This window comes from Kribbella sp. NPDC051936 (assembly GCF_040680955.1).
Taxonomy (GTDB): Bacteria; Actinomycetota; Actinomycetes; order Propionibacteriales; family Kribbellaceae; genus Kribbella.
Genome location: NZ_JBFAXS010000002.1, coordinates 738171 through 961247, shown reverse-complemented (window position 1 = coordinate 961247; position 223077 = coordinate 738171). Strand labels below are relative to the sequence as shown.

Genomic DNA, 223077 nt, shown 5'->3' with positions numbered 1-223077 from the left:
CCACCATCTCGCGGAGGTAGTGGTTCGGCGTGCCGAGATCCCAGTTGTCGCCCGGGGCGGCCTCGGGGAGCCGGGTCCGCGCGAGGCGGTTCTGCAGGTCGTCCAGGTCGGCCTGGTCGATCGTGACGGTGAAGGACCGGATGCTCTCGTTCTTGTTCATGGCTCTACCGTAGAATCCGTATAGGAACATTAGATTCCTAATCAGGAGACTGTTTTGCTGGAAACTTCGACGCGTCTGCTAGCACTGCTAGCGCTGTTGCAGACCCGGCCGGCGTGGACCGGTTCCGAGCTGGCCGAGCGGCTCGAGGTGACCACGCGGACGGTGCGCAACGACATCGATCGGCTCCGCGAGCTCGGGTACCCGGTCGACGCCACGCGCGGCCCGGCCGGCCACTACCAACTCGGGATCGGTGCCAAGCTTCCGCCGCTGCTGCTCGACGACGAGGAGGCAGTCGCGGTCGCCGTCGGCCTGCGTACCGGGGCGGGTGTGACCGGGATGGCGGAGAGCAGCGTTCGTGCGCTGACCAAACTCCAGCAGGTTCTCCCGCATCGGCTGCAGCGGCAGGTCAACGCGATCAACCGGGCGATGGAGAAGGGCCCCGACAACACGCGCTCGAACGTTGACGCTCCCGAGATCGATCCCGTCGTACTGGCGACGATCGCGGCTTGTATTCGCGACGAGCATTACCTCCGCTTCGAGTACGCCGTACCCGAGGGGGACTCGATGTACAAAGCCGGGTCCGGTGTGGGGCGGCGGGACCTGCCACTGCTGGTCGAGCCGTACCGGTTGGTCAGCTGGCACGGGTACTGGCACCTCGTGGCGCGGGACGAGCAGGCGGAGTGGCACTCGTACCGGGTCGACTGGATGTCGTTGCGGATGGCAACGGGCCGGCGGTACCAGCCGCGGCCGATGGCGGACGAGGCGTACACCGATTTCGTGCTGCGTGACGTGGCGTCAACTGGTTGGAAGGTGCACGCGCGGATCACGGTCCACGCACCGGCGCAGGACGTCCTGTCCCGCATCCATGCCGCCGTCGGCATCGTCGAGTCCGTCGACGACAACACCAGCATCCTCGTCACCGGCGCCGACTCCCTCGAAACGATCGCCGTCTACATCGGCATGCTCGGCCTCGACTTCCACGTCGACGGCCCGCCTGCCCTCGTTGCTCACCTGGAGACAGTCGGCAGGCGCTACCTCACCGCGATCGAGCCGCCGGGGCACCGGAGTTAGGTGGGATGTGTCATCTCGACAGGACGTGTCGGTCGGCCGGGTAGTGCACCTGAGCGTGAACCGGTCGCGGTGTACAGCGTCTCACTGGTGCACTACCTGTCGACCGTGCACACATCGCCCGCAGCTTGGGGGCGCCTGACGTCGTTGCAGGGCGGTGTCATCACCGAAGCCGAGGCCGAGGAGTTTGCGCGGACCCTCGTCGAGGTGCATTCCACAGGTCGCTGACGATGTACGCCGTCAGCGCCGTCAAACCCCGTGCTGCTTGAGGAAGCTGACGGTCCGCGCCATCGAGGTCGGCCAGGCGGGCCCGAACGCGTGCTCCTCGCCCGGATACGTGTACAGCGTCGCGTTCTTCCCGGCCGCCTTCAGCGCGGCCAGGCTCGTGCGCGACCAGGCGATGGGGCAGGTCGAGTCGGATTCGCCGTGGTGGATCAGCACCGGCTCCGTCACGCGGTCGAAGAAGTTCACCGCGGACACGTTGCGCCAGAACGTCGGGTTGCGCGCCGGTTCGCCGTACCTGCGCAGGATCTGGCTCGCGATCGGGCGGTCCGCCCGGATCCAGCGGTCGAAGTTGTCCGCGGCCTGCGAACTGACCGGCGCGAACACCACGGCGGCCTTGACCAGACCGGGCTGGGTGACGAGCACGTTGTAGGTGATGCCGCCGCCCATCGAGCGGCCGAGCAGCGCGATCCGTGACGGATCGACGTACTGCGAGGTGCGCAGCGCGAGGACCGCGTTGACGACGTCCTCGGTGTAGCCCAGGCGCAGGGTGAGCTCGGAGTCCGGGTCCTTCGAGGACTGCGCGTGGTTGCGGTAGTCGGTGTGCAGGACGACGTACCCGCGGCGTGCGAGGTAGTCCTGCTCGCGCATCAGGCCGCGGCCGTTCGTGTACACGCCCGGGTCGATGTAGCCGTGGTTCAGGACGAGCGCCGGGTGTGGTCCCGGTGTGGACGGGACGTTCATGATCCCCGAGATCGTCAGCGTCCCGCTCCGGTAGGTGACGTAGTACCGGGTGTACGCCGGGTTGCGGGCGAGGACGCGGCCGAGACGGAGGTTGCCGCCGTTGTACTTCTTCGTCATCAACGCCCGCAGCGACACGGCATTCGCGACGGTGGACGGCTTGACGCTCGACGGCGCGGCGGTCGAGGGCGCGGCGGTCGAGGGCGGCGGGGTGCTGGGACGAGCGGCGGACGGTGTGGGTGAGGTGGTGCCGGGCGCAGGGGGAGCCGCGTCGTTGCCGGTGCAACCGACCGCGGCCGCCGTCACGAACGCGACGACTCCTGCCCGCGCCACCACCCGCCCGCTCATACCGCCAAGTCTGCCGTCACCTCCGGCGAAGTCCGCGAAAGTTCCGGCAACGATTGGCGGCGCGGCCACTGCACGATCACGACCGACGCGAGCACCAGACCACCGCCGAGCCACTGCACGGCAGTCAGTTGCTCGCCGAACACGAGGGCCGCCGCGACCACCGTCACGACCGGCTCGAAGATCGACAGGATCGAGGCCACCGACGGACCGACCCGAGCCATGCCGGCGAAGAAGAACAGGATCGCCGCGACGGTGCTGACCAGCGCGACCGCAGCAAGCCACAGCCAGCCGATCGGGGCGAACGTCAGGTCGGTTCCGCGGAAGAGCGCGAGCACCAGGAACGTGCCGAACGCGCCGGTGCACACCAGCGCCGTCAACGCGAGCGGCGGTACGTCGGCGGTCAGCGAGTCGCCGACCAGGATGTAGCACGTGTAGACGATCGGCGCGCCCAACGCCAGCAGTACGCCGAGCAGGTCGAACCGGCCGGTCATCGCCCCGCTGAGCACCAGCCCGATCCCGGCCAGCGCGACCGCCAGGGCGCCGATCCGCCGCCGCGAGGCCTGTTCGCGACGCAGTGCGATCGCCCCGACCATCACCAGCACCGGGTAGAGATACAGAAGGAGTGCGACCAGTGACGCGTCGATCCGCGCCAGCGCGGAGAAGTAGAGCCCGGATTGGGCGGCGTACCCGAAGACACCCATCCCCAGGCCGGTGACGACGGCCCGGCGCGGCAGGTTGCGCAGGGCGCCGCGGGCGAGCGCGACGGCCAGCAGCAGTACGCCGGCGAGGCCGAAGCGGACGAGCAGCAGTGCGTCGACCGATACGCCCGCGTCGTACGCGAGCTTGCCGAAGACGGCCATGACCCCGAAGGTGACGGCGGAAAGAAGGCAGAAGAGGCGTCCCACGCCATCGATGGTCAGGGCCAGGGACTGTTCACGTCCATCGCGGCTTCACGGACAGTATTGTGAAGCTAAGCTGAACGAATGATGGATCTGCACCGACTGCGGTTGCTGCGGGAGGTCCACGGCCGCGGGACCGTGCACGGCGCGGCCCGCGCGCTCGGCTACTCGCCCAGCGCGATCTCCCAGCAGCTCGCCGTCCTGGAGCGCGAGGCCGGTACGCCGCTGCTCGAGCGGATCGGCCGCAACGTGCGCCTGACCGCGGCGGGCGAGGTGCTGGTCCGGCACGCGACGTCCCTGCTGGAAGGCGTCGAGGCCGCCGAGGCCGAGCTGGCCGCGGTCGCCGCGGGCCGGGTCGCGGGCCTGGTCCGGATCGCGTCGTTCCAGTCCGCGTTCATTCGCGTGGTCGCGCCGGCGATCCGCAGCCTGGCGGCCTCGCATCCCGACATCCGCGTCGAAGCCGCCGAGCTGGAGGTGGAGCAGGCCGCCCCCGCTCTCCGGCTGCAGCAGTTGGACGTCATGGTCGGCGACGAGTACGACGGCCAGCCGCGCGCCGTACACACCGATCTGCACCGCGAGCACCTGCTCCGCGAGCACATCCGCGTCGTCCTGCCCGCGGATCATCCGCTCGCCGCCGCGGAGCGCGTTCCGGTCGAGCAGTTGGCGGATCTGCCCTGGGCCGCTTGCCAGCCGGGCACCGGTCATCGCGAGATGCATGTCCGGGTCTGCCGCGAGCTCGGCGGGTTCGAGCCCGACATCCGCTACAGCTCCGACGACTTCCTGATCCTGCTCGAGCTCGTCCGGACGACGGGCGCGGGCGCGCTGCTTCCCGACCTCGTCATCGGGGCCGGCGCGCCGGGCGTGGCCGTACGCCGGCCTGCCGAGGCGGATGTCGGGCGGGCGGTCTTCCTGCTGACCCGCCGTACCCGGACGCCCGCGGTCGCGGCGGTGGCCGACGCGCTGGCGGCTGCGGCCACCGATCAGACCAGGTCGTGACGGAGCAGGACGGTCCGGTTGTCGAACGAGCGCGTCTCGGCGAGCCGGAGCGTACGCCGGCCGGTTGCCTGATGCACCGGCTTGCCGCCGCCGAGGACCACCGGGTGCACCACCACGTGGTACTCGTCGACCAGGCCGAGCTCGGCCAGCGCCGCCGCCGCGCCTGAGCCCCCGGTCAGCAGGATGTCCTTGCCCGGCTCGGCCTTGAGCGCCGCCACGTCCTCGGCGGCGCGGATGACCCGGGCGTCCCACTCGGCGCTCTCGAGCGTCGTCGACAGCACCGCCTTAGCCGTCCGGCGCCACACGGGCGCGAACTCGATCGCGTGCTGGTCCGGGTTCATCGCCTCGGCGTGCGGCCAGTACGACGACATCATGTGCCAGACCGGCCGCCCGTACAGGAACAGGTCGGCGCGCTCGGTCAGGCTCATCGAGTACGCGCCCAGCTCCGGCCCGAGCTGGGCCCAGTCGAACTCGCCGTTCGGCCCCTCGACGAAACCGTCGAGCGACTGGTGCACGTAGTACATGAGCTTCCGCATGATGTCCTCCGGATAGTGGCTGCCTTTGCCTCCTGGTCGGAGCCGTCCGGGCGGCTTTGACATCGGTATTGACGAATTCGGTCCCGCTTGGCAGGGTCGGGGAGAACGGGCGGGTCTGGGGGAAGGCCGGCTGCCCGCCGGGGGTTCAGACGCTCTCTGGGGGAAGTCTCGCGCTGCGCTCGACGGCGACGACCGGTCTGCGCGGTGTGCGTGGGGGCTCGGTACGCGCGCGCCGATCTGCGGCAGTCGGCAGTGGTTCGGGGAGCGAACATGATCGAGGAACTGAGAGAACGCACGCGCGGGCAGGTCTTCACAGCAGGTGATGAGGGGTACGACGCGGCGCGCCGGGTCAACAACTGGATGCACGACAAGCGCCCGCAGGTGGTCGTCCGGTGCGAGAACGCCGGTGACGTGATGGCGGCGATCGACTACGCACGCAGCAACCAGCTGGAGATCGCGATCCGCGGCGGCGGGCACAGTGTGCCGGGGTTCGGCACGGTCGAGGACGGTCTCGTCATCGACCTGAGCGGGATGCGCAACGTCCGGGTCGATCCGGTGACCAGGACCGCGCGGGCCGGCGGCGGCGCGACCTGGGGCGACTTCAACGCCGCCACGCACGCGTTCGGGCTGGCGACCACCGGCGGGATCATCTCGACCACCGGCGTCGGCGGGCTGACCCTCGGCGGCGGGATCGGGTACCTGGCCCGGGGTCTCGGGCTGTCCTGCGACAACCTGGTCTCGGCGGACGTCGTGACCGCCGACGGGAAGTTCGTGATCGCCAGCGAGAAGGACAACGAGGACCTGTTCTGGGCGTTGCGCGGCGGTGGCGGCAACTTCGGCGTGGTCACCGCGCTCGAGTTCCGGCTGGCGCCGGTGTCCATGATCTACGGCGGCCCGATGTTCTTCGAGCTGTCGGACGCAGCCGCCGTACTGTCCGGGTTCCGGGACCTGATCAAGGACGCGCCCGAGCAGCTGGGCGGGTTCCCGGCGTTCCAGATCGCGCCGCCGTTGCCGTTCATCCCCGAGGACCGGCACGGTGAGCCGTTCGTGGCGATCGTCGGCTGCTGGGCCGGCGACCTGGACGACGGCGAGACCCAGATCTCGAAGTTCCGCGAGTTCGCGCCGGTGATGGCCGAGCACGTCGGCCCGATGCCGTACCCGGCGCTGAACAGCGCCTTCGACGCGCTCGTGCCGCCCGGTCTGCAGCACTACTGGAAGGCGAACTTCGTCACCGAGCTGACCGACGAGGCGATCCAGGCGCACCTGCGGCACGCGCCCGGTCTGCCCGCGGTGAACTCGACCGTGCACATCTACCCGATCGACGGCGCCTGCCACCGGGTGACGCCGGACGGCACCGCGTTCGCCTATCGGGAAGCGAACTTCGCGACCGTGATCGCCGGTATGTGGCCGGACCCGGCCGCCAACGAGGCCGGCGTCGAGTGGGTGCGGTCGTACTACGACGACGTCGCACCGCACTCCGAGTCCGGCGGGTACATCAACTTCATGGCCGACGACGACCAGGGCCGGATCCGGGACAACTACCGGCAGAACTACGACCGGCTGGTCGAGGTCAAGCGCAAGTACGACCCAGAGAACGTGTTCCATCTCAACCAGAACATCGCGCCCTAGGCAACAAACGACCGGCGGCCGGTACGACGTCGTACCGGCCGCCGGCCCCGGCTCACGACCTCACAGCGTGAGCAGGCGCTGGAAGAACGCGCGGTACCGCTGCAGTGCCGAGCGGAGGTCCTCGGTCGACGGCTCACCGCCCGACCACTGGTGCTCGAGATCCTGGCGCTGGCGGTCGAAGCCGTCCGCGAGGTGCTTGAGCACGTCGTCGACGAGCTTGTCGGCTTCGCTGACGGCGTTGCGCGGATCGTCCACGAACCCTTGCTGGACGACGTCCCAGCGGGCCCGGTAGTCGACGACGGCTTCCTCGGCCACCAGCGGCGCATCGCCCGTCGTTGTCCGGTCGTCACGCTCGGCGGTGCCGGTGGCTGTCATCCGGTTGTCCGGAGCACCGGCCGCTGCACGGTCGTCGTCCAGCTCACGGCCCGCGTCGAGTCCTCGCTCGTCGTCCAGCCCACGGCCGGCGTCGAGGCCTCGCTCGTCGTCCAGCCCACGGGTGGCGTCCAGGCTGCGGTCGTTGCCGAGGCCCCGGTTGTCGTCCAGGCCGCGGCGGCCGCTGAGCTCGGAGTCGGTCACGAGATCGTCGTCGTTCAGCATGCGGTCGTCGTCCAGGGGGACGTCACGACGGTCGGGCGTGGTCATGCTTGCTCCTTCGTGGTGGTCCGGTTCTCGCTGTCGTCGAGCAGGGCGTCGACCAAGTGCCGGTACGCCGTGACTGCCTGCCGCAGGTCCTCGGTGTCGGCGTCGCCGCGGGCGTGCGCGACCGCGATCCGGTGCGCCTCCCGGTAGTGCATCGCGACGTCGGGATGGTCGACGGACACGTCGTCGGCGCGCTGCTCGAACTCGTCGACCGGGTAGCCGGACTCGCGCATCATCCGCAGCACCAGCCGATCCGCGTCCGCGACCGCTCCGGCCGGACGGTCGACGAAGCTCTGCTGCACCTTCGCCCACTCGGCGCGGTAGGTCTGCGCGGACTCACGGCTCAACGGCGTGATATCCAGCCGCGACACCCGGCGTTCCCGCCCGCGCAGCTCGCGCTCCGCGCTGCGGCGATCACCCGACTCCTCGAGGGTGCGCTCGTACTCCGGGCCGAACCGTTGCTGCAGCTCGCTCGAGCGTCTGCGCTGGTACAGGACGAAGACCGCCGCCGCGGCGAGCAGCACCACGGCGATGATCACGATGGTCAGGACGGTACCCATCACAACTCCAGTCCGATCGCATGGGCGGATCCGCGATCCGCACCGGCCGATCGCGAGAATCCCTGGCAGGCGGTCCCCAGCGCCGCCTCAGCACCCCCGTTGGCCCCGACCGGTACCCAGGTCCGATGCGCACAAGCCTCCGGCCGGCCACCCGCAGCGGGTGGCCGGCCGGAGCGGCGGCGTACGGTCAGGCCTTCGGACCGAGCTTGTGGACGACGATGCCGGACTTGAACGTCGTCGTACCGAGCAGTTCGAGATGGGTGATGTCGATGCCGGTGCCGCGGAACATGGTTTCGCCCTCGGCGACGACCGGGAAGAACCAGAAGTGGTACTCGTCGACGAGCTTGTTCTCCAGCAGCGTCTTCGAGAACGACCCGGTGCCGTACTTGATCAGGTCACCGCCCTCGGATTCCTTGAGCCGGCGGACGGCCTCGGCGGCGTCGCCTTCGAGCGGCTGGGCGTTCCACTTCCACTCGGTGACCGTGCGCGTGGCGACGTACTTCGGCATCGCGTTGAACAGGTCGGCGAACGGGTCGCCGGCCCGGGACAGCCAGGCGTCGGCGAAGCCCTCGTAGGTGACGCGGCCGAGCACCTGGGCCTCGACGCCCTCCATCAGGCCTTGCGAGTACGCCGCGTGCTCGTCGTCCCAGTACGGCGGGCTCCAGTTCTGCGGCTCGTCGATGACGCCGTTCAGGGTGATGAAGGTGGATTCGATCAGCTTCCTCATGGGTCTTTCCTCTCAGTGTCGGTACGGGCGCCGCTTGCGGGCGTCCTGGAGTGCTGCGGCCCACCAGACGAGCTGGTCGAGCATGAGTTTGGCGGATGCCTCGTAGCCGGCGGACGGCCGCGGCCAGCCGCCGTCCGCGGTGAACTGCTCCCAGTAGCAGGGGAGTGCGACGGTGTTGCGGATGGTGACGGCCTGGAGTTCGCTGAAGACCTGCCGCAGCTGTGCGGTGGCGTAGCAGCCGCCGCTTTCCCGGCCGTAGCTGACGAGTGCGACCGGCTTGGCGTGCCACTCGTCGTAGTACCAGTCCAGTGCGGTCTTCAGCGTGGCCGGAAAGCTGCAGTTGATCTCCGGGGTGACGACGGCGAACGCGTCCGCGGCAGCCAGCCTGCTGCCGAGCTCGGAGACCTCCCGTGGTGCTTCCTCGTCTGCGTCGGGGAGTACCGCCGGCAGATTCGCAGTGGCCAGGTCGACCAGGTCGACCTCGAACTGCTTGGCTGCCTGCTCCGCGAGCCAGTTCGCCACGGTCGGCCCGAACCGCCCACGCCGGGTGCTGCCGATGATCACTGCCAGTCGCATCCGCCGCCCTCCTTCCGTCTGAAACAGACTTTGCCGGAAGGGGTTTACGGTTTCTTTCCGGTCGTTTCCGGCGGACCGGAATAAGGTGCCGTCATGCGCTTCGGGGTGCTGGGACCGGTGACGGCCTGGACGGACGCGGGGACGCCTGTGGTTATCCAAGGGCTGAAGGTGCGTGCGTTGCTGGCTGACCTGCTGGTGCACGAGGGCCGGCCGGTGCCCTCGGACCGGCTGATCGACGACCTGTGGGGCTCTGAGCTCCCTGGGAACCCGTCAGGCACGCTGTCCGCGAAGGTGTCCCAGCTGCGGCGAGCCTTCGAGGACGCTGAGCCTGGCAGCCGCTCGCTCGTGCAGTCCGGCCCGGCCGGCTATTCACTGGCGATTTCTGCCGCGAACTGTGACGCGCTGCGCTTCGGTGAGCTGCTGGCTGCCGGGTCGCTCGACGAGGCGCTGGCGTTGTGGCGTGGCCCGGCATACGCCGATTTCGCGGACGATGCGTTCGTCGAGACAGCCGTAGCGCGGCTGACCGATCAGCGGCTCACGGCACTCGAGCGGGCGGATCTGCCGGTTGCTGACCTCGCCGCTTTGGTCAAGGAGCATCCGCTGCGCGAGGGGCTGCGGGCCGCGCACATGAAGGCGCTGTACCGGGCCGGTCGGCAGACGGAGGCGCTGGAGAGCTTCGACGAGCTGCGGCAACTGCTGCTCGATGACCTCGGGCTGGACCCAGGGCCAGAGCTGGTCGCGCTGCAGCAGTCGATCCTCACGCAAGAGCTGCCGCACGCACGGAACAACCTCCCTGCACAGCTGACTGAGCTGATCGGCCGCTCCGATGCGCTGGCCGACATCAGTGCCCGATTGGGCACATCACGGCTGGTGACACTGACCGGTCCGGGAGGTGTGGGCAAGACTCGCCTGGCACTGGCTGCTGCGGCCGTCGTGGCGGACAGGTTCGCGGACGGGGTCGTCCTGGTCGAGCTGGCCGCCGTGACTCCCGACGCGCTATCGGTCACCAACTCGCTGACGGACGCCGTGCAGGCCGCTCTGGACCTTAGGGACACGGAAGACTCGCCCGTTGTCGATCGACTGGCCTCAGTGATGGGCTCCCGGTTGCTGGTACTCGACAACTGCGAGCAGATCGTCGACGAGGTCGCCGCGCTGACGGATCGTTTGCTGGCCGCCGCGCCGGGCCTCCGTGTGCTCGCGACGAGCCGTGAACCGCTGGGGCTGGCCGGTGAGGTGGTGTGGAGTGTGCCGCCGCTGTCCGTACCTCCGCTGTCGGCACGGGTGGACGAGGTCGGCGAGTGCAGTGCGACGCAGCTGTTCGTCACGCGGGCGGCTGCGGCGTCGCGTGGCTTCGCGCTGACGGACGAGACCGTTGCGGACGTCGCCGTACTGTGCCGGCGGCTGGACGGGATCCCGCTGGCGCTGGAGCTCGCTGCGACGCGTGTGCGCGCTCTGGGAGTACGCGGGCTCGTAGCGCGGCTGGACGACCGTTTCCGGTTGCTGGCGACAGGACACCGTGGTGCTGCGCCAAGGCAGCAGACGTTGCACGCGATGATCGACTGGAGCTGGGAGCTGCTCGACCCGGACGAGCAGTCCGTACTGCGGCGCCTCGCCGTACATGCTGATGGCTGTACGGCGGATGCCGCGGCGGCGGTCTGCGGTGAGGACGACGTACTGGATGTCCTCGTGCGGCTGGTCGACCGGTCGCTCGTCGTACCAGTCGACGGGGGCCGGTTCCGGCTGCTCGAGTCGGTGGCGGCGTACTGCGTCGACAAGCTGACGGTGGCGGGTGAGCTCGAGCCGTCACGGCAGCGGCACCTGGCGTACTACGTGTCGCTTGCAGAGACCGCCCGGCCCGGCTTGTTCGGTGACGAGCAAGGCCGGTGGCTGGTGTTGCTGGACGACGACTCGGCGAACTTCCGGACCGCACTGGATCGAGCTGTAGCCACGGGACAGCTGGACCTCGCGGAGCGGCTCGTGGACGCTCTGGCTTGGTACTGGTTCCTGCGTGGTCGGTATGTGGAGGCCATGCGGTCTCTTGAGGCTGTGCCGGGGTCGGCGCGGGCCGGGGTGTGGCGGGCGGGGTTCATGTACCTGCTCGGGCACCCTGACGCCGCCGCCGAGCGGGACCGCTGGCTGGACGACGCAGACGCCATGGGGCAGTGGTGGATCGCTCACGCCGCCAGCGATGCCGGCGACCTGTCCACGTGCTTGTCGCTGCTCAACCAGGCGCTGAAGAGCTTTCAGGCCGACGGGAATCAGTGGGGCGTAGCCGCCGTGCTGGCTGCTCGGGCCAAGCATGCGCATGTACGGGCGGACCTGCCTGCTCTGTACGACGACGCGTGCCAGAGCATCGGCACGTTCCGCTCGCTGGGGGACCGGTGGGGCGTTCTGCAGGCGACGGGCTGGTTCGGGGCGCACGCTGAGCTCGTCGGGGACTTCGAGGAGGCGGAGCGGTTGCACCTCGAGGGCATGGAGGCCGCAGAGGAGATCGGACTGTGGCCCGAGGTCGCCAGCGCGGCCGGCATGCTCGGATGGACCGCGATCCGGCGCGGGCATTTCGAGTCGGCCCGGACGTACGGCGAGCGTGGGCTTCGGCTGGCGACGGAGCAGGGGCAGCGCGCGACGCAGGCGCTCGCGGAGTTGGTGCTCGGCTTTGCCGCTCGTCGTACGGGTGCTCTGGACGAGGCCTCGTCGCGGTTGCAGGCGCTGATCGATGCCGCCCGTCGACAGTCGGAAGCTGTCCTGTATCTGTCGATCGTCCTGGCGGAGCTCGGGTTCGTCCGGGAGCTCCAAGGCCGGCCCGAAGAGGCACTCGAGCTGCATGCGGAGGCGTTCCGGGTCTCGGAGGAGTTCGACTCGCTGCGGGGTCAGTGCTGGGCGCTGGAGGGGATTGCGGCCTGTCACCCCGACAAGACGCTCGCGGCCACGTTGCTGGGGAGCGCGGCCGCCACGCGGGCGACCGAGAACTATCTGACAGCTGCGGCGGAAGCTGTGGATCTCGAACGTGCGGTCACGGCGGCCTCAGAGGCGCTCGGGGCCGATGGGTACCAAGCGGCGTACGAGCGGGGCGCGGCGCTCGAGCCGGTGGAGGCGTTCGCGCTGCTAGTTCGGCAGTAGATGTTCTGTAGTTGAGATTATCTGCCTAGCGAAGTAGTTTTGCTCGCGGAGCGAACTTCGAAAGGTGAATCATGGATTACGGCCACGAGCTGGTCTTCGGCACGTTCCTGACCCCCGCGGTCGACACCCCGGACCGCGTGATCGCGCTGGCCCAGCTGACCGAGCAGGTCGGGCTCGACCTGGTGACCTTCCAGGACCATCCCTACCAGCCGCGGCTGATGGACGCCTGGACGCTGCTGTCCGTCGTCGCCGCCCAGACCTCGCGGGTCAAGGTGTCCACGAATGTCGCCAACCTGCCGCTCCGGCACCCGGTCGTGCTGGCGTGCAGCGTCGCGACGCTGGACCTGATCACCGGCGGAAGGGTCGAGCTCGGCCTGGGCGCGGGCGGGTTCCTCGACGCGGTCGCGGCGAACGGTGGGCCGCGGCTGACCACCGGACAGAGCATCACCGCACTGGAGGAAGCCATCGTGATCATGCGCGAGGTCTGGACTCCTGGCGGTGGCGGCATCCGGCTGGCCGGCAAGCACTACACGGTTGCCGGTGCCAAGCGCGGCCCGGCGCCCGCCCACGACGTGTCGATCTGGCTGGGTGCTTACAAGCCGCGGATGCTCGCCCTGACCGGACGCCTCGCCGACGGCTGGCTGCCGAGCAGCGGGTACGCCGGGCCGGACCAGCTCGCCGCGATGAACAAGATCATCGACGAGGCTGCCTTGGAGGCGGGACGGGATCCGTCGGCGGTCCGACGGCTGTACAACGTGTCCGGTCAGTTCAGTGGGCGTGGGGGGTTCCTGCAGGGTCCTGAGGAGTTGTGGATCGACCAGCTCACCGAGCTGACGCTGGGGGAGGGCATCAGCACCTACATCCTCGCCTCGGACGACCCGGAAGACATCCGGCGCTTCGCTGAGGTGGCAGCTGGCGTGCGCGAGGCCGTCTCGGTCGCCCGGTCGGGCGGCGTGGTGACTACAGCGCCTGTTCCGGCCGGTGGCTTCGGCGTCGTGCCGACACCACCTCCCGCTGTGCGGCGTAGCGCCGTTCAGCTGCTGGACGAGTCCGCGCGACCGACTGGTCCGGCGCCGGACCCGTCGCGGACGTACACGCCGTACCAGCTGCAGTCCGGTCAGCACCTGATCGACGTCCACGACCATCTGCGCGCGGAGCTCGACCAGGTCCGCGATCTGGTCGAGCAGGTCGCGGCCGGGACGCTCGGGGTCGGTGCGGCGCGGTCGCACATCAACACCATGACGATGCGGCAGAACAACTGGACGCTGGGGACGTACTGCGAGTCGTACTGCCGGCTGGTCACGACGCATCACTCGCTGGAGGACGCCTCGCTGTTCCCGCACCTTCGCCGGGCCGACCCCGCCCTGGGGCCGGTCGTGGACCGGTTGCAGGAGGAGCACAAGATCATCCACGACGTCCTCGAAGGCGTCGACAAGGCACTCGTCGCACTGGTTGACGGGTCAGGCGACATCGACGGTCTGCGTGCGGCCGTCGACCTGCTGGACGACACGCTGCTGTCGCACCTGTCCTACGAGGAGCGGGAGCTGGTCGAGCCGCTGGCCCGGCTCGGGGTGCTCTGAGCTACTTCGCCTCTCCGAGGAGAGAGGCGAGGATGTCGAGGAGCCGGAGCGTCGGGACCTCGCCGAGCAGGCGGGCGGCCGAGGTCGCCGGCTCCGCGATCAGGCGGACCTGCAGCAGCTTGAAGTCGCGGACGTTGGCCGGGTTCACCAGGTCCTCGCGGACCGCTTTCAGGAACTCGGCGCCGGCCGACGCCGACCCGTACGTCATCCGGATGAAGCTGTCGGTCACCGGGTAGAGGTACGGCCGCTTCAGGTGCAGCAGCTTCGACTTCTTCGCGTGCCCGAAGCCGCGGTGGCCGGTGAACTTGTCGTCGAGCGCCATCGCCGCCTCGAACAGCTCACTGCCCGGCTCGGCGTCCTCGAGGCGCGCGTCGACCGGGATCGCCGCGAGCTCCTTCTCGGCCTCCACCTCGAGCAGCCACGGGATGTCCATCGCGCGCAGGTCGGCGCCGATCACCATGATCCGGCCCAGGTCGTCGAGCGTGACCCGGTTCGGGTCGGAGCCGCCGACGGTGGTCATCCCCGGCAGCCCGTCGTAGTACTGCAGCACGGCGCCGTTCGTCTCGGCGTACAGCCGCAACTGCGCGATCGCCTCGTCGACGACGATCTTCCGGGTACCGATGTTCATGAGCCACACCCTCACACTCGTGGTGGCAGACCCGCCGGCGGGCGGACAGCATTCGAACGTTTACTCAGTCTGTTTCCGCAGATCGTAGCGACTCCTGGGCGACCTGCACGCCAGGGTCACTTCCCGTTATCCACAACCTGTAATCATCCGCTCTCTCCGCACGCTGAACTCCGTAAACTCTCTGTCACAACACCACGACTGAGCGGAGGCAACCATGCGGCACCGGCTCCTTCTGCTCGTCCTCGCGGTCCTCCTGCTCGTGCCCGTCGCCCCGGCCGCGCAGGCGGCGCGACCGGACGAGTATCCCTGCCTGCACCCGGACCTGACCGTCTCCGGGAACGGTGAGGTCCTGAGCACCGGCACGCAGGTCGCCAACGACGGCGGCATGGCGCACGCCGGCACCGGGGTCACCTTCACCTTCCAGGCCCGGACGTTCAACCTGACGATCGACCTGTGCAACCTCCGGATCACCGACGTCCGCACATGGCAGGTCAACCACTGGCCCTGTGAGAACGTGCCGAAACCGAAGCCGGCCCGGACCCAGTCGCTGAGTTGGTCGGTCACCGTTCCGCTGGACTGCAAATTCGTCGGCTCACCGAACCTGCTCGACGTGTCCTTGACGAACGGCAAGGGATCGGCGGGCACCTCGGTGATGATCTACGCGGGTGCGCCCGGGTTCGTGCTCCCGGACAAGCAGGCGCGGGCGTTCTTCGGGCCGTTCGCGATTGAACGACCCGTCCGCCGGCTCGCTCGGCGCCGGGTGGCGGGCGTCGTACTCGGATCGGCTCGAGCTGTCGCCGGGTGGTGCGCGGTACCTGGCGTCCGACGGGCGGGAGATCGGGTTCACGCGGGAAGGTGCCGGCTTCGTCGTCGAGCCGGGGCCTGCGCGTTTCACGCTGGCGCGGTCGGGGTCGACGTACGTGCTGACGAGTGTCGACCAGGTGCGGATGCAGTTCTCGGCCGGCGGCGAGTTGCAGGCCATCCGGGACCGCAACGGTCAGGGGGTGGTCGTCAGCCGGGCCGCGGGCCGCGTGCAGACCGTCACGAACGGGCGGCGGTCGCTGTCGTACGAGTACAACGCCGGCGGACAGATCGCGTCGGTGCGGTTGTCGGGCCCGGGCGTCGCGCCGCGGACGGTGCGGTACGAGTACTTGGACGGACGGCTGGTCGGGGTGACGTCGCCGGGCGGGATCCGGACGCGGTACTCGTACGTCGACGGGCGGCTGACGTCGGAGACGGTGGGGGACGCGGCCAAGCCGGCGTACGTGACCGAGTACGACGCTGACGGGCGCGTCGTCGCCCAGACCGACGGGAAGGGCGGCCGGTCGACGTGGTCGTGGGACACGGAGGGCATCCGCGGCACGTCGACGATGACCGACCCGACGGGTGGGAAGTGGATCAACGAGTACGAGCGGAACTGGTTGATCCGTCAGACGGATCCGACCGGGGCCACTGCCACGTTCCACTACGACGCCGACGGCAATCTGATCCGCGTGTTCGACAGCCTGGGACACGGCGCTCGGCATTCGTACGACACGCTCGGGCGAGACGTCGCCTCGATCGATGCCGTGGGTGCGGTGACCCGGCGTACGTACAACGCGCGCAACGACGTCGTCGCGACGGTGAGCCCCGTTCAACTGAGCAACGTTCTTCAGCATGGAGGTCTTGGCGGTGGCTGACGAAATCTTGCTGGGATTGTCCCGCGATCAGGCACTAGTACTTTTCGATTGGTTGGCTCGGACCGACGAAGCCGGAGAGCCTGCGGGTTTTGCGGATCAAGCTGAGCAGCGCGTGTTCTGGGACATGAGCGCGGCTCTGGAGAGCCTTCTCGCCGCGCCGTTCGCGTCGGACTATCGAGCACAGCTGGAACGAGCTCGTGCGACGGTTCGAGATAGCGAAGAGTAAATGCGCAGGGCGAAGCGCTTGGTCCGCTGCGAGGGTGTTACATCCGAGGGACTGCGGACGCGGCAGCCGCCGGAGGAGCGCACAAGGTGAGGATCGAGACATGGAATGGTGGCGTTCGAGAACACCGCGCCATGAGTGAAGAATTTCGGGCCCGCCAAACGCGTGGTCACGGGTCGTCATGCACGCGCTCGACGACTTGCAGGCTGGCGGGGGTGAGATGCGGGGACGGGCGCGCGCTACCCGGGTGGTCCGCAACGACAGCGAGCCAGCGGGCGTCGTACTACAGGCCAGGGCGACAACTGAACCAGGTGCCGGATCCATGACCTGCTTGAGGCGCTCTCATGCGACTACTTCCTTCTAGTGACGAATCAGTCCGGTGTGTTGGGCTCGACCCCGATAAGATAGCGGTCGCGATGACTCGCGCCGAACTCGCATTTCTGACGAACTCGATCCAGGAATGCCTTGAGGCAGTTGAGGACGGGGAGCGGCGCACTGACGCGGAGGCAGTAGGTAGGCCTCGACTCGCGGTCGTCCCCGCCCGGCTTCCTGGCCGTCTTGGCAATCGGTAATTCGGTTGAGGAGGGCCGGACAGCACCTCATCATGAACGCATGATTACTGCGACCTTTGGACTGTTGCTTGTGGAACCTGTGGCCTTGGCGGCTCGGGTTCAGCAGCAGGTCGGTCGTTGTAGGGGGTCGAGCTTCGGTCCGTTGTGATCGGGGTGGCGGTCGCGGGGCTCTTGGCCGGGTTTGGGGTTGCTATGCCGGTCGGGCCTGTCGGGACCTATCTGGTGGCGTTGACTGCGCGGAGTTCGTTGCGGATCGGGGCGTTTGCGGCGCTCGGGGTTGCTTCGGCTGACGGCGTGTACGCGGCGGTGGCCGCGGGTGCCGGCACCGTGCTGGCTCCGCTGCTGGTGCCGATCGTCGGACCGTTGCGGTGGGCATCGGTCGTCGTGCTGATTGGACTGGCCGTCCTTGGTGCGGCCAAGGCGGTACGGCGTTATCGCGAGCGGCGGATCGTTGCGTTGCAGCAAGAGACACCGATCGGCGCGTGCACGGCGTACTTCGGAATGCTCGGCATGACGATGCTCAACCCGTGGACGATGATCTACTTCGCCGCGCTGATAGTGGGCGGGTCCGGTGTCGCGGGAGTCGGTGAACGGATCGTGTTCGTCGTGGCAGCATTCGTGGCGTCAGCCAGCTGGCAGCTGCTACTCGCGGGCGGTGGCGCGTTGCTCGGGCGATTGTTGACCGGGGCAACCGGCCGGCTCGTCACCACGTTGGCGTCGAGCCTGCTGATCGTCGTACTCGCGATACGCCTGGTCGCCTGACTGAGCGGCGTTCGCGGCGGGGACTTGGCAACCGCGATCACCTGTCCTGGGTGCAGCTCGCGTCCTGCTGCTTCGCGGTGGCAACAGCCCATGAGAGCTGTTGCCACCGCGGACGCGTTGTCTGACAACGTCGGGTGTTGGAGGCGCTGGTTGCCGTTTCTGGAGGGCTAGCGGTCGTGGACGGTGTAGGTCAGGTGGGTGACCTTCGGGGAGGACTCCGCGTGGGTCTGTGTGAGGGCGATGCGGCTGGCGTCGATGCCTTCGAACAGGCGGATTCCGGTGCCGAACAGTACGGGGGACAAGGCTATTGAGAACTCGTCGATCAGGCCGGCGTTGAGGTACTGGAGGATTGTCTCGGCGCCGCCGGCGATGCGGACGTCGCGGTCGCCCGCGGCTTGGCGGGCCTGGTCGAGGGCCGGCTCGATGCCGTCGTTGATGAAGTGGAAGGAGGTTCCGCCCGGGCGTTCCCAGGGGTCGCGCTTCTCGTGCGTTACGACGAAGACCTGCGTGTGGAACGGCGCCTCTTCCGGCCACATTCGTTCGCCGGCGTCGAACATCCGCTTGCCCATGATGCTCGCGCCGGTGCGCTCGAACGTCTCGCGCGCGATGTCGTTGTCGCGGCCTTCCTCACCGCCTTTGCCGAGCTTCAGGTTCTCCCGGAAGAAGCGCAGCGGGAAGACCCATCGCTGCAGTTCCATCCACTGCTTCCCCATCAGGTCCTCCGGGGAGTCGGGCGCGATGAAGCCGTCGAGCGACATCGATACGCCGAAGTACACCTTGCCTGCCATCAGTCTTGCGTTCCTTTCAGGACGAGTTCGGTGATGTAGGCAGCCAGGTTGCCCAAGGTCTGTTGGCCGCCCTCGATCGCGTGGTATTTCTCGACTGCCTCGTCGCGCAGTTCCTTGGTCGGGAAGACCGTGCGCATCTCGATCCGGGTCGCCGTACCGTCGGGCTCGAACGTGATGAGCGACTCGAAGGCGTCCGGGTCGGTGCGGTACTCGCCGTGTACCAGGGCGATCCGCTCGGGTGGGACGATCTCGGTCCAGGAGATCCATTCGGGATAGTCGGTCCCGTCCGGCCCGTGCAGTACGAAGACCCACTCGCCGCCGACGCGGAACTCGAACGACCGCGTGGTGGTCGTGAACCCGTCCGGACCCCACCACTGCGACAGGTGCCGGATGTCGGTGAACGCCTCGAAAACCACCTCCGGTGGGGCGTCGATGATGCGGGAGATGACGATCTCGCGGTCGGCCGTCGTGGCGCGCACCGATACCTCTGGTGCCGTGTCGGGTTGCGCTGGTGCCGCAGATTCCGTGTCGGTCCGCGCCGGTCCTCCCGGTTCCGCCTGGGGCTGTGCTGGTACTGCGGGTTGCGTCTGCGACTGCGCTGATATCGCAGGCCCCGTCTCGGACTGCGCCAACTCGTCGGGTCTGGTCTCGGACTGTGCCGATACTCCCGGTGCGGACGCGAGGTGCGCGGGTGCTCCTTGGGCCTTCGCGCTCATTGGTTGTCCTCCTGCCTTGCGTGCTTGAGGTCCTGTACGTAGGCGTCCAGCCGGTCGAAGCTCTCGCTCCAGAACTGCTCGAAACCGCCGATCCACTCGTGGACCGGGCGCAGTCCGCGGGCGTCGAGTCCGTACAGGCGCTGTTTACCTGCTTTGCGGTCCTGCACCAGCCCGACCTCCCTGAGTACCCGCAGGTGCTTGGATGCGCCGGGCTGGGTCATGCCTAGCTCTTGGGCCAGCTCGGTCACCGGGCGTTCGCCTGTCCGCAACAGCACCAGGATCTGCCGGCGCTGCGGCTCGGCGATGGCGTTGAAGACGTCGGACGTCGTGGCTGCTCGTGCCATGAACGTCATCATATGCCTATATGGGCATGCGTCAAGGATGGGTGTGATGCCGGGCCGCGGCGGCTCGGGCGGTGCGTCGTGCTGGGGACGGATCGTGAGCCGAGCGGGTCGTGCACCGGCCGCGTTGGCCGAGCAGGGCAGCGCACGCCGTCGGGTTGGGCGGGCGGCAGGGATCGTTCGGCGGGCTGAGTTGTTGCTCGGTCACCTGCCTGGCGTGCGGATGTGCCTGGGGCGGCCGCGGTGCCTAGCGGCTGTACGAGGCGGGACGCGCGGCTGGTCCGGGACGTCGACTCGGTCCGGTCCGGTCCGGTGGGCATGGTGGGCTCGGCGTGCCGCGGTGGGGCGCGATGCGAGTCGGGATGACGCGTTGGGGGTCGGCGTGAACCGGCTGGGTTCGACGCGACCCGGCGTGATCCGGGCGGGCTCGGGGGGATTGCGGCTCGAGCGGCTTGGGGTGGGGGGAGAGGGCTGGGGTGGCGCGGGAGTGGGTGGAGGTTAGAGGGGGCGTTCTACGGCGGTGGTGGGGTTGAGGAAGAGGAGCACGGGCGGGGCGGTGTTGGGGAGGATTTGGGCGTAGGCCTGGAGTTGGGGGGCGTAGTAGGCGACTCTCGCGTCCAGGGCTGAGGCGGGGATGACGTCGGTTTTGTAGTCGACGATGGTCAGGCGGCCGTCGTCTTCGCGGTAGATGAGGTCGACGAAGCCTTCGAGGATGGTGCCGTCGGGTTGCTCGGTGCCGACGTACGACTCGCGCCAGTGGTCGCGAGCTGCGGCGCGTTGTACGACGTCGGATGCCAGGGCTGAGCGGACAAGGGCGGTGACCACGTCGGCGTACTCGAGGACGCCCTCGGCGAGGCATTGCGTTGACACGGCGGCTTCCAGGCCGGCGCCGGTGGAGAGGTCGACGACCTGGAGTACGGCGTGGACGGCGCGGCCGATTGCGGTGCCGTAGCGGCCCTTGGACCAGGGCGGGAGTTCGAGGTCGCGGGCGGCCTTCGCGGTGCCGGGGTCGACGGGTTCGTGGTCGGAGCCGGAAGCAGGATCTGTGAGGGCGAGCTCGGGGCCCGTGCCCTCCAAGCCGGAGGCTGATCGGGCGGAGGGGCGGCGGCTGGCGGATTGCGCGGCGGTGGCTCGGGTTTCCCAATCGGTGCGGGAGATGGGTGGGGTGACGTCGGGGCTGGCGGTGGGCTCGCGGTCGGGGACCGGCGGGCTGGTGAAGACGGTGGCGTGCGGTGCGTCGGCGCCGCCGGCGGTGGCGAGGAGCTCGGCGTTGCTGGTGTGGCGGCGGTTGCCGGAGCGGTGCAGCGAGACGACCAGGTGGTCGCGGGCGCGCGTCGCGGCGACGTACAGGAGGCGTCGGCGTTCGTAGTCGTCCATCTGCTCGTCGACGGGCTGGACGAGGTCGAAGTCCTCGGTCTGGACGGAGGACTTCAGCTTGACGGCGTACCCGCCGGTGAGCGGCCAGAGGACCTGGACCCCGCGCTGGCGGTTCGGGGACGCGGTCATGCCGGAGAGGATGACGATCGGGAACTCGAGACCCTTCGCGGCGTGGATCGTCATCACCCGGACGGCGTCGGCGTCGGTCTCGGGCAGCACCGCCTCGGCCACGCGGGACGTCTCCTCGCCCTGGTGGGCGGCCCAGGCCAGGTACGAGCGGAGGCCGCCGTGCTCGACCTCGGACCACGCGCGGGCCTGGTCGACGACGAACCGGATCCGCCGCCAGGCGTCGCGGGCGCGCGGGCCGATCGCGGCGACTTCGAGCATCCGGCGGTCGGCGACGATCTTCGCGAGGACCTCGCTGGGGGTGAGCCAGCGGGCGGCGTAGTACGTCCGGCGGAGCCACTCCATCGCCTCGGCGACCGGGTGGGTGAGGAGCTGGTCGGGGACCGGGGCGGTGAGGATGAATCGGCCGCCGTCGCGTTTCCAGGTGTACAGGTCGTCGTCGCCGCAGCCGAACAGCGGCGAGCGGAGCGTGGTGACGAGCGCGAGCTGGTCGCTCGGGTCGCCGAGCGCGCGGGCGCAGGCGAGCAGGTCGCGGACCTCGGCGGTCTGGTAGACGAGCGAGCTGGCTTCCGCGCGGTACGGGATGTCGGCGCGGTCTAGCGCGTCCTCCAGGAACGGGAGCGAGGTGCGGGCCGGGACGAGGACCGCGATGTCGCCGGCTTCCGCGGGGCGCCAGGTTTCCGTGCGCTCGTCGTACACCAGCCAGCCGTCGCGGAGGGCCTCTTCGATGACGGAGGCGACGTCGGTGGCCTCGCGTTCGCGCAGGACTGAGGCTTGCGCGCGGGGCAGGTCGTCGTGCGGTACGGCGCCGAGGATCGTCACGGCCGGGCCGGCCGCTGGATCCTCGGGTGCTTCCTCGACCGGTACGTCGACGGCGTCGTCGCGGCGGCGGAACGGGAGGACCGCGGCGAGGTCAGCCACCTCGTCGGGAGAGGGCTCGTCGAACAGCGTGGGCTCGTCGAAGATCGAGAGCTGGTCGCCCTGGACCGGCTCGGGGTACGTCGGGCCGGGCTCGTCCTGGTCAGGTCGGCTGCCCAGGCGCGACGGGCGTGAGGTGCCGGCGGATGACAGCGAACCGGCAGCCGAAGTGGCGGTGGTCGGGTTGGTGCGGTGGGGGGCGAGGGACTGGTACGACGGCTGCGCCGACTCCTGCGGCTGGATCAGTGTGCCGAACACGGTGTTGATCCACTGCAGGATCGCCGGCACCGTGCGGAAGTTCGTGGTGAGGGCGACCGTCTCGCCGAGCAGCTCCTGGGCGGTGAGGTACGTCGCGATGTTGGCGCGCCGGAACCGGTAGATCGACTGTTTCGGGTCGCCGACCACGAACAGCCGCCCCTCGGGAACCTCGACGTCCTGCCAGTCCGGCGCGTCGGCCTCCGCGCCGCCGGCGATCCGGACCGCGAGCTCGATCTGGATCGGGTCGGTGTCCTGGAACTCGTCCAGCAGCAACCGCTCGAACCGCTCCTGCAGCGCAGCACGCACGTCCGCGTCGCGGCGGAGCAGGTCACGCGCGAGCACCAGCAGGTCGTGGAACTCCAGCCGGCCCTCGGCCCGCCGCAGCTCCGCCGACTCCAGCACCCGCTCCGCGATCCAGTGTGAAAGGTGCCGAAGGCAAGCATCAAGGAGCAGCTCGACGAGGGAACCGGCGACCTCGACGACCTCGGTGCAGTCCGCGCGGACCTTCGCGATGTCCGGCCAGTTCTCCTTCCGCCCGATCCGGCCCACCTTCAGGCCGCGGAACGTCTGCAGCAGCGCGAGCTGCGTCTCCTGGTCGGATGCGGCGTCGAGCATCAGGCCGAGCTCCCGGATCTGCTGGACCTTCGGCAGCAGCCGGTCGTCGGCGTCGAGGCAGGAATCGGCCGCGGCGCCGATCTGCGCGGCCGCGGCGACCAGGCCGCCGAGGTCGGGCATCGCGACCAGCTCGGGCGGGTCGACCAGGACCCGGTCCGCGATCAGGTCCCAGTCGTTGCCGAACAGGCGGGCCAGCGACCGGAGGTGCTTCAGCTCGACACCGACGGCCATCGCGAGCAGCAGCGGCTCGGCGATCGAGTCGTCGTCGAGAAGTTGCTGCTGCAGCTCGGCCCAGCGTTCCTCGAAGGCGACCGACGAGCCGACCTCGTCGAGGACGTCGATGAGCGGCGGCAGCCCGGCCTCGATCGGATGCGCGAGCAGGATCTGCTGCGCGAACGCGTGCAGCGTCCCGATCGACGCCGAGTCCAGATCGTCGAGCGCCGCATCGGCGAGCCGGCCGGCCGAGCCCTTGCGCGCCCGCTCGAACTCGACCCGCAGCCGGTCCCGCAGCTCCGCCCCGGCTTTCTCGGTGAAGGTCACAGCGGCGACGGTCCGCAGCGGTACGCCGTCGCGCAGCACCAGCGTGGCGACCCGGTCGACCAGCGCGTGCGTCTTCCCCGACCCGGCACCCGCCTCCACGAACAGCGTGGTGTCGGTGTCGGACCGGATCCGGTCGCGCGCGGCCCCGTCGAGCAACTGCTCGGTCATCGGCAGCCTCCTGGCCGGAGCATCGGGCGGCGACGGCTACTCATCCGAGGCCACCTCCAGCGCGGTCGGGTCGATGAGCCGCACCAGGCGCTCGAGGACGGGGTCGTGACGTTTGCGGTCCCACCGGGCCCGGACCTCGCTGTGCCCCAGGCTGTCGGGATTGCAGTACGGGCACTGCACCCACAGGAAGTCGGGCACCTCGGGCGCCTTCGGCGGGAAGAACCCGGCCGCGATCGACGACACGATCACGTCGAGCGTGTCGACGTACCGCGCCTCGACCTCGGGCGTCAGCGGGACCGGGATCCGTTTGCCGCCGCGGCGGACGAACCAGTACGACGCCTCGACCGGGGTGGACGGCTCGCCCAGGCGCGCGCGGGCGGCGTACGCGTACACGGGCAGCTGGAGCTTCGTCCCGCCGGCGACGGGATCCGTTTCGATGCCCTCGTACCGCGAGAAGCCGCCGGTCTTCACGTCGGTGACGTAGATCGTGCCGTCCGCGCCGAGGTCGACCTTGTCCGCGGACCCGCGCAACAGCACCCGTCCGGACGGCACCGGGATCTCGACGGGCGGCTCGCCGTCGAACCCGAACGTCAACTCGCTGGCCACGACCGACGCGTTCCGCTCCGAACGCCAGCGGTCGTCGTCGGTGAGCAGCATCATCAGATCGCCGAGGATCCGCAACCGCTCGCGCTGCCACAGCCGGGGGTGACCGGTCAGGCCCTCGGCCTCGAACTGGTCCGCGAGATCCGCGCCGATCGCCAGCAGCAGCGACCGCTGCTCCTCCGTCCAGGGCTCGCCGTACCCAGGCAGCGAACCGGCGAGCCGGGTGACGAAGGCGTCGAGGCTGTTGTGGATCAGGTTGCCCACCTGGACGGGAGAGATGACGAGCAGATCCTCCGGAGCCTCCAACGGCTCCACCTGGAGCAGCCGCTCGACGAAATACGCGTGCGGGCACGTCGCATACGACTCCAGGGAGGTCGGCGAGGCGATCCGGTCCTCGACCGCGAACTCGGGCAGACCCGACACGCCGGACAGGTCGCCGTCGAAGCGGGTGAACGCGCTGGAAGCACGCCCCCGCAGCAATTCCCGGGCCTGCACGAGCACCCGGTCCTGCACCCACAACTTCGCCGCGGCGGCCCGCGTCTGCCACTCCTGCTCGGTCGCCGGCATCGTTGCCGTGGTCAACGAACCGGCGTACGACGCCGACGTCCGCAACATCTCGCCGTACCGATCCCATTGCGTCGCCGGCAGACCGTGGTCACCGGTCAGCTCCCGCAGCGATCCGAGCAACCAGCGCGTCGGCAGCCGTCGCGACGACCGGCGCAGATCGCCGCGCGGGAACGACGCCACCACGCGCGCGCCCGCCGAGAACGCGACCAGCAGGTGCCGCTGCTTCTCGTCCAGACGATCGCGGAACGACGCGAGCTCGGGCGCGGCTGCCTCGCGCACCCGGTGGGGGAGCAGCGCGTCCTCGTGGACCCGGCCCGGATACAGATCCTCGGACAGACCGACGACGTACACGATGTCGGCCGACAACCCGACGCTCGCCGACAACGGCGCCACCAGAACGCCGGTGCCGAAGGAGCCGACGCGGGGGAGTGACTGCTGCAGCTCCAGATCGAGAACGTCCCGCAGGACGGCGAGACTCGCCGGCGTCCCGAGCTCATCGAGTGTCGACAGACCCTTCAACGACCCCTCGACGGCGGCCGCGGCGTACTGCTCCTCGATCGGCAGCGACGAGTAGTCCCCGAGCAAGTCATGGAAGAGCTGCAGCACGCCCTCGGACAGCGAGGACCACGTCTCAAGCTCTGCCAGGCTCCCGAGCCGTCGACGCAGGGTCGAAGCGAACCTGTGCAGGCGCTCGGCCATCGAAGCGTTGTACTGCGCGCGCCGGATCGCGGCCGGCCGGGGATCCTCGGCGGCTTCCTCCTGGTCGGCGGTCCGCCGCTCGGACTCGGCATACCGCGCCAGGCGGGTGTCCCAGTCGTCGCCGCGCACCACCCCGGCCGCCCGCGACATCCGCTCCCACTGCGGCACCGGGATGCGCTCGCCGGCGAAGTCCCGCGTCGGCGCGTTCGCCAGCGCACGGAACACGTCCGCGCGCGGCAGATCCTGGTCGACGAGCGCCAGCACTTCGAGCAGCGTGCGCGCGATCGCCCGCTCGTGCACCGGACGCGTCCCCGGTCCGTTGACCTCGATGCGCGCGGCGCCCAGGTGCTCGTGCAGAAGCCGTGCGTACGGCGAGGCCGCGGCGTACAGCACCGCGATCCGATGCGCCGGCGTGTGCTCCAGGGCCGCGACGACGTCACGCACCACGCAACGCACCTCGTCGTCGGCGTCGGACGCGTTCAGGATCTCGGTGGCGACCGGGTAGTTCTTCGAGATCGACGGCGGCAGGTCGATCCCGATCCGCTCGAGCGATCGCCGGACCGCGCGATCGGCCCGTCGTACGTCCGTCAACCCGACGATGACGGTGAGATCGGCCGCGGCGTCGCCGAGCGCGGCGACGAAAGCAGCCTGGGACTGGGTGAGCTCCTGGGGGAGATACAGCACGAGTGCCCCGAGCTCGCCGACGACCTCGGGCGCCGCCGCGATGCGGGCCGCGGCGGCGCGCAGCAGGTCGGTCTCGTCGTACCACTCGGCGGCCAGCTCGGTGGTGACATAGCGATGCAGCCGAACCAGGTCGGGGCCGAGCGCCGACGCGTGCGCGACGTTGTCGAGCGCGGGATCGGTGAGGTCGCGGAGCTCACGATGCGCGGATGCGAGCGCTTGAATGGTCGACGGGTGCTCGGCGACTTCCTCGAAGATCCCGGGAGCCTTCGCGAGCGCCGTCCGCCAGGTGGCCGCGACGATCGGCCGGGTGGCTGGACGACGCGGCGTCAGCAGACCGGCCGCGATCTGCTCGGCCAGCCGCTCGAGGGTCGCCAGATACAGCCCGCCGATCGACGAGCGGGCGAGGTGACGGCGGGCGACGACGCCGGCCAGATTGTTCGGCAGGAGCAGGGTGACAGGGGTCATCGGATCGTCGGCCTTCAGCCGCGCGACGACGGTGTGCAGGCGCTCCAGAGCAGCGGCGCCGTACGCCGTGCTCTCGATCCGGGTCGTGCTCACTCCAGCCCCCGATCCGTCCACTGTCACCGCACTGTCACCGCAGACCGTAAACCCTGCCACGGACAGAAAGATGACGGGGCGCGAAACGCCAAGGTTTCTGCAGGGTCGGCGGCTGCCTCGCACAATGAAGAAGTGACCAGGGAGACGCGGTTCGCGCGGGTGTTGCTCGTGCTCGTTCTCGCGCCCTCCGGCGGGCTGTTCGGCAAGGCCGTCGCCGAGGCCGCGCAGGCCCGTCCGTGGTGGCCGTGGCTGGTCGCCTCGCTCGGCTGGCTGCTGCTGTCCGGCGCGATCTCGATGGCCGTGTCGCATCATGACGCCGAGCACAGATAATGCTCCGATGGCCGCCGCGGTGCATCACGTCGAGATCTGGGTCCCGGACCTGTCCCGGGCCGTCACGAGTTGGGGCTGGGTCCTCAACCGGCTGGGCTGGAAGGACGGTGACGGCTGGCCGGGCGGGATGACCTGGGCCGCCCCGGACGGCTGCTATGTCGTCGTCGAGCAGAGCCCGGCGATGTCGGCCGCCGAGCACGACCGGATGCGGCCCGGGATGAACCATCTGGCACTGAACGCGGGCAGCCGGGCCGAGGTCGACGGCATCGTCGCGGAGGCCGCCGAGCACGGCTGGACGCTGATGTTCGCGGACCGTCATCCGTACGCCGGCGGGCCGCAGCATTACGCCGCCTTCCTCCACAACACCGACGGCTACGAGCTCGAGATCGTCGCTCCTGATTAGCAGGTGAGACTACTGATACCTGGAGTGACCACTGGGGCCACTGGTGTGACATGGTTACACCAGGCAATCAACGGGGCAATCAGTACGGTCGCGGGGCAAGTGTGGAAGGACGATGCTCGTGACGGAGAAGCCTGACGGGGGAAGTGCGCCCGGTCCGGCCGCACCGGAGCTCCTGGAAGCGCGGATCCGCGGTTTGCAGCATGCGCTGGGGCAGTTGCTGGACAACGCCCGCCGCCTGACGTACGGCGAGCACCAGCGCGCCGTGAAGCTGCACCGGCAACTGCAAGAACAGACGGCGGCGGCCCGGCGGGAGTCGCGGTCGCTGGTCGACGCCAAGACGGCGGAGGCGCTGTCCGACGCGGAGCCCCGGGCCCGGCTGCTCGCGGACCGGCTTGCCCCCGGACTGGCATCGATCCCGCCGAACGACGCCCGCTGGCGTTCGCGGCAGCTGATCGGCGCGGGCGTCCCGGCGTACGTGCGGGTCGGCGAGCTGGAGGCCGGTACGCCGGTCGTCGCGCCGCTGCTGCGCACCAACGGCTGGAAGGTGACCGGCGACCGCCACGAGTCCGCTCGCCGCCTGCTGCAGAGCATCGCGCTGCGGCTGGTCGCGGCGTCGGAACCGTTCCGGCTGCGCATCGACGCGTTCGACCCGAAGCTGACCGGGATGATGGGCCTGCTCGGGCACCTGACCACGAAGTACCCGCAATTGGTGCCTAGGGCAACGCATACGGCGGAACAGCTGCACACGGTGCTGTCCGGCCTCGTCGACGTGTCGTCGCTGCGGGCCAGCCGGCAGGCGCAACTCGGGCACGAGCGCTTCGAGGACCTGCTGAAGGAGACCGGTCAGGTCACCGATCCCTATCGGGTGGTCGTCCTGTTCGACTACCCGTTCGGCATCGACACACTCGCCCAGCGCGACCTGCTCCGGCTGGCCGCGACCGCCGGCCGGCGCGGCATCTGCTTCCTCGTCCACTACGACGCGTCGACGGCCGCCGAGCTCGACGTCGACTCGAAACAGTTGCTCGATCTCCTCAATCCGGTTGCCATCGTCAACGACCGGGTCGAGATCGCGCAGCTGCCGCCGGCCCGGCTGGATCCGCCGTTCGACGCGACCGTCGCCGCGGGGATCTGCGACGTGATCGCCGAGCAGGCCGAGATCGCCGTCCTCCCGACCATCGACTTCGACCGGACGCTGCCGGACCGCTCGACCTGGTGGCAACCGGTCAAGGACGAGATCGGCACGGTGATCGGGTACGACGACCGCACGCCGGCGTTGGTGCGGCTGCGTAGCGGCAACCCGGCCCTGCCGCATGTGCTGGTCGGCGGCGCGGTCGGCCAAGGCAAGTCGAACCTGCTGCTCGTGCTCATCCACGGACTGGCCGCGCGCTACTCGCCGTCCGACCTGGAGATGTACCTGCTGGACTTCAAGCACGGTGTCGAGTTCTCGGCGCTCGGCCCCGGCCCGGATCGGCCGCACTGGCTGCCGCAGATCAGGGTGCTCGGGGTGCACAGCGACCGCGCGTTCGGTCTCGCCGTACTGCGTCACCTGTCGGACGAGCTCGCCCGGCGCAGCGAGATCTTCAAGTCGCACGGGAACGTCGCGGACATCGCGGAGCTCCCCGCGGGCCCGGGGCGGCCGCCGCGGATCCTCGTCGTACTCGACGAGTTCCAGGTGCTGCTCGAGGACGACGACGAGTTGGCGGACGAGGCGGCGAAGCTGCTCGAGCGGCTGGTCCGGTTGGGGCGCGCGTACGGCGTGCACGTTGTGCTGGCGACGCAGACGATCGAGGGGGTGAAGCGGCTGTCGACGCGGCGGGACTCGATCTTCGGCCAGGTGCCGTACCGGATCGCGTTGAAGACGACACCGGCCGACTCGCAGGCAATTCTGCGCAGTGGGAACACAGCGGCGGCGGAGCTGCAGTTCCGCGGCGAGGCCGTGCTGAACGCGAACTTCGGCTCGCCGGACGACAACCAGCATGTGCTCGTGAGCTTCGCGGACAAGGCCGTGCTGGACTCTCTGCGGCAGGAGCTGTGGACGCGGGCTGGTACGGCGGTGCACCCGCCGCGGGTGTTCCACCTGGCCGAGCCTGCGCGGCTGGCGGACACGGCGACGGCGGTGAAGCCCGAGCTCGGCCGGCCGTGGACCGGGCTGCCGATCGCGGTGACCGAGGAGCCGGTCGCGGTCGAGGTGCAGCCCGAGCCCGGCGCCGGCGTACTCGTGCTGGGCGACGGGCCGGCGGACGCTCTCGGCGTGCTGACCGGGTTGGCGGTGTCGACGGCCGCCGGGGCAATGGAGCCGCCACGCTTCCTCTTCGTCGACGGTACGAACTCCGCACCGTCTGTTGCCGAGGGCAAGGATGCGCTGGTGCAGGTGCTGCGGCAGCTCGGGTGCGAGGTCGAGACCGTCGACAAGCACGATGACATCGCACCGCGGCTGTTCGCGCTGCGGGACGCGATGCGGAGCGGGGAGGCCGCGGGGACGTATCTGCTCGGGTTCGGGTTCCACGGCGTACCGCGGATGCAAGTGCATGCCGAGGGGTTCTTCGAGAGCCCGGCGAACGTGCTGCAGGACATCGTGCGGGATGGGCCGGCGCACGGGCTGATCACGTTCGGGTGGTGGAACCGGCTGCACGTCTGCACCGAACAGCTCGGGTACGGGCGCGCGAACGTGGCGACGCATCTGTTCCTGCGGCACCCGCAGGACGGCGTACGCGCGGTGGCGGGTCCGCTGGTGCGCTGGGCGTCCGAGCCGCACCGGGCGTTGCTGTGGGACGGGTTGCATCCGGAGGCGCAGGTCGTCGTACCGTACGCGGCGCTGCGGTCGGACGAGGTGGATCGCGCGGTGGAGCTGGTGCGGCGATGAAGACCGAAGAGCAGGAGTGGTCGGAGTACACGCGTGCGCTCCGGACGGTCGCGATGGCGCGGGCCGACGCGCAGCAGGCGCAGGACCGGGTGACGGCGCACAAGTCGAAAGCGGAGGCGACCGCGGCGGCCGAGGCCGATGCGATGGCCGAGCGCGGGCGCAAGCTGCAGACGCGGCTCAACTCGCTCGCCGAGAAGGCCGCCGAGAGCCTGCAGCGCGCCGGGCTGCCCGCGGAAGGGACACGGGCGAACCACACGCTGCCCGAGATCCGTGCGCTGAACGACATCGAGAAGATCGCCGAGCGGATCACCGAACAGCTCGCCGAGAGCGTCGACCAGTTGGAGGAGCTGCGGACCAAGGCCCGGGCCCTCCAGGAGCGGCGCAAGCGGCGTACCATCAGCGCGGTCCTGGCGCTGGCCGGGTTCGTGCTGGTGTGGGTGCTGACCGGCTCGTTCCTGGCCGGGGTCGAGGCCGCGGCGATCGCCGCCGTCACGATGCTGGCCGCGTCGCGGGTGCTCGGGCTGCCCCGGCTGCCCGGCGCGCGCTGGTGGGGCTGGGGCGGTGCCGCCGCGGTGCTCGTGCTGATGGCGGCCGGGCTGCCTTGGTGGCTCGGGATCCTGGTGCCGGTCGTGGTGGCGGGTACGGCGATCGTGCTGCCGAAGAAGCGCAACTAGTTTGGGAGTGGGTTGAGGTGTCGGACGTACTACGGCTCAAGGAACAGCTGCACCAGGTCTCGATGGAGGCCAAGCAGGCGGCGGGCGGCCTGGCCGGGTTCAAGCTCAGGTTCACTCAGCACAGTCAGCTGGTGGAGAGCCTGATCGCGGGTACGGCCACCGGCATCGACCGCGACATCACCGAGATCCTCGAAGCCGCGAGCAAGGCCGTGGAGCAGGCCGCCGAGGCACTCGAGATCGCCTCGGCCGGCTGCAAGAACTACGCCGACCAGATCTGACGCCCGAGTCACCACGGTGCCGTCCGAGCTGCAGCGGGTCGCCCGCGGCCTGGTCGACTGCTTCGACGAGATCCCGCGTGTCGTCGAGCAGCTCACGCGTACGGCGGCTCGCTGCCGGGAGAACGCCCAGCTGGCACTGCTGGCGTCCCGCGGCCAGGCCACCGTCGCCGCCCAGCAACTCGACGCCGCGGCCCGTGCCTGCGAAGCCGCCGCCCATTTCCTGTCGATGGCCCCACCGAAGGCCCGCGGCTGGGCCGAAGGCCTCGTCGGCGACAGCGGCCCGTCCACGAACCGCCCGTCCTCGGACTCAGCCAAGCGCAACCGCGCCACCGGCGGATCGGTCGATCTGAAGACCAAGCGCCTCAGCGTTACCTACGAAGATGTCGAAGTCCCCGAGGACGATGAGCCCGCCGTCATCACCGTCGCCCGCAAAGCCTTCGAGAAGTACCGCAAGGCCCGCGAGAAGGACGACGAGAACCGCGACGACCCGGAACCGTTGGAACTCGAGATCACCGTCACCGAAACCGGCGAGCTGATGTTCGAGGAACCCGACAAGAAGGAAGAGCAAGAGCGCTCAGAACGCCTGACCCGCGACTTCGAGTTCACAGCGACCTCCGACGAGACCCAGGAGCCCGAGCAACCGGACGAGGAGGAAGAGCAGGAACGCGCGGAACGCCTGGCTCGCGACTTTGAGATCGACGTGGAGCTCGCCGAGGCGGTCAAAGCCTTGCTCGAGGCAATGACCGAGGACGGGAACCGCCACTGGGAGCGCGCCACTGTCACCATCACCACAGACCAGCTCGAAGCCACCTTCGACCTCTCGGAAGATCCGCACCTCGAACCGCTCGTCGTCGACATCCACCTGCCCGAGATCGCCGGTCCGGAGGTGGAGCCGGAGGACCTGGACCGCGACTTCGCTTCGTACCGGCAGCGGCTCACCGAAGCGGGCCGGGTCCGGCCGATCGTGGGTTCCGGTCCCGAGGCCGAGTTCCAGCGCCGGCATTGCGGCCCGATCGAGTTCCGGCTGACCCGGGACGAGCGGCTGCCGCGCGCGGTGTGGGCCGACGGGCTAGACCAGCTCCTGCGGCGAGCCCAGGACGCGAAGTACGTCGCTCCGACCTCCGACTCGTCGTTCTACCGGCCGGACTCGTTGCCTCCGTTCCTGCGCAAGATCGCGGAGGAGAAGAACGATCACATGCTGCTCAAGTACCGGGAAGTCATCGACGACGACACCAATCCAGTCGAGGGGCTCGAGATCATCACCAACGACGGGGCTGCGGCGGCATACTTCGAGGACCGTATGCGAGCGCTGGAGATACCGGGCCAGGTGACTCTGATGCAAAGGGAAGGCTTATGACGGAGTACATCGTTGCGCCACTCGAGGAGCCTGAGTGGGTGGTGGACACCGGGCGCTTCGCGGAGGCCTTGGCCGAGCGCTGGCCGGCGGCGCGGGTCGAGACCGGGGCGGTCCCGGGGTCGACGATGGCGCTCGAGGCCTTGATTCCTCTGGAGCCGGCGCCGCGGGAGCTCGGGGTTGCGCTGAGTGGGTCCGGGCAGGCTGTGAGTCTGGAGCCTGCGGACGCGGAGGCGGCGGCCGACTTCGCGGAGTGGTTCGTCAGGGTCGTGCTGCCCGGGCAGTCAGGAGTACACCTGATCGAGCCCGCCTCGATGCGGACCGTGGAGCTGACCGGCGATCTGACCGCGGCCGAGATCCGGCAACGGATCGGCTGACTCCGTGTCGATCTCCGGCGACCGTGGAAGTGATTCTCACGGGCTGTGAGAAATTTCCCGGGATTCGCGTCATGAACCGCTCGTGGGGTCGTCACTTCCTGTGAACCCATCCCCACAGGGCAGTGGAAGGGATTGACGTGAAGGGTTGGCTTGCGAGGGCGTTGGTGGGATCCGGCTCGATTCGGTGCCGGGTGTGTTGAAATGGCCGACGGTGCGGTCCGGGTGGAGCGTCGTCGGGTCAGGGTCTGGTTCGGGGATCATGTGGTCGCCGACTACCGGGCCGAGGCGGAGTTGGCCGAGCGGTACGCGGCGGCCATGTCGCGCAGGTTCGCCGGGTTGCGGGTGACGAGCGACCCGATTCCGGACCACGATCCAGGACCGGGGCGGAGGCTGCCGGGGGAGCGGCTGTGGGAGGTCGCGCCGACATGAGCTCCCGTCGCTTCCGGTTGATCCGTCATCAGGACGTCTCCGGTGTCAGCGGCACCGGACCCGTCGCCGAGGGGGTGCAGTTCACCGACGGCGCGGTCGCGCTGCGCTGGTACGGCGACTACCCGACCACGACGGTCTGGGACAGCATCGAGTCGGTGGTCGCGATCCACGGGCACGGCGGTGCCACGGTGATCGAGTGGCTCGATCCGGAGTTGGGTCCCGATCCCGACCTGAGGCTGCCGCCGCGCGAGTCGCTTCCGCCCCGGCCGTGGCCGGATCTGCACTCCACGACCGAGCGGCAGGACCCCGACCCGCTGCATTCCGACCGCGACCTCGGTCCGCACGGCGCGGCGCCGCCGTCCGCGTGGCCGTCGTACCGGGTCTTCCGCTGAGGTTGCGATCCACCGGTGCCGGGTGACCCCTTCCGGCACCGGTCACCTCGGTACGGCGTACGCCCGGGCGAGCCGGCGTACGCCGTACCTGAGGATCAGCGGTACTCCTGCTCGTCCACCTTCTCGAGGTTGTAGAACGTGCCGGGCCCGTCGCAGAGCTCCATCATCCGCTCCGAGAATTCGGTGGTGTCGGCCCGCCGTGAGTTCTCCATCGCCGCTTCGTACGAGGCGAACTCGACGATCGCGAAGTAGCGCCCCGGCTCGTCCCGGTCGGCGCACGTCATGCCGCGCATCGGCGCCGCGCCGCCCGCGTCGGCTTCCCGCTTGGCGCGGAAGTCCTCCATCAGCGCCGCGATCTCGTCCGGCTTGGACGTGCGGTACTCGATGATCTGAACGAAACCAGCCATCTCTCCCCCTGCTGCCACAGACACTCACCCCTGGGTGTCCTGATGGTTCGACAGTGCGCCCGGATCGTGCGGCTGGCAAGGGGGCGACGATTACGGTGACCTGACGCGGGCGGCGGATCACCGACGGGAGTTTCTGCCCTCGGCAAAGGTGCTTGGGAATCGTTGCCGCGGCCTGATTGGCTGGCCCGCATGGAGATTCTGATCCTCGGTGGTACGGCGTGGCTCGGTCGGGAGATCGCGACGCAGGCGATCGCACGCGGGCACGCGGTGACGTGCGTGGCCCGCGGCGAGAGCGGGGCGGTCGCGGACGGCGCCACGCTGGTGGCCGCCGATCGCAGTCGTCCCGATGCGTACGACGGGGTGCCCGTGCGGGACTGGGACGCGGTGTTCGAGGTGTCGTGGGAGCCGGGGTTCGTGAAGGGGGCGCTGGCCGCGTTCGGAGCGCGGGCGAAGCACTGGACGTACGTGTCGTCGGTGAACGCGTACGAGAAGTACGACACGCCCGGCGCGGACGAGACCGCCGTACTGCGGGAGCCGGCCGCCGCGGACACGGTGGACCGGGAGCTGTACGGCGAGGCGAAGGTCGCGTGTGAGCTTGCGTCGCGCGAGGTCGTCGGGGACCGGCTGGTGATCGCGCGGGCCGGGCTGATCGGCGGCCCCGGGGATCGCAGCGACCGCGCGGGGGCCTGGGTCGCGCGGGCGGCGCGGGCGCCCGAGGAGCCGTTGCTGGTGCCCGACACGCCCGAGTTGGCGACGTCGGTGATCGACGTAAGGGACCTTGCCGGATGGCTGCTGGACAACGCGACCGAAGCACGGACCGGGACGTTCGACGTTCGCGGACCCTTGGTGCCGTTCGGCGAGTGGATCGAGCTGACCCGGGAGGTCGGCGGTCACACCGGGCCTGTGGTGCGCGCGCCGCGGGAGTGGCTGGTGGAGCAGAAGGTCGACCAGTACATGGGGCCTGACTCGCTGGCGATGTGGTTGGTCGAGCCGGGGTACGAGGGCTGGTCGTCGCGGAGCGGCGCGGCAGCGGCGGCGGCCGGGCTGACGCATCGGTCCCGACGGGAGTTCCTGGCCGACACGCTCGCCTGGGAACGCGAGCTCGGCCTGGACCGTGAGCGGAAAGCGGGCCTGAGCCCGGCCAGGGAGCAGGAGTTGATCGAGGCCCTCGAGGCGTAGAGAGTGGGCGCATGCGCCTCCTGCTCATCTCTGACACGCACTTGCCGGTGCGGGCGAAGAAGTTGCCGGCACCGGTATGGGAGGCGGTCGACGACGCCGACGTGGTTGTCCATGCAGGCGACTGGGTGAGTGTCGCGCTGCTCGATGAGCTGGAGGCGCGCGCCAAGCGCCTGATCGGGTGCTGGGGCAACAACGACGGCCCGGAGTTGCGGGCGCGCCTGCCCGAAGTCGCGCGGGTGACTCTGGACGGCATGGCGGTGGCCGTGGTGCACGAGACCGGCCCGGCCAAGGGGCGGGAGGCTCGTTGCGAGGCGGCGTACCCGGGAGTGGATCTGCTCGTGTTCGGGCACAGCCACATCCCGTGGGACACGACCGGCCCGCGTGGGCTCCGGCTGCTCAACCCGGGGTCGCCGACCGACCGCAGGCGGCAGCCGTACTGCACCTACCAGACCGCGACGATCACCGGCGGACGCCTGGAACAGGTTGCCTTGCACAACCTTTAGGTTGCGTACCGCAACGAGAACGGCGCCGGGCAGCCGTGGATGCCGCCGTACCACCGAGTTACGGCGCATCCACGACTGCCCGGCCGGGCTTCGCAGCCGGGGTCAGGCGTTCGCTGCTTCCTTGACCCTGGCTTTGAGACGATCACGGACCTCTTCGGGCGTGTACGCCTTGCGCTTGCGCTCTCCGCGGGCGATCACGACACCCGTCGCGGCGACGCCGACGAGCCCCGCAAGCCCTACCACCTTCCATACCTTCATGGCGACTAACCTAGCGATGTGACCAGCCGGATTTCACTGGATGACGCTACGGAACTGACACGAACAGGTGACATTTGGCTGTTCCGCGGCGACAGCGCGGCGGACCGAGCCATTCAGCTGACCACCAACAGTCCGGTCAACCATGTCGGGATGGCGATCGTCATCGAGGACCTGCCGCCGCTGATGTGGCACGCGGAGCTCGGCCGCTCGCTCCCGGACGTCTGGACCGGGAAGCACCACCGCGGGGTGCAGCTGCACGACTTGCGGGACGCCGTCGTGGTGTGGGGCCGCAAGTACGGCCAGCGCGCGTGGCTGCGGCAGCTCGACCATCCGGTCACCCGCGCGATGGAGGACGCCGTACTGAAGACCGTCGCGCGGCTCGACGGTACGCCGTTCCCGTCGACGGCCCGGCTCGCGTCGCGGTGGGTGCGCGGCCGGGTGCCGGCGCTGCGGAAGGGATCGCGGGAGCTCGAGCTGGAGTCGGCGTACTGCGCCGAGGTGGTCGCGGTGACGTACGAGGCGATGGGACTGCTGCGCGGCCGGCGGCCGAACTGGTACGACCCGGGCCGGTTCTGGAGCGGTGACGAGCTGCAGCTCGCGCAGGGCGCGAAGCTGGGCGCGGAGATCGCCGTCGACGTGCCGGATTCCTGACCGGACGGAAACTGTCGGCGGGCTGTGATTGGGTTGTTCCAGTCGGTCAGCGAGCCGGAGGAGGCCCGGGATGTATGCGGTCATCGACACCGAGACGACCGGCCTGCTGCCGACCCATCGGCACCGGGTCATCGAGATCGCGGTCGTGCTGCTGGACGCGCGCGGGCAGGTCGAGCGCGAGTGGGTGACGTTGCTGAATCCGCAGCGCGACCTCGGCCCGCAGCACATCCACGGGATCCTCACCGCCGACGTGCTGGCGGCGCCGGAGTTCCGGGACGTCGCGCGACAGCTCGGGCAGTTGCTGGCCGGGCGGATGGTTGTCGGGCACAACGTCGAGTTCGACCTGGGTTTCCTGCGGGCCGAGTTCGCGCGGCTCGGCGTCGCGGTTCCGCTGATCACCGAGCGGTCGATGTGCACGATGGCGCTGGCGGGATATCTGCATCCGGGCGCCAAGCGGACGCTCGGCGCGTGTTGCGCGGCGGCCGGGATCTCGATCGAGGGCTGGCACTCGGCGCTGGCGGACACCCGCGCGACCGCCGAGCTGTTCGCTCAGTATTTGGGGGCGTTCGCATCTCCGCCGCCGTGGCAGTGGGCCTATGAGGAGGTCCGGCGCCTGCCCTGGCCCGACCTGCCCGGGTCGGAGGTCGCGCCGACCGTCCGGCCCGTGCACGCCGGCGGGCGGCACGGCTGGATGAGCCGGCTCGTCGATCAGCTGCCGCGCGTCCCGGAGCCACCCCAGGCCGATTCGTATCTGGTGCTTCTGGACACGCTCATCGCCGATCGTGAGATCACGGCGGCGGACGCGGATCAGTTGGTGCAGGTGGCAACCGAGTTGGGCCTCACCCGTCCGCAGGTGGACCACCTGCATCGGTTCTACGTGTCCGCGCTGGCGGCCGCGTCGTGGGGGACCGGCGAGATCACGCCCGACCAGCGCAGCGATCTCGACAAGGTCGCGGTCATCCTCGGGCAGCGCGCGTCCGACGTCGACGACGCCCTGCTCCGGGCGAGCGCCGGGCGGTACGTCGTACCGGATCGTCCTGGGGCGCGGGGGTTCCCGCCCGGGAGCAGCTTGGTGTTCACCGGGGACATGGTCGAGCCGCGCGAGGTCTGGTGGGACCGTGCGGTGGCGGCCGGGTTCGCGCCGCAGGAGGCCGTCCGGCCCAACACCACGTTCGTGGTCGCCGCCGACGTCGACAGCTTGTCCGTGAAGGCGCGTGCGGCCCGGGAGTTCAACGTCCCGATCATCTCCACCGACGATTTCCGCCGGCTCCTCCCGGACGCCCCCCGGAAAGCGGGCTGAATCAGGGCCGCAGGTGCTCGGGGGTCAGCAGAGCGTGCAGCGTCAGGCCGGCTTCGGTGAGCGGCGCCGGGGTGGTGGGGTTGCGGTTGATGACGCACAGCGCGTCGGTGATGGTGGCCCCCAGAGCACGGAGCTCGTGGGTGGACAGGACGATCTGCCCGCCGGTGGTGACAACGTCCTCGACGATGGTGACCCGGCGGCCTTTGGTTTCGGCGCCCTCGGCGAGGCGGCACGTGCCGTAGGACTTCGCGTGCTTGCGGACGAAGGCGCACGGCAGGCCGGTGTGCCGTCCGAGGGCGGTGACGACCGGGATGCCGCCCATCTCCAGGCCGGCCAGCACCTCGGTGCCGTCCGGGATCAGCGGAACCATCGCCGCGGTCACCTCGTCCAGCAGCACCGGATCCGCCTCGAAGCGGTACTTGTCGAAGTACTCCGTCGTCGTCTGCCCGGACCGGAGCAGGAACTCCCCGGTCAGATGCGCGGTCGCGTGTACCCGACGTCCCAGCTCAGCAAGCTCCACGCCCCGCACCCTACCTGCCGGCGTGCCGGCGCCCTTCCCGCGGCGTCACGCCGTACGCCGCGCAGAACGCCGGCCTGCCGGTCTGAGCGCTATTCCTCGTCGGGGACGGTTTCGACCTCGAAGCGGAGCTGCTTGCCGGAGCGGATCCGTTCGATCGCGGCCAGGCAGGCGTCTTCGCTCATCTGGACGTTGATCTCGGCGAGCTTGTGACGCAGCACCCGGGCCGCGTCGTCGGCGGAGCGGGCGCTCGACTCGTTGATCGCCTCGATCGTGGTCGCGGTGAGCCGCTCGCGGATATCCGGATGCGTCTTGTGGATCTCGTGCGTGATCCGGAACTCGGTCATCGCGCTCTCCCTGGTGCTCCGAGGCCGACTGTGGGGTACCAGCGTAGTGTCAGGCACACACGCGGCGAACGAAAGCCTCCAGGCGGGTCGCGAGGCGTTCCGCGCGAACGTCCGGGGTGGCGGTCTCGCCCTGCGGGACGTCGAGTTCCTTCAGGCCGCGGATGTACAGCGAGCAGGCCAGGTCGGCGCAGATGTACATGCCGACGGTGTTCCCCTCGCGCCCGGCCGAGCCTGCCCGCCGGGCCGCGAACAGCGCGACGTCGCTCACGTGGTGCGCGGTGTTGCACAGGTCGCACAGTCCTGCGAACCGGCGCGCCGCGCCCGACGACTGCGTGCTCACCGCGATCCCGGTCACGCCGGCGTCCCGCCGTACGACGAGGTAGCCGCGGTTCGGCGCCTTGCCGTCGCGCCAGCCGAGGAAGTCCAGCGACTCCCAGGGCAGCTCGGCGAACTTGGGCGGCAGTGCCATCGCCTTGATCTGGCTCTTGGACGAATTGACGAACGAGCGCCTGACGTCCTCGGCGCTGAGCGGTTCCACGACGGTCCTCCGATCTCCGACCACCTATGAGACAAGCTCGATCGCGCGACCGCAACCGGTTAACTCTGTTGCTACAGGCAACGGTTGACGCGGTGGCTCGAGTCCGTTCTCCGGTCAGGTCAGCGTCCACGACTCGGACACGCCGGCGGGGGAGTGGACATCCGGGCCGGAAGGGTGAAACCTGTACTGTCTAAAGTTCAACTACTTTCCTGGAGGAATCCGCGATGTCCAGCGAGTACGCCGCCCTCAGCGGTGACTACACCCTTGATGCCTCGCACACCCGGATCGGCTTCAGTGCCCGGCACGCGATGGTGACCAAGGTACGGGGAGCGTTCGACGAGTTCGAGGGCTCGTTCCACATCGACGGCGAGAACCCGGCGAACTCGTCCGGCCGGGTGACGATCCAGGCGAAGAGCATCAACACCCGCAACAGCCAGCGCGACGAGCACCTGCGCAGCAACGACTTCCTCGCGATGGACGAGAACCCGGAGATCACCTTCGTGTCGACGGCGATCGCGCCGGCCGGCGACGCCGAGTTCCTGGTGACCGGCGACCTGACGATCCGCGGCGTGACCAAGTCCGTCGACGTCACCTTCGAGTACACCGGTACGGCGACCGACCCGTTCGGCAACCAGCGGCTCGGACTCGAGGGCTCGGTCGTCATCAACCGCAAGGACTTCGGCGTCAGCTGGAACGCGGCGCTCGAGGGCGGCGGCGTCCTGGTCAGCGAGAAGGTCACGCTGGAGCTCGAGGTCTCGGCGATCAAGAACGCCTGACCGCACACACCCGACGGGGACCCTTGGACAAGCTGTTGCCTGTCCAAGGGTCCCCGTTTCGTGTCCAGGCTCAGGCGTGGCGGGTGGTTTGCCGGAGCAGGGACTCGACTGCTTGGCGGAGTTCGGTGTCGTGGTCGGGGCCGGACCAGACCACGATGCGGCCCTTGTCGCCGAGCTTGGTGGTGATCAGGTCGCGGGCGGGAGTCGGGTCGCCCTGGTTGACGAGGACGACCAGGCGCCGGCCGTCGCGCTGCAGGCGGTCCAGCAGCGGCGGGAGGGTGGAGCCGCGGAACAGGCCGGGGTCGCTCTTGACCTTGGTCTCGATCATCACGCCGCGGCCGCGGACCACCAGCAGGAAGTCGGCGCGGTCCCGGGTGAACTCGCGATCGTGGTAGATCCGCGCCTTCGGCCAGAGGCGTTGCAGGGCCGCGTCGACGTCGGCGTCGTACTGCGCGGCGAGCCGGCTCACCCGCGAGCTGGTACCGCGTGGGCGCAGCGAATCCGGCGTACGGCGGCGTCCGAGGAACGGCAGCCAGCGCCCAATACTCGTGTCGATCATCGGCGGACCCCTCGACCTAGCCGGCACTTACGGCGAAGTCTTCCCGGGTCGGTGCGGCGGAACCCAGGGGGCACGCGATCGTGATCCCACTGGCATAAAGCCGTGGGTTTCAGCAGGCGTTCGGCGTGGTGGTGCCGCCGTCGACGACCCAGCGGCCCTGCTGATTGAGGACGCGCATCTGGTCGAGCCAGCGGGTCGGGGTGGTGTTCGGGAGGACGCCGCGGCCGCGGACGTTCACGGTGCGCGCGGCGGAGGTGTCGTAGCAGGCGCTGACGATGACGCCGTTCGACGCCAGGGTGCGCTTCGCCCAGAGCACCTTGGTGGTGCCGGTGTTGCGCAGTTTGCGGCTGCGGAAGTATTTCGCCTGCGCGCTGATCGCCTGGAACATCGTCGGCGTCATCACCGGCTCCAGCTGCTTGGTCCTCGCGCCGCCGCTGCGCATCATCACGTCGAGCGCGACGCGGTACCCGTAGTAGGCGTTCAGCACGGGGTCGTCGGAGCTCACCGCCTCGTTGACGGTCGTGGTCCGGGGCGCCTTCTGGGCCGCGGGCACAGCCGCGGCGACGCCTGCGTCGGTGCCGCAGCCGGCGAGGAGCAAGACCGGGATCAGCGTGGCGGTCACTGCCAGGTTCTGCATGCGCATGGGGTCCGGATACCTCCTGTTGGACGCGCCGTCGGCAGCACAGCGAGCCGTGCGGACTGTTCGGCACTGACCGTGTAACGTCGGGACACGCATCGTGGTCACTGTGACCTGGATCACATCGACCCCCTACCCGGGTAGTGGTCCCGGATCGGTTCCGCGGCGGGAGGTGCCGGCCGCTCCGAATTCCTAGCCTCGATCTCAGGACTTGAGACTGAGGAGATGACGATATGACCGACGTACTGACCCGCCCGGCAACCGGACAGCGCGCGATCCACGGCTTGGTTCGTTCACTGCGGTACGGCGCCTCGCTGGTGCCTGTCGGCGTCCTGGCGATGGCGGACGCGGTCCTGGGGGAGGAGGAGACTGCGGCGCGTCGCCTGAGGACGCGCCCGGCCGGAAGCGCTCGCATGTTCGGGTACGGGCTGCTCACCGCGGTGCTCGGGCTGGCGAGCTGGTTCCTGATGATGCTGGCGGTGCTGGCCGTGATGCGCGGACCGTTCTGGGGATTCGTCGAGCACGGCCCCGTCGAGCCTGGAACCTGGGGCGGCCCGACACGCGCCGGTGCGTGGGCCGTCCACGGGTTGATCGCGGTGCCGTGCCTTGCCGTCCTCCTGGCAGTACTGCGCGGCATCGCTGCCCTGCACGCGCTGCTGGTCGAGGGCTCACGCAGGTGGGTGCTTCCGGCAACTATCGTGCTGGCGTTGGGCAGTCTGGCCTTCTTCTGGTCCTGGCTGCAGCAACTGTGAGTAGGGTCCAACCGTGCAGATTCCGAACGGGTGGCCGCGCCGCCGCTGGGCGTGGGTCGCCGGCCTGGGCGTCGCGGCGCTGCTTGTGCTGACCGTGATGGACCTGGGCCAGCACTACCACGTACCGCTCGGGGCTGTGTTCGCCCTGGCGATCGCACGCGCGCTGGCGCTCGGCCTGGCTTGGCTGCGGCCGCGGCTGGCCGTGGTGGTTTCACTCTTCACTACGGCCGTCACCGCAGCGCTGACGACGCCGGTCGCCTCCAGCGAACCGTGGCCGTGGGGTACGACGGCGGCGTTCGGGCACTCGTTCGTCCTCGCGATCGCGGGTGCGCGTGGACTCGGCCGGCGGGAGCTGGTCGGCTGGTGGGTGGCGACTCAGGCTGTGGGCATCGTCGCGATCGAGCTGGCGCCGGACCGTGGCAGCTGGAGCAGCTTGATCGCCATGGCCGTGCTGTCGGCAGCTGCCGTGGTGGTCGGCGACCTTCTCCGGTCCCGCGCCGAGACGAACCGCCGGCTGGCCGAGCAGGAGACGATCAGCAAGGCGGAGCGTGCCGAGCGGGAGCGGCTGCAGGAGCGGGCCAGGATCGCCCGCGAGCTGCATGACGTCGTGGCTCACCACTTGTCCGTGGTCGTGGTCCGGGCGGACAGTGCGCCGCACCGGTTGCCCGACGTACCGGACGCCGTACGCGCGGAGTTCACGGGTATCGCCGACGAGGCACGCGCTTCGCTGACAGAGATGCGGCGGGTGCTTCGGCTGCTGCGCGAACCTGTCCAGCAAACAGGGGAGCTCGGCCCGCAGCCCGGGCTGGACCAGCTGGCCGAGCTTGTGGAGAGCACCCGGCGTGCCGGCGCCGACGTGCAACTGGTGGGAGAGGTGCCGAGCGGCTTCGATCCAGCTGTCGAGCTGACGGCGTACCGCGTTGTGCAGGAAGGCCTCAGCAACGCAGTGCGGCACGCGCTACACGCTGCCGTGCAAGTGGCGGTACGGCGTCGTACCGGCGAGCTGGAGGTGACGGTGCAGAACGAGAAGCCGCCGCGGCCCGTCGTACCGGCGCCGGGGAGTGGGCATGGGCTGACCGGTATGCGTGAGCGCGTGGCTCTTCTCGACGGGACGGTGAGCGCCGGCCCGACCCCAGAGGGCGGTTATCTGGTGCATGCGTTGATCCCGGTCGGAGAGGAGATGGCCAGTGGCGATCACGGTCATGGTCGTTGACGACCAGGAGATGGTGCGGGCCGGATTCGGTGCGCTGCTGAACTCACAGCCGGACATCGAGGTGGTGGGACAGGCCGGCGACGGCGCGCAGGCGGTCGAGCTGGCTGCCGAGCTGAAGCCGGACGTGATCCTGATGGACGTCCGGATGCCCGTCCTGGACGGACTCGCCGCCACGCAGCGAATCCTCGCCGGTTCGGCGCCGGGTGAACCGCCGCGGGTCGTGATGCTGACGACGTTCGACCTGGACGACTACGTGTACGCCGCCCTCCGCGCCGGCGCGAGCGGCTTCCTGCTGAAGCACTCCACGCCCGACGAGCTGGCCGCCGCGGTACGCGTCGTCGCGGCCGGTGACGCGCTGCTGGCGCCGTCCGTGACCCGTCGGCTGGTGGAGGACTTCGCTCGCGCGCAACCCGTCGTACCGGCGACACCGGCCCGGCTGACGCCGCGGGAGGCCGACGTACTGCGGCTGGTCGCGCGGGGACTGTCCAACCGGCAGATCGCCGCCGACCTGGTGCTGGCCGAGCAGACCGTGAAGACGCACGTCAGCAACATCCTGACCAAGCTGGACCTCCGTGACCGCGCACAGGCTGTCGTCTACGCGTACGAGTCGGGCGTTGTGACCCCGGGACCGAGACACTGAACAGATGGACGTTCTGGAACGTGTACGCAGCCTGTGCCTCGCACTGCCCGAAGTGACCGAGCGACCGAGTCACGGCGAGCCTACGTGGTTCGTCCGGGACAAGAAGACGTTCGTCATGTACGCCGACCACCACCACGACGACCGCCTCGGCGTCTGGATGGCGGCGCCGCCCGGCGTCCAGGAGTCGCTCGTCGCCGACGACCCGGAGCACTTCTTCCGGCCGCCGTACGTCGGTCACCGCGGCTGGCTCGGGGTCTACCTGGACGTCGACGTGGACTGGGGCCATTTCGAGGACCTGGTGGAGACCGCGTATCGCCAGATCGCTCCGAAGACCCTGATCGCTCGCCTGGATGAGTCGTAGCCGTTCTATAGGGTGATGTGGTGGACATGCGCGGGCCGGTGGGCCAGAAGCTGGCGATCTGGCTGGCGTTCGGCAGCTCCGCCGCCGTCATGGTGCTGGAGCTCGTGTCGCTCCGGCTGGTCGCGCCGTACATCGGGCTGACGCTGGAGACAAACACCGCGGTCATCGGTGTCGCCCTGGCGGCCATCGCGACCGGTGCGGCCCTCGGTGGACGGTTCGCGGACACGGTGCCGCCGCAGCGGACGCTCGGGCCGTTGATCCTGCTCGGCGGGGCCCTGGTGATGCTGGTCCTCCCAGTGGTCCGCTGGACCGGTGAGGCGCTCCGAGGCGGCGCGAACGACCTGGTGTTTCTGGTGCTCGCCGTGACGCTGTTCGCGCCGGCAGCACTCCTGTCGGCCGTCACCCCGATGGTGACCAAGCTGCGGCTGGACACACTGACCCAGACCGGCACCGTGGTCGGCAGGCTGTCCGCGTACGCGACGGTCGGCGGCATCGTCGGCACCGTGCTCACCGGGTTCGTGTTCGTGGCGACCATTCCGATCAGCACGATCGTCCTGGCGCTGGGCGCCGCACTGGTCGTTGCCGGTGCCGCGCTGACCTTCCTGCTCCGTGGCGTGCGGTCCGCGGTCAAACCGGTCGCTCTGGCGGTCATCGGCGCGACGCTGACCCTGGTCGCGCCGCGGCCGTGTGAGGTCGAGACTGCCTACCACTGCGCCCGTGTTGTCGCAGACCCGAACCGGGAGGGCGGCCGGACCCTCTACCTGGACCAGCTGCGGCACTCGTACGTCGACCTCGACGACCCGACGTACCTGGAGTTCGAGTACATCAAGAGCTTCGCGGCCGCGATCAACGGCACCTGGGCCGAGCGGCAGCCGCTGGACGTGCTGCACATCGGCGGTGGCGGGATGACCATGACGCGGTACCTGACGGCGACGCGGCCGGGCAGCAAGCACCAGGTGTACGAGATCGACGCGGCCGTGGTGGAGCTCGACAAGCGGGAGCTGGGCGTCCGGACCGGACCGGAGCTCGCGGTGACGGTGCAGGACGGCCGGCTCGGCGTCCGGGACGAGGCCACGGACAGTCGGGACCTGGTCCTGATGGACGCGTTCAGCGGGCTGTCCGTGCCGTGGCACCTGACCACCCGCGAGGTGATCTCCGACGTCCGCCGGGTGCTGCGGCCGGACGGGCTGTACCTGATGAACGTCATCGACCACGGCGACGCGAAGTTCCTGAAGGCCGAGGTCAAGACCGCGCAGGCGGTCTTCCCGTACGTCGCGGTCATCGCGCGCAAGGACGAGCTGTCCGGTCCCAGCGGCGGCAACTTCGTGGTCGCCGCCGCCGACCGGCCGATCGATTCCGCGGCGATCGAGCGCCGTCTCGGGCCCTCGCTGGACGTCCTCCACCGGCCGGACAGCTTCGTCGGGGACGCGCCGGTGCTGACCGACGACTACGCGCCGGTCGACCAGTTGCTCACGCCGTACAGCGGCTGACCGTCGTGTGATTGCATGTGGTCATGCACCCACGCGCAGGCCAGCCGGCACAACCCGAGGACCTCGTCGACGTCGACGCCATGCTGGCGGCGTACACCGACCTCACCCCGGACGTGGAGAACCCGGCCCAGAAGGTCGTCTTCGGTACGTCGGGCCACCGCGGCTCCAGCCTCGACGCCGCGTTCAACGAGGCGCACATCCTGGCGATCACGCAGGCCGTCTGCGAGTACCGAGCGGGTCAGGGCACGACAGGACCGCTGCTCGTCGGCCGGGACAGCCACGGTCTGTCGGAGCCTGCCCGGCGCACGGTGCTGGAGGTGCTCGCCGGCAACGACGTCCAGACGCTGGTCGACAGCGCCGACCGGCTCACGCCGACGCCGGCGGTGTCGCACGCGATCCTGCGGCTGAACCGCGGCGCCGGCGCGGACGCGGACGGCATCGTCATCACGCCGTCGCACAACCCGCCGCGCGACGGCGGCATCAAGTACAACCCGCCGCACGGCGGACCGGCCGACTCCGACGCGACCAGCTGGATCGCGAACCGAGCCAACGAGCTGATCGCGGGCGGCAACCGCGAGGTCCGCAGGACGCCGTTCGAGCAGGCCCGTCAGCGTGCGGGGGACTACGACTTCGTCGCGCACTACGTCGACGACCTGCCGTCGGTGCTCAACCTGGCCGCGATCCGCGACGCCGGCGTGCGGATCGGCGCCGACCCGCTGGGCGGGGCCAGCGTCGACTACTGGGCCGCGATCGCCGAGCGGCACCAGCTCGACCTGACCGTCGTGAACCCGCGGGTCGACCCGGCCTGGTCGTTCATGACGCTCGACCACGACGGCAAGATCCGGATGGACTGCTCCTCGCCGTACGCCATGGCCTCGCTCGTCGCGCAGCGGGACAAGTACGACGTGGCGACGGGGAACGACGCGGACGCCGACCGGCACGGCATCGTCACGCCCGACGCCGGGCTGATGAACCCGAACCATTATCTGGCGGTCGCGATCTCGTACCTGTTCAGCAACCGCCAGTGGGGTCCCGACGTCGCTGTCGGCAAGACGCTGGTGTCGTCGTCGCTCATCGACCGCGTGGTGGGGGACTTGGGGCGCCGGCTCTGGGAGGTCCCTGTCGGCTTCAAGTGGTTCGTGCCGGGTCTTGTTGACGGCTCTGTCGGCTTCGGCGGTGAGGAGTCGGCCGGTGCAAGCTTCCTGCGCTTCGACGGCACAGTGTGGACCACTGACAAGGACGGGATCCTGCTGGCTCTGCTGGCGAGTGAGATCACCGCTGTGACCGGTGAGACGCCGTCAGTGGCCCACGCCAAGCTGGTCGAGCGGTTCGGCGCATCGGCGTACTCACGGGTGGACGCGCCGGCCACACGCGAGCAGAAGGCCAAGTTGGCCGCTCTGTCGCGCGACGCGGTCACCGCGACCGAGCTGGCGGGCGAGCCGATCGTGGACCGCCTGACGCACGCGCCCGGTAACGGCGCCGCGATCGGTGGGCTGAAGGTCACCACCGAGTCGGCCTGGTTCGCCGCGCGCCCGTCGGGGACCGAGGACCTCTACAAGATCTACGGCGAGTCGTTCAAGGGCGCAGAGCATCTGGACGAGGTGTTCACGCAGGCGCGTGACGTGGTGTCCAAGGCGCTGGGCTAACGCACGAAGGAGTCCAGCAGCCGTTCCAGATCCGCGGCGGGGTCGTCGGTGAGCCCGCTGTGGATCGGTCCGGGATGGACGACGGTGCTGCGAGGCGCAGCCAACCACCGGAACCGCTCGCCGATCGAGGTAGCAGCAGCCGGGCCTCCGCCCGCTTCGCCGGCGCAGATCGCGCGAACCTGATCCAAGGACGCACACACGACGTCAACGTCGACAGCCGGGTCCAGGGCCTTCAGGCGCTCCGGATTCACGTCCCATGCGGCGCCCAGGTAGTCCAGCGCCCGGCAGTACAGGACCGCGCCGACGTTGATGAACTCGCCGCGCTGAATACGTGGCGCCGCCCGCAGAATCACGTAGTCGAAGGGCTTCACCGCACACCTCCCGGCACCCAGGCGGCCCGGTTCCCCAACCGCGCGAGCAGATGACCGAGGTACCGCTCCCGGTCGCCGTCCTCGAGCCACTCGTCGGGCACCAGCGCGATCACCTCGGTCAACAGGTCCGGGGTGATCGCCGCGACCAGCTCGGCGTCCACCTTCGCCACCCCTGGTACGGCGACCGAGAACACGTGGTCGTTCGCGTCGTACGGCAAGGAGGCGAACTTCTCGGCCGGCATCCACGAGTGGTGGAAGTACAGAGCGGCCCCGTGGTCGATCAGCCACAGGTTCTTGTGCCACACGAGCATGTTCGTGTTCCGCCACGACCGGTCCACGTTGGCCACGAACGCGTCCAGCCACAGGATCCGCGCCATCGCCTCGTCACCCGGGTTGCCGGCCGATCCGTCGTACCCGAAGGAGCCGGGCAGGAAGTCGACGGCGAGGTTCAGCCCGGCGCTGCGGATCAGCAGTTCCTGGATCTCGAAGTCCGGCTCGGACTTGCCGATCGCCGGGTCGAGCTCGATCAGCTTCAGCTCCGGGACCCGCAGGCCGAGCCGGCGGAACAGCTCGCCGACGATCACCTCGGCGACGAGCGCCTTCGGCCCCTGGCCGGCGCCGTGGAACTTGATCACGTACGTCCCGAGATCGTTGCCCTCGACAACACCGGGCAGCGATCCGCCCTCCCGCAGCGGCAACACGTAGCGGGTTGCGGTGACAACTGGCAGACTCACGACGGAGAGCCTAACTGGTTGACGATCGGGTACTGGTGCAGGGTGAAACAACCGTCCTTCGGCGTCGAGGAAGAGTTACTCCTCGTGTCCGCGACCGGCGACCCGCTGCCGCGGAGCAAGGCCGTCGTCGCGGACGTGCAGGACCCCGACGTCACCCTCGAACTCACCCGGGCCATGGTCGAGATCAACACCCCGGTCTGCGAGTCGGCCGCCGAGCTGCGGGCCGCGTTGTCGGACATGCGCGCCAAGCTCGCGTTGGCGGCCGCCGACGAGGGCGGGCGGCTGCTGGCCATCGCCGTACCGCCGCACGGCCGGGCGGCGCAGTCGATCACCAAGAAGCGGCGTTACCAAGAACTGGCGCAGCGGTGGGGCCTGCTGGCACGGGAGCAAGGTGTCTGCGGTTGTCATGTCCATGTCGACGTATCGGACAAAGAGACAGCTGTCCGCGTCAGCAATCACCTCCGTCCGTGGCTGCCGGCGCTGCTCGCCCTGACCGCGAACTCACCGATCTACCTCGGCCAGGACACCGGCTTCGCGAGCTGGCGGTGGCTGATGACCACACGCTGGCCCTGCGCCGGTCCGCCGCCGTACCTGGAGTCGTTGGAGCACTACGAGGCCTTGGTGGCCATGCACATGGCGGCCGGGACTCTGATGGACGAGCAGATGGTCTACTGGGACATCCGCCCGTCGACGCACCTGCCGACGGTCGAGGTGCGGGTGAGCGACATACCGCTCACGGTGGACGAGACCGTGCTGCTGGCGACGCTGGTCCGAGCTGTGGTGATGATCGCGCTCGAGGACGGCGGCCGAGGCCCGACGCTGGAACCGGAGGTGCTCCGTGCGGCGTACTGGCTGGCTGCGCGCGACGGTGTCACGGGCGACGGGCTGGACGTGCTGACGGCCGAATCGCTACCGATGGCCCAGGTCCTGGAACGGCTGCGACGCCATGCGGCTCCTGCGCTGCAAGAACTCGGCGCGTCCGACCTTGTCGACGAAGGGATCCAGCGTGCGCTGACCGACGGCAACGGCGCTGTCAAGCAGCGCAGGGCCCTCCGTGAGGGCGAGGACTTCGTCGCCCTCACGGAAGTCAAGCCCTAGCCGCGCAAGAAGTCCTCCAGACCGTGCAGGTCGTCGGTGTTGATGTAGTCGACGTCAGCGGCTGCCAGTTCGCGCCACAGGGCCGCGCGGGCGGCGCCCGGTACGTCGGGGGTCGCCCAGAAGCGGACCTTGTACCCGGCGTCGTGGGCCGTCACCACGATGTCGTGCAGCTTGGTCCTCTCGCTCTCCGGCATCGGACCGACGCCCTGCCAGGTGAAGACGTTCGTCCAGTTGTCGCTGACGAGCGGCATCAGCGACGCCGGCATACCGGACTGCAGGTCGCCGAGGCGCCCGTCGTACCCGGCGTAGCGGATCTTCTGCGCCTTCATGGCGTCCAGCGGGCGGTTGCCGCTGATCACCGAGGTGACAGCGCCCTTGAACACGCGTCCGTCGACGAAGATCGTGCTGATCCCGCGGTACTGCGCCAGCGCCTTGTCGACCACGGCGTACGTCGACGGTCCGTCGCTCTTGATGTCGATCAGCAACTGGAACCCGCCGCCGTGCTTGTAGACCTGGCCGTGGTTCTCGCGGACCCGGTCCGCCAGCGGCTTCAAGTACAAGCTCTCCAAGGTGCGGCCGGGCTGCGCGTCTTCCAGGTCGTGGGCGACCCGCAGCTCGCCGTCGATCAGCCAGACGTCCGCCTCGACGCTGTTGAAGCCACGGTCAAGCGCGTCCTGCAGCGGCCGGCGGTGCTCGTAGTCGTTGTGCGCGTGCGCCGATGGCAGCGCCGTGACGGCCGGGGCGTCGTACGACTTCGGGAGCTTCAAGTGGTTGGCCCGGGCGACCTCACGCACCCGGTCCGGGTAGTCGCTGATGATCCCGTCCACGCCCTGGTCGACGAACCACTGGATCGTGGCCGGGTCGTCCACGGTCCATGGAATCACCTTGAGCCCGGCCTTGTGTGCGGCGTCCACCGTGGCCTTGGTGAAGTACGGGCGGAACGCCGGGTCGGAGATCTTGCCGCCCTGCGGGAAACCGTCGACCGGTGAGATCGCCGACGCGCCGAACGACTTGACCGCCTTGATCGGGTCGCCGCCGAAATCGTCGATGTCGAGACCGCCCAGCCACGGCGACTTCCCGGGCTGGCCGACCTGCAGGAAGTTGTAGTTGTCGAGCGCGACCAGCGGCAGCTGCGGCATCACCTCGCGCATCCGCATCAGCGAACCCCAGTCGAAGCTCTGGATCGTCACCTGGCGCGCGATGTTCGCCTTCCGGATCTCACTGGCGACCACCTGGACGAACTGCTCGCGCGGCGCGGTCTCGGACGGCGCGCCGGCCTCGACCTTGGTCTCCACGTTCAGCTTCACGCCGTACGCGTGGTAGCGGTGCACGAGCGCGAACACATCACGCAGCTCCGGCATCCGGGCACCCGGGTCGGGCTGCTGCCCCGGGAAGTTCGGCAGCGTCTGCGAGCCGCAGTCGAGCTGCTTCACCTGGTTCAGCGAGAGCGTGTTCACGAACTTGCCGACATACGGGTACTCGGGGTCGCCTGGCGTGTACGGCGCGGTGTCACGGCACTTCTTGCCGTCGACCTTGCGGTCGTGGGTCACCACGGCATACCCGTCCTGGGTGATCTGCACGTCGAGCTCCAGCGTGCTGACACCGAGCTGCAGCCCGTGCGAGAACGACGCGATCGTGCTCTCCACGGTCAACCCGAGCCCACCGCGGTGGGCCTGGATGTCGAACTCACCACGAGCAGCAACGGCCGGGGCGGCCGGAAGCAGCAGTCCGGCGATCAGCGCGCACGGGAGAAGCGCGCGGGGAAGGCGGCGCATGAGGGGGTTCCTTCCGGAGGGGTCATGGGCGGGACGTCCCTGAGGCTGTCTGCCACAGGCATACCCACGTCCTCGCGAAAGTAGCCGAAAAGTAGCCCACCGGTAACGCTCTGGTGTGTCTACGGCGTAGAGGTGATGCGGCGTACTGATTGGGTTTCGGCGGTGATGTGGCCGTTCTTGAAGGACTTGTCGAGGGTGCCTTCGGTGCGGCGGGTGAGGGTGAGGTTGACGGGGCAGCTGGTGGGTGGCTTGACGCCGGGGGTGGGAGTAGCGAGGGACGGGCGGAGGGAGCCGGGCGGGATGGTGGCGGAGGTGCGGCCGGGTTCGAGTTCGAGGCTGTCGGGCTGGATGCAGTCGCCGGTCCAGGTGAGGATCGACGGGAGGTCGGACGGGCCGGTGGCGATGCGGACCGGGATCACGGCGCGGCGGGAGTACGTCGTGCCGGCCAGGGGAGCGGTGAGGCGGACGCGTTCGGGGAGCTTCACCGTCGACCTCGGCGCGGAGTCGTCGCCCTTGCCGCGGGTGAGGTCGAAGGTGATCTCCGTACCTGCCTGGACCACGCCGTTGAGCTCACCGGTGTAGTCGGTTACGCCGGCGGTGTGGTGACGCTCGAGCTCGACTTCCTTGCCGCCGCCGGACGACCTGACCGACTCGCCGTCGCCGAGCTCGACGAACGTCAGGGTGCCGACCCGGTACGACGCGCTCACCCGCGCGACCTCGGCCGTCTCCGGCAGCGTGACGACGTAGTTCGCCGTGATGCCGCTGGTCCGGATGTCCTTCGACTCGACCGTCGAGCACCCGGCCAGCACGACAGCCATCCCGACAACGCCAATCCGCTTCACAGTCAGCGAAGCTAGCAGCGCAAGGGGTTACAGACTTGCGTAGAACTACTCGTACTGCAGCGCCTCCAGAGGATTGAGCCGGGCCGCGCGCCGGGCCGGCCAAATGGCGGCGAAGATGCCGACGACGACCGAGAGGACGGCGAAGATCACCAGCTGGCCGGCCGGCACGGTGAAGGAGATCTCGTCGAGCCGGGCCGCGAGCAGCGAGGCCAGCACCAGTCCCAGGACGATGCCGATCACCGCCCCGATCAGCGCCGTGATCACGCTCTCCTGGCGGATCATCCGTTTCACCTGTCCTCGGGTCAACCCGATCGCCCGCAGCATGCCGAGTTCACGGGTCCGCTCGAACACGGTCAGGACCAGGGTGTTCACGATGCCGAACAGGCTGACCACGACGGACAGTGCCAGCAGCACGTAGAGCACGTTGAGCAGGCTCTTGATGCTGTCGGTCTGCGCGTCCTTGAACTGCTCGATGGTCACCGCCTTGGCGTTCGGGAACGCGCTCATCGCCGCATTCAACGTGGCAGTGTTCTGCGGAGTCACCCCGCCTTGCATGGTGAGGAAGGTGTAGATGTTCTGCGGCTGCGGCGTGGCGGAGTCGAAGGTGGCCGTCGAGATCGTCACGTTGCCGAACGGCGAACCACCCGCCGGCGGCTTGAAGATGCCGCGCACCTGGAACTGCAGCTGCTTGCCGGTCACCATCTGCAAGGTGATCGCCGATCCCAGCCCCAGCCCGTGCTGCTTGGCGTAGTCGGCGTCGACGATCGCGCCGTCGGGCTCCAACTCGGCCAGCGAAGCCTGGGAGCCCGCTTGCCAGTCGAAGCTGAGCAGCTGCGGTGCGGTCCGGTCGATCGCGGTGATCGAGATCGTCTTGCCGAACGCCTGTGCCTGGCCGCCGCGGACGCTCGTCACCTCCTGGACCGTCGGCACCTCCGCCGCCTTCTCGGCCACCGCCGGCGGCAGCGGACTGAAGTTGTTCTGCGCGGTGATCGCGTAGTCGGAGCTGGAGATCCGGTCGACGGCGTCCTCGAACGGTTTGATCAGCCCGGCGCCCAAGGTCGCGACCAGCGTGACCAGCGCGAGCCCGATCATCAGAGCGGCAGCGGTCGACGCGGTCCGGTGCGGATCGCGGCGGCTGTTCTGGCCGCCGATCGCGACCGCCGGCCGGTCCGGCAGGATGCGCGGGAACTCGGGGTGCCCGCCGAAGAGCCGTCGTAGCGCCCAGACCGGAAGCAGCACGATCGGCCAGATCAGAGCGGTCAGTACGACGACGGCCCAGCGCGCCACCGGATCCGAGACCGCGGCCAGCGGCCGGACGAGCCGCGAGGAGAAGGCGGCGATCCCGATGAACAGCAGCAGCACGCCCGCGCCGAGCAGCGACAGCAGCGTGCTCGTCTTCAGCCCGTCCGCGAACAGGCCGACGAGGACGCAGGCGATACCGGCCGCCGCGAGCAGCGCCGCGCCGACCGGGCGGAAGCGGTGCAGCCGCCCGGGGGCGAGGACCGCGCCCTCGCGGACCGCCGCGATCGGCGGCACCCTGGTCGCCCGCCACGCGGGGCGGAGGCTCGCCACGGTCGTCACCACGACGCCGACGAGCAGCGCGACCACGATCGTCCGGGTCTGGAAGACCAGCCCGTCGTTGGGCAGCGTGAACCCGATCGCGTCGAACAGCTTGAACAGCCCGGTCGCGATCGCGAGCCCGAGGAACAGGCCGACGATCGCCGAGACCAGACCGGTGACGAAGGCTTCGAGCACCACCGAGCCGAGGACCTGCCGCCGGGAGGCGCCGAGCGTCCGGAGCGTGGCGAACTCGCGGGTGCGCTGGGCGATCGTGATGGCCAGCGAGTTCGCGATCACGAACGACCCGACGAACAGCGCGATCGCGGCGAACACGAGCAGGAACGTCCTCAGGAAGTTGAGGAACGTCGTCGTCCCGGCCGCATCCTCCGCGGCCTGCTCGTCGGCGGTCCGGACCTGGGTGGCCTCGGGAAGGATCGGCTGGACGGCGTCCACCAGCTGCTGCGGCGTGACGCCGGACTTGGCCGCGATCAGGATCTGGTCGAGCTTGCCGGTCTTGCCGAACAGGCGCTGCGCGGTACCGAGGTCGAACCCGGCCAGCGTGGCGCCGCCGATCGACGACACCGCGCCGAACTCGACCAGCCCGGTGATCCGCATCTGCTGCGCCGCGCCGCGGGCCTGGACGCCGACCATGTCGCCGGTCGCGAGTCCCTTCTTCTTCGCGGTCTGGGTGTCGACCACGACCTGGCCGGCGGCCGGCCACGCACCCGACACCAGGCTCAGCGAGTTGAACTGCGGCTGCGCGGGATCCACGCTGAAGCCGATGTTCGGCGCGCCGCCGAACACGATGACCTTGCCGTCCTTGCCGATCAGCTGCGCCTCACCGTTGACCACGCCGCCCGCCGCGCCGACCTCGGGCAGCTCGCGGACCTTGTCCAGCAGCCCGGCCTGGAACGGCGGCGCGGTGACGACGGTGCCGTCGTCGGCCGCCTCGAACGCGGTCTTCCCGGTGATCGCGGCGTCGGTGTTCTTGTAGTTCTCGGTGAAGATCGAGTCGAACGCCGACGTGATCGAGTCGGTCAGGACGTACGTGCCCGAGATCAACGCCACGCCGAGCACGACGCCGATCGCGGTCAGCGCCGTCCGGAGCTTGCGGGCCAGCAGCCCCTGCAGCGCGAACCTGATCACTGCAGGTCCAGCGTGTCGATGATCTGCAGGATCTCGTGCTGGCTGGTCCGGCCGGTCTCCTTCACGATCGTGCCGTCGGCCAGGTAGAGCACCCGGTCCGCCAGCGCGGCGGCCCGGGCGTCGTGGGTCACCATCACCAGCGTCTGGCCGTACTCCTCGACCGAGGAGCGCATCAGCGTGAGGATCTCGCCGCTGGTCCGGGAGTCGAGGTTGCCGGTCGGCTCGTCGGCGAACACCACGGTCGGCCGGGACACCAGCGCCCGCGCGATCGCGACCCGCTGCTGCTGGCCGCCGGACAGTTCGGCGGGCCGGTGGTCGAGACGGTCGGTGAGACCGACGCGCTCGATCAGGTCGTCGAAGAACTGCGGGTCCGGCTTCGTGCCGGCGATCGTCAGCGGCAGCAGCACGTTGTCGCGGGCGCTCAGCATCGGCAGCAGGTTGAAGAACTGGAAGATGAAGCCGATGTGCTGCCGGCGGAGCTTGGTGAGCGCGTCGTCACCGAGCGTGGTGATCTCGATGTCGTCGATCCGCACCGAGCCCGAGGTCGGGCGGTCCAGCCCGGCCAGGATGTGCATCAGCGTCGACTTGCCCGATCCGGACGGTCCCATCACCGCCGTGAGTTGCCCGGGCTCGATCCGGACGCCGACCCCGCGCAGCGCCTCGACGGCCGTGTCCCCCTCGCCGTACACCCGTACGACGTCCTGTGCGTGTACAACTTCCGTTGCGGTCCCCACCATGCCGACCATCGCCCCTCCCGGCGATCCAACGGCCCCCAGCCTGTTCGGTTGTCTCCTTCGAGTCTGACCTCGATCGGGCGATCCCGACAGGGGGGGTGTCCCCGATCGATCCCTGAGTCGCGGACGACGAAGGGCGGCGGTGCCACCGGCGACCGGGGGACGTGTCGTTGCCTCAGGCAACGCGAGGGGGAGGAGAAGAGGGTGCCGGACCGGGAAGCGCCTCACGGCGCGTGGCCGCTCGTAGCGGCTTATTTTGGGACCCGGGGCTTGCACCGGCCCGACACCTCGAACAGTGTAGCGGGTGCCCAAACCCCTTGTCCTGTTGGGAATCCGGGCGGCGAGACGTTATAACACCCGTCGGCGCCGCATGCAACTACCAGAGGGTCCCGGCGCGTTCGGCGCGCGCCGCGGTCTGCAGCTGGTCAGCGGTCTCGACCAGTTTCGACGCGGACAGCACCTGGTCGTGGCCGTCGTCGGCGAGATGGGCGCGTCCGGTCGCCACGATCCGCGCGAACGCCGCCGCGCGATCCAGCGTGGTCGCGAAGTCACCGGTTGCGACACCCCGCAGTACGGCGTCCACCATGTCCCGCACCTCCGCGGGGCCGGGCGGCTCGGCGACGCCGGCGACCACCGCATGCACCTCGGCGTACTTACGGCCGGTGGCGAACTCGCGGGACACCGCCTCGGCGTTCGAGTGCACCCAGGACCGCAGCACGTACAGCCGCCAGAGCGCCCCGGGCAGCGAGTCGGCCGGGGAGTCGGACCACAGCTCGGCGAGCTCGTCGAGACCGTACTCGTCGGCCAGTTTGACCACCCGGGCGTGCACCTCGGCGTCCTCGGACTTGCGCACCCCGCGGACCAGCAACTCGGCTGTCCGGTGCGCGGCCTCGGTGACGGTCGCCGGATCGGCGGCACCGGGCAGCGACTCGAACAGCTTGTTGCCGGGCATCACCGGCCGACGCGGGTTGGGGGTGCTCACGGCCTCCATGGTGCCTGACGCCGTGCAGCGCCGCATGCCGACCCGGCGCAGTCAGTAGGCTCGACCCATGGCAGGTGCGGGGAAGGCGAACGGGAAGCTCGCCAAGAACTTGGTCAAGTACGGCGTACGGTACGGACCGCTCGTCGTCGAGGCGGTCCGGCACGGGCGCGAGCCCGCACAGCAGGCGCTCCAGGCCGCCTGGGTGAAGCGGTCCGCGCGCCGCAAGGCGGTCGAGCACGTTCTCACCGTGCGCGAGGGCTCCCTGCTGAAGGTGATCAAGGACGGGCAGGCGATCTTCTTCGTGTTCTCCGGCGACGCAATCGTCACGACCTACCCCGCCGTACCGCAGAGCAGCTACCCCGAGCTGCTCCGGCACGCCGACCTGGACAATCGTGAGCCGGCCGCCGCCCTGACCGCCCAGCGGCCGAACATCTTGCTGCTGGTCCGCCGGAAACGTTGACGCGCGCGTAACATCCCGGACCCGGCCGGGCAACAGGGCGGACGCAGAGTGGAAGGACGTTTCCACGAGGGAGGGCGTCCGCATGCTCTGGAAGATCAGGACCGAACTCGCCGACCGGCCCGGTGCACTGGCCGAACTCGCTGCACGGTGTGGTGCGGACGACATCAACATTCTCAGCCTCGAGGTCTTCACCGCCGAGACCGGCGCCGTCGACGAACTGGTGGTCTCCACCGGCGTCGGCTGGACCGCCGACGACCTGACCGCGCTGGCGGCCGAGGCCGGCTGCGTCCGGACGACGGTCCGCCCCTGCCAGGCCGACGTCCTCAGCGACGCGCCGACCCGCTACCTGCGCGCCGTACTGCGGCTGATCGACGACCCGGTGTCCGTCGACGACGAGCTGGGCAACCTGCAGGGGTTCGACGAGTACACGCCGGCCGAGTGGGCCCGCGCGGACGTGCTGGTCGAGATCGCCGGCCGGCTGGCCGAGCGGTTCGAGACGCCGGCCGGGCCGCGGCCCGGGGCCGGCGTACCCGACCTGCGGCCCGCGACCGTCGAGGACGCCGACGCCGTGGTCGCGATGCACGACCGGTGTTCGTACGAGAGCCGCACCCGGCGCTACCACGTTCCGATGCCGAAGCTGACCGCCCGGACCGCGCGGCACTTGTCGGCGCCGGCGGGAGGTGTGTCGGTCGTCGCATGTGTCGACGATGCCGTGATCGGGATGGCCACAGCCGCGCCGTGGGAGGAAATGGGCAGCACCACGATGGAGATCGCCGTCCTGGTCGAGGACGGCTGGCAGGGGCAGGGCCTCGGGCTTCGCTTGCTGCGCCAGGTGGTGGGGGAGGCCCGGGCCCTCGGCGCCGACCGCGTCGTCTGCATGGTGCAGCCGGAGAACCACGCGATGCTGCGCACCCTGGAGCGGTTGCGGATGCGCTCCCGAGTCATCCGGGACGGCGACAGTCTGATGGTGAGTGTCGCACTGTCCGACCGGAGCCTGTCGCATGCGGTGGATCGACCGCCGGTGCAATATCGTCAGACCCGTGCCACCCCTTCCCACCGGTCGGAACCCCCACGGTCTGCTGGTCAACCTGCCCGCGAGCACGCGCTCGCCGCTCTTTCAGCTCTTCAGCCGATTTCTGATCGCGCTGGGGCTGCTGACCGTGATGGTGCTGATCGTGGTGGTCGACCGTGACGGCTACAAGGACAGCTACGACGGCCATGTCGACCTGATCGACAGCATCTACTACGCAACCGTCACGCTCACCACGACCGGGTACGGCGACATCACGCCGGTGACGCCCACTGCCCGGCTGGTGAACGCCTTCATCGTCACTCCGCTGCGGATCGCGTTCCTGGTGGTGCTGGTCGGTACGACACTGGAAGTGCTGGCCAACGAGGGTCGCCGGATCATGCGCGACACGCGCTGGAGGAAACGGATGAAGGACCACACCATCGTCGTCGGCTACGGCACCAAGGGCCGGGCCGCGGTGCAGACGCTGATCAGCAACGGCGTGAAGCGCGAGAACATCGTCGTGATCGACCCGCGCGCCACGGCGATCGGTGACGCGGGCAACGACCAGATGGCCGCGTTCCACGGCGACGCGACGAACCGGACGGTGCTGCGCCGCGCCGAGGTGATGACCGCGCGCGAGGTGATCGTGACCACCGACCGGGACGACTCGGCCGTGCTGGTCACGCTCGCCGTGCGGCAGCTGAACCCGAACGCGCACGTCGTGGTCGCGGTCCGCGAGGAGGACAACGTGCCGCTGCTGCGGCAGAGCGGCGCGGACGCCGTGGTCACCTCGTCGGAGGCGGTCGGCCGGCTGCTCGGCCTGTCCGCGGTCAGCCCGAACCTCGGCGAGGTGATGGAGGACCTGCTGACCTACGGCGAGGGCCTCGAGGTCGCCGAGCGCCCGGTCCTCGGGCGTGAGGTCGGCAAGCCGCCGTCCGCCGTACCGGACCGGGTGGTCTCGGTGGTCCGCGACGGCAAGGTGCACCGGTACTACGACTCCAACGTCTCGGTCCTGGCCGCCGGCGACAAGCTCATCGTCGTCCGCCCCGCCAAGGAGACCCCGTGGGCCGAGCGCCCGGGCGCCGAAGAGGACGACGAGTAGGCCTTCCGCCGTCCGGCCGCCGTGCCTAGAGTCGAACTGCCTGGGGACGGACTCTGACAGGGGGCGGTCATGAGATGGAACAAGGCAGCGCGGATCGCCGCGATCGCGGCACTCGTGGGTGCGGGACTGAGCGGGACGCAGAGTCAGGCCTCGGGGCCGCCGGGCGGTGGCGCCTGCGTCTCGGAGGACAGCGTCGTCCAGGCGCGGGGCGGGCGTGAACCGGACCTCGGCCAGGTCCCACAGGATCTGCCGGCGACAGCGAAGAACAAGGCGAAAGCGGGCTTCAGGGCCACCGTTCCGGTGTACTTCCATGTGGTCACCGACGGCTCGATCGGCGCGCTCACGTCAGCCCAGATCCAGGCGCAGATCGACGTACTGAACAACACGTACGCGGGCGGCGAGGGCGGTGCCAGGACCGGGTTCAGTTTCACTTTGGCGGGTGTGACGCGGACCGACAACGCGACCTGGTTCTATGCCGGCGCGGGTGGTCTGCCTGAGCACGACATGAAGCACGCCCTGCACACCGGCGGTCCCGGGGACCTCAACCTGTACTCGACGACAGCCGGCGCGGGTCTGCTCGGATGGGCGTACCTGCCGGACATCGTCACCAAGCCGGGCCAGGCGTATCTCGACGGCGTCGTCATCGACTGGGAGTCCTTCCTGGGGACGTCGACCACGTACGCGGGGCGCTACGACCAGGGCGAGACCACGACGCACGAGGTCGGTCACTGGCTGAACCTCGAGCACACGTTCTTCGGCGGCTGCAACGCGAAGGGCGACTTCGTCGACGACACCCCTGCCGAGAAGACCCCGACCAGCGGCTGCCCGGCCGGCAAGGACACCTGCAAGGCGCCCGGGCTCGACCCGATCCACAACTACATGGACTACTCCTACGACTCCTGCTACACCCAGTTCACACCAGGCCAGGCACAGCGCATGGCCGACGCCTGGCTCTTCTACCGCGCCTAACCCGCACCACCACCCCGCCGTACCCGCTCTGCGGTAGGCATCTTTGGGCCCCCACCGTTCATTTCGGCGCTCCGAAATTGGACGGTGGGGGCCCAAAGACGGGTTGGGGGCCGTCACGGTGTGGTTGCGGTGCGGAGTTGGGGGAGTGGGGGTGTTGACGAGGGCTGAGGGGCGGTTTAGTGTCTCGGCTGTAAACGATTACAAGAACGATTACAGGAGGTCGGCGTGGGTCGTCCGACGATCGCTGGGGTGGCCCGGGCGGCCGGGGTCTCGGTGGCGTCGGTGTCACGGGTGCTGAACGGGCTGCCGGCCACGGAGGAGATGGTCGAGCGGGTGCAGCGGGCGGTTTCGGAGCTCGGCTACGTGCCGGACGCGCGCGCCCGGTCGCTGAAGGTCGGGCGGACGTTCCAGTTGACGCTGGCGGTCGCGGACGTCGGCAACCCGGTGTACGTGACGATGATGCGGGCGGTCGAGGAGGTCGTGGCCGCGGCCGGCTACCGGCTGGTGGTGACGACGACCGGGCCGGACGTGGTGGACGAGGTCGCGCTGGTTCGGGGGATGGCGCGCGGGTACGCCGACGGTCTGCTGATCAGCCCGCTGCGCGTCGACGAGGATCTGGTGAAGTCGATCCGCGAATGCGAGGTACCGGTGGTCGTCGCCGGTAACGTCCCGGCCAAAGCGGGCGTCGACACCGTGCGGGCGAACTCACCCAAGGGCATGCTGCTCGCCGTCGACCACCTGGCGTCCTGCGGCCGCACGCGCATCGCGTTCCTGAACGGTCCCGCCGACACGGTCCCCGGCGCGGCCCGCGCGAAGGGTTTCACCGAAGCCCTGAAGGCCCACGATCTCGAGCCCGTCGCCGCCACGGAAGCAGACGACTTCACCTTCGCCGCAGGGCGCACAGCTGCCCTCAACCTGCTGGCCGCCGGCGGGCTGGCTTCCAGCCAGTCCCACCGGCTGGGTGAGACGGGGCCGGCGGCCACCACCCACCAGGCGCGGGGCGGCGCCCGGCAGGCTGCGGCGCCGGCTCCGTCCACCTCCGAGTCGGAAGTTGGTGCGGGGTTCGACGCTGTTATCTGTGCGAACGACTTGCTGGCCGTGGGGTTGATGCATGAGTTGGCGGCCGCCGGGCTGCGGGTGCCGGACGACGTTGCGGTGGTGGGGATGGATGACAGTGAGTTGGCCGAGCAGAGTTTTCCGCCGCTGACGAGTGTGAATCTGGGGTCGGCCGAGCGCGGGCGGCGGGCGGCCGAGTTGCTGCTGGCAAGGATCGAGGACAACGACCGGACCCCGCGGCGGATCGTCGTCCAGCCGTCCCTCAGCATCAGGAGGTCCACCCCGTGACGGCAACCTTGACCGCGCCGCGGCCGGTGAAGAAAAAAGTGGGGAAGCCGAAGGCGAATCGTGAGGCGATCCTGCTGTTCCTGCCCGCCCTGCTGCCGGTGCTGATCCTGAGCGTCTACCCGCTGATCCGCGGTATCGCGCTCGGCTTCACCGACGCCCGCGCCGGCCTGCGGGTCGAGACGAACTTCGTCGGCTTCGGCAACTTCGCCAAACTCCTGCACAACGACCTGTTCTGGGACTCGTTCCGGATCGGCGTGATCTGGACCTTGTCGGTCACGATCCTGCAGTTCGTCGCCGCGCTCGGCCTCGCCCTGCTGCTGAACACGAACCTCAAATTCCGCGGCGTCGCGCGCACCCTCGCGCTCATCCCCTGGGCGATGCCCCCGGTCGTCGTCGCGATCATGTGGCGGTTGCTGCTGCACCCGACCAACGGCCCGGTCAACGAGATCCTGCAGAAGCTGCACCTCACCGACCACCCGATCAACTTCCTCGGCGACTTCAACACGGCGCTCCCGGCGGTGATCGTCGTCGGCATCTGGGTCGGCATGCCGATGACCACGATCACGCTGCTCGCCGGCCTGCAGGGCATCGACCGCACTCTGTACGAAGCGGCCGCGGTCGACGGCGCCGGCGCCTGGAGCCAGTTCTGGAACATCACGCTGCCGCAGCTGCGGACCGTGATCGTCGCGATCACCAGCCTGGACATGATCTGGAACTTCAACTCGTTCGGCCTGGTCTACGTGCTGACCGCCGGCGGCCCGGGCGGCAAGACGATGCTGCCGATGTTGTTCGCGTACAACGAGGCGTTCCGCTACGGCAACTTCGGGATGGCCGCGGCGATGGGTGACGTGATGGTGGTCATCATCATCGCGTTCCTGTTCTTCTACCTGCGGAACCGGCTGAGGAGCGAGGCATGAGGCGGCGCCGCTTGGGTACGAGTCCTGCGACCCGCTTCCTGCAGTACGTCGCCGTCGTCTGCTACCTGGTCTTCCTCGGCTTCCCGCTGCTCTGGCTGATCTCCAGCTCGCTGAAGTCGCCGCAGGAGTTCGCGAGCATCACGCCGAGCCTGCTGCCGAAGCACTTCGACCTGTCGAACTACAGCGACGCGCTGAACGAGCAGGGCCTGGTCCGCGGTCTCGGCAACAGCCTGCAGATCTCGATCTACAGCACGATCCTGGTGCTGATCGTCGCGCTGCCGGTGTCCTACGCGCTGGCCCGGTTCCGCAGCCGGCTGCGGCCGCTGACGAACGGCTGGATCCTGGTCAGCCAGGTGTTCCCGGTGATCCTGATCGTGATCCCGCTGTTCATGATCCTGCGCCCGCTGCACCTGACCAACACGATCCCCGGCGTGGTGATCGTGTACATGGTCTGGTCGCTGCCGTTCGCGCTGTGGATGCTGCAGGGGTACGTCGCCGCGGTGCCGCGGGAGCTGGAGGAAGCGGCCTCCGTCGACGGCGCCGGCCGGGTCCGCACGATCGTCTCGATCGTGATGCCGCTGCTGCGGCCGGGCCTGATCGCGACCGCGATGTTCACCTTCATCTCGGCGTGGAACGAGTTCTTCTTCGCCCTGGTCCTGCTGCAGGACCCGCAGCTCAAGACCCTTCCGCTGGTGCTCGCCCGGTTCGTCGGGGCCGAGGGCCAGGTGCAGTTCGGCCCGCTCGCCGCCGCCTCCGTGCTGGCCACCGTCCCCAGTCTCGTGTTCTTCGCCTTCCTTCAGCGCCGGTTGACCTCCGGCTTGCTGAGCGGCGCAGTCAAAGGTTAGGAGAGATAATGAAGAAGGTATTGACCGCGTTGCTGGCGGCGGGAGCGCTGGTGACGCTCGCCGCGTGCGGGGGCAACAGCGACGACAGCGGTTCGGGGTCGTCGACCGAGAAGGTGACGCTGAAGTTCCAGAGCCTCGCCTTCCAGAAGACCACGGTCGCCGCGACCAAGAAGATCGTCGCGGACTGGAACGCCGCGAACCCGAACATCCAGGTCGAGTACGTCCAGGGCAGCTGGGACTCCGTGCACGACCAGCTGGTCACCCAGTTCCAGGGCGGGACCGCGCCGGACATCATCCACGACGAGTCCGCCGACATCACCGGCTTCGTCAACCAGGGCTACCTCGCGGACCTCTCGCCGTACCTGAGCCAGGACACCAAGGACGCCGTCAGCCAGGGGGTCTGGGACACGGTCTCCAAGGACGGCAAGATCTACGCCGCGCCGACGCTCCTGCAGTCGTACGTCGTGTTCGCGAACTCCGCGCTGCTGAAGCAGGCCGGGATCACCGCCACCGGTGACTCGCTGAGCTGGGACGACCTGGCCGCCGACGCCAAGAAGCTGACCGCGGGCGGCAAGTTCGGACTCGGCTGGGGCCTGAAGAGCCCGACCGCGACGATGCTGAACCTCGGCCTGAACTTCGACGCGAAGTACTTCGACGGCTCCGGCAAGGACGCGAAGGCGACCATCGGCGACGCCGAGCTCGAGGTGCCGAAGCGGATCCACGCGATGGCCTACGACGACAAGTCGATCGACCCGACGTCGCTGACGCAGAGCGGTTCGGACGTGCTGCCCGGGTTCTACGCCGGCAAGTACGGAATGGTCGTGGCCGGCAACTACGTCGCGCAGCAGATCCTCGAGGAGGCGCCGAAGACCTTCCAGTGGGAGGTGCTGCCGCCGCTGAAGGGCACGAGCAGCAAGCAGGCCGCGAACCCGCAGACGCTGTCGGCGCCGGCCGAGGGCAAGCACATCGAGCAGTCGGCGAAGTTCATCGACTACTTCATGAAGGCCGAGAACCTGGCCGCGGTCGGTCAGGGCGACTGGCTGATCCCGACCACCCAGGCGGCCCGGGACGCGGTGCAGCAGGCGACCGGCGGCAAGAACGGCTGGCAGCAGATCCTGGCCAGCGGCGCCGAGCTGACCAAGGCGCCGTTCCAGAGCGTGGAGAACTACCCGCAGTGGAAGGACCAGATCGCGACGCCGGCGTTCCAGCAGTACCTGGCGAACAAGACCGACGCGGCGGCGCTGGGCAAGAAACTGAGCGACGGATGGGGTCAGGTCAACAACTGATGTCCTTGATCGAGGAGAAGGCAACGGGGGTCCTCGTCGGGTCCGCGGTCGGTGACGCGATCGGTGGCGCCGTCGAGGGCTGGACCCCGGAGGCGATCCGGGAGCGGCACGGCGGCTGGGTGACCGGCATCGTCGGCCCGTGGTACGACGACTGGCGGACCGCCCGCCCGATCGCGCCGTACCACAAGGGCGACGGGCACATCACCGACGACACCTTGATGACGCACGCCCTGGTCGAGGTGTACGACGAGCGCCGGTCGCACCTGGACGCCTACGCGGTCGCCGAGTCGCTGGTGCCGAAGATGCTGAACGGGACCCGCTGGGTTCCCGAGCTCGAGGCGGACGCGCTCCTGCTGCAGCGGGTGTTCCTGGCCGAGAAGTGGCTGGTCGCCCGCCTGCACTACGGGCACGTCGATCCGCGCGAGGCGGGTGTCGGCAACATCGTGAACTGCGGTGCGGCGATGTACATGGCGCCTGTCGGGATCGCCAACGCCGGCGATCCCGAGGGCGCGTACGCCGAGGCGCTCGACGTCGCCGGTGCGCACCAGTCGAGCTACGGACGGGAGGCGGCCGGCGTGTTCGCGGCCGCCGTCGCCGCCGCGATGACGCCGGGCGCAACGCCCGCGTCGGCGGTCGAGACTGCTGTGGCGCTGGCCAAGGACGGCACTCGGAGGGCCGTCGAGGCGGTCGTCGAAGCGGCCGACGGCGTGACGGACTGGGAGGAGGCGATTCCTGTGCTGCGGAAGGCGATCGAGCCGTTCGACACGGTCGGTCCGAACTACCGTGAGCTCTCGATGGACGCCCGCCGGCCGAGCCGTACCAAGGCGATCGAGGAGCTTCCGGTCGCGCTCGGGTTCGTCCTGGTCGCCGAGGGAGACGTACGGCGGGCTGTCCTGGGCGGCACCAACTACGGCCGCGACGCGGACTCGATCGCGTCGATGGCGGGTGCGATCACCGGAGCTTTGCAGGGCCACGACGGCGTACCGACGGACTGGGCGGAGCGGATCGCCGAGGCGAGCAAGACCGATCTGGTGGAGCCGGGTCGTGTCATGGCGTCCGTCGTACGGGACATCCGGGCGGCCGACGCCGAGCGGTGGGCCCGGCGTGCGGCCGCGTTGGATGCGCTGGTCTGAATGTCAGTTGGCGTACGCCTCGAGCTCGACGATCCGGGAGTACCCGTGGTCGTTGGAGTCGTGGATGACGAGCTGGACGGCGTCGACCGCGCGAGGCTCGAAGGTGATGACCAGCCGGCCCGTGGTGTTGCCCCGGACCTCCTCCACGGTCGTCCACACATCGTTGTTCCGGAGTTGGACGTCGAAGTCGCGGACGCCCATCACGGCGGCGGGGTACTTGGTCGAGTCGAGGGTTTGGAGGACGACTCGGCCGATGGTGGTCGGCTGGACGAAGTCGACGCCGTAGGTGTCGGGGAAGACGCCCTTGGTGTTGTCGTGCCAGCCACTGGCGCCCCACTGTTCGGAGGCGGCGTTGCCGTCGACGCCGCCGCACAGGCGCATGTTGCCGTTGGTGGAGGATGCGACAGCCTGTTCGCCGAGCAGCACGTTGTCGCGGGCGGGGACAGGCTTGATCACCACAGGCACCTGCAGGTGCTGCTTACCGACGGTGAGGTCGACGGAGTACGTCGCGGGCGCGGTGCCGCGCGGGACGGTGACCTCGAGCGGCGCCTTGACGAGCTGATCGACCGGAAGGTAGCTGGAGAACTGGTGCCGGGACAGCGTGAGGGCGACGTCCCCGGCGACACGCAGGTCGGCGATCGTGGGTTTGCGGCCGGTGTTGGTCATGCCGAGCGTCAGCTTCCCGGCCGGGAAGCACGGCAGCGGCACGACCTCCACGGGCTGTGGCGTGGCGCTGATCTCGACCTGGTTGTTGCCGCTGGCAACGGCGACGGCGGGCACCACGAGCGTGAGTGGGACGGCGACGAGGGCGATGCGTCGGAGCATGGGCTGGTCCGTTCAGGCGAGATGGGTTCCGGGACGGCCGTCCTCGACGACCAGGGTGGCGCGCGTGGACGCCGTACCGCCGGGAGTGACGACGCGGTCGACGACACGGAACTCCGACGTCCACTGCGTCCGGTCGAGCCGGCAGCTGAGGTAGCCGCGCTGGACGTTCTGGTACTTGACGTGCGGGTTCTCGGCGAGCAGCGCGCGCCCGGTGGCGTCGGCGTCGACGCCGTCCTTGCCCGACGAGATCGACGTGGTGACGAACTCGGACCCGATCGCCGGCGTGGACGGATCCGCGAAGTCCACCCGCAGGTCGGAGGCGACGCTGCGGTGCAGGTCGCCGGTGAGGACGACGAAGTTGCCGACGCCGCGGTCACGGACACCGGACAGCACGCGATCGCGCGAGGCGGCGTACCCGTTCCAGGTGTCCATCGGAAGCTCGAGCTCCGGCCCGGTCTTGCGGTCGAGCTGGGCCATGGCGACCTGCTGCGCGACGACGTTCCAGCGGCTCGTGGAGGATCCGAGCGTGTCCAGCAGCCAGCCTTCCTGGGCGGCGCCGGTGATGGTGCGCGCCGGGTCGGTCGACACCTCGTCCGGCGGCAGCCATCCACCGGTCGACGTCTGGTCGTCGCGGAACTGCCGTGTGTCGAGGATGCTCAGGTCGGCGGTACGGCCGTACCGGAGGTGGCGGTGCAGGCGGATCGACGGGCCGTCGGGGGACTGGTCGAGACGCAGCGGCATGTGCTCCCAGTACGCCCGGAAGCCGTTCGCCCGGCGGACGAGGAAGTCGTCGTACGGGATGCCGTCCTCGGACACGTACCCGGCCCAGTTGCCCTCGACCTCGTGGTCGTCGAGCGTGACGATCCACGGCGCCGCCGCGTGCGCGGCCTGCAGGTCGGGGTCGGTCTTGTGCAACGCGTACCGGGCCCGGTACTCGTCGAGCGTGAAGATCTCGCCGGCGAAGTCGACCGGTACGGACTGGTTGCGGACGCCGGCGGTCGGTCCGACACCGACCTCGTAGATGTAGTCGCCGAGGAACAGCACGGCATCGTGCTCCCGGCGTACGACGTCCTGGTACGCGGTGTAGAACCCGTCGTAGTAGGCCTGGCAGGACGCGACCGCCAGCGTCACGGCCGGCTCGTCGGACGGCGCCGGCGCGGTCCGGGTACGACCGGCCGGGCTGATCTGACCGGCGGCGCGGAACCGGTAGAAGTAGTGCCGCCACGGCCGCAGTCCCCGGACGTCGACATGCACGGTGTGCGCGTACTCCGGACGGGCGTGCGCCGTACCTCGGCGTACCACTGTGCGGAACGACTCGTCCTCGGCGACCTCCCACTCGACGTTCACCGGGCGGTCGCCCATGCCGCCGAACGGTTCGAGCGGGCCGGGCGCGAGGCGGGTCCAGATGACCACGGCGTCCGGCAGCGGATCGCCCGACGCGACGCCGAGCGTGAACAACGGTCGGTTGTCGGTGCGGTGCGATATCCCTACCGCGTCGACGAGATCGGGGAGGTTTCCGGTAAGAGCGAGCGCGGCGGCGGTTCCGGTCAGAAAGCTGCGGCGGGTGACCATGGCCGGAAGTATCAGGCCGCGCCGACAGAACGATCCAGGTGCGTGTTTCGCCTGGCGCAACAGGGGAAGGAAGAGCCTCGATGAGATTGACCTGGGTGCAGCCGGAGGACCTCCTCCCGCACCAACTGGTCCAGGCGCGGTCGGAGGGCGTCGACGTCACCGACGTCCAGGCCCGCTGGCTGGCCGCCGGCGGGACCACGGACGCGCCCGTGTCGGGTGCCTCCGACGAGCCCGCGACCCCCGCGCTGCGGGCACTCGCCCGCGAACTGCTGGACGTGCTCGACGCGCGGACCGGGGACTGGCGCGAGCCGGTGATCCCGGAGCTGCCGTCGCTGGGTGCGCCGGTCGATCTCGAGACCCGCACGCTGAACGCCTGGCTCGGCCGGATGGCCGGGAACCTGCTCGGCAAGCCGGTGGAGAAGATCCCGCGCGAGGGCATCCGGGAGATCCTGGCCAGCTCCGGTCAGTGGCCGCTGTCGCAGTACATCACCGCTGCCGGTGTGCCGGACGAGGTGCAGCAGCGGTGGCCGTGGAACCGGCGCTCGAAGGTGAACAGTCTTCGCGAGGTCATCGACGGCATGCCCGAGGACGACGACATCAACTTCGCGATCCTGGCGCTGGTGATGATGGAGCGCTTCGGTCCCGGAGAGCATGGTCTGACCACCGAGGACGTGGCCCAGAGCTGGCTCGGCGACCTGCCGGCCGGCCGCGTGTTCACCGCCGAGCGTGTTGCCTACCGCAACCTTCTGGAAGGGATCGAGCCGGCCCGCGCGGCCGTCGTCGGGAACCCGTTCCGGGAATGGATCGGCGCCCAGATCCGCACCGACGCCTACGGCTGGGCGCATCCCGGCGATCGCACGGCGGCCGCGCGGCTCGCGCTGGTCGACGCGCGGCTCAGTCACACCGGCGCCGGGGTCGACGGCGCGCTCTGGGTGGCCGCGATGTCCGCGGCCGCGCTGGTGCTCGACGATCCGGTCGAGGCCGCGGTCGCCGGCCTGGACGTGGTCGGCGGTCAGGGCGCGATCGCCCGCGCGGTCCGGTTCGGGCTCAGCCTCGCCGACGCCGAGCTGGACGACGCGCTCGATGCGCTGCATCACGAGTACGGCGACCTGCACTGGGTGCACGCGGTGAACAACACCGCCCTCACCGCGTATGCGCTGACCGCTGCGGATTTCACCACGGCGATCGGCCGCGCGGTGATGGGCGGCTGGGACACCGACTCGGCCGGTGCCACCGTGGGCGCGGTTTTTGGCGCGACGCGCGGGGTTCCGGCAGAGTGGTCCGCACCACTGGACAATCGGGTGGCCACCAGCCTCCCGGGGATGGACCAGATCGCGATCGACGAGCTGGCGCGGAGGACTGTGGAGGTGGCCCGGGGTGGAGCCTGACGTGGTAGTGGTGGGGAGCGCGAATGTGGATCTTGTGTTGCCGGTTCAGCGCATTCCACGACCGGGTGAGACGGTTCTCGCCGGTGCGATGACGCGCGGTCCGGGCGGCAAGGGCGCGAACCAGGCGGTCGCCTCGGCCCGCGCGGGCGCCCGGACGGCGATGGTGGTCGCGCTGGGTGACGACGACGGCGGCGCCCTGTTGCGCGAGGCGCTCGAAGGTGTCGACCTGTCGCTGGCGACGACCGGCGACGCCCCGACCGGTACGGCGATCATCACGGTCGAGGACGGCGGTGAGAACTCGATCGTCGTCGCCCCGGGCGCGAACGGCGAGCTGACCTTGTCCGCGGCCGCGCTGACCGCGATCGGCGATGCGAAAATCGTCCTTTCCCAATTGGAGATCCCGTTCCCGACGGTGCAGGCGGCGGCCGCGGCGGCGAAGTACTTCGTCCTCAACGCGGCACCGGCCGCGGAACTCCCGGACGAGTTGCTCGCCGAGGTGGACCTGCTGGTGGTGAACGAGACCGAGGCCGAGGCGATCGCCGGGCCGGACCGGTCCGCGCTGCTGAAGCAGGTGCCCGCCGCGGTGGTCACGCTCGGCGGGGCGGGCGCGGTGATCCTGACCCGCGAGGCCGAGGAGATCGCGGTTCCCGGCGTACGGGTCGAGGTCGTGGACACGACCGCCGCTGGAGACACGTTCTGCGGAGTACTGGTCGCCACGTTGGCTGCCGAATCAACTAACGACTCGATCACGGCAAGCGACCTGACGAACGCGGTCCGACGCGCTAACGTTGCTGCTTCATTGAGTGTTCAGGCCGCGGGGGCGATTCCCTCCGTGCCGCACGGGGATGCAATCGACGCGCGTTATGCGGAGGTGTACCTGTGAATCCGCTCGAACCGCGGCCCATCGACCTTCCGGCGAAGGTCGATCTCGGGCTCCGGGCCGACCTGTCGTTCCTGGACGACGCCAAGATCCTCGGCGCCCCGGAGGACCCCGCCGACCTGCCGCGGTGGCGCGCCAAGCTGGCCGAGTGGCGGTTCGGCGCCTTCGAACGGACCAGGTACGACGGCTCGCACTACGACGAACCCGGTCGCGCCTGGACCCAGACCGCGTACTCGGTGGCGCTGGTCTGGCTCTGGGACGACCTGCTCTACAACGTCGAGACCGGGACGTTCACACCGGAGAAGTTCGTCGAGCACGGCATCGCCGAGTTCGGCGGGTACGACGCGATCGTGCTCTGGCACGCCTACCCGGTGATCGGGATCGACGACCGCAACCAGTTCGACTTCTACCGCGACGTCCCCGGGCTGCGCGAGCTGATCGACGACCTGCACCGGCTCGGCCTCAAGGTGTTCTTCGACTACAACCCGTGGGATGTCGGCACCCGCCGTGCGGACCGCTCGGACGCCGACGAGTTCGCCGCGCTGGTCACCGACTACACGGTCGACGGCGTGTTCCTGGACACGCTGAAGGAGGGCGACCCGGCGTTCACCCGCGCGATCCGGCAGGCGAACCCGGCAATCGCGCTGGAGGGCGAGTCGCGGTTGCCGATGGCAAGGATCGGCGACCACGCGCTGTCCTGGGCGCAGTGGTTCGCCGACACCCACGCGCCCGGCGTGCTGCGGGCGCACCTGTTCGAGCGCCGGCACATGATGCACCACACCCGCCGGTGGAATCGTGACCACAGCGACGAGTTGCAGTCCGCCTGGGTGAACGGCGTCGGCATGCTGGTCTGGGAGTCGGTGTTCTCGGCGTGGGTCGGGTGGAACGCCCGCGACCGCGCGACGCTGCGCCGGATGGTCGCCGCGCAGCGGGCGTTCGCGCCGGTGCTGATCAACGGCGACTGGATCCAGCTGACGCCGGAGATCCCGGAGAAGGCCCGTGATCACGGCGTCCACGGGTCCCGGTTCGACCTGGCGGACATCACCTTCTGGACGTTGATCAACCGTCACGACGAGGACTTCGACGGCATCGTGCTGCGCTCCGAGGACCAGGTCGGCGACTGGTACGACGTGACGACGGGCGTCCCGATCACCGCGGACGACGACGGTGTCCATCTGGTCGTACCGGGCCGCGGCGTGGCCGGCATCGTCCGCGTCGGCGCCACCGCCGGCGCCTCGTGCCGGGCCACCGCGCGCCGGCTGGGCACGATGCCGCGCGCCCATGTCGAGGAGTCCGCGTTCCCGATGCGGCCGGCCGAGCGGGTCGTCGCACCACCGGTCGCCGGTCCCGCCGAGATCGGCCCGACGGTCGACGTACCGGCGGGGGAGCAGACGTTGATCGTCCGGCACCGGCGGCGCGAGACCGGCTTGTACGACACCGCGCCGTACGTCGAGGAGTGGAAGCCGCTGCCCCCTCGCCTGCACGACATCCAGACGGTGACGCGTGAGGTGTCGCTGCCGGGATGCTCGGTGGCTGTCGCCGAGGTGACCAACGCGGAGTATCTGGCGTTCCTGCAGGCGACCGGCTACCGTCCGCTCGTCGCGAACCGGTTCCTGAGGCACTGGGTCGACGGCGCGCCCGTTCCCGGGACCGAGAACCAGCCGGTGACGTACGTCGACCTGCCGGACGCCCGGGCGTACGCCGCCTGGCGTGGCGGACGGCTGCCCAGCGAGGACGAGTGGCAGATCGCCGCGCTCGCCGAGGGGTTCACCCGGCGCGAGCCGCTGGTGTGGAACCTGACAGAGAGCGAGCACCGCGACGGTCGCAGCCGGTTCTGCATCCTGAAGGGCGGCTCGCACTACGTCGCCGAGGGCTCCGACTGGTATGCCGACGGCGGTCCGCAGGAGCCGGACGTCAGCTTCAAGCTGGTGCTGACGGGCGGCGGCCTCGACCGCTCGGAGAACATCGGCTTCAGGTGCGCGGGATGAGACCTGCTCCACTCGACGGGGTGAAGGTGCTGGAGGCGGCGACGCTGTTCGCGGGGCCGCTGGCAGCGACCTTCCTGGGCGACTTCGGCGCCGACGTCACGAAGATCGAGCACCCGTCCCGGCCGGACGCGGCGCGCACGCACGGCGCCTCGAAGGACGGTGTCGGGCTCTGGTTCAAGACCCTCGGCCGGAACAAGCGGCTCGCGACGCTCGACCTGTCCCGCGGCCGGGACGTGTTCCTCGACCTGGTCCGGCAGAACGACGTCCTGGTGGAGAACTTCCGGCCCGGGACGCTGGAGCGCTGGGGCCTCGGCCCGGACGTGCTGCTGGCGGCGAACCCGCGGCTGGTGATCGCGCGGGTGACGGCCTTCGGGCAGGTCGGTCCGTGGTCGCGGCGTCCCGGGTTCGGGTCGCTGGCCGAGGCGATGAGCGGGTTCGCGGCGGTCACCGGCGAGCCGGACGGCCCGCCGACGCTGCCGCCGTTCGGCCTCGCGGACGGGATCACCGCGCTCGCCACGGCGTACGCCGTCCTGGTCGCGCTGCGCGAACGGGACCGGTCCGGCGCCGGGCAGGTCATCGACATGGCGATCATCGAGCCGATCCTGATGATGCTCGGCGGCGGCATCACGGCGTACCAGCAGACCGGGTACGTGCAGCCGCGGCTGGGGAACCGCTCGTCGAACAACGCTCCGCGCAACGTCTACCGCACCGCGGACGGCCGCTGGGTGGCGGTGTCGACCAGTTCACAGAGCATCGCCGAGCGCGTGCTGACGCTGGTCGGGCGCGCCGATCTGGTCGCGCAGCCCTGGTTCGCGACCGGACGCGAGCGCGCCCAGCACGCCGACGAGCTCGACGAGGCGGTCGGGTCGTGGATCGCCGCGCGGTCGCTGGAGCTCGTGATGGAGGAGTTCGAGAAGGCCGAGGCCGCGGTCGGGCCGGTGCACGACATCCGCGGGATCATGACCGACCCGCAGTACGCCGCGCTTGGGACGATCGTCAGCGTGGACGACGACGAGCTGGGCCCGGTGCAGATGCAGAACGTGCTGTTCCGGCTGTCCGAGTCGCCGGGGGAGATCAAGTGGGCCGGCCGGCCGCACGGTGCGAACACCGACGAGGTGCTCGCCGAGATCGGTGTGACGCCGGACCAGGTGGCGGCGCTGCGAGCAGCTGGAGTGGTGTGAGGGGGCGTTGAGGTGCTGACCGCACTGTATGTACCGGCCAACCGGCCGGACCGGTTCGCGAAAGCTGTTGCTGCGGGCCCCGATCTGGTGGTGTTCGACCTGGAGGACGCCGTACCGGTCGCCGACAAGGCGGATGCGCGCGGCTGGGCGGTCGCCTGGGTCGCCGCGAACGCCCGCGGGCCGGTCGAGATCCGGGTGAATGCGCTGGACTCGCCCTGGATCGAGGACGACCTGGCGGCGATCCGCGCCGTACCGCAGGCTCGGTTGCGGGTGCCGAAGGTGGAGAGCGCGGCGGACGTCCACGCGGTGCTGGACAAGGTGCCGTCGGCAAGGATCACCGCGCTGATCGAGTCCCCGCTGGGTCTGGAGCGGGCGTTCGAGATCGCCACCGCGGACCCACGGCTGGTCGCGGTCGCGCTCGGCGAGGCGGACCTGTCCAGCGCGCTCGGCGTGGACGGCCCGGAGGGCCTCGCCTGGGCACGCGGTCGGCTCGTCTCGGCATCCCGCGCGGCGGGGTTGGGCGCCCCGATGATGTCGGTCTACCCGAACGTCAACGACCTGGACGGTCTGCGAAAGACCTCACAGGAAGGCCGGGCGCTGGGCTTCGTCGGCCGTACGGCGATCCACCCGCGGCAGTTGCCGACGATCGTGGAGGCGTTCACCCCGGCCCCCGCCCAGGTCGCCGCCGCTCAGGAACTGCTGGACGCGGTGGACAAGGCCGACGTGGCGAACGGCGGCGTGTTGGTGCTGCCCGACGGACGGATGGTCGACCCCGCGATGATCGGGCGCGCCCGCGAGGTCACAGCGCTGGTACGGGAGATCGAGCTAAGGTCGTAGGCATGCTCCCGCGCAGTGTTGATGCCGTGGTGATCGGTTCGGGACCGAACGGGCTGGTGAGCGCGATCACGCTCGCCGACGCCGGCTGGGACGTGCTGGTGCTGGAGGCCGCCGACACGTTCGGAGGCGCCGTCCGGTCGACCGAGGACGGTGGCTGGATCAGCGATCGTTTCAGTTCGAACTATCCCCTCGGGGTCGCGTCACCGGTGATCCGGGCGCTGGAGCTGGAGAAGTTCGGCCTCAAGTGGACGCACGCCCCGCTGCCGCTGGTCCATCTGCTCGACACCGACGGCTCCGCGGCGGCGATTCACCCGGATCCGGAGGACACCGCGAAGTCGCTCGGCGCCGAGCACCCGGGCGACGGTGACGCATGGTTGCGGCTCTACCAGCAGTACGTGTCCATCCGCGAGCCGTTGCTGAAGGCGCTGCTGACCACCTGGCCGCCGATCGGCCCGGGCGTGCAGCTGGCGCGGAAGCTCGGTTCGGCGGGGGAGTTGCTCCGGTTCGCGCGGTTCATGGCGATGCCGATGCACCGGATGGGCCAGGAACTGTTCGACGGGCGGCACGGCCCGGCGATCATCGCCGGGAACGCGCTGCACGCGGACGCGTCGCTGTCGGGCGCCGTCAGCGGCACGATGGGCTGGCTGCTCGCGATGCTCGCCCAGGACGTCGGCTTCCCGGTCGCGGCGGGCGGATCCTCGGCCTTCTCCGGCGCGCTGGTACGGCGGGCCGAGCGGGCCGGCGCGCTGCTGGTCGGGGGCACGCCGGTGTCCGGTCTCGAGGTGTCGGCGGGCCGGGTGACCGCCGTCCACACGGCCTCGGGGGAGACGGTGGCCGTCGAGCGGGCCGTGGTCGCGGACACGTCCGCGCCGGTGCTGTACCGCGAGTTGTTGCCTGAGGCGCTCGTTCCGGCCGGTCTGCGCCGGGACCTCGACGAGCGGTTCGAGTGGGACTACCCGACGGTCAAGCTGAACTTCCGGCTGAGCGGCCCGATCCCTTGGCTGGCGCCCGAGGCGCGGTCGGCGGGCGTCGTACACCTCGCCGGGACCGCCGACGACCTGGTCCACCTGTCCGCCGACCTGGACACCGGGCGGGTGCCGTCCCAGCCGTTCCTGCTGATCGGCCAGACCACGAAGTCGGATCCGACCCGGTCGCCGGACGGCGCCGAAGCGGTCTGGGCGTACGCGCACCTGCCGCGCGGTGTCGCCGACGACGCGTCCGCCGAGAAGCTGGCCGGCCGGATGGAACGCGCGATCGAGCGGTTCGCGCCCGGGTTCGGCGACCTGGTCGTCGCGCGGGACCTGCAGCGCCCGTCGGGGCTGGAGTCCGGGAACGCCGCTCTCGGCCTCGGCGCCGTCGGCGGCGGCACGATGCAACTCCACCAGCAGCTGATCTTCCGACCGACGATCGGGCTGGGCAGCGCCCGCACCTTCGTTGACGGTCTGTACCTGGGCAGCTCCGCGATCCACCCCGGCGGCGGCGTCCACGGTGCCTGCGGCCACCTCGCCGCCCGCACCGCCCTCCGCGACGCCTCCCTGCTCGGCCCCCTCACCCGCAAACTCCCCTCCGCCACCCTCCGCCACCTGCAGAAGTGAGACTCGACGAGGCGACCTGCAGGGCTCGGGTGGCGGCTGCTCGGGTCGGGCGGTTGGCGACGGTCGGGGCGGATCTGCGGCCGCACGTGGTGCCGGTGACGTACGTCGTTCACGGTGACGAACTGTTCGTCGCGGTCGATCAGAAGCCGAAGTCGACGACCGCGCTGAAGCGGCTGCGGAACATCGCGGCCCACGAGCGGGTTGCCGTACTCGTGGACGAGTACGACGAGGACTGGACGCACCTGTGGTGGGTCCGGGTCGACGGCGTGGCGCGGGTGATGCCCGGCCACGCGGCGGCGGTGGAGCTGCTGGCGGCGAAGTACCCGCAGTACGAGGCCGACCCGCCGCGGGGCCCGGTGATCGGGATCCGGGTTGAGGCGTGGTCGGGCTGGTCGTACGCCTGAGCCGGCACGGTCGACAGGAAGTGTCCGCTCGGCCCGGCCGAGTTCACGCTCAGCGGGATCGCCGACGAGGCGCAGTGGACATATACGTCCTGTCGAGCCGCCCGCTGCTCGGCGCGTAGGCTCGGCGGGGTGAATGTGGAGGGGTTGCTGCGAGAGCTTGCGCCGCAGGTGCTGGGGTTCCTGGCGCGCCGGCACGGGCAGTTCGACCTGTGTGAGGACGCTGTGCAGGAGGCGCTGCTGGCGGCGGCGACGCAATGGCCGGTGGACGGCGTTCCGGCGAACCCGCGCGGGTGGCTGATCACGGTCGCGACGCGTCGGCTCACGGATGCGTTCCGCAGTGAGAACGCGCGGCGGCGGCGTGAGGACAACGTTGCGGCGATGGCCGGCCCGGAGGAGCTGGTCTCCCCCGCCGCCGACGTGGACGAGGCGCCGGACACCGACGACACGTTGACCTTGCTGTTCCTGTGCTGCCACCCGGCGGTGACGCCGGCTTCGCAGGTCGCGCTGACGCTGCGGGCCGTCGGCGGTCTGACCACGGCGGAGATCGCCCGCGCGTTCATGGTGCCGGAGGCAACGATGGCGCCGCGGATCAGCCGGGCGAAGAAGAGCATCAAGGCGGCCGGCAGCCGGTTCGAGCTGCCGCCGCCGGCGGAGCAGGCCGAGCGGCTGCGCGTGGTACTGCAGGTCCTGTACCTGATCTTCAACGAGGGCTACACCGCCAGCTCGGGCGAGGAGCTGCAGCGGGTCGAGCTGACCACCGAGGCGATCCGCCTGGCCCGGATGCTGCGATCGGCGCTGCCCGACGACGGCGAGGTCGCGGGTTTGCTGGCTTTGATGCTGCTGACCGATTCGCGCCGGGCCGCGCGGACGACGGCCGACGGCGGCCTGGTGCCGATCGACGAGCAGGACCGGTCGTTGTGGGACCGCGCGCAGATCACCGAGGGCGCCGACCTGACCCTGGAGACGCTGCGCCGCGGCGCCGTCGGGCCCTATCAGTTGCAGGCCGCGATCGCCGCCGTCCATGCGGAGGCGCCGAGCGCGGCGGAGACCGACTGGCGGCAGATCCTCGCGCTGTACCTGGTCCTGGAGAAGCTCGCCCCGAACCCGATGGTGACGCTCAACCGCGCGATCGCGCTCGCCCAGGTCGAGGGTCCGCAGGCCGGCCTCGACCTGCTCGCGACCCTCGAGGACGACAAGTTCATCACCGAGACCCATCGCCTGGACGCGGTCCGGGCCCACCTGTACGAGCGCGCCGGCGATCCGGCGAAGGCCCACGAGCACTACCTGGCCGCGGCCCGCCGTACGACCAGCCTCCCGGAGCAGCGTTATCTGCAGGCGAAGGCGGACGCGGTCACGGGATGAGCCGGTAGAAGCGGAACAGTGTGGTCTGGAACGGGAGGATCCGCGTCTCGGCGAATCCCGCCTCCGTGGCGTAGCGGCGCAATGTCGCGGGTCGCATGACCGCGCCGGTCGCGGCCGACTCCGGATCGCCCATCGCCTCCGGCAGGCAGGACATCAGACTCCAGCCGTAGTGGTAACGCTCCAGCTCCGACGCCGGCGCGGTGAACTCGTCCTCGACCAGCTCGTCGAGGATCAGCACCGAGCCGCCCGGCGCGAGCAGCTGTCGCGCGCTGCGCAGCGCATCGATCGGTCGCGGGATGTCGTGCAGCGCCTCCAGGATCGTGACCAGGTCGAACTGACCGCTCTGCGCGGCGTCGGACGCGTTCGCGACCGAGAAACTGACCCGATCGCTCAGTCCGCTGTCGCGGGCATGCCGGCTCGCCGCGGCGATGGCGTCCTCATCGAGGTCGAGGCCGTGCACGGTGATGTGTGGATAGGCCTGCGCCATCGCGATCGACGACCAGCCGGTGCCGCAGGCGAAGTCGGCGACCCGGGCCGGTGGATCGGAGCGGAGCCGCTGGTCGATCTCGGGAATCGCCGGCAGCCACTGCTTGCCCAGCAGGTTCAGATACGTCGGCCGGTTGAACTCCGCGCGCCCTTCCGGCTCCCACGGCTGGTGCGGCGGCGCGGCACCGGTGCGGTAGGCCTCGACGAGGTCGGGCAGCATCCGCGCCGCGCGGGCGAGCTCGACTCCCTTGTAGCCGTGGTAGTCGACGTTGTCCGGGTCGGCCAGCACCGGAACGTGCTCGGGCGGAAGGGTGTAGCGCCGCTCGGTCGGCGCTGCCGTGGTGTCGTCGACGTCGACGAGTCCGCTGACCGCGTGGTGCTCGAGCCACTCGCGGATGTAGCGCTCGTTGGTGCGAGTGCGTTCGGCCAGCTCGACCGACGTGGCGGGGCCGTGGTCGGCGAGCGCCCGGTACAGGCCGAGCTGCTCGCCGAGGTAGACGGCGTACAGCTCGAGCGCCGCACCGGCGTTCCGGAAGAGGCGCTCTACGAGTGCGTTGGTCCGGTCCATGGATTGGATCGTACTGCCCGTCCGGTCGCATGCGAGTCGATCGCGGCGTGCGCGAGTTCGAGCGCGCGGCGGCCTGCTCTCGCGTGGACGGGCGGTGGATCGCCGGCCCGCAGTGCGGTGAGCAGCGCGTCGACGTGGCGGTCGAAGGTGCCCGCGAAGTCGCGGGCCTCGTCGTCGAAGTACGTCGAGTGCCAGCGCTGCTCGACCGGGTCGCCGGCCTTGGAGAACGTCAGCGCGCGGACGGTGTCGTGGATGACCAGGCGTCCCTTCGTGCCGTTGATCTCGATCCGCTGCGTGTCGGGGTAGGCGTACGAGGAGTCGTACGTGCCGAGCATCGTGCCGACCGCGCGGTTCTCGAAGTCCAGAGCCAGCGCGACCGTGCTGAACGCGCCGTACGTCTTGTCGGTCAGGTGCGCCGAGACCGCGGAGATCGGGCCGACGAGATGCTCGAGCATGTCGAAGCCGTGGCACTGGGTCTCGATCAGGTTCGCGTGCGGGGACCCGCCGCGGTTCGCCTCGCCGCCGAAGCGCCAGGTGGCGAAGATCAGCTCGCCCAGTTCGCCCGCGTCGATCAGGGCCTTCGCGCGGCACACGGGTTCGGCGTACCGGTGATTGAAGTTGATCGCGAAGAACCGGTCGCCGGCCGCGTCGAGGAGCGCATCGGCCTCGGCCAGGTCGAAGACGAGCGGCTTCTCGACCAGCAGCGGTACGCCGGTCCGCACGAGGCGCAGCGTGACGTCGAAGTGGTCCTCGTTCGGCAGGCAGACCGTGACCAGGTCGGGGCGTTCACGCTCCATCATGAGGTCGAGATCGGTGTACGGCGTGGTGCCGTACTTCTCCGCCCGATGCTGGGTCTTCTCGGGCGTACGGCCGACGACGGCGCACAGCTCGGTGTCCGCGCGCCGGGAGAAGATGCGCGCGTGGTGCTCGCCCCAGCCGCCGGCGCCGACGACCGCGACCCTCATGCGGCGCCCTCCTGGGTGACGACGACCTTGCCGGTCTCACCGGCCAGGAACAGCCGGAACGCCTCGGCGATGTCCGAGACCGGGAAGCGGTGACTGATCACTGTGGCGATCAGGTCCTGGTGCGCCGACAAGAGCGCGAGATTGCCGGGCATCTCGTCGTACCGGAAGTACTCGCTGCCGAGGACGGCGTGCTCGGGACTGATCAGGTCGTCGGAGGCGTTCAGGGTCACGCCTTCGCCGTGGCCGACGCAGATCAGTGCGCCGCGTTTGCCGATGATGTCGAGCGCGGCGCGGCGCGCGGACTCCTTGCCGGAGGCATCGAACGCGACATCCGGGTTGCCGGCCGCGGAGATGTCGTCGGCAAGCAGCGGGACGGCGCCGAACGTCTCGGCGAAATCGAGTCGCCAGCGGGAGACGTCCGAGATGTAGACCGGGACGTCCGCGCCGTAGGTCAGTTTGCTCATCACGGTGAGACCGAGGCCGATCGGGCCCGCGCCGGCGATGTAGACGCTCTCGACGTCCTGGCGGACGAGCGCGGCACGGCCGAGCGCGTGGGCGCTGGTGCCCATCACGTCGAGCAGCATGGTCGCGTTGCCGATCTCGATGTCGTCGGTGATCGGGAAGAAGTTGGTCTCGTGCACGAGCTCGTAGGGGCCGTACCCGCCGTCGTGGGTGAAGCCCATGTCGGCGCGTTTCGCGAAGCACTGGTTGGTGGCGCCGTACTTGCAGCTGCGGCACTCGCCGCAGAAGTCCATCAGGAACACGGCGCCGCGGGTGCCGACGGGCGTGCTGGTGCCGTCGCCGGCCTGCAGGACAGTGCCGGCGGCTTCGTGTCCGGGTACGACGGACGAGCCGTCGTAGTACTGGTGGCGGTCGGTGCCGCAGAGGGCGTTGGCCTGGACGGCGAGCAGGAGCTGACCTGGTCCGGGGTCCGGGTACTCGTGGTCCGCGAACTCGATGGTGCCGGCTCCGGTGAACCTGGGGGCGAGGGCGGTACGCGTCATGGGGACGAAATTTACTACGTAGCAAATCCAGGTCACAAGGGTTCGCGACGTGGCGGTTGCCGGTCAGCGGGTGGTGCTCTCCCGGATGCGGAGCTCGTAGCCGGCCATCCGGTGCTGCGGGACGTGGTCGTCGGCGAGTTGCTCGTCGAGCAGGTCGAGCGCACCGGCCGCGATCTCGTCGAGCAGCGGAGCGACCGTGCTGAGGGTCGGCGTGCAGAGGCCCGACTCGACGATGTCGTCGAACCCGATCACCGAGACGTCTGCTGGTACGTCGACGCCGGCTCGACGGAGAGCGTGCAGCGCACCGAGGCCGGCTGAGTCGTTCATCGCGAAGATGCCGTCGGGCTTCAGGTTCTCGAAGTGCTTCACGATCGCTGCTGCGGCCGCTGCCGTGGTCCAGTCGCAGTCGACGAGCAGATCGGGGTCGAGTGCGACGCCGTGTTTCTTGAGCGCGGCCTGGTAGCCCTGGCGGCGCAGCTGGTACGAGCGTTTCGGGCCGTGATTCGCGCCGAGCAGCAGGACCCGCCGCCGTCCGGTGTCGAGGAGGTGGGTGACGGCGGCCTGGGCAGCCTCGCGGTTCTTGATGCCGACGTGATCGATCGCGCTGCCCGGCTCGCGGTCACCGATCAGGACGACCGGATGCTCGCTGCGCTGCTCGGTGCGGCCGAGGGAGACCGCGCTCATGATCACGCCGTCGGTGAGGACCTCGCCGCCGCGGAGCAGCTCCAGTTCGGTGTCGCGGCGGCCGCCGGTGGTCTCGACGAGCACCGTCGTACCGCGGTCCCGGGCGGCGGCGACGACGGCCTCGGCGAGATCGGCGAAGTACCGCTCGCGGAACGTCGGCACGGCCAGTGTCACCGTGCCGGTGCGGCCGGTGCGCAGCCGGCGGGCGGCTGTGTTGGGCCGGTAGCCGAGGGCATCGAGGCTGGCCTGGACGCGGGCGCGGGTCGCGGGGGAGACGTGGACGTAGTTGTTCACCACGTTCGAGACGGTGCGTTGCGACACGCCCGCGTGCCGGGCCACGTCGGACATGCTGACCGCCATGGCGTCAGGCTATCAACCGCGGTAGGCGTGACCTGAGTTGTAACTTCGGTTTACAGTAGGGGTCATGAGCCTTCAGGAGCGGACCAGGCGGGACGCGATCGGGGTCGGCGTCGCGCTGCTGAACAAGCTGGCGCGGTCCCGGGCGATCGACCGGTTCGGGTTGCGGAAACCGGCCGAGCGGGCCGTGTTCGAGGCGACCAAGACCGGTTTCCGGACGGCGGGTGCGCTGTCGCGGCGGTTCGCGGCGGCCTCGAAGCCGGCGGCGCCGTCCCGGCTGCCCGCGGCGCGCGGCACCGGCCGGTTCGACCTGACGCCGACCGAGGACCAGCAGATGATGGTCGACGTCGTCCGCGAGTTCGCCGCCGACGTACTGCGACCCGCTGCCGCCGCCGCGGACACCGCCTGCGTGACCGACCCGTCGGTCCTGGAGTCGTCCGCCGAGCTGGGGCTGAGCCTGATCGAGGTGCCGGAGGACCTCGGCGGCATCGTCACCGAGCGGTCCGCGATGACCGGCGTCCTGGTCGCGGAGGCGCTGGCCCACGGCGACATGGGTCAGGCCGTCGCGTGCCTGGCGCCGTCCGCGGTGAGCACGGCGATCTCGTTGTGGGGCGACGAGACCCAGCAGGCGACGTACCTGCCGGCCTTCACCGGCTCCTCGGTGCCCGCCGCCGCGCTGGCTTTGCTGGAACCGCGAGCGCTGTTCGATCCGTTCGAGCTGAAGACGCGGTCGACGGGTGGGCTGCTGAACGGCGTGAAGTCGTTGGTCCCGCGGGCTGCCGAGGCGGAGCTGTTCGTGATCGGCGCGCAGACCGACGCCGGTCCGCGGTTGTTCGTCGTCGAGCCGGATCATCCCGGTGTGACGATCGAGGCCGAGCCGTCGATGGGTCTGCGTGCCGCTTCGCTGTCGCGGGTGATCCTGGCCGACGTACCGGCGGTCCCGCTGGGCACGGTCGAGGACTATGCCGAGTGCGTGCGGTTGTCGCGGCTCGGGTGGTGCGCGCTGGCGTTGGGTACGGCGCGGGCGGTGCTCGACTACGTCACGCCGTACGTGAACTCCCGGGAGGCCTTCGGTGAGCCGATCAGTCATCGGCAGTCGGTGGCGTTCATGGTGGCGAACATCGGGATCGAGCTCGAGGGCATGAAGCTGGTGACGTACCGGGCCGCGTCGCGTGCCTCCCAGGGGCTGCCGTTCGCGCGCGAGGTGGCGCTGGCGCGGCGGTTGTGCGCCGAGCAGGGCATGCGGATCGGGACCGACGGCGTTCAGCTGCTCGGGGGGCACGGGTTCGTGAAGGAACATCCGGTCGAGCGGTGGTACCGCGACCTCCGGGCGATCGGCGTGATGGAAGGTGCGGTGCTGGTCTGATGATCAACCTCGAGACCCCGCGGAAGTTCCGGGCCTTCGTCAACCAGGCGCATCAGGTCGCGGCCGAGATGCTGCGACCGAACTCGCGGCGCTACGACCTGGCCGAGCACGACTACCCGGTCGAGCTGGACATGCTGGCCGCGATGGTCGACGGGCTGGGTGCCTCGGGCAACGGTTCCGGCGCGGGCGCGTCCGGCGTACGACGGACCGCCGCCGCGGAGGACGGCGTCGTCAACGGTTCGAACCTGTCGTCGGTGCTGTCGATCATGGAGATGTGCTGGGGTGACGTCGGGCTGCTGCTGTCGATGCCGCGGCAGGGGCTCGGCAACTCGGCGATCGCGTCGGTCGCGTCCGACGAGCAACTGAAACGCTTCGAGGGCGTGTGGGCCGCGATGGCGATCACCGAGCCGGACTGCGGCTCGGACTCCGCGAACATCCGGACCACCGCACGGCTGGACGGCGACGACTACATCCTCGACGGCGAGAAGATCTTCGTCACCGCGGGCGGCCGCTGCGATGCGGTCGTCGTCTGGGCGACACTCGACAAGTCACTCGGCCGGGCCGCGATCAAGTCGTTCGTGGTCATGAAGGACACGCCCGGCATGACCGTCGAGCGCCTCGAACACAAACTCGGCATCCGGGCCTCCGACACCGCCACGATCCGCTTCGACAACTGCCGCGTCCCGGCCGCGAACCTGCTCGGCTCGGCAGACATCGACAAGGGTTTCGCCGGCGTCATGCAGACCTTCGACAACACCCGCCCGCTGGTCGCCGCGATGGCCGTCGGCTGTGCCCGCGCCTCCCTCGAGCTCACCCGGGAACTGCTGTCCGAGGCCGGCGTACAGATCGACTACGACCGCCCCACCCACCACCAGCCCGCCGCGGCCGCGACGTACCTGGCCATGGAAGCAGACTGGGAAGCCGCCTACCTCCTCACCCTCCAGGCCGCCTGGATGGCCGACAACGCCCAACCCAACTCCCTCCAAGCCTCCATGGCCAAAGCCAAGGCCGGCCGCGCCGCCAACGACATCACCCTCCGCTGCGTAGAACTCACCAGCACCCTCGGCTACTCCGAACACCACCTCCTGGAAAAGTGGTCCCGAGACAGCAAAATCCTCGACATCTTCGAAGGAACCCAACAAATCCAGCAACTGATCGTCGCCAGGCGCCTCTTGGGGAAGACATCGGCTCAGCTGAAATAGCCTTGTTCGTCTGCGCACACGCCGGCGTTGGACAGGGCTCGGCCGGGTGTTGGGTGGGGCTGGCTGGGAACCGGGGATGGGAAAGAGTTCGACGCCGTCCGATCGGAGTTGCCCGTGATGTTCTGCCCCGTGTACTCGTGTAGTGCGGGCGCAGCGGTCGGGGGCTGACGATGTCCCCCGAGTGCCGCCTGTTGGCTGGGCGCTACCGTCTGCTTGGTCAGCTCGGGCGCGGCGGGATGGGGATCGTGTGGCAGGCGCGGGATGAGCTCCTCGGCCGACCGGTTGCAGTGAAGGAAGTCGTTGTGCCGCCGGAGCTCCCCGAAGAAGATCGGGACGTACTTCGTCGGAGGACCTTCCGCGAGGCCCGGTCAGCGGCCCGGTTGACCCATCCGAATGTCGTCATGATGTACGACGTGGTCGAGGAGGACGGCCGACCATGGCTCGTGATGGAGCTGGTGCCGTCACGGACGCTCGGGCAAGTGATTCACGAGCGCGGGCGGCTGCCGTGGCGGGAGGTGGCCGGCATCGGCCTCGAGGTGCTGGCCGCCCTGCAGGCCGCACGCTCGGCCGGCGTACTGCACCGAGACGTGAAGCCGAGCAATGTGCTGCTTGCCGACGACGGACGGGTGGTGCTCACCGATTTCGGTATTGCCAACCTAGAAGGTGACGCATCGCTGACTCGTTCCGGCGCGCTGGTCGGTTCGCCCGCGTTCATTGCTCCTGAACGGGTCCAAGCGCGCGGCGCGGTACCGGAGTCGGACCTGTGGTCGTTAGGTGCCACTCTGTACACCGCCGTGGAAGGTCGGTCACCGTTCGACCGGGGCTCCGCCTTGCCGACGCTGGCCGCCGCCGTGGCCGAGCCGCCCGACCCAGCTCATCACGCGGGGCCGCTGTGGCCGATCATCGAAGGCCTGTTGAGCAAGGATCCGGCCGCGCGGATGACGGCGGCCGAGGCGACCCGTCTGCTGCGCCTGGCGGTGTGGACGCCGGAGGTCGCCACATCCGCAGCTGATCGATCAGGTGCGCCACCTCTCGAGTCCCCGCCGACCGGTGCTCAGCGGCTGTGGGAGAACCCCGACCGGGACAGCGGTCAGCGAACCCGCCTGCTGCCCATCGCGTCGTTCACGCCGGAGTCCGATCCGCCGGCGCCGTCGGGGCGTCCGCCACTCGCTGCCGGCGACGACTCCAGTACCGGCGAGAACGATGGCGACCGGTCTCCTTCGGGCGCCGCGGCTCTTGCAGGACCGCCGAATCGGATTGTGCGAATAGTCCTCCCTGCTGCTGTGGCGTGCCTCTTGGTGCTGACGGCTGTGGCGGGCTGGGCGATGATGACGCAGACCGGTGACCCTTCGGGGGGCCGGTCGGCGCCGGCGGCGCAGCCGACTCGGGCCAGCCAAGCGTCGCGCAGTACGCCGACCGCCCAACGCCCACCGAGCGCCTCATCGACCGCGAAGGGCAATCGAACCGCGACGCCGACAAGTGCCACACGGGCGCCGACGGCAACTCGTACGCCATCCGTCACTCGGTCCCCTTCGACACAGCCGTCCACCCCGGTCGCGGCCGTGCCTGCCGGGTTCGAACGTCACCGCGACCCGACCGGATTTTCCGTCGCGGTACCCGAAGGGTGGAGGTCCGAACGAGACGGTGGCCTGGTGTACTTCCGCGAACCTTCCGGCCCGGGCCTGCTGATTGTCGACCAGACGGATCGACCGAAGGCCGATCCCGTTGCCGACTGGGGCCATCAGGAGGCTGCTCGGCGCAGCGGCTACGCCGGTTACCACCGGATTCGGATCGAAGCCGTCGACTACTTCGGTAAGGCGGCGGACTGGGAATTCACCTACGCCGCACGATCTGGGCGTCAGCACGTCCTGATTCGTGGTGTCGTCACCAGCCCGAAGCAGGCGTACGGAATCTACTGGTCCACACCCGACGACCAGTGGGAGGAGAACCTGCCGGTTCTGCGAACCATCTTCGAGACCTTCCAACCCGACTCGTAGTGGGTTCGCCCTCGAGTACAAAGGCTGTGAATCACTGCTGCCAAATGCACCCCTCTCGAGGGCGCCTGTCTCAGCTGGTATGTGCTCACCTCGACACCGGCGCAGTTGCGCGGGGTTTGCCCGCGATTCGGTGCGATTGTTTCAGGCTCGCGGGGGTACCGGAATGCGCACAGATTGAGATTGCCCGAGATCGGCTGGGGAGATCGGCCGGGCTGGTCGAAGGGACACAAACCCATGGATCTCACCAAGTCCTGGAATGACGCGGTCGGCGCGATCATCACGTTCCTGCCCAAGTTCGCGATCTTCTTGGTCATCCTTCTGGTCGGGTGGCTGATCGCCAAAGCGCTGCGCAAGCTCGTCGACGTCGTACTGAGTCGCGTGGGCTTCGACCGAGCAGTCGAACGCGGCGGGGTCGGACGCGCGCTGGAGCGGTCGAAGTACGACGCGAGCGGGCTGATCGCGGCGTTGGTGTACTACGCGGTGTTGTTGATCGCGTTACAGTTCGCGTTCGGCGTGTTCGGGCCCAACCCCGTCAGCGATCTGCTCGCGGCCATCGTCGGCTGGCTGCCGAAGGCAGTCGTCGCGATCGTGATCGTCGTTGTCGCGGCAGCGATCGCCAACGCACTGCGTGACCTGGTCGGCAGTGCGCTCAGCGGGCTGAGCTGGGGCCAACTGGTGGCGCGGATCGTTCAGGTCTTCGTCATCGCGCTGGGCATCATCGCGGCCCTGAATCAGATGGGCATCGCCACCGCGGTCACCACTCCGGTCCTGATTGCGGTCCTCGCGACTGTCGGCGGCGTGATCGTGGTCGGCATGGGCGGCGGGCTGGTTCGGCCGATGCAGCAGCGCTGGGAGCGTTGGCTGAATCGCGCCGAGCGTGACCTGCCCCAGGCGCGCGCCCGTGACGAGGCCTACCAGCGCGGCCGCGAAGACGCTGAACGCGACGCTTGGGCGACGCCCGCGAGCGGTCGCGAGTCGGCCGCGCCGTACGGAGCGTACGGTACGGAGGGCACGGCGGACCGCCTGCGTCCGGGGCACATCCCCGAGGAACCCGGTTCCTCGACTGGATCTGTCCGGGACGACGGAACCTACTGAACCGTCGTCGTCACATCGCCTGCACTTGCGGTGACGAGAGAACACGCCGCCGCAAGTCGCAGGCCGACCCAGTCGGTGCTGAGGTCGGCGCCGGGCCGCCAACCCCGACCAAAAGCCCCGTCCTCGACACCTTGGGCATACCCGGCCAGCTCGACCGCTCCGAGCCGGCCCGGGCTGAGGGTGAGAATGTCGCGGACCGCCGCAGCGTGCTGGTCGATCGCGGCCTGAACGGCCGGCGTGACAACCATCCTGCTGAGGACGAGCCTGGACAGCGCACCCAGTTCGCGCCGCGCGGAAGCTTCCAACCATCTGCCCAGCCACATCATGGCGAACAAGAGTAGGACCGACCCTCGTCGCCGTGATCGCACGGGTGGGATGAACGACACGGCGTGATCGACCGCTGACGACATCTGTCCACGTAAGTTTCGCCGGCGTACGCTCAAGTGAGCACCTGTGTTACGACTGGAGAAGCGGAGGGGGCCATGTCGTTTCAGGCAAAGCGGTTGCGCATTGAGATTCCGTGGGACGGGGGCGAGGAGTCGGTCGTCGGCGCCGACGAACCGATCATCAAGGGCCAGTGCCTCGACTGGGCCAGCAACCTCGTCGGCAGCTGTCTCGACTTCTTCACAACCGCGTTGATCGTGCACGGGGCATTCTCGTTCGACGCTGAACAGATCCCGGCGATGCGAGCCCAACTCGAGGAACGGCTCGGCCAGCTCGACGAGGCCGAGCGCGGGAATCTGCCTCCCACCGTTGACCGAGGTTGAACCAGCACTGACTGTCGACGACCCAGCCCCCGCTGACGGTGGCCGGATCGCTGAACTGTCTCGCTCCGCGTTGCGCTACGGTGAGCGGCTCATGGCGCTCCCGGAACCCACGCTTGCGGGACGGATCTATGACTTCGGCCGTCGGCCGCTGACGGACCGCCTCCGTCGTCAGCTCCCGGACGCTGCCGCAGTGTCAGCCTTTGTCGAGTCCTCGTGCGGACCGGCCCTGCGGCAGGATTGGCACGAACTCCCCGGCACGCCGCATTGGCGACGGTGGGCGGCGGTAGGCGCATCGAGCCGGATCGCGGGCAAGCTCTACGTCAGTGTCGCTCCGGAAGCACTGCCCGAAGCGGTCGCCACGATCGCGGCGCTGGCCCGGGCGCCGAGCATCGCCGCCTTCAAGGTCGCCGCCGGTGCGGCCGGCATCTGCCGCCCGGACCGACTCGTCGTCTACGTCTCGGCGTTCGAGGATCTCCCGAACCTCGGTACCCTCCTCCGCGGGCGGCTTGCAGGGTGTCCGGCAGACGGCGTTCCGTTCACCGCCGCGCTGACGTCGGACGGCATGCTGTCGTGGGCGGTCGACCGTCCGTCGGGCGCAAGTTGGCGACAGTGGCTGGCTGGTCGATTGGCCCGACATCTGCATGCCGCCGCCGATGCGGGGGTTGCCGGTCCCGGAAGTTTCGCCCTCGACCGCCTCAGGCTCGATGGTGTCGACACAGTGCGCTGGACGCCGGTGGTGGTCTGATGGGCTATCTCGACCTGTACGTGCTTCCTGCAGACGCCCTGATCAGGCCCTTGTCCGGGTTGGCGGCGGCCTACCGAGAGAAGATCGAGGCCGGGGCGGACGACTACTCCGTGACGCGGCCCATGTCACGGCTTCCATCGACCGTCGTCGACGCACGTACCGCAGCTTTGTTGGAGCGGTTCCGGCAACCCAAGACGATCGTCGACGCGGTCCTCGAGCTCAGCTTGGAGGAGGGCCTCGACCCGCGCGCCATCCTCGATGACGCCGCGCAGATGGTTCGGCGCTTCGCCGACGAGGGCGTACTGGCTCCGGCGGGCAGCCCGCTCGCCGCGCCGATCGTCGCCGAGCTGGCCCCCGGGGACCGGCTCGGCCAGGCCGAGGTGCTCGAGCCGGTTCAAGTGCTCGTAGATGTGGAAGTACACCGCGGCCGGGCGGCCGATGGCACCCCGGTCGCGGTCAAGCTGGCCCGGCGGGCGGCCGACGCCAGCGCCCTCGCGGCCCTTGCGCATGAGGCCCGCGTCCTCGACCGGCTCGGGGGAGACGTCGCACCCGAACTGATCGCGTCCGGCGATCTGGATGGTCGCCCGTGGATCGCTACCCGGTGGTGCGACGGCGTCGACGCAGCGACCGCCGCAGCGGCCCTGCGTGGAACCGATGCCGAGACAATGCCGGCTGCCCTGCTGCGCCTCGCTGAGGCGGTCCTGGACGCCTATTGCCGACTCCATGCCCACGGCGTCGTGCATGGTGACGTGCACCCCCGCAACCTCGTCGTCGACGGCGGCGGCAACGTCACTGTGCTCGACTTCGGGAGCTCCGTGCTCGATGGCGTCCGCGCGGATGACCACGCGGATCGCCGTCCAGGAGTCGATATCTATGCGGAGCCGGAGGTCGCCACGGCGGCGCTGACGGGCGCGCCGTTGCCCCCACCGACTGCCGCCGGCGAGCAGTTCTCGTTGGGTGTTCTGGTGTTCGTACTTCTGGCGGGGGACCATCCCTACGGCTTCACGGCTGACCCTCGCGAGTTGCTCGGCCGCATCCTGAAGCGGCCGCGGTCCTTCGACGATCGGCTGTCTGGCCTGGCGGGAGTCGAGCGCGTCATCGGCCGTGCGCTCCAGCCGCGTCCGGGAGATCGTCACGCGTCCACAGCTGCCCTGCTCGACGCTTTCAGAGCGGCTGTCGAAGCACGTGCAGGTGCTCGTCCAGTGAGCGGGACGAGGGTCCGACCGACTGCTTCGGACCGCCTGATGGCGGCCGTCCTCGACCGCTTGGTGCCGAAGAGTGCGCGATTCGATCTGCCTTCGTCTGTTGATCCCACGGTGATGCATGGCCTGGCGGGGCGGGCCTGGGCGATGTTGCGGTATGCGGAGTCACGCGGAGATCCTGAGTTGCTGGCCGTAGCGGACGTGTGGGCGACCGAGGCGGCCGCCGCGGCCGCCAACATTCGGCGCCAGGCCTCCTTGCTGCACGGAGCTGCCGGTGTGCACGCCGTACGTCTCGCCGTGGCGCGGGCGCGCGCCGATGAGGAAGAGCGGGCGGCGGCGATAGCTGCGTTCGCCGACGCGGCATCCGAGCCCTCGGAGGGCGCGGACGTCACGCACGGACGTGCAGGCATCCTGCTGGGGTGCTGCGCAGTGCTCCAGGACGCCGCGCCTGGAGAACGTCACCTACTGGCCGGGCTCGGAGCCCGGCTCGCCGACGGCCTCGAGGAAGACAGCGATGCGATCCCGTACGGCGTTGCGCACGGGACCGCGGGCCGGCTGCTCGCACTTCTCCGGTGGGCGGAGGCGACGGGAGTCTCGCCGCGCGAAAGGGTGGCGGAGCGCCTCGACACCTTGACCGGTGCCTTCGCCGGCGCGGGGCGCCGTCGGCAGTGGGCGTTGACGGGTCACGGCCGGAGCGCCGGTCACTCACTCGTCGCCAGTTGGTGCAACGGCGCTGCCGGACTCGTACACCTCTGGCTCGCGGCGCACCGGGTGTTCGGCGACGACCGATGGGTCCGTCTCGCCGAGCAGGCAGGTACGACGGTCGAGCACGGCCCCGACCTGATGTCCGGCGACCTCTGCTGCGGTCTCGGCGGTCAGGCCTACGCGCTGCTCGCGCTGTACCGGGCCAGTGGCGAGGCGCGATGGCTGGAGTCCAGCCGCCGGATCGCCGAAGGTGCGGCGCAGGTGATCTCCCGGGTACGCCCGGATGTCCGCGACAGCCTCTACGCCGGCGAACCCGGCGTCGCCGTCCTTGCAGCGGATCTGGCCCACCCGGCCGACGCCCGGATGCCGCTGGTCGACCCCTGACGATGGGCGCGTCCGGCCGGAGCTCGAGCTGGGGGCTACGAGCACCTTCTCAGGCAATGTGACCTGGGTCATACTTGACTAGACCTGACGTTCACGCTCATTCGGGAGGGGAAGTCATGGAGCGGCGTGGATCTGAAGTTCTGATGGAGCAATATCGGTCAGGGGGGTTCGTGCTCGATGACGGCATGATCGAGGAACTGGCTGTGGTCCTCGACGAGTTCGAGCTCCGTCACGTATTCATCAAAGGTCTTCCCAAGCCGGACTACCTGCACATCACCGTCGATGCCGACGACATCGATCGCTGCGGGACCATCGTCAAGGGGATCGCCGGGATCCTCGGCAAGCGAGGCGCGACGGGCATTCCGGGCGTGGTGAAGGTCTTTCCGAAGGGGATCCCCTGGCCGGAGGCCTTCAGCGTTCAACTGGACATCGGCAAGCGCTGACTCCGGATCGTCATGGGTCTCACTGGTGCAAGTGCGATCCTCCAGATTCACCCTTCACGACGGTGCAACCTTCGGTGCCGTCATTGTTACTCGTCGTCCGGTCCCTGGATCGCGGACACGACCGACCTGGAGGTTCTACGACGCACCGTCGCCGACGCCCGTGGTCTCGGGTACGACGTGCTTGCCGTCTCCGGTGGTGAACCGCTTCTCTTCCGGGAGCTGTTGCCACTGCTGAGGCATGCACACGAACTCGGCATGCGCACGGCCGTGACGACCAACGGGCTGCTGCTCACTGAGAGGCGGCTGTCCGAGCTCGTGGGCCTCGTCGACGTGCTTGCCATCTCGCTCGACGGCCGCCCCGAGACGCACAACTGGATGCGGGGTGATCGACGAGCGTTCGGCCAGATGTCTTCACGTCTGCCTGCGGTGCGTGACTCGGGCATCGCGTTCGCGTTCATCACGACCCTCACGTTGCACAATGTCCACGAGCTCGAGTTCGTGTTTCAGTTGGCAGCTGAGTATGGTGCCGCCCTCGTGCAGGTCCACCCGCTCGAACCCGACGGCGCCGGCGCCGCGCTCCGGACCTCCGTGCCGGACTCGACCGAGCTCGGCTTCGCGTTCTTCGAGACCACGCGACTGAGCGTCGTGCACGACATCGCGGTCCAGATCGATCTCGTCACCCAGAAGGACCTGCGGTCCGCCCCCGACCGGTTCCTTGTCACCCCGCGAGATCCGCGCGCCTCGCTGGCGAGCTGGCTGACTCCATTGGTCCTCGAGACCGATGGAACTGTGGTCCCGCTGTCGTACGGTTTCGGTCGCGACTACGCGCTCGGAAACGTGCAGGACGCCCCACTGGCCGCCCTCGCCGAGCGATGGGACTCCGAACCATTGCAGCGCCAAGCGCGCGCTTTGTACGAGGAACTCGTCCGCGACGACGTCAAGTTCACAAATTGGTACGAGCGAATGACGCGTCGGTCGACAGCGAGGGCTACGGCCACCTGGCGTTGAGCGAGGGAGGGGCGGGCGACGTGGTCCCGGCCGCGTCGTACGACGGTGCCGTCGCGGACGATGGCAGCGGGTACACCCTCCTGCGTGTCGGCGTCGGAGTGGCAGTCGTCGATGGCGAGGACGTCGGCGATCAGCGTTTCGATGCGTGAGCTGCCGGCCGCGACGAGACCGGCCGTCCGGACGACTCCCTGGAGATACCCGGCCTGCTGCCCGGCACGGGCTTGTTGCCTGCGGCCCCAGAGCGCGACTTCGGTGACGGCCAGGCCGCCGCTCCGACCACTCGCTGCCGGGTCCGTGCTGTCAACCGGAGCATCAGAGTGATCCATCGTGCCCGGCGCCTGGGGGAGCGGGCGCTAAGAACTCGTCAAGATGCACCGGCTTGGCGTCAAGACGGCGTCAAGATCGAGCAGTTGAGTGGTCAGGCAACGCTTGGCTGGTGGTGTGAAGGTGCTGGAGCTGCCGAAACGATTCCTGGTCGGACGACCGCTGCGGAGCGAGCGGCTGGGCGACACGTTGTTGCCGAAGAAGCTCGCGCTGCCGGTGTTCTGCAGCGACCCGCTGTCCTCGAACGCCTACGCGACCGAGGAGATCCTGCTCATGCTGAGCCTCGGCGGGCTGTCGTTGCTGCATCTGACACCCTGGCTCGCCGCAGTAGTCATCGCGTTGCTGGTCGTGGTCGTCGCGTCGTACCGGCAGACGTGTTACGCCTACCCGAACGGCGGAGGTGCGTACGCGGTCAGCCGGGCAAATCTCGGACGCAACGCTTCGCTGGTCGCGGCCAGTGCGCTGCTGGTGGACTACGTGCTGACAGTCGCCGTCTCGGTGGCGGCCGGCGTGCAGAACATCGTTTCCGCGATTCCAGGGCTCGGGCCGCATGCTGTGCTGGTGTCGATCGGCATGATCGCGCTGCTGGCGGTGATGAACCTGCGCGGCGTGAAGGAGTCCGGCACGGCGTTCGCGATTCCGACGTACGGCTTCATCGCGGTGGTGCTGACGATGATCGCGGTCGGACTGGTCAAGATCCTCGCCGGTGATGCACCGCGCGCGGAATCCGCGCCGTACGGGATCACTCAGGCGACGCACGCCACCGGCCTCGTCGCGGTGCTGATCGGGATGCGGGCGTTCGCCTCCGGGTGTACGGCGCTGACCGGCGTCGAGGCCGTGAGTAACGGTGTGCCGAACTTCAAACCGCCGAAGAGCAAGAACGCGGCCGGCACGCTCGCGATCATGGGGTCGATCACGATCGCGATGTTCGCCGGCATCACCGCGTTGGCGATGGTCGCGCACGTGCATGTCGCCGACGATCCGGCCCGGCTGACCGGTACGCCGGAGGGGTACGAGCAGCGCACCGTCATCGCGCAGGTGGCGGGTTCGGTGTTCGGCGGATACCACTCGATCGGGTTCTTCGCCGTGCAGGCGTTCACCGCGGCGATCCTGATCCTGGCCGCGAACACGGCATTCAACGGTTTCCCGATCCTCGCTTCGCTGCTCGGACACGACGGCTTCCTGCCTCGGCAGTTCTCCCGGCGCGGGGACCGGCTGGTGTTCAGCAACGGCATCCTGATCCTGTCCGCGCTGGCCTGCTTGCTGATCTGGCTGTTCGACGCGAGTACGACCCGGCTGATCCAGCTGTACATCATCGGGGTGTTCGTCTCGTTCACACTCAGCCAAGCAGGCATGGTCGTGCACTGGACGCGCCTGTTGCGTGGTGACATCCTGTCACCGGTCCGCGCGCACCTGTTGCGTTCCAGGGCGATCAACGCGCTGGGTGCGGTCTTCACGGCAGTAGTGCTGGTTGTCGTGCTGATCACGAAGTTCACACACGGTGCGTGGATCGTGGTCCTGGCGATGCCTGGTCTGTTCCTGTTGATGAAGGGGATCCGGAAGCATTACGACCGAGTGGAGGCCGAGCTGCTCCCGACGCCCGGAGGTACGACGCTGCCACCGAGGGTCTTCGCGATCGTCCTGGTGTCGAAACTGCACACTCCGACGCTGCGCGCGCTGGCCTACGCTCGGGCGACCCGCCCGACCACGCTGACGGCAGTGACCGTCAGTACAGACCTGGACGCGTCGGACGCGTTGCTGTGGGACTGGACGGAGCGGGACATCCCGGTGCCGTTGAAGGTGCTCCATTCGCCGTACCGGGACGTGACCGGCCCGGTGCTGGACTACGTGAAGGATGTCCGCCGAACGAGCCCTCGTGATCTCGTCGCGGTGTTCATCCCCGAGTACGTCGTGGGGCACTGGTGGGAGGCATTGCTGCACAACCAGAGCGCGCTGCGGCTGAAGGCGCGGCTGCTGTTCCAGCCGGGAGTCATGGTCATCAACGTCCCATGGCAGCTGGGGTCGGCGGCGGTGCTCGAGTCCCGACGGATGGAACCGGACTCCGAGCGCGCCCGGGCCGAGCGCGTCTGAGCCTGCTTCGAGGCAGTACGGCGCTGTGTCAGAGTTGAGCCGTGGTGGAGAACGACGAGCCCACGGCTGCGCGTCCAGAGCGACGGGTCGCTCGGCGCTCCGGTCTCAGAAGACGCCTCTGGGCAGGACTCGCCCTGGTGGTGGCCGGCCTTCCGGCGCTGACTGTCGCACTGCTGCCTGTCCGCGACGGTCTGGCGCTGGAAAGCGTCCTCCTGCTGTATCTGCTCGCCGTGGTGCTGATCGCAGTGATCGGCGGGCTTCTGCCCGGGGTCACGGCGGCCTTCGCGGCCGTCTTGCTGGCGAACTTCTTCTTCACCACGCCGTACCACACGTTGATCGTGGACCAGCGTGACAGCATCATCGCGTTGTTCGTGTTCGTCCTGGTCGCGGTGACGGTCAGCGTGACGGTCGAGGTGGCGACCCGGTACCGGATCGCGGCAGTGCGGAGCCGGAGCGAGGCCGAGGTCCTGTCCCGGTTGGCGACCGAACCAGTGACGGACGATTCGCTGACGGCGGTACTGGAGGAGGTGCGGGACTCGTTCGGCATGGAGTCGGTTGCGCTGCTCGAACGCCGAGGCGATGTCGACCAGGTGGCGGCGTACGTCGGCCGTCCCTTCCACGGTCGACCCGTGATCGCGGTGCCTGCCCGGGACGGCCTCAGACTGGTTGCCGAAGGCCCCGAATTGTTCGCCGAGGACCGCAAGTTGCTCACCCGGCTGGCAGCGGCGGCGGCGCGGGCCTGGGAAGGGCAGCAGCTGGCCGGCGAGGCAGCCCAGGCGCGACAGCTCGCAGAGATCGACCGAGTGCGCGCCGCGCTGCTCGCCGCGGTCGGCCACGACCTCAGAACCCCGCTGTCCGGCATCAAGGCAGCTGTGTCCAGCCTCCGCCAGCAAGACGTGCAATGGAGCCCCGCCGAGCACGAGGAGTTGCTCGCGACAATCGAAGAGTCCGCCGATCGCCTCGACGACCTGATCGCCAACCTGCTGGCGATGAGCCGGTTGCAGGCCGGCGCGCTGTCGGTCGACAAGCGCGCGGTCGTCCTGCAGGAGGTTGTGGCGCGTGCGCTGGTGGGTGTTCCGGCGGACGCCGTCGTGCTCGACGTACCGGACGACCTTCCGCTCGCGCTCGCCGATCCGGGTCTGCTGGAGCGGGTGATCGCCAATCTTGTCGACAACGCCCGCCGCTTCTCGCCGAGTGGGGTGCCGGTTCGGATCACGGCATGGGCAGACGGATCCGCGCATCTCAGTGTCGCCGACTCCGGACCTGGTGTCCCGGACGCGGACCGGGAGCGTATGTTCACGCCGTTTCAGCGGCTCGGCGACCAGCGGTCCGACACCGGTGTCGGTCTCGGTCTGGCGATCGCCCGCGGCTTCAGTGAGGCGATCGGGGGATCGCTCACGCCCTCCTCGACCCCAGGTGGAGGGCTGACCATGACCGTCCGCTTGCCGTTGATGGACGGTTGATGCCATGAGCAAGGTTCTGATCGTCGACGACGACCGTCAGCTGCTGCGTGCGCTGGCCATCAACCTGCGCGCGCGTCAGTACGACGTCGAAACCGCCGCCGACGGCACCTCGGCGCTGGAAGCCGCGAGCCGACGGCCGCCCGACCTGGTGATCCTCGACCTCGGCCTGCCCGACATGAACGGTGTCGACGTCGTCTACGGACTCCGCGGCTGGTGCTCGGCCCCGATCATCATCCTGTCCGCGCGCGAGGCCCAGGCAGACAAGGTCGAGGCCCTCGACGCCGGGGCGGACGACTACGTCATCAAGCCGTTCGGCATGGACGAGCTGCTCGCCAGGGTCCGCGCCGCACTCCGCCGTACGGCGCCCACCACCGGCGGAATCGCGACCGTGCAGACCGCCACCTTCACCATCGACCTCGCCGCGAAGCAAGTCACGACTGCCGACGGACCGGTCCGGCTGACACCGACCGAGTGGAGCCTGCTCGAGGTCCTCGTCCGCAACACCGGGAAGCTGGTCAGCCAGAGGCAACTGTTACAGGAAGTCTGGGGCCCGACCTACGAGGCCGAGACCAACTACCTCCGCGTGTACATGGCCCAACTCCGCCGCAAACTCGAACTCGACCCCTCCCGCCCCACGCACCTCATCACCGAACCAGGTATCGGCTACCGCTTCCAGCCCTGACACCACTGAGACCCAGGCGGGCGGCCTTCTGTGTCTACGGAAGCTCCATCGCCGTGCTCCGGATCCGGTCATCCGCGCACACTGATCAGTTCCAGGCTGTTCGGCGTCAGCACCCGCCGCAGCAGCTTGGACGCGCAAAGCTATGGCCCGGCGTCTTGGTCGCTGTCGTCGGGGCCTTCGGGGAGTCCCGCGGCGGCTGCCTGTGTAGCTGCGCGGCGGGTCACGATCAGGTGGGTCAGGGTGGCGAGCAGGCACAGCCAGGTGAGGGCGATCGTCCATCCGGCCAGGACATCGGTCGCCCAGTGGTACCCGAGGTACACCCGGCTGAGCCCCATGGCGACACTCAGCAGAACAGCACCAGCCGCGCCGGCGATCTTCAGCGCTCGCGACGCGCTCGAATACCAGAGCAGTCCGGCCAGCAGCAGAAAGAAAGTGGTGCCGCTGAGTGTGTGGCCGGACGGGAAAGAGAAGCCGTTGGTGACCGTGCCCAGCACGACGCTCGAGTCCGGTCGATGCCGTCCGATCAGGAGCTTGAGGACGGAGGTGAGGATCGCCGCGCCGACCATGCCGACGACCAGGACGACGGCCTCGAACCAGCGTTTGGTCACGATCCGGAACACGGCAGCGACGATCACGGTGATCATGGCAAGGACCGGTACCTGGCCCAAGAAGGTGACTGCCTGCGCGAGCCTGCTCAGGCCCGCGGTGCGGTGCACGATGAATGCCTGAGTCAACTGCGGGTCGAAGGCTGCGAGCCCGTCTCCTTCGATCACCGCGTCTGCCTGCACGACGAACCCGATTGTCCCCAAGGCGGCTGCCAGCAGACCGAACAGCGTGCATCGTGACAGTGGACTCACAGCCTTCGGGTCGTCGGAGCATGACCAGACATCAGGTTTCGATGATCAGCCGCCGTCGGGATCGATGCGGTATCCCATGCCGCGGACCGTCTGGATCGCAGTGCGATTGAACGGTGCGTCCAGTTTGAGCCGCAGGTACCGGATGTAGACCTCGACGACGTTGGGGTCGCCGTCGAACGCCGGGTCCCAGACATTCTCCAGGATCTCGGTCTTGCTGACCGTCTCGCCGCGGTGGCGCATCAGGAAAGCGAGCAGCCCGTATTCGCGGCGGGTCAGGACGATCTCCTGCCCGGCCCGCTCCACCCGGCGCCGGACCGGATCCAGGACCAGGTCGCCGGCCCGCATGACCACCGGCCGCTCCGGTGCGCCGCGGCGGATCAGGGCGCGCAGGCGGGCGATCAGCACGATGAAGCTGAACGGTTTCGTGAGGTAGTCGTCAGCCCCGAGGTCGAAGGCATCCGTCTGGTCGTAGTCGCCGTCCTTCGCGGTCAGCATCAGCACCGGGGCCCAGACACCACGTTCGCGAATCTGCTCGAGCACCTTGTAGCCGTTCAGTTTCGGCAACATGATGTCGAGAACGATCACGTCGTACGGATGTTCGGTCGCCGCCCAGACGCCGTCCTCGCCGTTGTGGACGATCTCGACCACGAACCCGTCCTCGGTCAGGCCGTGCCTGATCGTCTCTGCCAGGGGGACCTCGTCCTCGACTACCAGAACCCGCATGTTGCCAGTGTCCTGCCGATTCGCTGAGAGCAAGCTGAGTCAGTGCGCCGGTAGCGGCAACGTGACTGTTGCGACGGTGCCCCGTGAGGCGCCCGGAGTCAAGGTGACGGTTCCGTGATGTGCTTTGACGATCTCCTGGACGATGGACAGACCGAGTCCTGAGCCGCCGCTCGCCCGTGCGCGACTGGTGTCCAGGCGGACGAATCGCTCGAAGACGCGCAGGCGGTCGTTCACGGGGATCCCGTCGCCATCGTCTTCGACCGTGAGGACCGCCTGACCGTCTCGCTCAGTCGTGCTGAGGCGCACCGTGCTCTGTGCCGCGGTCGCGGCGTTCTCGACCAGATTGCGGAGCAGCTGACTCAGCCGGAGCGGATCACCGAGAACCCTGACAGGTTTCACGTCGCCGATCACGGTGAGCAGGCCGGACTCCCGGAGCCGCAGGATTTCCGCGTCGACCAGGTCGTCCAGATCGACTTCGGTGCGGTGCAGGGGCAGCGCGGCATCGTCGGCCTTGGCGAGCAGCAGCAGATTCTCGACCAGTCGACGCATCCGCTCGGCCTCGCCCTGCATCAACCGATGCAGCTCCTGCCAGCTCTGACCGCGGGCCGATGGCTCGATGACGTCCAGGCCGGCGGACACCGTCGCGAGCGGCGACCTGAGTTCGTGGCTCGCATCGGCGACGAACGCACGCTGAGTCGCCTGGCCGGCCTGCAGACGATCGAGCATTTCGTTCATCGTTGCGGCGAGTCTCGCGATCTCGTCCTCGGTCTGCGGCACCGGAACGCGCTCGGTCAAGTCGCTGGACTCGATGCCCTGCACGCGGGTCCGGATCCGCTCGACCGGCTTCAGCGCCTGGCCGGTGAGCATCCAGCTCGCCGCGCCGACGACGACCAGCAGCGCGGGAATGCCGATCGCGAGGTACTGCGCGACAGTGGTGACAGTCGAGCGCTCAGTTGCGATCGATGATGCCACCACGACGGTGTAGTTCCGCCCGCCGTACTCGACACCACGTGCGACGATCAGGTAGTCGTGATCGTCGTCCAGCAACGGCATGTCGCCGACCTCCGCACGCAGTACTGCGTCGGGTTCGGGACGCAGGTGGGTCAGCGGAGCTGATTCTGCCCGTGGAGACGACGCCGCGACGACCCGAGCAGAGCTGTCGAGCACCTGCACGATCTGGCTCGCTCTGGTCGACTGAACGAGATCGTCGTTCAGCTTGGCCACGCCTTCCTCGTCGATCTGACCGGCGACATCGTCGGCTCGCACGTCCGCGGCGTCGGAGACGGTTGTGATGAGAGCCCGCTGCAGCAGAAGCAGCAGCAAGACAGCGCCCAAGGCCATCGCACCCGCGACGACGACAACCGCGGCTGCGGCGGACCTGCTCCGAACACTGGCACGGCTCAGCCTTGAGATCGTGCTACGCAGCGCCGACAACTGGACCTCTCCATCCTCTGCTCGTTCACACCTCCGCCCCATCGTCGCAGGCCGATTCCTGGCAGCGTGGATGCTCGAACCGAATCAGCGTGGCGCTTCCTGGCTGAGTGGCAGCTGAGGACCCACGTCGTTCTGTGCCGTCCGGGAGCTCATCGAAGGGATGCGAACAAGTCGTCCAGCGGACGACCGGGCGTGCGGCCGTGCTCGACGTACCACTCCCGGCCCAGCAACGACCGGAACAGCCACCGGGGCAGTTTGAGCAGCAGAGCCAGCGTGCGCGCGCCGTCGTCGGAACTCGCCTGACTGGCATGTGCCTCGAACGAAGCTCGCTTCTGGGGCGTGAAAGGCCGTACATCGACTCGGTGGGTGATCGCCGCGCTGGGGGAGTAGGCCTGCTCGTAGGCCGCGGCGGAGACCGCCGGCAGTACGCCGGGGATCGCCTCGACGATCCGGACCAGCCGACGGATCTGCCGGCGGTCGATAGTTGCCTCCAGCACCAAGGCGGTCCCGGCCCGGGCGGCGGCATAGGTGCCGACGGTGTGCACCTGCCGGTGATCCGGATGCCCGTATCCGCCGGCCGGGTCGTAGATCGTCAACGCGTCGGCCTGCTCCTCCCGCAGCAGAGCGATGAGCGGTTCCGCGGCATCCTCGACCGGCAGCGCGCTGAACCCATCGCCGGTGAACGGCTCCGACGACCCCGAATCCTTGAACCCGAATCGCACCACCCGCGCACAGCCGAGAGCGGCGGCAGATCGTTCCAGCTCGTCGCGCCGGAACGCCGCCAGTCCAGGCCCTGACCGGTACGGCGAAGCGGCCGCCCCCGCCTCGCCGTCCGTGGCGACCGCGAGTACGACGCGGTGCCCCTCAGCGGCAAGGCGAGCCAGCGACCCGCCCGTCAGCAAGGCCTCGTCGTCCGGGTGCGCGTGGAACGCCACCAGGGTGAAAGTCCTCGCCATCCTGACAGCATGACACGCCCTGCCGGACCGCTCTAGTTGCTCTCAGCACCCTCTCAGCGTCCGGACGACACGCTTGATTCGATGAGTGAGAACGAAGAGCGGCCGGCCGTATCGGCCATTGTCCGCGGACGACGACGGCGGCTGGTGACCTCCGTCCTGAGTGCGTTGATCACCGCTGCACTGGTGGTCCTCCTTCCCCGTGCGGTTGGCGCCACCTGGACTCAGGTCGGAGCCGTCCTCGGCCAGGTCTCCGCTGGATCGCTGGCGGTGCTGGCGGTCGTGTGGATCGCCGGACTGTGGGCCCACTCGTTCGTACTGGCCGCATCGCTCCCGGGACTGACAAAACGGCGAGGCCTGACGCTGAACCTGACCGGAAGCGCCGTGGCGAATGTACTGCCGCTCGGCGGCGCAGCAGGCACGGCGCTGAACTTCGCGATGATCCGCCGCTGGGGATTCAGCCCAGGCGCATTCGGCGCCTCTCTCGCCGTGACGACGTTACTCAACGTCGCCTCGAAGCTCGGCGTCGTCGCACTCGCTCTCGGCCTGATCCCGATCCTGCACAGCGGTCATGCGTTCGGGTCGGCGACTCTGCTGCTCCTGCCGGTGCCGGCCGCGGTCGTCGCGAGTCTCTGGATCCTTGTCGACGAGCGGGCGGCCGTGGCGGTCGGCAGTCTGCTCGACAAGTTGGCCGGCGTGTTCCGGCGCACCGATTTCAAGGACCGGCTGCCGGACCTGCGGCGCCGGATCCTCCAGGTGATGCGCACCGGGTGGCAGCCGATGACGGTCGGGATGGTCGCGTACGTCGCCCTGCAGCTCGCTCTGCTCTGGCTCTGCTTCGCCGTGCTTCACGTTCCACTGGGCGTTCCCGTCCTCTTCACTGCGCTGGCTGTCGAACGCCTGTTGACGTTGGTGCCGATCACTCCGGGAAGCGCCGGTGTCGTCGAGGTCGGGACGACGGCCGCTCTGGTCGCGCTCGGAGGTGATCCTGCCGGAGTCGCCGCCGGATTGCTGTTGTTCCGCGGGTTCACGTACCTGATGGAGATCCCGGTCGGCGGCGTGCTGCTGGCCGCGTGGTCATGGCTTCAGTCCCGCGCCAGTCCAGCGGCGCTCGAGGAGCCGGCCGGATGAGGATCGCGCTGGTGAGCGACTGCTACCTTCCCCGGCTCGGCGGTATCGAGCTCCAGGTCCACGATCTTGCCGTCCACCTGATACGCGCCGGTCACGAGGTCACGGTCTTCACAACCGCTGAAGGACCGGTGGCAGGGGGAGACGTTCCCGTTGTGCGCCTCCCTGCGTTTGCCGGAGTACCACTCAGGTCAGCTGTCGACCGTCTACGTGCCGCATTGCGACACTTCGATGTCGTGCACTGCCACTCCTCCTTGGTGTCTCCGCTTGCCTGGTGCGCCGCGCGACTGGCCGACAGTCCGCTCCTGACGCTGCATTCACTGCCGAGCTCGTCGACGCCGTGGCCGGTTGCGCGGATAGACCGGTACGTCGGCGACGTGCAATGGTCGGCCGTCAGCGAGGTAGTGGCGCGTGTCCTGGAGAGGCTTCTGCCGCGTCGGCAGGTCGGCGTGCTGCACAACGGCGTCGATCCGGCACTGTGGCGTCAAGCTCGGCGTACGGACCATCCGCTGACCCTCGTGAGTACGATGCGGCTGGCCAGGCGGAAGCGCCCGATGGCCGTACTGTCGATTCTGCAGCAGATCCGCGCGAGCGTACCGGCCGCCGTCGCTCTTCGAGCGATCGTTGTCGGAGACGGACCGCAGGCCGGGGCGGTCGCCAGGGCGGTGCAACGTCGGGGTCTTGGCGACTGGGTCGACCTACCGGGACGCTTGACCCGCTTCGAGATCCAGCAGTTGTACGCGTCTGCGGATGTCTATCTGGCACCCGCGGAGCTCGAGTCCTTCGGCGTTGCCGCGCTCGAAGCCCGCTGCGCGGGCCTGCCGGTCATCGCAATGGCTTCGGGCGGCGTCGGAGAGTTCGTCCGACCGGACATCGAGGGATACCTGGTGCGCACCGACTCCGAGATGGCGGCGGCCGCGGCGGCCCTGCTGTGCGACGGAGCGACACTGTCGCGCATCCAGGCCTTCAATCGGCACACCGAGCCCGGGATGTCCTGGAAGCACGTGGTCGCCCAGCACCTGACGGCCTACTCGACTCAGCACGCTCTCAGTCGGCAGTACCTAGCGTCGAGATCATGATCCACGAAGCTCCCGGCCTGCAGTCGTTGTCCGGCTGGGGCCGGACGCTCAACCGAACGTGCCGGGTGCGGCGGCCCGAATTCGACGGGGCGGTCGTCGATGCGGTGCTGACCGAACCGAGGATCACTGTGCGCGGAGCGGGCAAGAGCTACGGCGATGCGGCGCTCCCAGGTGACAGCACGACCATCGTGCTCGACCTGACCGCGCTCGATCGGATCGGCTCGTTCGACCAGGGAAACGGCGTGGTCGTCGTGGAAGCCGGCACCCTCCTGAAGGATCTCATCGACCAGACGCTCTGGCTCGGCTGGAACCTTCCGGTGGTACCGGGCACTGAGTACATCACGGTCGGGGGAGCGATCGCCGGCGACGTCCACGGCAAGAATCACCCAGGTGCGGGATCCTTCGGCCAGCATGTGCTGTGGATGGCGTTGCTGCGGTCCGACGGGACCATGGCTCAGCTGTCACCAAGTCAGGATCCGGACGCGTTCTGGGCGACGACCGGCGGCATGGGACTGACCGGCGTCATTCTCCGGGCGGCGATCCAGCTCCAGCGGGTGGACACCGGGTGGATGATCAGGAACCGCTGCCGGACGTACTCGCTGGATCAGACCGTCGAGGCGATGCGAGCGGCGGCCGAGCGACAGGAGCTCGAACCAGGTCGGCATGCGATCGCGTGGCTGGACGCGCATGTGCGCGGCGCGCGTCTGGGACGCGGAATCGTGGACGAGTACTACAGCGCGTCGACACTCGACCTGCCTGGTGTGGTCGCGCCGTTTCCAGAGCCCCGGGTGGCGGGCACCGGCCACCGAAGGTCGTTGCCCGGAACTGGTGTGGTCTCGAACGCGACCATCGCGGCAGCCTCGGCGGCACGGTGGCATCTCAGCCGGTCAGGCAACTCGCAACTCGTCGCGCTGCGCGCTGCGTTGTGTCCGCTCGATCGCGCGAACGGGTGGCCGGCGGCGTTCGGACGCCGGGGGATGATCCAGTACCAGTTCGCCGTTCCGCCGGACCGGACCGGGACGCTGCACGACGTACTCGCGTTCTTCAGTACCCGGGGCATGACGCCCGCGCTGGTGACGCTGAAGAATCTCGGGTTCGGCGACGCGGGCCCGCTGTCGTTCCCGATCCCGGGCTGGACGCTCGCTCTGGACCTTCCCGCGCGTTGGCTGAATGACCACGACACGCTGCGGCCGGTCGACAAACTCGTAGCCGGCGCCGGAGGGCGTATCTACCTGTCGAAGGACACGATCGCGACTCCGGAGCTGATACCGATGATGTATCCCCGGCTGACGGACTGGCGCCGCACCCGGCAGCGACTGGATCCGGCGGGACGATGGACGTCCGGACTGGCCGAGCGGCTCGGCCTGCTGACATGACCCGATCGGTACTCCTGGTCGGCGGATCGTCCGAGATCGGGATGGCTGTGCTCCTCCGGCTGCTCGGACCGGCACCGCGTCGCGTCATCCTTGCCGGCCGTCCGAACGGGGAACTCAAGTGCAACGCCGAGAAGCTCCGCGATGCCGGGTACACCGTGGCGACAACGGAGTACGACGCGGCTCTCGACGTCGCCGAACTCGACGGGATGCTCGATCATGCCTGCGCAGGTTATGCACTCGAGCTCGCAATCGTCGCGGTGGGGTCGATGTCGGAGAAGTCGTTCGCACAAGGCTTGGTTGTCAACGGCCTGGCCGTCGCGCTTCTGCTGCGTGCGTTGACGCAGCGGAGACCACAGCAGATCGTGCTTTTGTCCTCAGCTGCTGCGGTTCGGCCGCGGCAATCGATCGCCGAGTACTCGCTGGGCAAACAGTTGGCGGACTCGACCGCGCTTCTGCTCGCGCGACAGACGGCGGACACCGGCGTACGGATCCTGGTTGTCCGCCCGGGATTCGTCCGGACGCGGATGACGGCCGACCTTGCCAAGCCGCCCCTCGCTACTGATCCCGATCGTGTCGCCAGGCGAGTCGCGGCTGCCGTGGACAGCCGCAAGACAGTCATCTGGGTGCCGCGAGTCATGGGCCTCGTCGTACGTATCCTCGGCATCCTCCCGCGCCGGGTGCTCCCGCCTTCCTGGCGATGACGCTTCTCCGCGTCCTCTCAGGTCGATCTCGATCTACTGGTGTCATGAAGCAGAACGCCCACGAACGCAAGCGGCGTCGGGTGCGGAAGCGGTGGATCGCCCTCGCCCTCTTCCTGCTCCTGGTTGTTCCCGCCGTGTCCTATGTACGGGCGCTGTTGTATCCCGGGAACGCGAGTTTCACGGTCCGGACCGTGGAGTGGTTTCGCGATCACGGCGCCGGATTCGTGATCGACACGGTCGAGACCTGGAAGTACTCCCACCAGCAACCGCCTGCGACCGGCGCGCCGGCTGACACGACAACCCCCGAGCCGGGCGGTGCGCCGAGAACGGGGCAGGCCAGGGTTCGTCCAAGTGCAACTGAATTGCCGACTGTTCAACTGCTGCCTGGCGTGACTGTGCTGGACCACGAGGGCAAGTGGTCGGTCGCACGGCAGTCCAGGTCAGGCCTACCGCTGGTCTGGACGACCTGGTTCCGGCCTGACCCGCTGCACCTGCCCGTTTCTGTCGCCGCGGCGTTGCTGCCGCGCGGCAGTTACCGGCTGCACTTGATGCCGGGGACCCGGGAGCCGCTCGTCGGGATGGCGTCCAAGGCCGGGTACTCGGTACCAGCCGCAGACCTCCCGGCCCTCGTGGCGACGTTCAACGCCGGCTTCAAGATGAAGGATTCGCACGGTGGGTGGTGGACGAACCAGTCTCCGGCCGTCCCGCTGGTCGACGGACGGGCGTCCGTGGTGATCCTCCGCGACGGCTCGGCACGCATCGGTGTCTGGAACCGAACGGTCACGATGACCAAGGATGTCGTTGCGGTCCGCCAGAACCTCGATCCGGTGATCGTCGACGGCAAGATCGTCGACGGGCTGACCGCGAACGCCAACGGGCGTTGGGGCACCGTCCGCAGTCAGTTCCAGTACACCTGGCGGTCCGGTCTCGGAACAGATGCTCATGGCAACTTGATCTACGTCGCGGGCAACAAGCTGACACTCGCGACGCTGACCTCGGCGATGCACCAGGCGGGCATCGTCCAGGGCATGGAGCTCGACATCCATGCGGCGATGGTGAGCTTCGACATCGAGCAGCCCGGCCCGGCCGAAACGGTCACCGGACAACGGCTGCTGAACTCGATGAACTCCCCGGCCGATCGCTACCTGGTCGACGACCAGCGCGACTTCTTCTATGTGACCGCGAAATGACCAGCGTCCGGACACTTCTCCGGCCTGCAGCGCAGGGTGAAAGTACGGTGCGGGCGCTGCTGCGGCTGAGCCGGCCGCAGCAGTGGCACAAGGCGGTCATGCTGTTTGCTGCACCGGCCGCTGCCGGGGCCTTGGAGTCGCCGGCCATCGTGGTGCGGGCTGCGATCGCCGCTGCCGGGTTCGTGCTGCTCGCGGTCGCCATTTACGCGTTCAACGACATCCGGGACGCGTCCGACGACCGTCGGCACCCCCGCAAGCGCCTGCGGCCGGTCGCTTCCGGTGCGCTCAACCCGGCGACGGCCGCAGTATTCGGTGTCAGCGCGGCTTTGCTGGGCCTCGCGGTCATGAGCGGCCTCGGCTGGCGGACATTCAGCATCGCCGGTGTGTATCTCGCCACCCAAGTGCTGTACGTCGCCGGGCTGAAACACATCGCAGTCGTCGACCTGATCATCGTCGCGCTGGGTTTCGTACTGAGGGCGGCCGCGGGCGGCATGGCAACCGGACTGCCGGTGTCGAACTGGTTCCTTCTCGTCTCGTTGTTCGGGGCGATCTTCCTCGTCACCGGCAAGCGCAAGGCGGAGCACAGCACGTCCGGTAACGGGGTCAGCCGTCCGGTGCTGGCGGCGTACCCGAGTTCCTGGCTCGACCAGGTCATGGCAGTCGCGTTGCTCGGAACCGCGCTGTCGTACGGCATGTGGGCTTTTCAGAACCTAGGCCATGACGTCTACCGCGAGCTCTTGGCCATCTCGTTCGTGCCCTTCCTCACCGGCCTTCTCCGTTATGCCCTTCTGGTCTCCACCGGCCGTGGAGAGGAGCCGGAGCACGAGATCTTCCGCGACCGTGTGCTGCTCGCCGCCGGGCTGATCTGGGCGGCACTTCTCGGTGTCGGCCTGTATGCGGCGTAACTGGCGGACCGGCGCCGCGTGGACGCAGACATCGGGCTCGCCGCGTCGTGTGAGTGTGTCGGCCGACCTAATCTGATCCTGACAGTGGTGCAGTGGCATCGTGAAGGGACTGAGTGGCCATGTCTGAACCTCGGCTCACGAAGGCCGACGTCCGTCGTTACCGTGCAATGCTTGCGGCCGAGCGGGACGCGGCTGCGCTCTACCAGGCCTTGGCGGCGGTCGAGAGTGGGACGCGGCGGGACGCGTTCACCGAGTTGGCCGCCATCGAGGAGCGGCATGCCTCGCATTGGGAGGCGAAACTTCGCGAGGCGGGTGCCGAGGTGCCGGTGGCCGGTCGGCCCGGGCTGCGCACCCGCCTGCTGGGCTGGCTGTCGCGCCGGGTCGGTGCCGGGCCGCTGTTGCCGTACGTCGAGCGGATGGAGCGTGCCGATGCGAACAAGTACGACGCCGACCCGCAGGCCGCGGAGGGGATGGCCGCTGAGGAACGCCGCCATGGACGACGCATCGCGCGGATGCGCTCCGGGGGCGCGGGCACGCCGACAGAGCAGATCGCACAGCGTGAGCGATGGCACCGTGGCGATCGGTCCGGCGGTCTGCGTGCTGCCGTGTTCGGCGTCAGTGACGGGTTGGTCTCCAACGCCGCGTTGGTGATGGGTTTCGCAGGCTCAGGGGCAGGGCGATCGACGGTGCTGCTGGCCGGCGTCGCCGGTCTGCTCGCCGGGGCGTTCTCGATGGCTGCGGGAGAGTACGTCTCGATGTCCAGCCAGCGGGAGATGTTCGAGCGTGAGATCAGCCTGGAGGCGGCCGAACTCGACGAGAATCCTGAGGAGGAGCGGCTCGAGTTGGCGCTGCTGTACGAGGCGAAGGGCATTCCGAAGGACGAGGCCGCTCGCTTGGCCGACCAACTGATGGCCGACCCGCCTGCGGCCCTGGATTCGCTGGTCCGTGAAGAGCTCGGTCTGGATCCCGACGCGCTCGGTAGCCCCTGGACGGCCGCGGCATCGAGCATGATCGCGTTCGCCGCCGGTGCGTTCGTCGTGGTTCTGCCGTACCTGATCGGCGGCGGAACAGCGGCGTTCGTCGCGGCGCTGGTCGCCGCCCTCGTCGCCATGTTCGCCGTCGGCGCCGGCATCGGCGTGCTCAACGGCCGCGCAGCCCTCCGTTCCGGCCTCCGCCAGGTCGTCGTCGGCGCCCTGGCCGTCGCCGTGACGTACGGCGTCGGCAGCCTGATCGGTACGACGGTCTCGTAACGCGCCGGCAACAGGTTCCTGTCCCTGGCCTGACACCTCGAAGGACCTGCGGCCCACGGGTTGCGGGTCGATCGCCTCTCCCTCGGCTTGGCCTGCCGCGGCTCAATGACCGTGACGGTTGGTTGATCGAGGAGGCTGGAGATGCGTCGGAAGGTTCTGGTGCTGGGCGCCAATTTCGGTGGGATGACCGCGGCGCTGGCGGTCAAGCACGAGCTCGAGGGCGACGTGGACGTGACGGTCGTGTCCGCGAGTGACCACTTCCTCTTCAATCCCAGCCTGATCTGGCTTCCGTTCGGCAAACGGGACGAGGCGGACATCACGTTCCCGGTGGCGCCGACGCTGGATGCGCACGGCATCGAGTTCGTCCACGCGGCCGCAACCGCGGTCGACCCGGTGGCCAAGCAGGTCACGATCGACGACGGCCGGCAGTTCGGCTACGACTACCTGGTCATTGCGACCGGTTACCGCAACAAGGACGACGTCGTTCCCGGGTTCAAGGAGAACGCGAACACGATCACCACTCTCCGGGAGGCCGAACGGACCGCTGTCGCCTGGCGCCGGTTCCTCGATGACCCCGGCGACGTCGTCGTCGCGGCCACGCAGGGTGCGGGCTGCTTCGGGGCGGCGTACGAGTTCCTGTTCAACACCGCGTACCAACTGCGGAAGGCGGGTCTGCAGAAGAAGGTGAAGCTTACCTACGTCACGGCGGAGCCGTTCCTCGGGCACTTCGGGATCGGCGGGCTGCCGCACGGCGAGCAGTTGCTCGGGATGTTCCTCAAGAAGGAAGGGATCGAGGCGCGCATCTCGGTCGGTATCGACCACGTCGACGACGGCGCGCTCGTGCTGGCGGACGGCGAGACGGTGCCGTTCGCTTTCGGCATGGTGATCCCGCCGTTCCTCGGGCAGCGCTTCCTCGAGGACTCGAACGGGCTGGCCGACGAGAAGGGGTACGTCGTGGTGCGGGACACGTACCAGAGCGAGAAGCACGACGACGTGTACGCGGTCGGTGTGGCGGCCGCGGTCGACGTACCGTGGCAGACGCCGACGCCGGTCGGCATCCCGAAGACGGGCTTCCCGACCGAGGTGATGGCGCACACCGCCGCCGAGAACATCGCCGCGCAGATCCGCGGCGAGGAGCCGGTGAACACCAAGTCGTTCGGCGACATCAAGGCGGTCTGCGTGATGGATGCCGGGAACAACGGTGTCATCATCCTGGCCGACAAAATGCTGCCGCCGCGCAAGCACGGCGTACTCATCCCCGGTCCGCAGGCCCATCTGATGAAGCTGGGCTTCGAGAAGTACTTCCTGTGGAAGATGCGCCACGGGTACGTGCAACTGCCGTGAACCTCACCCTGCCAGGGTGATCGAGATCTCCGGCGGGGTGGTGATCGAGTTGTGGACGGTGCAGTGGTTGACGACGGCCAGCAGGGCGTCGCGTCGCGCGGGCGGGAGGTCGGCCGCGAGCTTGACGGTGACGTCGATCCGGTCGACTCGCGCCCGCTTCTGCGCCAGTGCGAAGCTGGTCTCGACGCTGAGGCCGGTGGTGTCGAGGTTGTGCCGGTGCAGGTAGCGTCGGGCGTAGAACGCGACACATGCGGCAAGGGACGCGACGAAGAGTTCCGTCGGCGTGGGGGCGGTGTCCTCGCCGCCGGCGTCCGTCGGCTGGTCGACGGTGAGCCTGTGCTCCCGGATCTGGATGCCGAAACGGTCGCCGTCCAGATGGCCGACCCGGATCGTCCTGGTGCCGTTCGGCTCGGCGGCCGGCGGCGTGGGCCGGCGCAGCCAACGGAAGTGCTCCTGGTTTCCCAGCAGGTCGAGGCGGTGCCAGAGCACACTCGTGGGGACGGCCTGCGAGGCGTGCGCGAGGCTTGCGATGCGCTGGTTCTCCCGGTCGACCGGAACCACCAGGTCGATGTCTCGCGAGTCGTGCCCGGCGAAGGCCGTCCAGAATTTCCGGTTCAACCGGTCGGCGACCAGGCGCGGGATCGTCCAGCCGAGTACGGGCAGGTCCACGCAGCGAGCAGCTGCCAGCGCGGCGGCGGTGGCGGCTGAGTGGTCGGCGTGCCCGCTGACCCCGGACGGGTCGAAGACGAGCAGGCCGTCTGCGCCCGACGCCCTGATCTGGGCGAGTATGTCGCTCTTCAGCGTGTTCAGGTCGACGGTGGCCAAGGCGCCGTCGGGATGATCGAGCAGGACGGCCGAGTCGACGCCCAGTGCGCCGGCCGCGATCTGCAGCTCCTTGGCACGAAGTACGCCGAGGTCGCCGGCAGGTCCGAGCGTCGAGGCCTCCCCGTGCGTCAGGCACAGCACCGAGACGTCGCTGCCGGCCCGTGCGAAGGCGTCCAGTGCCGCGCCGAGCCCGAACGATTCGTCGTCCGGATGCGCGACAACCGCCAGCACGGACGACCACCGAGGCAAGGTGCTCGTCACGTCGATGGTTGATCGGACTCGAGTCATCGTGCACCTCCGGACCGTCGGCGGGCTCGCCACGAACGCCGCACCGTACGTCGATCGTCCGTCCGGCGCACCGCCGGCCGAACGGACGAAGGTCCCGACCTCGGTCCGCAGACGTCCCTCTGCTCGCCACCGATGTCGGCCAAGGTCTCCAGTTCGGGCCGGGTCCTGATCAGAGGCGGACGCGTTCAAGGTGCCTGGGTGTCACCGCGGTCCAATCGAGTTCGTCGTGGATCCGCCCGGCCAGTACGGCGCGGGCATGGTCCTCGCCGTGGACGACGTACACGGTCTCGGGAGCGCTCGGCGCCGCCGACAGCCAGCCGATGAGCTCGTCGGAGTCGGCGTGGGCGGAGAACTCGGAGAGCCCGACAACCTGCGCGCGGACCGGCACGTAGCGGCCGTGGATCTTGAGCGCGCGGGCGCCGTCCAGCAGCGCGCGGCCGCGCGTGCCGGGAACCTGGAAGCCCGGGAGTACGACGGTGTTGCGCCTCCCGGGGAGCAGACGCGCCAGGTGGTACAGCACCCGTCCTCCGGTCGCCATGCCGGACGCCGAGATCACGACCGACGGGCGGCCCGGGTCGCTGATCCGCATGGACTCCTCGACGGAGTGGACCAGGCGCAGCGTCCCGGGGTCGAACGGGTCCGGCCCGCCGAGAATCTCGGGGCGGAGCTCGGGTGACTTGTTCGCGACCGCTGCGCGGTAGACGTCGAGGGCGGCCAATGCCATCGGGCTGTTGACGTACACCGGCAGGTGGGGGATGAGACCATCGCGCATCAGGCCGGCGAGTTCGTGCAGCAGGATCGCGGTGCGGTCGATCGCGAAGGCCGGCATCAGTACGACACCTCCACGTGCCGCGGTGGTGGAGATCAGGTGCGCGAGCTGGGCGTGGTCGAGCGCGTCGTGCTGGCGGTCGCCGTACGTCGCCTCGACCAGGACCGTGTCGACGGCCGGCGGCGGCTCGGGCGGGCGGAGCAGCGGATGCTGTTGGCGGCCGAGATCCCCGCTCACCAGCAGTCTTCGCCCGTCGAACTCGAGCTCCGCGAAGGCCGAGCCGAGGATGTGGCCGGCCCGGTGCAGTCGTACGGAGGTATCGGCCAGGTGGACGCCGTCGGTCATGGGGCGGAAGAACCGGATCGCCCGTTCGGCATCCTCGGAGTCGAAGAGCGGTTGCGGTGGATCGTGCTTGGAGTAGCCGCCGGCGCGGGCGTGCTGAGCGTCCTCCATCTGGAGACGGGCGGCGTCACGGAGCACGATCGCGGCGACGTCCGCCGTACCGGGCGTGCAGATCACCGGTCCGTGGAAGCCTTGCCGGACGAGGCCGGGCAGGTAGCCGCAGTGGTCGAGGTGTGCGTGGGTGAGTACGACGGCGTCCAGCGATGCCGGGTCGATCGGGAACGGGTCCCAGTTGCGGCGTCGCCATCGCGCCTCGCCCTGGAACAGGCCGCAGTCGATCAGGATCCGCTCGTCGCTGTGTTCCAGCAGGAACTTGCTGCCGGTCACCGTTCCGGCCGCGCCGAGGAAGGTGAGCGCGGTCATGTCCACTCCTCCCATGCCACTGTCGTCAGGTTCGCCGGTGGAGCACGCGGAAGCAGCGGGCGAGAGTCCCGAGCTTCGGGGCCGTTCGGCCCTCAGAGCTTCCGGGGCCCGGATCTCCACGGTGCGTGGACGGGGTCGCATGAGGGTACTGGCGGGTTCAGGTTGCCGATGTCAACAGACGGGGAATCAGATGAGCGCCTCGATCACGGATCATCCCGCCCGCCCGGTTCTCGGTCTTGCCGGATTCGGCGCGGCCGTCGCGGCAGCCGCGCTGATCGGCGGGTTGGCCGTGGCCGATGCGGCCTCGCGCTACCGTGCTCTGGAGCAACCGGCGTGGGCTCCGCCGAGCTGGCTGTTCGGACCGGTCTGGACAGTCCTCTACGTGACGATCGCCGTCAGCGGATGGATGGTGTGGCGTCGTAGCGGGTGGTCGAGCGCGCTGACGATCTACACCGTCCAGCTTCTCTTGAACGCTGCCTGGACGCCGCTGTTCTTCGGCGCGGGCCTGCGCGGGATCGCCCTCGCGGAGATCCTGTTGCTCTGGCCGGCGATCGTGTGGACCATTCGCCGTTTCCATTCGATCCGGCCGGCGGCTGCGTGGCTCCTGGTCCCGTACCTGTTGTGGACCACCTTCGCGACGGCGCTGAACGCGGCGGTCTGGTACCTCAACCGATAACAGACCGCCGGCTCCAGAACAGCGTCAGTCGGTGGCGAGCCCTGCGGTTCCGCTCGTGGCGGCCCCGGCAGTGTCCTGCTGGGAAGTCAGGTCACCGTCGTGCGATACGGCGTACGACGCGATGTTCCCGTTGCCGAGGCGAATCTGCAGCGTCGTGCCGTCCGGGCTGAGGGCGGCGTCGGTGCCGCCGCCGGAGGTGCGCGCGGCGACGGCCTGCAGCAAGGAGACCCGCCCGTCGGTGCTGATGCGGTACGACGAGACGGTCGAGCTCGCGGCATTGACCGTGAACGCGTAGCGGCCGTCCCGCGTCGTGACAAGCCAGCAGGCAGCCGCCTGGGTGTCGCGCACGGACGGGCTGATCGTGCTCAGCCGGCCGAAGCGGACGGCGTACGACGACACCGCGCTCGGGCCCGCCTCGGACACGATCGCGTGGCCGCGGCGGTCGAAGTCGAAGCCGTACGGCGTCGAGCCGGCGGAGCGACTCGGGACAGCGCGGCCCGCGTACCGGCCGTGCACCGCGAAGGTGTCGATCGTCTGATCGCCCTTGTGCGTGACGAGGAGATGGCGCCCGTCCGGGGTGAAGGAGACCTGTGCGGCGGCTGCGTCCGTGTCGCCGACCTTGCTGAGCTGTCTGGTCGAACCGTGGAGGGGGCTCAGCTGACCGTCCGGACCGAGGCGAAGTCCGCTGATGGTTCCGTCGCCCTGGTTGAGGACGTACACGGTGCTTCCGTGGACCGTGACACTCACGGGCCGGTCACCGCCGGTGGGTTCGACGTCTCGCTGCACGAGACCTCGCGGAGTGATCGCCAGCGTCGAGATCGTGTCGTCGCCGGCGTTGACCACGAACAACAAGTCCCCTTGACGCACCAGCGCGTTCTGCGACGCCAGCGACGCTCCGAGCCCCAGTCCGCCGGTGGCGACGACGCTTCCTGTACGCAGCCGGCCGTCGCGCAGCCGGTCGAAGATCTGAACCGCATTGCCGGCCGCGGCGTTGGTCGCTTCGTAGACATGGCCAACGACTTGCGCGTCATTGGTTGCTGTCGGCCCCTGAGCGTTGGCGACGCCGGTGCCGCCGGCGGCCAGCGCCGCAACCGCGAGCAGCAGCGGCGGCAGGGAACGGACGGACGGATTGCGCATGATGATCGATTCCTCCGACAGGAAAGGGATGAATGCGTTCGACGGTAGATCCGAAATCGCCGGCCGCGACCGGATCCGCCGATCGGTAAGCCGGCCGTTAGCGCCGGGCGCGGACACGGTGGCGCGCTTACGGGTCACTCACCCCTTCGTGTGCAGGGGCGCGGTTTCGCCGGCGGCGTGCGATGGTGGGGAGATGGTGATTCGGTGGTGGGGCGGGGACCGTGAGGCGTTGCGGGGACTGTTCCGGGAGGCGGACGACTCCGAGGCGGAGGTCGATCGCTACCTGGGATCCGGGGACGTGCTCGTCGCTGAGGACAACGGACTGGTGGTCGGGCATCTCCAGGTCGTGGACGGTGACGGCGCCGTCGAGTTGAAGAGTATGGCGGTGCTGGCGGAGCGACGGGGGACCGGTGTGGGCCGGGCGTTGGTGGAGGCTGCCGTGGAGCACTGCCGGCGCGGTGGGGCTTCCCGGATGGTGGTTTCCACCGCTGCGGCGGATGTGGGGAATCTCCGGTTCTATCAGCGTCAGGGGTTCCGGATGCTTCGGGTCGAGCGGGACGCTTTCACCTCCGCGTCCGGCTACCCGGACGGCATCGTCATCGACGGCATCCCGTTGCGAGATCGGATCTGGCTGGATCGGGAGCTCGTGGCGGACCAGTCATGACCGGCCGGCTCTTCTGCGACGTCGGGCTCGCGGAGCGGATCGAGCGGGCCGAAGCCGGGCTGATCGAGGCCGGCGCCCGCGCCACACATCGCCGGTTGGGCGACGGTCGCGGATTCGTGATCCCGGTGGGCGGCGGGCTCGCGAGCTTCGCGGCTGACGACTCGCCGTACAACAAGGTCGTCGGGCTCGGCTTCGGCGGCGTACCTGCCGAGGGGGAGCTGGACGAGATCGAGCGTGCCTACGCCCGGGTCGGGGCACCGGTGCAGGTCGAGCTCGCGCATCTCGGCGACCCGGAGATCGGCATCCTGCTGAGCCGGCGCGGGTATCAACTGGAGTCGTTCGAGAACGTACTCGGGCTCGTGATCGAGCAGCGGTACGACGTGACGCCGCCGGAGGGGATCACGATCCGGGTGAGCGGTGACGACGAGCTCGACCAGTGGCTGGACGTCATGGCCGACGCCGTCGCCGCACCGGACACGCAAGGGGTTCCGTGGCGCGAGGAGTTTCCGCGCGAGACCTACATCGACGCGGAACGCGACGCGACCGCCGCGGACATCACTCGGTACGTCGCCGTGCGGCACGGTGAGATCGCGGGCGGGGCCGGGCTGCGCACGGTCGCGGGCATCGCTCAGTTCGCAGGCGCCGCCACACTTCCGGCGCACCGACGACACGGTATCCAGTCCGCGTTCCTGACGACCCGCCTCGCCGACGCCGCGGCCGCGGGCTGCGACGTCGGAGTGATCACCACGCAACCGGCCTCCAAGTCCCAGCAAAACGCCCAACGGAGCGGCTTCGATCTCCTCTACACCCGCGCGGTCCTCGTCAAGCACCCCTGAGCCTTGGCGACTTGGCCGGTGCGAGCCCGATGGCACGGGGGGACCTTCGGGCTCGCACGCAAAGGTCACATCGGTCCCGGCGGGCAGACGTTACGCCGGTGACGAGATCGTGACCCGGGAGATCAGTTCGTCACGATGTCGCGGTGCCGCACGGTGGTGCTGCCGGCGACGGCTGCGGCCGGCAGGAGGGCGTCAGGACAGGACGAAGTACCGCAGCCAGAGGTACGGCGCTGCGACGGCGATGGTGATCGCGGTCATCACCACGCCTTTGCGGGTGAACTCCCAGAAGCTGATCGGGTGGCCGGCGCGCAGGGCGATGCCGATCACCACGACGTTGGCGCTGGCGCCGATCGCGGTCGCGTTGCCGCCGAAGTCGGCGCCGGCCGCGAGGGCCCACCACAGGGCGTGGCCGTGGGCCGGGTCGGTGACGGTCTTGGTCAGTTCCAGGACGACCGGGCTCATCGTGGCGACGTACGGGATGTTGTCGACGACACCGGACAGAACCGCGGACACGACCAGGATCAGCATCGTCGCCAGCAGGGGTCTGCCGTTGGTCACCTCGCCGACGGCCTGGGCGAGATCGGCGATCACCCCGGTCCTGACCAAGGCCCCGACCATGATGAACAGACCAGCGAAGAAGAGGAGCGTCTGCCACTCGACACTGGACATGTAGTCGCGCGTGGGGACCTTCGAGATCAGTACGAGCAACCCCGCACCGAGCAACGCGACGACAGCCGGCTCGATGTGAGGCACCGTGTGACCGACGAATCCGGTGAACACCAGGAGCAGAACGGCGCCGCACTTGACCAGGAGGCGGGTGTCCTGGATGGCTTCGCGCTCGTTGAGGCGCAGGACATCGGCGACGCGGTCCTCGTCCACCGCGAATGCGCCTTTGAACAGTCGCGGCAACACCAGGACGAAGACAATGAGTTCGAGCACGACCAACGGCGTGAGGTGGATCAGGAAGTCGTTGAAGGTGAGTCCGGACCGGCTGGCGATGATGATGTTCGGCGGATCACCGATCAGGGTCGCGGTGCCGCCGATGTTGGACGCCATCACCTCGGCGATCAGGAACGGGACCGGGCTGATCCCGAGCCGGTCGCAGACCAGCAGCGTGACCGGCGCGATGAGCAGGACGGTGGTGACGTTGTCGAGGAACGCCGAGGCGAGCGCGGTCATCAGCGTGAGCAGGATCATCACCCGCAGGGGCGATCCCTTGGCGCGTTTGGCCGCCCAGATCGCGACGTACTCGAAGACGCCAGTGCGGCGCAGGATCCCGACGATGATCATCATGCCGAGCAGGAGAAAGATGACATCCCAGTCGATGCCGGTCTCGTGGGAGTAGAAGGCATGCTCGGAGTCGGTGACGCCCACTGCGAGCAGGACCGCTGCACCACCGAGCGCGGCCAGGAGCTTGTGCGTCCACTCGGTCGCGATCAGGAGGTAGGCGACGAGGAAGACGACGACGGTGAGAGCCGTCACGCCGTCACCGCCAGGCGGTCAGGGGACCCTAGTGTGGTATCACCAGCTGCAGCAGCCTCGCGGCGGTGATCGCCCCGACGATGTCCTTGTCCTTGACGACGGCGACCAACGGACAGCGCAGGCGGGCCATGATCGCAGCCACTTCCAGGACGGTGTCGTCGTGGTTCACCACGGGCAACTCCGCGGGCTCGGCCGGCAGCATCTGCCGGACGGTCACCTGCGCGAGCTTGTCGGCGACCCGATCCGCCAGCGACTCGTCGATCACCCGGGCGAGTGACGGGTCGTCCTGCACATAGCTCGGGACCAGACAGCGGACCACTTGTGACGCAGGCAGCACCGAGTACGGGCGCTGGTCGTTGTCCACCACGATGATGCCGGGCAGCCGCTGTGCGGCGAGCAGTTCGGCCGCCTCGCGAGCGTTCGTGTCCAGCCTGACCACTGGATACGGCTCGGCTATCTGTTCTGCGTGCACATTCGCACGATACGCCGACGGCGACTGACGCACAGGATCTGTCCCCGGTGCTCGGACTCGTGGCCGCCCACGTCACAGTGCCTCCAGGGATCGCCGGTCTGCCCGCACCCCAGGTCGAGGACGGGTACTGCCGACCAGACTTCCCGGCACACCGCGGCCAGCTTCCCCCATCGACCGCGCCGAAGGCAAACATCGCTGTCCTTCGGCGCGGCCGGTCCACTGCCTGCGCTGCGGGGGATCGGAGGATAGCTGTGGAACTCAGGTGCCGGAGCCGAGCACCGACTGGGCCTTGCGTACGGCGGCGCTCGTCGCGCCCTCGATGTCGTCTGGCAGGCCGTTGACGATCGTGAGCGCGAGGACGACGTCGCCGACGCCGGTTGTGATCATCGTGACTTCGAGGCCTTCGAGAGGTCCGGACGTCGCGGTGAACCGAACGGCGACGGGGTCGGTTCCGGACTTCGGGGCCGAGACCTCGCGCACGCTGATCGGGGAGCGGCCCTCGCCGGGGATCGTCAGAGTCATCGTTCTGCAGGACACGATGGCCTGCTTGAAGGATTTCTGCAGCGCGCCGACCGCGGCGACCGACCCCATCGCGTCGAGGCTCTCGTCGATGAACGGTCCCTCCGCACCGCCGGAGTACGACTGCGTGGCGGAAGCCTTGGAACCCGGCGGTACGTCGGCGTTGGAGAACGCGACGAGCTTGGCGCACTTGGCGTCCTTCGAGGACAGCGTCACGTCGTCGTCACCCGAGTCGTCAGCCTTCTCGATCGAGAACCCCGCAGGCAGGTCGGCCAGCACCAGCAGTGCCTTGGTGAGCTGCGCCGGAGTACGCGCGGGTGCGGTCGCTGGTGGGGTGCTAGGTGCTGCGGTGGTGGCCGGCGGTGGTGTGGATGACGCGGTCGCCGACGGCGTCGGCGTACTGGACGGAGCGGGGGAGCCGGTGTTGGATCCGTCGGAGCATCCGGTCGCCGTCAGGAGCACGGCAGCACTCAGGCAGGCAGAAGTAAGGAAACGGCTGGGCATGGAGTTGGCCTCCTGGTCGGGGACATGACTTGTACGTCGCCGACCAGACTTCCCGGCACACCAGCGAACAGCCGCGGATCGCCGGGCTACGCGTTACTGCCTACATCGGCGTGCCCGGCCCACCGTTACACCCGTGATCCGACTGTGACGGATGAGGGGGAGCGGGGCGCGCTCGCGTCACCGGCGCCGCCGGCGTTTGCGGAGGGCGCGGCTCAGGTGCGCCCAGGCGACGAGCGCGGCGGCAGGCGCGAGCGCGATGGGGGCGATTTCGAACGGATGCCGGTGCCACGATTGCGGGTCGCGGACTCGGGTGGGCTTGCGCGGGTCGACCTGCAGAGTGACGAGGTCGCCGGTGTGCGGGTGCTGGTGGATGTTCTCGACCAGGACTCGGACGCCTGGGAAGCGTGACTGCAGTTCCGCGTTGAAGGTAGGGCCGCGCTGGTCGTAGTTGGTGCGGGTGACGAGCGCGGTCACGGCTTCACCGCGGTGGTTGAGGACCAGTTCGTCGTACACGAAGGAAGTCGACAGGCCCGCCATGAAAGCCACCCACAGCAGGCTCACGACCAGGCGCAGCGTTGACCACTCGCCGATCGGCGAGGACAGGACGACGCGCTCGAGCCACGGACCGCCGTCTCGGTGTCTACCCGTGGCCACGACGACCCCCCGCGGACCGCAGCCGTGAGTACGCGAGCCAGGCGCCGGCGATCGCGACACTGGTGGTTCCGCCGATCGCGACGAGACCCGAGACGCCGGATGGGATCCCGGTGTCGGCGGCGAAGTCCTCGGCGTCCACGAGAGCCATGACCTGTGACGGGTCGTCGGGTTTGTAGAGGATCCGCAGTGGCGGGGCGTACCGTGTTCCGGCCGCTGGTGGATGCCGACCCTCGGAATTGTCTTCAGGGTCGCCGAGGCTGTTCGACAACGTCGCCATGTGTCGTTGCGCCGCCACGACGAAGGTCACCTCGACGGTGTCGATGTAGCTGCCACCCTTGCTGTACCGGACGTCGACGTCGACCCCATCGGCCGTGGTCGCGATCCCGGCGTCCAGGAACTCCTGCGCGACGGTTTGCTGATGGTGGATGTCGAGGACGGCGACGACACCGAACAACGTCGCCAGGAGCGCGTAGATGCCGAGCACCGAGGCCCAGCGGGGAACGTTCAGCATGGTGTGCTTCCTTCGGCCGACGACAAGTACGTCGCCGACCAGGCTTCCCGGCACACCGTGCTCGATCATGACGAGCTCAACAGCACTATCCGCCCACGGGGCTCGCGCGTTACAAGAGTCAGGACGAGAGCAGCAGCGGCATCGTGAGGGCGTAGGCGCCGAGGAGGACGATGGCCTCGACGCGGGTGAGGGCGAGACCGCGGCGCAGGAGCATCCAGGCCAGTACGGCGGTGAGGATCATCGTGACGCTGAGGGCGACGGCTGCGCGTTCGGTCGCGGCTGAACCGGAGGCGATACCGACGACGGCGCCGCCGACCAGGCTGTTGAACAGGTTGCTGCCGAACAGGTTCCCGACGACGAGTTCGGACTCGCCGCGGCGCTGGGCCTGGACCGTGGTGACGAGCTCGGGGAGCGAGGTGCCGAGCGCGACCAGGGTGAAGCCGATGATGACCTGCGGTACGCCGAGATCGGTCGCGATCGCCGACGCGTTGGAGACGAGCAGCTGAGCACCGGCGAGAACTCCTGCCAGACCCAAGCCCGCGCGCACCGGCTCGAACCAGGCCGGCAGCGTCGACGCCTGCACCGGAACGTCAACCGTCGCGGACGCCTTGGTGAACTCCGCTGCCTCCTCCGCGACCTCCTCGTTGCTGCGTCCCTCGCGGGCCCAGCGGATGAGGACGAACACCGCGCACACCCCTGCGGCGCCGAGCACCGCGCCGGTCACCGGGTGCAGGCCCATCCAGGCCAGGAACGAGAACAGAACGACAGCCACCACGGCGAGCGGCACTTCGCGGCGGATCACGTGCGAGGTCACCGCCACCTGACCGGCCAGCGCTGCGATGCCGAGCACGAGAGTCAGATTCAGGATGTTGGACCCGGCGATGTTGCCGACCGCCAGTCCGGTGTCCCCGCGCGCCGCCGCGACACCCGAGACGAGGAATTCGGGCGCCGACGTACCAAGCCCGATGACGACCACGCCGACCACGACCGGGCTGATCCGCAACCGCTGCGCGAGCCGCGACGAACCGAGCACCAGATGATCCGCCGCGAAGGTCAGAACGACCAGCCCCGCAACGGCAAGCAGAATCCGCACCACCATGAGACAGCCCTCCGATCGGCAAACAACAACCCCTGCCGCCGACCAGACTTCCCGGCACACCAAGCAGCAACATACCGCAGCGATCGTCGAAGCCGCTCGCGCAGTGCGGATCTGTCAGCCGGGGTACGCGTCGACACCCCGTCGTACGGCGAGGAGTTGGCCGCCGAGGCCGCGCGCGGCACAGGTGTGCTGGTCGGAACCAAAGGTGGCCACACACGGACGAGCACGACCACGTGGGACGCCGACATCAGCGCCGACCGGATTCGGTCCGATGTCGACGCGAGGAGGAAGGCGTCTCGGCGCTCGCTTCGCTTCGGGATGCGGGCAAGGTCGCACGGATAGGCTTGCCGAACGTGAGTGAGGCCGAGCTCGAGAGAGCAGCGGCCGTGACTCGCACCGATGCGGTGCAGAACAAGCACAGCGCGCTGGCCCGCGAGTCAGGGCAGCAGTTGGATGACTGTGAGTGTGACGAAGACGGCGACCACGATGATGGCGATCACGCGGATCGCGATCTGCAACGGCCGGCTCCACCATGGGAGCTTCTCGGTGTCCGGCCCCGGTCGGCGGATGCTCATCTGACGCTCCTTCGGTCAGCGGCGAAGGGAGCCCGCCGCGGCTGTGCGGGCACGGTTCGCAGAGGGGGGTTTCCGCTGCTGCGCGCCTCTCGGCTCCCTCCGCCTACCTTCAGTCCACGCCGGCGCGCGGTCGCACGGCAGAGCCGAAGGTCACCAGTCCGCGGAGCCGTCCGCAGGCTTCTCGTCCTGGAAAGTGTGGAAAGTGTGGAAAGCGTGGAAGGCGGCCGGTACGGCGAAGGCCAGAGCCGGGACGGACCAGAGCCAGAAGCCCCAGCCGAAGAGCATCAGCGCCAGGTGGAAGAGGATCACGGCGACGTAGCCGATGCGGGGGGACTTCACCAGCAGGACGGCGATGGTGAGTTCGGCGGCGGCGAGGAGCAGCGCCCAGAGCGTGGCGTGCGCCATGAAGATCTGCTGCCAGGCGTCGTGGGTCCAGTCGAACAGCGCCGCGTCGGCGAAGCCGTCGTACGAGTCCGGAGTGAAGAGCGCCAGGAAGGTGTGGACGGCGGCGCCGGAGCCGAAGAGGGCGACGAAGCCCCACTGGATCGCGCGCCAGGCAGTTGCCGCGGGCACCTGTGTGTCGGGCGTGGTCATGGTCAGCCTCCCGTTACGACGAGCGTCGGTCGTCGGTGTGCCGCCGGCCAGTGACCAAAGACCTCTGGCCGCCGCCGAACGTCACGACTGACAGCTTCTCCGGCCCCGTACGAGGGCCGATCTGTCGTCCACATCACAGCGATCACCCGCCGGACGGGTCTTTCGGCCCTACGAGTGACGCCGGGGCGGCGGTTCGCTCGAAAGGCACGGACTCGTCGAGTCGAAGGAGAAGGATCATGCAGTACGTCGCACCCGGCAAACCCGGAAGTCCGGTCGAGGTCGCGGCACGGTACGCGAACTTCATCGGCGGCAGGTGGGTGGAGCCGTCGAAGGGTGAGCATCGCGTCGACCTGAGCCCGGCCACGGCCGAGCCGATCACCGAGGTGGCGCACTCGACGCCGGAGGACGTCGAGCTGGCGCTGGACGCCGCGCACGCCGCGAAGGACGCCTGGGGTGAGAAGTCCGCGGCCGAGCGCGCAGAGGTTCTGAACGCGGTCGCCGACGCGGTGGACGCGAACAAGGAGATGCTGGCCGTCGCCGAGAGCTGGGAGAACGGCAAGCCGGTCCGCGAGACGCTGAACGCGGACATTCCGCTGGTGGTCGACCACTTCCGGTACTTCGCCTCCGCGGCGCGGGCCGAGGAGGGCCGGACGACGGAGATCGGCAAGGACCTGGTCGCGTACCACTTCCGTGAGCCGCTCGGCGTCGTCGGTCAGATCATCCCGTTCAACTTCCCGCTGCTGATGGCGGCCTGGAAACTCGCGCCGGCGTGGGCCGCGGGCAACTGTTCGGTCATGAAGCCCGCCTCGCCGACCCCGTGGTCGATCCTCAAGCTGGCCGAGGTGATCGGCGACCTCGTTCCGCCGGGCGTGCTCAACATCGTGACCGGGCCGGGTGCCGAGATCGGCAGGGCGCTCGCCACCAGTCCGCGGATCGCGAAGATCGGATTCACCGGCGAGACGGTGACCGGGCGGCTGATCATGCAGTACGCCGCGCAGAACCTGATCCCGTCCACGGTCGAGCTCGGCGGCAAGAGCCCGAACATCTTCCTCGGCGACGTGATGGCGCACGACGACAAGTTCCTCGACAAGGCGGTCGAGGGCCTGGTGCTGTACGCGTTCAACAAGGGCGAGGTCTGCACCTGCCCGTCGCGCGCACTGATCCAGGAGGACATCTACGACGCGTTCATGAGCCGCTGCCTGGACCGGATCGCGCTGATCAAGCAGGGCAACCCGCTCGACACCGAGACCCAACTCGGGGCGCAGGTCTCGCAGGCGCAGCTGGACAAGATCGCGTCGTACGTCGAGATCGGCCGCGACGAAGGCGCCGAGGTGCTGATCGGCGGTGAGCGCGCCAAGGTCGCCGGTGAGTTCGAGAACGGGTACTACTTCCAGCCGACCGTGCTGCGCGGCGACAACCGGATGCGGGTCTTCCAGGAGGAGATCTTCGGGCCGGTGCTCGCGGTGACCACGTTCAAGGACGAGGCCGAGGCACTCGCGATCGCCAACGACACGCTCTACGGCCTGGGCGCCGGCGTGTGGACGCGGGACGGCAGCCGTGCGTACCGGATGGGCCGGGCGATCAAGGCCGGCCGGGTGTGGACGAACTGCTACCACCAGTACCCGGCGGGCGCGGCGTTCGGCGGCTACAAGATCTCCGGTATCGGCCGGGAGAACCACCGGATGATGCTCGACCACTACAGCCAGACCAAGAACCTGCTCGTCAGCTACAGCGACGAGCCGCTCGGGCTGTTCTGACCTGATGTCCGTCAAGCGCATCACGGCCACCGCGGCCGCGCACACGGCGATTCTTCGCCTGTGCGCGGACCGCGGGCCGGTCATGTTCGTCCAGTCCGGCGGCTGTTGCGCCGGCAGCGCCCCGATGTGTTACCCGTCCGGCGAGTTCCTCATCGGTGCCGGCGACGTGCTGCTCGGCGACATCGAGGGCTGCCCGTTCTACATCGACTACGCGCTGGACCAGGCCTGGGGCGAGTCCACGTTCCAGCTCGACGTCGCGCCCGGGGAGCCGGAGGGGTTCTCGCTCGCGGCCGGGCCCGGCACCCATTTCGTCACCCGGTCCGCCAAGTGCTCTGTGAATGAACCGTCATGAGAGCCGCGCCGGCCGTTCCCATTCTGAAAGGTCCGAGATGAGCCTGTTGATCGGCTGCCCACAGGAGACGGGCTGGCATGAGAACCGGGTGGCCGTCACCCCCGATGTGGTGGGGCGGCTGGGGCGGGCCGGTTTCGAGGTCGTCCTCGAGGGCGGTGCGGGGACCGCCGCCGGCTTCCCCGACGAGGCGTACGTCGTGGCCGGCGCGCGGATCGCGGAGCGCTCGGACGTGTTCGCCCAGGCGGACATCCTGGCGGTGGTCCAGCGTCCGGACTGCCGGCGGCTGCGTCCCGGCCAGATCGTGATCGGCCTGCTCCGCCCGTACGACGCGCCCGAGAAGCTGGCCGGTGTCACCGCGCTCAGCTTCGAGGGACTGCCGCGGACGCTCAGCCGGGCCCAGTCGATGGACGTGCTCACCTCGCAGGCCAACGTGGCGGGGTACAAGGCCGCCGTACTCGCCGCGGACACCTTCGGCGGGTTCTTCCCGATGATGATGACCGCGGCCGGAACGGTCCGTCCGGCCAAGGTCCTCGTGCTCGGCGGCGGAGTCGCCGGCCTCCAGGCGATCGGTACGGCGCGCCGGCTCGGCGCGCTGGTCACGGGGTACGACGTCCGGGCCGCGGCGCGCGCCGACATCGCGTCGACCGGCGCCGCCGTCCTCGATCTGGGCGTGGACGCCGAAGGAGAAGGCGGCTACGCGCGGACCCTGACCCCGGACGAGCAAGCCGCCCAGCAGCGGGCACTGGTGGACGCGATCCGGGACTTCGACGTCGTCATCACCACCGCTCAGGTGCCGGGGCATCGTCCACCTGAACTCGTGCCGGCCGCGGCGCTCGCTGCGATGGCGCCCGGATCGGTGGTGGTCGATCTGGCCGCCGGTCCGCTCGGCGGCAACGTCGCGGGATCGCCCGCGGACGGCCGGACCGAGACCGAGAACGGCGTGGTCGTCCTCGGGGCAGGCAACCTGCCGGCCCAGTTGCCGCGCGCCGCATCGCACGCCTGGGCGCGCAACCTCGCGTCCGTGCTCGAGTACCTGACCCAGGACGGTTCCGTCGTGCTCGACCCGGACGACGAGATCACGGCCGGCCTGCTCGTGCACCCGAAGGAGACAGTCTCATGACACCGGTACTGCTCGCCGACATCACGGTCTTCGTGCTCAGTGTGCTGGTCGGCTTCGAGGTCATCACCAAGGTCCCCGCGACCCTGCACACGCCGCTGATGTCCGGCGCCAACGCCATCCACGGCGTGGTCGTGGTCGGCGTGATGATCGTTGCCGCCAGCATCGACACGACGATCGGCTACGTGCTGCTGTTCGTCGCCGCCGCGTTCGCTGCCGCCAACGTGGTCGGCGGGTACGTCGTCACCGACCGCATGCTGGAGATGTTCCGCCGATGAACACCACGACGCATCTGCTCTACCTGGGTACGGCGGTCTGCTTCGTGCTCGGTCTGCACCTGATGAACTCGCCGGCGACCGCGCGCCGCGGCAACCAGTTGTCCGCGTTCGGGATGGCCGTGGCGATCGCGCTGACCGTCGTCGTACTGATCGACGACGGCACGATGACGCTCACCGCGACCGTCGTCCTCGCGATCGGGGTGCTAGTGGGGTCCACGGCCGGTCTGATCGCGGCCCGGCGGGTGAAGATGACCGCGATGCCGCAACTGGTCAGCCTGTTCAACGCGGTCGGCGGCGGCGCGGCAGCACTCATCGCGTTCGGCGACGCGCTGCCCGGCTCGACGGGCCGACCGACCAGTACCACGCTCGCCACGTTCTTGGACGTGCTGATCGGCGCTGTCACGTTCTCGGGATCCTTGATCGCAGCGGGCAAACTCGCCGGTGTCGTGCCCGGCCGGCCGTTGACGTTCGCCGGCGGACGGCTGGTCAACCTGCTGCTCGGTCTGACCGCGCTGACCGCTGGGGTGCTCTACACGGCGCGGGGCGGCCTCGGAGCCCTCGGGATCCTGACCGGGGCCGCGCTGGCCGTCGGCGTACTGGCGACGCTGCCGATCGGCGGCGCCGACATGCCGGTGGTGATCTCGCTGCTGAACGCCTGCACCGGAACGGCGGTGGCGATGGCGGGGTTCGTGATCGGGAGTACGCCGCTGATCATCGCGGGTGCGCTCGTCGGCGCGGCCGGTGGCATTCTGACCAAGCTGATGGCGGTCGCGATGAACCGGTCGCTGCTGAACATCGTCGCGGGCGGTTTCGGCACCGGCGACGAGCAGGCCGTGTCCGCGACGACCGCGATCGGCAGCGTCCGCGCGGTGACGGCGGACGACGCGGCGCTGCAACTTGCGTACGCCCGGAAGGTCGTCGTCGTGCCCGGCTACGGGCTCGCGGCGGCGCAGGCCCAGCACGAGGTGGTGGAGCTCGCGCAGGCCCTGGCAGAGCGCGGCGTCGACGTCAGCTACGGCATTCATCCGGTCGCCGGCCGGATGCCGGGGCACATGAACGTCCTGCTGGCCGAGGCCAACGCGCCGTACCCGCTGCTCAAGGATCTCGACGAGATCAACCCGCAGTTCGCGGCGACGGATGTCGTCCTGGTCGTCGGTGCGAACGACGTGACGAATCCGGCCGCGCGCCGGCCGGGCAACGCGGTCTCCGGGATGCCGATCCTGGACGTCGACAAGGCCCGCAGCGTGATCGTGGTGAAGCGTTCGCTCGGCCACGGGTACGCCGGGATCGACAACGAGCTCTACACGAATCCGCGCACGGCGATGTTGTTCGGCGACGCGAAGGTCGTCCTGACGGCCTTGATCACCGAGCTCCAGGCCTACGCCGTAGGGCGCTGAGCCGGCCGCGCGGCCGTCGGCCTCGCTCCGCACGGGACGTTCGGCCCTGCTCCGCGGGTTCGGGACGGCAGACGCTGGATGCATGAGGGCATCAGCCGGCGACCCGCGGTCGATGTCGAATCCCCGGGGGATGCCATGAGCTCGGTGAATGTCCAACTCACTGTCCGCGGAAACGTTCCGGAGTCGACTGCGGAGTACGCGCGCGACAAGTTCCGCCACCTCGTGAGCCGCCGGGCAGACCGCGTCGACCTGGTGCACGTGGTACTGGCCGTTGCGGCCAACCCGGCGCACGAGGCGCCGGCCAGTGTCGCGGCCGAGGCGGACGTCGGCGGGGCACGGGTGCACGCGCACGCGACGGCGGCCGTACTGACGGAGGCTGTCGACGAGGCAGTGGATCGCCTCCGTCGCCGGCTCACCGACCTCAGCGAACGGCCGCGGTCCCGCCGTCACACCGGGCTTCCGAAAGCGGCGGCCGAAGACCAGGACGACGAAGAATCGGAGGAACCGGACCATGAGTGAGAACGGACCTGGGCGCCCTCCGGACCGGGTGGTCCGCGACGTCCGTGCACGCTGGGCGATCGCGGTCGCCTGCCTGGCGATCATCGCGCTCGCGGTGACGACGGTCATCCTGTTCAACGATTCCGGCAAGGATTCCGGTACGTCGCAGGCGCCGGCCCCGACGGTCACGCAGACCGGGCCGACGCAGACCGGGACGCCGAACCCGTCACCGACGACGAGCACACCGGCGCACCAGACTTTCGGCTACCAGCCTTTGTGGCCGTTCACGTCCGAGGACGCGGTGGCGGACTGGCAGCAGGCGTATCGCAGCGGCGGCAAGCAACCCTGGCACCTCGACCCGGCGCAGACCGCGCTGTCGTTCACGACCGGGTTCCTGGGCTTCCATGAGATCGACCTGGTGGTCGCGAAGTCCGTGCGCGGTGACGAGGCCTATGTATCGGTCGGCTACCGCGCCGAGCACAACCCGCCGTCGGTCGCGGCTGTCATCCACCTCGCCCGGTTCGGGCAGGGCGACGACGCCCCGTGGGAGGTCGTCGGGACCCGGGACAGCAGCCTGACGCTGACGCAACCGCGGTACGGCGCCGCGGCCCACTCGCCCCTGACGGTCGGCGGGCGGATCACGGGCGTCGACGAGGCCATCCGCGTCGACGTACGTCAGGCGTCGACCGATGCCCGGCTCGGAACGTTGTGCTGCGTGGCCGCGGGTGGCCAGTCGCAGCCGTGGTCGGCGCAGGTGAGCTTCCAGGGAGCGACGGATCCCGCGGTCGTCGTCGTGGCGTCGACCGGCGGCCACTACCAGGGCGTCGAGGCCTTCGCGATCACGGCGATCCGCACCGTCGACTGAAGGCGCCCGATGACACTCGATCCGCGGACGCCGCCCGGCCGCCCGCTGCGGTTGCGACGATGAACGAGACGCTGCGGTTCGGGCGGATCGCCGGCATCCCGATCGGCGCGCACTGGTCGGTGCTGCTGATGATGGCGCTGGTCAGCTACACGCTGGCCTCGACCGCGCTGCCCGAACTCGTTCCGGGCCGCAGCGCGGCGGCGTACTGGACGACGGGCGTCGTCGCGGCGATCGCCTTCCTGGCGTCGCTGCTCGCCCACGAACTCGCGCACGGGCTGACCGCCCGCCGGTACCAGCTGCCGGTTCAGCGGATCACGCTCTGGATGCTGGGCGGCGTCAGTGTGCTGGACGGCGATCCGGCCACCCCCCGTGCGGCGTTCATGATTGCGGCCGCGGGGCCCGCCACGAGCATCGGTATCGGTGTCGTGTCCGGCGGTGGCGGATTGCTGCTCGCGGCCGTCCATGCTCCGGAGCTGTTGCAGGCGACCGTGCTGTGGTTCGCGGTGATGAACATCGCGCTCGGAGTCTTCAACCTGCTGCCCGGCGTACCGCTGGACGGCGGCCGGGTGGTGCGCGCCTGGCTCTGGCACCGATACGGCGACCCCGACCGGGCGACCGCGGCGGCGTCGGTCGCCGGCCAGACCGTCGGCGGGCTGGTGGCGGTTGCGGGAATCGTGCAGCTGGTGACGCGGGATGCGGGCGGCCTCTGGCTGATCGCGGTCGGTTACGTGATCGCGATCGCCGCGACCGCCGAGGGTCGGCAGGCTCGTGCGCGCAGCGCGGGTGAGCGGCTGGTCGCAGGTGACGTGATGCGGCCGGCGACCAGGTCCGGCGCCGGATCGCTGTCGATCGACCGGTTCCTGGCCGGGATGCTTCCGGACATCCCGCAACTCGTCTTCCCCGTGGAGGGACCCGACGGCCGCACGACCGGCGTGGTCAGCCTCGGCCGGCTGGCCGCCGTACCGGTGGAACTGCGCCCCACGACAGTGCTCGCCGACGTCCAGACCCCGCTCGAAGAGCTCCCCGTCGTCGACCCCCGAGCACCGCTCGCCGACCTGCGGCAACTCGGCCCTGACGAGGTCGCGCTGGTCGTCGAGGCCGCGCAGCTGGTCGGTCTGGTCACCGGGTACGACGTCGCGCGCGCCCTCGATCAGGACGGGTCGAGATCGACGTGAGTCCGGCGCCCAGTGGCCTGGCGGATTCGGGACCAAAGGCCCTGCTGAGCGCGGTCGACCGCGAGGAGGCTGGTGGACACGTTCGTGGGGGAGGTGCGGCGCAGGTGTGTATCGGCATCGTGGGCCGGGTGGTCGAGTTCGACGCCGCCGGGCCGGCCGTGGCCCGCACCGGGACGGTGGACACCGTGGTCGGCCGGCGGCAGGTCTGTTTCGCGTTCCTGCCGGACGCCGCGGTGGGTGACTTGGTGCTGGTGCATTCGGGGTACGCGATCGATCGGGTGGACGATGCCGACGGTGATGGGGGAGGCCGATGAGAGGACCAAGGGCACAGGGGATCGTGCTCGCCTTCGGCACGGCGCTGATCAGCGGCGTGTCCGTGTTCGTCAATTCGTACGGCGTGCGGGTCGTCCGCGACGCCACGGTGTACACCACAGCGAAGAACCTCGTCGCCGCGGTGGTGTTGATCCTGCTGGTGGCCGGTGTCCGCGGACGACGGCCGGCGCCGCGCCTCTCGAGGCGTCAATGGGCCGGCCTGCCGGCGGTGGCCGTCGTCGGCGGATCGGTGCCGTTCGTGCTGTTCTTCAACGGGTTGGCGCATGCCTCGTCGACCCACGCGGCGTTCGTGCACAAGACGCTGGTGCTGTGGGTGGCGTTGCTCGCCGTACCGCTGCTGGGTGAGCGGCTCGGGCTCCTGCAGTACGTGGCGATCGGTCTGCTGCTCGGTGGGCAGGTCGCGCTCGACGGAGGCCTCGGTGGGTTCCGCTTCGGCACCGGGGAACTGATGCTGCTGGCCGCGACGCTGCTGTGGGCGGTCGAAGTGATCGTGGTGAAGCGGCTCCTCGTCGCGGTGACGCCAGACCTGCTCGCGGTAGCACGGATGGGCCTTGGTGTGCTGCTGCTGATCGGCTGGGTCGCGGTCAGCGGGCATTGGTCCGGTCTCATCGGGCTGAGTGCGGCGGGCTGGCGTTGGGCGGCCCTCACCGGACTCCTGCTGGCCGGGTACGTCGCGACCTGGTACCGCGCTCTGGCCCTGGCTCCGGCGGTCGACGTCACCGCCGTACTGGTGGTCGCTGCCGTGATCACCGCCCTGCTCAACGCGGTCGTCAAGGGCACGGTCGTGACACCGCAGGCCGGTATCGGTATCGCATTGCTGGTGGCCGGCGCGGGCCTTGCGGCCCTGGCCCGACCGCAACCGGTCCTGGCACGATGAACCGCGCATCGGGTCCGCTGCTGTTCGCGCAGTACGCCTACCCGCCCAACGCGCTCGGCTACTGCGGCCCCGAGGATTCCGACGAACTGCTGGAGTACGCCGACAGCGCTGTGACCGACCGCGGTCTGGTGGCGATCGCGCAACGCTTCCTCGGTGCGTGGCCGTACCTGTCGCTGATCGCCGCGGCGAACGCACGCGACCCGCTCGATGCCGATGTGGTGGAGGCCTACTGGGTGGGCAACCGCCTGCTGGACAACGTCCCCGGCTCCTTGCTGGCGGCACACCTGACGGACCGGTTCGACCGTCCCCTCAAGCACGGGGCGGCCGACCCCGTCGGACTGGCGATCCTCGGCGGCCGGCCGCACCACAACTTCCACGTGTTCGCGGTGTACCCGTGGACAGGCCTGCTGCGGGCCGGGCCTGCGGCCGATCCGTTGCGGGTGCTGGACAGCTGCCGGATCTCCTGGGGCAATGTCGTTGCCGTCGACAACGAGGCGGCCGACGTGAGCGTGCGCCCGCTGCGCTACGACAACGGCCGGCTCCGGCTGGGAGAACCGGCCGTACGGCGCGTGCAGAGCGGCTCGCGTGGCCGCCAGTTGGTCCACTCGGCACAACCGGGTGATCTCGTCGCGGTGCACTGGAACTGGATCTGCGACGTCCTGACCCGCGCGCAGGTATCCGCGCTGCGCGAGACCACGGCGTACCTGCTCACGCTGGTCAACCACGCCCTCGGCCGCCCCGCGGTCGGCGGCGTACTCGAACCGGCGATGCCCGGAGGCAGGCGTAGGACCTGAGTCACAGCTCAGGCACGACGAGCAGCGGTTCGACGGTGGCGTAGTCCACGACAGGACCGTCGCGGCAGAGCAGCAGCGGGCCGAGCTGGCAGTGCCCGCAGAGGCCGACACCGCACTTCATCGAGCGTTCGAGCGAGACCTGGATCCGCTCGTCCGGTACCCCAGCATCGCGCAGGACGCGGGCGCTGAACCGCATCATCGGCTCCGGTCCGCAGAGGAACGCGACGGTTCGCTCGGGCGCGATGCGCAGCCGTCGGAGTGGTTCGGTGACGAACCCGACCGCGCCTGGCCAGCCGGTCGCCGGGCGGTCGACGGTGAGCTCGGTGTCGAGGTCGTCGCGATCCACCCATCGGTCCAGCTCGGCGCGGAACAGGAACTCGTCCGGCGTCCGGGCGCCGGCGATCAGGACGATCCTGCGGTACGCCGCGCGCCGGCCCAGCGCCGCGAGCAGCAGCGGCCGCAGTGGGGCGAGACCGACTCCGCCGGCGACCACGACCAGGTCGTTGCCGTCGGCCTCGTCAAGGTCCCAGGTCGTACCGAACGGGCCGCGGGCACCGAGGATCGCTCCGGGACCGGCGTCGTGCAGCGCCTGGCTGACCGCGCCGACCGCCCGCACGGTGTGGATCAGCGTGCCGTCGTCGCCGATGCCGCTGATCGAGATCGGCACCTCACCGATGCCGTACGCGTAGAGCATCGCGAACTGTCCGGGGCGGAACGGCGGCAGCGGACGATCGACAGGTCGCAGCGACACCGTGGCCGAGTCGCGGGTCTCGACTGTCCGGTCGACGACCCGGTACCGGACCGGCAGCATCGGCTCAGCCACGAGCGGTGTCCTCAGGGATCGCATCGCCGTACAGATCGAGCAGCCGCGCCCGGGTCGTCTGCAGCCGGTCGAGGACGACGGCGAGCAGTTGCCGGGTGAGGGCGTACCCGAGCCGGGGATCCTGGTCCGCGAGCGCCCGGAGTTGGGCAGCGTCGAACGCCGTGGCCTGGACGGCGCCGATCGCGCGGGCGCCGAAGTGCCAGCGGTACGGCGGGACGAGCCACGACCAGCCGAGCAGATCACCCGGGCCGAGTGTCTGTACGACGACGTGGCCGCGACCGGGGACCGCCGTGTCGAGTGCTACCCGGCCGTGCCGGATGAGCCAGCAGTAGCCGGCGGGCCCGCCCTCCTCGAACAGCCGGTCGCCGTCGTCGTAGGAGACTTCACGGGCGGTGCTGAAGAACGCCTCCCGTTCGGGGGCGGTGAGGTCGTCGAAGAGCGTGGTGTCAGCCATGCGCGGACTCGGCGAGCCGGCCGATCTCTTCGGTGATGTCGATGCCCACGGGACACCAAGCGATGCACCGGCCGCAGCCGACGCAACCGGATCCGCCGAACTGGTCGTGCCAGGTGCCGAGCTTGTGGGTGATCCACTGCCGGTAACGGCTCTCGCCGGAGCTGCGGACGCTGCCCCCGTGCAGGTACGAGAAGTCGAGCTCGAAACACGACGACCAGCGTTGCCGGCGTTCGGCGTGGTCACCGGTGAGGTCGGTGACGTCCTCGGTGGTCGTGCAGAAACAGGTCGGGCAGACCATGGTGCAGTTGCCGCACGTGAGACAGCGCTCCGCGACGTCCTCCCAGTGCGCGGACTCGCGACTGCCGACCAGCAGCGCGCGCAGGTCCACCTCCGGCATCGCGCGTCCCATCTTGTGGGTCGCGTCCTCGACCGCCAGACGCGCGGCGTCCGTCTCGTCCGCGGCGGCGTCGCGATGGTCGATCCGGGCCAGCAGTGCCTCGCCCGCGTCGGTGCCGGCCTCGGCGAGGAACCGGTGGCCGTCGGTCGGGGTCAGCTCGGTGAGCGTCAGGTCCGCGCCCGGCCCGGCGGCCGGGCCGGTGCCCATCGACGCACAGAAGCAGACCTCGCCGGGCTCGGTGCAGTTGACCGCCACGACGAACAGCGCGCGGTGCCGGTCCTGGAACGACCCGTCCGGATGAGGACCGCCGCCGAGCACGTCGCGCAGCTTGCCGATCGCGGCCAGGTCACATCCCCGGACGCCGAGCAGCGCGTACCGCCGGGCCGGTTCGTCGGCAGGACGGAACGAGCCGTCCGCGTCCGTCGACCACAGCGTGCGGTGAGGTGGATGCAGAAACGTCTTCCAGGACTGCGGTCCGGCCGAGTGGGCGAACATCGCGTCGTCCTCGCGGCGATGCAGGCGGTAACGCCCGGGCCCGGTCTCGACACCCCACCCGGCCGGCAGCTGGCCGGCGTCGGTGAGCTCCGCCAGCACGATGGCGCTGCCGGACACCGTCGGACCGACGACCTGGTAACCGTCGCTCATCAGGACCTCGACCAGGTCGTCGAGGCCTTCGATGATCGCCTGCGTCATACCCGCGATCGTGCCTCCGGGAGCCGGAGCTCTCCAAGGGCCGAAGGTCCCGGCGGAGGCTGTCCTCGGCCCCTGGCCGTCGGCCCCGGTCAGCTGGTGTGCTGGCAGACGATGAACACCCCGACGTTAGCGGTCTTCAAACTCGCCTCGTGTGACGGTTGCCAGCTCACCGTGCTGGACTGCGAGGACGAGCTGCTGACGCTGGCCGGGCGGGTCCGGATCGCCCACTTCCTGGAGGCGTCCAGCGCGGTCCGGCCCGGACCGTACGACGTGGCGCTGGTGGAGGGGTCGATCACCACGCCGGCCGACGCCGAGCGGATCCGCCGGATCCGGGCCGAGTCGCGGGTGCTGGTGGCGATCGGCGCCTGCGCCACCGCCGGCGGGATCCAGGCGCTGCGGAACTTCGGCGACGTGGCCGAGTTCGCGTCCGTGGTGTATGCCCGGCCGGACTTCATCGAGACCCTGGCGACCTCGACGGCGGTGGCCGACCACGTGCGGGTCGACTTCGAGTTGCGGGGCTGCCCGATCGATCGCCGCCAGCTGCTCGAGGTACTGACCGCCTTCCTCGCCGGCCGGAAGCCCGATCTGCCGGACACCTCGGTGTGCACCGAGTGCAAGCGCCGCGGGCTCACCTGCGTGATGGTGGCCGACGGTACGCCGTGCCTCGGCCCGGTCACCCATGCCGGCTGTGGTGCGTTGTGCCCGGCGTACCGACGGGGCTGCTTCGGCTGCTTCGGGCCGATGGCCGAGCCCAACGTCGCGGCTCTGCTGCCGCGGCTGCGTGCGACCGGGATGAGCGACGACGACATCGACCGCGTCTTCCACACGTTCAACGCCGCGGCCCCGGGCTGGTCGTCGTGAGCCACCGCGCCCGCCAGTTACGGGTCAGTTCACTCGCTCGCGTCGAGGGGGAGGGCGCGCTGCACGTTGTCGTCCGCGACGGTGAGGTGGAGCGCGCGGACCTGCAGATCTACGAGCCGCCGCGCTTCTTCGAGGCGTTGCTGCGCGGCCGGGCGTACACGGAACCGCCCGACATCACGGCCCGGATCTGCGGCATCTGCCCGGTCGCCTACCAGACCAGCGCGATCGCCGCGATCGAGAACGCCTGCGGAGTCGTGGTCGGCGGCCCGATCGCCGACCTCCGGCGGCTGCTGTACTGCGGTGAATGGATCTCGAGCCATGCGCTGCACATCTATCTGCTGCATGCACCGGACTTCCTCGGTTATCCGGACGCGGTCGCACTGGCGACCGATCATCGCGACATCGTCGAACGCGGCCTGGCCCTGAAGAAGGCCGGCAACGCGATCCTCGAACTGGTCGGCGGCCGGGCGATCCACCCGATCAACGTCCGCGTCGGCGGCTTCTACGCCGCACCGAGCCAGGCCCAGCTCGACAAGCTCGCCGCTCAGCTCCGGCCGGCGCTCGACGCCGCGATCGCGACGGTGCGCTGGGTGGCCGGCTTCGACTTCCCCGACCTGGAACTCGACCACGAACTACTGGCCGTCCACGACCCCGCGCGCTACGCGATCGAGCGCGGTACGACGCTGCGCCGCAGCGCGGGACCCGCCTTCGCAGTGGATGCCTTTAGCAACCATGTGGTCGAGGAACACGTCGCGCACTCGACCGCGCTACGGGCCCGGCTCGACGGTGGGAGGTACCTGACCGGACCGCTGGCCCGCTATACGCTCAACTATCAGCACCTGTCCCCGTTGGCACGGGAACTCGCCGCAGGCGCGGGGCTCGGGAACGAATGCCGCAACCCGTTCCGCAGCATCGTGGTCCGCGCGGTCGAGACCGTGTATGCCGTCGAGGAGGCGCTGCGGCTGATCGAGTCGTACCGGCAACCCGAACCGTCGTCCGTCGGCGTACAGGCCCGGGACGGTGTGGGCCACGGTGTCAGCGAAGCACCCCGCGGTCTGCTGTACCACCGGTACGAGATCGGCGCGGACGGCCTGATCCGGTCCGCGACGATCGTCCCGCCGACCTCACAGAACCAGGCGGCGATCGAGGACGACCTCCGGCGGGTGGTCGCGGCCAACCTCGACCTCGGTGACGGCGCGCTGACCGGCCTCTGCGAGCGCACTGTCCGCAACTACGACCCCTGCATCTCCTGCTCGACGCACTTCCTGGACCTGACGATGGAGCGCCTGTGAAGACAGCCGTGCCGACTGCCGTGGTGATCGGAGTCGGCAACGAGTACCGCCGCGACGACGGGATCGGGCCCGCGCTGGTCGCCGCTCTCGAGGACCACTGGCTGCCGGGTGTGAGGCTGGTTGTCTCCGACGGTGAACCCGCACGACTGATGGACGACTGGGCCGCCGTGCCGCTGGCCGTGGTGGTCGACGCGGTGGTGTGCGAGCCGTCCGCACCCGGCGAGATCTATCGGACCGACGTGTCGTTGCGGGAACCAGCTGATCCGGTCGTCGAGACCCACGTGCACTCGGCGGGCTCGCACAGCCTGGGCATCCCGGACGCGCTGCGGCTGGCGGCGGCGCTGGACCGGCTGCCGGGCCGGCTCGTCGTCTTCGCGGTCGAGGCCGCCGACGTCGGGTTCGGCACCGAGCTGACCACCCCGGTCGCCGCCGCACTGCCAGGGCTGGTCGAGGCCGTGCTCGGCGAGCTGCTCGTGAACGCAACAGAGCGGGGGAAGCCTACCGCCGCTACTGCAGCGGGCCGAGATGTACGGTGAACGGCGGGGACCGCTACTCCGTACCTTTTGGGTCTGGCTTCCCTCGCCCACCTCCAGTAGAGCGCGATCGCGCCGCAGACAGGAGGGTCGAAGGTCCCGACTGCCGGGGACTGTCAGGCGCCGTCGGTCGTCGTGAGTCCGGTGCAGGGCTGAAGTGCCTGCTGTCTCGGGACTGGAGGACTCTGGCGACTTCACGCGCTGCCTCCGGACGATGGATGTGAGAGGAGGCTGCGCAGATGGCCGAATCCACTGATTCCGTGTTGGCGGTGTCGCAGCTCGGGAAGCGGTTCGGGGACCGGGTGGCCGTCGACGATGTCAGCTTCGAGGTCGCGCCCGGGGAGACCTACGGATTGCTCGGGCCGAACGGCGCCGGGAAGACGACGACGATCCGCCTGGTCTGCGGCCTGCTGCGCGCGGACGCCGGTGAGGTCCGGGTCGCCGGTACGCCGGTCGGCGCGACCTCGACCGCGGCGAAACGTTCCATCGGCTACGTACCGCAGGAGATCGCGCTGTACCCGGACCTGACGGCACGGGAGAACCTGCGGTTCTTCGGCCGGCTCTACGGACTGCGCGGTACGGCGCTCAGCCGGCGCGTGGGCGAGGTGCTCGAGCTGATCGGGCTGTCGGACCGCGCCACCGACCGGGTCGAATCGTTCTCCGGCGGAATGAAGCGCCGCCTGAACATCGGCGCCGGGCTGCTGCACGAGCCGAAGCTGCTGGTCCTGGACGAGCCGACCGTCGGAGTCGATCCGCAGAGCCGGCACGCCGTGATGGAGAGCGTGCGGTCGTTCGGCGCGTCGGGTATGGCGGTGCTCTACACGACGCACTACATGGAGGAAGCCGAGCGGCTGTGCGACCGGGTCGGCATCATCGACCACGGCAGGTTGGTTGCCGAGGGCACCCGCCGTGAGCTGGTGGCCGAGCTCGGCGAACGGGACCGCATCACTTTGGCCGCCGCCGGCGACCTGGGTGTGCTGGCGAGGCGTCTTCGGGGTCTGGCCGGTGTGGACCGGGCGGACGTGAAGGACGGGGAGGTCCAGCTGCTGGCCGCTGACGGACGGCGGCTGCTGCCCGGCGTACTGGAAGCCGCCGAGCGGTCCGGGCTGTCCCTGCGCTCCGTGGAGGTGGACGAGCCCGATCTCGAGGCCGTCTTCCTGCATCTGACCGGTACGGCGCTCCGGGAGTGATCATGTTCGGCGCCTTCGTCATCGCTGCCAAGGATCTGCGGCAACGCTTCCGGGACAGGTCGGCGCTGATCCTCGGCTTCGTGGCGCCCGTCGCGGTCGCGGCCCTGATGAGCTTCGCGTTCTCCGGCGTGGAGTCCTTCCACGCGAACATCGTACTGGTCGACAACGACCGCGGCCAGATCGCGTCCGCCTTGCGAGGTGCGCTGACCGGTCCGGAGCTTTCCGACGTACTGACCATCTGGGAGGCGTCCGACGACGCGGCGGCGCGCAGGATGGTCGACGACGGGGACGCCGGCGCCGGCCTGATCATTCCCGCGGGATTCAGTGCTGCCGCGGTCGGTGACAGGCCCATCGGCCTCCGGGTGCTGGGCGATCCGGACGAGCCGCTGCAGGCGCAGGTCGCCCGTGCGGTGGCCGATGCGTATGTCGCTCAGCTCAACGCCGACCGGCTGGCGGTGCATACGGCTCTCGCCGCCGGGGTCCCCGAGAGCCGCGGTGCGGAGTTGGCCGCGGCGGTGGCGAAGCTTCATTCGCCCGAGTCGGTGCAGGCGCAGCCGACCGGCTATCGCCGGCTCCGGACCGCGAGCTACTACGCGCCCGCGATGGGGATCATGTTCGTGCTGTTCGCGATCGGCTTCACCGCGCGGAGCTACTTCGCCGAGCAGCGCACCGGCACGCTGGAGCGGATTGGCGCGGCCCCGTTGACGCGCGGCGTCGTCCTGCTCGGCAAGTCGCTGGCCGCCTTCGTCTACAGCGTCGTCAGCCTCAGCACGCTGGCGATCGTGTCGTCGCTCGCGTTCGGTGCCGAATGGGGGCCACCGGTTCCGGCGTTCGCGTTGATCCTCGCGATGTCGGCCGTGCTGGTGGCGTTGACGGCCCTGGTCGTCGCGACGGCACGCACCGAGCGTCAGGCCGAAGGGCTGGCGACGATCGTCACGTTCGTGCTGCTCCTGCTCGGCGGCAACTTCGTCCTGCTCAGCCAGGCGCCGGAGACGCTGCGCAGACTCGCCCTGCTCACGCCGAACGGCTGGGCGCTGCGCGGGTTCACGGATCTCGCGACCGGGGCCGGCGCCACCAGCGCGATCGTCCCGGTCCTGATCATGCTCGGTATGGCGGCGGTGCTGGGAGCGATCGCCGCGATCGTCGGCCGTGGGAGGCTCACATGAGGGCTGCGCTGGCTGTTGCGGGCGTCTCGCTGCGCCGGATGTTGCGGGACCGGACCGCGCTGTTCTTCATCGTGGTGCTGCCCGTCGTCATCATCACCGTCATCGGCACCGTCGTGCAGAACCCGGGCGGCTTCCGGATCGGTGTGCTCGCCGATCAGCTCTCAGGTCCGCAGCTGGCGACCAGTTTGGTCGACGAGCTGAAGTCGGTCGGGCCGCTGCACACGATGGCGGACGAGCCGGCCGCTCGGACGGCGCTGCGCCGCGGCGAGATCGACGCCGTCGTGCTGGTGCCGACCGGCCTGGACGCCGACCTGTTGAGCGGGAAGGCCGTGCGGATCCCGGTGCTCGCGGGAGGCGCCGAGTCGACGCAGAGCGCCGTACGGTCGGCCGTCGCCGCCGCGGTCGCCCGGCACGCCGAACGTGTCCAGGCGGCGGCCTTCGCGGCCCGGACGACGGGTACGACGACGGCGGAGCAGTTGCCCAGGGCAACTGCGCTGCAGCGGATGACGCCGCGGATCGGCATCAGCACGGAGAACATCGCCACCGGGAGCGACTACCTTCCGCTGGGCTTCAGCTACAGCGCGCCGACGATGCTCGTCCTGTTCGTCTTCATCAACGCGCTGGCCGGCGGGGCGTCGATCATCCAGACCCGGCAGCTCGGCATCTACCAGCGGGCCCAGGCCGCGCCGATCCGCGTGCGGAGCCTGGTGCTGGGGGAGACCCTCTGCTACCTGGTCTTCGCCTTGCTGCAGTCGGTGTTGATCGTGGCGGTCGGTGCGCTGTTGTTCGGCGTGAGCTGGGGCAATCCGGCGGCGGCCGTCGCCCTGATCGGCACCTGGGCGCTGGTCGGCACCGGAGCCGGGATGCTCAGCGGGGCACTGTTCAAGACACCGGACCAGGCGTCCGCGATCGGCCCGGTGATCGGTATCGCGTTCGCCATGCTCGGCGGCTGCATGTGGCCGCTGGAGATCGTCCCGAACGCGGTACGGACGCTCGGCCACGTCACGCCGCACGCCTGGGCGGTCGACGCCTGGATCACCGTCCTGTCGCGGGACGGCGGCGTCGCCGACATCGCCGCGAACCTCGCCGTCCTCGCCGCCTTCGCGGTGGCAATGCTCGGTCTCGCGTCGATCATCCACCAACGCAGGCTGACCAGCTGACTTCCCCCTGCGGCCGGAATGCTTACACTTCAAGTAGGAGTGTGAGTTCCATGGTGGATGTGGCCGAGTGGGGGCCGTTCACGCCGCCGGCCGCGTTGCGCCGGCGTGAGGTGTTCGGGTGGCTCGGGTACGTCCAGGCCGTGGGGCCGCGGGTTCCGGCGGTGGACGCTCGGCGGTCCGCGCCGGTTCCGGTGCTGACGGTGCCCGGCTTCCTGACCGGTGACTGGTCGATGATCCCGCTGGCGCGGCACCTGCGTCGCTCCGGCCACGCGACGTTCACGAGCGGTATGGCCCTGAACTCGGGCTGTACCGAGATGCATCTCGAGCTGCTCGAACGACGCCTTCAGCAGGTTGTCGACGAGGCGGGACGTCCGGTCGCGCTGGTAGGACAGAGCCGGGGCGGCACGCTCTGCCGGATGCTGGCGGTTCGGCGGCCGGAGCTGCTGGCCGGCGTGGTCACACTGGCGTCGCCGCTGCTGCATCAGCTCGCGGCGACCCGGGCGCTGATCAGCCAGGTGAAACTCATGGCCCGGCTGAACGTCTGCGCCTGGCCGTGGTTGCTCTCCACCGACTGCCTGACCGGTGGCTGCGCGGAACGAACCAGCGCGTTGCTCGGATCGCCGTGGCCGACCGGGCTGCCGTTCGTGTCGATGTACTCGCGGCAGGACGGCGTCGTGGACTGGCGCTCGTGTCTGGATCCGGCTGCCGAGCATGTCGAGGTCGGCAGCACCCACAACGGGATGGGAACCGACCGGCACGTCCAGCGGCTGCTCGCGGCCAGACTCCGGACCTTCGGTGCCGATCGCTCAGCGCCGACCGGATGGCCGGGCGAAGCCGACCAGTAGCTCGAGCTCCGCACCCATCCAGTCGGCGATCCGCTGCACGTCGGCGACCTGATCGCGGTCGGCGACGACGCCGACCGACAGGCGGTCGCGGTAGCTCAGCACGGTCACGTTCAGCCCTAGCCCGTCGGTGATACCGGCCAGCGGCACCATCGATTCCACCGCCGCGCCGGCCAGGTACAGCCGCCGGCCGGGTCCGCGGATGTTCGAGATGTTCACGTTCATCGCCGGTGTCAGCGGCGCCCAGGCGTTCAAGTTGGTGAGCAGCTGGACGGTCCGTACGGTGAACGCCGGCGGGACCATGCGGATCGTGTCGACGAGCGCGTCCGGTGCCGTCGTACCGAGGTCGTGCAACGCGGTGAGCATCGCCCGGTGCGCGACCGCCAGCCGGGCGGCCGCGTCGTCCACATCGGTCGGGATCGGCACGACGACGGCGCTCAACTGGTTGCCGAAGGATGTCGCGCCGGGATCCCGCAGCGCGACCGGCACGACCGCGGTGAGCGGGCGCTCCGGGAGCTCCGAGTGCTCGATGAGCCACCGGCGCAGTGCACCCGCCGAGATCGCCATCACCACGTCGTTCACACTCACCGCGAAGTGGTTCTTCACCGCCTTGACGTCGGTGAGCGCCAGCGTGGCGATACCGATCCGGCGGTGCCGCGAGATCTGCCGGTTGAACGACGTACGCGGCGCTCTCGCGAGTCCGGTGTGCAGGCGCTGACCGCGGATCAGTGAGGTGGTGGCGCCCAGCAGTCGCGCGCCGGGCATGGTGCCGAAGACCGGTAGTTCGTCGACGCCGGACAAGGCCGCGGGGACGCCGGACAGCGCTCGCAACGGTTGCCGAACCACACCCGCGAGGCCGCGCAGCAGCATCGGCAGTGCAGCGGGTGGTGGCGGTGGCGGATCCGGCGGTTCGGGCGGTGCCAGGGCTCGGCGGGCTCTGCGTGGTCCGGTGTCCGTCAGGGCGGAGAGGATCTGGATCCCCGCGCGGCCGTCGGCGATCGCATGGTGCACCTTGGTGAGTACGGCGGCCCGCCCGCCGCCGAGGCCCTGGATCAGGTACATCTCCCACAGCGGCCACGCGCGATCGAGGGGACGGGCGAAGATCCGCGCGACCTGTTCGCGCAGTCGCTCGTCGTCGCCTGGCGGGGGCAGCGCGATCTCCCTGAGGTGGTAGTCGAGGTCGGGGTCCGTCTCCGTCCAGTACGGCCGATCCAGCCCGAGCGGTACGCCGGTGAGCCGCCGGCGGAACGCGGGCACCAGATCGATGCGCTCGCGGACCAGCTCACGCAGCCGGGCGAGGGTGAGGGTGCGGCCGGGCAGCCCGGCCGGATCGACGATCATGAGAATCGCCGTGTGCGTCCGGACCCGGTCGTTCTCCGCGGCGAGATACATCGCGCCGAGGTCGTCGACCTGTTGCATGGTCATAGCGCCTCCGCGGCGAGGTCACGGCGTACGGCGTCCTCCGGCACGCCCAGGTGATCGAGGGGATCCTCCAGGCGGCGGCGCAGCAGTTCGGCCGAGCGAGCGGCGTACAGACCGTCCTCGATCCGCTCGTCGAACGTCCACCGCAGGGGGAGGATCGGCCGGATCCGGATCTGGCCGTCGTGGACGAGGGGTGTCGGCCGGACCCGGCCGACGACCAGGAACAGCGGGCAGTTGCCGTGCTCGTACAGGTGGTGGAAGGCGGCGTCGGTCTTGAGACTGCCCAGATTCGACACGACGGCCGACGAGTACATCGGATCCGACCGGGTCAAGGTCGACGGCAGTACGCCACGCGCGTCCAGCCAGTGGAACACGGAGACGGCGAGGTCGAGCATCGGCGCCGGCAACGAGAGGAAGAGCCGCATCTCCTTGTCGACCTCGGCCACGCCGGACGTGCGGGCGTCGCGGACTGCGCCGTCGAGGTCGTTGATCACCGCCGCCAGGCCCTCGTGCGGCTCGAACCGGCGCTTGATCATCTCCAGCGGTGCGTTGTCCGCGAACTCCTTCATGGCGCCGAACGACAGGTGGACGCCGTCGCGCTGGTACAGCCGGCGGCCGGCGACGAAGCGGTTCATCCGCGGCCGGGCGTGCAGCATGCCGGCGACCTCGTGCAGCACCAGGACGAACAGGCTCAGGTGGGGTCCGCCGGCCGTGTTCCACCGCTGGATCCAGTCCTGCGCGGCGGCGATGTCGACGAGTTGCTCGAAGAACACCGTCGACTCGGTCCGGCGGCGCATGATGAACGGCATGATCGCCCGCTCGTCGGGAACGTCGGTGACGAGCCGGCCGTCACGGCGTCGCGCTCCGGGATGCAGTCTGCTCCGCATGGCGTCCTCCCTCGCTCCCGATGGTGAACATCCGCGAAGTCCCCGAGTAGGGCCGAAGTACCTGCTGGTGTGCCTTTCCGTGGTGCCGGATGCGGTACTCGCCGGCGGCGTCGGCGGGTACGGTCCAGGTCACGACGGCGAGCTGTGCGGTCCGGGTCCGGCGCCAGCGGAACGTCGTGGACCAGTCGCCGTCGTCGGCAACCGTCTCCCAGCCGTCGGCGATCCGGCGCTGGACCTCCAGGTAGGTGCCGTTGCGCCGCAGGTCGTTGTTCGGGTACGCCGCCACGAAGATCGCGGTGACCAGGTCACCTGGCCGGTACCGGCGCCGCGGCTCGACCACCACGTCGCCGAACGCGTGGTCAGCCGGCGTACGGTCGTAGGGGATCTGTGGCCGCGCGAGTCGTTCCTGCCCGGTCAGATCCGGTCCTTCGTCGCCGTAGCGGACCGGGCGGCCGTCCCGCATCGCCTCGGCGAGCTGTCCGGCCACCTGTTGCAGTGCGGGCAGCGTCCACCGGCCGAACAGGGTGCTGCCGCCTTCGTACTGCTGGGTGTCGTACTCCTCCGGAGTCGTGACGTAGTGCAGGTAGCCGTTGCTGTAGCCGACGACCAGCACGTCGGTGAGCTCCGCGCCGACGATCGAGGCGACTGTACGGCGCAGCCGCAGGCCGGCGACGACCGTGACCTCGGCCGGGATGCCGAGCAGATACAACTGACCGATACGCAGCAACTGGATCGGGGCGTTCCGTGCGACGTAGTGCCCCCGGAGACCGCCGACCACGAGTGCCTTGGGCGCCTGGACGTCGCGGAGGCGCGGATTGCGGCGGTAGAGCGTTCGCGACACCGTGTCCCACAACGGGTTCCGGCCCTCGTGGAAGCCGCGGAAGGCAGGGCCGTCCTCCTGGCTGCCCGCCAGCGCGGCTGCGCCACCGATCGGAGCGCCCGTCCGGTGTTCGCGGCCGTCGCCGGTGAACTCCGGGCGGACCACGGCCGCGCCCAAATCTACGTGGGTCAGCCGGTGGTCGACACCTCCGTGCAGGACGGATCCCGGCGCCGTCATGAGCCGGGCGGCGGCTTCGTACTGGCGCAGGCCGATGATCCGCGTGTTCTCCGTCTCGTCGGAGCTCGGGCCCTGGCCGGGCCGCAGGTCGAGGTTCGGTGTGAGATCGCCGGCGTTGGTCTGCGCGAACGCCGCCACGAAGTCGTCCGGTCGGCGATCCAGGTAGTCGACACCGGCCACCAGGCGTTCCCAGTGATAGGCGGCGTACCCCTTGTTGTCGCCGCTGATCAACGTGTTCGCGTTGGTCATGCTGGTGTTGTGCACCCCGAACCAGTTGATCGCTCCGAGCGGTCTCCCGGCGCGCTCGATCCGCAGCAGGGTGGTCTGTGCGTCGACGCCGTCCGGGAACCACTGCCGGTCGGCCGCCGGATTGTTGTCGAAGGCCACTTTCGACCGGTTGGCGCTCGCGTCCCGGAGCTCGCCGTGCGAGAGCGTGAGCGCGGCGGGGGACAGGTCGCCGTGCGCCCGGACGACGGCCTCGGTCATCCCGTCGACGATCGCGTCGAAGGTCTTCGGGCGGAAGCCGCCGGTGTTCGAGTGGTACAGCCGATGGTGCGAATAGCCGCCGGGACCGCTGTGCGTGTGCGTGGCCGTGATCATGGTGTTGTGCTCGGTGTACAGCGTCCCGTACTCATGCCGCAGCCGGTCGAGCACAGCCCGGCAGACGTTGTCGAACACCATCGGCAGGTCGTTCACGACCAGCAGCACCCGTCGTCCGCTCGCGGGGTCCGCGATCACGAACGCGCGGGATCGCAACCGCAGCTGGATCCCGTCACTGCGTTGCCGGGACTTGCCGTACCCGAGCATGCCGGTGTCCGCCGCTTCGCCGGTGATGTCCGCGATCCCGCGACCACACAGGAACATCAGCGGGCCACCTAACCGGTCACCAGCGCCTTGAGGCTCTGCCAGACGAGCTGCTCGCGGTCGGCGATCTCGTGCAGCGGGCTCGTGGCCGGTTCCAGGAGGTCCGCCGGATCGTCGAGTTCGGCGGCCGCGGCGAAGGTGGCCGCGACGCCTTCCCAGAGGTCGCCGATCGCGTTGAGTTCGCTGCCGAGCTCGTCCAGCCGGGACTCACCCGTGATGACGGTCGCCTCGCCGAGGAACCGCGCGTACATGTACCGGAAGATGCCGCCTCCGGTGCCGCCGCGGGGGTCGATGAACAGTGCGGTCTCGAAACAGGTACGACGCAGCGCGGCGGCGTCGAGGACGTCGGGCCACCGCAGCGTCTCCTGGAGAGCTTTGCGGATCCCACGGACGCCGAGGTTGCCGATCGGCGGCGTCAGCATGCCGTCGCACACCTGGTCGATGGCCGCCCGGACGGCGTCCGCATCCGGTTCGCGCGCGTTCGCGAAGTCGAAGGTGTACCAGGTGTGCCGCGGCGGGAACGGGCGGAACCTCGACCCGCGTGCCGCCTCGAGGACGTCCCAGTCGACCGGGTGAAGTTCCCGGTCCCGATCCGCGATCAGTACCCGTCCGGTCGGCGGGTCGTAGCCTGCCGCCACGACGACATGGCCGCCGAAGTGATAGTCCGGCGGGAGGTCGAAGTACGGCAGGAATCCCATGTCGACGTACAGCAGCGCGGGCTCGCCGGCCTCCAGGACCTTGCGGAGCTCGGCCTGCGCGACGCGGGTGCTGGATGTGGAGCGGGACGTGACCGCGACGCCGGTACGGCGACCCGCCGTCTTCTCCAGGCCCTCTTCCCGCGGGCTCGCGTTGTTGGCGCGGCCGCCGAAGAACGGATCGGTGCCCTTGAAGTGGAAGTACACGAACCCGAGACCCGCCCCGAGCCCGAACAGCAGCTCCTCGCTGATCGGGTAGCCGTGGAAGTCGTACACGTGTTTCAACGACCCGGTGACACAGTGGTGCGTCGGATAGCTGCCGAAACCCGCGAAAGGCTTGAACCTCTCCGGCCCACTGACCGTGGTCGTCATCTCAGTACCTCCCGATCACCCGGTTGCCGCGATCCAGCCTGGTCCGGCGGGCTCGTCGGGCACAGGGCCGAAGGTCCTGTCGTGGGCGGAAGGCCGCCGGGCCCGGCCAGGTTCAGGACTTTCGCCCCTGGCTGCTCCGGGGTGCGGTGCACAGCGTGGAAGTGAGCGGAGGGAGAAGCGCATGTCCAGAATCCGCACGGTCCTCGCGGCCACCACGATCCTCGCAGCCCTCGTCACGGCCGGCTGTGGTGGCGGCGGGAAGGCATCCGCACCCCCGGCCGCGTCCACCACGGCGTCGGCCGGTCCGGCGACGCCGAGCACGCCATACATCACCGGGGTAGGCAAGCTCCCGGCCGCGCAGATCCTCGCCCGTGCCAAGGCTGCCCTGGCCGCTGCCGGCAGCGTGCGGGTCAAGGGCAGCGTCACCGCCGAGGACGGGAAGCCGACGACGATGGACCTGGCGCTGACCCGGACCGCCGGCAGGTCCACGATCGGCTTCTCCGGTGGGCGGCTGACGGTCGTCGTGATCGGGCGCACGGCCTACTTCCAGGGCGACGACGCCTTCTGGAAGGCGAGCGCCACGGACGCCCGGCAAGGAGCGGCGTACGCCGCCATGTTCCGCGGCAAGTGGCTGAAGACGACCGCCGGGGACAAGCGGTTCGGCGACTTCTCCGACCTGGCGAACCTGAAGGCCTTCGTCACGCAACTGGAGACTCCGGGGACCGCGAAGAAGACCGGACCGCGGGTCGTCGACGGGGTCAACTGCATCGGCTTGGTGGGCGACGACGGCTCGGTGCTGTGGATCGACCAGGTCACCGGCCGCCCCGTCCGGGGAACAACTTCCGGTGCAGGCACCGGCCTCGCCTTCACCGACTACGACCGGGTACCGACGCCGACGGCCCCGCCGTCCGACCTCGTGATCGACGCAGCCGCCCTGCACTGACCGGCGTGGTACTCCCGATTCCCGGGACTTTGGGCCCTGGCCGGTGGCGACGGCCGGTCGGACGGTGAAGGTATGACGGAGTTGGTGCAGCACGTGGTGAGCGGTGCCTGGCCGGACTGGGGCGGCGACGAGCTCGGGCCGCGGTCGGTGACCTTCTTCCGCCTGCTGGGGGAATTCCGGGCGGTGGTTGCCGTGGACAACGTGACGCTCGGACCGGCGATCGGCGGCGTCCGGATGCGGCCGGAGGTGACACCCGGTGAGGTGATCCGGCTGGCGCGCGGGATGACGCTGAAGTGCGCGGCGGTCGGACTGCCGCACGGCGGCGCGAAGGCGGGCATCGCCGCGCCGCCGTGGCTGGACGTCCGGACCAAGGAGGCGCTCATCCGCACGTTCGCGGTGCGGATCGCCGATCTGACCGACTACTGGCCCGGCCCGGACATGGGGACGGACGAGACCGCGATGGCGTGGGTCTACGACGAGATCGGGCGATCCGTCGGCCGCCCGGCGGCGATCGGCGGCATCCCGCTCGACACCCTGGGGGCCACCGGGTACGGCCTCGCGATCTGCGCCGAGGCACTCGAGAAGTCCGGCAGGCTGGAGATCGACGGCGCCCGGATCGCGGTCCAGGGCTTCGGCGCGGTCGGCAGGTCGGTGGCGTTGCAGCTGCACGAGCGGGGAGCCCGCGTCGTCGCGGTGTCCGACATCGAGGGGGCCGTGACCGATCCGGACGGCCTGGACATCGCGAAGCTGGTCGACTTCCAGCACGAGCGACCGCTGAACCAGTTCCCCGGCGGTACGCCGATGATCCGCGACGAACTGCTCGGCGTGCCGTGCGACGTACTGATTCCGGCCGCGCAACCCGATGTCCTGAACCGGGCCACCGCCGCCCAGGTCCGGGCCTCGATCGTCCTCGAGGGAGCCAACATCCCCGCCACGATCGAGGCCGAGCAGATGTTCGCCGCGCGCAACGTCCTGGTGGTTCCGGACATCATCGCGAACGCCGGCGGCGTGATCTGTGCCGCCGCCGAGTCCCGCGGTCTGACCGCGGCGCAGGCGTTCGCCGACATTACGGAGCGGCTGCGCGCCGCCATGACCGAATGGCTCGCACGCACCGAGTCAGGCCAGGCCCCCCGCAACGCCGCGCGCACGATGGCGCAGGAACGACTCCAGGCCGCCACGGCATACCGTCGTACGTTCTCTGCAAGCGGTCAATGAACTCAATCCTCTGGAGCTTCGGGAGGTACCTCAGGTGAAGACCTCGACGAGCCGCAGTGCCTCCCGTGGGCCGCGGAGGCTGAGCTCGGCGACTTCACCGACTCCGCGGACGTAGTACTTGGTGTCGAGGACGCCGGGCTCGAGAGCGGTCGTCTCTGTGGTGCGCAGCGCGTGGCGGAAGGCTCCGAAGGGGACCGTCACCCGGGCTGAGCGGTCGACGACTTCGAAGATGTCTTCGGCGTGCCCGCGGTACCACTCCTGCCGGAAGCGCCGGCCGAGCTGCGGGTGTGCTTGCATGACGACACCAGGCTGTGCGCCGTCGACGCCGGCGTGGAACGATCCTTCGCGGCTGACGACGCGGCCCCGGGCATCCAGCTCCGCCGTGTCCTCACCGAAGTACCAGACGTTGCCGCACTCGTCCTGGGCGAAGTAGTCGCTCGTTCGCTCCGTCAGCACGTTGCTCAGATAGAGGCGATCCTCGACCACCCGAGTGCGGACGCCACGCACCAGCTTCGTGCGTGGGCTGACCTTGACGATGTCGAGGGCCGGTTCGCCGTCCTTCGTGCCGGTGTACACCATGGTTCGTCCGACCGGGAGTGGGAACCACCGGTTGGTCACCGACGCGGTGAAGTCGTCGGTGTCGATCCGCGGCCGGTACGACGTACCCGGACCGAACCCGGGCAGGTTGCACCGCGCAGCAACTGTCGAGCTCGTGGTGATCGGCGTCCGTGCGCTTGAGTGTGCCGCGCCTGGACAGAGGAGCAGCGCTGCCAAGAGCAGGGCAGCCGAACGTCGAGTGTTCATGGTGGCCTCCTGGTTGCTGTCGAGCCAGACCAGGAGATCACCATCAACCTGAACGCAAGGTGAATGTCGCCGCGAGGACGCCGGCTCGTTGGAGGGATCGTGAACGCCCGCGACGCATCCTCGGCCCGAAGCGTGGCAGCGTCAGCAGCGGGTCGTCCTGCGCGTCAGGACCGCAGGCCACGCAGAGATCCGGGCAACGCAGGGCGCGCAGTTCGGGGCCCCTTCGGCCGTCCGGCCACTTGACGAACGCGCGCGTCCGGTCCGCCATCAGCCAGAGCCCGAGATCGGCCGGCGAGGTTTCCTCGGATCGGCCGCCGTCGGGGCGGCACCAGCGCACCGCGGTGATACCGCACACATCCTCTCGACCAGGCTCGAGCTGGATCGCCGTGACGAAGACAGTGTGTGAACTCGCCAAGCTCATTGAATTCTCCCGAAGGTCGAATCAACCAGTTACCAGGCGACCAAGTGAGTGGCAAGAGTTTGCGCCCGGTCGGGCAGCCGTTATCAGCGGAGCGAATCCGGTCATTCACAATGAGTTGCTTATCCGTTCAGTGAAACCGCTGGGTCTAGAAACAGCTCGGAAGTTGCTGGGTTTATCCAGCACGGCCGCTGTCAGATCGTGAACTCCAGCCACAGTGGGAAGTGGTCGGAGATGCGCCATGAGAGCTCGGACCTGGTGAGTCCGTTCTGAGTGTGCGGGACGAAGTCGAAGCTGCCGCAGCGCTGCGTGTACGTGAGCCCTTGGAGGAGTGCCGGGAGCTTGGGATCCGCGGGGTCGTTGAACCAGGCGATCTGGTCGTAGAAATGACTGGTGCGGTCATTGTCGAAGATGGTCCGGGGCACCAGTCCCAGCTCTGGCGGCGGCCAGAGACCGGTGGAAACGAAGGCTTGGTACAGAGGGTTGTCGATGCGGTCGAGATTGAAGTCACCGAGCACCAGCAGGTTGCGGTTCCAGTCCTTCGGCTGATCGGCCCAGTCACGCATCCACCGGGCGAAGGCGCTGATCTCGTCCATGCGACCCGCAGTGCTCTTGCCCCAGAGAACATGCACCGTGGCAAGGATGAAGTCTGTCGTCTCACGGACGAAGCCGGCGGCGTAGGGCGTGCGCGCGAACTGCTTCGCGTTACCCGTGGCGGTCGCGGGGAGCACGATCTCGCCGACCAGACCGGACGGTTTCACCCGGTCGGCGTCGTACACGAAGGCCAGCCGTTCCTGATTTCCCTGGCTGCCTTCGGTGGTGTCCGACACGATGACCCGGTACCGCGGGCCGAGGCGGTCGAGCAAGGCGAAGAGCGCGGTCGTGTCACGCCGGGTCTCCTGGATTGCCGTCACATCGAACCTCTCCAGGACGGAGGCGATGCACGCCAAGGCCTGCCAGTCGCGCTTGGGTTGGTCGCCATCGGTGGACTGCCATTTGTTGGTCAGGCCACCGAACGCTCGCAGGTTCCAGGTACCGATGAGCAGGTTGTTCTTGGTCTTGGCCGGTAGTTGCTTGTCGAGCGCCTTCTTGATGCCTTGGAGATCGCGCTTCACGGCGGCCGGCATTCTGCCGGCAGGCGGCGGCGTCATGACACGCCCCGTGCGTAGGGGTAGCCGGTCGGCGCTGGAAGACTGTGATCGATGTGAGCACGCAGCCCTGCGTCGGCGACGGCGTAGCCCCAGTTGATGAGCCGTTCCTGGTCCCGGTCAGGAAGCGCCTTGAGACGTGTCCCGATCTCCGCCAGCTCCGTGGTGGCGTCGAGTGGAGCGTCGAGGCAATCGCCGAGCTTGTACTTCTTGATGTCACTGCGGATTCCGACGTACGCACCGTCGCGCCTGCGGTCCTTCAACGACTGGACGACCTGCAACTTCCGCAGCGAGCGGACCTGGTGATCCAGCACTTGGGTGATCCGCACCATGTGCCGAGCCCAGTCGGACGCGGGATCAGGCTCGGGCGACAACAGCCCACCGGCGTCAGAGACGAAAACGGTTCTGCAGCGCTTCCAGGCTGTCTCCAGCCCGAGGTTGTCATAGACCCCGCCATCGGTCAGCGCGAACTCGTCCCGATACTTGCGAGTGCCGAGATCGTTGCCCTTGTCATCGACCCAGGCTGCCTCGTCCATGGCCAGGCGGAACGGCGAGAGGAAGGGCGGGAAGGCAGCGGATGCGGCGACGGCCGCGGACAGACGTACGGTCGGATCGAGGTTTCGGCCGACTCGCCAGTCCGCCACACCGTCATGTGTGAAACGAACGAGTTTGCCGCTGCCGGTGTTCGTCGCGTTGAAGACGAAGACAGGCTTGGCCGGCAGGTCGGCAAGCGTGGCGGTGCCGAGAAGATGTCGCCGCAGTTCCCCCTCGACTTCCTCGCCGATGCTGCTGAACGGCGAGAGCAGGCCGCTGACGACTGCTGAGCGGTCGATGGTTCGTGCGGCCAACGCACGGATCGGAGCCTCGACCTGTTCGACGAACGCGGCATCCGGGTCGGAGCTGGTTGTGACCTTCGACCAGGTCAAGGCCAGGATCGCTGCCGTTATGCTGCCGCCGGACACCGACGAGATGCGGTCTGCTTGCTGCAGCCATCGTGTTTGACACAATCGGCGCAGCACGCCGGTATGGAACAGCATCGCCCGATATCCTCCGCCGGAAAGGCAGATTGCGGTTCCAGTCGTGGGTTCTTGTCGTGGCTCGAACGGCAAGTGCCGTACCGGCTCGACCAGGTCATGGATCGTCTCGCTCATGGCGATTCCCCCCGGAACACAGGCCTGACCTGCCAGTGCGGGGTCTCAGGCGCCGCGACCCCCCAGCCGCACCCTTGTCATCGAGCGTGCGCCGTGCGGTCAACGCTGTCAACGGATTGATCGCGCAACGGCGAATGGGACACAAAGGTTCGTGCGGATTCGTAGGAATGCAGTGCGGGACGTAGAAGGTCCGCAGTTGGCCGCGCGCCTTGCAGGCCGCGATCGCGACTTCGGACGTTCGCACATGCGTCCACCGTCGGACGCTGAGACGGCTCTTTCTCGGGTGGTGGGTTTCGGGTCAGGATTGGAGTATGACCGCGACCAGCGTCCTGACCCACGGCTTGGTGAGCCGGCGGTGGCGGTGGCGTGCGCTGAGGCTCTGAGTACCTCCGAGAAGTCCGGCTGTCACCGCCCGCAGGTCACCCCGGGACGGTGGCCGTCGCGCTGACCGTCGGCCGGTGGGGTGATCCCTCCCGGCGTCCCGGTCGCCGCATGCGTACCTGTGAAACGTTTCCACACAATGCCGAACAGTATGAAGAAAGGACAGAGCGATGCTTGATCCCGTCGTCGGCAAAGGTCAGCTGACCGAGACCGACCGCTTCATCTTCGAGTCGTGGGGCTACTTCCTGATTCCGAACGTCCTGACCAAGGACGAGGCCGCCGAGGCGTACGACGTGTCGCGGCGTCTGCACCAGAGCCGTGACCGTGAGTTCGGTCAGATCGGCAGGACCTACGAGAGTGAGCCGGTGCTCGAGCGGCTCATCGACCACCCGGACGTCCTCCCCAAGGTGCAGGGTCTGCTCGGGGACCGGTTCGTGCTGCAGGCCGGCTGGAACACCATGCAGCCGGCGCATGCGGGCAACGGCGGCTGGCACCAGGACGGATCGTCCGCGTTCGACTTCAAGGACCTGGGCTACCCGGTCCCGTTGCTGCAGCTCCGGGTGTCGTACCTGCTCACCGACCAGACCGTCCCCGGTATGGGCAACATGGAACTGATCCCCGGCAGTCACCGCTCGCGGGTCGGCCTGCCTGATTCGATCCGGCAGAGCAAGGGCGACATCGCGATCGGCCATGTCGTGTGTGCCGAGGCCGGCGCCGCGCTCGTCTTCCACAACGGCGTCTGGCACCGGACCTTCCGCCACGACGGCGACTACGACCGCTTCACCACGCACTACGTCTACAGCCCGCCATGGGTGCGCATGGCCGACCGTTTCGGCAACGACCCCGAGTTCCTCGAACGCACCACCCCGCTCAGGCGCGCCCTGATGGGGGAGTTCAGCAGGCCGGACGCCCCGTTCGGCGCCAACTACGACCCGCTACCTATCTGACCCACAGACGTTCCGGCGCGGCACCGGCTTCCCAGAGGCCGGTGCCTGGCCGACGTCAGCTGCTGATCTTGAACTTCGGCGATGTCACCAGTTCGGCCAGCTGGTCGGCGGTGAACACCGGTTGCTTCAGCGGCGACCGTGCGTCGTTGTCGCTCTTCTTGGTCTGCGCGAGGATCACGACGGTGCCGTCGTCGTACCGATAGGCGGCCCACTGGTCGTACCGTGCCTCGGAGCCCTTGGTGGTGAGCACGCCGACCTTCTTGCCGCCGACGTCGACGACTGCGCAGGTGCCGGTCCCGCCCCAGAACTTCTGCGCGACCTTGCACGGGGTCGTCGCCGGCTTCCCGTCGGGCGTGGTGGACTGCACGAGCAGCTGGCCGACCCGGTCGTCCTTCTGCACCGGGATGGTGGCCATGTACTCCCAGTAGTCCTGCTCCCCGTCATTGGACGCGTATTGGCTCTGTGGGTAGCTCATCCGGCGACCGTCGGGGTACTTCAGGTCCGGTGTGCCGAACCCGGCCGGTACCGCCGAGCGCAGGTCCTGCATCAGCGTCACGGCCCGGGTGGCGCGCGGCCCCGCGGTCGCCGTACGGTCCACCTGGCCCTCCGGCCAGGGATCCTTCGACTTCCGCGTGTTCGGCGCCACCGGCGTCACCGTGGAGACCGGCCGCGTCGTGGGTTGGGCCGTGGGTTGGGTCGTTCCTGTGTCGCCGGCCACCATCTGGCCCGCCGACCGGTGACCGTTGTAGTTCGCGATCACGGTAGGAGCGGCACCGACCCCGACCACCAGCGGTACGGCGGCGACCGCCGCCCACCTCACCCTGCGCCGCTTGCGCGTCCGGCGGGCCCGGTCGAGTGCGTGGGCGGGATCCATCGACGGCGGCGGGGTGCTGCGCACCATCACGTCGCGGAACGCCTCGTTGAGATCCTCTTCGTTCATCGAACCTTCTCCTCTTCCAGCAGACCGCGCAGCGCGGCCAGCCCGCGCGATGCCTGGCTCTTGACAGTTCCGGTCGAGCAGTCGAGCAGCTCGGCCGTCTGCTCCACGGACTGGTCCTCCCAGTACCGCAGCACCAGTACGGCGCGTTGCCTCGGCGGCACCTTCACCAGCGCCTCGAGCAACACGAGTCGTTCTTCGGTGGGGCCTGCCGACGCCGTCGGCGGGTCGGCCGGCGGGACGCCGACGGACTCGTACCGGAACCACCCCCGGCGCCGCTCGGACAGGAACGTCCGGATCAGCGTCTGCCTGGTGTAGTTGTCCATCGCGTCCTGCCGCTGGATCCGGCGCCACACCTGGTAGATCTTGGTGAACGTCTGCTGGACCAGGTCCTCCGCGCGATGCCAGTCGCCGCACAGCAGGTACGCCGTACCACGCATGGCATCGGAACGAGCCGCGAAATACGCCTCGAACGCGGCGTCCCGATCACTCATCTGCCCTCCCCATCCTCGGTACCGGGTTAGACACGCCGCGAGCGCCGAAGTTGGTTGCACCGGCCCCGGCGACGCGGTTGTCACCTGGTGAGTTCGGCCAGGAAGGTCTTGGTGCGGGTGGCGAAGAGGTGGGCTTCGCGGGTTGTGGAGAGGTGGAGTGCTTCCTGGGCTGCGGCGCGCACCGTCTCCGGCGCGTTGCCCGCGCTGTGCAGGGTTCGTGCTCGCAGGAGGAGGACCAGTCCTTCGGCGTACCGTTCGCCGTAGGTGGAGATGAAGGTCTCGGCCTTGTCCAGAGCCGCTACCGCCGCAGGGGTGTTGCCGTCGGCGAGCCGGATCTCGGCGAGCAGGGCGTACCACGTGGCGAGGTTCGATCGCGGTGGGTCGACGAGGGACGTCTCGATGATCCGCTCGACCTCGGCACCGCACGCGGCCGGGTCCGCACCGGACATCGCCAGCGCCCAGTGCCTCGCCAGCCGGATGTAGCTGCCGGAAAAGGAGAAGGCGAAGTCCGAGTCGAGCGCGATCGCGGTGTCCGCGGCACGCAGAGCCCAGCCATGGTCGCCGGCCGCGGCCGCGGCGGTGACGCTGAACGAGCCCCAGATGCTGATCGCGTACGGATCGTCGCCCGCCTCCGCCTCGATCCTGCCGAATTCCTCACCAGCGGTGACCAGGTCGCCGTGGAGCGCGGTGTTGAGGGCGAGCATGACCGGGGTCAGCAGCTGCAGCCGGAAGCGAAGCGGTTCGGCCTCTCGTTCGGCGCGAATGAGTGCCGCTGTCCGGCCGAGGCTGCGGTACGCCGTACCGATGTTCCCCGAGCTCCACTGGTACACGCCCCAGGCGTGATGTCCCGAGGCTTGGACCACGGGGTCTGTCGATCGTTGCCCGTTGTCGAGGAGGCGTCGCGCGAGCCGGCCGGCAGCCTCGAGCCGCAGCCCTTGGGCTTGCGCGAGGAAGCGTGAGAAGAGGAACCCGGTGGCCTCGCGTTCGCGGCCGAGCGACCGCGCGACGCTCTCCGCGCGGTCGAGGTGGTGCATCCCGGTGCCGACGAAGCCGGCGTGGATCCCGATGATGGCGGTCAGCTCGGTGAGCGCGGTGAGTTCGAGCTCGGCGAGCCCGGCGCTGCGCGCGACTCCCGCCGCGCTGTCCAGGGCCTTCTCGGCGACGTCGTACGCCGATCGTCTCGCCGCGATCCGGCCTGCGAGGATCAGCGCCGAGGCGGTCCGGTCGGCATCGGCCAGCGGCCCGGCCGCCAGTAGGTGGTGGGCGAGTGCCTCGGCGTACGCCTCGTTGTGCGCGGCGGCGGACTCCAGTGCGTCGGCAGCCTGCAACTGGAAGCGGCTGGTGTCCGAGACGGAGGTGGAGCGGACGACCGACTCGCGGACGAGGTCGTGCGCGAAGCGCCAGTTTCCGGCGGCGTCGGACGGCGGCTGGAGCAGACCCAGCAGCTGCGGGGCCTCGAGGTACTTCAGGCACAGCGACGGATCGATGCCGGCAGCGCGCGACAGCAGCCGGACGTCGAGGTCGCGACCCATCACGGCCGCGATCTCGATCAGGCGACGTTCGCTGTCGTCCAGCCGGCTCATCCGCTCGCGGACGATGTCGCGCACAGTGGCAGGTACGGCGGCCTGGGCCGCGTGGTCGTCGGTCAGATCTCCGCCGTCTGCCAGGAAGCGGGCCAGTTCGACGACGAAGAGCGGGTTGCCTTCGGTCCGGGCCTGGATGCTCCGCGCGACGCCGGGCGTGGGAGTCTGCCCGGTCTCCCGGCGTACCAGCTCGGCCACTTCCGTCGGCTCGAGCGGGCCCAGCACGATTCGCCGGTGCCCGTCGTGACGGGCGAGGGCTGCAAGCAGCTGTTGCAGTTCCTGGTGGGGCGCGGGGGCATGGTCACGCAGCGCTCCGGCCAACACGCAGCGGGCCGGAAGCGACTGTGCCAGGTGCAGGAACAGCTGCAGCGAGGCCTGGTCTGCCCAGTGCAGGTCGTCAACGACCAGCACCACAGGTTGCGTCGCTGCCACGCTGGTGACCAAACCGATGACCTGCTCAGAGAGCCGGAACTGCGACTGAGGGTCCGGTCTGGTCGGGGGTACGTCGCCTGACTGGTCCAGCAGCCGGGCCAGCTCGGTGGCCGTCCATCGACCGGCCTGGCCTTCGGGTGCTGCGCTCACCATCGTGCGGACGATCTGTATCCACGGCCACATCGTGGGGGCGCCGTCACCTTCCTGGCACCGTCCCCACACCGTGAAAGCGCCCTGATTTCGCGCGATCTCGACGACCTCGTGCAGCAGCACGCTCTTGCCCACTCCGGGTGGCCCTTCCACCAGGACCACCTGCGGACGGGAGAAGGTCGCCGAGTCGACGGCATGGCGCAGCAAGGCGAGTTCCGCCCGTCGGCCGACGAGCCGGCCGGGCCGTCCCGGGTGTATCGATCGACCAGGGTTCCCGGTGCGAAGCACCTGCTGATGTGCGTCCCGCAGCGTTCGGCCGGGATCGACGCCGAGCTCGTCGGCGAGCCGCGTCCGGACGGTGTCGAAGACCGACAACGCGTCGGATTGCTGTCCCGTCGCCGCCAGCGCGAGCATCAGCGTCGCTTGGAGGTTCTCGTCGTACGGCGCCATCCAGGCGGCCAGCCGGAGCGGCTGCAGGATGCGCTTGGCCTCGCCGAGGGGCACCGCGACCTGGGCGGCCTCCAGACACGCGTCGAACAGCTCGCGGTTGACAGAGGCGAACAGTGGGATGGCTGTGACCTCCGAGGAGAGGCCGTCTCCCACCGGGCCGTGCCACTTGTCGAGTGCTTGTTCGTACGCCGCTACCGCATCCTCCGCCCGCTGCTCGGCGACGGCGGTGCGGGCCCGGCTCACCAGCTCGCGGAACTCGGCGAGGTCCAGGGAGACGCTGCCCGGGTCGAACCGGTAGCCGCTGCTGTGCCGATGGATGTACGAGCCGGCCGCGCGCGCCGGAAGGGTGGGCTCCAGGACCCTTCGCAGCCCTCCGACGTACTTCTGCACGATGTTCATCGCCGAGCGCGGCATGTCGTCGCCCCAGATCAGGTCGATCAGCTGGGAGATGCTGACGGGTCGACCTGCTCGTGCGAGCAGCAGCGCCAACAGGTAGACCTGCTGACGGGGCCCGGGATCGACCTCGACGCCGTCACGCCACACCCTGGTCGCGCCGAGGACCTGGAGGACGAGCCGAGGGCTCACCTCGCCTTCCGCTGCGATCGGGTCCGTCACTGGCCGGTTCCCGGTATGTCTGACACGTCGGCCCCCCAGCCGTTCCTCGGCCCTGTCGCCGCTGAGGGAAACGCTACGGGGTGCCGAGTACCGCAGAAAAGCGAATCTCGAAATCGGCAGCGGCGCCGTACTGAATTCCGTCCGGGCCGGGATGCACAAGTTGTTCAGTCGACGCTGATGGGCTGGTGCCCCCAGACACCGCAGCGAAAGGCCGGCCCATGTCACAACCCGCCGTCGTCCTCGTCCACGGAGCGTTTGCCGACGCGTCCAGCTTCGGCGAGGTCGTACCTCAACTGCTGGACGACCAGATCCCCGTCGTGGCGCCGGCTATGCCGAACCGCTCGCTGAACGGCGATGCTGCTTACCTCGCCGCCGTGCTCGCCACGATTCCCGGCCCCGTCGTACTCGTGGGCCACTCGTACGGCTGCGCCGTCGCGACGGTGGCCGGCATCGGATACAACGTGAGCAGTCTGGTCTACCTGGCCGGATTCGTCCCGGACCGAGGTGAGAGCCTCGGTGAGCTCGCCGGTCGTTTCCCGGACTCGGACCTCGCGACAGCCCTGATGCCTACGCCGGTCCCAGGGGGAGTGGACCTCACGGTGGCGGTCGACCGGTTCCCGGACGTCTTCGCCGCCGATGTCGACCGTCGCGTCGCACGCACCCTGGCCGTCACGCAGCGCCCGCTGTCGGCAGCCGCCTTCGAGGAGAAGGCCGAGGCCGCCGCCTGGCACACCAAGCCCGCCTGGGGCGTCGTCGCGACCGCGGACCGCACGATCAACCCCGAGGTCCAGCGTTTCGCGTACCAGCGCGCGAACGTCGCGGCGCTCGAGGTGGAGTCGTCCCATCTGCTGATGCTGTCGCAGCCGACCGTGGCCGTGGAGCTGATCAAGAAGGCCGTCCTGGCCATCAGCGACTGAGAAGCGGCATTGATTCCGAACGGAGCCGCCATGCACCACCAGGCCTACCAAGCGCAGTGTCGCTCCGCCGAGCAGCGGCACCGGCCCGGGGAAGCGGACCGCCGCGCGACCTTGATCCTTCTCGCCCTCGCGCTCGGGACCTTCGCCATCGGGACCGGCGAGTTCGGGAGCAACGGGATCGTCCAGCTGTTCGCGGACGACCTGGACGTCTCCGTGCCCGCCGCGACGTACGCCGTGACCGCTTACGCTCTCGGCGTCGTCGTCGGCTCTCCCGTTCTCAGCATCGCCGCTGCCCGGCTCAACCGCCGTACCCTCCTCCTTGCCTTGGTCGGGCTCTTCGTGGCGGGCAATATCCTGTCGGCCCTCGCCTCCGACCTCGGGATGCTCGCCGTCGCCCGCTTCGTCACAGGAACCGTCCAAGGCGCGTACTTCGGCGCCGGCGCTGTCGTCGCGGCCTACGCCTACGGTCCCGGCAAGGGCGGAAAGGCGTTCGCCGCGGTGATGACCGGGCTGACCATCGCGACGGTCATCGGCTCGCCGATCGGCACCTTCATCGGCCAGCAGGCCGGTTGGCAGGCCCTGTACGTGACCGTGGCCGGCATCGGACTCGGCGCCGGTACGGCGATCTGGTACTGCGTACCGCGCACGCCCGCACTGGACGGCGGACCGGTGCGGCAGGAGCTCGGAGCCCTCCGACGCCCGATGGTCTGGGTCACGATGGCGATCGCCGCACTCGGCATCTCGAGCATCTTCGCCGTCTACACGTTCATCGGCCCGTACGTCACCGAAGCGGCCGGAGCGGCCGAGTCGATCATCCCTGTCGCACTGGCCGTCTTCGGCGTCGGTATGGCCGCGGGCAACTGGCTCGGCGGTCGACTGGCCGACGCGTACCCCTACCGGGGACTGGTCCTCGGATATGGAACCGTACTGGGCTTCCTCGTCGTGGTCGCTCTCGGCGGCCGGAACCTGCTCGTCCTGTTCCCCGCCCTGTTCGGGGTCGGCGCCACGATGATGATGGCGATACCAACGATCCAGGTCCTCCTGACGCGGTACGCACCGGAAGCGCCCACGCTGATGGGCGCGTTGAACCTGGCCTCGCTCAACCTCGCCAACGCGCTCGGCGCGATCGGCGGAGCGATCGTCCTCGACGCAGGTCGGGGACCGCTCTCGACGGCGTGGGCCGGACTCGTCCTCACCGGTGCCGGACTCCTCCTGTTCGCCCTGACCGTCCCTCGGGTCCCACCCCCGCCCACCTCCCAGCAGCTACCCGTCGCAGCCGGATACCCACAGAAGCGGTGATCACATGCTCTCCTGGCGCTCCGAGAAGTCGTTCCTGTCCATCTGTTCCACCGGATCGATCCTGTCGATCGGCAGCATCGGCTCCTTCGCCTCGGTCGGATCCATCGGCTCGGCGTTCTCCATCGGATCCATCGGTTCGTGGACCTCCGTCATGAGCATGCTCGCCGCCCACAGCAACTGCTCCATCCTGAGCCGGCGCAGCAACTGCTCGATCCTCAGCGACCACAGCAACTGCTCGATCCTCAGCGAGCACGGCAACTCGTCCATCCTCAACAAACGGCACGCCGTCCCCGCGCCGCGCCGCTAGCTGAGACTCGTCGACAAGCCACTCCGGCTATGCGACCAACGCGTCCATCTGCGTCACGGCCTGCTGGAGGCCTTCGGCCATCCCGGTGGCCAACAGCTGATCCATCTGCTCGCGGTTGTCGAATGCGGCGCGCAGCTCCATCCGGGTGCCACCGGCGTACGGCGAGAGCTCGACGTGCACCGTGTTCGGTGGGAGGGCGTCGTCGATCCTGCCCTCGGCATCCGCAAAGTAGTCCACGAACTCCAGTGACTTCGGTGCGTCCACCGCGGTGAACCGCCAGGTGCCGTGAAACCTCTCGCCCTCCGGTCCGGTCATGTAGTAGAACACTCGGCCGCCAGGCGTCAGATCGTGGTCGATCATGGTGGCCGGATGCGTCGGCGGTCCCCACCATTTCTCCAGCTTCCGCGGGTCCGCCCACAAGTCCCAGACCTGCTCGGTCGACGCTTCGAAGTCGGCCACCAGGGTCAGGGTCAACGCGTCGAAGTCCTTGTCAACGCTGGTCACGCTCATGCTGCTCATCTCCTTCGCCGGACAGCAGATCCGACATCCGTTCGACTCGTGCCCGCCAGGTGGACTCGAGTTGGTCGAGCGCGTCCCGGGCCTGCCGTACGGCGTCGATCCGGCTCCGCACGAGCTGTTCCCGCCCACGCCGTTCCTTCGACACCAGACCGGCCCGCTCCAGCACCGCAACGTGCTTCTGCACCGCGGCGAAGCTCATCGGGTACGACGCGGCCAGGCGCGATACCGACGCCGCTTCGCCGAGACACCGTCGCACGATGTCCCGCCGCGTCGAATCCGCCAAGGCATGCAGCAACTCGTCCACATCTACAACCATTTGGTTGTACGTTAGATCGCGCCGACCACCCCGTCAAGGCGTGATGCGCCGACCTGCGCGTTGTGCGGAGTAGTGTCGGGCTGGAGTCGGATCGGGAGATGACCGTGAACGAGACCCGGATGCCCGTTGCTTTCCTTGGCCATGGCAACCCGATGAACGCGCTGGAGACGAACCGTTACACGGAGGCTTGGCGGGTTTTCGGGGCGTCGGTGCCGCGGCCGCGCGCGATCTTGGTGATCTCCGCACATTGGTACACCAATGCGACCGCGGTGACCGCGATGCCGCGTCCGCGGACCATCCACGACTTCTACGGATTCCCGCAAGAGTTGTTCGATGTGCAGTACCCGGCGCCCGGTGCGCCCGAAGTCGCGGAACTCGTGGCGGACGTCTGCAAGCCCCGGTGGGTGGGGCAGGACATCGACAGTTGGGGAATCGACCACGGCACCTGGTCGGTCCTCCTGCATGCCTTCCCGGACGCCTCCATCCCGGTCGTTCAGTTGTCTCTCAACGCGTTCAAGGACTTCGACCACCATCTCGAACTCGGCCGCAGGCTGAGTCCGCTGCGCGATGAGGGCGTTCTCATCGTCGGCAGTGGCAACATCGTCCACAATCTGCGCGCCGTCGATTACCGCAAGCCGGACTCGGGGTACGACTGGGCACTGCGTTTCGACGAGGCCGCACGCGAGCTGCTCGAGGCTTCACCCTCGGAGGTGGCAGCTCTCGACGCCCATCCTGACTTCGGTCACGCAGTTCCCACCCCGGATCACTTCCTGCCTTTGCTCTACGCGGCCGGGCTGGCCGACGACGAGCCGTTCGATCTGCTCGTCGATGGACATGCCGCCGGCTCGATCTCGATGGCGGCGTACACCCTCGGGCTGGACTGCGACGCGGCCGTCGGGCCGGACGCGGGCCCTGCGGCGCCACTGCCCGATGGCTTCCCCACGTCGGACAGCAACCTCTGAATCCCGTGTGATCCGAGCCATAGGCCGGTCCCGGGAATGGATCTCCCGCCAATTACGCTACATTAGATGTATCGAAAAGCTTCAGTGACCATACGCGAGAAGGGGCATGGGTATGACGATCTCGAGCGGGATGGAGACAATCCTCTTGCTACTGGTGGGCGCGGCGGCGGTGTTCCTGATGGTCAGAGTTGCCGCCCGACGGTACCGAGACAAGCCGCAGGTCTGGCGCAGTCAGGCATTCCTGTCTGGTGTCAGTTCTTCACCACGGCCGGAGCCAGCAGGCCGAGGGCGCGATCCATCCAGCCATCGCGCGGCGAGCCGAACCTGAGGACCTCTGCGAGATAGGCGCCGACCACCTCTGATGGCCCTATGCGTCGCTCTCGAGGCGAACGCAGCAGTAGTCCGGGGTCGGCCGAAGGTGGGCTTGCAGGCTGGTGATGCCGAGGCCTGAGACGAGACCTTCGAGGAGGCAGAGGTTCATCTCGCAGACCAGGTCGGTGTGCTGTCGGGCGAGGGTGTGGAACGGGCAGTTGCCGAGGACGATCGCGTCCTGCTGACTGCGCGGCTCGAAGCCTTGCTCCTCGAGCAGACGCATGAGTGCGCGTGAGTCGGTCGGGTCGGACGTGTCGGCGACGGTGGCGGCAAGGCTGGTGCCGAACTGGCGGGCGCGGCGGTCGAGGGCTGCCCGTGGGGCTTCGCCAGAGGCCTCGACATCCTCGAGGGCAGTTGCGAGGAGGCTGCCGGCCAGGTCGTAGCGGCGTTCGGGCAGGGAGACGCCGATGTATTCGCTGGAGCGTCGGTACAGCTTCGAAGGTCGTCCTGCTCCCGGGCCGGTGCGGCCGGTGCGACGCTCGAAGACGACCTCGAGCAGCCCCTCCTCGGCCAGCTTGTCGAGGTGGAAGGCAGCCGTCGAGCGAGGGATCTCCAGCGCGGCGGCCGCCTCGTCCCGCGTCACCGGATCGGCCTGGCGTACGACGTGGTCGTACAGCAGGCGCCGCGTCGGTTCTTCCAACGCTGCGACCGCCGAGATCCGGGCGTCCCTGGAGTCGTTCACCCGACCCACTCTAAAGCCAAGTCCCATTGACGAAAACGGTGGCTCCTTCTAAAGTCAAAATACGTCTATTTTAGAAGGAGTCGATCATGAGCACTGAGGGGCGCACAGCCCGCACCACCGGCCGTGAGTCGCTGTCGGATCCGGCGTACCAAGCCTTCCTGGCCCTGCGAACCGTCTTCACGGTGGCGCCGATCGTCTTCGGCCTGGACAAGTTCGCCAACCTGCTGACCGACTGGCCGAACTACCTGGCCCCCTGGATCAACGACATCGTCCCCGGCTCCGGCCAGGACGCGATGTACCTCGTCGGGGTGATCGAGATCGTCGCCGGCATCGCCGTCGCCGTCATCCCGCGCTACGGCGCACTGCTCGTCGCGGCCTGGCTCGCGGGCATCATCCTCAACCTGCTGACCCTCTCCGGCTTCTACGACGTCGCCCTGCGCGACTTCGGCCTCCTGGTCGCCGCCGTCGCACTGGCCCGTCTCGCCACTCGGTACGCACCCGCCCGGCACGGTTCTTCGTCCACGACGAGCTCCGGTACGTCGAGCACGAGGTAGACCCGGTCGACCATCAGATGACGTGCCCGGTTGCGTCCGGCGTGATCCACGACCTGGTCCAGCGACTCCAGCCACTCCTGGGTCTCCGAGGGATTTCGAACAACTGGCTGTGCAATCCCAGGCTCTCCGACAGGTTGCGCGGTGGCGGAGGTCACGGCAGTTCCTTCAGCTCCGGAAGCCGGTTCCGTGCTGCGATCCGGCGACCGGGCCGGCTCCGGGGTAGCGCGGACCGTGCACGGTCGGGGTGGACGACGGCCACCGGACAGGCGGCGTGCTGGAGAACGGCCTGGCTGACCGACCCGAGAAGCATGCCGGCGAAGCCTCCGTGGCCGCGGGAACCGACGACGACCAGGCCGGCCGCGTCGGATGCGTCGATCAACGCCTGCGCGGGATGGCCGTGCACGACCTTCATCTCCAGATCGACACGGGGATCGAGGACTCGCTTGCTGTCCATCGCCGCGGCGAACAGTTGCTCCTCGACCTGTTCGACGACGTGTGGCGGGACGCGCAGCGAGGACTGCTGCCGGGTCGGCGGTACGGCGTGGACCGTCAGGAGACCGACGCGCCGTCGTACTGCCTCGTGGTACGCGAACCGGATCGCCGCAGCGCAGACATCGGAGCCGTCGACGCCGACCACGATCCGGCCGGTCCGAAACGCCGGGAACGCCGTACCGTCGCGATGCGGACGGACGACGACCACCGGGCATCGCGCGTGCGCGGCCACGGCGGTGCTCACCGAGCCGACCAGCAAGCCGCGGAACCCGCCGATTCCGCGGCTGCCCAGAACCAGCAGTTCCGCGTCGTGTGCCTGGCTCAACAGTGTCGGCGCGGCTCCGGCGACGAACAGCTCACGAGTGATCTTGATGTCGGGTGCCAGGTAGCGCGCGGAGGACTCTGACTCGGCCAGGACCCAGTCGGCCACCGATCGGAGGTCGACGGTCAGATCCCTGATCGGGATCATGTCGGGTGCGCTGCTGAGGAGCGGCACAGTGAAGGTGTGGATGATGCGTAGCGGGCAGCGCCGGGCGGACGCCGTCATGGCGGCCCAGGCCAACGCGCCCTGTGCGGAGACCGAGCCGTCGACACCGACCACGACGGCGCGGCCGCGGGTGTGAGCAACAGTTGTCATGGTCATGTTCGCCGCTCCGCTCCGGTTCTGGATGTCCTGCGGTCTCGAATGTGCCGTTTCCGCGGCGCGACGGGTACGGCCGTGATCGGCGAACCTGTGACCAGCCTTATGGCCGACGTCCGGCAACGATGCTCTACTGGACGGCACCGCGCCCCGGCAACGGTTCCGCCGGGGGAAGGGAGCGAGATGAGCGGTTCCGGTGCAGTGCGATGGCCGGGGTCCGGCGCGGACAACAGCGCGGACGAGGCCTGGCTGACGGCGATCGCGGAGGCGGCCGCGGGCGACTCGCAGGCACCGCTGGAGCTGCTGGTCGAGTACCTCACGCTGCTCGCCGATGCCGCTATCTCCGGGCGGCGGCCGCGCGACCACGAGCTGGCGATCGTCCGTGAACTCGGCCGGCGTGCCGCTGAGCAGGGCATCCCGGCCGGGCGGGTCGTCGACCTCTACCTCTCGGCGGCCTGGCGGATGTGGCGCGACCTGCCCGACGTCGTGCCGTACCGCGACCGCGACACGGTGCGAGCCTCGGCCCAGACCGTATTGCGTGTCGTCGGCGAGGCGATCGCGGTCCTCGTCGACAGCTACCAGGTCGCAACCCAGCACCTGATCCGGCAGGAGGAGGCGCTGCGCCGCGAACTGGTCGACGACCTGCTGCGCGGCGACGCCGACGTATCCCGGATCGTCGAGCGTGCCGAGCCGTTCGGGCTCGATCTCGGTCGGCCCCATCAGGTGGTGCTCGCCGTTCCCGCAGACGGCCTGGCCGAGGGCGACACCGCGACCGCCATGCTCGAACGGTTCATCCTCGACCGCTTCGGCGACCGCGAAGTCCTGGTCGCGACCAAGGACGGCCTTCTGGTCGTGCTCATTCCCGCGACCACCGCGACCACCGCGACGACTGCCCCGCGGACCGGTACCAAGGGCGTCGGGGCGCCGATCCACGACGCGCTGGTCCGGCACCGGGCAGGGCGGGCGTGGCGGGTTGCGACCGGTCGCGCCTATCCAGGCGCCTATGGCATCGCCCGCTCGTACGAGGAGGCTCGTGAGGCGCTGACCCTCAGCGAACGACTGCAGCTCGACGCGGCTGTTGTGGATGCGCGTGACATGCTCGTGTACCGGGTGCTGGTCCGTGACCAGGCAGCGATCGTCGATCTCATCAGCGCCGTACTCGTCCCGCTGACCCGCGCGCGAGGGGGCGCTGAACCGTTGCTGCAGACCCTCGAGACCTACTTCGCGACCGGCGAGGTGGCCACCGAGGCTGCCCGGCGCCTCAACGTGTCGGTCCGCACCGTCACTTATCGGCTGGCGAAGGTCAGGGAGCTCACCGGCCAGGACCCGGGTGATCCGGCGCAGCGGTTCACCCTGCACATCGCCGTACTCGGCGCCCGGCTTCTCGACTGGCCGGCGAGCGACCTTCCGTCGAACGCCTCGCGCACCTAGGTCCTCGATCGGATCTGGTTGCCGGGCGTCGGCGACCTGGGCGGCTCCAGGTTCGCCGGTCGCTGCCGTACAGATTCCGGCCGGGGAGCGGCAGAGTCGTAGCTGCACGATCAGCTCGAGTGCGGTCAGGAGGTCTCCTGTGAACTTGTCATCCGCTGTCCTGCAGCAGGCCGTGGTCGAGGCCGGAAGGGTGAGTCCGCGATGAGGATCTACCGTGCCGGTTGGCTGGTCGTGTGCGGCAGCATCGGCGTACTCGGTCTGATCGTGGCGTTCACCTGGTCGCTGGCCGTGATCATGACGATCTTCGTGTGCGCGGTCCTCAGCGGCTGGGCCGTCGCGTTGGTTGCCCTGAACCCTGAAGACGGCACACGGCTTCCCCGGAACCTCCGGCGAATCGTTGCCCGCAGCGCCATCCTCACGGGTGCCGGTGTCGTCGCATTCGTCGGTCTGGGTACTTTGCTCGGAGCTCCGGCCGCGGTGCTCCTGGTGGCGACAACGGCGGGCCTATCGCCGTACGTCGCCACGCGCTGTGTTCACTGGCTCCGCGAGCATGGTCATCTTTCCGAACCCGCAGCGCGTCCTCCGCTGCCGGATTCCGCTCAGCATCCTCGCGAGCCCTCCCCGCTGCGGATCACACCGGTCGATGCCGAGTGGCGGTTGGAGCCCGAGGAGCTGGCGTCCCTCAGCAACGAGGCGCTCTGCCTGGCCTGGCGAGCCAGCTACTCGGCACTCCGACGTACCGAGTCACCAGCGCAACGACTGAGGGTCGTCGAGGAGCGACGGGCCTATCTGGACGAGATCGAGCGCCGCAACGCTCTGGGGATGGCCGCCTGGTTGGCATCGGGCCCCAGGGCCGCGGGGGATCCCAGCAGGTTCGTTCTCGGGGACAGCGCCACCAGCAGCGCCCGCATCGACTGGAACGATCTCCTCCACGATACAGACCAGTGAATCTGCTCCTGTTCAACGGAGCGGTCGCAAGAGCCCGGGTCAGCGCGCATCGCGGCCTGGAGTCACGGTTCGAGGAGGCCGGCTCGGATGGCGTAGCGGGTGAGGTCGAGGCGGTCGCGGAGGCCGAGTTTCTGGAGCATGTTCGAGCGGTGGCGCTCGACGGTCTTGATGCTGATCGTCAGGATCTCGGCGATCTCCTTCGACGAGTTGCCCTCGGCCACCAGTTTGAGAACCTCCTCCTCGCGGGCGGTGAGGATCTGGGCGGGCAGATCGATGCCTTGCCGGACGCGGTCCAGGTAGCTGCGGACGAGTCTGGTGACAGCGCCCGCGTACAGGAAGGGTTCGCCGCGCATCGCGGCGCGGCATGCCTCGATGAGATCACGGTCCAGGACGGATTTGAGCACGTAGCCCGACGCTCCGGCCTTGAGAGCCTGGAAGAAGTATTGCTCGTTGTCGTACATCGTCAGCATCAGCACGCGCACGTCCGGCCGGACCGCCGCGAGTTCCCTGGCTGCTTGCAGCCCGGTCATGCGAGGCATCGCGATGTCGAGGATCGCCAGATCGATCGGCTGACTGCGGGCCACCGCGACCGCCTCGTGTCCGTCGGAGACCTCCGCCACGACCTTCAGATCGGGCTCGGCGTCCAGGATCAGGCGTACACCGCGGCGTACCAGCGCGTGGTCGTCGGCCAGCAGGATCCGTGTCGGTTCCGGTGTCACGCTGCGCCTCCGGGCCTGGGCACCGTCAGCGTGACCTCAGTACCTCCTGAGTGTCCGTCGGTGATCACGAGGTTCGCGCCGATGAGCAGCGCCCGCTCACGCATCCCGCGCATTCCGGCGCCCTCGTGCGCGAAGCCGATGCCACGGCCGTCGTCCTTGATCCGCAGTACGACGTGACCGTCGCGCGTGTCCAAGGTCAGAGCGACCGCGGACGCGGCGGCGTGCCGGGCGACGTTGGTGAGACCTTCCTGCGTGACGCGATAGAGCACGAGCTCCGTCTGGTCGTCCATGGCCGGCAGGTTGTTGCCGAAGTGGTGCGTGATCCGCAGGCCGGTGTGGTCGGAGATCTCTGTCGCCAAAGCCGTCAGCGCACTGACCAGGCCGAGATCGTCCAAAACGCCGGGCCGCAGCCGGCGCGCAAGGCGACGTACCTCGTCGAGGCTTTCACGGGTGGTTTCCTGTGCCTGGGTCAGCTCGTCCCGCAGGGCTTGGTCATCTGCAAGATCAGCAGCCCGCTTCAGGTCGAGGAGCACGGCGGTCATGCTCTGCCCGACTTCGTCGTGCAGTTCGCGGGCCACTCTTCGGCGCTCGGACTCCTGGGCGGACAACGCCCGCGCGGCACTCGTCGCCCGTTCGGCCTCCAGACGATCGAGCATGGCGTTGAAGGCGCGAAGGAGGTCGGCGACCCCGCCATGGCCGCGGACCGCCAATCGGTCCTCCGGACGTAGCAGGTCGACCGTCGACATCTGACGGCTCAGACGCACGAGCGGCGCGAGGCCGATGCGCAGCAGGGCCGCATTCGCGACGAGCATCACGACCAGTCCGCCGATCAGGACGACGGCTTCGGTGAAGAGCACCGGGACCGACACGGTCACGGGAGCCCACAGCAGCAACGCCGTAGCCGCGCCGAGAACCACAGCGTTGAGGGCGAAGATCCGCCAGAACAACGACATCGCCGGCATCCCTTCCTCGAGTGCGACACCGTCCATTGTCTCGGGTGTCGCCGATCGGTGCGCCGAGTACGTCTCGTCGAAGGTGCGATGTACCGCCGTCCTGCCCACCTGTCCAGCATTGGCGGCGTGTCCGGACGTGTCCATCGGGACTGACCCCCATGTGCGCGCGGCCCGCGAAAGATGGGTGCTGGTCCCGATTGGCCGGCGACGTTCCACGGGCGACTCTGGGGCCATGACGACACACCGGATCACCACCCGGGCGGAGGATGCCGACGAGCGTCGGATGCACGAGCCTCTGCGCCGGTTGCAGCGCGAGCGCAACACCCGGCTGGCACAGCTCACGGCCATGGAGGCCGACCGGCCGAACGCCAACGAGGAACTGATGACGGCGCAGACGAAGGCGATCCGCCTGGTCCTCGGCGAGATCGACGCCGCGGTGGAGCGTGCCAAGAACGGCTCGTACGGAGACTGTCAGGACTGCAAGGTCCGGATCCCGGTCGAACGACTCGAGATCCTGCCGTACGTGCGGTACTGCGTGCGCTGCCAGCAGCTCGCCCTCGATGCGGGCAGCTGAGAGGAACCGAGCGCAATGGCGGGACGAGTCGCACCAGTTGTCAACGCCGGAATTGCCGGACGTGACCTTGCGGTGCTGCGGTCGAGCCTGCTGGAACAGCGTGCGTTTCGCCGCGAGCAGTTGCGGCGGATCCGCCAGGCGCCGCCTCCCGGAAGTCCGGCGCGACTCCGCTCCGCATTGGTCGAGGTGCAGGACTGTCTTGCCGCGGGAGCGAGGATCGTTCTGGCTGATGTCGAGGCGGCACTCGCCCGGATGGAGACCGGGCACTACGGACGGTGCTGCCATTGCCGCGAAGCCGTCGGCCTCGCGCGTTTGCGCATCTGCCCGCAGACGTTGTACTGCGCAGAATGCCACCGCCTGCGGGAACAGGGATGATGCGAGCCGAGCGGACGACGAGCATGATGCGACGCCGAGGCACCGGGTCGGGCGGACCACCGCTCCACGGCGTCGCGGTGGACCTCGGCAGCGCCCGCGTGAAGCTGTGGGCCCCGGACCGGCGCGGCCCGGTCGAGGTTCGGACGGCCGGGGGCGACCGGACTGTTCTCGTACGTCGGGGCGCGATCGTCGACGTGGCGGCGATCGCGTCCTTGCTCGACGGGTTGGTCCCGGTCCGCGCCCACCGGGACTCCGTCGTCATGGTGACGACACCGGTCGGTAGCGGCGACGTCCATCGCCGCGATCTGCTCGAGATCCTCGGTCCGCGGCGCTTGCTGACCATCGACGGTGTGAAGGCGGCCGCGCTCGGCGCACGAGCCGATCTCACCAGGGCTCTGCTGGTCGTCGACATGGGAGCACAGCTGACGGAGGTGGCTCTCATCGAGGCGGGCCAGGTCAGCCGTGGACACCGTACGGCGTTGGGGCTCGACGATCTGGGATCCGGCGTGTCACCAGGGGATCTGGTCCGGGCGATCGCGACCGCGACGATCCCGATGCTCGACGACGACTGCGGACCACAGGTGGTCGACGCCCTCGACCGCGGGATCCTGCTCACCGGCGGCGGCGCCCTTCGTCCCGAGCTCATCTACAAACTCGCACAACAGCTCGGCGCGAAGGTCAGACCTGCACCGGCGCCGATCACCGCCGCCGTCCGCGGCGCCGTCCTCGCGCTGCAAGCGACCTGCCGTCACCCCGGCTCGATGAACCGGTGAGACGTTCCCGATCCAGGCGAACGCGAACAGGACCTCAGGCGGGTCGGAACGGGACCTAAGGTCCTGGGGACGGGGTGGTGGACTGACCTAGCCTCGACGGCATGTGCGAACACTGTGGCTGCCGTGAGATCGAACCGATCGCCCGATTGATGGACGAGCACCTGGAGATGCTGGAGCTGTCGGGGCAGATCAAGCGCTCACTGCTGGCCGGCGACCGGGCGACCGCGGCGGGGGCGCTCGCCCTGCTCGGTGCGCGGCTCGTCCCGCATGCGCGGCGCGAGGAGCGTGGTGTGTTCGCGGCGCTCGAGGAGCAGGGCGACTTCGCCGACGAGGTACGACGGCTCGAGGCCGACCACCGCGCCTTCGACGAGATCTTCGACCAACTCGACGCCGCCGCGCCGGACTTCGAGCAGCGCGTCAAAGCTCTGCTCGCCGACCTCTCGCTGCACATCGACCGCGAGAACCTCGGGATCTTCCCGGTCAGCGTCGTCACGCTCGGCGCGGAGGGCTGGGAGACAGTCGAGCGTGCACACGCCGAGGCGGACGAAACACCGACGCCGGCGCACTGAAACCGGGTCGTGCGGCCTCGGCCCGGCTCCGGTGTCTACCGCGGCTGGTCAGTGGGCTTGAATGCGAGACGCCACACGTCGGGGCCTTGGGCGACGTACTCCACCGAGAATCTCCCGGGAACGCGCTGTTCGAGTTGGGCGAGCAGCGGCAGCGGGTCGTGTGACGCGGTCAGGACGAGGCAACTTCCGGGGCGAAGGGCGTCGAGGGCGCCGAAGATCGCCCCGTGCCGAACGGCGTGCGGAATAGCGCTGCTGTCGAGCTCCAGAACTGGACCGTCGGCGTCACCGCAGGCGCAGGCGTGGTTGTTCTCGTCCGCCGGTGCTTTGGGGCCCGGGTGCGAATGAGCTTCCTCGCCGATCAGTTCGTGCATCCCCGCGAGCAGTTGCGCGACCGACACGTCCGGCGCCGCCATCAGGATCGGGAGGACCTGCTCGTTCTCCTTGGCCAGGTGTGCACCGAACAACACGCTGAGCGCGCGGGCGAGTTCGGCGGCTCTGGGGGCGTCTGTGGTGGTGGCCAAGGTATCGACCAGGCCGACGATCACCTCGTGCTCGGCCACCATCGCTTCGACGAGAAGACGCAGGTCTTCGCGTCGGGCTGCCTCGGCGTACAGGGTTCGTTCCTCGGCCAGAGCATGCGGCACCAGTTCGGTGCGGCACCACTCGACCAGGCCGAGGCGAGCCGTGTCGGCAGCCTGCCACCGGCGGGCGGCCGCGGCTGCGGACAGCGCCTCCACCTGTCGCGCGAGCGCGCCGGCCAGCTCGGAGTGATGCCGCTCGACGGCTTCGCCGGCGTGCACCTCTGCCTCGCTCGACGCGATGGTCACGTCGTTCATGTTCGACCTCCTCAAGCCCCACTGACTACCGAATTTATACTATAGTTAGCTCCGTGGAAAATAGGCAGTCTGCTGATTCCGAGTGGGGCCCGCGCAGCGCCGTGCGGCCGCCCCGGCGGCTGTCGCCGGCGCGGGCCGCCGTGCTCGACCTGCTGAAGGGTCAGACCGAACCGCTCAGCCAGGCGGCGCTGGTCGAGGCGAGCGGACTGCACGCAAACACCGTTCGGGAGCACCTCGACGGCCTGCGCAGGCGAGGCCTCGTCCGTCGGCTGCGCGCGGAATCGTCGGGCCGCGGGCGACCGGCGTGGCTGTACGAGGCGACCGACAACGAGTCCACGGCTTCGGAGTACGGCGGATTGGCCGCCGCACTCGCGGCAGCCATCGCCCGTACCAGCGAGCGGCCCGCAGAGATCGCGGCGGCAGCAGGTGAGGAGTGGGGCCATGAGTTGGCCAGGGATCGTGGTGCCGCGCCGACTGTGCCGACAACAGCGCGCCGGCAGGTGATCGGCCTGCTGGACGAGCTCGGCTTCGAGCCCGAAGGCGGCGGCTCCCCGGACCAGGTGCGGCTCACCGAATGCCCGCTGCTCGAGGCCGCCCACCGTTATCCCGAGGTGGTGTGCGCGGTGCACCTGGGCATCGTGCGCGGTGCCCTCGAGGAGTACGGCGGCGATCCCACCGGCGCCCGGCTGGTGCCGTTCGCCGAGCCCGGTGCGTGCAGGCTCGTGGTACCGCCCATCGAGGGGCCGGGCGCATGAACCGGCGCTCCGGCCGCGGGTTCTGGCCGTTGCGCGACCTTCCCGTGGTCTTCTGGCTGTTCGCCACGGTGGTCGTCGCGTTGCTGCATCCGATGGTGCCGGCGCCGCGGTGGCTGCTCATCCATCTGGTGCTGCTCGGCGCGGTCAGTCATTCGATCCTCGTGTGGAGTCGCCATTTCGCCGACGCGTTGCTGCGCGCGCCGACCGGACCGGTCGAGCGCCGAGAGCGGAGCCTGAGGCTGTTGCTCTTGAATGTCGGTGTTCTCTGCGTCGTCACAGGGGTCGTGGCTGACCACTGGTTCGTCACGGTGGCCGGGGCCGCCGCCGTGATCGTGGCCGTCGGATGGCACGGAACGCGCCTGGTGATGCAGTTGCGTACGGCGCTGCCGGGGCGGTTCGCGGTGACGGTTCGGTACTACGTCGCGGCCGCGGCGTTGCTGCCTGTCGGCGTCACGATCGGTGTCGTGCTGGCGAGGGTGCAGGCCGATCCGTGGCACGTGCGATTGCTGGTCGCGCATGCATCGATCAACCTGTTGGGCTGGATCGGGCTGACTGCCCTCGGCACGCTGGTGACGTTGTGGCCGACGATCTTGCGGACGAGGATCGCGTCAGGCGCCGAGAGCTCCGCGCGTCGCGCACTCCCGGTGCTGTTGGTCGCTGTGCTGTCGGCGGCTGCTGGTGCATTGATCGATGTGCGGCTGCTGACGATCGCCGGTTATCTGCTGTACCTCGCGGGCGTGGGCCTGCTGGCGAGAGCATTCGTGACGGCGGCTCGCTCGCGCCCACCGCGAGACTTCTCGGCGTACTCCCTGGTCGCGGCGCTCGTCTGGTTCGTCGGTTGTCTGGCGGCCCTCGTTGTCGCGTTGAGTACGGCGAGCACCTGGAGCCAGGTCGACGCGCGCTTCACCTGGTTCACACCGTTGCTCGCGGCCGGGTTCGGCGCACAGCTGCTGATCGGGGCCCTCGCGTACTTGATTCCGGTGGCCCTGGGTGGTGGTCCGAGCGCGGTTCGGGCGGCGAGCGTGATGCTCGATCGCGCGGGCGGACTGCGGGCGGTCGCGGCGAACGGCGCTCTTGTCGTCTGCGCGTTCCCGGTTCCGGCCGCTGTCCGGGTGATGTGTGCCGGTGTCGTGCTGGCGGCCTTCGCGTCGTTTCTTCCGCTGCTCGTGCTCGCCATCCGGGCCTCCCACAGGGTCAAGCGTGGTGGCGCGGGACCGAGACCGGTGCCGGATCGTCCGAACCGCCTGCGACGGGCAAGCGTCGTGGGATTGGCCGTCGTGATGACCGCCGTGGCTGCCGGAGTGATCGTCGGCGAGGTCGACGCCGGCGCGATCCGTGGGGAGTCGGCGGCGGCCGGCGTGACCGCGACCGGACGGACCACGGTCGCCAAAGTCACGGCGTCCGACATGCGATTTCATCCGGCTACCATCAGTGTTCCGTCAGGCGACCGTCTCGTCATCGAACTCACCAACGCCGACACCGAGGACGTCCACGACCTTGTCCTCGACAACGGCCAGGACAGCGGGCGACTTCGGCCGGGAGCCTCCGCGCGAATGGACGTCGGCACAGTCGGTCGTGACGTCGCCGGTTGGTGCTCGGTGATCGGTCACCGGCAGATGGGTATGACGCTGTCGATCGTCGCCGTCGGCGGCGAATCTGCGGCGGCGTCCGGTGATGCTACTGCCCATCACCACTCCGCCGTCGATCTCGCCAGGTCGCCCGCTGCCGGGTTCACTGCCCACGACCCACACCTTCCTGTACTCGAGCCGGGCCGCGTCCACCGCCGTACCTTGCACATCCGCGAGGTCGAACGTGAGGTCGCGCCGGGCGTGACGCAGAAGCTCTGGACGTACGACGGTTCGGTGCCAGGACCGACCCTGCACGGCCGGATCGGAGACCAGTTCGAGATCACCCTGGTCAACGAGTCCGAGATGGGTCACTCGATCGACTTCCACGCCGGATCGCGCGCTCCTGACCAGGTGATGCGGACCATTCCACCCGGGGGTCGCCTGGTCTACCGATTCACCGCCACCCGCGCGGGTATCTGGATGTACCACTGCTCCACGATGCCGATGTCCGCCCACATCGCCAACGGGCTGTTCGGCGCGGTCGTCATCGACCCGCCAGATCTCGCGCCGGTCGACCAGAGCTACGTGCTGCTGCAATCCGAGCTTTATCTCGGCGCCGACGGCGGTGAGGTCGACACGGACAAACTCCTGGCCGAACATCCCGACCTCGTGGTCTTCAACGGATATGCCAACCAGTACGACCAGCAGCCGCTTCGGGCGCGGGTAGGTGAACGTGTCCGGGTGTGGGTGCTCGACGCCGGTCCCAATCGCACCTCCGCGTTCCACGTGGTCGGCAGCCAATTCGACACCACGTACCTCGAGGGTGCCTGGACCCTGCGCGATACCGCGACGGGAGGCAGTCAGTCGCTTGCGCTGGCCCCCAGCCAGGGCGGTTTCGTCGAACTGACCTTCACCGAACCGGGACGCTATCCCTTCGTCTCTCACCAGATGATCGACGCCGAACGCGGCGCCCACGGCACCTTCGCCGTCACCCGGTGAGCGATGGAAGATGATCGGAGCGTTTGCTTCGGAGGGAGTCATCGTAGAGATGAGGGGGCGCGTGATCCGGATCGAGCCGTACGATCCTGCTTGGCGTCGGCGCTTCGGCGAGCTTGGGGTGCGGCTGCGAGATGCCTTGGGGGAGGTCGCCCTGCGCATCGACCACATCGGGTCGACTGCGGTGCCTGAACTGGCGGCGAAGCCGGTGATCGACATCCAGATCTCGGTGGCGGCACTCGAGCCGGTCGAGCTGTTCCGCCGACCGCTGGAACGGCTGGGATTCGTGTATCGCCCGGGAAACGCCGAGCGGACGAAACGGTACTTCCGGGAATCACCGGGCGAGCGGCGTACGCACATCCATGTCCGCAAAGCAGGCAGCTTCTCCGAGCAGTTCCCGTTGTTGCTGCGGGACTACCTGCGCGAGCATCCTGAGGAGCTCACCCAGTACGAGCAACTGAAACGCGAGCTGGCCGAAAAGTATGGAGGCGACCGTGCCGGCTACACCGACGCGAAGGTGCCCTGGTTCTGGCAGACGATTCGGCGCGCGGACGCCTGGGCGCAGCGAACTGGTTGGGAGGTCGGCCCGAGCGACGCCTGAGCGTACCTACTGAGCTGCGCCTCGGCGGGACGAGCTGACTGCGACGATGCCGAACGTCAGTGCGGCCAGGCCCAGCACGCCGATCACCGCGGCGACGATCAGGAACCCTCGCAGCATCGCGCTGAACGCCTCGCCGTCGCCACCGCCCCCGAGAAGAAACAGGCCGAACGGGAGCACCAGGACGAGCAGCGCCACGCCCAGCAGGACCACCCCAGCGACCACCCCCGCGACACCGCCCCGCCGCCGCGCATCGGATGCGCCTGATTGTTGCCTCGGGCCAACGTTCCACGCACTCATGGCGCCCGACAATAGCCGAACCATTGGAGCGGGCGGCAGGCTGCGGCTCGCTCGCCAGGGGGCCACGTTGCCAGTCTGAGGAGGACGTAACGGGTAGGGCCGTCTGGGCGATGTGGTGGTCGGGGGGAGTTGGACTATGGAACCAGATGTGGGCCAAGAGGTTCTGACGTTGCGTGGGCGAGGTCCTGGTCACGCTGTGATTGGCGTGCTGTTCTCGCAGCCGGGTCTGCTGCGGTCTCGTGGGCGGCTCGGGCGGTTGATGGGTGTTGCGCCGCTGACCGAGCAGGGGATGGCTTGGTACCGGGGTGCGTTGGCGGAGATCGCGGTTGGGCGGATGTTGTCGAAGCTTGGGCCGCGGTGGGTGGTCATGCATGCGGTACCGGTTGGGCGCCGTGGTTCTGACATCGACCATCTGGTCGTCGGGTCGTCCGGCGTGTTCACCGTGAACACGAAGAACCACTCCGGCCAGCGGGTCTGGGTCATGGATCGCCATGTCGTGGTTGCCGGGCACCGCTGTGATCACGTCCGGAAGAGCGAGTTCGAGGCGAGCCGGGTGGCCAAGCTGCTCGGCGAGATTCTCGGGTGGCCGGTGCCGGTCCGAGGGGTTGTCGCGGTGCTGGATCCGGAACGGTTGGTCGTCAAGCAACGGCCTCCGGGCGTTGAGGTGCTGGAGGCGCGGAAGCTGGTGCGCTGGCTGAAGAAGCGGAAGGAGTTCCTCGACCCCGGGCAGGTGGCGCAGATCGGGTCGATCATCGGACTCCGAACGACCTGGCAACAGGGGCCGGAAACCCTTCTGGACCTGGATCGGCGCGCGGAGTTCGAGCAACTCCAGCGCACCGTGACTCACGCCAGACGACGACGGATGGCTTGGGCGATCGGCGGGCTGGGCGTGCTTGTCGTCGGGGCACTGCTGACGTTGGTGTGAACGGAGGATCCGTTGTTGTGGCTGGGGTCTTCTGTGCTGAGCGAAAGGAGTTCTGCGATGAGTTGTTCCAGGCAACAAGCTTCCGTTTCCGTCGCTCAGCGTGCGTTCGAAGGGCGCGCCGGATTCACAGGAGTTGGTACCTACGTTCACCCCAGTCGGGCGGGTTGTCGGAGTCGCGGCCGGTACGGCGCTGCTGACGACCGCCTGTGCATCGTCGTCTGACAACGAACCGCACACCTACACCAGCGGTGACCAGCGCCGCTATGCAGCCAGTCCTGATCCGTTTCCGGGACGAGCTGTCGGTGTGCCTGACACCGTCGTTCACATTCCTGCGGAAGAGACCGTTCTGACGATCCGGTCGGGGGCCGGAGACAGCCGGGCGCCGGTCGCTCTCCCCGCAGCTCCGGAGCTCGTGCTGTACGCGCGGTGCAGCGGAGGTCGAGTCGGGCTCAAGGGAGAGTTCGGCGCGGACGTACAGATTCCTTGCGGGCTTGCGCAGATCCGCCGGCAGGTCGTGGGCGGTGACCTGATCAGCGTGGTCGGTGATCCGTCGGCGCGCTGGACCTTCGTGGTGACGCGCCGGCGCGGATGACCAAGGGCTCAGCGGACGGCCTGTTTCGTCAGGGTGCTGATGTGGGCTTCTACCGCGGGCGTTAGCTGGGTCAGGGCGAATGTGGTCGGCCACATGGTGTCCTGGTCGAGGTTGGCCTGGTCGCTGAAGCCGAGGGTCGCGTAGCGCGCCTTGAACTTCTCGGCGCTCTGGAAGTAGCAGACGATCTTGCCGTCGAGCGCGTACGCGGGCATTCCGTACCAGAGCTTCGGCGCGAGCGCAGGAGCGCTGGACGTGATGACGGCGTGGACCCGTTCGGCGAGGAGGCGATCCGAGTCCTGCATCTCGGCGATCTTCGCGAGCACGTCCCGGACCGCTTCGGCGGCCTTGTCCGCGCGGGAGCTGCGGCGTGCCGCGTTCTTCTGCTCCCGGGCGTGGTCCTTCATCGCGGCCCGCTCTTCGGCCGTGAATCCCTCGTACTTACCGGTGGTGACGCTGCTCATGGCGGAGTTCTCCTTCGTGGATGCTGTGCGGTTCAGGCGGTCGCGGTTTCCCAGACGAACTGGTCGGGGTCGGTGAGGGGGCCGGCCTCACCGTTGAGCACGATGCGGTGCGATCCGGTGCCTTCCTGGGCGACGCCGGTGTCCTTGGCGAGGGCGCGCCGCGGGTAGAGGGCGAGCGTGACGGCCGACGACGGGGTGTCGAACTCGACGTACTTCCCGCCGAAGCTCTTCGCCACCGCCAGGCCCTTGCCGACGTAGAACCGCTTGCTGGCCTTGACGTCGGCCACGCCGAGCAGGAGTGCGACCTGGTCGATGGTGCGGGAGGCCGGGGCGGTGTCCTTCTTCTGCGAGGTCGCGACCTTGATGACGGTGCCGTCCGGGGCCTGGATGACGCCGCCGTACCCCCAGAAGCTCTTCGTGGCCGGCTTCAGGACCGTCGCGCCGGCGCCGACGGCGGCGTCGATGATCGCGTCGACGTTGCCCGGCTGGGACGTCACGGGCGACAGAGCGAAACCGCGGAAGCCGGTGGTCGGCGCGTCCGTGCCCCGGACGCTCACGTAGCTGTCCAGGCCGGCGGCCCGGTAGAAGGCCGCGGCGGCGGTCGGGTCGGACACTTCCAGGATGACGGAGTCGAAGGTGGTCATGGCAGATCCTTTGTGATCGAGAAACGGGATGAGGTGTCGTGCTCGCGAGCGGTGGCGCTCAGCGGTCCTGCAGGAGCCCGAGGACGTTGCCGTCAGGGTCGATGACGGTGGCCACCAGCCGGCCGGCGCCGACCTCGTGCGCGGCCTCCTTCACGGTGGCCCCGGCCGCGGTCAGATCGGCCAGCTTCGCCTCGATGTCAGGCACGTGCCAGTAGGCCACCGGCGAGACCATGCCCTGCGGTCCGCCGCCCGGAACCAGGCCGATGTGCTGGCCCTCGGCCTCGAAGCCGACGTAGTACTGCGAGTCGGTCTGCGGCGGCATGCCGAGCAGGGCCGCGTAGACGGCCTTGGCCTTGGCCAGGTCGGTCACGGGGTGCAGCACGGTCTTGATGCCGTGGGTGGAAGCGCTGGTCACGGTCACTCCTCTGGTCGTGGGTCCCATCGACCCGCTGTCGTGGTCACAGTCTTTCCGCCGGCCCCGCCGCACCACATCCGTGCTGAGCACGGATCCCCACCACGGATCCCCACCACGGATCCCCACCACGGATCAGTGCCACGGATCAGGGCCACGGATCAGGGCCACGGATCAGGGCCACGGATCAGGGCACGGACCGGTGGCACCGATGAGGCAAGATGGGGCGGTGACAGCAACGGTGGACATCTCGCTTCGGGAAGCCGAGGTACTGGAACTGGTCGGCGCCCGGCTCAGCAACGCCGAGATCGCGGCCAGGCTGTACATCTCGGTGCGCACCGTGGAGAGCCACGTTTCCTCACTGCTGCGCAAGCTGGAGGTGCCCGACCGCCGTGCGCTCGCCCAGCGGGCCCCCGAGCCGGCCGGTGACGACGCTCCAGTCCAGCCGGTACCGGTGCTGCCGGCCCCGTTGACGCCCTTCGTCGGCCGGGTCACCGAGCAGGCCGAGCTGGCCGAGCTGCTCGAGACCCACCGGGAGGTGACCGCGGTCGGGCCGGGAGGTGTGGGCAAGACGCGGCTCGCCCTGTCGGTGGCCGCCGAAACATCCGGCCGGTACGGCGACGGAGTGTGGTTCGTCGACCTCGTTCCGGTCACGGATCCGTGCATGATCGCGACGGCGGTCGCCGGTGCCCTCGGCCTCGGGGAGCAGCCCGGCCGGGACATGACGGAGTCGGTGACTGCCGCGCTGGCCGATCGGCAGTCCTTGCTGGTGCTGGACAACTGCGAGCAAGCCCTCGACGGAGTGGCGCTGTTCGTCGAGCGGCTGCTGGCGTCCTGCCCTCGCGTGACGGTGCTGGCGACGAGCCGGGCCCGGTTGATGGTGCCGTTCGAGCGGGTGTACCAGGTCCCGCCGCTGTCGCTGCCCGTCGACGGTCAGTCGGACGCGGTCGCGCTGTTCCTGGCCCGGGCCGCAGCGGCCGGCTCGCCGCTGGATCCGACGGCGCGTGACCAGATCGTCTCCATCTGTGAGCGATTGGACGGTATGGCGCTCGCCATCGAGCTGGCCGCTGCGCGGTACCACTCGCTCGGGCTCGATGGCGTCACCGCTGCCTTGTCCCACCCGCTCCGGATGCTCACCGGCGGCTTCCGTGCCGACCAGCGGCACCGTTCGGTGCGAGCCGCACTGGACTGGAGCCACGCCCTGCTGGACCCGACCGACAAAGCATTGCTGCGCCGGGCGTCGGTGTTCATGTCGCCGTTCACGGCCGCGGCGGCGGCGAAGGTGACCGGGACCGAGGAGTTCCTGGTCGCCGAAGGTCTCGCCCGGCTGGCCGAGCAGAGCCTGCTGGTGGTCACGACGTCCCCAGGCGGTACGGCGTACCGCGCGCTGGAGACGATCCGCGAGTACGCGACCGAGCAACTGGTCGAGGCCGGCGAACTGGTCGACACGCGATCCCGGCACCTTCACTGGTGCCTGGCACAGGCCACCGGGCTGGAGGTTGTCCGTCCTGAGTGGCGGGCCGGGTTCGACGCGATTGCCGACGATCTTCGCGCCGCGCTGGCGTGGGCCGCGCAGCAACCGGAGCAGCGCACCGACGCCTACCGGGTCGCCGGCACGCTCGCCGAGCTGACCTTCACCCGCAACCTGATCGGCGAATCCCAGCAGCGCTACGAGCAGGCAGCGGCACTGGCCGAGGACCCGGAGTCGGCTGCATCGGCACTGCGCCAGGCCGCGGCGGTGGCTGGGTGCCGAATGCGCGGCGACGACGTGTATCGCCTGTACGGCGAGGCCGCGGAAGCCGCCTCCAGGGCGGGTGACAGCGCGGGCGCCGCCCGGGATCTCGCGGCGATCGCCACGACCGCGTACCGGTTCTCGACCAAGTTCGTACGGAAGCTGTCCGTGGAGGAGACAGACGCGCTCGTCGCCCGTGCACGGGACCTGGCCGGCGACGATCCTGCGGCGCGGGCCACGGTAGCGGTGGCCGAGGCCGGCCAGCTGCTCAACAGCGCGATCAGCACTGCCCAAGGGCACCCCGGTGCGTCCGTCACGGACACGGTCGCCCGCGCCGAGCGAGCGGTGGACCTGACGCATCGGACCGGCGATCCGCTCGACGAGTCCGTCGCGCTGGATGTCCTGACCGGTGCCCTGAGCTGGGCAGGTGACCCGTTCGCCGCGGCCGCCACGACCCAGCGCCGGATCACGTTGTTGTCGTCCATGCCGAAGACTCCGGCCGCCACCCACGAGCTGCTCGAGGCGCTCGCCGAAGCGGCTGAAGCCAGTCTGGGCACCGGCGACCTGCCGGCGGCTCGCCGGTGGGCAGGACAACTCGCCGACCATCCACTGCTCGCCGAGGTCGGCCACCGCGCCACCAGCTGGCTTCTGGTCGCGGACGCGTTCGCGGGCAACGTCGAGCAACTGCTCAACGGGAGCGTTCGATTCCTCGACGCGTGGCGACGGGCCGGTCGCCCCGCTCGGTCGTCGCTCGGCCCGGCCGTCGCCGCTGTGGCGATGACGCATGGCCTCCGTGGCGACGACGACGCGCGGCAGGAATGGAACCAGGTGGTGGATGAGCTCGGCCCGCTGCCCGAGCATGCGCACGGCTACGGGGCGGTCTTCGACACCATGCTCCTGCTGCACCACGGGCAACTGCCGGAGGCGCTGGAGCGGATGTCTCCCGCGCCGCAGGAAGTATGGAAGTGGGTCACCTGGATCTGGCACCACTGGTACGTCGCGCTGCGTGCCGAGGTCGCCGTCCTGGCCGGGACGCCCGAGGCCCGCGACCGTCTGGCTGAGGCTCGGATTATCGTGACCGGCAATCCGGTCGCCGGAGCCATGGTCGCGCGAGCCGCAGCCCTTCTCGACGGCGAGCAGGAGGCTCTGCTCGCCGCCGCAGACGCGTTCGACGTTGCCGGCTGCCACTATCAGGCCGCGCGCACTCTGGTGCTGGCAGGCGGCGAGCACGCCGAGCGCGGGGCCGCAGTACTCGCTTCACTCGGCCTCGCACCGATGACCTCGACCGGCGTGTAGTCGCGGGGCCCGACCGGCACTGTCCTAAAGCTGTTGCCGCGTAGCCTGGCGGGTGTGGAGGAGCTTCGTGGGCAGCTGACGGCTTGGGTGCAGAAGTGGCGTTGGTACCAGCGGAGTTCGTTGCCGTGGAACCGGGGGCGCATCCACTGGGAGCTGATGCGGCGTGGGGCGTTCGCGCGGTGGCCGGTGCACGGGAACGTGCTGGAAGCCTTGCGGGACGGGCGGCTCGAGGTCGGGGCCAACACGCTGTTCGAGCCCAATGTGTGGATCACGATGGGCGACGAGGGGCGGGTGCGGATCGGGGAGGGGACGTTCCTCAACATCGCGGTGATGGTCGCGGCCCTCGACCTGGTGGAGATCGGGTCGCACTGCATGCTGGCGAACGGGTGCTTCGTGACGGATGCCAATCATCGGTACGACGATCCGGACCGGCCGGTGCCGTGGCAGGGGTTCGACTCCAAGGGGCCGACGCGGATCGGCGACAACGTCTGGCTGGGCGCGAACGTGGTCGTCACGAGCGGCGTGACAATCGGCGAGAGATGCGTGATCGGCGCCAACAGCGTCGTCACGCAGGACATCCCGCCGTACTCCGTCGCGGCCGGCGCCCCGGCGAAGGTCCTGCGAGCCGTCACGTACCCGAACGCCCGAGCCTGACAGCTGTCGGATTCCGGGTAGCTGGTTCGTGGAGAGGGCAAAGGGACCGAAAGACGGCCCCCAGAGTCAAGGAGAACCACGATGCCCGACCGGGCCACGCGCGCCACCAGACCATTCCGCTTCGGGGTCGTTGCCCCGGTCGGTCCTGACCTGCGGGCCTGGCGGGACCGCATCCGGCGGATCGCCGACCATGGTTACTCAACGCTGCTGATGCCCGACGTGCCCACGTGGCAGCCGACGCTTGGTCCTACGCTGGCGACCGCGGCCGCGCTCACTGACCTGCGGATCGGCTCGTGGGTGTACGCCGCCGCGCTGCGCGAGTCATGGAGCACGGCGTGGGAAGCCCACTCACTCTCGGTGCTCACCGAAGGCCGCTTCGAGATGGGTATCGGAGCCGGCCGGCCCGGGATCGAAGTCGAGTTGGGGCAGCCCGCCGTCTCCCCGGCCGAGCGTCGTGCCAGGATGCGGGAGACCGTGGAGACCCTGCGGAGGTTCGACGGCCCCGATCTGCACACGCCGGTGGTCATGGCGGTGAGCGGGCCGAAGTCGCAGGCGCTGGCGCTCGAGGTCGCCGACGCGGTCACGTTCGTCCTCGCAACGGACGACGATCGGGCCGAGACCACGAAACGCGTCCGCGACTTCGCCGGCCGCGGGGACATGGAACTGGCCCAGCACGTCGCCGCCGTCGGTGACCGTGCCGCTCCGTTCATGGCGGCGCCCAACCTCGACACCGGGGCGCTCCGCGCGGCCGACTCGCTCGTCATCCTGCCGAGTGACCCCGCCGCAGCGGCGGAGGAAATCCAGCGGCGGCGCGAGGAGATCGGCTTCTCGTACTTCGTGATCGGCGCCGACTTCGCCGACCTGCTCGCGCCGGTCGCGGCCGAGCTGGCCGGGCGGTAGGCGGGCGTGACTGAAAAACATTTGCACGAAAGCTAGGCAAGACCGACCTCTCTCGCTAATCTTTTCCGCGATCTACCGGATGAGAGGAGCGTGCGTGTGAGGTCGAGATCGCCTGGGGGAGTGCTCGCGTCCCGGGCCTATACCGCCGCCGACCGGTTCGCCCGCGTCGTCGCACTCAACGTGCTGTGGCTGCTTGCGTGCGTGCCGGTGGTCACCGCCGGCCCGGCCACCGCGGCGGTCTTCGGGGTCGTCCGGGAGTGGAACCGGGGCCTGGAGCCGCCGCTGGCACGGTCGTTCCTGCGGTACTTCCGGGAGAACTTCCGGCACGCGTTCGTGCTGCAGTTCCTGTTCCTGGTGCTGTTCCTGCCGACGGGCACGGTCGTCGCCGCCGCGCTGGTGGCGGTGATCGCGGCGTACGCGTTCACACTCATGGTCGGCTACGAGATGTCGCTGCCGCAGATCCTCAAGGCGTCCGTCCAGCTCGCAGTCGGCAAACCGGCCGCCACCGTGAAAACCCTTGGTCTGCTGGGATTCGCGGCAGCGTTGACGGTCGTGTTCCCGGCGGCGCCGTTGCTGGTGACGGCCCTGCTGGTGTCGTCGGTTCAGCGGTGGTGCGCCCCGTGATGCGGGCCCGGCGGTACTGGGTTCTGTATGTGATGCTGGTGCCGGCGCTGGTGTATCTCGCGGTCTACAAGTACGCGCCGATGTACGGGATCGTGGTCGCGTTCAAGGACTACTCGCTGGGTGAGGGCATCGTCGCCAGCCCCTGGGTGCACCCGTGGTACGGCCACTTCAGTGAGCTCTTCGGTTCGCCGTACTTCGGTCAGCTGCTGCGCAACACGTTCCTGCTCTCGATCTACAAGATCGTCTGGGGTACGGCGCTGCCGCTGGTGCTGGCGTTGTTGCTGAACGAGTGCCGGCTGACCTGGATGCGGCGCTGGGTGCAGACGCTCAGCTACATGCCGCACTTCCTGTCCTGGGTGATCATCTTCGGCATCACCGGCGCGTTCCTGTCCGAGAGCACCGGCCTGGTGAATCGTTGGCTCGAGCAACTGACGGGTCACACGGTCGGGTTCCTGACCTCGACGGACTGGTTCCGGTCGGTGCTGGTCGGGACCGAGGTGTGGAAGGACATGGGCTGGGGCGCGATCATCTACCTGGCCGCCATGGTCGGCATCGATCCGTCCCGGTACGAGGTCGCCCGGGTGGACGGTGCGAACCGGCTGCGGCAGATCTGGCACATCACGCTGCCGGGGATCCGCAACGTCATCATCCTGCTGCTGGTGCTGCGCCTCGGCCATGTGCTGGAGGCGGGGTTCGAGCAGGTCTACATCTTCTACAACCTGCAGGTGTATCCGGTCGCCGACATCCTCGACACCTGGGTGTTCCGCACCGGCCTGGAGAACCTCAACTTCTCGCTGGCGGCGGCCGCCGGCCTGTTCAAGTCGGTCATCGGGCTGGTGCTGATCCTGGCCGCCAACCGGATCGCCAAACGCTGGGACGGTCAACTGTGGTGACACTCGTCAGGACCAGGATCAAGCCCCGCGCCGGCACCCGCAGCACGACTCGCATCAGCAGTCGCGAGGACCGCATCGCCAACGGCATCGTGTACCTCGCGCTGATCGTCGTGGCGGTCGTCTGCGTCTTCCCGCTGCTGTTCGTGGTCGCCGCCTCGATCACGCCGTACGGCGAGGTGCTCCGCAACGGCGGCTACATCGTGATCCCGCGATCGGTCACGTTCGACGCCTACCGTGAGCTGCTGTCCGATCCGGCGATCCCGCGGGCGTTGTCGGTCACGGTCTTCATCACGGTCGTCGGCACCGCGCTGAACATGCTGCTGACCACGTTGATGGCCTACCCGCTGTCCCGCAAGGACCTGCCGGGACGCAGCGCGGTGCTCCTGATCGCGTTGTTCACGACGGTGTTCGGCGCCGGGATGATCCCGACGTACCTGATCGTCAAGGCGACCGGTCTGCTCGACACCGTCTGGGCGATGATCGTGCCGGGTGCCGTGTCGGTGTTCAACGTGCTGATCATGAAGACGTTCTTCGAAGGTATCCCCGAGGAGCTGATCGACGCGGCCCGGATCGACGGGGCGGGCGAGCTGCGGATCCTGGTGCAGGTCCTCCTGCCGCTCTCGGTGCCGGTGATGCTCACGCTCGGCCTGTTCTACGGCGTCTCGCACTGGAACGAGTTCTTCCAGGCGATCCTCTATGTCCGCGACCAGGATCTGCTGCCGCTGCAGGTGGTGGTGCGCAACCTGCTGGCGCGCTCGCAGGCGACCGAGAACGCCGACGCCGTCCTGCCGTTGGTGACCGTGCAGATGGCCGCGGTCGTTGTCGCGGCGATCCCGATGATCGCCGTCTATCCGTTCGTGCAGAAGCACTTCCAGAAGGGCGTTCTGCTCGGCTCCGTGAAGGGCTGAATCAACTAGGAGTAGAGATGTACAGAAGTGTTGTTGCGGTTGCTCTCGGCAGCGCGTTGCTGCTCACGGCCTGCTCGTCGGGAGAGGGCGCCGACGGAGCGGGGGACACCGAACTCGCGATCAGCGAGGTCAGCTTCGGTGCGGTGCCGCCGAAGGACGACGTCATCGGGCAGGCGCTGAAGAAGGAGCTCGGCCTGGACGTCAAGCTGAACGCTGTCGGTTCGAGCGACGACTACTACGCCCAGCTGTCGGCGTCGCTGGCCGGCGGGGATGCGCCGGACCTGTTCCAGGTGGACCGCTCGAGGCTGCAGCAGTTCGTCAAGCAGGGCCTGGTGCTCGACCTGACGAAGTACCTGGACACGGATCTGAAGCAGTACACGTCGTTCGTCGGCAAGGATCAGATGAAGGCGGCGATCCTGGACGGCAAGACGTACGGCGTGGTGAAGCGCCCGCAGTACGCGTACAGCACGTACTGGATCCGCAAGGACTGGCTGGACAAGCTGGGGCTCGCCGTACCGAAGACGACCGACGACCTGTTCGCGGTCGCGACCGCCTTCACCAGCAAGGACCCGGACGGCAACGGGAAGCCCGACACCTACGGGATCACCGGCGGCAAGGACGCCGATCCATGGGCGCCGCTGTGGGGCGGGTTCGGCACCGGCGGCCCCGGCGCGGAGTACGTCGAGGACGGCAAGATCGTCAACGGCTACCAGGATCCGGACACCAAGACCGCTCTGGAGTACGTCGCCGGGCTGGTCCGCGCGAAGGTGGTGGACCCCGACTTTCTCAGTAGCACGCTTGCACAGGCTCAGGAGCGTGCCATGCAGGGCAAGGCCGGGATCCTCTGCCAGAGCTGGCCGCAGATGACCAAGCCCGAGTTCACCGCGTCGGCGAAGAAGGCGCAGCCGGGCGCACAGTGGATCCAGCTGCCGCCGCTGGCCGGTCCGGCCGGTCCGGGGGCGATGCCGTACGACGAGAACTTCGCGTCGATCTACGCGATCCCGGCCAAGGTGGGCAAGGACGAGGCGAAGCTGAAGAACATCATGAAGTTCGTCGAGTACATCTCCGGCGAGGCCGGCAACCGGCTGGTGTCCTACGGTATCGAGGGCACGCACTACACGGTTGCCGACGGCAAGGTGAAGGCGACGCCGAAGCTGGCGACCGACGGCGGCTGGTTCTGGCTCTACCAGCTCACCGGGCGGGACGAGGGCGAGTACCTCGGGATCAAGTTCGCGGCGCAGAAGAAGTACATCGACTTCGCCGCCAAGCAGCCACTGATGGACACGTACCAGAGCCTGGTGGTCAACCCGGACGGCTACAACCAGGTCGACGCCGACCGGTACTCCAACGAGCAGCTGGTCCAGTTCATCAGCGGGAAGAAGCCGCTCTCGCAGTACGACGCCTTCGTCAGCGACCTGACGAACAAGTTCGGCTACGGCAAGTACGTCGAGGGGGCACAGCAGCAGCTCACCGATCTCGGACTGGCCAAGTGAGAGCCTGCCCCCCGAGCCCTGTCGAGTTGGTCAAGCGGGCGCTGCCGGAGCTGAGCGGTTCGCTCCGGCGCGTCGCCGACCAGATCCTGGCGAACCCGGACGAGGTCTCGCGCGGTTCGATCACGAAGCTGGCCGAGGCCGCACACACCTCGGCGTCGGCGGTCACCCGGCTGTCGACGCATCTCGGGTACGCCGGGTACCCGGCGCTGCGTGCGGCCCTGGCGATGGAGATCGGTCGCGGGGTCGAGGCCGGCTGGGCGAGTGACATCGGGTCGGCGATCGGCCCGGCAGACCCGCCCGAGCAGGTGCTGAACGTGCTCGCGTCGACGCAGGCGAACGCGTTGCGGAACGCGTTGGCCGCGATCGACCTGGAGGCGGCGACCCGGGTCGCGGACGCGATCGCGGCCGCTCGGCGTACGCACATCTACGGCGAGTGGGGCGACGCGATCCCGGCGCGCGAGCTGTACATCCGGCTGCTGCGGATCGGGATCCCGGTGTGGTTCTTCGACGGTCCGCAGTCCTCGGAGATCGGCGCCGGGCTGCTCGACGAGGGCGACGTCGCGCTGATCGTGACGCGCTCGGGACACGACAACACCATGCTGGAGTTCGTCAAGCGGTCGAAGGCCCGCAGCGCGTTGACCGTGGCGATCACGGGGGTCCCCACCGCACCGCTCGGGCGGGCTGCCGAGATCACGCTCGACACCGGTACGCCGGCCGGCGGGACCTGGACCGAGTTCTTCGCCGGCCGCGCGAGCGACACGCTGACCGCGGGGCTGCTGTTCGTGCTGGTCGCCCAGCGCGTTCCCGATCACCTCACCGCCAACGCGCCGAACGGGCCCGGGCAACCCGTCGTCCGTCCCGACAGCTGAAGGACCTCCTATGGCCATGTTCGACCTGTCCCTCGACAAGCTCCGCGAGTACCGGCCCGAGGTGGCCGCGCCCGCCGACCTGGTCGACTTCTGGCGCCGCTCGATCGAGAAGGCGCGTACCGACGACCTGTCCGCCACGTTCACCCTGATCGACAACAAGCTCGCGGTGATCGACACCTACGACGTCACCTACGCCGGTTTCGACGGCTCCCCGGTCAAGGGCTGGCTGCATGTCCCGGCCGGCGCGACCGGTCCGTTGCCGACCGTCGTGCAGTACCACGGGTACTCCGGGGGCCGGGGTCTACCTCACGCGACGAACCTGTGGGCCCAGGCCGGTTACGCCCACTTCGTCACGGACACCCGCGGCCAGGGCTGGACGGCCGGCGGCAGCGGTACGCCGGACGACAGCCCGTACGCCGGTCTGAACCACACCCCCGGGTTCCTGACGGCGGGCATCACGGATCACGAGACGTACTACTACCGCCGGGTCTTCATCGACGCGGTGCGGGCGCTCGACGCGGCCCGCACCTCGCCGCTGGTGGACCCCGGCAAGCTCATCGTCGCCGGAGTCAGTCAGGGCGGCGGCATCGCGATCGCGGCGGCGGGCCTGGCGCCGATCGCCGGGATCGAGCTGCTCGGCTGCGCCCCCGACGTACCGTTCCTGTGCCACTTCCAGCGGGCGCTGCAGATCACGGACCACGGCCGCTACAACGAGATCACCCAGTATCTGAAGGGTTTCCGGCACCATGCCGACGCGGCGCTCCGCACGCTCGGCTACTTCGACGGCGTCAACCTCGGCCGGCTGGCGACGGCGCCGGCGCTGTTCTCGGTCGCGCTGATGGACGCCACCTGTCCGCCCTCGACGGTGTTCGCCGCCTTCAACCATTACGGCAGCGCGGACAAGCAGATCGAGGTCTATCCCTACAACGAGCACGAGGGAGGTCAGACGTACCAGCAGGACGCCCAACTGGACTGGTTCGCGAACATCACGAAGTGAGGAGCAGGATGAGAGCAAGAGCATTCGGGGTCGCGGCGGCGGTGAGTGTGTTTCTGGCGGGCGCACTCACGAGTCCCGCCCAGGCCGCTGCCGGAACGTACTACGTGTCGGCCACCGGCAGTGACAGCAACAGCGGCCTGTCGCCCAGCGAGGCCTGGAAGACGATCGCGAAGGTCAACAGCTTCACCTATCCACAAGGCAGCCTGATCTCCTTCGAAGGCGGTTCGACCTTCACCGGCTGCCTGGTCTTCAATCCCACGAACGTCCCGGCCTCGGCGGCGTCGGTCCCGTTCCGGGTCGCGTCCTACGGCACCGGGAAGGCCACGATCTCCTCGAACTGCACAGGCGACTACTCCGCGGCCGTCACCGCGGACGCCGTGAACGGTTTCCAGCTGAACAACGTCAAACTGGTCAACGGCGGCACGACCGCGGCCGGTGTGCTGCTGGAGAACCAGAGCTCGTCCACGGCGACGAGCGGCCTGCAGATCAACTACACGGACATCTCCGGCTTCGCCACACCGAGCGGCAGCACCAGCACGTTCGGCGGGCAGATCATGGTGCTCGGCTACGCGGTCAACGGGAACTCAGGCCCGTTGAACGACGTGCAGATCGTCAACAACAAGCTGTACGGCGCGAGCGTCACGTCGAACGCCGGACCGGGTGTGTACGGCTGGGGCTCCGGCCTGAACATCAGCAACGTCCGGGTCGAGGGCAACACTGTCTACAACCTCGGCATGGCGCCCAGCTCGACCGGCGCCGCGATCACCGCGAACGGGTGGAACGGCGCACTCATCCAGCGCAACATCGTGCACGACATCGGCGCGAACGTGACGTCGTGCGGCGGCACCAGCGGGATCATGTCGTACACGTCCAACAACGTGACGATCCGCAACAACGAGGTCTACAAGGTCCAGCCCGTACCGGCGTACACGGCCGGCTGTGACTGGGACGGCATCGATCTCGACGGTGGTACGACGAATTCGCTCGTCGAGTACAACTACACCCACGACAACGCCGGCAGCGGGCTGCTCGCGTACACGTCGACCGCGGCGTCGCGCGTCTGGGGACCGAACACGTACCGGTACAACATCTCGGAGAACGACGACTGGGCGTTGGCGCAGGGCGGTCTGATGGACGTCGTGCCGGCGGCGCCGAAGAACGCGCTGTCCATCTACGGCAACACGTTCTTCAGCAACAAGGACCAGAGCGCGAACAAGAAGCAGGGCGCCAGCGCCTGCTTCAACTTCGGCTACAGCACGGGCGTCTGGGCCGCCGGTTCGCAGATCAAGGACAACATCTGCTACCTGGCCAACCGGAACAACTTCGGCAAGACCGGTCAGTTCTACTACAACCCCTACAACCAGACCGGTATGACGCTGGCGAACAACCTGTACTACGGGACGAACACCGGCGGCTGGCGCTGGAGCGGCACGACGTACGCCGACTTCGCGGCCTGGAACGCGGCCGGCCTCGAATCGGGCGCCGTCTGGGGCGACCCGCTCTTCACGTCGCCCGGCGCCGGCGGCACCTGCACCTGGTCACCGCCGTCCGGAACCGGACCGCAGCCCTGCCCCCAGGCGTACACCCTCAAAACCGGCTCCCCGGCCATCGGCGCAGGAACCCCGGTCTCCGGCAACGGCGGTGTCGACTACTACGGCACCACCATCCCCAACCCACCCAACATCGGCGCCGACGCCGGATAACCCCGCTCGGGCACAGTGCGTTCTCCCTCCATCACGGTCATGATGGAGGGAGATTCGCGCGGTGGGGGAGGGGCTATGCCTTTAGCGAGCTATGGAGTCGTCGTCGGTCGTCTGGTGCGGTTCGCCCGTGAGGATCCCGACGACTTCGGGTCCTGGTACCACGGGAAGATGTACATCGCCGCTCCGGCCGGTGAGTACGAGTGTGCGGTGGATGTGTCGACGCCCAGCGGGGTGCCGGTCCAGTACCGCGAAGTACGCAACCTGAATCCGCAGCTGTTCGCGTCGACGGCCGCGTTGAACGACGGGTGGCACCTGCTGGCCAGTACGCCGACGTCCGGCGCCCTCGACTACATCAGATCGCCGTTACTGCGGGGCTCCGGTGGGTGCGTGACTGTTGTCTACGACCCGCTCTTCGCCTGGCTGAACGAGATCTTGAAGTCTCCCAGGTTCGGCTGGATCGACAGCACCGCCGACAACGCACTGAACCTTCTCGAGCAGCGCTTGCTCGGATGCGAGCGCGTGTATGTGTTCGGCGCGCCGTACTCGACCGGCCTCGGCGTGCACGACATCCACTACAACCAGGGCGACCCTCCAGGCCCCTTCCAGCATCTCGACGGTATCTGGCAGGACGGCGGCACCGTCATCCAACGTCCCGGCGGCGAACTGACCGCCGTCCTGACCAAGTTCAAACCACAGTCCCTCACCACCGACGGCAACGGCCTCCCCTTGTGATCACCTCCTATGCGACCGAGGGGCCGAGGCCCAGGGACTGGGGGGTGCTGGAGTCGGGGGAGGGCTGGTGCAGGCCCTCGTCGAGTGCGCCGTACTCGGTCATCAGCGCGGGGCTGCCGCCCCACGGGGTCTGCTCCTCGGCGATCAGGGTGTTGGTGGTGAGGAGCAGACCCGCGACCGAGGCGCCGTTCTGCAGCGCGGAGCGGGCCACCCGGAGCGGGTCGATGATGCCCATCGTGAGCATGTTGCCGTACCGACCTTCCAGGGCGTCGAAGCCGTCGTCGACGTCCATCGCCGACGTCCGCTGCAGCACTTCGGCGCCGTTGTAGCCGGCGTTCGCCGCGATCAGGTACGCCGGTTCGCGCAGCGCCCGCCGGACGATGTCGACCCCGGTCCGGTAGTCGCCCTGCACGTCCAGGCCGTCGAGCGCGGAGGCGGCATGCAGGAGGGCCATGCCACCACCCGCGACGATGCCCTCGGCCATCGCGGCCCGCGTCGCGGACAGCGCGTCCTCGACCCGGTGCTGCAACTCCTTGAGCTCCGCCGGTGTCGGCGCACCGACCCGGATCACCGCGACCTTCCCGGACAGCGCGCCGATCCGCTCGGTCAGGACGTCCTCGTCGACGCCGAACGTCGCCCGCTCCAGCTCGGCCCGCAACTGCGCGACCCGGAACGCGACCGCCTCCTCGTGGCCCGAACCGGCGACGATCGCCGTCCGGTCCGCGTTCACCCGCACCTGGTCCGCGCGGCCCAGCTGGTCCAGCGTCATGGTCTCGAGGCTGAAGCCCGAGTGCCGGCTGTAGACCGCGCCCCCGGTGATCGCGGCGATGTCCTCCAGCTTGTGCAGCCGCCGGTCCCCGAACCCCGGCGCCTTCACGGCGACGCACTGGAACAGCCCGTTGACGTGGTTGTGCACCAGCATGCTGAGTGCCGTGCCTTCGAGGCTCTCGGCGATGATCACCAGTGGCCGCGGCTCGCGCATGATCCGGTCCAGCAGCGGCATCACCTCCTGGACCTTGGTGATCTTCTCGCTGCACAACAGGATGTAGGGGTGGTCGAGAACCGCCTGCAGACTTCCCGGGTCGGTCACCATGTACGGCGACAGGTAGCCGTTGTCGAACTCGAAACCCTCGACGAAGTCGACGGCCATCCCGTGCACCGACGACTCCTCGACCGTCACGATGCCGCCGTCGCCGACGGTGTGCAGGGCTTTCGCGATCACCGCGCCGACCACGTCGTCGTCGTTCGCCGAGATCGCGGCGACCCGCGCGTAGTCCTGCTCGGTGACCACCGGGTGCGCGACCTCGCGCAGCCGGTCGACCAGCTTGCCGACGGCCAGGTCGATCCCCCGCTTCACCAGGACGGGGTTCCCACCGGAGCCGATCGCGGCCATTCCCTCGCGGATGATCGCCTGCGCGATCACGGTCGCGGTCGTGGTGCCGTCGCCGACGATGTCGTTGGTCTTGATCGCGGCTTCCTTGACCAGCTGGGCGCCCATGTTCTCGAACTGGTTCTTGAGGTGGATCTCCCGGGCGATCGTGACGCCGTCGTTGGTCACCACCGGCGACCCGGTGATCTTCTCCAGGATCACGTTGCGGCCCTTGGGGCCGAGCGTCGACTTCACCGCGTCCGCGAGCTGGTCGACCCCGGCCAGCAGCAGATCACGGGCGTTCTCTCCGAAGCGCAGCTCCTTCGCCATGACGTCCCTCCAGAATCACGGAACCAGAATCGCCCGGCCGCGGATGCGGCCGGCGTCGAGATCGGCGACCGCTTCGGCGGCCGCGTCGAGCGGGTAGGTCCTGGTGTGCAGCGTGACCTTCCCGGCCTGGGCGAGTGCCATCAGCTCGGCCAGTTCGTTGAACGTGCCGACGATGTTGCCGACGATGTTCCGTTCGGTGGAGATGATGTCCAGGGTCGGGATCTGCACCTGGCCGCCGTACCCGATGACGAAGTACGACCCGCCCCGGCCGGTCATCGCGAAGCCGTCCTGCTCCGCGCCCTGCTCGGCGACGAAGTCCAGGACGACGTGGGCGCCGGCGCCGTCGGTCAGACCGAGCACCGCGTCCACCTGCTGGCCGTCGGCAACGACCGTCTGGTCGGCGCCGAGCTGCTCGGCGAGCTTGAGGGCGTCCGGGTTGCGGTCGACGACGATGATCCGGGCCGCGGTGAGTGCCGCCAGGCACTGGACGCCGATGTGCCCGAGGCCGCCCGCGCCGATCACCACACAGGTCGTCCCCGGCGGCAGCAGCGGAATCGCCTTGCGCACCGCGTGGTACGCCGTGATGCCGGCGTCGGCCAGCGCCGCGACGTCCTGCGGCCGGGTGCTCGGATCCAGCTTGACGCAGGCGCGGGCGGAGGTGCGGAGGTACTCCGCCATCCCGCCGTCGCTGTCGAGTCCCGGGAACGTGCTGTTCACGCAGTGCATGTCGTCCCCGGCGCGACACGCCCTGCAGAGCCCGCAGGTAGGCGTCGGGTGCAGGATGACGGTGTCGCCGACCTGCACGTTGGTGACGGCGGAGCCGATCTCGTGCACCCAGCCGGCGTTCTCGTGGCCGATCGTGTACGGCAGCTTCGGGTGCATCGCCGCGTCCCACTGACCCTCGATGATGTGCAGGTCGGTACGGCACACGCCGGCGCCGCCGATCTTGACGACGACGTCGAGCGGCCCCTTGACGACCGGTTCCGGTACGTCGTCGACCACTGGCTGCTGGTGGTATCCGTGCAGTCGAACGGCCTTCATGACGATTCCTCCTCGCCCGCACCGGACTCGGCGTACCGGTGCTTCAGCATTCCTCGACAGATGCCTGTGTTGGCCTCGATCCCGGTCCGGGTCAGCCGGGCCAGCCCGAGGTGCCGGGCCGCGGCGTCCACGGCGATCGCCGCACCGGTGCCGACGTCGACGAGCAGCGGCGCGTTCGGACCCACCGGCAGCCCGAGCTCGGCCCGGCGGCGCAGCAACCGGTCGAGCTCGGGCGACGGCGGCACGTCGGCGATCGCCAGCCGGGCGACGCCGGCCGGATCGATGCCGGACGCGACCAGCGGGCGGCAGACCTGATCGGTCCCGGCCAGCACCGCCTTGGCGACGAACGTGCGGCGGAGCTCGTCGAGCTCCGCCGCGGCCTCACCGTCGAACGACGCGACGAACCCGGCCCGGGCGGCCACGCCGGCGTTGATCTGCGCGGCCGCGAAGTGGTCCTCGAGCGCGACCTCGACCGAGCGCACGGCGGGTACCGCGGAGACCACGTCGTACGCGTCGGCGACCATCAGGAAGGCGAAGTTCGGCGCACAGAAGTACGTCGGCAGCCGGAGCCGGACGACCACGTCGCCGGCCGCCGACACGACGCAGGTGGACACGAAACCCAGCGTCGTGATCGGCTCGTCCAGTTCCGGGTCCCGGACGGCGGCCAGCGCGTCCAGGACCCGGTCCCGCCCAGCAGTGACAACTGCCGTCATCAGGACGCGACCAACTTCGAGTCGTCCTGCGCGGCCGGCGTCGCCTCCTTCAGTTGCAGTTCGTCCGGCACCTTGAGGTCGTACAGCTTGGCGGCGTTCAGCCCGAGGATCTTCTTCTTCCCCTCGACCCCGAGCCGCGGGTAGTCCGCGAACTCCGGCTCGTCGGGCAACTCCCAGTCCACGAAGCCCTCGACCTGCCACTTCGGCTCCCAGATCCCGTAGTCGCTGCCGAACGTCATCTTGTCCTCGCCGACCCAGAACAGCAGCTCGCCCATCACCTTGGCGAAGAACCGCGGCCGGGCGTGCATCAGGCCGCCGATGACGACCGACAGACCGGCGTACACGTTCGGTTCCTGGGTGGCCATGAAGCAGAAGTCCTCGATCCGCGGCAGGCCGACGTGCTCGACGATGAAGTTCAGCTCCGGGAAGTCGGTCGCAGCGTGGTCGACGTCGGAGACGTCGAACGCGTCCTTGTCCAGCGGCCAGATCGTCGGGCCCTTGTGGACGTGGATGTTCTTGATCCCGAGCTCCTGCGCCTTCTCCAGGTACCGGTACGCCGCGGTGTCGGTGAGCTTGTAGCCGCGGGATCCCGCGTTCCACTCGGCCGTGTAGAGCTTGACGCCCTTCGAACCGTACCGGTCGACGTTGTGCGCGAGCTCCTCCAGCCCGGCGTCGCCGTCGCGCGGGTCGAACCGGGTGTTCAGCACGAACATCCCCGGGTGCTTCTCACCCAGCGTCGCGTTCTGCTCGGTGGTGTTGAACCCCTCCTTGTACCACTCCTTCAGGTACGTCGGCTGGAAGATCGCCACGTCCACGTAGCCGTCCTCGAAGACGTCCCTCATCAGGTCGTCCTCGGAGTAGCGCATGAACTTCTCGATCGGCCAGTGCGTGTTCTGCGGCGCCAGGCTCATGTACGCGTGGAAGCACTCGATCCAGCCTTTCGCGTACTGCTCCGCGCCCGGCACCCAGTTGTCCGGTGCCGCGTTCCAGAAGTGCATGTGGCTGTCGACCACGAAGTACTTCTCACCGTTCTTCTCGTACACGAGAGACCCCCTCTGTCAGGTGGATGCGGTCAGGTCGAAACCGATGTAGTCGGCGGCGTCCTCGGGGTTGGCGAACAGGATCGTCCGGTCGTCCAGGTGCACCATCCGCCCGTAGTGGGTGGACATGTTCTCCTCGAACTCAGCCTGGTCGAAGTAGCCCGGCTCCTCGCCGAGCGCCTCGGACACGTCGTCGTAGACGACCTCCATCCTGCCGATCGCGTCGACCCGGATCATCGACGGCAACGGCGTCACGGTGACGTTCTCGTAGGCCTTCATCACGTCCGCGACGACAACGCCGACCTGGTTGTTCATCAGGGTGAAGCCGCACTTGTTCGACGCCGTGCTGTCGGACTTGAACGGGCTCTCGACGACTGCCTTGAGCGTGGTCACTGTGCCAACTCCTTCGGTTCGGTGAGGCCCAGCGCGGTGACGATCCCGCTGAACCGGCTCTTCGCGCGGTCGAGTCCGTCCTCGAACCGCGGCGGTTTGGCGTCCGGCTGCGACCACAGCGGCTGCAGCGTCCGGGCCGCGGCGAGGGCCTTCGCGGTCCACGAGCCCAACCAGCCGGCCAGGATCGTCTTGTTGTGGTCGGCGAACTCCCGGTCGTTGGTCAGCAGCTCGAACATCGCCGTGGTGTAGCGCAGGTCGCGTTCGGCGAAGTCGTACTCCGCCGCGCCGATCACGGTCGGGGTGACGAAGTCGCCGTTGCGCGGCGCGGCCTGCTGGACCAGCTGGCTGCGGAACAGCTCGCCGACCAGCGGTTCGAACACGACGTTCGCCGCGAAGATCGCCTCGCACCAGTCGTCGATCGCCGTGAGCCCCTCGGCGACCTCGCGCACGCCCTGCCAGACCGGGTCGTTGTTCCAGGTGTCCAGGTGCGCACTGCCGTCGAACCCCTCGATCTCCTCCGACAAAGTGAGGTTGTAGAGGGCGAGGTCCTGCGCGGCGCGGATCCGGTGCATGCTGTTCACCGAGATCGCGTTGTTGTGCATGTTCGTGGGCGCGCGCCGGTTGGCGTTCGCGAACAGGTACAGACCGAGACCGTGGTCGACGTGCATCCAGGCGCCGATGTGGTGCTCGACGAAGCGCACCCAGTTCGCGTTCCACTGCTCGAAGGCCTTCGACTGGCGGGCCGCCTCGACGTTCTGGGTGACCTGCCGGACGACGTTGGAGTTGTAGCGGTAGAGCGTGAGCTCCCACTCCTCGTTCGGGTCCCGGAACTCGTGCCAGCCGGTGGCCGGCCATTCCTTCACGAACAGTCCGCCGGTGCCCGGCCCGCGCTTCGGCGCCGGCTGGTCGGAGCCCCAGGCCTTCAGGGCGGTCCAGTCCATCGGGTAACCGCCGCGCCCGTCGGAGAACCCGTACAGCCAGCCCTGGCTGAGGTAGTGCCGCGGATCCGGCTGGACGTCGACCGTGACGTCCTCGTAGTGGCTCTGCTTGCGCTTCTGCGGCCTGTAGTAGTTGTAGTGCCGCAGGGTCGAGTCAGGGAACTCGCGGGCGCCCGCCTCGGCATCGGTGAAGACCGGCTTGGGGACACTGCGTTCGGTCTTGGGTGCGTCCTGTGTGGTGGTCATCGGCTTTCTGCCTCCAGCACCTTCGAGTCACCGGCGTCGCCGGTCGTGGTGAACTTGTCGTAGTAGATGTGCTTCGTCGCGACGCCGAGCTGTTCGAGCAGCGGGATCGCCGCCTCGACCATCGGCGGCGGACCGCACACGTAGGCATCCGCTCCGGCCAGGTCGGGCTCGAGCCGCTTGACCACGTCGGTGATCAGTCCGCTCTCGCCGTCCCAGTCCGCCTCCGACAGCGCCGGGACGTACCGGAACCGGGGCAAGGTCTGCTCGAGCGCCCGCAGCTCGTCCTCGAAACACAGGTCGAGCTGCGTGCGGGAGCCGTAGTAGAACGTCGCCGGCCGGTCGATGCCGCGCTCGGCCATCGACCGCAGCAGCGCGAGGATCGGCGCCATGCCGGCCCCGCCGCCGAGGAAGACCAGCCGGGCGTCCGGGTTGTCCCGGAGGGTGAACACCCCGAACGGCCCGGTCAGGTCCAGGCGGTCGCCGACCCGGAGACGCCGGTCGAGGAACTCCGAGAACAGACCGCCCGGGTACACCTTGATCACGAACTCGAGCAGGCCGCTGTCCCGGCTCGACGTGTTCGCCATCGAGAACGAGCGGCTCGCGCCGGTGCCCGGCACGGAGATGTCGACGTACTGCCCGGGGAAGAACTTCAGCTCGCCGGACACCCGCAGCACCAGGTGCCGCAGGTCGTGGGTCACCGGGGTGATCGCCACGACCTCGGCCGTGCGCTCCTGGATCGGCAGCCCGGAACGGATCATCTCCTCGTCGTAGTTCAGCAGCTCGATCGTGAGGTCCTCGAAGGCGTGCGCGCGGCACAGCAGCGTGTAGCCCTCGTCCAGTTCGTACTCCGGCAGCGCGAAGGTGGAGTAGCGGTCCAGGTCGATGTCCTCACCGTCGAGGACGAACGACTTGCAGGACGCGCACTGTCCCTCCTTGCAGCCGTGCATGAGCATCACGCCCTGCTCGGCCGCGGCGCGCAGGATCGTCTGTTCCTCGTCGACCTCGATCTCGATGCCGACCGGTTCGAACCTCACGACGTGCTTCATCAGGCGATCAGGCTTCAGCCGGGGCGGGACGGCCGGCGGGACCACCCTTCACGTAGCGGGCGGCGAACGCCGTACGCTCGTCGTCGCTCATCTCGTTGAGCAGCACGTTCGGGCTGGCCAGCGGCGGGCACTTGCGCAGATGGTCCAGCGTCCACATCTTGTCCGGGTCCAGGTCGAGGTGCGGCTGGGCGACCATGGTCTTGCCGTCGTCGCGGACGAAGCCCATGTCCGACACCACGTCGGCCCAGTTCCAGCCGTGGTACAGCGTCTCCCACTCGCGGTGACCGATCAGCTTGCCCATGTTCGGCGTCTGCCGGCCCATGTAGGTCGGGCGGAACGCGGTCTCGTCGGTCCACTTGCACATCTCGTGGCAGTACGTCCGCCACTGCCCGTCGACCTTCGCCATCACCATGTCCTCACGGACCAGGCACGGCACCATGCACGTCCAGCACCGGTGCGGGTACTCGTAGTCGACGTCCTCGAAGACGATCGGCTTGTGCCCGTTCGGCCGGGACAGCCGGTTGTAGTTCTCCCACCACTTACCGTACTTGTCGTACCAGCCCGGGTACTTGTACTCGAACCACTCGAAGTCCTTGTCCGTCATCGGGTCGATCCGCCAGTAGTTGGCGAGCCAGCCGGTGGCGAAGAACTGCGCGACCTCGTGCACGTAGCCCTTGTTCCAGATTTGGTTCCAGGCCTCCTCGATCAGGTCGTGCGGGATCTCCAGGCCGTACTTCTCCAGCGGCACCAGGTAGCTGCGGTAGTAGTCGTCGTAGATCCAGCGCCGCCACATCTCGGCGTACGACTCGCGGTCCTTGCGGCGGTCCTTGGTGCCGTACTCGATGAAGGTGCCGATCGCGGCGTCGACGACGCGGTGGTTGTTCCACCAGGCGTACCGCAGGTCGCGGGCGAGCAGCTGGTGATTGTCCTCGTCGGCGAGTGCCATCAGCAGGGTCGCGTACCCGTTGCTGATGTGCCGGGACTCGTCCGACTGCACGGAGTGGAACACGGTCGGCAGCAAGTAGTCGCCGTTGGCCGCGGCCTCGGCCGGCATCGCGACGAACAGCGTGTTGGTGAACGCGGTCTCGGCCACGATGGTCAGGTAGATGCTGGCCGCCGTGATCGCGTCACCGGTGATGAACCCCTCGGCGAACTGCCGGCCGATGGTGCCGCAGTAGTCGCTCTGGAAGTTCCGCAGGCTCGAGTTGAAGCCCGCCGGATCGATGTAGTTGTTCATGTACAGGCGCTTGAGGTTCTGCTGAATCGTCGAGTGCCGGACCTCGTCGATCATCTGGATCGCCTGGCCGTTGTGCAGCTCGGGGTTCGGTACCGTCCGGAACAGCAGCGGCATCGCCCGGGCCGCGGAGATCTCCGGCAGCGGAATGATGCTCAGGAAGAGTTTCTGCCACTCCAGCCAGCGTTCCTGCACCTGGCGGAACATGTTTCCGCGGATCGCGCCGTCGGCAGCACCGTAGACCCGGTGGTCCTTCTCCTCCTGCATCGGGAAGTACGACCGCAGAACCTGCTTCAGCGGGTCCTTCTTCTGCGCCTTGCGGAACGTGTAGTCCGTCCCGTACTGGGAGACCGGCTCGTGGTACGCCGGTTCCCAGGACAACTCCTGGATCTTCTGGTGGGCCTTCGCCACACTCTGGCGACTCATGGCACTCCTCCCGCTCATGTGACCGGCTGTCACCTGCAGTACAGCGCGCTCAGCGGCGGGACGAGGTCCTAAAATGAGACACCCGTCACTGCTCGTCCAGGTAGGCTGCGCGGAGCCTCGCCAGCTCCGCCTCCTTGCGTTCGGCGGTGCGGTGGTCGCCTTGCGGATCGGGCCGGATACCCAAGCAGCGCAGGAGCTCCGCGGCCGGTTCGCCCGGGTGTCCGCCGGGGCCGAGCACGGGGTGCAGACCCGCCTCGGCCAAGTGATCGAAGACCAGCCGGACCACGGTCCAAGGGTTGTACGACTCCTGCCGCGAGACATCGTTGTCCATCGGAACCTCCGTGGTCGCCTGTTGGCATCACAAGCCCGTGGCGCCGCGATGGCTGTCTCATTCTGAGACATCGCGGGTGGCCGGCTGCACTATTCTCGGAAGGGGATGACTGGGCGGGGGCCGTGCGGATCGGCTGCAGCCGCTCAGCGGCAGGAGGTTCCGTGGACGAACACGCGCCTTCGGCGGGAGAGAACCAGCGAGCAGCTGCGGCCCGCCTGAACTTCCTGACTCTCGATCCCGTGAGTTCGCAGGACGTCCGGCCGCCGATCCTGGCCTCCTGGCAGCGGTCGCGGCGCTGGAACCTGCCCGCGGACCGGATCACCCTGCCGTACGTCGCGGATCCCGAGCTGGACCTCCCGTTGACGCGTAGCGCCCGGCCCGTGCTGGAGCGGCTGCACGAGAATCTCGACGGCCAGCCGATCAGCGTGATCCTCACCGACCGGACCGGCCTGGTCCTCCAGCGGCTGACCGCCGACACCAAGCTGGCGCAGCACCTCGACAGGGTCTCCCTGGCGCCGGGCTTCAGTTACGCCGAGCAGTTCGCGGGCACCAACGGTATCGGGACAGCGCTCGAAGGCGGCGGGCCGATGCACGTGTTCGGTCACGAGCACTACGCGGAGGACCTCGAGGAGCTCGCCTGTGCCGGCGTACCGATCAAGCATCCGGTGACCGGCAAGACGATCGGCGCCATCGACCTCACCTGCTGGCGCAAGGACGCCGGTTCGCTGCTGATGGCGCTCGCCAAGACGACCGCGGAGAGCATCCGGCGGGCGCTGCTCGACGACAGCTCCGCCCGGGAGCTGCGCCTGCTGCGGGCGTACCTGCAGAGTTCGCGCCGGCTCGGTGACATGGTGATCGCGGTCGACGACGATCTGTTGCTGATGAACGCCAAAGCCGGTCAGGCCCTCGACGCCGTCGACCAGCGGGCGGTGCTCGGGCACGCCGCCGAGATGATGAACCGCGGCGCCCCGGAGGCGATCGTGACCGAGCTGCCGACCGGTACCCGGGTCCGGATCACGTGCCGGCCCGTCGCCCCCGGCGGTCGCGGCGGCGCAGGGATCGTCCAGGTCAGCCCGCACGCGTCCGCGAGCGGCACCGGCCCGCCGGCCTCCGGTCATCGCCCGCCGCCGCGTCCCGCCCTCCCGGGACTCGTCGGCCACACCGCGCCGTGGCTAGGCAGCAGCCGCGACGTCGACAACGCGTGCCGGGCCGGGCAGTGGGTCGTGCTGACCGGCGAACGCGGTGTCGGCAAGGTCGCGCTGGCCCGCGCGGCGCACCGCCAGAACAGCCAGGCCGGCCGGTTCCACGTCGTCGACGCGGCCCGGCTCGGGGACGGCTACGCCGGTGAGCTGGAGGCCGAGCTCGAGGACGACGCGCTGCAGGCGCTGGTGATCCGGCACGCCGAGGCCCTCGACCAGGACCGGGCGCAGGCCACGGTCGAGGCGCTGTACGACGTCGTCGAACGCCGCCCGGCGGAGCCGCCGTGGATCGTCCTCACCCTGACCTGCGACGCGACCGACCCGCCCGATCTCGGCGAGCTGCTGACGATTTTCCCGCTGACCATCGAAGTACCGCCCCTGCGACACCACATCGAGGACATCCGCGAGCTGGTGCCGCACTTCCTCGACCGCCTGAGCCACGGCGAACTGACCTGCGGGCCGGACACCATGCAGCAGCTGATGCGCTCGGCCTGGCCGGGCAACACCGCCGAGCTGGGCCAGATCCTGCGGCAGATCGTCGTCCGCCGCCGGCGCGCCGGCGTGATCACCCCCGCCGACCTCCCGGCCCGGCTGCAGGCGACCAGCCGCCGCAGCCTGAGCCAGCTGGAGGCACTCGAGCGCGACGCGATCATCCGCAGCCTGATCGCCAACGAGGGCCACAAGGGCCGCGCCGCCAAGTCACTCGGCATGTCCCGCGCCACCATCTACCGCAAGATCCACGACTACGGCATCCAGCCCCCACCGGTCTGATCCGCGGCGCCCCAACCCGCACGGCACACCTCGCCCGGTGTGACGTACCTGTGCTTGCGCGGCGATGGCCTGCGTGCATCAATTGTGCGTAAGTTTGATGCGACGGGTCCCGGGTACCGGCGACCCGGAAGACAAGCGACACGGCGGGCGGCGGCTGATGGCAGACAAGCAGCTTCCGACGGCGGTCAGGTGGGCTGACGACCGTCTCGGGATCGCGAAGATCGGCAGGAAGAACCTCCGGAAGGTCTTTCCGGACCAGTGGTCGTTCATGCTCGGCGAGATCGCGCTCTACAGTTTCCTGATCCTGGTGCTGACAGGTGTGTTCCTGACGCTGTGGTTCAAGCCGTCGATGGCCGAGGTCGAGTACCAGGGCTCGTACAGCATGCTCAAGGGCCTGCACATGTCGGAGGCGTACGAGTCGGCGCTGAACATCTCCTTCGACGTCCGCGGCGGCCTGCTGATGCGCCAGATCCACCATTGGGCCGCGGTGCTGTTCGTCGCCGCGATGAGCGTGCACCTGTTGCGGATCTTCTTCACCGGCGCGTTCCGCAAGCCGCGCGAGCTGAACTGGCTGATCGGCATCGTGATGCTGTTCCTGGGCGTCGTGGAAGGCTTCATCGGCTACGGCCTGCCCGACGATCTCCTGTCAGGCACCGGCCTGCGGATCACCCAGGGCCTCGTGCTGGCCGCTCCGGTGGTCGGCAGCTACCTGGCGTTCTTCATCTTCGGGGGAGAGTTCCCCGGCGACGACTTCGTCTCCCGGTTCTTCACCGTCCACGTGCTGCTGATCCCGGGGATCCTGCTGGCCTTGATCACGGTGCACCTGTTCCTGGTCGTCTATCACAAGCACACGCAGTACCGCGGTCCCGGCCGGACCGAGAAGAACGTCGTCGGTTTCCCGCTGTTCCCGGTGTACGTCGCGAAGGCGGGCGGCTTCTTCTTCGTGGTCACCGGCGTCACCGCGCTGATGGGCGCGCTGCTCCAGATCAACCCGATCTGGCTCTACGGGCCGTACAACCCGGCCGAGGTGACGGCGGGGTCGCAGCCCGACTGGTACATGGGGTGGCTGGACGGCGCCGTCCGGCTGATGCCCGGTGCCGAGTCGCACTTCTGGGGCGTCACGGTCAGCTGGAACATCTTCCTGCCGGCGTTGCTGGTGCCGCCGCTGTTCATCGGGTTCGTTGCCCTCTACCCCTTCCTCGAGGCGTGGATCACCGGCGACCGGCGCGCGCACCACCTGCTCGACCGGCCGCGGGACAACCCGACGCGGACCGGTATCGGCGTCGCGATGATCACCTTCTACGGCGTCCTGTGGCTGAACAGCGGCAACGACCTGATCGCGACGCACCTCCACAGCTCGATCAACGCGATCACCTGGACCTGCCGGGTGCTGATCGTCGCCGGCCCGGTCCTCGCGTTCTGGATCGCCCGTCGCTGGGCGATCTCGCTGCAGCGGGCCGACCGGGAGCGGCTGCTGCACGGCCGGGAGAGCGGCGTCATCGTCCGCGCACCCGACGGCGGGTACTCCGAGCGGCACGCGGACATCTCGGTGTACGAGGCGTATGCGCTGACCGCCCGCGACCGGGACACCGTGCTCGACGACCCGCCGCCGGCCGACGAGAACGGCGTCGCGCGGCCGCACCGCCGGCGCGAGCGTCTCCGGTCCGCGCTGAGCCGCTTCTACTTCGCCGACGCCGTCCAGAAACCGACCGCCGCCGAGCTCGACGCCGCCCACGCCGACGACGCCGATCACACCGATCACACCGATCACGCCGCCGGGACCGACGGTGTCCGCGAGCTCGAGTCCGCCACGAGCCGGGAGCGCTCCAGGACCTAGCCCGTCGACATGACTATCGTAGAAGGATGCCGAGCCGTCCGAGTGCCGCCCGACCCGCTGTCCCGGAGGAGATGGTGTGGCCGGTGGGGCGTGTCGCGGAGATGCTCGGCGTCCCGACGGTGACGATCCGGAGCTGGGAGCGGCGCTACGGCATCGGCCCGTCGCAGCGCAGCACCGGGCAGCATCGGCGCTACTCGGCCGACGACGTGGCCAGGCTGCGCCGGATGATCGCCTTGATCGCGAAGGGCGCCGCGCCGGTGGACGCCGCGCGGCTGACCGCGGGGACCGGTCCGAACGTCACCGAACCCGATGCGCTGCTCGCGTCGGCGGAGTCGTACCGGGTCACCACGATGGCCGAGATCCTCGACAACCTGCTGCAGAAACGCGGCGTCGGGCCGGCCTGGAACGAGGTGATCGCGCCCGCGTTCCACGAACTGGAGCGCCGGTTCACCGACATCGGCGACTGCATCGATCTCACGTTCCTGCTGGCCAGGACGGTCGAGGACGCGATCGAGCGGTACGTCGCCGAGCGCGGCCTGCAGCGCACCGGACGCCCGTGCCTGCTCGCCATCTGCCCCGACGAGCGCCACACCTTGCCGATGACGGTCCTGCGTGGCTGTCTGCTCGAGCGGGGCATCCCGGCGATCGCTCTCGAGGCAGGTCTGAACGACGACGCCGTGGTAGCGGCGGCGGAGCGGACCGATCCCACGGTGGTGGTGCTGTGGACGACGCTGCGGCGCAGCGGCCAGACCGCCCTCAGCAGGCGCCTGCAGCGGCTGGGGCACCAGGTCCTGAAGGCAGGCCACGGCTGGCCCGGTCCCGATCGTGAGCTGGACGACCTGGACGGGGCCGTGACGCGAATCGTCGCAGCTTCTCGTCAGATGCAGCGGGCCTGACGGTCAGCTGGGCAGCGTGCCCCGGATGATGCTGTCGTGGGAGTGCTCCGGGTTCCCGTCGTCCGGTTCGAGGGAGATGTCGACGATGCGGTAGCCCTGGCCGGTCAGGTCGGACGGGATCTGGAAGGTGCCGCCCGTGCTCGGGTTCAGCACGCCGAGCGCGACCATCCGCTTGCCGTCCTCGTTGATCAGCCAGACCTCGTAGAAGCCCGGACTGGCCGCCAAGCCCGTCGCGCTGACCTTCAGCTCGATCCCGTTGGCTCCGCGGAGGAGGTCGGCGTTGCCGTCGCCGGACTTGCCGGCCAAGGGCTCCAGCTTGGCGACCGCCTCGGAGGTCGGCCCGCCCGCGTCGTCCGAGGTGACCAGGAGGGCGCCGATCGCGCCGACGCCGATGCCCACCACGGCAGCGATGCTCGCAGCGATCGCCAACGCGGTCCTACCGACCGGGCGTCGCCGTGGCGTGAGCTCGGCAACGGAGGCGTCGGGCACGGACGACGGCACAGCTGACGGTGCTGATCGTGCGGATGGCCGCGCCTGCGTCGCGCCCGGCTCGAAGCCGAGCTCGGCGCCGATCCGGTCCCAGACGTCGGCGGGTGCCGTGTCCAGGCGCGGCAGCTCACCACCGAGGTGCCCCGCGACGACCCGCAGCTCCTGCAGGCTCTCGCGACAGCGTCCACACAGCCGCAGGTGATCGGCGGCGGCATCATCGGGCGTCTCGCCGTCGATGACCCACTGGGCCAGCAGTTCCTCATCCAGATGTGTCGTCACCTTTCACCTCCTTCAGTCTGTCACGCAGGTGCAGCAGGCCGCGCCGGACATGACTCTTCACGGTTCCGAGCGGCAGGTCGAGCTGCTCCGCGATCGCGGGGTACGTCTGGTCTTCGTAGAAGGCGAGGCGAAGGATGGTTCGGCGCGGGTCGTCGATCTTGGCCAGCTCGTCGGCCAGGACCACCTTGTCGACCGTGTCCTGATCGATGCGGTCCGGCGACGTCTCCCGGTCCAGCAGGCCGCCGGCCGCCTCGGCGTTGCGGTGCTCCCGGTTCCGGGCGGCGAGCCGGTCCGCGATCCGGTGCCTGGTGATACCCGTCAGCCAGGCGCCGAGCTCGCCTTGCGACGGGTCGAAGTTCGCACGCCCGCGCCAGGCGGACACGAAGACCTGCTGGGTCACGTCCTCGGCGTCGGTCCGGTCGCCGAGAGCTCGCAGCGCCAAGGTGAACACCAGGCCGGACCACTGCCGGTAGGCGTCCGCGAGGCTCTGCTCGCGGCCTTCCGCCAGACCTTTCGCAATATCGGGCGGCGACGGTGCGCCGGCCTCGATGCTGGTCACAAACGGCACTGTAGCGAATCTCCCGTGCGGGGGCCGGTGCCGACGGCCGGGCCGCGCCGAAACGTCACCGCGCCCAGGCGTCCGGTCACGTTGCGCTGATCCCGGACTCGCCGTACGGCGCTCATGTGGGCGCTGCCGTGACGACGAGGTTGTCCCGGTAGCCGCCGGCGGTGCGGTCGTAGGGTCCGCCGCAGGTGATGATCCGCAGCAGCGGCGTGCCGTCGCGATCGAAGACCCGGTCGAGGGCGAGGCTCGACTTCGCGATGTCCTCGACGGTCCGGACCCGGTAGCTGGTCGTCGAGTTGTCGCTCAGCCGGACCGTCACGAGGTCCCCGGGCCGGAGCTTCCGGAGCCGGACGAGGGGTCCCACGCCGTACTGCTTGCTGTCGAGGTGGCCGCCGAGGACCACCGAGCCGCGTTGGTCGGTCGTACTCGGCCCGAACCGGTACCAGCCGATGACGGCGGGATTCGGCGGCAGCTCCATCTGCCCGTCGGCCGCCACGCCCACGGCAACGACCGGAACGTCGACCCCGATGGCTTCGAGTCGCAAGCGGTTCGGCTGGACGACCTCGGCCGCGGTGGGCGGCTCGGCCGGCCGGACGCGAATCCCGTTCCCGGTCGTCGCCGGGGGAGCGGACGGAGCGGACGGAGCGGACGGAGCGGTCGATCGTGCCGGTGAAGGAGTGGTGGGGGACACCGGTGCGGTCTGCTCCGTCCGCTCGCTCCGGTCACTGCCGGCCGGTGCTTCGCCGGAGGACGAGCAGCCGGCCGCCAGGCCGAAGACCGGGAGTGCGGCCGTCAGGACGACGGCCGCACCGCGGGTGATTCTCACGACCGGGCACGCTGCCGGATGGCCGCCGTGCCGAAGCCGATCATGCCGAGGGCGACCAGGCCGAGTACGCCGGTGAGCCACAGGAAGCCGGCGGAGGTGTCCTGCGCGGCCGCCTGACCACCGGTTCCGCCCGGGACGCCGGACGGGTTGCCGTGCAGGCCGTCGATCGTCTGGACGGCCAGCTTCAGGTTCTTGTCCGCGGCGCTGCCCCACGCGTACACGATCGTGTTGGTGCCTTCCTTCAGGTTGACGTCGGCCGGGCCGATCGCGACGGTCGACGTACCGGCGAGGACCACGTCGGCCTTGACCGTGCCGGCCGGCAGGTCGGCCTTGGCCTCGTTGGGGTTGGTCAGGCCCTTGAAGACGGGCTTGCCGCCCGCGCGGACGTCGACGGCGGGCGCTGCCGCGTCGTGCCGCACGGTCAGGCGCGCCTGACCGGCCGAGAGCTTCGAGACGTCGTTCACGTACGGCGTCAGGACCGGCTTGCCGGCCGCGGACAGGTGCGCGACGACGGTGATGTTCGCGCCGCCCGGGACCTTGACGTCGTTCGCCTGGATGACCGCCGCACCTCCGGCGCCCGCGCCGGCCGCCGTGACTTTGAGGTCGTACGTGCCCTCCGGGAGCTTGACCGGGTCGGTCAGCGTTCCGGGCTTGAAGTTGGTCAGCAGTGCCTTGCCGTTGGCGTAGACATCGACCGTCGCCCCGGGCACCGCGTGCAGCACGGACACGGACGAGGTAGCTGCCGGCCTCGCTTCGGCGCTGGCAGCCACGGCCACCGGCGCACCGGCAACCACGAGGCCGGTGGCGAGCAGTGCAGTGACTCGACGCACGGACATAGGAACCCTCCTAGGATCGGACTACTTACCCCCTCTTCCGACGAAGCCGGCGGCGCGGATGCGGTGATTCCGAAATTTATGCAAAAGTGAGGCAACGGCCCGCGGTGGTTCGTGAGATGCTGGCCGACGTGGGGAACCCGGTTGGTGCGATCCGGAGGTAACCGTTCATGGGACTCACCCGTTCGGCAGTTGTCGCCGCGCCGCGGTCGGAGGTCTTCGCCTGGCACGAGCGGCCGGGAGCGATCGTCCGGCTGACGCCGCCCTGGATGCCCGTCAGCATCGAGCAGGAGGCGACCGACCTGTCCGGCGGCACCGCGGTGCTGGGGTTCCCGCTGGGATTCCGCTGGATCGCGCGGCACAGCTCGGCGGAGGTGCCGCAGCGGTTCGTCGACGAGTTCGACACGCCGTTGGCGCGGCAGATCGTCCATTGGCGGCACACCCACGAGTTCGTTGCCGAGGACGACGATCACACCAGGGTCGTCGACGACATCCGCAGCAACGTCCCCGGATTCCTGCTGCGCTCGATGCTGGAGTACCGGCACCGGCAACTGGCCGACGACCTCGCCGCGCTGCAGCGGGCGCATGCCACGGGGATGCGCCCGCTGACAGTCGCGGTCACCGGCACGCACGGAACCATCGGCCGATCGCTCTGCGCGCTGCTGAGCACCTCCGGGCACACCGTTGTCAAGCTGGTTCGCGGCGAACCACGAGGGGCCGACGAGCGTCGGTGGGACCCGGCGAGCCCGGATCGCTCACTGCTGGAGGGGATCGACGCCGTCGTCCATCTGGCCGGAGCCCCGATCGCCGGCCGCTTCACGCCACAGCACAAGCAGCGGTTGCGGGAATCCCGCATCGGTCCGACGACAGCTCTGGCAGAGCTCGCGGCTGCGACCGACGGGGGGCCGTCGGTGTTCGTCTCCGCCTCGGCGATCGGGTACTACGGCGCCGACCGCGGTGACGAGGAGCTGACGGAGAGCGGTGCCCGGGGGGAAGGCTTTCTCGCCGAGCTGGTGAGTGACTGGGAGCAGGCGACCGAGCCGGCTGCCGCGGGAGGCCTGCGGGTCGTGCAGGTCCGGACCGGCCTGGTGCAGACTCCGGCGGGCGGCACGTTGAAGGTCCTCTACCCGTTGTTCGCCGCCGGACTCGGAGGTCGCCTCGGAAGTGGTGAGCAATGGCAGGCGTGGATCGGCATCGACGACCTGCTGGACATCTACCACCGGGCGCTGTACGACGATCAGCTCAGCGGACCGGTGAACGCCGTCGCCCCGGCGCCGGTACGCAACCAGGACTACGGGGCCGTCCTGGCGCGGGTTCTGCATCGGCCCGCGCTGTTGCCGACTCCGTCGTTCGGCCCGCGGTTCCTACTCGGAGCTGAGGGTGCCGGCGAGCTGGCGGAGGCCAGTCAGCGCGTAGTGCCGACCCGCCTCGTCGAGGCCGCGCACGTCTTCCGCTACCCGGAGCTCGAGCCTGCCCTGCGTCATCTGCTCGGTCGAGCGCAGGGCTGACACTCGGCCTGCAGTCACCGCCTGAGGTCGCGGGCGACGGCTGCCGCCACTCGTCGACCGGACACCAGCGCGCCCTGGATCGAGCTGGTGTCCCGGTGGTCACCGCTGACGTAGAGCTGCGGACCGACCTTGGCAGGACTGGTGAAGACGTGGTTGGACCTCATCCGGGGGAGGGCTCGCGGGATGCGGTACTCCGCGACGAGCTCCCATCGGCTGGTGGACGTCCGGTAGAGCTCACCGAGCCGAGACCTGATCGCACTCAACGCCGGGGTGTCGCCAGGGACCGACGCCGCCACCAGCGCCTTTCCAGCGGGCGCGTAGGTGCCCGCCACCTCGCTCATGACCACCGTGTTCATGAGCGAGCCGGAGACGCCGTCCAGCATGAGCGTCGGCCGGCGGAGCGGCGGCTCGTCGACTGCGAAGTACCAGGTCGTGACCCCGCCCCACTCAGGAGCGCGGATCGCCGGTGCCAGCGCGGACGCCGCCGTACCGTCGGTCGCGATCACGACGGCCCGGGCCTTCAGGGGTACGGCGGAATCAGCTGAGCTGACCACACCGCCGTCGACCGAGTCGACGGTCGTCGACAGGCTGAGCGCATCGTCGGCCACGAGCTCGGCGAGGGCGCGCGGCAGCATCCGCATCCCGTCGGCGGGGACGGCGGCACCGCCCCGGACGAAGCATCTCCACACCAGGTGGAGCATCTTCGAGTTGGTGGTCAGCTCGGAATCCAGGAAGACACCGGCCAGGAACGGCCGGAAGATCTCCTCGATCGTGGGCCGCGAGATGTGCCACCTCGCGAGCTCGCGGCCGGTCTCGGTCGGTGCCGCCGCGCGGAGGCGGGTCGCGTCAATCGTGGTGTCCCGGAGGGTGAGAGCGCCGACGGCCACGGCATCCAGCGGGCGCTTGGCCGCGAAGCGGGCCAACGAGACCAGGGTCTCCCGGCCGCGCGACGAGAAGTCGAGATCCCAGCGCTCGTCGCGCCCTTCGGCGAGCACACCGCGGCTGAAGAACCTGAGGTCGAGGCTCTCCGGGGCGAGCAGTCGCCGGAGCTCCGGGTACGCCGGGAGCAGCACCTGGAAGCCCCGGTCCAGAAGGAAGCCCTCGACCTCGTCCGTGCGAACCCGGCCGCCGACCTCGTCGGCTTGTTCCAGCAGCTTCACCCGCAGGCTGGCGGCCTGCAGGTGGATCGTCGCGGCCAGACCGGCCAGCCCGGCTCCCACGACGATGACGTCGGCGTCTTCCACGACCTGTTCCTTCCCGTCCGCTCGTTTGCCGGTCCGTCTCGCCCCAAATCTATGCAAAGTCGATGCACAGTGGAACCCGTAACGCCGATGCCCGAGTGCGGCGAGTTGACAGTCGCCACCGGTGTGCGACTCGTCACGTACCGGAAGTACATGGCATCCAAGGCGTTGGGTACCGGTCGGTTGCGAAGTTGACCGGTCCGCCGTTCAGCAGAGAGCGCGGACCCGGCCCGCTGATTGCCTTCCCGGATCCGCGCCGGAGCCGGGAAGGCAATCAGCCGCCTTCGGTCCGCAGGCCGTGCTTGCGCAGTGCCGCGTCGAGCCCGTTGTCGTGCTGTGCGTCGACGAATTCCTTGGACAGCTCACGGAGCTTGACGTTGCCGTCCTGGGAGCAGCGTTTGAGGACGTCGAACGCCACGCTCGACGAGATTCCGTAGCGATGCATCAGCAGTCCTTGGGCCTGGCCGATCAGGTTGCGCGTGACGAGTGCCGTCCGGAGCTGCTCGATCAGCGTCCGGCTGTCGTCGAACAGCTGGATGTTGTCGAACGCGACGCCGGCGTTGAGCGCGAACAGCAGCGCCACGTCGTACGACATCCCTCCGAACGTGTCCGGCTCGGCGGAGAACAGGCTGAACGCCGCCGCGGCGTCGCCGTCGGCGGGCAGCGGGAGGAACAGGCAGCTCCGGTAGCCGGCGTTGATCGCCGCGGCGGCGAACTTCGGCCAGCGGTGATCCGCCGCCAGGTCGCCGATCCGGTGCGGCTCGCCGTACGTCAACGTGTCGTGCAACGGGCCGTCGGCGGCGATCAGCTGAGCGGTGAACATGGGCTGGGCGGGCTCGGTGGTCGGGTCCGTGGGCTCCTGCCGGGCGATCACCTCGGCCTCGCCGTCCGCGAGGATCGCGATCGCGGCCGCGTCGCAGTCCGGGACGGTTCGCACGATCCGGCTGACGAAGCGACCCAGCGTGCTGCTGACGTCGTCATCCGCCACCAGCCGGCTGACTTCTGCCAGCTCCTGAGCCAGTCCCAAGATGTCGTCCATGCGGCCATCATCGGTTGTCTCGCCCGCTGTGGATGAGGTGGGGGACGCGATCGTGTGCCGATGATGAAGGATGGACACGGCAGAGGCGTCCGGGCCGGAGCCCGGTTCGGCAGCGCATCGAGGTCCGGTTTTCGCCCTCGACGTGGTCATCGGGGCGTCGACCCTGGTGGTCGCGCGAACCGTCGCAGCCGGTCGCGGAGCGAGGCACGCGGTCGCCACGGCCCTTCAGGCTCCTCGCGCCGTTCCCGGCCAGGTCGCCGGCCATGTTCCTGGCCGCGAGCGGGTGGACAGCTGGGTGGCGGAGCTGGCACGGCGTGGTGAGCGGGAGCAGGACGAGCTCAAGGACCGGGTGACGTCGTTGGCCGACGACCTTGTCCGGGCGGTGCTACATCTGGTCCTCGACCGCATCGACCTGACCGAAACGGTCCGGCAGTATGTCGACGTGAACAGCATCGTCCGGGACGTCGATCTCGAGGCGGTGATCGGCCGGATGGACGTGGCAGGCCTGGCCGAGGGCGTGATCGCGGAGGTCGACATCGCCGAGATCATTCGCCAGTCCACCGGTTCGCTGACCTCCGAGACGGTGCAGAGCGTCCGGATGCAGGGCATCTCCGGCGACGAGGCCATCGACAAGGCCACCGGCCGGATCCGGGTGCGGTTCAGCCGCAAGCACGCGCCGACGGCGGCGCGGCCGGAGCCGTGAGCCTGGGGTCCGTCCCGGCGGAGGCGCGGCCGTTCCAGGGCAGACCGGCAGGGCTGGTGACCAGGACCGCCGCGGGAGTCGTCGACGTGATCGTCGTGCTGGCGTTGCTGATGATCGGGTACCTGGCGATCAACGGCGCGCTGTTCGTCGCCGACCCGCGGCACTTCCATTTCGTGAGCGTGTCGTCGGTGGTGAGCCGGACGGTCGGTCTGTGCCTGCTGATCGGCTACCTCGCCGTGGCGTGGTGGCTGAACGGACGAACGTACGGCTGCCGCGTGATGGGCCTGCGGGTCATCGCCGCCAAGGGCGGCCGGGTGCGGCCCCTCGTCGCGCTGGTGCGGGCTGTCATCTGTGTCGTGTTCCCGATCGGGTTGCTCCTGTGTCTGTTCGGCCGGCGCCGCCGTTCGCTGCCGGACCTGCTGCTGCGAACGGCGGTCGTCTACGACTGGCGAGCTCAGCTGCCGGTGGTCACGCTGCCAGCGCCTTTGCCTTGAGCGTGTCGAACTCGGTCTGCGAGATGGTGCCCTCGTCGAGCATCGTCTTGGCCCGCTCGATCTGATCGGTCGGCGTGGCCGTCGCGGCGACGTTCCGGATGTAGGTCTCCTGGTCGCGCTGCGCGTCCCGGGCCCTGCTCGCCTGACGGTCCGCCATCGACTTGCCACGCACGATGACGTAGACGAGCGAGGTCAGCAGCGGCAGGAAGAACAGGCAGACCAACCAGATGGCCTTGACAACACCGGACGTGTCCCGGTCGCGGAAGATGTCCGTCAGGATCCAGAACAGCATCATCAGGTACGCGACGAACGCGAAGCTGATGATGATGAACCACACGACGTTCCAGAATGACATGTCAGTTCCCTTCTCACTGTCGACCAAGCTCGACAGCCTGACTCTGCTCCGCCCCCGGCCGCCGGGCATCATCCTTGCTGGGGGAGCGCGCGTCCCGGGGAGGTCCTTCATCCCTCCTGGGTGAGTTCACCGGGTGCTCGCGCGCCTAGCGTCGAACTGCAGGCGCTGGACCGGGATCGACGGCGAATGCACCGGCCCGGCGACGGGTGAAGGGCGGCGAATGAAGCGGGAGTGGGCCGAGCATCCGCGCGTGCGGCGATTCGCCGGCTGGTTCCGGAAGAGCCTGATCGGCCGGATCGTCGTGGCCGCCCTCGAGATCAGGCTGTACGACCGGGCGCTGACGCTGGCCGGCAAGGCGTTCATCGCGCTGGTTCCGCTGCTGATCGTGGTGGCGACCCTGCTCAGCGGCTCGGGAGCGCTGGCGCTGGCCGACTGGCTGATCGACAAGTTCGAGCTCACCGGGGGAGCCGCCGACGCGGTCCGGTCGCTGTTCGGCCGGCCGCCGTCGGCATCCGGCGGCCTGACGATCCTGAGTGTCCTCACGGTCCTGGTGTCGGCGAGCAGCTTCGCGCGGTCCGTCCAGCGAACCTTCGAGGCGGCGTGGAAGCTTCCCGCCCGTGGTCTGCGCGGTACCGTCAACGGCATCCAGGGCGCGGGTCTCGTCCTCCTGGTGCTGTTCGTGCTCGCCTACCTCGCGAGCCTGACCGACGAGCTGCCCGGTGGCCGGATCGTCACCGTCCTGGCACAGACGGTCGTCGCGATCCCCGGCTGGTGGCTCGCCAGTTGGCTGTTGCTGACCCGGCGGGTGGCGTGGCGCCTCCTGTTGCCGGGGGCGGTGGTCAGCGCGTTCGGGCAGGTGTTCGTGGGTGCGGTGGGCAGCCGGTACGTACCGCACCTGATCGAGCGGAACGCCGAGCGGTACGGCGTCATCGGCGTCGCGATCGCGATGATCTCCTGGCTGGTGATCCTCGCGCTGCTGATCGTCGCGTCGGCGGTCGTCGGCGCCCAGGTGGGTGCCACGCTGGCCGGGCGCGGTGACGTGCCCGATCCAGCGCGGGAGCCCGAACGAACGGCGTCAGGTGCGGATCGCGCCCGGGCGGGTCAGGGCCCAGATCACCCAGATGTCGAGGCCGATCAGCAGGAGTGACCACCACGGGTAGTACGGGATGAAGAAGAAGTTGTCGACCGCGCTGAGCACCACGAGGAACAACGCTGACACACCGGCCCACGTGGCCCGGCTGTACAGCCCGAAGGCGACCACGAGCAGCAGGATGCCGAGCACGAGATGGATCCAGCCCCAGGCGGTGGTGTCCAGGTCGAAGGTGTACCCGCGGACCCTGATGAAGAACTCGTCGTTGATGATCGCGGCCAGGCCCGTGATCATGTGGAAGATCCCGATGATCACCAGCATCGTCGCCGCGAAGGTGATTCCGCCGACTGCCCAACCGGACACCGGCTGCTGTGATCGCTCTGTGCGACTCATCTCGCCTCCTCTTGTCACCCTGACCAGACGGTAGGCCGCGTCCGCAGGCTGCTGACTCACCCCTGACGGGTGAGCCGGTAGCTGTCAGGTGGTACAGGCGGTGACGCCGCCTTCGACGCCGGTGCTGAACGCCGACGTCCGCTGTTCGGCGTTTCCGTGGTCGCTGACGTCGGTCCAGGGGTAGTCGTCCGCGACCGCCGCGAGCGTCCTCGCGATCTCCTCGCTGTCACCGGGTTCGATCGTGATCAGGCCCTCGTCGGCCGCGCCCTGGAGTGCGGCTCCGGCGAGGCAGTCCGCCTGGAGTTCCGCGGCGACCGAGACGCGGTCGTCGCGCAGCCTTGCCTGGATCGCGTGGCCCCACTCGTGCGCGATGATCAGGTACACCCAGGCGTCGCCGATCTGGCTGTAGCCGGCGGCCATCAGGTTGTCGTCCCAGGCCACGAAATCACCCGGCCGGCAGTACACGGCGTTGAACGGCACGGACTCCGGTTCGCCTCCGCACGGCGGCCCGTCGGTCCCGACGTACGACCCGGCGACGCGGGGACTTCGGTACGGCTGACCGAACAGCTCGGCGAAGTGCCGGCGCCAGAACGAGTCCACGGCGTTCACGGCGTCCTGCTCGTCGGTCTTCATCGCTTCGCGATCGACTGCCGGCGTCACAGCCGCCGGCTGCGTGGCCGACTGGTCATACGGGTCCGAGGACGTCGTGTTGCAGGCGGCGACGAAGGCGACCGCGATCACGGCCGCAGCCAGCCGCCAGGTAAGCGTGCGCACGAGTACAGCCTCGGGGAGGGCGAGGTGACCCGCATCCTCCTCGCCGGGTGATCGCGGTGCCCCGGACCGGAGCCGGCGGGGTTGTCCGGCGGGACGGACAAGTCGGGCGGATTCTGTCCGGTGGGACAGATACCTGGGCGTGGCGGCTGTCTAGCTTGACGGCATGGCAGCGTTGACGGAGATCGAGAAGTGGCTGGCCGAGACCGTGCCGGGAGCCATCGAGCGGTACGACGTACCCGGGGTGGCGTGGGCGGTTCTGGCCGATGGAGAAGTGGTGGACGGCGCCGCGGGCGTCCTGAGCAGGTCGACGCTGGTCGACGCGACCGCGGACTCGGTGTTCCAGATCGGCTCGATCACGAAGCTGTGGACCGCCACGCTGGTGATGCAGCTCGTGGACGAGGGCAAGGTCGATCTGGACGTCCCGATCCGGACCTATCTGCCGGAGTTCCGGATCGCCGTCGAGGAGGCCGCGGCCCGCATCACCACGCGGCAACTGCTGTCGCACACGGCCGGCTTCGAAGGGGACATCTTCACCGACACCGGTCGCGGCGACGACTGCGTGGAGAAGTACCTGCAGGAGTTGCACGGGGTTGCCCAGCTGTTCCCGCCCGGTGAGCAGTTCTCGTACAACAATGCCGGCTACTGCGTCCTCGGACGGCTCGTCGAGGTGCTGAGGAACTCGCCGTACGACGGGTGCCTGCGCGACCACCTGATCGCGCCGCTCGGGCTCACCCACACCGCGCCCGGCCCGTACGAGGCGATCCTGTTCCGCGCGGCCGTCGGTCACATCGAGACCGAGCCGGGCGCCGGGTACCAGCCGGCACCGGTCTGGTCCCTGGTCCGGTCGAACGCGCCGGCGGGCTCCTCGCTCGCGATGCGGCCGCGAGACCTGCTGACCTTCGCCAAGCTGCACCTCGACGACGGCAAGGCCGCCGACGGCACGCAGGTGCTCGCCCCAGGAACCGCCGGCCGGATGCACGAGCAGCAGGTCGACCTCCCTGATCTCGGGTTGATGGGCACCTCCTGGGGCCTCGGCTTCGAGCGCTTCGAGACCCCTGACGGCCTGGTCATCGGTCACGACGGCGGAACCATCGGTCAGTCGGCGTTCCTGCGGATCATCCCCGAGAGCGGCGTCGCCGTCGCCGTGCTGACCAACGGCGGCGACGCCATCTCCCTCTACCGCGACGTCGTCGGGCATGTGCTGGAACAGCTCGGCGGCGTGCAGTTGCCCGCACTGCCCGAGCCGCCCGCCGCAGCGGAGCGGATCGACGCCGGCCGGTACGTCGGCACCTACGAGGCGGACGTGGTGGAGATGACCGTCAGCCAGGACGCGGACGGCCGGATCTGGCTGGAGCAGAAGCCGAAGGGGGTCTTCGCGGAGCTGGGCGAACAGGTCGAGCGTAAGGAGCTCGTACCGTATCGCGAGGGCAGCCTGATCCCGGTCGAGGCCGACCGCGGCATGCACCTGCCGCACGTCTTCGTCGGCGACGACGGTCACGGCCACGCCCTGTACCTGCACATCGGCCGGGCCGTCCGCCGGGCCGGCGCCTGAGATCCCTCGACGAAACGGATTCCGCCATGTTCCTCCGCGCTCCTGTCTGCGCCGCCGTCCTGGTCTCACTCGTTGCCTGCAGCAACCAGAGCGCCAAGGGCGGCGGTGACGCCCCGGTGGTGGACGGCGGCACGTTCACGATGGCGCTGCCGACCGATCCGGGTAACCTCGATCCGCAGTCGTCGGCCGCGGGCGCGCTGTTCACGGTGACCCAGCTGGCCTACGACCCGCTGCTGTCGGTCGACTCCGGCAACGGCGACATCCGGTCCGGTCTGGCCACCAAGTGGGCGGTGAACGGGAAGACCGTCACGCTGACCCTTGCCGACGGCATCAAGTGTTCCGACGGTACGCCGCTGACCGCGTCGAGCGTGGTCGCCAACCTGAAGTACGTCGGCGACCCGAAGAACAAGAGTCCGTTCCTCGGTACCTTCCTCCCGGTCGGCGCGACCGGGAAGGCCGACGACGCGACGAGGACCGTCACGATCACCCTCGCCACGCCGGCCCCGTTCGTCCTGAACGGCCTGGCCAGCCTGCCGATCGTGTGCCCGTCGGGTCTGACCGACCGCAAGTCGCTGGCGAACAAGACCTCGGGCACAGGACCGTACGAGCTGACTGAGGCCGCACCCGGCGACCACTACACGTACCAGCGTCGCGACGGCTACACCTGGGGACCGAACGGCGCGACGACCGCGACGCAGGGCATGCCGAAGACGGTCGTGATGAAGGTCGTCCAGAACGAGACCACGGCGGCGAACCTGCTGCTGTCCGGTGGTCTCAACGCCGCCGTGATCATCGGGCCGGACGCCCTGCGGCTCGAGAAGGCGGGTCTGTTCGCCACCAAGACGACGGCGTTGGTGGGCGAGCAGTGGTACAACCACGCCAAGGGCCGGGCGACCAGTGACGCGGCCGTTCGGATGGCGCTCACCCAGGCTCTCGACCTGCCCGAGCTCCGCAAAGTGCTCACCTCCGGGAAGGGCACGCCGCCGACCACGCTCGCGACGATCGAGCCGGCCGCCTGCGTCGGCGACACGCTCGCGCGGAGCTTGCCGGCGCGCGACGTGGCGGCGGCGAAAACCGCCGTACAGAAGGCGAATGTGCGGCCTCTGACGTTCTTGTACGACAACAGCCGGGGGAGCGGGGTCGCCGCGGCGGCCGAACTCGCCGTCCAGCAGTGGCAGGCCATCGGGGTGAAGGTCACCGCGAAGGGCATGAACGGCACAGCGCTGAACGAGACGCTGTTCAGCTCCGGTGACTGGGACATCGTCTGGGTGCCGCTGGGTGTCAGCAGTCCGGACCAGGTGGTGCCGTTCCTGTCCGGACCCGCCGCACCGAACGGAACCAACTTCGCCGCCATCCAGAACAAGACCTACGAGGCCACGGTCCAGAAGGCGGGTGCGATGTCCGGCAAGGCGAGTTGCCCGACCTGGCTGGAGGCGGAATCCGCGGTCGTGGCCGCCGCCGATCTGGTGCCGTTCGCGAACAGCGCGGTCCAGATGTTCGGCGCCAAGGCGCGGTTCGCGGCACCGGGACTCGTCCCGACCAGCATCCGGATGCTGGCGAACTGATCACATGACGACCACGGATCCGGCGCCCGGGATCGCCGTACGGCAAGGGTTGTGGGCGCACGACTGGGTGCGCTTCGGGGTACGGCGGGTGGGCCGCCTGCTCGTCTCGCTGTGGGTGGTGGTGACGGCCTCGTTCCTGATGATCCACCTGATCCCGGGTGACCCGGTCCGGGCCGCGCTCGGACCGACCGCACCGGCCGAGCTGGTGGCGGCCAAGCGGGCGGCGCTCGGCCTCGACGACCCGCTGTGGCGGCAGTACGGCGCCTACCTCGAGCGGCTGTTCAACGGCGATCTGGGCAGCTCGCTCGTGTCGCAGCTGCCGGTGTCCGACGTGATCGCCCAGCGGCTCCCGGCGACGCTGGCTCTGGCCGTTCTCGCGTTCGTCCTCGCGGTGACGATCGCGCTCCCGGTCGGTGTCGTGGTCGGCGTGCTGACCCGCGGCGGCCGGGGCCGGCGTACCGAGCTCGCGTTCACGGCCGGCAGCGTGATCCTCGGCATCATCCCGGACTTCCTGATCGGGGTCGGCCTGGTCTTCGTCTTCGGTGTCAGCCTGAGCTGGCTGCCGGTCGCGGGCAACCAGTCGCCGGCCGCCTACGTCCTACCGGTGCTGTGTCTCGCGCTCGGCCCGGCGGCGATCCTGGCGCGGATCCTGCGCGTCGAGCTGGTCAGCGTGCTCGACGCCGACTTCATCCGCACCGCCCGCGCCAAACGGCTGCCGGCCCGCGCGGTTTATCTGCGGCACGCACTGCCGAACGCGGCGACGGCCGCGCTCACCCTCGGTGCGCTGATCCTCAGCTCGATGGTCGCCGGGACCGTGCTGATCGAGAACGTCTTCAGCTGGCCGGGCCTGGGGATGACGATCGTGCAGTCGATCCTCGACAAGGACTATCCCGTCGTCCAGGGCATCGTCCTCGTGTACGGCGTCGGCGTGCTGGCCGCGAACACCGTCGTCGACGTCGCCCTCGCCCTGCTCGACCCGCGCTCGATCATCCGGGAGGACTGAATGCAGCGGCGACGATGGATCGGCGTACTCCGAACCCCGCTCGGACTCACCGCGACGGCCCTGGTGGTCGCGGTGCTGCTCCTGGCCGTTCTCGGGCCGGTGATCTGGTCGGGCCGGGCGAACGCGGTCGACACCGGCAACATCCTGGCCGGACCGTCGGCCGAGCACTGGACCGGGACCGACAACCTCGGCCGGGACATCTTCTACCGCGTGCTGGTGGCGGGGCGGCTGTCCGTCGAGCTCGCGCTCGCCGCCACCGCGATCGCGATCGCGATCGGCCTGCTGCTCGGCACCGCGCCGTTCCTGCTGGGGCGCCGGCTCGGCCGGCTCGTGACGGGCGCCGTCAACGTCGCGGTCGCCTTCCCGGGACTGCTGCTCGCGCTGTTCTTCGCCGTGATCTTCGGCGTCGGCGCGACCGGAGCCGTGCTCGCGATCGGGCTGGCCGGGGCGCCGGCGTTCGCCCGGCTGACACAGACGCTGGTCGCCGGTCTCGCCGCACGCGACTTCATCGCCGCCGCCCGGATCGCCGGGGTCGGCCGGGTCCGGATCCTGTTCCGGCACGTGCTGCCGAACATCGCCGAACCGCTGGTCGTCAACGCCACGCTCGGCGCGGGCGGAGCGCTGCTGGCCTTCGCGGGCCTGTCGTTCCTGGGCCTCGGAGTGCAGCCGCCGGCGTACGACTGGGGCCGGCTGCTGTACGACGGGATCGGCGCGATCTACGTGAACCCGGCGGCCGCGCTGGCGCCGGGTGCCGCCGTACTGGTCGCCGGGCTGGCGTTCAACCTGTTCGGCGAGACCGTGGCCAAGGGCCTCGGTGTCACCCGGCTCGGCGCCCTCCGCGGTGCGATCCCACAGCCCGTACCCGAGACCCGAGCCGCACAGGACGAACCGGTCCCGGACGTCGTGCTGGACGTCCGCGACCTCTCGGTGAGTTTCCCCGGTCCCGCCGGCGCGATCCGCCCGGTGCGTGGGGTCTCCTTCGCCGTACGACGGGGCGAGGCGCTCGGCGTGGTGGGGGAGTCGGGCTCCGGCAAGTCTCTCACCGCGCTGGCGGTCTCGCGGCTGATCGACGCCCCCGGGCAGGTGGACGCCGAGCGGGTCGAGTTCCTCGGGACGGACCTGCGCGGTCCCGACACCAAGGCGCGGCAGCGGTTGCTCGGGACCTCGTTGGCGATGGTGTTCCAGGACCCGATGACGTCGTTCAATCCGACGCAGCGGATCGGCGGCCAACTGGCCGAGGTGGCCCGCCACCACCAGGGGCTGGGCCGGCGCGCGGCGCTGGCCCGCGCGGCGGACCGGCTGCGGGCGGTGCGGATCCCCGCGGCCGAGCAACGGATCCGGCAGTACCCGCACGAGTTCTCCGGCGGGATGCGGCAGCGCGCGATGATCGGCCTGGGGCTGATGAGTACGCCCGCGCTGATCGTCGCCGACGAGCCGACCACCGCACTGGACGTCACCGTGCAACGGCAGATCCTCGAGCTGCTCGACGCGATCCGGCAGGCCGACGACGTCGCGCTGGTTCTGATCAGTCACGACGTCACCGTCGTCCGCGAGGTGTGCGACCGCGTGCTCGTGATGTACGCCGGCCGGATCGTGGAGGACCTGCCCGCGCACGAACTGACGAGCGGGGCGCGGCATCCGTACACGCGCGCTCTGGTGGCCGCCGTCCCCGATCTGGACACCGACCTCGATCAGCCGCTCGCCGTGATTCCCGGCCGGCCGGTCGCGCCCGCGGAGTTTCCGCCGGGCTGTGCGTTCGCTG

At 69.3% G+C, this 223077-nt stretch carries 223 protein-coding genes (2 of these 223 running past the window's edge); 128 read left to right on the top strand and 95 right to left on the bottom strand.

All coding sequences use genetic code 11. The features are described 5' to 3' along the window. On the bottom strand, window positions 1-160 hold the beginning of the coding sequence (locus AB0L64_RS10160) for an epoxide hydrolase family protein (protein ID WP_363709757.1). Its footprint begins 971 nt before the window's first position; the window shows 160 of its 1131 coding nt (coding positions 1-160); its start codon is at window positions 158-160; its stop codon lies off the left edge, out of view. Window positions 161-214: 54 nt separating this feature from the next. Between AB0L64_RS10160 and AB0L64_RS10155 the strand changes: the two genes are divergently transcribed. Both AB0L64_RS10155 and AB0L64_RS10150 read left to right on the top strand, forming a co-directional pair. Beyond that, complete coding sequence (locus AB0L64_RS10155) at window positions 215-1231, top strand: WYL domain-containing protein (protein ID WP_363709755.1); 1017 nt, start codon at window positions 215-217, stop codon at window positions 1229-1231. 87 nt (window positions 1232-1318) lie between these two features. Beyond that, window positions 1319-1456 carry a hypothetical protein gene (locus tag AB0L64_RS10150; protein WP_363709753.1) on the top strand — a complete coding sequence of 46 codons (138 nt, stop codon included), beginning with the start codon at window positions 1319-1321 and terminating at the stop codon, window positions 1454-1456. Between the two features lie 21 nt (window positions 1457-1477). On the opposite strand, the gene AB0L64_RS10145 is transcribed toward AB0L64_RS10150, so the two are convergent. Together AB0L64_RS10145 and AB0L64_RS10140 are read right to left on the bottom strand one after the other, a co-directional pair. Continuing rightward, window positions 1478-2539, bottom strand: coding sequence for an alpha/beta fold hydrolase (locus AB0L64_RS10145; protein WP_363709751.1), 1062 nt, complete (start codon window positions 2537-2539; stop codon window positions 1478-1480). Beyond that, a complete protein-coding gene (locus AB0L64_RS10140; protein WP_363709749.1) occupies window positions 2536-3444 on the bottom strand; it encodes a DMT family transporter in 909 nt (302 codons plus the stop codon). The genes AB0L64_RS10145 and AB0L64_RS10140 overlap by 4 nt, the downstream gene beginning before the upstream one ends. Before the next feature lie 78 nt (window positions 3445-3522). Between AB0L64_RS10140 and AB0L64_RS10135 the strand changes: the two genes are divergently transcribed. Continuing rightward, entirely contained in the window at window positions 3523-4434 is a 912-nt protein-coding gene (locus AB0L64_RS10135; RefSeq protein ID WP_363709747.1) for a LysR family transcriptional regulator, read from the top strand. Here AB0L64_RS10135 and AB0L64_RS10130 read toward each other — a convergent pair. Beyond that, window positions 4419-4970: a dihydrofolate reductase family protein gene (locus AB0L64_RS10130; RefSeq protein ID WP_363709745.1), complete on the bottom strand. Its 552-nt coding sequence runs from the start codon at window positions 4968-4970 to the stop codon at window positions 4419-4421. The genes AB0L64_RS10135 and AB0L64_RS10130 overlap by 16 nt on opposite strands. Before the next feature lie 270 nt (window positions 4971-5240). Here AB0L64_RS10130 and AB0L64_RS10125 point away from each other — a divergent pair, with 270 nt between their 5' ends. After that, entirely contained in the window at window positions 5241-6599 is a 1359-nt protein-coding gene (locus AB0L64_RS10125; protein WP_363709743.1) for an FAD-binding oxidoreductase, read from the top strand. Between the two features lie 60 nt (window positions 6600-6659). On the opposite strand, the gene AB0L64_RS10120 is transcribed toward AB0L64_RS10125, so the two are convergent. The 4 genes from AB0L64_RS10120 to AB0L64_RS10105 all read right to left on the bottom strand — a co-directional run bounded on the left by AB0L64_RS10120 (window position 6660) and on the right by AB0L64_RS10105 (window position 9101). Next, a complete protein-coding gene (locus AB0L64_RS10120) occupies window positions 6660-7241 on the bottom strand; it encodes a hypothetical protein (protein ID WP_363709742.1) in 582 nt (193 codons plus the stop codon). Beyond that, complete coding sequence (locus AB0L64_RS10115; RefSeq protein WP_363709740.1) at window positions 7238-7798, bottom strand: hypothetical protein; 561 nt, start codon at window positions 7796-7798, stop codon at window positions 7238-7240. Before AB0L64_RS10115 ends, AB0L64_RS10120 begins: the two co-directional genes overlap by 4 nt. A 187-nt stretch (window positions 7799-7985) precedes the next feature. After that, window positions 7986-8525 (bottom strand): dihydrofolate reductase family protein, encoded by a 540-nt coding sequence (locus AB0L64_RS10110; RefSeq protein ID WP_359922389.1) that lies wholly within the window; start codon window positions 8523-8525, stop codon window positions 7986-7988. Between the two features lie 12 nt (window positions 8526-8537). Beyond that, window positions 8538-9101 (bottom strand): NAD(P)H-dependent oxidoreductase, encoded by a 564-nt coding sequence (locus AB0L64_RS10105; RefSeq protein WP_363709738.1) that lies wholly within the window; start codon window positions 9099-9101, stop codon window positions 8538-8540. A gap of 93 nt (window positions 9102-9194) precedes the next feature. Here AB0L64_RS10105 and AB0L64_RS10100 point away from each other — a divergent pair, with 93 nt between their 5' ends. Both AB0L64_RS10100 and AB0L64_RS10095 read left to right on the top strand, forming a co-directional pair. Further along, window positions 9195-12221, top strand: a complete 3027-nt coding sequence (locus AB0L64_RS10100; RefSeq protein ID WP_363709736.1) for a BTAD domain-containing putative transcriptional regulator — start codon at window positions 9195-9197, stop codon at window positions 12219-12221. A 71-nt stretch (window positions 12222-12292) separates the two neighbouring features. Further along, window positions 12293-13801 carry an LLM class flavin-dependent oxidoreductase gene (locus AB0L64_RS10095; protein WP_363709734.1) on the top strand — a complete coding sequence of 503 codons (1509 nt, stop codon included), beginning with the start codon at window positions 12293-12295 and terminating at the stop codon, window positions 13799-13801. Between the two features lies 1 nt (window position 13802). Here AB0L64_RS10095 and AB0L64_RS10090 read toward each other — a convergent pair whose 3' ends face one another. Then, window positions 13803-14429, bottom strand: a complete 627-nt coding sequence (locus AB0L64_RS10090) for a DUF6308 family protein (protein WP_355698362.1) — start codon at window positions 14427-14429, stop codon at window positions 13803-13805. Between the two features lie 184 nt (window positions 14430-14613). Further along, window positions 14614-14823 (bottom strand): hypothetical protein, encoded by a 210-nt coding sequence (locus tag AB0L64_RS10085; RefSeq protein ID WP_363709732.1) that lies wholly within the window; start codon window positions 14821-14823, stop codon window positions 14614-14616. A 331-nt stretch (window positions 14824-15154) separates the two neighbouring features. On the opposite strand from AB0L64_RS10085, the gene AB0L64_RS10080 reads away from it, so the two are divergent. The 3 genes from AB0L64_RS10080 (at window position 15155) to AB0L64_RS10070 (ending at window position 17665) form a co-directional block, all read left to right on the top strand. After that, on the top strand, window positions 15155-16108 hold the full coding sequence (locus AB0L64_RS10080; protein ID WP_363709730.1) for a hypothetical protein: 954 nt from the start codon (window positions 15155-15157) through the stop codon (window positions 16106-16108). After that, a complete protein-coding gene (locus tag AB0L64_RS10075) occupies window positions 16101-16334 on the top strand; it encodes a hypothetical protein (protein ID WP_355698358.1) in 234 nt (77 codons plus the stop codon). The genes AB0L64_RS10080 and AB0L64_RS10075 overlap by 8 nt, the downstream gene beginning before the upstream one ends. Window positions 16335-17095: 761 nt before the next feature. Further along, window positions 17096-17665, top strand: a complete 570-nt coding sequence (locus AB0L64_RS10070) for a LysE family transporter (protein WP_355698356.1) — start codon at window positions 17096-17098, stop codon at window positions 17663-17665. Between the two features lie 167 nt (window positions 17666-17832). On the opposite strand, the gene AB0L64_RS10065 is transcribed toward AB0L64_RS10070, so the two are convergent. From AB0L64_RS10065 to AB0L64_RS10045, 5 genes are all read right to left on the bottom strand, one after another. After that, complete coding sequence (locus AB0L64_RS10065; RefSeq protein WP_363709727.1) at window positions 17833-18453, bottom strand: dihydrofolate reductase family protein; 621 nt, start codon at window positions 18451-18453, stop codon at window positions 17833-17835. After that, entirely contained in the window at window positions 18453-18932 is a 480-nt protein-coding gene (locus AB0L64_RS10060; protein WP_363709725.1) for an SRPBCC family protein, read from the bottom strand. Before AB0L64_RS10060 ends, AB0L64_RS10065 begins: the two co-directional genes overlap by 1 nt. A gap of 233 nt (window positions 18933-19165) precedes the next feature. Then, window positions 19166-19513 (bottom strand): metalloregulator ArsR/SmtB family transcription factor, encoded by a 348-nt coding sequence (locus tag AB0L64_RS10055; protein WP_363709723.1) that lies wholly within the window; start codon window positions 19511-19513, stop codon window positions 19166-19168. Window positions 19514-20008: 495 nt separating this feature from the next. Then, entirely contained in the window at window positions 20009-23512 is a 3504-nt protein-coding gene (locus AB0L64_RS10050) for a UvrD-helicase domain-containing protein (RefSeq protein WP_363709721.1), read from the bottom strand. Window positions 23513-23548: 36 nt separating this feature from the next. Then, on the bottom strand, window positions 23549-26623 hold the full coding sequence (locus AB0L64_RS10045; RefSeq protein WP_363709719.1) for a PD-(D/E)XK nuclease family protein: 3075 nt from the start codon (window positions 26621-26623) through the stop codon (window positions 23549-23551). A 132-nt stretch (window positions 26624-26755) separates the two neighbouring features. On the opposite strand from AB0L64_RS10045, the gene AB0L64_RS10040 reads away from it, so the two are divergent. From AB0L64_RS10040 to AB0L64_RS10000, 9 genes are all read left to right on the top strand, one after another. Continuing rightward, window positions 26756-26953, top strand: a complete 198-nt coding sequence (locus AB0L64_RS10040) for a hypothetical protein (RefSeq protein WP_355698345.1) — start codon at window positions 26756-26758, stop codon at window positions 26951-26953. A gap of 7 nt (window positions 26954-26960) precedes the next feature. Next, window positions 26961-27356, top strand: a complete 396-nt coding sequence (locus AB0L64_RS10035; protein ID WP_359922425.1) for a VOC family protein — start codon at window positions 26961-26963, stop codon at window positions 27354-27356. Between the two features lie 118 nt (window positions 27357-27474). Beyond that, complete coding sequence (locus AB0L64_RS10030) at window positions 27475-30219, top strand: FtsK/SpoIIIE domain-containing protein (protein WP_363709716.1); 2745 nt, start codon at window positions 27475-27477, stop codon at window positions 30217-30219. Next, window positions 30216-30893 (top strand): hypothetical protein, encoded by a 678-nt coding sequence (locus AB0L64_RS10025; RefSeq protein ID WP_363709714.1) that lies wholly within the window; start codon window positions 30216-30218, stop codon window positions 30891-30893. Before AB0L64_RS10030 ends, AB0L64_RS10025 begins: the two co-directional genes overlap by 4 nt. 17 nt (window positions 30894-30910) lie before the next feature. Beyond that, window positions 30911-31171 carry a hypothetical protein gene (locus AB0L64_RS10020; RefSeq protein WP_130388988.1) on the top strand — a complete coding sequence of 87 codons (261 nt, stop codon included), beginning with the start codon at window positions 30911-30913 and terminating at the stop codon, window positions 31169-31171. Window positions 31172-31187: 16 nt separating this feature from the next. After that, window positions 31188-32528 carry a restriction endonuclease fold toxin-2 domain-containing protein gene (locus tag AB0L64_RS10015; protein WP_363709712.1) on the top strand — a complete coding sequence of 447 codons (1341 nt, stop codon included), beginning with the start codon at window positions 31188-31190 and terminating at the stop codon, window positions 32526-32528. Next, window positions 32525-32902: a hypothetical protein gene (locus AB0L64_RS10010; protein WP_363709710.1), complete on the top strand. Its 378-nt coding sequence runs from the start codon at window positions 32525-32527 to the stop codon at window positions 32900-32902. The genes AB0L64_RS10015 and AB0L64_RS10010 overlap by 4 nt, the downstream gene beginning before the upstream one ends. 201 nt (window positions 32903-33103) lie before the next feature. Continuing rightward, entirely contained in the window at window positions 33104-33331 is a 228-nt protein-coding gene (locus AB0L64_RS10005; RefSeq protein WP_359922441.1) for a hypothetical protein, read from the top strand. Next, window positions 33328-33723 (top strand): hypothetical protein, encoded by a 396-nt coding sequence (locus AB0L64_RS10000; protein WP_363709708.1) that lies wholly within the window; start codon window positions 33328-33330, stop codon window positions 33721-33723. The genes AB0L64_RS10005 and AB0L64_RS10000 overlap by 4 nt, the downstream gene beginning before the upstream one ends. A 95-nt stretch (window positions 33724-33818) precedes the next feature. On the opposite strand, the gene AB0L64_RS09995 is transcribed toward AB0L64_RS10000, so the two are convergent. Next, window positions 33819-34130, bottom strand: coding sequence for a hypothetical protein (locus AB0L64_RS09995; protein ID WP_363709706.1), 312 nt, complete (start codon window positions 34128-34130; stop codon window positions 33819-33821). Between the two features lie 189 nt (window positions 34131-34319). Here AB0L64_RS09995 and AB0L64_RS09990 point away from each other — a divergent pair, with 189 nt between their 5' ends. Both AB0L64_RS09990 and AB0L64_RS09985 read left to right on the top strand, forming a co-directional pair. Further along, window positions 34320-35309 carry an NAD-dependent epimerase/dehydratase family protein gene (locus tag AB0L64_RS09990; RefSeq protein WP_363709704.1) on the top strand — a complete coding sequence of 330 codons (990 nt, stop codon included), beginning with the start codon at window positions 34320-34322 and terminating at the stop codon, window positions 35307-35309. An 11-nt stretch (window positions 35310-35320) separates the two neighbouring features. Further along, window positions 35321-35812, top strand: coding sequence for a metallophosphoesterase (locus AB0L64_RS09985; protein ID WP_363709703.1), 492 nt, complete (start codon window positions 35321-35323; stop codon window positions 35810-35812). 102 nt (window positions 35813-35914) lie between these two features. Here the strand turns inward: AB0L64_RS09985 and AB0L64_RS09980 are convergent, their stop codons facing one another. Then, complete coding sequence (locus AB0L64_RS09980) at window positions 35915-36070, bottom strand: hypothetical protein (protein ID WP_355485930.1); 156 nt, start codon at window positions 36068-36070, stop codon at window positions 35915-35917. Between the two features lie 150 nt (window positions 36071-36220). Here AB0L64_RS09980 and AB0L64_RS09975 point away from each other — a divergent pair, with 150 nt between their 5' ends. Both AB0L64_RS09975 and AB0L64_RS09970 read left to right on the top strand, forming a co-directional pair. Then, window positions 36221-36721 (top strand): hypothetical protein, encoded by a 501-nt coding sequence (locus AB0L64_RS09975; RefSeq protein WP_355698324.1) that lies wholly within the window; start codon window positions 36221-36223, stop codon window positions 36719-36721. A 70-nt stretch (window positions 36722-36791) separates the two neighbouring features. Further along, the gene (locus AB0L64_RS09970) at window positions 36792-38021 is read left to right on the top strand and encodes an exonuclease domain-containing protein (RefSeq protein ID WP_363709700.1); all 1230 of its coding nucleotides are present in this window, start codon (window positions 36792-36794) and stop codon (window positions 38019-38021) included. Between the two features lies 1 nt (window position 38022). Here the strand turns inward: AB0L64_RS09970 and AB0L64_RS09965 are convergent, their stop codons facing one another. The 3 genes from AB0L64_RS09965 to AB0L64_RS09955 form a co-directional block, all read right to left on the bottom strand. Next, on the bottom strand, window positions 38023-38541 hold the full coding sequence (locus AB0L64_RS09965) for a phosphoribosyltransferase family protein (RefSeq protein ID WP_363709698.1): 519 nt from the start codon (window positions 38539-38541) through the stop codon (window positions 38023-38025). Window positions 38542-38630: 89 nt separating this feature from the next. Continuing rightward, a complete protein-coding gene (locus tag AB0L64_RS09960) occupies window positions 38631-38885 on the bottom strand; it encodes a hypothetical protein (protein ID WP_355698312.1) in 255 nt (84 codons plus the stop codon). Between the two features lie 49 nt (window positions 38886-38934). Further along, window positions 38935-39423, bottom strand: a complete 489-nt coding sequence (locus tag AB0L64_RS09955; protein ID WP_363709695.1) for an FBP domain-containing protein — start codon at window positions 39421-39423, stop codon at window positions 38935-38937. Between the two features lie 224 nt (window positions 39424-39647). Between AB0L64_RS09955 and AB0L64_RS09950 the strand changes: the two genes are divergently transcribed. Then, window positions 39648-40199, top strand: a complete 552-nt coding sequence (locus AB0L64_RS09950) for a YceI family protein (protein WP_363709693.1) — start codon at window positions 39648-39650, stop codon at window positions 40197-40199. Between the two features lie 70 nt (window positions 40200-40269). On the opposite strand, the gene AB0L64_RS09945 is transcribed toward AB0L64_RS09950, so the two are convergent. Continuing rightward, the gene (locus tag AB0L64_RS09945; RefSeq protein ID WP_363709692.1) at window positions 40270-40758 is read right to left on the bottom strand and encodes a hypothetical protein; all 489 of its coding nucleotides are present in this window, start codon (window positions 40756-40758) and stop codon (window positions 40270-40272) included. Window positions 40759-40867: 109 nt separating this feature from the next. Then, a complete protein-coding gene (locus tag AB0L64_RS09940) occupies window positions 40868-41401 on the bottom strand; it encodes a hypothetical protein (protein WP_363709690.1) in 534 nt (177 codons plus the stop codon). A gap of 227 nt (window positions 41402-41628) precedes the next feature. Between AB0L64_RS09940 and AB0L64_RS09935 the strand changes: the two genes are divergently transcribed. From AB0L64_RS09935 to pgm, 6 genes are read left to right on the top strand one after another with little or no spacing between them, the layout of a single operon-like run. Continuing rightward, window positions 41629-42147, top strand: a complete 519-nt coding sequence (locus AB0L64_RS09935; RefSeq protein WP_363709688.1) for a hypothetical protein — start codon at window positions 41629-41631, stop codon at window positions 42145-42147. 13 nt (window positions 42148-42160) lie between these two features. After that, the gene (locus AB0L64_RS09930) at window positions 42161-43360 is read left to right on the top strand and encodes a histidine kinase (RefSeq protein ID WP_363709686.1); all 1200 of its coding nucleotides are present in this window, start codon (window positions 42161-42163) and stop codon (window positions 43358-43360) included. Next, a complete protein-coding gene (locus AB0L64_RS09925) occupies window positions 43335-44000 on the top strand; it encodes a response regulator transcription factor (protein ID WP_363709684.1) in 666 nt (221 codons plus the stop codon). Before AB0L64_RS09930 ends, AB0L64_RS09925 begins: the two co-directional genes overlap by 26 nt. A 4-nt stretch (window positions 44001-44004) precedes the next feature. Further along, window positions 44005-44361, top strand: a complete 357-nt coding sequence (locus tag AB0L64_RS09920) for an MmcQ/YjbR family DNA-binding protein (protein WP_363709683.1) — start codon at window positions 44005-44007, stop codon at window positions 44359-44361. Between the two features lie 26 nt (window positions 44362-44387). Further along, window positions 44388-45851: a fused MFS/spermidine synthase gene (locus tag AB0L64_RS09915; protein WP_363709681.1), complete on the top strand. Its 1464-nt coding sequence runs from the start codon at window positions 44388-44390 to the stop codon at window positions 45849-45851. Window positions 45852-45874: 23 nt separating this feature from the next. Then, window positions 45875-47497: a phosphoglucomutase (alpha-D-glucose-1,6-bisphosphate-dependent) gene (gene pgm, locus AB0L64_RS09910; protein ID WP_363709679.1), complete on the top strand. Its 1623-nt coding sequence runs from the start codon at window positions 45875-45877 to the stop codon at window positions 47495-47497. Here the strand turns inward: pgm and AB0L64_RS09905 are convergent. Continuing rightward, a complete protein-coding gene (locus tag AB0L64_RS09905; protein ID WP_355698294.1) occupies window positions 47494-47868 on the bottom strand; it encodes a DUF3037 domain-containing protein in 375 nt (124 codons plus the stop codon). The genes pgm and AB0L64_RS09905 overlap by 4 nt on opposite strands. After that, entirely contained in the window at window positions 47865-48602 is a 738-nt protein-coding gene (locus AB0L64_RS09900) for a HipA family kinase (RefSeq protein ID WP_363709676.1), read from the bottom strand. Before AB0L64_RS09900 ends, AB0L64_RS09905 begins: the two co-directional genes overlap by 4 nt. Before the next feature lie 42 nt (window positions 48603-48644). On the opposite strand from AB0L64_RS09900, the gene AB0L64_RS09895 reads away from it, so the two are divergent. Then, complete coding sequence (locus AB0L64_RS09895) at window positions 48645-49700, top strand: glutamate--cysteine ligase (protein ID WP_363709674.1); 1056 nt, start codon at window positions 48645-48647, stop codon at window positions 49698-49700. Here AB0L64_RS09895 and AB0L64_RS09890 read toward each other — a convergent pair. The 5 genes from AB0L64_RS09890 to AB0L64_RS09870 form a co-directional block, all read right to left on the bottom strand. Further along, entirely contained in the window at window positions 49697-51475 is a 1779-nt protein-coding gene (locus tag AB0L64_RS09890; protein ID WP_363709672.1) for a glycerophosphodiester phosphodiesterase family protein, read from the bottom strand. The two genes, AB0L64_RS09895 and AB0L64_RS09890, sit on opposite strands and share 4 nt — an antisense overlap. A 119-nt stretch (window positions 51476-51594) precedes the next feature. Continuing rightward, window positions 51595-52293 carry a hypothetical protein gene (locus tag AB0L64_RS09885; protein WP_363709670.1) on the bottom strand — a complete coding sequence of 233 codons (699 nt, stop codon included), beginning with the start codon at window positions 52291-52293 and terminating at the stop codon, window positions 51595-51597. Between the two features lie 69 nt (window positions 52294-52362). Next, complete coding sequence (locus tag AB0L64_RS09880; protein ID WP_363709668.1) at window positions 52363-55023, bottom strand: FtsX-like permease family protein; 2661 nt, start codon at window positions 55021-55023, stop codon at window positions 52363-52365. Beyond that, window positions 55020-55769 carry an ABC transporter ATP-binding protein gene (locus AB0L64_RS09875; protein ID WP_363709666.1) on the bottom strand — a complete coding sequence of 250 codons (750 nt, stop codon included), beginning with the start codon at window positions 55767-55769 and terminating at the stop codon, window positions 55020-55022. Before AB0L64_RS09875 ends, AB0L64_RS09880 begins: the two co-directional genes overlap by 4 nt. Window positions 55770-56133: 364 nt before the next feature. Next, on the bottom strand, window positions 56134-56748 hold the full coding sequence (locus tag AB0L64_RS09870; protein ID WP_363709664.1) for a hypothetical protein: 615 nt from the start codon (window positions 56746-56748) through the stop codon (window positions 56134-56136). 58 nt (window positions 56749-56806) lie between these two features. On the opposite strand from AB0L64_RS09870, the gene AB0L64_RS09865 reads away from it, so the two are divergent. The 9 genes from AB0L64_RS09865 to AB0L64_RS09825 all read left to right on the top strand — a co-directional run bounded on the left by AB0L64_RS09865 (window position 56807) and on the right by AB0L64_RS09825 (window position 65807). Continuing rightward, window positions 56807-57199, top strand: coding sequence for a hypothetical protein (locus tag AB0L64_RS09865; RefSeq protein ID WP_363709662.1), 393 nt, complete (start codon window positions 56807-56809; stop codon window positions 57197-57199). Window positions 57200-57281: 82 nt separating this feature from the next. Next, window positions 57282-58391 carry a GNAT family N-acetyltransferase gene (locus AB0L64_RS09860; protein WP_363709660.1) on the top strand — a complete coding sequence of 370 codons (1110 nt, stop codon included), beginning with the start codon at window positions 57282-57284 and terminating at the stop codon, window positions 58389-58391. Further along, entirely contained in the window at window positions 58363-59313 is a 951-nt protein-coding gene (locus AB0L64_RS09855; RefSeq protein WP_363709808.1) for a potassium channel family protein, read from the top strand. The genes AB0L64_RS09860 and AB0L64_RS09855 overlap by 29 nt, the downstream gene beginning before the upstream one ends. Window positions 59314-59382: 69 nt before the next feature. After that, entirely contained in the window at window positions 59383-60282 is a 900-nt protein-coding gene (locus AB0L64_RS09850; RefSeq protein WP_363709658.1) for a zinc metalloprotease, read from the top strand. Between the two features lie 225 nt (window positions 60283-60507). Further along, window positions 60508-61626: a LacI family DNA-binding transcriptional regulator gene (locus AB0L64_RS09845; protein ID WP_363709656.1), complete on the top strand. Its 1119-nt coding sequence runs from the start codon at window positions 60508-60510 to the stop codon at window positions 61624-61626. Continuing rightward, window positions 61623-62543: a sugar ABC transporter permease gene (locus tag AB0L64_RS09840; RefSeq protein WP_363709654.1), complete on the top strand. Its 921-nt coding sequence runs from the start codon at window positions 61623-61625 to the stop codon at window positions 62541-62543. Before AB0L64_RS09845 ends, AB0L64_RS09840 begins: the two co-directional genes overlap by 4 nt. Continuing rightward, window positions 62540-63388, top strand: coding sequence for a carbohydrate ABC transporter permease (locus AB0L64_RS09835; protein ID WP_363709651.1), 849 nt, complete (start codon window positions 62540-62542; stop codon window positions 63386-63388). The genes AB0L64_RS09840 and AB0L64_RS09835 overlap by 4 nt, the downstream gene beginning before the upstream one ends. A gap of 8 nt (window positions 63389-63396) precedes the next feature. Further along, window positions 63397-64674, top strand: a complete 1278-nt coding sequence (locus tag AB0L64_RS09830) for a sugar ABC transporter substrate-binding protein (RefSeq protein ID WP_363709649.1) — start codon at window positions 63397-63399, stop codon at window positions 64672-64674. After that, window positions 64674-65807 (top strand): ADP-ribosylglycohydrolase family protein, encoded by a 1134-nt coding sequence (locus AB0L64_RS09825; protein WP_363709647.1) that lies wholly within the window; start codon window positions 64674-64676, stop codon window positions 65805-65807. The genes AB0L64_RS09830 and AB0L64_RS09825 overlap by 1 nt, the downstream gene beginning before the upstream one ends. A gap of 3 nt (window positions 65808-65810) precedes the next feature. Here the strand turns inward: AB0L64_RS09825 and AB0L64_RS09820 are convergent, their stop codons facing one another. Together AB0L64_RS09820 and AB0L64_RS09815 are read right to left on the bottom strand one after the other, a co-directional pair. Continuing rightward, window positions 65811-66632, bottom strand: a complete 822-nt coding sequence (locus AB0L64_RS09820) for a hypothetical protein (protein WP_363709645.1) — start codon at window positions 66630-66632, stop codon at window positions 65811-65813. 12 nt (window positions 66633-66644) lie between these two features. Continuing rightward, window positions 66645-68204, bottom strand: a complete 1560-nt coding sequence (locus AB0L64_RS09815) for an alkaline phosphatase D family protein (protein WP_363709643.1) — start codon at window positions 68202-68204, stop codon at window positions 66645-66647. A gap of 80 nt (window positions 68205-68284) precedes the next feature. Here AB0L64_RS09815 and AB0L64_RS09810 point away from each other — a divergent pair, with 80 nt between their 5' ends. From AB0L64_RS09810 to AB0L64_RS09775, 8 genes are all read left to right on the top strand, one after another. Then, complete coding sequence (locus AB0L64_RS09810; protein ID WP_363709641.1) at window positions 68285-69592, top strand: ADP-ribosylglycohydrolase family protein; 1308 nt, start codon at window positions 68285-68287, stop codon at window positions 69590-69592. Next, window positions 69582-70475, top strand: coding sequence for a ribokinase (locus AB0L64_RS09805; RefSeq protein WP_363709639.1), 894 nt, complete (start codon window positions 69582-69584; stop codon window positions 70473-70475). The genes AB0L64_RS09810 and AB0L64_RS09805 overlap by 11 nt, the downstream gene beginning before the upstream one ends. Beyond that, window positions 70472-72460, top strand: coding sequence for an SUMF1/EgtB/PvdO family nonheme iron enzyme (locus tag AB0L64_RS09800; protein WP_363709637.1), 1989 nt, complete (start codon window positions 70472-70474; stop codon window positions 72458-72460). Before AB0L64_RS09805 ends, AB0L64_RS09800 begins: the two co-directional genes overlap by 4 nt. Continuing rightward, entirely contained in the window at window positions 72457-73641 is a 1185-nt protein-coding gene (locus AB0L64_RS09795; protein ID WP_363709635.1) for a CoA transferase, read from the top strand. Before AB0L64_RS09800 ends, AB0L64_RS09795 begins: the two co-directional genes overlap by 4 nt. A 12-nt stretch (window positions 73642-73653) precedes the next feature. Next, complete coding sequence (locus AB0L64_RS09790; protein ID WP_363709633.1) at window positions 73654-74478, top strand: CoA ester lyase; 825 nt, start codon at window positions 73654-73656, stop codon at window positions 74476-74478. 2 nt (window positions 74479-74480) lie between these two features. After that, window positions 74481-76073: an NAD(P)/FAD-dependent oxidoreductase gene (locus AB0L64_RS09785; RefSeq protein ID WP_363709631.1), complete on the top strand. Its 1593-nt coding sequence runs from the start codon at window positions 74481-74483 to the stop codon at window positions 76071-76073. Continuing rightward, a complete protein-coding gene (locus AB0L64_RS09780) occupies window positions 76070-76477 on the top strand; it encodes a TIGR03668 family PPOX class F420-dependent oxidoreductase (protein WP_363709629.1) in 408 nt (135 codons plus the stop codon). The genes AB0L64_RS09785 and AB0L64_RS09780 overlap by 4 nt, the downstream gene beginning before the upstream one ends. A 129-nt stretch (window positions 76478-76606) precedes the next feature. Beyond that, window positions 76607-77839, top strand: a complete 1233-nt coding sequence (locus tag AB0L64_RS09775) for a sigma-70 family RNA polymerase sigma factor (RefSeq protein ID WP_363709627.1) — start codon at window positions 76607-76609, stop codon at window positions 77837-77839. Here the strand turns inward: AB0L64_RS09775 and AB0L64_RS09770 are convergent. The 4 genes from AB0L64_RS09770 to AB0L64_RS09755 form a co-directional block, all read right to left on the bottom strand. Further along, window positions 77829-78893, bottom strand: a complete 1065-nt coding sequence (locus AB0L64_RS09770; RefSeq protein ID WP_363709625.1) for a methyltransferase domain-containing protein — start codon at window positions 78891-78893, stop codon at window positions 77829-77831. The genes AB0L64_RS09775 and AB0L64_RS09770 overlap by 11 nt on opposite strands. Then, entirely contained in the window at window positions 78869-79858 is a 990-nt protein-coding gene (locus AB0L64_RS09765) for a Gfo/Idh/MocA family oxidoreductase (protein ID WP_363709623.1), read from the bottom strand. Before AB0L64_RS09765 ends, AB0L64_RS09770 begins: the two co-directional genes overlap by 25 nt. Then, window positions 79855-80862, bottom strand: a complete 1008-nt coding sequence (locus tag AB0L64_RS09760; RefSeq protein WP_363709621.1) for an alcohol dehydrogenase catalytic domain-containing protein — start codon at window positions 80860-80862, stop codon at window positions 79855-79857. The genes AB0L64_RS09765 and AB0L64_RS09760 overlap by 4 nt, the downstream gene beginning before the upstream one ends. A gap of 63 nt (window positions 80863-80925) precedes the next feature. Next, the gene (locus AB0L64_RS09755; protein WP_363709620.1) at window positions 80926-81906 is read right to left on the bottom strand and encodes a LacI family DNA-binding transcriptional regulator; all 981 of its coding nucleotides are present in this window, start codon (window positions 81904-81906) and stop codon (window positions 80926-80928) included. Window positions 81907-81970: 64 nt separating this feature from the next. Here AB0L64_RS09755 and AB0L64_RS09750 point away from each other — a divergent pair, with 64 nt between their 5' ends. From AB0L64_RS09750 to AB0L64_RS09735, 4 genes are all read left to right on the top strand, one after another. Next, complete coding sequence (locus tag AB0L64_RS09750) at window positions 81971-83269, top strand: acyl-CoA dehydrogenase family protein (RefSeq protein WP_363709618.1); 1299 nt, start codon at window positions 81971-81973, stop codon at window positions 83267-83269. Further along, entirely contained in the window at window positions 83269-84471 is a 1203-nt protein-coding gene (locus tag AB0L64_RS09745) for an acyl-CoA dehydrogenase family protein (RefSeq protein ID WP_363709616.1), read from the top strand. Before AB0L64_RS09750 ends, AB0L64_RS09745 begins: the two co-directional genes overlap by 1 nt. Window positions 84472-84641: 170 nt before the next feature. Further along, window positions 84642-86468, top strand: coding sequence for a protein kinase (locus tag AB0L64_RS09740; protein ID WP_363709614.1), 1827 nt, complete (start codon window positions 84642-84644; stop codon window positions 86466-86468). Between the two features lie 81 nt (window positions 86469-86549). Continuing rightward, window positions 86550-87563: a hypothetical protein gene (locus AB0L64_RS09735; RefSeq protein ID WP_363709612.1), complete on the top strand. Its 1014-nt coding sequence runs from the start codon at window positions 86550-86552 to the stop codon at window positions 87561-87563. On the opposite strand, the gene AB0L64_RS09730 is transcribed toward AB0L64_RS09735, so the two are convergent. Beyond that, window positions 87557-87889, bottom strand: a complete 333-nt coding sequence (locus AB0L64_RS09730) for a DUF6401 family natural product biosynthesis protein (protein ID WP_363709610.1) — start codon at window positions 87887-87889, stop codon at window positions 87557-87559. The genes AB0L64_RS09735 and AB0L64_RS09730 overlap by 7 nt on opposite strands. Window positions 87890-88045: 156 nt before the next feature. Between AB0L64_RS09730 and AB0L64_RS09725 the strand changes: the two genes are divergently transcribed. The 9 genes from AB0L64_RS09725 (at window position 88046) to AB0L64_RS09685 (ending at window position 97377) form a co-directional block, all read left to right on the top strand. Then, complete coding sequence (locus tag AB0L64_RS09725) at window positions 88046-88330, top strand: hypothetical protein (RefSeq protein ID WP_363709608.1); 285 nt, start codon at window positions 88046-88048, stop codon at window positions 88328-88330. After that, window positions 88317-89075: a hypothetical protein gene (locus AB0L64_RS09720; protein WP_363709606.1), complete on the top strand. Its 759-nt coding sequence runs from the start codon at window positions 88317-88319 to the stop codon at window positions 89073-89075. The genes AB0L64_RS09725 and AB0L64_RS09720 overlap by 14 nt, the downstream gene beginning before the upstream one ends. Then, on the top strand, window positions 89075-91366 hold the full coding sequence (locus tag AB0L64_RS09715) for a lanthionine synthetase LanC family protein (RefSeq protein ID WP_363709604.1): 2292 nt from the start codon (window positions 89075-89077) through the stop codon (window positions 91364-91366). The genes AB0L64_RS09720 and AB0L64_RS09715 overlap by 1 nt, the downstream gene beginning before the upstream one ends. Before the next feature lie 116 nt (window positions 91367-91482). Then, window positions 91483-91809: a hypothetical protein gene (locus tag AB0L64_RS09710; protein ID WP_363709602.1), complete on the top strand. Its 327-nt coding sequence runs from the start codon at window positions 91483-91485 to the stop codon at window positions 91807-91809. Between the two features lie 12 nt (window positions 91810-91821). Continuing rightward, entirely contained in the window at window positions 91822-92817 is a 996-nt protein-coding gene (locus AB0L64_RS09705) for a radical SAM/SPASM domain-containing protein (protein WP_363709600.1), read from the top strand. After that, window positions 92814-92966, top strand: a complete 153-nt coding sequence (locus tag AB0L64_RS09700) for a hypothetical protein (protein ID WP_363709598.1) — start codon at window positions 92814-92816, stop codon at window positions 92964-92966. The genes AB0L64_RS09705 and AB0L64_RS09700 overlap by 4 nt, the downstream gene beginning before the upstream one ends. A 292-nt stretch (window positions 92967-93258) precedes the next feature. Then, window positions 93259-95232, top strand: coding sequence for an APC family permease (locus AB0L64_RS09695; RefSeq protein WP_363709596.1), 1974 nt, complete (start codon window positions 93259-93261; stop codon window positions 95230-95232). 140 nt (window positions 95233-95372) lie between these two features. After that, complete coding sequence (locus tag AB0L64_RS09690) at window positions 95373-96695, top strand: ATP-binding protein (protein WP_363709594.1); 1323 nt, start codon at window positions 95373-95375, stop codon at window positions 96693-96695. 4 nt (window positions 96696-96699) lie between these two features. Beyond that, the gene (locus tag AB0L64_RS09685; RefSeq protein ID WP_363709592.1) at window positions 96700-97377 is read left to right on the top strand and encodes a response regulator; all 678 of its coding nucleotides are present in this window, start codon (window positions 96700-96702) and stop codon (window positions 97375-97377) included. A gap of 140 nt (window positions 97378-97517) precedes the next feature. Here the strand turns inward: AB0L64_RS09685 and AB0L64_RS09680 are convergent, their stop codons facing one another. From AB0L64_RS09680 to AB0L64_RS09665, 4 genes are all read right to left on the bottom strand, one after another. Next, complete coding sequence (locus tag AB0L64_RS09680) at window positions 97518-98234, bottom strand: phosphatase PAP2 family protein (protein ID WP_363709590.1); 717 nt, start codon at window positions 98232-98234, stop codon at window positions 97518-97520. A 45-nt stretch (window positions 98235-98279) separates the two neighbouring features. Then, window positions 98280-98957, bottom strand: coding sequence for a response regulator transcription factor (locus AB0L64_RS09675; RefSeq protein WP_363709588.1), 678 nt, complete (start codon window positions 98955-98957; stop codon window positions 98280-98282). Window positions 98958-98996: 39 nt separating this feature from the next. Further along, the gene (locus tag AB0L64_RS09670; protein WP_363709586.1) at window positions 98997-100292 is read right to left on the bottom strand and encodes a HAMP domain-containing sensor histidine kinase; all 1296 of its coding nucleotides are present in this window, start codon (window positions 100290-100292) and stop codon (window positions 98997-98999) included. 248 nt (window positions 100293-100540) lie between these two features. After that, the gene (locus AB0L64_RS09665; protein ID WP_363709584.1) at window positions 100541-101347 is read right to left on the bottom strand and encodes a PIG-L family deacetylase; all 807 of its coding nucleotides are present in this window, start codon (window positions 101345-101347) and stop codon (window positions 100541-100543) included. A gap of 81 nt (window positions 101348-101428) precedes the next feature. On the opposite strand from AB0L64_RS09665, the gene AB0L64_RS09660 reads away from it, so the two are divergent. The 8 genes from AB0L64_RS09660 to AB0L64_RS09625 all read left to right on the top strand — a co-directional run bounded on the left by AB0L64_RS09660 (window position 101429) and on the right by AB0L64_RS09625 (window position 110317). Continuing rightward, a complete protein-coding gene (locus AB0L64_RS09660; protein WP_363709582.1) occupies window positions 101429-102475 on the top strand; it encodes a lysylphosphatidylglycerol synthase transmembrane domain-containing protein in 1047 nt (348 codons plus the stop codon). Next, window positions 102472-103551, top strand: coding sequence for a glycosyltransferase family 4 protein (locus tag AB0L64_RS09655; RefSeq protein ID WP_363709580.1), 1080 nt, complete (start codon window positions 102472-102474; stop codon window positions 103549-103551). The genes AB0L64_RS09660 and AB0L64_RS09655 overlap by 4 nt, the downstream gene beginning before the upstream one ends. Beyond that, window positions 103548-104927 carry an FAD-binding oxidoreductase gene (locus AB0L64_RS09650; protein ID WP_363709577.1) on the top strand — a complete coding sequence of 460 codons (1380 nt, stop codon included), beginning with the start codon at window positions 103548-103550 and terminating at the stop codon, window positions 104925-104927. Before AB0L64_RS09655 ends, AB0L64_RS09650 begins: the two co-directional genes overlap by 4 nt. Beyond that, window positions 104924-105628: an SDR family NAD(P)-dependent oxidoreductase gene (locus AB0L64_RS09645; RefSeq protein WP_363709575.1), complete on the top strand. Its 705-nt coding sequence runs from the start codon at window positions 104924-104926 to the stop codon at window positions 105626-105628. Before AB0L64_RS09650 ends, AB0L64_RS09645 begins: the two co-directional genes overlap by 4 nt. Window positions 105629-105672: 44 nt before the next feature. Then, window positions 105673-106818 (top strand): hypothetical protein, encoded by a 1146-nt coding sequence (locus AB0L64_RS09640; RefSeq protein WP_363709573.1) that lies wholly within the window; start codon window positions 105673-105675, stop codon window positions 106816-106818. Then, window positions 106815-107723 (top strand): decaprenyl-phosphate phosphoribosyltransferase, encoded by a 909-nt coding sequence (locus AB0L64_RS09635; RefSeq protein WP_363709571.1) that lies wholly within the window; start codon window positions 106815-106817, stop codon window positions 107721-107723. Before AB0L64_RS09640 ends, AB0L64_RS09635 begins: the two co-directional genes overlap by 4 nt. A gap of 119 nt (window positions 107724-107842) precedes the next feature. Further along, window positions 107843-108973 carry a VIT1/CCC1 transporter family protein gene (locus tag AB0L64_RS09630; RefSeq protein ID WP_363709569.1) on the top strand — a complete coding sequence of 377 codons (1131 nt, stop codon included), beginning with the start codon at window positions 107843-107845 and terminating at the stop codon, window positions 108971-108973. Between the two features lie 141 nt (window positions 108974-109114). Continuing rightward, window positions 109115-110317 carry an FAD-dependent oxidoreductase gene (locus tag AB0L64_RS09625; RefSeq protein WP_363709567.1) on the top strand — a complete coding sequence of 401 codons (1203 nt, stop codon included), beginning with the start codon at window positions 109115-109117 and terminating at the stop codon, window positions 110315-110317. A gap of 3 nt (window positions 110318-110320) precedes the next feature. Here the strand turns inward: AB0L64_RS09625 and AB0L64_RS09620 are convergent, their stop codons facing one another. Next, a complete protein-coding gene (locus AB0L64_RS09620; protein ID WP_363709565.1) occupies window positions 110321-111430 on the bottom strand; it encodes a PIG-L family deacetylase in 1110 nt (369 codons plus the stop codon). 169 nt (window positions 111431-111599) lie between these two features. Continuing rightward, window positions 111600-112964: an MBL fold metallo-hydrolase gene (locus AB0L64_RS09615; RefSeq protein ID WP_363709563.1), complete on the bottom strand. Its 1365-nt coding sequence runs from the start codon at window positions 112962-112964 to the stop codon at window positions 111600-111602. Window positions 112965-113154: 190 nt separating this feature from the next. Between AB0L64_RS09615 and AB0L64_RS09610 the strand changes: the two genes are divergently transcribed. Beyond that, a complete protein-coding gene (locus AB0L64_RS09610) occupies window positions 113155-113640 on the top strand; it encodes a TspO/MBR family protein (protein ID WP_363709561.1) in 486 nt (161 codons plus the stop codon). Between the two features lie 24 nt (window positions 113641-113664). Here AB0L64_RS09610 and AB0L64_RS09605 read toward each other — a convergent pair whose 3' ends face one another. Next, window positions 113665-114777, bottom strand: coding sequence for a beta-propeller fold lactonase family protein (locus AB0L64_RS09605; RefSeq protein WP_363709559.1), 1113 nt, complete (start codon window positions 114775-114777; stop codon window positions 113665-113667). Here AB0L64_RS09605 and AB0L64_RS09600 point away from each other — a divergent pair. Both AB0L64_RS09600 and AB0L64_RS09595 read left to right on the top strand, forming a co-directional pair. Further along, entirely contained in the window at window positions 114776-115441 is a 666-nt protein-coding gene (locus tag AB0L64_RS09600) for a GNAT family N-acetyltransferase (protein ID WP_363709557.1), read from the top strand. The genes AB0L64_RS09605 and AB0L64_RS09600 overlap by 2 nt on opposite strands. Beyond that, window positions 115438-116277, top strand: coding sequence for a GNAT family N-acetyltransferase (locus tag AB0L64_RS09595; RefSeq protein WP_363709555.1), 840 nt, complete (start codon window positions 115438-115440; stop codon window positions 116275-116277). Before AB0L64_RS09600 ends, AB0L64_RS09595 begins: the two co-directional genes overlap by 4 nt. Before the next feature lie 192 nt (window positions 116278-116469). Here the strand turns inward: AB0L64_RS09595 and AB0L64_RS09590 are convergent, their stop codons facing one another. From AB0L64_RS09590 to AB0L64_RS09555, 8 genes are all read right to left on the bottom strand, one after another. Further along, window positions 116470-117759 carry an ArsB/NhaD family transporter gene (locus AB0L64_RS09590; protein ID WP_363709553.1) on the bottom strand — a complete coding sequence of 430 codons (1290 nt, stop codon included), beginning with the start codon at window positions 117757-117759 and terminating at the stop codon, window positions 116470-116472. Window positions 117760-117787: 28 nt separating this feature from the next. Next, entirely contained in the window at window positions 117788-118231 is a 444-nt protein-coding gene (locus AB0L64_RS09585) for a CBS domain-containing protein (RefSeq protein WP_363709551.1), read from the bottom strand. A 258-nt stretch (window positions 118232-118489) separates the two neighbouring features. After that, window positions 118490-119212 carry a hypothetical protein gene (locus tag AB0L64_RS09580; protein WP_363709549.1) on the bottom strand — a complete coding sequence of 241 codons (723 nt, stop codon included), beginning with the start codon at window positions 119210-119212 and terminating at the stop codon, window positions 118490-118492. A gap of 219 nt (window positions 119213-119431) precedes the next feature. After that, window positions 119432-119908 (bottom strand): hypothetical protein, encoded by a 477-nt coding sequence (locus AB0L64_RS09575; protein WP_363709547.1) that lies wholly within the window; start codon window positions 119906-119908, stop codon window positions 119432-119434. Beyond that, window positions 119895-120488 carry a hypothetical protein gene (locus tag AB0L64_RS09570; protein WP_363709545.1) on the bottom strand — a complete coding sequence of 198 codons (594 nt, stop codon included), beginning with the start codon at window positions 120486-120488 and terminating at the stop codon, window positions 119895-119897. Before AB0L64_RS09570 ends, AB0L64_RS09575 begins: the two co-directional genes overlap by 14 nt. A 49-nt stretch (window positions 120489-120537) precedes the next feature. Continuing rightward, window positions 120538-121518, bottom strand: coding sequence for a calcium/sodium antiporter (locus AB0L64_RS09565; RefSeq protein ID WP_363709543.1), 981 nt, complete (start codon window positions 121516-121518; stop codon window positions 120538-120540). A gap of 437 nt (window positions 121519-121955) precedes the next feature. Continuing rightward, window positions 121956-122093, bottom strand: a complete 138-nt coding sequence (locus tag AB0L64_RS09560; protein WP_363709541.1) for a hypothetical protein — start codon at window positions 122091-122093, stop codon at window positions 121956-121958. A gap of 150 nt (window positions 122094-122243) precedes the next feature. Further along, on the bottom strand, window positions 122244-122687 hold the full coding sequence (locus AB0L64_RS09555) for a hypothetical protein (protein ID WP_363709539.1): 444 nt from the start codon (window positions 122685-122687) through the stop codon (window positions 122244-122246). Between the two features lie 236 nt (window positions 122688-122923). On the opposite strand from AB0L64_RS09555, the gene AB0L64_RS09550 reads away from it, so the two are divergent. From AB0L64_RS09550 to AB0L64_RS09500, 11 genes are all read left to right on the top strand, one after another. After that, window positions 122924-124444 carry an aldehyde dehydrogenase family protein gene (locus AB0L64_RS09550; RefSeq protein WP_363709537.1) on the top strand — a complete coding sequence of 507 codons (1521 nt, stop codon included), beginning with the start codon at window positions 122924-122926 and terminating at the stop codon, window positions 124442-124444. Between the two features lie 4 nt (window positions 124445-124448). Further along, entirely contained in the window at window positions 124449-124796 is a 348-nt protein-coding gene (locus AB0L64_RS09545) for a DUF779 domain-containing protein (protein ID WP_363709535.1), read from the top strand. 37 nt (window positions 124797-124833) lie between these two features. Beyond that, complete coding sequence (locus AB0L64_RS09540; protein WP_363709533.1) at window positions 124834-125916, top strand: NAD(P) transhydrogenase subunit alpha; 1083 nt, start codon at window positions 124834-124836, stop codon at window positions 125914-125916. Beyond that, window positions 125913-126191: an NAD(P) transhydrogenase subunit alpha gene (locus AB0L64_RS09535; protein WP_359922772.1), complete on the top strand. Its 279-nt coding sequence runs from the start codon at window positions 125913-125915 to the stop codon at window positions 126189-126191. The genes AB0L64_RS09540 and AB0L64_RS09535 overlap by 4 nt, the downstream gene beginning before the upstream one ends. Continuing rightward, window positions 126188-127588, top strand: coding sequence for an NAD(P)(+) transhydrogenase (Re/Si-specific) subunit beta (locus tag AB0L64_RS09530; protein ID WP_363709531.1), 1401 nt, complete (start codon window positions 126188-126190; stop codon window positions 127586-127588). Before AB0L64_RS09535 ends, AB0L64_RS09530 begins: the two co-directional genes overlap by 4 nt. A gap of 135 nt (window positions 127589-127723) precedes the next feature. Next, the gene (locus tag AB0L64_RS09525) at window positions 127724-128107 is read left to right on the top strand and encodes an HPF/RaiA family ribosome-associated protein (protein WP_363709529.1); all 384 of its coding nucleotides are present in this window, start codon (window positions 127724-127726) and stop codon (window positions 128105-128107) included. Then, a complete protein-coding gene (locus AB0L64_RS09520) occupies window positions 128100-128951 on the top strand; it encodes a hypothetical protein (protein ID WP_363709527.1) in 852 nt (283 codons plus the stop codon). Before AB0L64_RS09525 ends, AB0L64_RS09520 begins: the two co-directional genes overlap by 8 nt. A 59-nt stretch (window positions 128952-129010) precedes the next feature. After that, the gene (locus AB0L64_RS09515) at window positions 129011-130126 is read left to right on the top strand and encodes a site-2 protease family protein (protein ID WP_363709525.1); all 1116 of its coding nucleotides are present in this window, start codon (window positions 129011-129013) and stop codon (window positions 130124-130126) included. A 104-nt stretch (window positions 130127-130230) separates the two neighbouring features. After that, a complete protein-coding gene (locus AB0L64_RS09510; protein WP_363709523.1) occupies window positions 130231-130440 on the top strand; it encodes a HypC/HybG/HupF family hydrogenase formation chaperone in 210 nt (69 codons plus the stop codon). Next, window positions 130437-131336 (top strand): DMT family transporter, encoded by a 900-nt coding sequence (locus AB0L64_RS09505; protein ID WP_363709521.1) that lies wholly within the window; start codon window positions 130437-130439, stop codon window positions 131334-131336. The genes AB0L64_RS09510 and AB0L64_RS09505 overlap by 4 nt, the downstream gene beginning before the upstream one ends. After that, on the top strand, window positions 131333-132130 hold the full coding sequence (locus AB0L64_RS09500; RefSeq protein WP_363709519.1) for a DUF6390 family protein: 798 nt from the start codon (window positions 131333-131335) through the stop codon (window positions 132128-132130). Before AB0L64_RS09505 ends, AB0L64_RS09500 begins: the two co-directional genes overlap by 4 nt. Window position 132131: 1 nt before the next feature. Here AB0L64_RS09500 and AB0L64_RS09495 read toward each other — a convergent pair whose 3' ends face one another. From AB0L64_RS09495 to AB0L64_RS09485, 3 genes are read right to left on the bottom strand one after another with little or no spacing between them, the layout of a single operon-like run. Further along, complete coding sequence (locus AB0L64_RS09495) at window positions 132132-132953, bottom strand: FAD/NAD(P)-binding protein (protein ID WP_363709517.1); 822 nt, start codon at window positions 132951-132953, stop codon at window positions 132132-132134. After that, on the bottom strand, window positions 132946-133407 hold the full coding sequence (locus AB0L64_RS09490; RefSeq protein ID WP_363709515.1) for a cyclic nucleotide-binding domain-containing protein: 462 nt from the start codon (window positions 133405-133407) through the stop codon (window positions 132946-132948). Before AB0L64_RS09490 ends, AB0L64_RS09495 begins: the two co-directional genes overlap by 8 nt. Further along, window positions 133400-134497, bottom strand: coding sequence for a 4Fe-4S dicluster domain-containing protein (locus tag AB0L64_RS09485; RefSeq protein ID WP_363709513.1), 1098 nt, complete (start codon window positions 134495-134497; stop codon window positions 133400-133402). The genes AB0L64_RS09490 and AB0L64_RS09485 overlap by 8 nt, the downstream gene beginning before the upstream one ends. Window positions 134498-134608: 111 nt before the next feature. Here AB0L64_RS09485 and AB0L64_RS09480 point away from each other — a divergent pair, with 111 nt between their 5' ends. The 7 genes from AB0L64_RS09480 to AB0L64_RS09450 all read left to right on the top strand — a co-directional run bounded on the left by AB0L64_RS09480 (window position 134609) and on the right by AB0L64_RS09450 (window position 141544). Continuing rightward, complete coding sequence (locus tag AB0L64_RS09480; RefSeq protein ID WP_363709511.1) at window positions 134609-135358, top strand: hypothetical protein; 750 nt, start codon at window positions 134609-134611, stop codon at window positions 135356-135358. After that, window positions 135355-136650 (top strand): Ni/Fe hydrogenase subunit alpha, encoded by a 1296-nt coding sequence (locus AB0L64_RS09475; protein ID WP_363709509.1) that lies wholly within the window; start codon window positions 135355-135357, stop codon window positions 136648-136650. The genes AB0L64_RS09480 and AB0L64_RS09475 overlap by 4 nt, the downstream gene beginning before the upstream one ends. Next, window positions 136647-137186, top strand: coding sequence for a hydrogenase maturation protease (locus AB0L64_RS09470; protein ID WP_363709507.1), 540 nt, complete (start codon window positions 136647-136649; stop codon window positions 137184-137186). Before AB0L64_RS09475 ends, AB0L64_RS09470 begins: the two co-directional genes overlap by 4 nt. A 236-nt stretch (window positions 137187-137422) precedes the next feature. Further along, the gene (locus AB0L64_RS09465; protein ID WP_363709505.1) at window positions 137423-138373 is read left to right on the top strand and encodes an ABC transporter ATP-binding protein; all 951 of its coding nucleotides are present in this window, start codon (window positions 137423-137425) and stop codon (window positions 138371-138373) included. A gap of 2 nt (window positions 138374-138375) precedes the next feature. Beyond that, on the top strand, window positions 138376-139539 hold the full coding sequence (locus AB0L64_RS09460) for an ABC transporter permease (protein WP_363709503.1): 1164 nt from the start codon (window positions 138376-138378) through the stop codon (window positions 139537-139539). Further along, window positions 139536-140699 carry an ABC transporter permease gene (locus tag AB0L64_RS09455; protein WP_363709501.1) on the top strand — a complete coding sequence of 388 codons (1164 nt, stop codon included), beginning with the start codon at window positions 139536-139538 and terminating at the stop codon, window positions 140697-140699. Before AB0L64_RS09460 ends, AB0L64_RS09455 begins: the two co-directional genes overlap by 4 nt. Before the next feature lie 50 nt (window positions 140700-140749). Next, complete coding sequence (locus tag AB0L64_RS09450) at window positions 140750-141544, top strand: alpha/beta fold hydrolase (RefSeq protein ID WP_363709499.1); 795 nt, start codon at window positions 140750-140752, stop codon at window positions 141542-141544. Here the strand turns inward: AB0L64_RS09450 and AB0L64_RS09445 are convergent. From AB0L64_RS09445 to AB0L64_RS09430, 4 genes are read right to left on the bottom strand one after another with little or no spacing between them, the layout of a single operon-like run. Next, complete coding sequence (locus AB0L64_RS09445) at window positions 141506-142966, bottom strand: wax ester/triacylglycerol synthase family O-acyltransferase (protein ID WP_363709497.1); 1461 nt, start codon at window positions 142964-142966, stop codon at window positions 141506-141508. The two genes, AB0L64_RS09450 and AB0L64_RS09445, sit on opposite strands and share 39 nt — an antisense overlap. Further along, a complete protein-coding gene (locus AB0L64_RS09440; RefSeq protein WP_363709495.1) occupies window positions 142963-143850 on the bottom strand; it encodes a 2-oxo acid dehydrogenase subunit E2 in 888 nt (295 codons plus the stop codon). The genes AB0L64_RS09445 and AB0L64_RS09440 overlap by 4 nt, the downstream gene beginning before the upstream one ends. Further along, window positions 143813-145771, bottom strand: coding sequence for a neutral/alkaline non-lysosomal ceramidase N-terminal domain-containing protein (locus tag AB0L64_RS09435; protein WP_363709493.1), 1959 nt, complete (start codon window positions 145769-145771; stop codon window positions 143813-143815). Before AB0L64_RS09435 ends, AB0L64_RS09440 begins: the two co-directional genes overlap by 38 nt. Before the next feature lie 11 nt (window positions 145772-145782). Then, window positions 145783-146838 (bottom strand): BtrH N-terminal domain-containing protein, encoded by a 1056-nt coding sequence (locus AB0L64_RS09430; protein WP_363709491.1) that lies wholly within the window; start codon window positions 146836-146838, stop codon window positions 145783-145785. A 181-nt stretch (window positions 146839-147019) separates the two neighbouring features. Here AB0L64_RS09430 and AB0L64_RS09425 point away from each other — a divergent pair, with 181 nt between their 5' ends. Next, window positions 147020-147781 carry a hypothetical protein gene (locus AB0L64_RS09425; RefSeq protein WP_363709489.1) on the top strand — a complete coding sequence of 254 codons (762 nt, stop codon included), beginning with the start codon at window positions 147020-147022 and terminating at the stop codon, window positions 147779-147781. Window positions 147782-147853: 72 nt separating this feature from the next. After that, window positions 147854-148996 carry a Glu/Leu/Phe/Val dehydrogenase gene (locus AB0L64_RS09420; RefSeq protein WP_363709487.1) on the top strand — a complete coding sequence of 381 codons (1143 nt, stop codon included), beginning with the start codon at window positions 147854-147856 and terminating at the stop codon, window positions 148994-148996. Window positions 148997-149026: 30 nt separating this feature from the next. On the opposite strand, the gene AB0L64_RS09415 is transcribed toward AB0L64_RS09420, so the two are convergent. From AB0L64_RS09415 to AB0L64_RS09400, 4 genes are all read right to left on the bottom strand, one after another. Continuing rightward, a complete protein-coding gene (locus tag AB0L64_RS09415; protein ID WP_363709485.1) occupies window positions 149027-149800 on the bottom strand; it encodes a hypothetical protein in 774 nt (257 codons plus the stop codon). 43 nt (window positions 149801-149843) lie between these two features. Continuing rightward, window positions 149844-150221: a hypothetical protein gene (locus AB0L64_RS09410; RefSeq protein ID WP_363709483.1), complete on the bottom strand. Its 378-nt coding sequence runs from the start codon at window positions 150219-150221 to the stop codon at window positions 149844-149846. Between the two features lie 191 nt (window positions 150222-150412). Further along, window positions 150413-151333, bottom strand: a complete 921-nt coding sequence (locus AB0L64_RS09405) for an endonuclease/exonuclease/phosphatase family protein (protein ID WP_363709481.1) — start codon at window positions 151331-151333, stop codon at window positions 150413-150415. Window positions 151334-151365: 32 nt separating this feature from the next. Then, window positions 151366-152517 carry a patatin-like phospholipase family protein gene (locus AB0L64_RS09400; protein WP_363709480.1) on the bottom strand — a complete coding sequence of 384 codons (1152 nt, stop codon included), beginning with the start codon at window positions 152515-152517 and terminating at the stop codon, window positions 151366-151368. A 551-nt stretch (window positions 152518-153068) separates the two neighbouring features. On the opposite strand from AB0L64_RS09400, the gene AB0L64_RS09395 reads away from it, so the two are divergent. Next, window positions 153069-153845: a phytanoyl-CoA dioxygenase family protein gene (locus AB0L64_RS09395; RefSeq protein WP_363709479.1), complete on the top strand. Its 777-nt coding sequence runs from the start codon at window positions 153069-153071 to the stop codon at window positions 153843-153845. A 55-nt stretch (window positions 153846-153900) separates the two neighbouring features. Here AB0L64_RS09395 and AB0L64_RS09390 read toward each other — a convergent pair whose 3' ends face one another. From AB0L64_RS09390 to AB0L64_RS09380, 3 genes are all read right to left on the bottom strand, one after another. Beyond that, window positions 153901-154785, bottom strand: a complete 885-nt coding sequence (locus AB0L64_RS09390; protein WP_363709477.1) for a hypothetical protein — start codon at window positions 154783-154785, stop codon at window positions 153901-153903. Beyond that, on the bottom strand, window positions 154782-155276 hold the full coding sequence (locus AB0L64_RS09385; protein WP_363709475.1) for a SigE family RNA polymerase sigma factor: 495 nt from the start codon (window positions 155274-155276) through the stop codon (window positions 154782-154784). Before AB0L64_RS09385 ends, AB0L64_RS09390 begins: the two co-directional genes overlap by 4 nt. 80 nt (window positions 155277-155356) lie before the next feature. Next, window positions 155357-158476, bottom strand: coding sequence for a BTAD domain-containing putative transcriptional regulator (locus AB0L64_RS09380; RefSeq protein ID WP_363709473.1), 3120 nt, complete (start codon window positions 158474-158476; stop codon window positions 155357-155359). A gap of 248 nt (window positions 158477-158724) precedes the next feature. Between AB0L64_RS09380 and AB0L64_RS09375 the strand changes: the two genes are divergently transcribed. Together AB0L64_RS09375 and AB0L64_RS09370 are read left to right on the top strand one after the other, a co-directional pair. After that, on the top strand, window positions 158725-159423 hold the full coding sequence (locus AB0L64_RS09375) for an alpha/beta hydrolase (RefSeq protein WP_363709471.1): 699 nt from the start codon (window positions 158725-158727) through the stop codon (window positions 159421-159423). A 30-nt stretch (window positions 159424-159453) separates the two neighbouring features. Continuing rightward, window positions 159454-160722: an MFS transporter gene (locus AB0L64_RS09370; protein ID WP_363709470.1), complete on the top strand. Its 1269-nt coding sequence runs from the start codon at window positions 159454-159456 to the stop codon at window positions 160720-160722. Here AB0L64_RS09370 and AB0L64_RS09365 read toward each other — a convergent pair whose 3' ends face one another. The 3 genes from AB0L64_RS09365 to AB0L64_RS09355 all read right to left on the bottom strand — a co-directional run bounded on the left by AB0L64_RS09365 (window position 160723) and on the right by AB0L64_RS09355 (window position 161864). Beyond that, a complete protein-coding gene (locus AB0L64_RS09365; protein WP_363709468.1) occupies window positions 160723-160989 on the bottom strand; it encodes a hypothetical protein in 267 nt (88 codons plus the stop codon). A gap of 67 nt (window positions 160990-161056) precedes the next feature. Beyond that, window positions 161057-161539: an SRPBCC domain-containing protein gene (locus tag AB0L64_RS09360; RefSeq protein ID WP_363709466.1), complete on the bottom strand. Its 483-nt coding sequence runs from the start codon at window positions 161537-161539 to the stop codon at window positions 161057-161059. Beyond that, on the bottom strand, window positions 161520-161864 hold the full coding sequence (locus tag AB0L64_RS09355; protein ID WP_363709464.1) for a helix-turn-helix domain-containing protein: 345 nt from the start codon (window positions 161862-161864) through the stop codon (window positions 161520-161522). The genes AB0L64_RS09360 and AB0L64_RS09355 overlap by 20 nt, the downstream gene beginning before the upstream one ends. Window positions 161865-161962: 98 nt before the next feature. On the opposite strand from AB0L64_RS09355, the gene ygiD reads away from it, so the two are divergent. Continuing rightward, window positions 161963-162826 (top strand): 4,5-DOPA dioxygenase extradiol, encoded by an 864-nt coding sequence (ygiD, locus tag AB0L64_RS09350; RefSeq protein WP_363709462.1) that lies wholly within the window; start codon window positions 161963-161965, stop codon window positions 162824-162826. 367 nt (window positions 162827-163193) lie between these two features. Here ygiD and AB0L64_RS09345 read toward each other — a convergent pair whose 3' ends face one another. Beyond that, the gene (locus tag AB0L64_RS09345; RefSeq protein WP_363709460.1) at window positions 163194-163880 is read right to left on the bottom strand and encodes a helix-turn-helix domain-containing protein; all 687 of its coding nucleotides are present in this window, start codon (window positions 163878-163880) and stop codon (window positions 163194-163196) included. An 86-nt stretch (window positions 163881-163966) separates the two neighbouring features. Here AB0L64_RS09345 and AB0L64_RS09340 point away from each other — a divergent pair, with 86 nt between their 5' ends. Further along, a complete protein-coding gene (locus tag AB0L64_RS09340) occupies window positions 163967-164434 on the top strand; it encodes a DoxX family membrane protein (RefSeq protein WP_363709458.1) in 468 nt (155 codons plus the stop codon). A 151-nt stretch (window positions 164435-164585) separates the two neighbouring features. Here AB0L64_RS09340 and AB0L64_RS09335 read toward each other — a convergent pair whose 3' ends face one another. After that, window positions 164586-165569, bottom strand: a complete 984-nt coding sequence (locus tag AB0L64_RS09335; protein WP_363709456.1) for a universal stress protein — start codon at window positions 165567-165569, stop codon at window positions 164586-164588. Window positions 165570-165749: 180 nt separating this feature from the next. Here AB0L64_RS09335 and AB0L64_RS09330 point away from each other — a divergent pair, with 180 nt between their 5' ends. Then, entirely contained in the window at window positions 165750-166997 is a 1248-nt protein-coding gene (locus AB0L64_RS09330; protein ID WP_363709454.1) for a helix-turn-helix domain-containing protein, read from the top strand. 264 nt (window positions 166998-167261) lie between these two features. After that, window positions 167262-167945, top strand: coding sequence for a hypothetical protein (locus tag AB0L64_RS09325; RefSeq protein ID WP_363709451.1), 684 nt, complete (start codon window positions 167262-167264; stop codon window positions 167943-167945). A gap of 62 nt (window positions 167946-168007) precedes the next feature. Here AB0L64_RS09325 and AB0L64_RS09320 read toward each other — a convergent pair whose 3' ends face one another. Further along, on the bottom strand, window positions 168008-168664 hold the full coding sequence (locus AB0L64_RS09320) for a response regulator transcription factor (RefSeq protein WP_359922900.1): 657 nt from the start codon (window positions 168662-168664) through the stop codon (window positions 168008-168010). Then, on the bottom strand, window positions 168661-169725 hold the full coding sequence (locus AB0L64_RS09315) for a sensor histidine kinase (RefSeq protein WP_363709448.1): 1065 nt from the start codon (window positions 169723-169725) through the stop codon (window positions 168661-168663). Before AB0L64_RS09315 ends, AB0L64_RS09320 begins: the two co-directional genes overlap by 4 nt. Window positions 169726-169849: 124 nt before the next feature. Here AB0L64_RS09315 and AB0L64_RS09310 point away from each other — a divergent pair, with 124 nt between their 5' ends. The 3 genes from AB0L64_RS09310 (at window position 169850) to AB0L64_RS09300 (ending at window position 171908) form a co-directional block, all read left to right on the top strand. Then, on the top strand, window positions 169850-170191 hold the full coding sequence (locus AB0L64_RS09310) for a TraR/DksA C4-type zinc finger protein (RefSeq protein ID WP_359922905.1): 342 nt from the start codon (window positions 169850-169852) through the stop codon (window positions 170189-170191). Between the two features lie 398 nt (window positions 170192-170589). Then, window positions 170590-171339 (top strand): rod shape-determining protein, encoded by a 750-nt coding sequence (locus tag AB0L64_RS09305; protein ID WP_363709446.1) that lies wholly within the window; start codon window positions 170590-170592, stop codon window positions 171337-171339. A 101-nt stretch (window positions 171340-171440) separates the two neighbouring features. Then, entirely contained in the window at window positions 171441-171908 is a 468-nt protein-coding gene (locus AB0L64_RS09300) for a hemerythrin domain-containing protein (RefSeq protein ID WP_363709444.1), read from the top strand. Window positions 171909-171943: 35 nt separating this feature from the next. Here the strand turns inward: AB0L64_RS09300 and AB0L64_RS09295 are convergent, their stop codons facing one another. Further along, window positions 171944-172744: a DUF2249 domain-containing protein gene (locus AB0L64_RS09295; RefSeq protein ID WP_363709442.1), complete on the bottom strand. Its 801-nt coding sequence runs from the start codon at window positions 172742-172744 to the stop codon at window positions 171944-171946. Between the two features lie 53 nt (window positions 172745-172797). Between AB0L64_RS09295 and AB0L64_RS09290 the strand changes: the two genes are divergently transcribed. The 3 genes from AB0L64_RS09290 to AB0L64_RS09280 are packed head-to-tail and all read left to right on the top strand — an operon-like array spanning window position 172798 to window position 176664. Continuing rightward, the gene (locus tag AB0L64_RS09290) at window positions 172798-173499 is read left to right on the top strand and encodes a helix-turn-helix domain-containing protein (RefSeq protein WP_363709440.1); all 702 of its coding nucleotides are present in this window, start codon (window positions 172798-172800) and stop codon (window positions 173497-173499) included. Next, window positions 173496-176066, top strand: coding sequence for a multicopper oxidase domain-containing protein (locus AB0L64_RS09285; protein WP_363709438.1), 2571 nt, complete (start codon window positions 173496-173498; stop codon window positions 176064-176066). The genes AB0L64_RS09290 and AB0L64_RS09285 overlap by 4 nt, the downstream gene beginning before the upstream one ends. Before the next feature lie 10 nt (window positions 176067-176076). After that, on the top strand, window positions 176077-176664 hold the full coding sequence (locus AB0L64_RS09280) for a GrpB family protein (protein ID WP_363709435.1): 588 nt from the start codon (window positions 176077-176079) through the stop codon (window positions 176662-176664). A gap of 6 nt (window positions 176665-176670) precedes the next feature. Here the strand turns inward: AB0L64_RS09280 and AB0L64_RS09275 are convergent, their stop codons facing one another. After that, window positions 176671-176886: a hypothetical protein gene (locus AB0L64_RS09275; protein WP_363709433.1), complete on the bottom strand. Its 216-nt coding sequence runs from the start codon at window positions 176884-176886 to the stop codon at window positions 176671-176673. A 211-nt stretch (window positions 176887-177097) separates the two neighbouring features. Between AB0L64_RS09275 and AB0L64_RS09270 the strand changes: the two genes are divergently transcribed. Continuing rightward, window positions 177098-177886 carry a nuclease-related domain-containing protein gene (locus AB0L64_RS09270; protein WP_363709432.1) on the top strand — a complete coding sequence of 263 codons (789 nt, stop codon included), beginning with the start codon at window positions 177098-177100 and terminating at the stop codon, window positions 177884-177886. 304 nt (window positions 177887-178190) lie between these two features. Further along, window positions 178191-178478: a hypothetical protein gene (locus AB0L64_RS09265; protein ID WP_363709430.1), complete on the top strand. Its 288-nt coding sequence runs from the start codon at window positions 178191-178193 to the stop codon at window positions 178476-178478. Between the two features lie 8 nt (window positions 178479-178486). On the opposite strand, the gene AB0L64_RS09260 is transcribed toward AB0L64_RS09265, so the two are convergent. Genes AB0L64_RS09260 through AB0L64_RS09250 form a run of 3 tightly spaced genes read right to left on the bottom strand, consistent with a single transcriptional unit; the run spans window position 178487 to window position 179998 of the window. Beyond that, complete coding sequence (locus AB0L64_RS09260; RefSeq protein WP_363709428.1) at window positions 178487-178939, bottom strand: DUF1801 domain-containing protein; 453 nt, start codon at window positions 178937-178939, stop codon at window positions 178487-178489. Window positions 178940-178971: 32 nt separating this feature from the next. Beyond that, on the bottom strand, window positions 178972-179583 hold the full coding sequence (locus AB0L64_RS09255) for a glyoxalase (RefSeq protein WP_363709426.1): 612 nt from the start codon (window positions 179581-179583) through the stop codon (window positions 178972-178974). A gap of 58 nt (window positions 179584-179641) precedes the next feature. Then, window positions 179642-179998: a VOC family protein gene (locus AB0L64_RS09250; protein ID WP_359922940.1), complete on the bottom strand. Its 357-nt coding sequence runs from the start codon at window positions 179996-179998 to the stop codon at window positions 179642-179644. A gap of 226 nt (window positions 179999-180224) precedes the next feature. Between AB0L64_RS09250 and AB0L64_RS09245 the strand changes: the two genes are divergently transcribed. The 11 genes from AB0L64_RS09245 to AB0L64_RS09195 all read left to right on the top strand — a co-directional run bounded on the left by AB0L64_RS09245 (window position 180225) and on the right by AB0L64_RS09195 (window position 192796). Continuing rightward, window positions 180225-183023 (top strand): LuxR C-terminal-related transcriptional regulator, encoded by a 2799-nt coding sequence (locus tag AB0L64_RS09245; protein WP_363709423.1) that lies wholly within the window; start codon window positions 180225-180227, stop codon window positions 183021-183023. A gap of 54 nt (window positions 183024-183077) precedes the next feature. Beyond that, window positions 183078-183677, top strand: a complete 600-nt coding sequence (locus tag AB0L64_RS09240; RefSeq protein WP_363709421.1) for an acyltransferase — start codon at window positions 183078-183080, stop codon at window positions 183675-183677. An 81-nt stretch (window positions 183678-183758) separates the two neighbouring features. After that, a complete protein-coding gene (locus AB0L64_RS09235; RefSeq protein ID WP_363709419.1) occupies window positions 183759-184577 on the top strand; it encodes an LLM class flavin-dependent oxidoreductase in 819 nt (272 codons plus the stop codon). Window positions 184578-184673: 96 nt separating this feature from the next. After that, window positions 184674-185201 (top strand): YesL family protein, encoded by a 528-nt coding sequence (locus AB0L64_RS09230; RefSeq protein ID WP_363709417.1) that lies wholly within the window; start codon window positions 184674-184676, stop codon window positions 185199-185201. Continuing rightward, window positions 185186-186094, top strand: coding sequence for an ABC transporter permease subunit (locus AB0L64_RS09225; RefSeq protein WP_363709416.1), 909 nt, complete (start codon window positions 185186-185188; stop codon window positions 186092-186094). The genes AB0L64_RS09230 and AB0L64_RS09225 overlap by 16 nt, the downstream gene beginning before the upstream one ends. Beyond that, complete coding sequence (locus AB0L64_RS09220; protein ID WP_363709414.1) at window positions 186091-187002, top strand: carbohydrate ABC transporter permease; 912 nt, start codon at window positions 186091-186093, stop codon at window positions 187000-187002. The genes AB0L64_RS09225 and AB0L64_RS09220 overlap by 4 nt, the downstream gene beginning before the upstream one ends. A gap of 17 nt (window positions 187003-187019) precedes the next feature. Next, the gene (locus AB0L64_RS09215) at window positions 187020-188495 is read left to right on the top strand and encodes an extracellular solute-binding protein (protein WP_363709412.1); all 1476 of its coding nucleotides are present in this window, start codon (window positions 187020-187022) and stop codon (window positions 188493-188495) included. Further along, a complete protein-coding gene (locus AB0L64_RS09210; protein WP_363709410.1) occupies window positions 188492-189364 on the top strand; it encodes a MurR/RpiR family transcriptional regulator in 873 nt (290 codons plus the stop codon). The genes AB0L64_RS09215 and AB0L64_RS09210 overlap by 4 nt, the downstream gene beginning before the upstream one ends. Window positions 189365-189374: 10 nt before the next feature. Next, window positions 189375-190361, top strand: coding sequence for an acetylxylan esterase (locus tag AB0L64_RS09205; RefSeq protein ID WP_363709408.1), 987 nt, complete (start codon window positions 189375-189377; stop codon window positions 190359-190361). Window positions 190362-190369: 8 nt separating this feature from the next. Next, window positions 190370-192064: a right-handed parallel beta-helix repeat-containing protein gene (locus AB0L64_RS09200; RefSeq protein WP_363709406.1), complete on the top strand. Its 1695-nt coding sequence runs from the start codon at window positions 190370-190372 to the stop codon at window positions 192062-192064. Between the two features lie 75 nt (window positions 192065-192139). Beyond that, window positions 192140-192796 (top strand): DUF2278 family protein, encoded by a 657-nt coding sequence (locus AB0L64_RS09195; protein ID WP_363709404.1) that lies wholly within the window; start codon window positions 192140-192142, stop codon window positions 192794-192796. Window positions 192797-192803: 7 nt separating this feature from the next. Here AB0L64_RS09195 and groL read toward each other — a convergent pair whose 3' ends face one another. From groL to AB0L64_RS09150, 9 genes are all read right to left on the bottom strand, one after another. Then, window positions 192804-194495 (bottom strand): chaperonin GroEL, encoded by a 1692-nt coding sequence (gene groL / locus AB0L64_RS09190; protein ID WP_363709402.1) that lies wholly within the window; start codon window positions 194493-194495, stop codon window positions 192804-192806. Window positions 194496-194510: 15 nt separating this feature from the next. Beyond that, on the bottom strand, window positions 194511-195536 hold the full coding sequence (locus AB0L64_RS09185) for an NAD(P)-dependent alcohol dehydrogenase (protein WP_363709400.1): 1026 nt from the start codon (window positions 195534-195536) through the stop codon (window positions 194511-194513). Then, window positions 195533-196249: an iron-sulfur cluster assembly protein gene (locus AB0L64_RS09180; protein WP_363709398.1), complete on the bottom strand. Its 717-nt coding sequence runs from the start codon at window positions 196247-196249 to the stop codon at window positions 195533-195535. Before AB0L64_RS09180 ends, AB0L64_RS09185 begins: the two co-directional genes overlap by 4 nt. Then, window positions 196249-197292, bottom strand: a complete 1044-nt coding sequence (locus tag AB0L64_RS09175) for an amidohydrolase family protein (RefSeq protein WP_363709397.1) — start codon at window positions 197290-197292, stop codon at window positions 196249-196251. Before AB0L64_RS09175 ends, AB0L64_RS09180 begins: the two co-directional genes overlap by 1 nt. Window positions 197293-197307: 15 nt before the next feature. Beyond that, window positions 197308-197682: a propane 2-monooxygenase effector subunit MimD gene (gene mimD, locus AB0L64_RS09170; protein ID WP_363709395.1), complete on the bottom strand. Its 375-nt coding sequence runs from the start codon at window positions 197680-197682 to the stop codon at window positions 197308-197310. Beyond that, a complete protein-coding gene (locus AB0L64_RS09165) occupies window positions 197679-198866 on the bottom strand; it encodes a hypothetical protein (RefSeq protein WP_363709393.1) in 1188 nt (395 codons plus the stop codon). Before AB0L64_RS09165 ends, mimD begins: the two co-directional genes overlap by 4 nt. Then, a complete protein-coding gene (locus AB0L64_RS09160) occupies window positions 198863-199900 on the bottom strand; it encodes a 2Fe-2S iron-sulfur cluster binding domain-containing protein (RefSeq protein WP_363709391.1) in 1038 nt (345 codons plus the stop codon). Before AB0L64_RS09160 ends, AB0L64_RS09165 begins: the two co-directional genes overlap by 4 nt. 19 nt (window positions 199901-199919) lie before the next feature. Next, window positions 199920-201572, bottom strand: a complete 1653-nt coding sequence (locus AB0L64_RS09155; RefSeq protein ID WP_363709389.1) for a hypothetical protein — start codon at window positions 201570-201572, stop codon at window positions 199920-199922. An 85-nt stretch (window positions 201573-201657) separates the two neighbouring features. Continuing rightward, window positions 201658-201903: a hypothetical protein gene (locus AB0L64_RS09150; RefSeq protein ID WP_359923003.1), complete on the bottom strand. Its 246-nt coding sequence runs from the start codon at window positions 201901-201903 to the stop codon at window positions 201658-201660. A gap of 239 nt (window positions 201904-202142) precedes the next feature. On the opposite strand from AB0L64_RS09150, the gene AB0L64_RS09145 reads away from it, so the two are divergent. The 3 genes from AB0L64_RS09145 to AB0L64_RS09135 all read left to right on the top strand — a co-directional run bounded on the left by AB0L64_RS09145 (window position 202143) and on the right by AB0L64_RS09135 (window position 206606). Further along, on the top strand, window positions 202143-203873 hold the full coding sequence (locus tag AB0L64_RS09145; RefSeq protein WP_363709387.1) for a GAF domain-containing protein: 1731 nt from the start codon (window positions 202143-202145) through the stop codon (window positions 203871-203873). A 157-nt stretch (window positions 203874-204030) separates the two neighbouring features. Beyond that, window positions 204031-205710, top strand: coding sequence for a ubiquinol-cytochrome c reductase cytochrome b subunit (locus AB0L64_RS09140; RefSeq protein WP_363709385.1), 1680 nt, complete (start codon window positions 204031-204033; stop codon window positions 205708-205710). A gap of 83 nt (window positions 205711-205793) precedes the next feature. Next, window positions 205794-206606 (top strand): MerR family transcriptional regulator, encoded by an 813-nt coding sequence (locus AB0L64_RS09135; protein WP_363709383.1) that lies wholly within the window; start codon window positions 205794-205796, stop codon window positions 206604-206606. Window positions 206607-206609: 3 nt separating this feature from the next. Here AB0L64_RS09135 and AB0L64_RS09130 read toward each other — a convergent pair whose 3' ends face one another. From AB0L64_RS09130 to AB0L64_RS09115, 4 genes are all read right to left on the bottom strand, one after another. Then, window positions 206610-207374, bottom strand: coding sequence for an anti-sigma factor (locus AB0L64_RS09130; RefSeq protein WP_363709381.1), 765 nt, complete (start codon window positions 207372-207374; stop codon window positions 206610-206612). Continuing rightward, window positions 207355-207933, bottom strand: a complete 579-nt coding sequence (locus AB0L64_RS09125) for a sigma-70 family RNA polymerase sigma factor (RefSeq protein WP_363709379.1) — start codon at window positions 207931-207933, stop codon at window positions 207355-207357. The genes AB0L64_RS09130 and AB0L64_RS09125 overlap by 20 nt, the downstream gene beginning before the upstream one ends. A 121-nt stretch (window positions 207934-208054) precedes the next feature. Then, window positions 208055-208765, bottom strand: coding sequence for a class F sortase (locus AB0L64_RS09120; protein WP_363709377.1), 711 nt, complete (start codon window positions 208763-208765; stop codon window positions 208055-208057). Beyond that, a complete protein-coding gene (locus AB0L64_RS09115) occupies window positions 208762-209601 on the bottom strand; it encodes a DUF4397 domain-containing protein (protein ID WP_363709375.1) in 840 nt (279 codons plus the stop codon). The genes AB0L64_RS09120 and AB0L64_RS09115 overlap by 4 nt, the downstream gene beginning before the upstream one ends. Before the next feature lie 167 nt (window positions 209602-209768). Here AB0L64_RS09115 and AB0L64_RS09110 point away from each other — a divergent pair, with 167 nt between their 5' ends. Then, a complete protein-coding gene (locus AB0L64_RS09110) occupies window positions 209769-211106 on the top strand; it encodes a TIGR01777 family oxidoreductase (RefSeq protein ID WP_363709373.1) in 1338 nt (445 codons plus the stop codon). A 14-nt stretch (window positions 211107-211120) separates the two neighbouring features. Here the strand turns inward: AB0L64_RS09110 and AB0L64_RS09105 are convergent, their stop codons facing one another. Together AB0L64_RS09105 and AB0L64_RS09100 are read right to left on the bottom strand one after the other, a co-directional pair. Beyond that, a complete protein-coding gene (locus AB0L64_RS09105; protein WP_363709371.1) occupies window positions 211121-212350 on the bottom strand; it encodes an NAD(P)/FAD-dependent oxidoreductase in 1230 nt (409 codons plus the stop codon). A gap of 271 nt (window positions 212351-212621) precedes the next feature. Next, window positions 212622-213386 carry an ANTAR domain-containing protein gene (locus tag AB0L64_RS09100; RefSeq protein WP_363709369.1) on the bottom strand — a complete coding sequence of 255 codons (765 nt, stop codon included), beginning with the start codon at window positions 213384-213386 and terminating at the stop codon, window positions 212622-212624. A gap of 70 nt (window positions 213387-213456) precedes the next feature. On the opposite strand from AB0L64_RS09100, the gene AB0L64_RS09095 reads away from it, so the two are divergent. Next, the gene (locus AB0L64_RS09095) at window positions 213457-214089 is read left to right on the top strand and encodes a hypothetical protein (protein WP_363709367.1); all 633 of its coding nucleotides are present in this window, start codon (window positions 213457-213459) and stop codon (window positions 214087-214089) included. Beyond that, entirely contained in the window at window positions 214086-214583 is a 498-nt protein-coding gene (locus AB0L64_RS09090; RefSeq protein WP_363709365.1) for an RDD family protein, read from the top strand. The genes AB0L64_RS09095 and AB0L64_RS09090 overlap by 4 nt, the downstream gene beginning before the upstream one ends. On the opposite strand, the gene AB0L64_RS09085 is transcribed toward AB0L64_RS09090, so the two are convergent. Further along, complete coding sequence (locus AB0L64_RS09085; protein ID WP_363709363.1) at window positions 214558-214938, bottom strand: SHOCT domain-containing protein; 381 nt, start codon at window positions 214936-214938, stop codon at window positions 214558-214560. The genes AB0L64_RS09090 and AB0L64_RS09085 overlap by 26 nt on opposite strands. A 220-nt stretch (window positions 214939-215158) precedes the next feature. Here AB0L64_RS09085 and AB0L64_RS09080 point away from each other — a divergent pair, with 220 nt between their 5' ends. Beyond that, window positions 215159-216085 carry a YhjD/YihY/BrkB family envelope integrity protein gene (locus AB0L64_RS09080; RefSeq protein ID WP_363709362.1) on the top strand — a complete coding sequence of 309 codons (927 nt, stop codon included), beginning with the start codon at window positions 215159-215161 and terminating at the stop codon, window positions 216083-216085. Here AB0L64_RS09080 and AB0L64_RS09075 read toward each other — a convergent pair. After that, entirely contained in the window at window positions 216014-216421 is a 408-nt protein-coding gene (locus AB0L64_RS09075; protein WP_363709360.1) for a hypothetical protein, read from the bottom strand. The genes AB0L64_RS09080 and AB0L64_RS09075 overlap by 72 nt on opposite strands. A gap of 84 nt (window positions 216422-216505) precedes the next feature. Then, a complete protein-coding gene (locus tag AB0L64_RS09070; protein ID WP_363709806.1) occupies window positions 216506-217324 on the bottom strand; it encodes a neutral zinc metallopeptidase in 819 nt (272 codons plus the stop codon). A 34-nt stretch (window positions 217325-217358) separates the two neighbouring features. Here AB0L64_RS09070 and AB0L64_RS09065 point away from each other — a divergent pair, with 34 nt between their 5' ends. The 4 genes in view from AB0L64_RS09065 to AB0L64_RS09050 are tightly spaced (at most 26 nt apart) and all read left to right on the top strand, a layout consistent with a single transcriptional unit that may run on beyond the window. Then, a complete protein-coding gene (locus AB0L64_RS09065; protein WP_363709358.1) occupies window positions 217359-218747 on the top strand; it encodes a serine hydrolase domain-containing protein in 1389 nt (462 codons plus the stop codon). Window positions 218748-218773: 26 nt separating this feature from the next. Further along, on the top strand, window positions 218774-220312 hold the full coding sequence (locus AB0L64_RS09060) for an ABC transporter substrate-binding protein (RefSeq protein WP_363709356.1): 1539 nt from the start codon (window positions 218774-218776) through the stop codon (window positions 220310-220312). Between the two features lie 4 nt (window positions 220313-220316). Further along, on the top strand, window positions 220317-221315 hold the full coding sequence (locus tag AB0L64_RS09055) for an ABC transporter permease (RefSeq protein WP_363709354.1): 999 nt from the start codon (window positions 220317-220319) through the stop codon (window positions 221313-221315). Next, window positions 221316-223077, top strand: partial view of a dipeptide/oligopeptide/nickel ABC transporter permease/ATP-binding protein gene (locus AB0L64_RS09050; RefSeq protein ID WP_363709352.1) — the 5' portion only. 146 nt of this gene lie beyond the right edge of the window; only the first 1762 of its 1908 coding nucleotides appear in the window; its start codon is at window positions 221316-221318; its stop codon lies beyond the right edge, outside the window.

Excerpts from the sequence above, each read along its gene's own strand:
- AB0L64_RS10145 (WP_363709751.1), bottom strand. The coding sequence starts at position 2,539 with ATGAGCGGGCGGGTGGTGGCGCGGGCAGGAGTCGTCGCGTTCGTGACG.
- AB0L64_RS10135 (WP_363709747.1), top strand. The coding sequence starts at position 3,523 with ATGATGGATCTGCACCGACTGCGGTTGCTGCGGGAGGTCCACGGCCGC.
- AB0L64_RS10130 (WP_363709745.1), bottom strand. The coding sequence starts at position 4,970 with ATGCGGAAGCTCATGTACTACGTGCACCAGTCGCTCGACGGTTTCGTC.
- AB0L64_RS10125 (WP_363709743.1), top strand. The coding sequence starts at position 5,241 with ATGATCGAGGAACTGAGAGAACGCACGCGCGGGCAGGTCTTCACAGCA.
- AB0L64_RS10120 (WP_363709742.1), bottom strand. The coding sequence starts at position 7,241 with ATGACCACGCCCGACCGTCGTGACGTCCCCCTGGACGACGACCGCATG.
- AB0L64_RS10115 (WP_363709740.1), bottom strand. The coding sequence starts at position 7,798 with ATGGGTACCGTCCTGACCATCGTGATCATCGCCGTGGTGCTGCTCGCC.
- AB0L64_RS10110 (WP_359922389.1), bottom strand. The coding sequence starts at position 8,525 with ATGAGGAAGCTGATCGAATCCACCTTCATCACCCTGAACGGCGTCATC.
- AB0L64_RS10105 (WP_363709738.1), bottom strand. The coding sequence starts at position 9,101 with ATGCGACTGGCAGTGATCATCGGCAGCACCCGGCGTGGGCGGTTCGGG.
- AB0L64_RS10100 (WP_363709736.1), top strand. The coding sequence starts at position 9,195 with ATGCGCTTCGGGGTGCTGGGACCGGTGACGGCCTGGACGGACGCGGGG.
- AB0L64_RS10095 (WP_363709734.1), top strand. The coding sequence starts at position 12,293 with ATGGATTACGGCCACGAGCTGGTCTTCGGCACGTTCCTGACCCCCGCG.
- AB0L64_RS10090 (WP_355698362.1), bottom strand. The coding sequence starts at position 14,429 with ATGAACATCGGTACCCGGAAGATCGTCGTCGACGAGGCGATCGCGCAG.
- AB0L64_RS10070 (WP_355698356.1), top strand. The coding sequence starts at position 17,096 with ATGCCGGTCGGGCCTGTCGGGACCTATCTGGTGGCGTTGACTGCGCGG.
- AB0L64_RS10065 (WP_363709727.1), bottom strand. The coding sequence starts at position 18,453 with ATGGCAGGCAAGGTGTACTTCGGCGTATCGATGTCGCTCGACGGCTTC.
- AB0L64_RS10055 (WP_363709723.1), bottom strand. The coding sequence starts at position 19,513 with ATGGCACGAGCAGCCACGACGTCCGACGTCTTCAACGCCATCGCCGAG.
- AB0L64_RS10050 (WP_363709721.1), bottom strand. The coding sequence starts at position 23,512 with ATGACCGAGCAGTTGCTCGACGGGGCCGCGCGCGACCGGATCCGGTCC.
- AB0L64_RS10035 (WP_359922425.1), top strand. The coding sequence starts at position 26,961 with ATGGCCGCCGCGGTGCATCACGTCGAGATCTGGGTCCCGGACCTGTCC.
- AB0L64_RS10025 (WP_363709714.1), top strand. The coding sequence starts at position 30,216 with ATGAAGACCGAAGAGCAGGAGTGGTCGGAGTACACGCGTGCGCTCCGG.
- AB0L64_RS10010 (WP_363709710.1), top strand. The coding sequence starts at position 32,525 with ATGACGGAGTACATCGTTGCGCCACTCGAGGAGCCTGAGTGGGTGGTG.
- AB0L64_RS10005 (WP_359922441.1), top strand. The coding sequence starts at position 33,104 with ATGGCCGACGGTGCGGTCCGGGTGGAGCGTCGTCGGGTCAGGGTCTGG.
- AB0L64_RS10000 (WP_363709708.1), top strand. The coding sequence starts at position 33,328 with ATGAGCTCCCGTCGCTTCCGGTTGATCCGTCATCAGGACGTCTCCGGT.
- AB0L64_RS09995 (WP_363709706.1), bottom strand. The coding sequence starts at position 34,130 with ATGGCTGGTTTCGTTCAGATCATCGAGTACCGCACGTCCAAGCCGGAC.
- AB0L64_RS09990 (WP_363709704.1), top strand. The coding sequence starts at position 34,320 with ATGGAGATTCTGATCCTCGGTGGTACGGCGTGGCTCGGTCGGGAGATC.
- AB0L64_RS09985 (WP_363709703.1), top strand. The coding sequence starts at position 35,321 with ATGCGCCTCCTGCTCATCTCTGACACGCACTTGCCGGTGCGGGCGAAG.
- AB0L64_RS09980 (WP_355485930.1), bottom strand. The coding sequence starts at position 36,070 with ATGAAGGTATGGAAGGTGGTAGGGCTTGCGGGGCTCGTCGGCGTCGCC.
- AB0L64_RS09975 (WP_355698324.1), top strand. The coding sequence starts at position 36,221 with ATGGCGATCGTCATCGAGGACCTGCCGCCGCTGATGTGGCACGCGGAG.
- AB0L64_RS09970 (WP_363709700.1), top strand. The coding sequence starts at position 36,792 with ATGTATGCGGTCATCGACACCGAGACGACCGGCCTGCTGCCGACCCAT.
- AB0L64_RS09960 (WP_355698312.1), bottom strand. The coding sequence starts at position 38,885 with ATGACCGAGTTCCGGATCACGCACGAGATCCACAAGACGCATCCGGAT.
- AB0L64_RS09950 (WP_363709693.1), top strand. The coding sequence starts at position 39,648 with ATGTCCAGCGAGTACGCCGCCCTCAGCGGTGACTACACCCTTGATGCC.
- AB0L64_RS09945 (WP_363709692.1), bottom strand. The coding sequence starts at position 40,758 with ATGATCGACACGAGTATTGGGCGCTGGCTGCCGTTCCTCGGACGCCGC.
- AB0L64_RS09940 (WP_363709690.1), bottom strand. The coding sequence starts at position 41,401 with ATGCGCATGCAGAACCTGGCAGTGACCGCCACGCTGATCCCGGTCTTG.
- AB0L64_RS09935 (WP_363709688.1), top strand. The coding sequence starts at position 41,629 with ATGACCGACGTACTGACCCGCCCGGCAACCGGACAGCGCGCGATCCAC.
- AB0L64_RS09920 (WP_363709683.1), top strand. The coding sequence starts at position 44,005 with ATGGACGTTCTGGAACGTGTACGCAGCCTGTGCCTCGCACTGCCCGAA.
- AB0L64_RS09915 (WP_363709681.1), top strand. The coding sequence starts at position 44,388 with ATGCGCGGGCCGGTGGGCCAGAAGCTGGCGATCTGGCTGGCGTTCGGC.
- pgm (WP_363709679.1), top strand. The coding sequence starts at position 45,875 with ATGCACCCACGCGCAGGCCAGCCGGCACAACCCGAGGACCTCGTCGAC.
- AB0L64_RS09890 (WP_363709672.1), bottom strand. The coding sequence starts at position 51,475 with ATGCGCCGCCTTCCCCGCGCGCTTCTCCCGTGCGCGCTGATCGCCGGA.
- AB0L64_RS09885 (WP_363709670.1), bottom strand. The coding sequence starts at position 52,293 with ATGGCTGTCGTGCTGGCCGGGTGCTCGACGGTCGAGTCGAAGGACATC.
- AB0L64_RS09875 (WP_363709666.1), bottom strand. The coding sequence starts at position 55,769 with ATGGTCGGCATGGTGGGGACCGCAACGGAAGTTGTACACGCACAGGAC.
- AB0L64_RS09870 (WP_363709664.1), bottom strand. The coding sequence starts at position 56,748 with ATGGAGGCCGTGAGCACCCCCAACCCGCGTCGGCCGGTGATGCCCGGC.
- AB0L64_RS09865 (WP_363709662.1), top strand. The coding sequence starts at position 56,807 with ATGGCAGGTGCGGGGAAGGCGAACGGGAAGCTCGCCAAGAACTTGGTC.
- AB0L64_RS09860 (WP_363709660.1), top strand. The coding sequence starts at position 57,282 with ATGCTCTGGAAGATCAGGACCGAACTCGCCGACCGGCCCGGTGCACTG.
- AB0L64_RS09855 (WP_363709808.1), top strand. The coding sequence starts at position 58,363 with ATGGTGCTGATCGTGGTGGTCGACCGTGACGGCTACAAGGACAGCTAC.
- AB0L64_RS09850 (WP_363709658.1), top strand. The coding sequence starts at position 59,383 with ATGAGATGGAACAAGGCAGCGCGGATCGCCGCGATCGCGGCACTCGTG.
- AB0L64_RS09835 (WP_363709651.1), top strand. The coding sequence starts at position 62,540 with ATGAGGCGGCGCCGCTTGGGTACGAGTCCTGCGACCCGCTTCCTGCAG.
- AB0L64_RS09830 (WP_363709649.1), top strand. The coding sequence starts at position 63,397 with ATGAAGAAGGTATTGACCGCGTTGCTGGCGGCGGGAGCGCTGGTGACG.
- AB0L64_RS09825 (WP_363709647.1), top strand. The coding sequence starts at position 64,674 with ATGTCCTTGATCGAGGAGAAGGCAACGGGGGTCCTCGTCGGGTCCGCG.
- AB0L64_RS09820 (WP_363709645.1), bottom strand. The coding sequence starts at position 66,632 with ATGCTCCGACGCATCGCCCTCGTCGCCGTCCCACTCACGCTCGTGGTG.
- AB0L64_RS09815 (WP_363709643.1), bottom strand. The coding sequence starts at position 68,204 with ATGGTCACCCGCCGCAGCTTTCTGACCGGAACCGCCGCCGCGCTCGCT.
- AB0L64_RS09810 (WP_363709641.1), top strand. The coding sequence starts at position 68,285 with ATGAGATTGACCTGGGTGCAGCCGGAGGACCTCCTCCCGCACCAACTG.
- AB0L64_RS09795 (WP_363709635.1), top strand. The coding sequence starts at position 72,457 with ATGAGACCTGCTCCACTCGACGGGGTGAAGGTGCTGGAGGCGGCGACG.
- AB0L64_RS09785 (WP_363709631.1), top strand. The coding sequence starts at position 74,481 with ATGCTCCCGCGCAGTGTTGATGCCGTGGTGATCGGTTCGGGACCGAAC.
- AB0L64_RS09770 (WP_363709625.1), bottom strand. The coding sequence starts at position 78,893 with ATGGACCGGACCAACGCACTCGTAGAGCGCCTCTTCCGGAACGCCGGT.
- AB0L64_RS09765 (WP_363709623.1), bottom strand. The coding sequence starts at position 79,858 with ATGAGGGTCGCGGTCGTCGGCGCCGGCGGCTGGGGCGAGCACCACGCG.
- AB0L64_RS09760 (WP_363709621.1), bottom strand. The coding sequence starts at position 80,862 with ATGACGCGTACCGCCCTCGCCCCCAGGTTCACCGGAGCCGGCACCATC.
- AB0L64_RS09755 (WP_363709620.1), bottom strand. The coding sequence starts at position 81,906 with ATGGCGGTCAGCATGTCCGACGTGGCCCGGCACGCGGGCGTGTCGCAA.
- AB0L64_RS09750 (WP_363709618.1), top strand. The coding sequence starts at position 81,971 with ATGAGCCTTCAGGAGCGGACCAGGCGGGACGCGATCGGGGTCGGCGTC.
- AB0L64_RS09745 (WP_363709616.1), top strand. The coding sequence starts at position 83,269 with ATGATCAACCTCGAGACCCCGCGGAAGTTCCGGGCCTTCGTCAACCAG.
- AB0L64_RS09740 (WP_363709614.1), top strand. The coding sequence starts at position 84,642 with ATGTCCCCCGAGTGCCGCCTGTTGGCTGGGCGCTACCGTCTGCTTGGT.
- AB0L64_RS09730 (WP_363709610.1), bottom strand. The coding sequence starts at position 87,889 with ATGATGTGGCTGGGCAGATGGTTGGAAGCTTCCGCGCGGCGCGAACTG.
- AB0L64_RS09725 (WP_363709608.1), top strand. The coding sequence starts at position 88,046 with ATGTCGTTTCAGGCAAAGCGGTTGCGCATTGAGATTCCGTGGGACGGG.
- AB0L64_RS09715 (WP_363709604.1), top strand. The coding sequence starts at position 89,075 with ATGGGCTATCTCGACCTGTACGTGCTTCCTGCAGACGCCCTGATCAGG.
- AB0L64_RS09710 (WP_363709602.1), top strand. The coding sequence starts at position 91,483 with ATGGAGCGGCGTGGATCTGAAGTTCTGATGGAGCAATATCGGTCAGGG.
- AB0L64_RS09705 (WP_363709600.1), top strand. The coding sequence starts at position 91,822 with ATGGGTCTCACTGGTGCAAGTGCGATCCTCCAGATTCACCCTTCACGA.
- AB0L64_RS09685 (WP_363709592.1), top strand. The coding sequence starts at position 96,700 with ATGAGCAAGGTTCTGATCGTCGACGACGACCGTCAGCTGCTGCGTGCG.
- AB0L64_RS09675 (WP_363709588.1), bottom strand. The coding sequence starts at position 98,957 with ATGCGGGTTCTGGTAGTCGAGGACGAGGTCCCCCTGGCAGAGACGATC.
- AB0L64_RS09665 (WP_363709584.1), bottom strand. The coding sequence starts at position 101,347 with ATGGCGAGGACTTTCACCCTGGTGGCGTTCCACGCGCACCCGGACGAC.
- AB0L64_RS09660 (WP_363709582.1), top strand. The coding sequence starts at position 101,429 with ATGAGTGAGAACGAAGAGCGGCCGGCCGTATCGGCCATTGTCCGCGGA.
- AB0L64_RS09655 (WP_363709580.1), top strand. The coding sequence starts at position 102,472 with ATGAGGATCGCGCTGGTGAGCGACTGCTACCTTCCCCGGCTCGGCGGT.
- AB0L64_RS09650 (WP_363709577.1), top strand. The coding sequence starts at position 103,548 with ATGATCCACGAAGCTCCCGGCCTGCAGTCGTTGTCCGGCTGGGGCCGG.
- AB0L64_RS09645 (WP_363709575.1), top strand. The coding sequence starts at position 104,924 with ATGACCCGATCGGTACTCCTGGTCGGCGGATCGTCCGAGATCGGGATG.
- AB0L64_RS09640 (WP_363709573.1), top strand. The coding sequence starts at position 105,673 with ATGAAGCAGAACGCCCACGAACGCAAGCGGCGTCGGGTGCGGAAGCGG.
- AB0L64_RS09635 (WP_363709571.1), top strand. The coding sequence starts at position 106,815 with ATGACCAGCGTCCGGACACTTCTCCGGCCTGCAGCGCAGGGTGAAAGT.
- AB0L64_RS09630 (WP_363709569.1), top strand. The coding sequence starts at position 107,843 with ATGTCTGAACCTCGGCTCACGAAGGCCGACGTCCGTCGTTACCGTGCA.
- AB0L64_RS09625 (WP_363709567.1), top strand. The coding sequence starts at position 109,115 with ATGCGTCGGAAGGTTCTGGTGCTGGGCGCCAATTTCGGTGGGATGACC.
- AB0L64_RS09620 (WP_363709565.1), bottom strand. The coding sequence starts at position 111,430 with ATGACTCGAGTCCGATCAACCATCGACGTGACGAGCACCTTGCCTCGG.
- AB0L64_RS09615 (WP_363709563.1), bottom strand. The coding sequence starts at position 112,964 with ATGACCGCGCTCACCTTCCTCGGCGCGGCCGGAACGGTGACCGGCAGC.
- AB0L64_RS09610 (WP_363709561.1), top strand. The coding sequence starts at position 113,155 with ATGAGCGCCTCGATCACGGATCATCCCGCCCGCCCGGTTCTCGGTCTT.
- AB0L64_RS09600 (WP_363709557.1), top strand. The coding sequence starts at position 114,776 with ATGATGATCGATTCCTCCGACAGGAAAGGGATGAATGCGTTCGACGGT.
- AB0L64_RS09605 (WP_363709559.1), bottom strand. The coding sequence starts at position 114,777 with ATGCGCAATCCGTCCGTCCGTTCCCTGCCGCCGCTGCTGCTCGCGGTT.
- AB0L64_RS09595 (WP_363709555.1), top strand. The coding sequence starts at position 115,438 with ATGACCGGCCGGCTCTTCTGCGACGTCGGGCTCGCGGAGCGGATCGAG.
- AB0L64_RS09570 (WP_363709545.1), bottom strand. The coding sequence starts at position 120,488 with ATGATCGAGCACGGTGTGCCGGGAAGCCTGGTCGGCGACGTACTTGTC.
- AB0L64_RS09565 (WP_363709543.1), bottom strand. The coding sequence starts at position 121,518 with ATGGTGGTGCGGATTCTGCTTGCCGTTGCGGGGCTGGTCGTTCTGACC.
- AB0L64_RS09560 (WP_363709541.1), bottom strand. The coding sequence starts at position 122,093 with ATGAGCATCCGCCGACCGGGGCCGGACACCGAGAAGCTCCCATGGTGG.
- AB0L64_RS09555 (WP_363709539.1), bottom strand. The coding sequence starts at position 122,687 with ATGACCACGCCCGACACACAGGTGCCCGCGGCAACTGCCTGGCGCGCG.
- AB0L64_RS09550 (WP_363709537.1), top strand. The coding sequence starts at position 122,924 with ATGCAGTACGTCGCACCCGGCAAACCCGGAAGTCCGGTCGAGGTCGCG.
- AB0L64_RS09545 (WP_363709535.1), top strand. The coding sequence starts at position 124,449 with ATGTCCGTCAAGCGCATCACGGCCACCGCGGCCGCGCACACGGCGATT.
- AB0L64_RS09540 (WP_363709533.1), top strand. The coding sequence starts at position 124,834 with ATGAGCCTGTTGATCGGCTGCCCACAGGAGACGGGCTGGCATGAGAAC.
- AB0L64_RS09535 (WP_359922772.1), top strand. The coding sequence starts at position 125,913 with ATGACACCGGTACTGCTCGCCGACATCACGGTCTTCGTGCTCAGTGTG.
- AB0L64_RS09530 (WP_363709531.1), top strand. The coding sequence starts at position 126,188 with ATGAACACCACGACGCATCTGCTCTACCTGGGTACGGCGGTCTGCTTC.
- AB0L64_RS09525 (WP_363709529.1), top strand. The coding sequence starts at position 127,724 with ATGAGCTCGGTGAATGTCCAACTCACTGTCCGCGGAAACGTTCCGGAG.
- AB0L64_RS09520 (WP_363709527.1), top strand. The coding sequence starts at position 128,100 with ATGAGTGAGAACGGACCTGGGCGCCCTCCGGACCGGGTGGTCCGCGAC.
- AB0L64_RS09515 (WP_363709525.1), top strand. The coding sequence starts at position 129,011 with ATGAACGAGACGCTGCGGTTCGGGCGGATCGCCGGCATCCCGATCGGC.
- AB0L64_RS09505 (WP_363709521.1), top strand. The coding sequence starts at position 130,437 with ATGAGAGGACCAAGGGCACAGGGGATCGTGCTCGCCTTCGGCACGGCG.
- AB0L64_RS09500 (WP_363709519.1), top strand. The coding sequence starts at position 131,333 with ATGAACCGCGCATCGGGTCCGCTGCTGTTCGCGCAGTACGCCTACCCG.
- AB0L64_RS09490 (WP_363709515.1), bottom strand. The coding sequence starts at position 133,407 with ATGGCTGACACCACGCTCTTCGACGACCTCACCGCCCCCGAACGGGAG.
- AB0L64_RS09485 (WP_363709513.1), bottom strand. The coding sequence starts at position 134,497 with ATGACGCAGGCGATCATCGAAGGCCTCGACGACCTGGTCGAGGTCCTG.
- AB0L64_RS09480 (WP_363709511.1), top strand. The coding sequence starts at position 134,609 with ATGAACACCCCGACGTTAGCGGTCTTCAAACTCGCCTCGTGTGACGGT.
- AB0L64_RS09465 (WP_363709505.1), top strand. The coding sequence starts at position 137,423 with ATGGCCGAATCCACTGATTCCGTGTTGGCGGTGTCGCAGCTCGGGAAG.
- AB0L64_RS09460 (WP_363709503.1), top strand. The coding sequence starts at position 138,376 with ATGTTCGGCGCCTTCGTCATCGCTGCCAAGGATCTGCGGCAACGCTTC.
- AB0L64_RS09455 (WP_363709501.1), top strand. The coding sequence starts at position 139,536 with ATGAGGGCTGCGCTGGCTGTTGCGGGCGTCTCGCTGCGCCGGATGTTG.
- AB0L64_RS09450 (WP_363709499.1), top strand. The coding sequence starts at position 140,750 with ATGGTGGATGTGGCCGAGTGGGGGCCGTTCACGCCGCCGGCCGCGTTG.
- AB0L64_RS09445 (WP_363709497.1), bottom strand. The coding sequence starts at position 142,966 with ATGACCATGCAACAGGTCGACGACCTCGGCGCGATGTATCTCGCCGCG.
- AB0L64_RS09440 (WP_363709495.1), bottom strand. The coding sequence starts at position 143,850 with ATGCGGAGCAGACTGCATCCCGGAGCGCGACGCCGTGACGGCCGGCTC.
- AB0L64_RS09435 (WP_363709493.1), bottom strand. The coding sequence starts at position 145,771 with ATGTTCCTGTGTGGTCGCGGGATCGCGGACATCACCGGCGAAGCGGCG.
- AB0L64_RS09430 (WP_363709491.1), bottom strand. The coding sequence starts at position 146,838 with ATGACGACCACGGTCAGTGGGCCGGAGAGGTTCAAGCCTTTCGCGGGT.
- AB0L64_RS09425 (WP_363709489.1), top strand. The coding sequence starts at position 147,020 with ATGTCCAGAATCCGCACGGTCCTCGCGGCCACCACGATCCTCGCAGCC.
- AB0L64_RS09420 (WP_363709487.1), top strand. The coding sequence starts at position 147,854 with ATGACGGAGTTGGTGCAGCACGTGGTGAGCGGTGCCTGGCCGGACTGG.
- AB0L64_RS09415 (WP_363709485.1), bottom strand. The coding sequence starts at position 149,800 with ATGAACACTCGACGTTCGGCTGCCCTGCTCTTGGCAGCGCTGCTCCTC.
- AB0L64_RS09410 (WP_363709483.1), bottom strand. The coding sequence starts at position 150,221 with ATGAGCTTGGCGAGTTCACACACTGTCTTCGTCACGGCGATCCAGCTC.
- AB0L64_RS09400 (WP_363709480.1), bottom strand. The coding sequence starts at position 152,517 with ATGAGCGAGACGATCCATGACCTGGTCGAGCCGGTACGGCACTTGCCG.
- AB0L64_RS09395 (WP_363709479.1), top strand. The coding sequence starts at position 153,069 with ATGCTTGATCCCGTCGTCGGCAAAGGTCAGCTGACCGAGACCGACCGC.
- AB0L64_RS09390 (WP_363709477.1), bottom strand. The coding sequence starts at position 154,785 with ATGAACGAAGAGGATCTCAACGAGGCGTTCCGCGACGTGATGGTGCGC.
- AB0L64_RS09385 (WP_363709475.1), bottom strand. The coding sequence starts at position 155,276 with ATGAGTGATCGGGACGCCGCGTTCGAGGCGTATTTCGCGGCTCGTTCC.
- AB0L64_RS09375 (WP_363709471.1), top strand. The coding sequence starts at position 158,725 with ATGTCACAACCCGCCGTCGTCCTCGTCCACGGAGCGTTTGCCGACGCG.
- AB0L64_RS09370 (WP_363709470.1), top strand. The coding sequence starts at position 159,454 with ATGCACCACCAGGCCTACCAAGCGCAGTGTCGCTCCGCCGAGCAGCGG.
- AB0L64_RS09365 (WP_363709468.1), bottom strand. The coding sequence starts at position 160,989 with ATGGACGAGTTGCCGTGCTCGCTGAGGATCGAGCAGTTGCTGTGGTCG.
- AB0L64_RS09360 (WP_363709466.1), bottom strand. The coding sequence starts at position 161,539 with ATGAGCGTGACCAGCGTTGACAAGGACTTCGACGCGTTGACCCTGACC.
- AB0L64_RS09355 (WP_363709464.1), bottom strand. The coding sequence starts at position 161,864 with ATGGTTGTAGATGTGGACGAGTTGCTGCATGCCTTGGCGGATTCGACG.
- ygiD (WP_363709462.1), top strand. The coding sequence starts at position 161,963 with ATGACCGTGAACGAGACCCGGATGCCCGTTGCTTTCCTTGGCCATGGC.
- AB0L64_RS09340 (WP_363709458.1), top strand. The coding sequence starts at position 163,967 with ATGAGCACTGAGGGGCGCACAGCCCGCACCACCGGCCGTGAGTCGCTG.
- AB0L64_RS09335 (WP_363709456.1), bottom strand. The coding sequence starts at position 165,569 with ATGACCATGACAACTGTTGCTCACACCCGCGGCCGCGCCGTCGTGGTC.
- AB0L64_RS09330 (WP_363709454.1), top strand. The coding sequence starts at position 165,750 with ATGAGCGGTTCCGGTGCAGTGCGATGGCCGGGGTCCGGCGCGGACAAC.
- AB0L64_RS09310 (WP_359922905.1), top strand. The coding sequence starts at position 169,850 with ATGACGACACACCGGATCACCACCCGGGCGGAGGATGCCGACGAGCGT.
- AB0L64_RS09305 (WP_363709446.1), top strand. The coding sequence starts at position 170,590 with ATGATGCGACGCCGAGGCACCGGGTCGGGCGGACCACCGCTCCACGGC.
- AB0L64_RS09300 (WP_363709444.1), top strand. The coding sequence starts at position 171,441 with ATGTGCGAACACTGTGGCTGCCGTGAGATCGAACCGATCGCCCGATTG.
- AB0L64_RS09295 (WP_363709442.1), bottom strand. The coding sequence starts at position 172,744 with ATGAACGACGTGACCATCGCGTCGAGCGAGGCAGAGGTGCACGCCGGC.
- AB0L64_RS09285 (WP_363709438.1), top strand. The coding sequence starts at position 173,496 with ATGAACCGGCGCTCCGGCCGCGGGTTCTGGCCGTTGCGCGACCTTCCC.
- AB0L64_RS09280 (WP_363709435.1), top strand. The coding sequence starts at position 176,077 with ATGATCGGAGCGTTTGCTTCGGAGGGAGTCATCGTAGAGATGAGGGGG.
- AB0L64_RS09270 (WP_363709432.1), top strand. The coding sequence starts at position 177,098 with ATGGAACCAGATGTGGGCCAAGAGGTTCTGACGTTGCGTGGGCGAGGT.
- AB0L64_RS09260 (WP_363709428.1), bottom strand. The coding sequence starts at position 178,939 with ATGAGCAGCGTCACCACCGGTAAGTACGAGGGATTCACGGCCGAAGAG.
- AB0L64_RS09255 (WP_363709426.1), bottom strand. The coding sequence starts at position 179,583 with ATGACCACCTTCGACTCCGTCATCCTGGAAGTGTCCGACCCGACCGCC.
- AB0L64_RS09235 (WP_363709419.1), top strand. The coding sequence starts at position 183,759 with ATGCCCGACCGGGCCACGCGCGCCACCAGACCATTCCGCTTCGGGGTC.
- AB0L64_RS09215 (WP_363709412.1), top strand. The coding sequence starts at position 187,020 with ATGTACAGAAGTGTTGTTGCGGTTGCTCTCGGCAGCGCGTTGCTGCTC.
- AB0L64_RS09205 (WP_363709408.1), top strand. The coding sequence starts at position 189,375 with ATGGCCATGTTCGACCTGTCCCTCGACAAGCTCCGCGAGTACCGGCCC.
- AB0L64_RS09200 (WP_363709406.1), top strand. The coding sequence starts at position 190,370 with ATGAGAGCAAGAGCATTCGGGGTCGCGGCGGCGGTGAGTGTGTTTCTG.
- AB0L64_RS09195 (WP_363709404.1), top strand. The coding sequence starts at position 192,140 with ATGCCTTTAGCGAGCTATGGAGTCGTCGTCGGTCGTCTGGTGCGGTTC.
- groL (WP_363709402.1), bottom strand. The coding sequence starts at position 194,495 with ATGGCGAAGGAGCTGCGCTTCGGAGAGAACGCCCGTGATCTGCTGCTG.
- AB0L64_RS09185 (WP_363709400.1), bottom strand. The coding sequence starts at position 195,536 with ATGAAGGCCGTTCGACTGCACGGATACCACCAGCAGCCAGTGGTCGAC.
- AB0L64_RS09180 (WP_363709398.1), bottom strand. The coding sequence starts at position 196,249 with ATGACGGCAGTTGTCACTGCTGGGCGGGACCGGGTCCTGGACGCGCTG.
- AB0L64_RS09165 (WP_363709393.1), bottom strand. The coding sequence starts at position 198,866 with ATGACCACCACACAGGACGCACCCAAGACCGAACGCAGTGTCCCCAAG.
- AB0L64_RS09155 (WP_363709389.1), bottom strand. The coding sequence starts at position 201,572 with ATGAGTCGCCAGAGTGTGGCGAAGGCCCACCAGAAGATCCAGGAGTTG.
- AB0L64_RS09150 (WP_359923003.1), bottom strand. The coding sequence starts at position 201,903 with ATGGACAACGATGTCTCGCGGCAGGAGTCGTACAACCCTTGGACCGTG.
- AB0L64_RS09140 (WP_363709385.1), top strand. The coding sequence starts at position 204,031 with ATGGCAGACAAGCAGCTTCCGACGGCGGTCAGGTGGGCTGACGACCGT.
- AB0L64_RS09115 (WP_363709375.1), bottom strand. The coding sequence starts at position 209,601 with ATGTCCGTGCGTCGAGTCACTGCACTGCTCGCCACCGGCCTCGTGGTT.
- AB0L64_RS09110 (WP_363709373.1), top strand. The coding sequence starts at position 209,769 with ATGGGACTCACCCGTTCGGCAGTTGTCGCCGCGCCGCGGTCGGAGGTC.
- AB0L64_RS09100 (WP_363709369.1), bottom strand. The coding sequence starts at position 213,386 with ATGGACGACATCTTGGGACTGGCTCAGGAGCTGGCAGAAGTCAGCCGG.
- AB0L64_RS09095 (WP_363709367.1), top strand. The coding sequence starts at position 213,457 with ATGGACACGGCAGAGGCGTCCGGGCCGGAGCCCGGTTCGGCAGCGCAT.
- AB0L64_RS09085 (WP_363709363.1), bottom strand. The coding sequence starts at position 214,938 with ATGTCATTCTGGAACGTCGTGTGGTTCATCATCATCAGCTTCGCGTTC.
- AB0L64_RS09080 (WP_363709362.1), top strand. The coding sequence starts at position 215,159 with ATGAAGCGGGAGTGGGCCGAGCATCCGCGCGTGCGGCGATTCGCCGGC.
- AB0L64_RS09075 (WP_363709360.1), bottom strand. The coding sequence starts at position 216,421 with ATGAGTCGCACAGAGCGATCACAGCAGCCGGTGTCCGGTTGGGCAGTC.
- AB0L64_RS09065 (WP_363709358.1), top strand. The coding sequence starts at position 217,359 with ATGGCAGCGTTGACGGAGATCGAGAAGTGGCTGGCCGAGACCGTGCCG.
- AB0L64_RS09060 (WP_363709356.1), top strand. The coding sequence starts at position 218,774 with ATGTTCCTCCGCGCTCCTGTCTGCGCCGCCGTCCTGGTCTCACTCGTT.
- AB0L64_RS09055 (WP_363709354.1), top strand. The coding sequence starts at position 220,317 with ATGACGACCACGGATCCGGCGCCCGGGATCGCCGTACGGCAAGGGTTG.